The sequence below is a fragment of the Devosia rhodophyticola genome (assembly GCF_028816475.1).
GTDB lineage: Bacteria > Pseudomonadota > Alphaproteobacteria > Rhizobiales > Devosiaceae > Devosia > Devosia rhodophyticola.
Genome location: NZ_CP118247.1, coordinates 1,486,470 through 1,711,298 on the forward strand (window position 1 = coordinate 1,486,470; position 224,829 = coordinate 1,711,298).

The window sequence follows — 224,829 nt, forward strand, 5'->3', positions numbered from 1 at the left end:
GGCTGCACTAAAGGGGTGCGCGGTCATCGATTAGCTCGCGGCCCGTGCCAGAATTTCGGCAGCGCCGCTGACCAGTGCCGGACCGGCATCTTCTGGCGAACGTGCACCAAACCCGACTTCCTGGCTGATAGTGCGCAGGAGCGAACTGTCAATTTCGCCTGCAGCCGCCGGTGGCGATGGTGGCAAGGCCGCCAGGAGATCACCCAGATTGGAGACGAAGTTCAACGCAATCTTGCTCTGGTCATCCAGTGTCGGTGCCAATGCATCGCGCACGGAAGCCGAGCATGGAATGCCGCGCTCAACGCCCAGAACCGTGGCCGCATCCTTGTCATTGACGAAGAAGCTGATGAATTTCGCCGAGCTTTCCTTGTCATTGGACTTTCCGGCCACCGAGAAGAACATCGAGGGCTTGCGATAGTGTCCGCCAGGGGCGTCGGTTGCAATGCGCGGGAAGTTGGTGATGGTGATTTCGTCCTGGTTGATCGCCTGGAAGGCCACCAACTGGTTGGAGTTGGACGGGATCATCGCCGCCTTGCCCAATGTGACCATGGTGGTCTCAAGCGGCCCGGTATCAAGCGCCTGATCTTCGGCCGACACGCAAACGCCGGCGTCACGCAAGTCAGCCCACATGGCGAACCATTCGGTTGCATCGGCTTCATCAAACGCCAGCTTACCTTCGGCTGTATAGAGCGCTTTGCCCTTTTGGCGCAGCCAGTTTTCCAGCATGGGCTCGGAACCGGAGCCGTCGCCGATCAGTTTCATTTCGCCTTTGGCATTGAACTTTTCGGCCATGGCCTTGAGATCGTCATAAGTTGTCATCTTGCCCGGCAACTCGACGCCAGCGCGTTCGAATGCGGCTTTGTTGACCATCATCGCAACCGAATTGGCACCGAGGCTGATGCCATAAAGCTTGCCATTGACCTTGCCGCCGTCGAGCTGGTCCTGATCAAAGTCGTCCAGTTTCAGCACATCGCCAACATAGTCGTCGAGCGGAGCTATGGCGCCACGGTCGGCATATTCAACAATATAGCGATAGTCCATCTGGATGATGTCGGGGGCGTTGCCACCGGCGGTCTGGGTGGCCAGTTTTGGCCAATAATCGCCCCAACCGAGGAACTCGCCCTCCACGACCTGACCCGGATTGGCCTTGTCATAAAGGTCCGTTACGCCATAGGTGCGGTCGGCGCGGGCCTGTCCGCCCCAGAACAACAGGCGCAGGCGCGCTTCCTGCGACAGGACCGGGCTGATACCCATGGCGCCAGCGGCCATCAGGGTCGTGCTGCCGACCAGAAACTGGCGGCGATCGATACGAATTGTCATTAACTTCCTCCCTGGAAATTTGTTGGCCGGCTGTGCCAGCGTCGAATTGAACAGCGACCTCCCTGTCGCTAATTCACCGATTAGTTACAAACTTTGACGCAGTCCTTCCGTGGTGTCAAGGCACTTGTATGGAAGATAGAGCGCAAGAAATTCGCCATTTTTCGTCCCGATTATCCGCCTTCGAAATTTGGGAAGGCGTGGGCCAAGCCATTATAGAGGCATAGAGTGGGGGCGGGGAAAAATACGAAATTGCCGAGACAATATAGATTTAGTCTATAGAGTGGCGAGAGAGGAGCTGGATATGGACAAATTACTGCAGCAGTTTTTGGCCATTGCCGAGGCGGGTAGCATCAGCGGGGCGACGGCCGGGCTTTATGTGACCCAGCCAACGCTGACCTTCAACATGCGCAAGCTCGAGGAGAGTCTGGGGGTAAAATTGTTCGTGCGTTCGTCCCAGGGCATGCGGCTGACAGCCTATGGCGAAACGCTTTATGAGAACGCCCGGCTGATGCGGCGGCTCTATGACAATACGATCAATGCGCTTGAAAACCAGCGGCTGCGCACGGAAAGGGGGCTCAGCATTGGCTGCGGCTATTCATGGTGGTCGCTGCTGGTCCGCGACATGGTCCTCAACTATGCCAAGGAGTTTCCAAACGCGCCCATTCAGGTGAGTCTGGGAAACCAGTTGCGGTGTATGGATCAATTGCTGTCGGGCGATATTTCGCTGTTCATCGGCCATGAGATCCTTGGCCTGAACGCGGCGACCAGCACCGAATTTCTGGCGTTAACCAGTGTGCACAGCGCCTTTTATGTGCGCGCGGGCCATCCGCTGTTGGGGCAACCGCGCGAACGGAGTGAGATCGACGCCTTTCCCGGTGTCAGCAGCACGCCGCCCGAAACCCGGCACCAGCGGTTTTTTGATGCCATGCAGCGTCAGGACCGCGCAACGACCCTGTTTGATCGCACCCATTTTGCCTTTGGCTCCAACTCGCTGGCGGCGTGTATCGACTATGTCTGTGCGACCGATGCTGTGCTCGGTCATACCAGCGTCATGGCCGACGAATTTGCCAAGCGCGATATTCACAAGATTGAGCTGAGCGTACCGCAGCCTGCGGAAACCGTGGGCATCTATGTCCTCGCCGAGCGCATTGATGACGAGCGGGTCGCAGATCTGATCGGGCGTATCAGGGAACTGGCGCTTATCAGACTGGGCGCACCCACCTAGACAACCCGGCCGAAAATTGCGCGGCGCTTATGCGTCCGACCGGGTCTGCAAATAGTCCAGCACCATCTGAACGGCCTGGGCTTCGCGCTCCTGGACCATATAGACCTCGGACAGGTCGCGCTCAAAAATGACCGAGAGCGTTTTCATGTTGGAGACATAGAAATAACCCAGCCCCGCAATCGAGATATAGAGCTGTACCGGATCAACATCGGCGCGAAAAATGCCGGCCGCGCTGCCCTTGGCGACGATGGCCTTAAGCTCGGCCACCAAGGGTGAGTGCAACTGGGGAATGTCGGCTATCTGTTTGAGAAAGCGGGCATTATGCAGGTTTTCAACGGCCAGCAGGCGCGGAAACCATGGGTTGGCCAGATAGTGGCGAAAGGTGAAGCGCACGATACGATCCACCGCTTCGACCGGATCAAGTTTGCTGAGGGAAAGCTCGCGTTCGCCGCTGCGGATTTCGAGATAGGCATCGTGCAGAACCGCCAGATAAAGCGCCTCCTTGTTGCCCCAGTAATGGTAAAGCAGGCGTTTGTTTGCCCCGGCCCGATCGGCAATGGCATCGACCCGCGCGCCCTCAAAACCACGCTCGGAGAATTCACCGCGCGCCGCCGTCAGGATGGCAGCTTTGGTCTTGGTCGAATTGCGAGGACGCTTGGTCGGCGGGGCGTTCAGGGTCACGACTAGATACACCAATTGGTTCGCGGCAGCCCTTTAGGCGATAACAGCGCGGGCGCAGCGGGTAAAGGTTTTTGGCGTGACTCCTGACCGCCGCTGATGCTCACTTGTGCTAACATCGGGTTCACCGCGAGCACTGGGATGCGGCAGAAACTGGCGGAAAGTCCCATGCATTACGCGCATGGCTCGCCCGATATAGGGCTTGACAAAAAAATGTGGCCAAATGTAATAAGTAACCAGCCAGTTACAAATAGGATCAATCAAGGGGCGACAAATGGCAGAACAACGGCTGGGCTTGATCATGCATGGCGTTACCGGGCGCATGGGATACAATCAGCATCTGGTGCGCTCCATCCTGGCCATTCGCGATCAGGGTGGCATTGTACTCAAGAATGGCGACCGGCTGGCGGTGGATCCGATCATTGTCGGGCGGGACGCAGACAAGATCGAGCGCCTTGCCAAAAAGCACAATATCGAGCGTTTTAGCAGCGATCTTGATGCGGCACTGGCCAATCCCGACGACACCGTGTTTTTTGACGCTGGCACGACATTGATGCGGGCCGGACTGATCGAAAAGGCGCTGGCCGCCGGAAAACATGTTTATTGCGAAAAGCCGACCTCGGACAATCTTGAGGTGGCGCTCAATCTGGCCAGGACGGCGCGAGCCTCGGGTCTCAAGCATGGCGTGGTGCAGGACAAGCTGTTCCTGCCGGGCCTGATGAAACTCAAGATGCTGCGCGACAGTGGCTTTTTCGGCAAGATCCTCTCGGTACGGGGCGAGTTTGGCTATTGGGTGTTTGAAGGTGACTGGCAGCCGGCCCAGCGCCCGAGCTGGAACTATCGCAAGGCCGATGGCGGCGGCATTATTCTGGATATGCTGTGCCACTGGCGCTATGTGCTCGACAATCTGTTCGGCGAGGTCAAGGCTGTGTCCTGCCTTGGCGCGACGCACATTCCCGAGCGCGTCGATGAGAATGGCAAGCCCTACAAGGCCGATACTGACGATGCGGCGTACGCCACGTTTGAACTTGAAGACGGGGTGATTGCCCAGATCAATTCAAGCTGGACAACGCGGGTGCGGCGCGATGATCTGGTGACCTTTCATGTCGATGGCACCCATGGCTCGGCTGTAGCGGGCCTGCACAAATGCTGGAGCCAGCACCGGGTCAATACGCCAAAGCCGGTGTGGAACCCCGACCAGCCCCAGACGATGAATTTTTTCAACGATTGGGAAGAAGTGCCCGACAATTGGCCGGCCGAAAACGGCTTCAAGGCGCAATGGGAAATGTTCCTGCGCCATGTCGCTGAAGACGCTCCGTGGCCTTATGGGCTGGAGGCGGGCGCCAAGGGCGTGCAACTGGCCGAACTGGGCTTGAAGAGCTGGCAGGAACGGCGCTGGCTCGACGTGCCGAAACTGGAATTCTGACACCGACGGACTAGCCCCGGCCTTCGTCGAGGTGACCCCAGTGTTTGTCAAGGCTCAGGAGGCCCGAATGACCAGTATCAACCTACCCAATGCCGACCGTTCGATCACCCGCTACACGCTTACCGGCGCGCCCCTGCCCTTTATCAAACACAAGGCCAGCGATTTTTCGCGCATTGCCTATGGGGCGGCCCATGTGGTGGCCGATCCGCTGGCGGCGGTTGATCCCTGGTTGACCCCGGCGATCGACTGGGAGCGGACGCTGGCGTTTCGGCATCGGCTGTGGGATCTGGGACTGGGTGTGGCCGAGGCCATGGATACAGCGCAGCGCGGCATGGGTCTTGGATGGGCCGAGGCGCAGGAATTGATCAAGCGGTCGCAGGCTGAAGCCAGTACACGTGACGATGCGCTGATTGCCTACGGTGCGGGGACCGACCATCTGGCCCCCGGCCCTGATGTGAGCATCGACGATATCATCAAGGCCTACGAAGAGCAGATCGGCTTTGTTGAAGCCCAGGGCGGTCGCATCATCCTGATGGCCAGCCGGGCGCTTGCGGCAGCGGCGAAGGGGCCTGACGATTATGCCCGGGTCTATGCCCATATTCTGGGGCAGGTCAAACAACCGGTGATTATTCACTGGCTCGGCGACATGTTTGATCCGGCGCTTGTGGGCTATTGGGGCCATGCCGACCTTGAAAAGGCGATGGATGTTTGCCTTGACGTCATGACAGCCCATGCCGACAAGATCGACGGCATCAAGATTTCGCTGTTGAGCAAGGAGAAGGAAATTTCGATGCGCCGCCGCCTGCCCGGTACGGTGCGAATGTATACCGGCGACGATTTCAATTATGCCGAACTGATTGCTGGCGATCAGGAGGGTTATTCCGATGCCCTGCTCGGTATTTTTGATGCCATCGCCCCGGTGGCGTCGGCGGCACTGGCCCAATTGGGGCAATCCAATTCCAAGGCGTTTTTCGAGCTGCTGGAGCCGACGGTGCCGCTGTCGCGGCACATCTTTGCCGCCCCGACCCGCTTTTATAAAACCGGGGTGGTGTTTCTGGCCTATCTCAATGGGCTGCAGGATCATTTTGCCATGATCGGCGGACAGCAAAGTACGCGCTCGCTGCAACATCTGGCCGAACTGTTCCGACTGGCAGACAAGGCGCGGGCGCTGAGCGAGCCAGACCTTGCGGTCAAGCGCATGCAAGCCGTGTTGAGCGTTAATGGGGTGGCGTCATGAATGAGAATTATCTGTCGCTCAATCTGGCAACGACGCGCCAGCAATGGGGGTTTGCCGAAGCGGTCGATGGCTGCCTGCGTCATGGGGTCACCGCCATAGCGCCCTGGCGCGATCAAATTGCAAAAATCGGCCTGAGCGAAGCGGCCGCGATCGTGCGCGACAACAAGCTGCGGGTGACCGGGGTATGCCGGGGCGGCATGTTTCCAGCCGACACCCCGGCGGGGCGACAGGCCGCGATTGACGATAATCTGCATGCCATTGATGAGGCGGCGGCGCTCAATGCCGACTGCCTGGTGCTGGTAGTGGGCGGCCTGCCCGGCTCCAGCAAGGACATTGCCGGGGCACGGGCCATGGTTCACGACGGTATTGCCGCCATGTTGCCGCATGCCAATGCCAGCGGCGTCAAACTGGCCATCGAGCCGCTACACCCGATGTATGCGGCGGATCGGGCCTGTGTGAATACCATAGATCAAGCCCTCGATATCTGCGAGGATTTGGGCGAAACCGTCGGGGTCGCCATTGATGTCTATCACGTCTGGTGGGACCCCAACCTTGCTGCTGCCATTGCGCGCGCTGGGCGGATGAACCGGATTTTTGCCCACCATATCTGCGACTGGCTGGTGCCAACGCGCGACATGTTGCTGGATCGGGGGATGATGGGCGATGGCGTTATTGACCTTAAGGGAATTCGTGCCATGATCGAGGCGGCGGGCTATAACGGCCCGCAGGAAGTAGAGATTTTTTCCAGCGAGAACTGGTGGAAAAAAGACGGCGACGAGGTGGTTCGTACCTGCCTTGAACGCTTCAGCACCGTGTGCTGATTTACAGGCTCTCACCCCGGGGATGCCGGGGTGGACTGGGCCTGACAGATGCGGTGGCCGGCCGGCGCCGTGGGAGATAAAGGAAAATGACGGATCAGCGACAGCGTTTTGCCCTCATCGGAACGGGCAATCGTGGCACCACCATGTGGGGCCAGAACCTGCTGGAAGGCTGGCGCGACAGCGTCGAACTGGTGGCGATCTGCGACACCAACGAACTGCGCGCCGAACGCGCCCGCACCATGATCGGCTCCAATGCCCCGATCTTTACCGATATTGGAATGACGCTGAACCAGACCAAGCCAGATCTGGTGATCGTATGTACCCGCGACAGCAATCACGACGACATTATCGTGGCAGCGCTGGAAGCGGGGTGCGATGTCATCACCGAAAAGCCGATGACCACATCGGTCGACAAAATCCGCCGTATTCGCGAAGCCGAAAAACGCAGCGGCAAGCGGGTCGATGTTTCGTTCAACTACCGCTTTGCCCCAACCGCCTACAAGCTCAAGGAATTGTTGGCTTCAGGGGCTATCGGCACGCTGACGTCGGTTGATTTTCACTGGTATCTCGATACCAACCATGGGGCCGATTATTTCCGACGCTGGCACGCCTATGTCGAAAATTCGGGCTCGCTGTTCGTTCACAAGGCGACGCATCATTTTGACCTGCTCAACTGGTATATTGATGCCGATCCGCAAACAGTTTCGGCCTTTGGCGAGTTGCGTAATTATGGCGCCAAGGGACCCTATCGCGGCACCCGCTGCAAGGGATGCGAGCATGCCAGCTATTGCGATTTTTACCTCGATCTGAGCGCTGACCCGTTTTTGGAAACGCTCTATGAGGACCCTTCGGACCTTGATGGTTATGTGCGCGATGCGTGCGTTTATCGCGAGGATATCGACATTCCCGACACCATGACGGCCAATATCCGCTACACCAATGACGTGGTCGTGTCCTATTCGCTCAACACTTACATGCCGATCGAAGGGCACCATATTGCCTTTAATGGCACCAAGGGGCGGATCGAACTGCGCCAGTTTGAAAAGCAGCCCTGGGAGCGTCCGAACCACGACGAAATCCTCGTGGTCAAGAGTTTTGGCGGTGGCGTTGAGCGCATAAAAGTGCCTCATTCGGCCGGTGGCCATTTTGGCGGCGATGACCGGATGCGCAACATGATCTTTCGCGGCGGCGAGGACAAATTGGGCCAAAGGGCCGGGTCGCGCGCCGGGGCGATGAGCGTACTGACCGGGATCGCGGCATTGCAAAGCGCCCGCAGCGGTACGACCGTGCGGATCAATGAATTGGGTGACATTGGCTAACTAGCGGATCGGCAAGAGAAATTCTTTGTACGGTACCGGACACCGGCTTGTGACCCGCCGCGCTTCGTTTAGGGTGCGGCTGGGGGTGCAAAGGCGGAAATGATGATTCCTGAGAATTGCGGTGTACTCGTTGTTGAGGACGAGCCACTGGTGGCGCTCATGATTGAAGACATGCTCAGGGATATGGGCGGCGCACAGATTCACGTTGCCCATGATCAGGACAGCGCCCGGGCATCGCTGGAACAGCATGCGCCGCGTCTGGCCGTCATGGATTTCAATCTGGGCCAAAATGACTCCATGAGCCTGGTCGATGCCTGTCGTGGGCGCGGTATTGCCGTCATTATTGCCAGCGGCTATTCGGCTGATGACCTGCCGCTTGAGGTGCGCACACTTCCGCTCTTGCCCAAACCCTTCTCATTTGAACAAATGTCGGATGCCATTGCCGCGGCACTGTTCGGTTCGGGGTCGGCCTGAATAATTTGTGCTATGATGGGTTTGGCCGCCATGGCCGGGGCCGCGGGGACCAATTTTTTCCTGCGGCTGGAAAGCGAGCGTCGTGATCGAAACCGGGTATGATCATCTCAATAAGCTGTTGGCGATCCTGAAACCTGAAGATCAGGCATTTCTGGCCGAACATCTTGAGCCGGTGACCTATGTGCAAAAGGACGAGGTCGAGCGACCGGGCACGATAATTGAATCGGTAATTTTTCCCGAAACCGGGCTGCTGTCGGTGGTGGCGCATCTACCGGAGGGGCGCGATATCGAAGTTGGCATTGTCGGTCGCGATGGCATGAGCGGCACCGGGGTGGTGCAGTTTGACGAATATGCGGTGTTTTCGACGTTCGTCCAGATCGAGGGGCGCGGCCTCAAGCTGGACGTCAAGACCTTGCGCGTGGCGCTGGCGCAGTCGATATCGCTCAATATCATTCTCAATCGTTATGCACGCAGCTTTGCCATTCAGATCGGCTCGACCGCCCTTGCCAATGGCCGTTCGCGGCTGGAGGAGCGGTTGGCGCGCTGGCTGGTGATGGTGCAGGACCGTATCGACAGCGACAAGATCGCCATTACCCACGAATTCCTGTCGATCATGCTGGGTGTGCGCCGATCCGGGGTCACCGATGCGTTGCATATTCTGGAAGGCCGGGGGCTGGTGCGGGCCAATCGCGGCGAGATCATCATTCGCGACCGCGAAGGGCTGATCGTTCTGGGCGACGGGGCCTATGGCATGGCCGAGCTGGAGTACCAGCGCATCATGGGCATGCCCTCGTAGAATTCTTTTCCGGTTGTCTTCCTTATTGCGCCTCATTCAGGGAGGACGCTCAACTAGTGCTGTGCGCTCTTAACGACAGCATTGCGCTAATGAGTGGTTAAGGTTAAAGAACAGTATTTTACGTAAACACAATATAACCGCATTTAATATTATCGTCGCATAATCGTGCAAAACGACTGTTTGGGGGATCGGCAGTTTTGTTGGGATGCGGCTCCAATTATGGCCTGTGCCAGGAGCTATAGTAATGAGCAAGGTGCCAAAGCCAGTGCATGATGTCTTTGAGGCAGGCGGGCGCGGATTGCAGCACCACGATCTTCGGCGGGCCAATGAGCGTGCCATCATGTCGGTTGTCGCCTTTAACGCCGGCGCCTCCAACGCCGAAATATCACGCCTTTCGGGCCTGGCGCCCCAGACCGTTTCGGCCATTCTGGTTGAGTTGGAAAAGGCATACCTGATCAAACGCGGCGAGTTGTTGCGTGGTCGCCGCGGCCAGCCCGCCACCCCGATCTATATCGATCCGGATGGGGCGTTCGGGGTCGGATGCGAGATCAGCTGGCGCCATATGCAGGTCTATGTGATCGATCTCTGGGGCCGGACGCGCGGGCAGGCGCGTAAGGAATATGCCTATCCCGACGCCTCTACCATCGTTGAGGATATCAACACCATGGTCGAGGGCTTGCTGGGCGACCTATCGCTGATCCATCAGTTCCGCGTCCACGATCTGGGCATCGCCATGCCCACCCAGCTCTGGCGTTACATTCATCTGGTCGGTGCACCCAAAAAACAGTCAGCCCTTTGGGAAAAAAAGGATCTCGCGGGGGAATTGGCGGCGGCCACCAGCCTTGAAGTCTCGGTCTTCAACGATGGCAATGCTGCCTGCTGGGCCGAGCTGATTGCCTTTTCCAAGCCACGACCCGGCGATTTCATCTATTTGATGGTCTCGCGCTATATTGGGGCGGGCATTGTGGGCCAAGGGCAGTTGTGGGAAGGGCCGACCGGCAATTCGGCAAATTTGGGGTCGATGCTGGTCAGTCAGAAAGACACCGCCCCTGTTGCGGCTCAATATATCGCCTCGATCAGCGCGCTTGAGGCGCGTCTTGTTGCCGCCGGGCACGGGCCAATGGCCGGATTGCCTGACGAGTGGGAATGGGGCTCGATGGAGCCGATATTGTCTGAATGGCTCGAGGTGGTGAGCAAGGCGTTAGCGGAAATCATTTTCAACACCACCATGGTGCTGGAATGCAAATTGGCGGTTGTCGATGGCTTTATGCCGCCCGAGGTGGTCAAACGGCTTACCCAGGCGGTCACCGATGAGTTGGCCAAATTGCCGGAGGGGCCGTATGTTACGCCGCGCGTGGTGCAAGGGCATCTGGGGAGTTCCGCCCCGGTGCTGGGCGCTGCCGAACTGCCGCTCTATCGGCGCTATTTTTCCCGCAGTCTTGACGATCTTACGGGCTGAACTAATCATGATTTATGCGGTCATGTAATTGACTTATCTTAGAACAATTATAAATTAGCCGCATCGACCAAGGCGTGCTGAACACGCCCTTGCGTCGCCGGACATCCTGCCTGTCCGCCGAAAGGATCACGATGAGACTGACCCGCCAATCCAACTATGCCATTCGCACGCTGGTTTATTGCGCCATCAACCAGCCGGGATTGAGCCGGGTGGCCGATATCGCGCGGGCCTATTCGATATCGGAACTGTTTCTGTTCAAGCTGATCAAGCCCCTAGTCGGCAAGGGCCTGTTGGCAACAGTACGCGGGCGGCATGGCGGCATCAAGCTGGGCAAGCCTGCCGCCGAGATCAGCCTGCTTGAAATCATCATGCTGACCGAGGAAAATTTTGCGCTGGCGGAATGTTTCGAGGAGGGGGCGGACTGCCCGTTGATCGGGGAATGTGAGCTCAATAGTGCGTTACGCGAGGCGCTGGGCGCGTTCTTTTCGGTGCTCGAAGGCTATACCATTGCCGATCTCGCCCATAAACGTCGCTCGCTGCGTGAGCGGTTGGGGCTCAATCTGGATGAGGTTCAACTGAGCGCCCACTAGCGCCTGATTGGCCAACCCTCAACCCTGAAATGAGAAAACGGGCATGATGCCTGCCAAAAGGCAGGTCTGCCATGGTCAGGGCCGCATTGATCTGGCGGCCAAGCCATGCTCTATGCGCCACACCATCCCAAGGATAATCGAAGTTTCATGGCTGCTGCACCGCTCCTAAGCCTGCAAAATATTTCCCTGACATTTGGCGGCACGCAATTGCTGGAAAGCGCCGAACTGATCGTGTCACCAGGGCAGCGCATTGCGCTGGTTGGCCGCAACGGGTCGGGCAAGTCGACCCTGCTCAAGATCGCATCCGGCGATATCGCCCATGATGGCGGGGTGCGGTTCATGGAGCCGGGCGCAACGGTGCGCTATTTGCCCCAGGAGCCCGATCTTTCCGCCTTTGCCACAACGCTTGATTATGTCGAGGGTGGATTGGGGCCGGGCGATGATCCCTATCGGGCGCAATATCTGCTCAATTCACTGGGGCTGACCGGGGCCGAGGACCCCAAAACCCTATCGGGTGGCGAAGGACGGCGGGCGGCGCTGGCGCGCGTTCTGGCCCCCAAGCCCGATATCCTGCTACTGGACGAGCCGACCAACCATCTCGATCTGCCCGCCATTGAATGGCTGCAATCGGAACTGGCATCGCTGCGTTCGGCAATGGTTCTGATCAGCCATGACCGACGGTTCCTCAGTGATTTGACCCGCGCCACAGTATGGCTGGATCGCGGCCTGACCCGGCGGCTCGACAAGGGATTTGGCGCGTTTGAGACCTGGCGCGATCAGGTTCTGGAAGAAGAAGAACGCGACCGGCACAAGCTGGACCGGCAGATTGTGCGCGAGGAGCACTGGCTGCGCTATGGCGTGACGGCGCGGCGCAAGCGCAATGTGGGCCGGTTGGAACGGTTGGCGGGACTTCGGCAGGATCGGCGCGATCAGCGCCGCGTCACCGGCAGCGTCAACATGCAGGTTTCCGAAGGGCGTTCGTCCGGGGCCCTGGTGGTGGATGCCGAGGACATTTCCAAATCCTATGGCACGCGCGCCATTGTCAGCGGCTTTTCGAGCCGCGTGCTGCGCGGTGATCGCGTCGGCATTGTTGGCCCCAACGGGGCGGGCAAGACCACTTTGATCAAGATGCTGACCGGCCTGTTGGCACCCGATAGCGGCAAGATCAAACTGGGCGCTTCGCTGGAACTGGCGATGCTGGATCAGGGTCGCGCCAAGCTGTTGCCGGAAACCCGCCTCAAGGAAGCCCTGACCGGTGGGGGAAGCGACACCATCCACATCAATGGCCAGCCGCGCCATGTGGTTGGTTATATGAAGGATTTTCTGTTTTCGCCCGAACAGGCCAATACCCCGATTGGCAAATTGTCGGGCGGGGAGCGGGCGCGCGTCGCGCTGGCACGGGCTTTGTCGCTGCCGTCCAATTTTCTGGTGCTCGACGAGCCGACCAACGATCTTGATCTCGAAACCCTGGATCTGCTTGAGGAAATGGTATCCGACTATGCCGGCACCGTGCTGGTGGTCAGCCATGACCGTGATTTTCTTGACCGCGTGGCGACCTCGGTGATCATGGCCGAAGGCGATGGCACCTGGACCGAATATGCCGGTGGCTATTCGGACATGGTGATCCAGCGTGGCGAAGGCGCGGCGGCGCGCGCCGCCATTACCAAGACGCACAAGCCGGGCAAGACCGCGCTGGCGCCGGTCACGGCAGCAACCGGCAAGCGCAAATTGAGTTTCAAGGAAAAGCACGCGCTTGAAACGCTACCCACCCAGATCGAAAAACTCAAAAACGATAGCGCCAACCTTACCAAGGAATTGGCCGATCCAAAGCTTTACGCCCGGGATCCCGAAGCGTTTGCCAAAAAGAGCGAGCGCCTGAGCGAGATCGAAACCAAGCGCAGCAAGGCTGAAGACCAATGGCTGGAGCTGGAATTGTTGCGCGAAGAGCTTGAGGGCTGAAACTGCTCGGGTCGGATAGACTTTAAAGACCAATCCTTGGCATGACATAAGCGGCGGTGCGCCCGCTTTGGAAGCCGCTGTTGGTTGCTATTGCGGCACGAACCATGGCTTTATTGGCGGACTGGCTTGCGCGGCAATCCAGGCGCTGCTGGCGGTCTGATGATGGGGAGGCCATAGCCATGAACAAGGACGTGCTGCTCGAGGCCCAACGGCGTTTCCTCGATCGCTATCCGGGTGGGTTTGACCATCCCGAAATGGCGGCCATGGCTAAAAAATTCAAGATGACGCAACATGGCGACTTCGCGCGGGAGCGCTTCGCCAGGGACCAATTTTCCGAGCCTCATGCCATAATTGATGCCGCAGCAACGCTCGTCAGTCGGTCAACCCTGGTATCGATGTTTGAAAAGCCAAAATTCAAGGCGGTCGTTGCCGGACTTTCCGAGGTTGAAACTGAGGATTGGGCCGCCGCCTGGTTCGAATTTTTGCACGGCGACCAGCAGGAGGGGTTTGTGGCATTGGTCGCCTCACTCGCCCGGCACCAACTCGCCAGATGGACCCTGGTGACTGTCGTACCGGCGTATTATGCCCAGCAAACCGAAGTCTTCGTCAAACCAAGCACCGCCAAGCTCATCGTCAACAGGCTTGAGCTTGGGTTGGCTTATCATCCAACGCCCAGCTGGGAATTCTACGCCGCGTTCCGCCAGGCGCTCTTGGCCATGCGCGCCATCGCGTCCGATACCAATGCGCCCAGCAATGCGGCCTTTTCAGGCATTCTGATGAACTATCTTGATGCGGGTTGACCGCAAAAGTGTCGCCCGCCGCTCAGGCGGTCTGTTCGAGGCTTTTCTTCTGGCGGCGCCGGATGACCGAGGACGGGATGTTCATGCCCTCGCGATATTTGGCGACGGTCCGGCGGGCCACATCAATGCCCTGCTCGCGCTTGAGGATATCAGCGATGGTGTCGTCGGAAAGAACCGCCTTGACGGTTTCGCCATCTATCAGTTGCCGGATACGATGACGCACCGCTTCGGCGGAATGCTGGTCGCCGCCATCGCTCGAGGCAATAGCGGTGGTGAAGAAATATTTCATTTCCAATAGACCGCGCGGGGTCGACAGGTATTTGTTGGCTGTCACCCGGCTGACGGTTGATTCATGCATTTCAATGGCCTCGGCCACCATTTTGAGCGTCATTGGCTTGAGATGGGCAATGCCATGGAGCAAAAAACCATCCTGTTGCCGCACAATTTCGGCGGCGACCTTGAGCATGGTCTGGGCGCGCTGATCCAGACTTTTGGTCAGCCAGCTGGCAGTTTGCAAACAGTCGGTCAGGAAGTTTTTTTCCTGACTGTTGCGCGTCTTTTTGGTGACGCTGGCGTAATAGACCCGATTGACCAGCACGCGCGGCAGCACATCGGCATTGAGCTCAATCTGCCAGTCGCCAGTCGGGCCCTGTCGCACGAAAACATCGGGCACCACCGCTTCAACCGGGCCTGAATCAAAGGCGCGGGCCGGGCGGGGATCGAGCTGGCGCAGTTCAGCCAGCATATCGACAATATCCTCGCGGTCAGCGCCGACCGCACGCATCAGTGCTGTCATATCGTGGCTGGCCACCAGTTCGAGATTGTCGAGAAGACGCACCATGATCGGGTCAAGCCGGTCGCGCTCGGCCAGTTGCATGGCAAGGCACTGGCGCAGGTCGCGGGCAAAAACGCCAAGCGGATCGCACCCCTGAATCGCCTCGAGCACCGCTTCGACGTCCGCCAGCTCTGCCCCCAGTTGTTCGGCAATGGCGGCGGGGTCAACGCTTAGATAGCCGGCTTCATTGAGGCTATCGATCAAATGGCGGGCAATCAGGCGGTCAGCCTGCGTGCGCAGGATCATATTGGTCTGGGCTTCGAGATGATCGGCAAGGCGGGGGCGCGCCGCGACATATTGGTCTATGTCGGGGGCTTCACCGCCGTCGCCGGTGCCGTGCACATCAATGCGGCTGGAGAGGTTGAGCCGATCGGCGCTGGCTTGGTCGGGAAAGACATTTTCGACCGCCGTGTCGTAGCCATCGGCTATGGCATCTGCGCTCTGGATGCGCTCGGAATGGGTGACGGTGTCTTCATAGGCGGCGGCGTCGGGGGCGGGGTCAACCGGGGCAGGTGCATCCTCGGCGGCGCCCTCCTCGCGCTCCAGCAATGGATTGCGCAGCAGTTCGGCTTCAACGAAATTATTGAGTTCGAGATGGCTCAACTGCAGCAGGCGAATGGATTGCATCAACTGCGGCGTCAGGGTCAGACTCTGGGCCTGACGAAACTCCAGACGCGGCGATAATGCCATCAATTCAGTCCCTTGGAAAACGAGAAGAGGGACCGTCATCGGTCCCCATTGCGGCAGAATGGCCTATTTTCCATGCGGGAGCAAGTATCAGAGCAATTTTCGTGCCAATTGGAGTTATTGACTAGTTGGCGAAGCTGTCGCCGAGATAGACGCGGCGGGCTTCGGGATCGGCAGCAATGGTTTCGGGGCGCCCCTGGATCATCACGTGACCATCGTGCACCAGGTAGGCGCGGTCGACCAGACTGAGGGTTTCGCGGACCGAATGGTCGGTGACCAGAACCCCGATGCCGCGCTGGGTCAGTTGCTTGACCAGCCCCTTGACCTCGGCCACGGCGATGGGGTCAACGCCGGCAAAAGGCTCGTCCAACAGCATGAAGACCGGATCGGCGGCCAGGGCGCGGGCAATTTCGGCGCGTCGCCGCTCGCCGCCCGAAAGCGACATGGCGTTGGACTTCGCCAGATGGGCGATGGAAAATTCCTCAAGCAGGTTTTTCAGCCGTGCCCGCCGGTCGGCGCGCGAGCGCACGTGGTTTTCGAGCACCGCCATGATGTTGTCGGCAACGCTGAGACCGCGAAAAATCGAGGGTTCCTGCGGCAAATAGCCGATGCCGAGACGTCCGCGCTGAAACAGGGGCAGCTGGGTGATGGGAAAACCATCGAGCCGGATTTCGCCGTGATCGGGTTTGACCAGCCCCATGATCATGGTGAAAACCGTAGTCTTGCCGGCCCCGTTTGGCCCGAGCAGGCCCACCGCCTCGCCGCGCCGCACCGCTAACGACACATCACGCACCACGGTGCGCTTGCCGAATTTTTTTGCAAGACCGTGGGCGACGAGCCAGCCGGTTTGATCGACCTTGGGTTTGGGTGCGACCTGGTTCATTGGGCGTTGAACACGCCGGTGACGCGGCCGCCGTTGGTGCCGGTGAAGGTTGAAACATTGGTTTCAAGGTTCACCACCAGCTCATTGGCGTTGACCGTGCCGCTAGAATTGGTGACGACCACATTGCCGGTGAGGCGCAACAGCTGGTCGCCGGGGGTGAACACGGCTTTTTCGCCGGTGGCGTCCTGCTCGTCGGTCTTGAGGCGAACCACTTTTCCGGTGGCAACGAAGCTCTTGATGTCGGTGGTGCCGCCTTCGCCGTAAATGGCGGTGACCTTGTCGGCCCACACCTTGACGCTGGGGTGCACAACAATGACGTTGCCGGTAAAGACCGCCTGCTGATTGCCTTCGGCCACGGTAAACAGATCAGCGCTTATCTGCACCTTGTCCACCGCCAGCGCCGGGGAAACCGTTAGCAGGGCCAAAAGGGCAATTGCGGCCAATTTTTTCATTTGGGTGCGGCTCCGGGCGTTGAAGGCAGGGTTACCGTTGCGCCCGTGAAGGACCAGAGGGCGGTTTTGGCGTCATAGAGCAACCCCTTACTCACTACGGTTGTTCCGTCGGGATAGTCAACGCTGACCGGGCCGTTACTGTTAAGCGTCTGGGCTGACCAGTCAAAAACACTATTGACCAGACGGGCCACAGTGCCGTCGGAATCCTCGACCAGGGCATTGTTTTTGATAATGATCAATTGGTTGAGGGTATCGAGCTGGGCGAGGGGAGCGTTGATTTCCATTGTCGTGCCGCTGGCGCGGTTCACGGTGAGGGCGGCGCCTGAAAGTTCGATGATTTCGGGGTGCGCCACTGTTGCGCGGGCGCTGGTGGCATTGACGCGATAGTGTGACCCATCATCGAGCCGCCCCGAATATTCGGGTTGTTCGATGGTGATGCTGTCGGATGAGAGTTTGACCTGACCGATGCCGAAGCGGGCGGACAGGCTGGAGATGAATATCTGGCCGACGATAATGGCGAAGATGATAATGCCGGCGACAGGCACAAGCAGGCGCAGGCGCGCCACGACGCGGTTGCGGCTGGCCAGACGCCGGTAAAGATCACGGCGCGTCGCGGTTGACGCGCTCATGATGGCTCAGCTTCAGCTATGGGCAAAAATATCGGTTTCATCCCAGCCCAAAAGGTCCAGTTCGCAGCGCGTCTTGAGGAACTTGAAGCATTCGGCGGCAATTTCGGTGCGACCTTCACGCTGCAACATGCGGTCCAGATGACGCTTGAGATCGTGCAGGTACAAAACGTCCGAGGCGGCATAATCGAGCTGTGCCGACGAGAGTTTTTCGCCGCCCCAGTCCGAGGATTGCTGCTGCTTGGACATGTCATTGCCCAGAAGTTCGCGCACCAGATCCTTGAGGCCATGGCGATCGGTGTAGGTGCGCACCAGTTTTGAGGCGATTTTCGTGCAATAGACCGGGCCGGCCACAACGCCAAAGCGGTGCTTGAGCACGGCAACGTCAAAGCGGGCATAATGGAAAATCTTGGTGACAGCCGGATCAGCCAGAAGCTTTTCCAGATTGGGTGCCGAATTGACGTCGGCCGGGATCTGCACGACATCGGCGCTGCCGTCGCCGGGGGATAGCTGGACCACGCAAAGCCGGTCGCGATGAGGGTGCAGGCCCATGGTTTCAGTGTCAATTGCCACTTCGCGCCCATAGTTGGACAGATCCGGCAAATCGCCGCGGTGTAGTCTGATGGTCATACTCGCCTCTTTTGTTGGAAACGGTGATGCCACACACAAGCGACATTGAAAAGGCAAAGCGGTGATTTTGAGGGGTGAAGCGGCTTGCCCACAGCGAAGTTCAGTGACAGGGCTGCCTCAGCGGAACGTGCTGCCCAACGTCAAGTCGCGAATGGCGCTGGTATTTAGCGCCGATCGGTCACTGTCCCATCACCTTTACCCAGTTTCGCGAACTGTTCTCAACATCGTCCAGCACCGAAAGCAGGAGTTCCCGAACGGTCATTTTGTTCACACCGGGTCGCTGCAAAACGCTTTTGAAATCCAGCGCCTTAAGGGCGCTCCCGATATCTTCCTTGACCATCCCCATTCTGACCGAGCCTTCTAACGCGTAGTCACCGTGGCTCTGCCTCCGTTAGAGATAAATTAGTATGCACGCTATCCAGAAGCCTGGCAACTTTCCAACCACTGCGGCCATGGTGTCCGCCTTCACATCTTAAACGGTCGTCCAATTGTTTGCGTTGAGCGTCAGGCTTGAAGCACCTGCCTACCGGCGGGCGGCTGATTCAAGTTGCCCGGCCCCATAAGCAAGTATATAATACGCCCCGCCCCGCCTGGTCGTGACCGCCCGAATAATTTCTGGATCTATAGAACGAAGTTTCTGACCAATCCAGACGAATCTGTCGTCGATAGCATGGCTTCATTAATACAAACTACAAATGATCCCCGCCATCGCCGATGGTTTAAGTATGTGTGTTAATAAATATTACCAAGCGCAAACAAAATCATAGGGATCTAAATGACATTCGCAAAAACACTGATTTGTTCAGGATTTATTCTGGTTCTGAATTCTACCGCCTTCGGCCAAAGCATGGATACATTGCCCGACAAAAGCACACTGCCTGCGGATGTAGTGCAGGTAAGCGCGTCCGTGCCGTTGATGGGCGAACATTGGGCCAATCCGCAAACCTTGCCACTGGGGCCGATCTACTGTGTGCATGACGACAAGGTGGTTTGCATCGAATATATGATCGCGCAGCAGGATTTTGCCGACGGCAAATCCTGGCCAACATTGGCCGGGCTGACAAACCTGCCCTCGATCAATCATGTGGACATTGGCTTTGAACCCCACGGCCACGAGGGCTACGAAATTCCCCATTACGACCTGCATATTTTCTTTATTTCGCCTGAGGAAAAGGCAAAGATCACCGAATGAGGTTTTGGGGCTCCGGGTGCAATATCCGGGGCCTTCTTGCTACAATCTATAGAGGCAGCCCGCCGGTCTGGCGGGCGTTGGCGCGCCAGAGCCGACTCCGCGCCCCCTCTGGCTCGAGATGCCGATATTTGCCGCCTGAGAACTTTGGCCAGTCCAAGGCCAGTCCAACGCGAACAAGCTCCGCCGCCAAATCGCGCCCGTCAGGCAGGAAACCTAAATTCATGAAAAAGAGATGGCGTCCAGATGAGGCAGCGCATCTTATTGTCATTCGATTTCAACCAGAACCGAATAGCCTTACCTACTGGTTCGTTCAAAGTCAGGACCTAATCACCGACACCCACTTAGTGACATTCACAACGGCGGACAGACAGGTGGATAGGAACCGGACGGGATAAGTGGTTGGGTACTTATGCGAGCGATGCATAGGTTAAGTGCGAAAGGTGTCGCAACACTTCATCCGGGCGGGCTATGGCTTCATAAGCGGCCTGATGGCGGCGTTCAATGGTTCTCGCGCATCACCATTCATGGCCGACGTTGCAGAAAAGTGGCGCAGCACAGTGCGACGCGACATTGATCCGATCAAGGAGCGGACGCGTCAGCGAAGAGAGGCGGCGAGCAATACTCATTTTCTCAAGATATCGCCTTCGAAATCCGGGAGGTTATCGAAAATGGTCCGCGAGTACTGACATATCTACAGGCCGGCGGTTATACCGCCAGCCAAATCCATTATTGGATTTCCTATCCGTAATCCCTAGACGGCAAATTCATTCTTCGGTTTTTGGAACAAGTTCAGATCGATTTTCTCCAAAAAATCCTCGCAAAGCATGAACAATGGTGAAGCCCCAAATCAGCATGGTGGCGAAACCGAGCCCCGCAGCGATCGGGCGGCTGAAGAACCCGAGCATACTGCCATCGGCGATCATCATTGAGGTGGTGAAATTGGTTTCGACCAAGGGTCCAAGCACGATGCCAAGAATGATGGGGGCAATGGCGATCATGCGCGATTCCAGCACAAAGGCGAGAAGGCCCGCACCCAGCATCAGCATGACGCCAAACATCGAGTTATTGATCGAATATGACCCGACGATGCAGAACAAAAGCACGGCGGCGTTGAGCAAGGCGCGTGGGACTTCAAATATCCACCGCGCGCTTTTGGCGGCAACCCACCCCAAAGGCAGCATTAAAACGTTGGCTATGGCGAAGACGATCATCACCGCGTAAAAATTCTGTGGGTTCAGCGTCATCAACGTTGGACCAGGGTCCATGCCTTTCATCACCAGAACACCGACGGCAATCGCTGTAACCGCATCGCCGGGAATGCCAAATACCATCGCCGGAATCCAAGCAGCGCTAAGGGCGGCATTGTTGGTCGCGCCAGCTTCGACAAGGCCTTCTGGATGACCCGTGCCAAATTTTTCCGGGGTTTTGGAGGTGCGTTTGGCCAGAGCATAGGTGATCCATGCGGCAAGATCGCCGCCGACGCCGGGCAAAGCCCCCAAAAGTGCGCCGATAACCGAGCCACGGACCTGATTTTTGCGGTATTTCCAAATCGTGCTCAGGGTGCCGCCAAAGGGGTTGCTGAGCTTAATCTGGGGCACGTCGGCGATGGCGCGGCGGCCAGAGCGCATAATTTCGGCAACCGCGAACATGCCGATCATAACCGGGATAAAGCTGATGCCACCCATCAATTCGACCACGCCAAAGGTAAAACGGGGCGTTGCGGTCAGTGGATCAAGCCCGATTTGCGCAATAAACAGACCGATCATCAGCGCCAACGCGCCCTTGATCATGCCGCCCGAGGAAATCAGGGCGGCGCAGCTCAGGCCGAGCAGGGCGAGCCAAAAATATTCAAAACTAGAGAACCCAAGCGCAGCCTTGGCTAGAATTGGGGCTGTAAACAACAAGAAGAGAAAGCCAAAAAGACCGCCGAGCGATGAACTCATAACACTAATGCCGATGGCCAGGCCCGCCTTGCCTTTTTGCGCCAGACGATAAGAATCCTCAACATAGGCGGCCGATGCCGGCGTGCCGGGAATGCGCAGGAGTGCGCCGGGCAAGTCTCCTGCGGTAATGGCCATGGCCGTACACGAAATGATTGCTGCGATCGCAGGAATCGGGGGCATATAAAAGGTAATCGGCACCAAAAGGGCCGTTGCCATGGTGGCGGTCAGGCCCGGTATCGCGCCAACCAACATGCCAAACACAGCAGCAAGAAAAATGGTGGCAAGCGTTTCAAAATTGAAGACAAGACCTGCGGCTTCGGCAAAGGCTTCCATGGCGTTTACCCAAAAATTCCGTGCGGCAACGGAACCCGTAGCGCAGAGGTGAACATATAAAAGATGGCGGTTGACGCTATGGGACTAAAGATCAGCGCCGATAGCCAATTTCCGCCACTGATCAGCACGATCAGCGCCGCAAACAGGGTGCCCGACACCAAAAAGCCAAGATAGGGCATGACCAGAATAACAGCGATGATCGCGACCACGACCCCCGCCGCAAACCATGTCAGTAGTTTTGGAGCGTTTTCTGGTTGATTGGTTCGGGTCACCCAGCCCTGCACAGCCAACACGGCACCAAACACGGCCATTGCCGAGCCAACAATAGTGGGAAATAGGCCCGGGCCAACAATCATCCCCGCCAATGGTTGAAGCCCCGTCGACTGCTGCACAATCGCGGCGCCGAAAAGAGCAAAAACTACGCCCAAAATACTATCGAATGGCAAGGATTTGGACATGCACAATCCCTTTTCTGTTTAAAAACGCGGTGACCGGGGCGTGCCCCGACCACCAATCAGTTTGGCCTAAATTTAGCTCTACTTTGCCAGACCAACAGCCTGAAGTGCCTTGCCGATTGAGGCATCAGCGTCAGTCATGAAGGCTTCAAAGCCTGCTGCATCGCGATAGTCGATGCCGAAATTGCGCTGTTTCATGAATTCAACAAATTCATCGCTCGTCACGACCTTATTGAGCGCATCGGTCAAGACCATTTTGACGTCGTCCGGCAGGCTTTTTGGCGCTGCAATACCGCGCCAGGCATAAGCGGACCACTTGTTGCCCAAAGCTTCTTCAGCAGTAGGAACATCTGGAGCGGACGCGACGCGCTCGGTGGCGGCAACGATTAGAGGTTTGACTTCACCGGCATCGACCATGGGGCGGGCATCGGGCAACGTGGTAGCAACGACGCTGATGGCGCCGGAAGCGAGCAATTGCAGGCTGGCAGCAGAACCTTCGGAGGGCACCCAAGGGGCTGCGTCAGGGGCAATGTCATTGGTAACAAGAACGCCTGCCCAGCCCAAATGGGCCATACCGCCAAGATTGGCGCCTGAGGCCTTGATTGAGCCGGGATTGGCCTTCACTTCTGCCAACAATTCCATGATGTCTGGGCCGTCAGCGCGAACAAATACCGCTTCTGGGTCAGCATTAAACAGGGCCAGAGGTTCGTAATCGGCGAAGCTGAGTGGGGATACGCCTGTCCAGTGATACATCGACAATTCGGTGGTAATGACGCCGAGCGTATAACCATCGGGTTCGGCGTAAGAAATCTCGGTGTGGCCCACAATGCCGCCGCCGCCGGTGCGGTTGATGACGTTGATCGGCTGGCCGAGTTCTTTTTCAAGCAGGGTCGCGATGATGCGCCCAGTGGCGTCGGTGCCGCCGCCTGCACCCCATGGCACGATCAAGTTTATCGCTCGATCCGGATATTGCGCGAAAGCTGGCGCTGCGGCCAACACCGTGAGCGCAACCGCGCCCGCTATGGTTTTCAAAAATGTCATTTACTTTCTCCCAGGAATTTGCGTCGGCGTACCGACAGAATAGGCAACGCTGAACTGCATTGCGATTTTATATTCCGCATTGTGGACATACCATGCGATATTTCAGAACGCAACACGCCCATATTTCGCCAGGAAAGCTATATTTAGTTGACAAAGCGTCCAATCCCTTCATATCAAGTAGGGGATTGAATTCCATATTGCGGAATATATAATTTGCGCTGGTCAACGTTGACGGGCGGGATGTTCGAATTTCAGATGAGACGCGCCACGGTGGCCTTTGTCTCGATGTTGGAGGAAACCAATGACCAACCAAATCGCGCTGTCGCTGCGCAACACGCTCACCGGCATTTTGCCACCCCTGTCCATGCCCTTTGACGAAAAGGGTAACCTTGCGCAGGGCGAGCTTAAAGCGCAGGTCGATTTTATGATCGAGTCGGGCGTTCGCGGCATTGTGGTGGGCGGCTCGACCGGCGAAGGACACACGCTTTCGGCCGCCGAATTCACCCAAGCCATGATCGAAGCTCATGATGCCAATGCCGGACGGGTGCCATTTATTGTGGGGCTGATCGTGCAGTCCACCCGCGAAGCGATTGATCGAGTCGTGGCGCTTGGTGACATCAAGATTGATGCCTTGCAGGTGACGCCGGTCCACTATTTGTTCAAGCCCGGTCGCGAGGCGACCATTGAGCACTTCCGCGCCATCTGGGAAAAGACCAAGGTTCCCATCCTGATCTACAATGTTATTCCGTGGAATTATTTGTCGATTGACGACATGCTCGCCATTATGGAAGCCGTGCCCGGCGTTGTTGGCATGAAGCAATCCTCGGGCGATGTGAAGTCGGTGTCCGATCTGATGCAGCGCGCCAAACCCGAAAATCTGGTGCTGACCGGTATCGACGCCCTGCTCTATCCCAGTTTTGCCCTGGGTGCGCATGGGGCCATCAGCGCCCTGACCTGTGCGGTGCCCGGGCTGACGGTCAAACTGTTCAACGCCGTTCAAGCGGGCGACCATGTGACCGCCAAAGACATTCATTTCCGCCTTAACGGGCTGTGGAATGCCATGCGCCACGACAATTTGCCGGCTTGTGTAAAATACGTGCAACACCGCCAGGGCCTCCCCATGTTCCACCCGCGCGCGCCCATGGAACGGGTCACCGAGGAGCAGAAGAACAAGATTGATGCAGCGCTCGGCCCTGTACTTGAACTGGTCGATATCCGCGCAAAGTCGGCCGCCTGATGGCGGTGGAGCGGACTGCCGATAAGGTAATTCGCTCCTCTTATCGACACGGAGGACATTATGAAAAAGCTGATCAATGATCCGGCGAACTATGTTGAGGAGATGCTTGACGGATTGTGCCTGGCTCATCCCGGCCTCAAGCGTGTTGGCGTGGACCGTCGCGCAATCACGACAGCAAATCCTATCCGCGCGGGTAAGGTGGGCATTGTATCGGGGGGCGGCTCGGGCCATCTGCCGTTGTTTACCGGCTATGTTGGCAAAGGCCTGCTTGATGCCTGCGCCATTGGCAATGTGTTTGAAGGACCAACCATCAATTCGTGTCAGGACGCTATTGAAGCGGCCAATGGCGGTGCGGGTGTCTTGTGCCTGTTTGGCAATTACGGTGGCGACCGGATGAATTTTGAAATGGCCAGCGAATTTGCGGCCATGAACGATGTCGACACCCGCACGGTTTTGGGCACTGACGACATTGCCAGCGCCAGCCCCGCCGAGGCGGACAAACGCCGCGGTGTGGCGGGATTGATTTTTGCTTACAAGGCCGCTGGCGCGCTTGCTGAAGGTGGTGGCTCGCTCGACGCGGTTGAAGCGATAGCGCGCAAAACTGTTGAGAGAACGCGCACCGTTGGTGTTGCGCTGTCCTCGTGCCAAATTCCCGGCGCGACCGCGCCCAATTTCACCATCGCGGACAATGAAATCGAGATGGGTATGGGCATCCATGGCGAGCCTGGCATTTGGCGCCGCCCCATCCGCCCGGCTGATGAACTGGTCGATGAAATGATCGCCATGCTGCTGGCTGAACGGCCCGAGGGTGCAACCCGCGTGGCCATTTTGGTCAATAGTTTGGGTGCGACACCGCTTGAAGAACTTTTCATTCTCTACCGACGCGCCCACCAACAGCTTGAACGCAGCGATTTGAGGGTCGTGCGTCCGCTTATCGGGCCATATGTTACCTCGATGGAAATGGGCGGCGCATCGATCAGCCTGTGCTTCCTTGATGAGGAAATTGAGGAATTGCTGGCCGCCCCGGCCGATTGCCCGTTTTGGAGGATAGATTAAGCCATGGCGATCACTATTGAGACGCTGACCATAGCCATTGTGCGCGCCGATCAAAGCATGACCGGTCTCACCGATGTTTTGAATGCGGCAGATGCCAAGCTGGGTGATGGAGACACCGGCACAATGCTGGCGCGGCTGTTGCGAACTTTTGCTGCGGTAGATACGCGCGCAGCGCCCGATCTGGGGGCGGCATTCATGGCGTTGGCAAAAGCGGGGGCCGCATCGACCGGCTCCAGCCTTGGCACTTTGGTGATCACTGCCATGATGACCGCCGGCAAAGCAACAATGGGTCAAACCGAATTGAGTTGGGACCAGCTTGGTGCGTTGACCGCGGCGGTTCGCGATGCGGCCATGACGCGTGGCAAGGCCGAATTGGGCGCTAAGACAATTATTGACGGACTCGATGCGCTGGCCCGCCAAATTGAAGGACTGGATGAGCCAACGGTCATTGCCCAAGCCGGCAGCGCCGCGATGGTGCAGGTTTTGGCCGATTTTCGCGACCGTCCATCGGCTGTGGGGCGCGCGCGCATGTTTGCTGACAAAAGCATTGGCCTTGATGACCCAGGCATGCTGGCACTGGCCGAGATCATCTATGCCATAGCCGGGGAGCGGCGCCCCGTTCATGATTGATCTGCCAGATTGGCTTGAGGCGACACCCCAACTAGACTATGAAATCGAACGCACACGGCTAGAATTTGCCGCGCCGCCAAGGTGCTGAGGCCCAAAGAATGAGCGAATCCACCGCAGCCATTGCGCCAAAGAAACCGACCCGAAGCGATGAAAGCTTGAAATCCCTGACCAAGGTTTCGCGGGTTCTGGATTGTTTTAGCACCTCGCGGCGCGCTCTTAGCCTGGCTGAAATTTGCACAGAAACCGGCTATCCGCGCTCCACGGCCCATCGCTTGCTGGCGGCCATGCGCGAAGTGGGATTTATCGAACAAGACAGGGGGCGGGACACCTACCGGCTGGGGCTGCGACTGTTTGAGCTGGGCAGTGTTGTACTGGCCAATCATGACTTGAATCGCGAGGGTCACGCCATTGTTGATGCGCTGCATCGCTTGACCAATCGCGCTGTTCATCTGGCGGTGTTTGATGGGTTGCGCGCAGTTGTCATTCAACGGTCGGAAGCGGAACCGATGCTGGCCACAACCATGGTCGAAAATTCGCCGGCGCACTGCACCAGCGTGGGTAAGGCTATCTTGGCGTATCAGAGCGGGGAAATCGTGCAGCGCGTCATCGCGACAGGTTTGGAGCGCTACACGGAAACCACGATCACCGATCCGGCAGAACTTGCTGATGAACTCGATCAGGCGCGCACGCGCGGCTATGCCATCGACAATGGCGAGCACCAGCCCGGCCTCCGGTGCATTGGCGCGCCCATTCGCAATCAAGCGGGCCTGGTGTTTGCCGGACTTAGCGTCAGTGCCCCGGCTTGGCAAATGCCCGTTGATGAACTCGATGATTTGGGCCGGGTGGTGATTTATCACGCCAACCTGATTTCTCAGCGGCTGGGCCATACGCGGTGATTGCTGCATCGTGCCCCTCCTCAGCGGCGACGTGAACACCGGCCCCGAAGGACCGGTATGCTTCGTGTTAAGCTGGCCCCGTTGAGCCAACAGGCCAGATCTCCTGCAAATTCTCGCCAGCAAGGATGCGTTGACGGCAGCTCGCTTCGTTCTTTCCCAATTCGTCAGCAGCATCGGCGATAACGCCAACAAGCTCGGATGGGATCACCACAACGCCCGTCACATCAGCAAAAATTATGTCGCCCGGCGCAATGCGCACGCCATCAATATCGAGATCGACTTGATAGTGAGTGGCCTCCATACGGCCCGAAACACCGACTGGACTCATGCCCCTTGCAAAGAGCGGATAATCAAGTTTGCGCACTTCGGCCAGATCGCGCACGGTGCCGTTGACGATGGTGGCGGCTGCGCCTTTGGTCTTGGCCCCGCTCGACATTAACTCACCCGTGCCCGAACCTTCAGCGCAGGACGAATCGACCATTAGAATGCCGCCTTTGACTACGGCGTCGATGGCACCATGATAGACATCTTGGGGTTGGCCGACGCGTTCGCTGGGCTCGTAACGGATGGTGGAGGCCGGGCCGCAAATGACCTGACCCGGTGCCAGCACGCCGAATTGGCCAATGCCTTTTAAAAAGCCATAAGGCCCGCGCCCGTCCAACACATCGTGGATGTCGCCAGAGTACCATTTTGACAGCCGCTTAATGGCAACCCAATCGGTTTTATTATAATCATATGCAGCCATTTAGCTGGTTTTACCCTGTTTTTTGGCGGTATTAATCGCCTGTTGGAGATAGGTGGTTGAGTTGTCGATATGCTCACGGATGAGCGCGCGACTTGCGTCAACATCACCCTGACGGATGGCGCTAAAAATCGCCTGATGCTCGGCCATGCCTTCGGCCTGAGTCTTGCTGGGCACGCGACTGGTGAGCCTAATTATGTCGGTAATCAGCGCGTAGAGATTGCCATAGACGCTGGACAAAATTTCATTACCGAGCGAGTGCACCAGTGCGCGGTGAAAATTGGCATCGGCTTCGGCGTATTGGGCAAAATCCTTGGCGTCCGCCAAACTGCCCAATGCTGTCACCACATCCTGGGAAAGTTCCCCCTCGCCCGCAGCCAATCGTCCCACAACTTCAATTTCAAACATCCGCCGCACGTCCATCAGCTGGACCAAATAGGCGGCGTCTTTGGCAAAGAGCCTTTTCACGTTAGCCGCGAGCGAACCGAGAAACTGATCGACGTCGTCGCGGACAATCTCAGCCCGCTCGCCGTGCCTACGGCGAACAAGTCCTTTGGTTTCCAGTATTTGCAGCCCTTCGCGGACTGATCGGGTGCTGATTGCAAACAACCGCGACAGTTCGGCCTCGGAGGGCAGACGCTCACCAACCTTTAATTCACCAGATAGGACTTGCGCCTCGATGGCCGAAACCACCGCAGTATGTAACTTGCTACGATCGGGAGCGACGGCGACTACCATGCAGTAAACCCACCATCTACCACGACGTTAGATCCGGTCATGTAAGTGGATGCATCCGAGGCAAGGAATTGGATAACCCCGTTATACTCGCCCTTTTCGGCCTGACGACGCATCGGCACCCGATCAAGGAAGTTATCGATGAACTCCTTGTCGAAACTGCCGGTTTTAACGCCGCCAAACGAAATCAGATTGCAGCGAACATTCTTTTCGGCCCAATAAGTGGCAACATAGCGAGTGAGGTTTAACAGGCCCGATTTGGATGCGGCGTAAGATACTGCCTTAAAAAATGGCACGCCATCGCGCTCTTCACGATATGAATATAGCGCCTGATTGGGTGACACGAGGCCGTAAATCGACCCGATATTAATAATGCTGCCCCGCCCCTTCTCGGCCATCTTGGTGCCAATAACTTGGCTGCACAGCATCACGCCGGTCAGGTTCACATCGATAATGTCATCCCAATATTTTTGGGGGTAAGTTTCGAACGGGCCATTCTGGTCGGCAGCACCGTCGGGCTTGGAGTCAATGCCGGCATTGTTCACCAAAACGTCAGGCACGCCCCAATCGGCGATTAGGCGATCAGTTGCAGCTTCGATTGCGGCTTTGTTGGTGACGTTGGCCTCGTAAACACGAACGTTGTCGGCCATGTCGGGAAACAGCTCGTCAAGCGCGCTCTGGGTAATAGGACGACGGCTATAAACCGCCACTTTGGCACCGGCAGCGGCCAGTGAAGTGGCGAATTCGCGGCCCAATTGGCCTAGCCCCCAGTCACTACCACCACTTTTCCCGACACGCTGAAAAGATCAGACATCGCACTCTCCACTTATGACATAAGTCATATGTCATATACACGCAGAGTGGTCGTGACAAGGCGGATATTGCGTTGGTTGGGAGAAGTGACGCGACGGAAGCACTCAAAAGAACACGAAAATGTCGCCTGGCCGTTTCCCGCAAGTCGCTACGCGGACAGCAGCAATTGTTGCAACTCAAGCGGCGCTTTGACGTCAAATGCCAACTGATTGCGATACTGCCACCAGCTTTTGGCCAGCGAGGCCGAGTTGTGGCTCCGTGGCATTGTTGACTAACAAGCCAAACTCAACCTACGACCAACGACCAACGACCAACGACCAACGACCAACAAAATGTCCTTAAAGTTGAACAGACTGGCCACAAGATTTTAGAATCGCAGCGATCAGATGGTGTACGGCCAACACATCTCGCCCGGTGACAGCGGGCATTCGACCAAAAGCGATGGCATTGGCGAAGTCCAGGATCAGGGCCTGATGATCCTGGCTGGAAAACCCCATCGGATCCACCCCGGATCCGGAGCCCGAATCCTTGTCTGCGAAGTCGAAATTGGTGCCGTTCTGCAGCCTCACAGTGAGTTGAGTCCCAATGAGCGTGGCGCTTCCCCTGTCGCAGATCAACTCGATGACGTCGGCTTGCCCGGGAAAAGCACAAGTTGTTGCTGTGATACTTCCCAGTGCCCCATTGCCGAAGCGCACAGTCGCCGCAGCAACATCCTCACCCTCCATCACGTGGACCGGACTGGTGGCGGCATACCCGGTTACCGTCTCGGGAGTGCCTATTAGGGAAATCATCAGGTCAAGATTGTGAATGGCCTGGGTGAGCAACACCCCGCCGCCGTCACGCGCGAAAGTGCCGCGGCCAGGTTCTTCATAGTAGCTCTGGGGGCGCCAGTAGTTGGTGCGTGCGCTTACATGCACCACTTGGCCGAGAGTGCCCTCGCTCAGCATTTTTTTCAGAGCCTGGGCTGCGGGTCGAAATCTGTTCTGGAGTACCACTCCCAGCGTGATCCCGCCGGCCTCGGCATCGGCCACTAATTGCTCAGCGCGCGATATGCTGATGTCGAGTGGTTTTTCCAGCAGCACGTGCTTGCCAGCGGCGACTGCCATCTGCACAAGTTCCAGATGCGTGTGGGGCGGCGTCAACACCAATACAGCATCGACACGGGGGTCGTTGAAGATCGTTTCGATATTGTCGACGATTGGCAGGCCATGAGCTTCGGCAAAAGCAGCGCGGCGGCCTGCGGAGGGACTGAAGGCGTGGAGGGTTTCAATTTGGTCACGAAGCGCCAGCAGTGCATGTGCATGAGGCCGAGAGGCCATCCCAAGTCCAATAATGGCAACGCCAAGTTTCTTGATCATGGCATGTCCCTATTAGCTGCGGCAGACCGTTGGCTGTCGCGATTTGAAATTGATGCAACCAACTGGGCTGACACTCCAGCCAAATATCATTGACTGCCTGCGGTCAGAGTGGTGTTGGCGATGTTCGGCCCGATCAAACAGGTGGTCACGTGGCAACAATACGCTGGTTGGTCTGTACGTCGAAAATATGGGCCTGAGCCGGATCGAGACCCAGCCAAATCGTATCGCCCACCCTGGCATGAAGACGTTGCCGCAGCAGGACGCCAATGGGCTGATCTCCGACCATAGCGGCAATGAAGGTCTCCGAGCCGGTGGGTTCGAACAAGCGAATCTTGGCCTCAATTCCCTGCCCGGGTTCAGTAAGAACCAAATGTTCCGGCCGGAAACCAAAAATGACCTCCCGGCCTGCAGCAACGCGAGCAGCGGCGGCCGAAACGGGCCAATCTGTGCCACCTGCTGTTTGCACGGCCTGCCCCTTGACGGTGCCCTTGACCATGTTCATGGCCGGCGAACCGATAAAGCTGGCCACAAATACATTATTGGGGCGGTCATAAAGGGTCAGCGGATCCCCGATCTGTTCAACGACACCGTCGCGCATAACCACAATGATGTCGGCCATGGTCATGGCCTCGACCTGATCATGGGTGACATAGATCATCGTTGTCTTGAGCCGGTCATGTAACTCCATTAATTCGGCCCGCATCTGGACGCGCAGTTTGGCGTCAAGGTTCGACAGCGGTTCATCGAACAAAAAGACCTGTGGGTCACGCACGATGGCGCGGCCCATGGCGACACGCTGGCGCTGTCCACCCGACAATTGCTTGGGGTAGCGATCGAGATAATCGCTAAGGCCGAGAATACGGGCCGCATTCTCCACGCGTTCGTTCACCTCTGACCGCGGACGGCGCGCCAGTCGAAGCGAGAACGCCATGTTCTCCGCCACCGTCATGTGTGGATAGAGCGCGTAATTCTGAAACACCATGGCGATATCGCGGTGCTTGGGTTCAACTTCGTTGATCACCCGTTCACCAATACTTATCGTGCCCCCGGATATGTCCTCAAGCCCCGCGATCATGCGCAGCAACGTAGATTTGCCGCAGCCCGAAGGGCCCACCAGCACGACGAAAGCGCCATCTGGCACGCTCAAGCTGATATCCCGAATGATCTTTGTAGAGCCAAACGATTTATGGACATTCTGGATTTCAAGCGATGCCATGATTGTGCTCCGGCGGAATGGGATCAAGAAGACGGCGGTTTGCAACGTTGATGGCAGCCAACAGGCTCAGGCCAGTATGGTAACCTGGATCAAGGTCCGGGGTAGCGGGAACATAGTCGATGGGCCCGGTGTCGGTCAGACATTGGTAGGCGATAGAGGCGTCATCCCGCCAGAATCGGTCATAAAAGGCCTGGTCGGCTGCCCGCCAGACTGCCAGCGCTTCGGCGCTGCCGGTTCGCTGATAACAGAGTGCTGCGCTCCGGATGCTTTCAGGCAGCGACCACCAAGGGCAGTAAGGACTGATGGGCGCTCCACTATCGGCCGAAACCACCAGCCGAACGCCGGGACCATTATATCCCTTGGCGAACGAAGCGAGCAGTATCGTCTGCAGCGTGCCCAGGAGCCCCGGATCGGGATCGTCCCCCAGATGATCCAGGGCAAAGCCGACGAACTCGATCCCGTGCCCCACGTTGCAGGCATCCTGCCCGGGTACATTGCGCAATAATCCAGATACAGGGTCGAAGTGGTTGTCGATAACGTGCGCAATGAACCGGTCGGCAAAGGCTGTGTGCGCGGCCATACCCAAGCGGGTCAACAGTCCGGCAGCGCTCAACATGATCATGCGCGGCCCAAAATCGTCGGGTTCAGCTGCCAGGGCGGTTTCACCCAGCAACACTTTTTCATCCATCTGGAAACGGCCGTTTTCAATACCGGCGATGATCACGCCGAGCCGCTCGATGTGGCGTGGCAGGTCCTCGGGCACATGCGTGGCGGCAGCGGCGATCAGCCCCTTGGTCACGAAAATATCGGAATAGGTAAAAATATCACTGGGCCGCTCCTGTGTAAGGGGCGTTGCATCGTCAAAATAGATCGGCACCGAGGCCGCATCGTAGCAAAAGTAGCCATGACCATCGACTGCCTGCAATTGATCAAGCGCAGCATAAAGGTCGGCGGACGCAGAAGTCAGTTCGCCCGCCAGGCTCTGATCGATCTCGGAAAATGCTGCGGCATGGGTTGCCAGCGCCTCGAGCCCTCGACCCTGAATCCAGCCATAAATATAGGCTGGCCCGCGCCAGCCATCGGCTGCCGTGTAGTCGCGCAGGGTGAGTGGGTTGAGCTTGGTATTCACAAACGCACCTTGCAGGCGCGGCCGCTCCAGCATCCAGCGCAGTGTCTTGGCATTTGCGGCGGTATAGCGTTGGGCGGCCGAGGCAAAAAAATCAGTCATTCCTTGAGCCCCGAACTCGCCACACCTTCCACGAAATTGCGCCGCAGCAACACAAAGAGCGTAACCGAGGGGACCAACACGATTGCCGAAGCAGCACTGAGGCGCCCCAGATCGACGGTAAAGCCAGTCTGGAAAAGGGCGAGGCCCACCTCGATCGTATAGCTGGGCTTGGTGGTGGCAACAATCAGCGGCCAGGCGAAAGCCGTCCAGGCTTGAAAGAAAGCAAGCACGAACAAGGCACCGAGCGCGCCACGCAACAACGGCAGCACCACGCGAATGAAAATCCAGATCTCCCCGGCCCCGTCAATGCGGGCGGCCTCAAGCAATTCGTCGGGAATGGAATGGACAACATTTTGGCGGATCAGGAAAATACCGAAACTCATCACCAAATAGCCAAGGAGCAGACCCCAAAGGCTATTGAGGATACCCAGGCTCTGGGCCTGAAAATACAGCGGGATCATGTAGACTTCGAATGGCACAATGGCCGTAGCAAGGATAATCGCGAACAATATGCTCATGATGGGCGAGGGGAATTTGGCCAGCAGATAACCAGCGATCGCCGAGGTGATCGAAATCGCCAGTGCCGACAAAATTGCAAAAGCGAAGCTGTTGAAAATCCAAAGCATCAAAGGCGTATCTGAGAGCACCGCTTCAATGTTCTCAAGGGTGGGATTCTCCGGGATGATACTGGGCGGCCAGCTCAACATTTCTGCCGGTGTCTTGAAGGCGTTCGCCACGAGCAGGATGAGCGGCAACACCATCAACAATCCAAACACGATCAGGATGGCATCGATGAAAAGGTTGAGCGCCATTCGTTTGCGGCGCAACTGGCCCGAACTAAGCTGGGAGGCAATTTGTGTCGTCATTTCCGGGCTCCCTTTTCGCGCAGCAAGGAAAACTGGATGAACGTCAGGATGAGCACGATGACGAGCAGCACGACTGCCTCAGATGCGGCGTAGCCGACCCGATAATTGCGGAAGGTATTTTCCAACATGTCCAGCACAATAACCCGCACCTGCCGCCCCGGCGCGCCCTGCGCATCGGAGGCGAGCACATAGACCTGGGCGTAGACATTGAACGCCGAAACCAGCGTTGCCACCCCGACATAGAGCGTGATGGGTTTGAGTAGGGGAATGGACAGGTGCCAGAACGATTGAAACCCGGATGCGCCGTCGAGCTTGGCAGCCTCGTAAAGCGATTTCGACAGATTCTTGAATCCAACCAGATAGATCAGCACCGCATATCCCAGCGCCTGCCATGAGCACAGGATGATGACGCTGATCAGCGACAGCGTTGGATCGAACAACCAGGCCTGCGGCTCGATACCGAATACTGAAAGCAGCGCGTTAAGTGGTCCCAGCCGCGCATCAAATATCCATTTCCATGCCATGGCAGCGGGCACGAGCGACACCACGTGCGGAATGAAAATGGTGGTTTCGTAAAAGCCGGCAAACCGCGACCGGGTCCGGTAAAAAATCAACGCAGCCAGAATCATCGCTAACGGCACGGTGATCAGCAGCACGCCGAAAGCAATGATGGAGGTGTTGAGCAACGCTTCCTGAAAAAGCCGATCACCGAGCAACTCCTGAAAGTTCGCAAGGCCGATGAACGGCTTGTTTTTGGAGAGAATGTCCCACTTGTGCAGGCTAAGGCGCAGAATTTCCCCAATCGGGAATATGCGCACATAGCCAAAAATGGCGATGACCGGCGCGATGGCGAGCAGAGAAAATATCAGTCGTCGGCGCTTTAGCATGGGCCACCCCTATCAGTTGCGCCCGGGGAAATCCCCCGAACGCAATTTGCCTATCGCGAAGCGTTATTCGCCCAGCAAACCTTCGCGCGACAACAAGGAATTGATCTCGCCATCAACACCTTCGAGATAGGAGCGGATTGCATCGTTGTCGCCGGCCAGATCCGGATTGGCAAAAGCCGCTTCCAGCGCTGACGCTGTCCGGGTCATGACTTCATCGATCGGGCCGATCGCTGGCGTGGAGAAGAATTCGTAGCTGTCGGGATAGCTGACAAAGGCTTCAAGCGCCGGAGTCTTGGCTAGAATATCGGAATAGTCGAGACCGGTCCGATTGGGCAGCCAGCCGACATTATCCAGAAGCCAAAGCAGATTTTCGGGCTTCTGGGTCGCCAGGGCGAATTTCCATGCCGCGTCGGCCTGCTCGCCTTCACCCGCAACATAAAGCTGTACGGGATTGACGATAGATCCGCGCGGCAGGGTGGTGGTTGCGTAGCTCAGTCCTGGCGCTTTGGCAGCTATGTCGCCGATAACCCAGGACTCACGGATGAACATGGCGGTTTGTTCGCGCTCGAACGCTTCGGCGTCAGCTGGCATTTCCACAGTGACGGTCTTGGTTGTGTAGAGATTGCCCAGATATTGTGCAAGCGCGGCGACGCCAGCGTCGGACGCTAGATTTGCCTTCCATTTGCCTTCACCTGCCGGTACGAGAATTTCGCCACCGTGCTGGAACATGTTGATCCAGAATTTTTCTGTGATGCCAGCACCGCCGCCCGAGAGACGCAGGCTCCAGCCAGAGACGGTTGGATTTCCGTTACCATCACGCTGGGTCAGCGCATCTGAATAGCTATCGAATTCGGCCATGGTCGTCGGCGGGCCGTCAAGTCCGGCGGCAGCAAGCATTTCGGTATTGTAATAGAGCGCACTCTGACCGCGGAACAGCGGCACACCATAGACCGTACCGTCGTAGCTGGCCGCATCAACAAAATAGGCACCAAAATTGGCAGGATCCTTGACGAAGGCAGTCACGTCCGCTGGTGGGGTGGCGAGCAGGCCGTTTTCGAGATATCGGGCGGCAATCGAAGTCGCCAGTTCCAGAACCTCGGCGGATTCGCCCGAGGTGATGCCGAGAGCAACGCGACGCTCATGCTCGCGCAGCGCAATAGCTTCCACGGTTACATCGATATCGGGATATTCGGCCTTCATGCCCTCGGCGACGTGTTCGTAGAATGGCGCCAACTCCGGATAGCCACTCCAAACGCGGATCGACTGGGCGTTGGCACCGGCAGTCGCGGCCAGCAGCCCGGCGCCGATAACCGACGTCAGCAGCGCGGCTCGTCCGGCTACGGAAAAGGCGAAAGGCGCAGTCCCTGCAATCAGTCTTTTCATAGTGAGTTCCCCTTGTTCTACGCACTTGAGCACGCAATCGAAGTGTTGCGTGCAACCGGTTGCATGTCAAGAGGACTGAACCAGCCATTTTTTCAATTATGATCTAAAATTCGGGCGCTGGCGCTCGATCAACCCCGGCGACGAGGGATATCGCGCTGTCTGCCAGACGCTCTGCGGCACCCGGGGCAAATGATCCTGGCATGCCAATGAAACGGTGCGCTTCCTCGACTTCGTAGCCGCCACTCGCGTATGCGGATCGTGGTGGAATATAGCCAGGCGTTCCCTCGGCATATGAGAGCACAAAGCCGGCCTCCCCAATGCCGCTTGAGCGCACGTACAACGCGGTTTCCGCAAAAATCTCGCCTGGGAGCGCGACGATGGGGAACCCACCCCAATCAAAACAGGCAACGCGACCGTGCCAACTGCCGGGGGAATTTTATCAAAACGTCCTGCCCAAGCGATCCAGTGTTCGAGGAGGATTTTTCGAGTGGGGTCGGCAGCGTCGAGCTCTTTTTGCCAGGCAGATTTGACGGACGCAAGATCCCCCTCGCGCCGCTCCAGGTCGAGTTCAACCCGCCGGTTTTGAGCATAAACGGTTGTGCCTGCGGGAAACTCGGGTGCCGCCATCGCGGCAGCAGCAATACGGTCCCCGAGACGTCGAGCATTTTCAAACGACCGGTTCACGCTGGCAGCAGTGCTCCAGGAGGCCTGGGCTGAATGCCCGATATTGGCGTCGCCAGTGCAACCATTGAGGTAAATAGCCAAAGCGCCAGGGTTGTCGGCCTCGATACGTTTGCGCACAAAATGCGGGAAGTCGGCTGTGATTTCGAGGTTATCAGCACCCAAAACCGTCGGATGGCACGCGTATGAAACAATGACAGCAACCAGCGCGCCCGCATCATCGCGCAGACGCAGCACCGGCAAGGCACGATCGACAACGCCAGCGGCATGTCGCCGATTGCGAGCCACGTCCGGATCAAGCCCCAGACCAAAACTCAACTTACCGGGACGCGCGCTGGCCGCTGCCCTATCGATGGCCAATACACATCCATCTTCCAGTTTCTGAAGAAAATCGGGATTGGCGTCCACGCCCAGGCGGTTGAGCATTGATACTGGAGCGCCATGCGTGTGGGTAGCGCAAACAATGACATTGTCTGCCGGCAAAGTGCAGCGTTCACGGATGCGTTGCGCCATATCTTCATGTAGGCCGATGACATCGGCGACAACGATGGCGGTGTCGTTGACCACGACGGCGCGGGCCGAAAGTCGATCATGAATGCCGGTTGAGGGAAGATTGCGAGCGGCAAAGCCCGCCAGGTGCAGACCTGGATCCGGCGTGATGTCCACCGTTGCAACGCCAAGACTAAGGTTCACCATACCCGCTCCCCTGCAAGATAGGTCTGGACAACATTGAGCTCGGTGGCGCCGGGATGCCACCCGAACAACATGAGATCGGCGCGGGCACCAATCTCCAAGGCGCCGATTCCATTAAGGAAACGACCCGGGTTGCGGGTGGCCATGGACAGGGCTTCGCTCAGCGGACGTCCCGTCACCGCCGCGGCCCGGGCCACGCACGCCGATAATGGCAGGGCGGCGCCGGCTAGATAGGGGTTCCCGGTGTGCCAAGCCGACCATCCGGCCAAAGCTGTACGCGTCCGCCGATGGGCTGGTCGTAAATGCCTGGCGGCAGGCCACCGGGCGCCGCAAGGTCAGACACCAACACAGAACGCGCCACTCCCTTGGCGCGCAGCATGGCGACTAAGGTATCTGCCGCGAGGTGATGACCGTCAGCAATAAAACTGGCGCACAGGCGGTCGTCGGCAAGTTGGGCCCAGATGAAATTGGGATGCCGGGGTAGATTGGCAGCAGCGCCATTGCCGAGGTGAGTTGAAAGGGTCGCGCCAGCCGCAGCGGCGGCGTGGATCTGGGCGGGTGAGGCGTCGGTGTGACCAATGGCTATGTTGATCGACTGCGTCACGGCTGCGGCAATGAAATCGGGGGCGTTTTCGTAATGGGGGGACAATGTGACCATGGTGATCAACCCCTCCGCCGCCGACTGCCAGCGCCCCAGTTCGACAAGGTCTGGCGGGCGCACTTCACTGGCCGGATGCGCACCACGGGGGCCATCATTGGGCGATATGAACGGTCCTTCGATGTGAATGCCGCCGATGGCCAGGCTGGAATGCCGATCTGCCTTGCGTGCGGCAACAATCGCCCGAATCGCCGATACAATCGAGTTTTCAGAAGCGGTTATCAGAGTGGGCTGATAGGTAGTAACGCCCATTTCGAGCAGCTTCCGGGTCAAGGCAATAACGCGCTCTGGCGTCAAGGTGTGATCATTCAGATCGAGACCAAAATAGCCGTTGACCTGCAGGTCAATCAAACCGGCCGATAGATAGTTGTCGCCGTCGTAGTTTGCCGCTGAAACCGCGGTAATCAGCCCCTCGGCCAACTCGATGGCAAGTCCCTCGCCCGTCGCCGGATCACGACCAACCACTCTGGTCACAGTTTGCGTACGCGGTCGTTGAAGCGCGCAATGAAGCGACTGTTGGCCTCGTCGCCACCCGGCGCATTCCCGCTGCGCCAGATCGGCGGCTCTATGCCGCGCTCAACCAGCTTGGCAACGGTGCGGATGACCAAAGTGTTGAGCGCAAAAGCATTGGCAAAGGTCGAAACCGCACCAATAGGCTCGCCCATGCCGGGGATAGAGACCAGCGCGTCCCCCACTGGAACTTTACAATCGATGGCAATATCGACCAAATCATGCAGGTTTTGCTTGGTCGGGTGGCGCGCAGGATGTTCGATGGCCGTATTGTCCGCGTGGCCGCGAGAGCTGACGCCGATCAGGAAGACCCCCGGCTCCTGGCCTCCAAAGCGGCGTCGATCAATGCTGCATTGATGCCGTAGGCATTTACGAGGATGAGCACATCGTTGGCACCAAGCCGCTGGTCGGCAATGACAATCCTGCCATAACCGGGCGTCCGCTCAATGGCCATGGAACGCAAGGCGCCGTTTGAAAGCAGGGTACCCTCATCGAGAATGGCGGAGATGTGCATGAGCCCGCCGGCCCGGAAAAAAATTTCCTGGGTGGCCAGGTTGGAGTGCCCCCGGACCAAATACATGAACCAGACGATCAGCGGCGATCTGATCGGCAAGCCGACTGGCAGCGCGATCCAGAGCGTCACGCTCCTCGGTCAGCACCGACCGCATCATGACCGTGACGTCGTCGAAATACTGCTGACAGAGTTGATCGGCATTTATGGAGGTGTCAACGGGCATGGGGATCGGAGTCCTTATCGAGATAGAGCGTGCAAGCGGCGTGTTGCCGTAGGATGGAGGCTGGGCATTGCGTGCTTATTGGCCCGTCCAGGGCGGCTTTGACGGCCGCGCGCTTGGTCTGGCCCGGCACCATGCAAAACAGCCGCGCTGCGGACATCAGGCAGGGTACCGTCAGCGTGATGGCGCGGGCCGGCACATCCTGGAAGCGATCAAAGCAATCATCGTCAACCTGCTGCTGGCGACAAACATTATCGAGATCAACCACCTTGACCATTTCTGGATCGTCAAAACGTGCAACTGGAGGATCGTTGAAGGCGATATGGCCATTTACGCCGATGCCGAGCTGAATGACGTCAATCGGTGCGGCGCCGAGAAGGTCCGCATATTCACGGGCCGTCGCAGCCGGATCGTTGACAGGCAGGATGCGGTGAACTTTTGCAAACGGAACCAGGTCAAAAACGTGGCGCCCCAACCAGTTTCCAAAACGCTGTGGTGCATTCTCGGCAAGCCCGACATATTCGTCCATGTGAAACGCCTCCACCCGCGTCCAGTCCACGCCTTCACAGCGCACCAGCGCGTCCAGAACATCGCTCTGGCTGGGGGCAGCGGCAAATACCATTCGGACAAGGTCCTGCTGGTCGAGTCTGGTTCGCAAATCAGCCGCTATTTCGGCAGCAGCAATAGCGCCCATCTCCCTGCGAGTCACAAAACTCTTGATGAGCAGGCTGTCGACCCTGCGCTCGCCGCCCTTGGGCGAGGTCATTGCATTTGTATTCATTCAAGTCGCTCCGACGCAATGGGTTCAGCGCCATTGAACATGGCTGACTGTCAGGTTTCGCAACTATGTTATGCAACCGGTTGCACGTCAAGGGTGACGTGAGGAAGGGTTGGTGATAGTCATCAATTGCGTAAAACGTGCCATGTCTCTGGCAATACATCACAGAGCCTTGCTAATACATAATCTCCCAACCGAGTCGACGAGCGCCATGGCCGACAAGAACACTGACCGGCCAGCACCAACCATGGCCGATGTTGCCAGGGCCGCCGATGTGTCCAAATCGACGGTGTCGCGAGCGTTCACCCAACCCAACATGCTCGGTGTCGAAACGGTCGATCGCATACTCGAAGTCGCCCGCCTCGTTGGCTACGTGCCAAACCACGCGGCGCGCGCGCTCAGTACCGGCAGGCACGGCAATGTGGCACTGGTGGTGCCGGACGTCGCAAATCCCTTTTTTCCGCCGCTGATCCGCGCCGCCCAAATGGAAGCGGACCGTTCCAATTTTTGCGTGTTCCTTGGCAATTCTGACGAAAGCTGGCGCCAGGAGGACAAATTGGTCGAACGATTTGTCAGTCAGGTGGAAGGATTGGCATTGGTCGCCTCCCGCCTGAGTGAAGAGCGCATTCGTCACCACGCAGCCAAACGGCCGCTGGTGCTGATCAATCGCGATATTCGCGGTATTCCCCGCGTGCTGATCGACAGCAGCATCGGCGTGAATGACGCCATGGCGCATTTGGCTGATCTTGGACACGAGCGCCTCGTTTACGTCAGCGGGCCCGCGTCTTCATGGGCAAACCAGCAACGCAGAGCAGCGGTGCGCAGCGGGGCCAAAGCCTATCACATGGAAGTTACGATCGTGGCGGCCAAGGTTCCCAGCTATGAGAGCGGCCGCGCCGTCGTACCCGACATACTGGCCAGCAATGCAACAGCTGTTCTGGCGTTTGATGATCTGACCGCGCAAGGCATCATGACCGGCATTGCCGACCGTGGTGTGTCTGTTCCGGGCCAGATTTCGATCGTGGGGTGTGACGACGTGCTCGGTGCGGCGACCTATCCATCGCTGACAACCGTTTCCAATCGGTCTGACGAGGCTGGGCGGGCCGGCATGTCGCTGCTCCTCGACATGCTCAATTCCCGCGCGGTCGGCGACGCTTGCCTGGTCCTCGACACCCATCTGGTCGTGCGCAATACGACTGCGCCAAAGCCCAATCGCGCTCCTCGCCGACCCGCTGGTGCCGATTAAGTCGTCGCCTATTGCCTCAATTTTCGCCCACAGGGTAGGCTAAAGCGGCAGGGCTTCGGTTTCGGCCAAGCCAGGCGGGTCGGTTACATTACCCGGTGCTGGCGGCGGAACTGCGATGGGGCCATGCCCGATTGTCGGCGGAACCATCGTGAAAAATAGTTGATATCGGAAAAGCCCAGCGTTTCGCTGATCCGGGAAATGCTCGATGGGGTACCAGTCAGCATGGATTGGGCCAAATCCAGCCGGTGATGCTGCCAATAGGTCTTTGGTGACTCCCCGAAGCTGGCGCGAAACCGGCGATTGAGCTGGCTGACGCTAAGGCCGGCCTCCCGGGCGATGGTTTTTGCGTCGAATGCCACGCTGGCTTGCTCCTGCAGGATTTGACGCGTTCTGCTCATGACAGGGCAGGCCGGTGGGGCCGCTGCGTCACGGCCATGCTGGGTGAGATAACCACCTACCAACCCGAGAACGCCCGCGGCGCCCATCGCACGCCGCCCTGGATCGGAGGTGGCCCAATCGGCGCGCCACTGCTCCAATCCTGCATGGATATCCGCCATACCCTTGGGCCTAAACCGGATTGGCAACAGGTTCTGCTCATGCAACGGGTTCATGCCCGCCTCAAACAATCGCGCATGGATGTTGATCATGCTCCAAGGCGTTTCGCTGGTTTTTTCCCAATGGCAATAGGCAAAGATAGGCACGGCCAGAACCACGTCCGGCGTCGTCTCATAGCGCTGACGACCCACATGCAGCACACCGTGGCCCACTATGGTGTGGATCAGATGCAGATCGCTGCTCCATTGGGGCGCATGGACAAATCGTTCACCCGCCAGGTGATGGCTGAGCGGAATCGAAACCAGCTGAAAACTCCAGCCATTTGGGGTCGCCATGTGCACCATGCGCGAAAAGTACAAATATTTGCATGAGCCGTCCATAGACTTTTTCCGACCACTCAGGCGAAAATCGTGCATCAAAACAAATGGTGCGAGGCAAGAAACATGATGCATGCAACGGCTAAAGACTGGACTGACCTGGGGACGCGTTGGGTCGGGCCCCGCAATTTCCGCATCGCACCTTCCATGATTGATTTCGATTTTACCTTTGCGCCGATCGATCAGATCATCGACGAAATGCGGCACGACGAGGAGGCTTCGATAAAGAGCGGCCTCAAGGCGACCAAACTTGAATTGGCAACGCAGTCCACGGCAAATTTCCAACAATTACCGATGGAGCAGGTGATGGAGCGGCCCTTTGCGTTGGCGCACTTCAACCTTGCCCGCTTCGACGCGCCCGGCAAATTCCTGCATGGGTTCGGCGACCGCGTACTGCAGCGCTGGCAAGATACGCTGGCTGCGCAGGGGTTTACCTGGGAGCGCTGTTACCCAATCATTTTCATCAGCGGCAAGGGCAGCGCCACCAACTACCACATGGACTTTTCTCATGTGCTGGCATGGCAGGTATTCGGCACCAAACGCTTTTGCGGGCTGGTCGATCCCGACCACTGGGCGGACAGCTCGGTACGCAACACCTATATACCGGGGGAGTTGGCAAAGCCGACCGACGTGCGCGAGGAAGATAGCCTTTGCTACGATATGCGGCCGGGCGACAAACTGTGGAATGTGCTGCTCACGCCCCATTGGGTGGAGGCTGGTGACGAGCCAGCCATGAGTATTAACATCTCGCATGGAGCGCTGCGTCTCAATGGACAGCTTTCGCCCAACGAGTCCGAGTTGGAAGCGCTTCGCGCCGCCAAGCCAGGTCAGGGGCCAACCAGATTGGTCAAGAGCTATCGATGAAGGTGAAGCAAATTTCGAACTATCGAAATTATCGTGCAGGGACAAGCGTGGAAAACAGCTAGGGTTGGCGCACCCGACGACGTCTGTGGGGCATCGCTGCCAACTGGATTCTCAGGCACCGACGACCAAATCGACCCAATCGAGGAGGTTCGCATTCCGTATTCGACAGATTGGGGTGATTGCAAGAGCGCAAAAATGGACTAATTCTGGCTGTCGCCGGGCTGCCAGAATCCCTCCATGTCGACAACGGCGCAGATTTTCATAGCCGCACCTTTGAGCGGGGCACCCACGATTCAGGCATACTGACGTCCGCCCGGCGAGCCGCATTCTGGTGGTCATATCGAGTGTCTGATCAGGACTCAGACGGTGGATCACGGTTGAACCCCAAGTCATCGTGGACATGAGTTTTACATCAGCACCAGCGACCGTCACTTGCAGTCAGGAATGTGCTAAAATCAGGGTAACGGTGTCGTCGTCCGTCGCCACCAATTGGAGGGATGACGGCTGGTAAAAGCCTTTTTTTGGACAGGCCGACGCACCAGGGCCGAGCCGTTGCTGGTTCGGTAGAATCGACCTTAACGGCTCGGACACGCCGCCTCTCCAATACGCAGTCCGGTTTGGCGCAAAGGCAGACATCTGGGCTCCAAGCAACCTCTCAGAAATCAGGCAGAAATGGAAAATCCACTTTTTACTGAATCGCCAGGGTCGCCTCAGTTCCTGAAACTCAGCTAATACCACTCGGGACTACAATACCAGTTCTACTCTAGTAAGAAACTTGTATAAACCTATTCGAACTGAAACGGTTGGGAGGTCCACGTGGGATTCGACAAAATTCTAGATAGGCTTAAAGAGCGCATTGACCAGGTGGATCTGGCCTTACCCCTGCATCGCCGGCTGCGTAACGCCATGGAGAATGCCATATCAAATAATGAACTGACGAGGGGCGCCGTCCTGCCTGGTGAGCGGCAAATATCTGAAGCTCTGGGACTATCGCGCGTAACGGTAAGAAAGACCATTTCGACGATGGTTGACGATGGGTTGCTACGTGTCCGCCATGGCGCCAGGACGGAAGTCAGTTCTCCAGTTGAAAAGTCGCTTTCTAACCTGACTAGTTTTTCGGAAGACATGACCTCACGCGGAATTATGCCCGGATGTATATGGTTGGAAAAGAAGATTTCGCGTCCATCGCCTACGGAAATGATGGCGCTCGGTGTTCCCGCAACAACAGATGTGATCCGTTGCAAGCGCATACGTACTGGCGATGGAGCGCCCATTGCGGTTGAAACCGCTTGTGTTCCTGCACGCTTTTTGCCTAACCCCGATTTGATCGAAAATTCGTTATATGAAGCCCTTGAACGTCGCAATGCACTGCCACAACGCGCTCTGCAGCGAATGCGTTCGCGACCTGCGACAGCGGCAGACGCAGCACTTCTTAATTGCAGCGCTGGCACGCCACTGTTGATTGTTGATCGCCGGTGCTTTCTGGCCGATGGGCAAATTGTTGAGTTCACAGAAACGCGGTACAGCGGCGAAGCCTATGACTTTGTCATCGAATTGAATCGATAATACCAGCTATTTAACTGGTTGCTTTCTGGTATGGCTGGCATAACCTCTAGGCCGACAGAGGTGCCCAATTGCTGCTTGATAGTCTCAAACATCGTCTGATCGTTTCCTGCCAACCGGTAACGAGTGGTCCTATGGACAATGCGGAGGCCGTTGTAGGGTTTGCGCTGGCGGCCGAGGTCGGTGGCGCATCGGCATTGCGAATTGAATCAATTGCGTATCTCAAAGCAGTTCGCCCGCGCACCAAATTACCAATCGTGGGCATAGTAAAACGCGACCTTGACGATAGCCCTATTCGCATTACCCCCTACATTGACGATGCCGTTGGCCTTTGCGAGGCGGGGGCCGATATTGTGGCGTTTGATGCCACCGACCGGGTTCGTCCCGCAACAATCAGCGCACTGATCGTGGCAATCCACGGGCGTGGGAAGCTGGCCATGGCCGATTGCTCCTCGCTTGACGACGCCAAGGCGGCGCTGGCGGCAGGCGTTGACTGCATCGGCTCAACCCTTTCAGGATATGTAGGCGGAACGGTTCCGGACGGTCCGGATTTTGAGTTGATTGAGGCGATGCAGGCACTAACGCCCTATGTGATTGCGGAAGGCCGGATCAAATTTTTGGACGACGCAACCCAGGCGTTGCGGCGCGGCGCGCATGCGGTTGTTGTCGGTTCTGCCATAACGCGCACCGAGCATGTAACCGAATGGTTTGAGCACGAAGTCGCGCGGACCGCGCGGGCGCTCAAAAGCCCCGTTTTGGCCATTGATATTGGCGGCACGAAAATTTTGGCGACATTGATCACCAATGGCCGTGCTGGCGCCGAAATGCAGATCGCGACAGATCGCAAGGTCGGCCCGGATCATTGGATTGCCGAGGTTGCCGAAGCGGTTAAATCCTGGGGCGGGCAGTATGGCTCGGTTGGTTGCGCTGTCACCGGCCTGATTGACGACGGAGTTTGGTCGCCACTGAACAAATCGACGCTCAATATTCCCGAACGGTTTCCGCTTGTTGCGCGGCTCGCTTCAACATTTGGCGTCCCGGCATTCGCGGCCAATGACGCGCAATCGGCGGCGTGGGGCGAGTTCAGACATGGTGCGGGCGCTGGCCAAGACATGGTTTTTTTGACTATTTCGACGGGCATTGGCGGTGGCATTGTGGTCAATGGGCGTTTGCTGGGCGGTTTGGCCGGGCATTACGGCATTTTGCGATCGCCCTCGACAAACAAAAGCTTGCCAATTGAAGACGAGGTCTCGGGGCGCTGGATTGCCGCCGAGGCGGAGCGGGCCGGACATCGGGGCGACGCGGCCACGGTTTTCGTCGCCGCGCGCGCCGGAGAAGCTTGGGCAGACGCAATTATTGCCAATTCGGCCAGCACGGTCGCCCTGCTCTGCCAAGATATTCAACTCACTCTTGACCCGCAGCGGATCGTTGTTGGCGGCGGCATTGGCTTGGCCGACGGTTATCTGGACCGGGTCCGTGCCGCCCTGCCCGACTTAGGGCCGCGCTGCAAACCCCAAATCGTGTCGGCCCGCTGTGGCCGGCACGCAGGCGCCATTGGCGTTGCTGAACTTGCTGCCACAGCACTTTGACGTAAGGAAGGGAACAAATGTCAAATACTGCAAAATTCAAACTCTCAACGCTGGCGGTGCTCGCTGCCGCTCTCATGTCTTCAGTAACCGCCGCACAAGCAGCGGTCACCGTGCTGGGTTGGCCTGGCGGATCAGAAGAAACCGCGCTGCGCGCGGTTGTGGACGACTATAATGGCCAAGCCAACGTTGCCGACGCCGACAAAGTCGAACTCCTGTTTTTCTCGCGCGACGGCTTTTACGACAAATTGCAGGCCGATATGGCCGCAGGCTCCGATGCGTTCGATCTCAACTTGCTCGCCACTTATGCCATTGGCCGTTATGCGCCATATATGGAACCTGTGGATCTTGGCCCCGACGCTGTGACCACATTTGGCGACTCTGTGCTCAAGACAATGCAATTTGATGGCAAGCAATATGGTGTGCCGACCGATTTGTCGCTGCACTTCATGTACTATCGCAAAGACCTAGTTGCGGCGCTGATGGCCGACGATGCGGCAAAAGCCAAATATGCGGAAATTAGCGAAAAATATCTTGGCAAAAAACTTGAACCCAAAGACCCCAATGATTGGACATGGGACGATTGGGCCGCCACAGCGCTCTATTTTTCCAAGGACGTGAACGCTGAAAGCCCTGTGCGCTATGGCACCGTGCTGCAAATGAAGAATCTTTTGTTCAACATGATGGTGTTCCAATCTTTGCCGCGCTCTTATGGCGGGGACTGGATGGATGCGTCTGGCGCGATTACCGTTGATTCCGACGCCTATCGCACCGGACTTGAGATGTACAAAATGCTCTATGACGCGGGCGCTTCGCCTCGGGATTCATTGAGCTATGAGTATGCTGAAACCAACGCCGCGTTTGGTTCTGGACAGACAGCGACCGCCCTACAGTGGAATGCGGCGGCGGGCGAGCTAACCGATCCCGAGAAGTCCCCGGCGGTTGCGGATAACGTTGGCATTGTTGCCCCACCGGCTGGTCCCGACGGTCGCGCAGACCATATTCACGGCCTTGGCCTTGGCCTGAACAAAAACGCCAAGAACAAGGAAGGCGCAATCAAGTTCCTGAAATGGATGGCCACCGAAAGTGCGGCTCTCGACTATGCCAAAAATGGTGGTTCACCGGCGCTCGCACCTGCTGTGGTCGCTAAAATTGCTGCTGAGCGGCCTGACCTCGTCCAATTGGGTCAATTTGCCGATGCCTATGGCTATGTCATGACCGGCGGAACGTCGGCCAAGGCGTTGTCGGTCTATGAATTGCAGGCCAAGGAATTCACCGGATATTGGTCCGGCCAGCAGACCCTGGACGAGGCCCTGGCTAGAACCAAGGCTGGCATGGAAGAGTTGTTGAAGTAAGTTTTTACAATGAGACGGGCGGTCCCGTGATCGCCCGTTTTCGGGATTTTCTGAGGCTTCAAAAGCCATTAGCAAATGGGCCGAACGGGCCGCCATGCCTTTATGCGCCAGTGCCTTGCCCCCCGCCCCTTCTGACGCTTGCGGGCGCGCCTATTTTGTTACGGACACAGCAATGAACTCGATAAAAAACCTCGACTGGAAGTTGTTGAACACCCCGTTGGTGGTGTTCCTGCTTTTGTTCCTTGGTTTTCCAGTGATCGTTAATCTGTACTATTCGCTCTCCGAAGTCAGTTTTCAAACGCTACGCGCGCCCGAATTGACCGGATTTGGCAATTACCTAACGGTTCTGACGGACCCCGCATTCTGGCAGGCCAGTTGGTTCTCGTTGCGGTTTGGCGTCGTCACCGCTGTGGCGGAATGTGCATTGGGGCTGTGCCTCGCCATATTTCTGGCACCGCTCATTGAAAAGCATTCGGCGCTAATGGCGCCCCTGATGTTACCGCTCATGGTGGCACCGGCCATGGTGGGGCTTATGTATCGCCTGGTGCTGCATGAATTTGTCGGGCCGGTGCCGTATTATCTTTATGAGTGGTTTGGCAATAGTCCGTCGTTTTTGAACGCCGAAAGTGCGTTTTGGACGCTTTCAGTTGTCGAAACGCTGCAATGGACGCCGTTTGCGTTTTTATTGTTTTATATGGCCTATGAGGCCATTCCTGATGAGGTGCGGCAAGCGGCACAAATTGATGGAGCGGGACCCTTTCAACGATTGTTTTACATCGATTTGCCGCTGATGGCCCCAACGCTGATTATCGCGGCTTTCATTCGGTTTATTGATGGGTTCAGGGTGTTTGACAATGTTTATACCCTAACGGGATCTGGCCCCGGCGGTTCGACGACATCGCTGCCAATTTATATCTATGAGGCTTTTTTCAAACAGGGCGCAATTGGCAAAGCAGTTGCCGCCTCCGTCGTGTTGTTTCTCGCATCATTTTCTGTGTTGTTCGGACTTAATTGGTTGTCTGGTCGCCGCAAAGGAGCCACCAAATGATCAATTTTCTCCGGTGGATCGTTTTTGGGATTGCCGCCCTTGCGCTTAACTTTCCGGTCATTGTGACGTTAATCACCTCATTTAAGAGCGCCAAGGAACTCTCAACCAATCCCGGATTCTGGATTAATCAGCCGACGCTCGACAACTATGTCAGTGTGCTTCAGGTCACCGACCGGTTGAATATTTTTGGCTATTTGGGCAATTCCCTGGTCGCGGCCCTAATCGGGACGACACTGGCGCTCGTATTGGCGGTACCTGCCGCCTTTGCCATTGCCAGAGGCGAGATTGGCAAGCGCCTGCTGCTGCCGACCATTGTCAACCTTCGGGCGGTGCCACTCATCATTTTTGCGATTCCGCTTTACATGATGTTTCAATGGCTCGGCCTGCTCGATACCCAGATCGGCCTTGGCTTGATTTTGACAATTGTGAACCTGCCTCTGGCGCTGGTCATCTTGGTCAATGCCATTTCGGAATTGCCAATTGAGCTTGACGAGGCCGCTAGAATTGATGGTGCAAATACCTTTCAAATATTGTCGCGGGTGATTGCGCCAGTGTGTCGGCCCGCAATTGTAACCAGCTTCATTTTTGGTTTTATCACCGCGTGGAACGAGTTTTTGTTCGGGTTAATGTTGACCACCAGTAAGGCTGTACCGATGACGGTGGGGGCGTCGTTTTTCTTTGCCGCCTCCGGTGGGGGCGTGCAGTGGGGGTTGGCGTCGGCGGTGATGATCGTTGGGGCGCTACCGCCAATGCTGCTCGGGCTGATTATGTACAAGCAAATTTCGGGTTCAATGACAGCAGGTGCGGTTAAGGGCTGATAAATAAAGCGGGCAGAGAATTGCTCTGCCCGCGATAGCCTATTTGTTTTTGCGCTTACTCGGCTCGGGCGCGTTCGATCCTGCGACCAAGCCGCTGACCGAGGCGGCCGCCAGGCTTTGCTTCTGTTTCTTTTTTGGCTGCTTACGCAGTCTGTCATCCGTACGTTTGGCCATGTTTCACGTCTCCAGATAGCTCGCAACTGTTCAGGCGAGCAATTTGTGGGGAGCGGTTCCGCGGCGCGGATCCACCGGTCTCATTGCCCTGGTCAGATTATCGTGCTGACCAGGGCGCGATTCCGGTTTGGGACCGTCTCCAGGTCGGCGGTGAAATGATGTTCATCGTGCGGCACTCCCGGCCGTGGTGAACACACCGTCGGCCTCCGGCTGAAACAAAACCATTTCGAGCTCCAGCGCCTCGCATTGTTCGGGATCATGGGAATTGACGGCAAATATTTGCCTCTCGCGCATGCCCAACAGGCCCAGGCCGCGGGATGACTTGATGGAGAGAACGGGCTCCTGGCTGCCCCAGCGGCGATGAAGCAGCAGTTTGTGCTCAAGGGGACGACCGCCATTGACCCGATATCGAACGAAACTGCCAAAAGTGGCAAGATCGGGATCGACATCAATCAACTCAACGATCGAGGCATCATCGAGTTTTTGCTGCAGCTGGTCATAATAGGCGGCGGAGCCCAACCCACCTTGTCTTGCCAACCCGGTCAATATGGCATGATCCCGAACGGTGAGCATGGGACGCGCAGAAGTGATCATGGATATCTCGCAAATAGGTCGGCCGTCGCGAAATCGAGGCCGCAATCGCGCCGATCCTGGGGAATGGTACGGGTGAATATTACTTGGCCCGGCTCTTGCGCTATGCAAGTAGCCGGTCCAGGTCAGAAGCCCGTAGTCCGGCTTTTACGCTCCTCTTTGAGGAACATTATCAATGACATAGCCATATCAAAACATGTTTGGGTCAATGTTCGACCTTTGCAACTTGACGGCTGATCACACACGCCGGAACGATGCCGGTCAGGTTTTCAGCGCCGACACGTTTCAGACGTGCTCCTCATTGCGAACCGAGTGCACCACAACCTCGTGCGCCTTTCCATTTCGGTTGGTCCACTTCATTGTCTGCCCGGCGCGAAGGCCGAGGATTGCCGTACCGAAGGCGGAAAAAATGGAAATGCTATTCGGTGGGTTTTCGCCCGGGAAGGCAAGGCGCAGGATTTGCGGCTCGCCCCCGTCAATGCTGGCCACTGCGGCAGACCCCATCCGCACCACATCATGCGGCAGCAGTCGGTCACTGATGACCCTGGCGCGGTCCAGCTCGTAGAGCAGATCGTCGGCTTCGTCAGCGCTGTGGTTGACACCACCCAATGCCAGAACGACGAGGTCATGACGATCCGCTTCCCCTACAACGATGGGGGGCAGGCCAAAATCGAAGAATCCCATATTATCCTCCTGATAAAAGTACCAACACCATTCACCCGTTGACCATCATGCAGCGCTTGGTCCCGGATCGTCATTCCCGCCATATGGCGATGCCACCCACTTCGGCTTGGCCAATTCGTGCCGCGGCACGAACTGGATAGGCGCCGGCGCGCGTTTTTGCTCGGGTTGATATGGCACGGCTTCGACATGCAACTGCTCTACGGACCCGTCGCGCCGTACGGCGGCGACGGTTTGACCAACGGCGGCGCCAATCAGCGCCAGGCCTCTGGGCGAGGCCAAAAGCATGGTCATGCCGTATACCTCTTCGGCCGGGCCCCTGACCAGGACGCGCTCGTCGAGGTGCATGGGACCGATACCAAACCGCACGCGGCTTTTGAGGGTGACGATGTCGGCCGGAATATCCGTGGGAAACACCACGGTCGCGGCTGAAAGCTTGCGCCGCAGAATGTCGGCCGCTCCGACAAAAGGCTCGGTCCACTGCTGAGACATGGCCTCAAGCACAGCAAAGTCGTTCGAGGTCAGAATGACAGGCAGGTGATAGGTCATATTCGGGCTCCGGAAAAAAGGTTGTCTCGCAGCGACACCCCTGATCCGAAGGCATAACCTTACTGGATCAGGGGACAGGTCCTGTCTTGAGTTTGCCGAATGACTGAAGCGCGGTGTTTCACTCAGGCGTCCTCGGGCACATCTGCGAGATGGATCACCGACAACACTGTCAGGACGTTGTTGCGTCCATCACGGGTCTCCCAGGTAATGGACTGTCCGGTTCTGAGCCCGATCAGCGCCGCACCAACAGGCGTGAGTACCGACACCCTGCCCCGGGAAATATCCGCCTGAACCGGATAAACCAGCTCCACGCTCACCAGATCATCCCGGTCGGTGCGGTACTGGACGCGTGAGCCCATGCGAACGATATCCTGGGGTAGTTTGGCGTCGGGCACGATACGTGCGCGCTCGATCTCGGCCATGAGGCTGTCAGCCGCCGGGGACATGGCACCGCTACCGCCGGCCGCCAACGCCAGCAGCTGTCGGTGCTCTGATTGAGCGATAGTAATTTGTGGTCTAAGAATTCGTTTGCGCAAGATGCTTCTCCATTTGCAGCAAGGCAATCCAGTCAAGACCTGATGGCCGACTAACTATACCCGTTCAATGATGCTGAAATTACCTGGATCCCTAAACTTGACATGCGATGGCATGCCCAAGTTTAGGGCAACTATCCTGCGACCGGCGTGGCCCGGCGCACAACTGTGTGGAGGAAGTTGAATATCTGGCTCATGCAATCAAGATAGGGGCAAGAAAATTAAAGTCAAGTGAAACCAGAGGGAGTCTTGGGTGTGGTTTGAATTTTAGATTCGTCGAAACGATTGCAATAATATTTCGGATACTAAAAACTTGTCACGCCCAAGTTATTATCAATACCAATACACCGATTAGCTGAAGGCGAGGCATTTTGTCTCTGAGACATAAATACTCTCTATCTTGATTATTCCTCCGCGCTGGCCAAGTAGGGTGTTGGTGCCCTTGGCGGCATCGCGAAACTTTCATTAGATAGTTCCCACATTGGGGAACTGGAGGTAAATAATGCTGACGCTCAGGTCCTGTCGTTCTTGCGCAGGGTCCCGTCCACGTGCTGCGGTAAGTTGCCCATGGTGTCTTCGAAGCTACTCCTGGGACCAGGTTGGTACCGGCGGTGGCGTCGCAAGCCCATTTCCCTCAAAAGAGGCGGGCGAAAGCCGCCGTTCATTCGGCCGCCCGCGGCATTGAACCCTTGCCGATTGAGCGTGCGTCTCGAGGCTCGTCCAGAAGCGGTTCACAAGTTTCTGCGCTCCATCTTCAAGCAATTCGAAGCAATTGCGCGGCAGTAGTAGAATCGACCAGTATGGCGGAACCGGGCCCTATGAAAATGGACAAAAATTTCCGAGAACCAGTTCCTGAGAATCTTCGGTCGAAGTCAGTCCATCGCGGACCCGGCGGCCGCTTTACAATAGCGGATTCATAAACGCGCTAGCAGCTTTCCTGAAAACCGTCACAAGCGCCCGCTGATCTAAGGCGCTGGCCGCAAGGCCCTGCCCACATAACCAGATACGCTCAAGACCGAAAGGTGGACAAAGGGGTGGATTGAAAATCCTTCCACCCACCTATGCCATTGAACCAACACGCTAATTTGTAAAAAAAATGGTGCCCAGAAGAAGACTCGAACTTCCACACCTTGCGGTACACGGACCTGAACCGTGCGCGTCTACCAATTCCGCCATCTGGGCCCATAAAATCCTGCCAAGGGGGCAGAACGCATATTGGAGCGTGCGGTTACTAGGGCGGCTGGGGGAGGATGTCAATCGGGTCTGACGGCAATTTGCGGCTTTGGCGGCAAATCGGTGGCAAACTGGGCCAGCCATTGGCGCAATACCCTCGACAGCGCGGCGGCGCTTGCGTTAGAAGCCTTTTCAAATAATTGTTTTCCCGCCTGATGTTGCCGGAGCCTTTCAGATGGATCATTTGCACCAGAGACTTGTTACCGTATTTGGTGGCTCGGGATTTGTCGGCACCCAGGTGGTTCAGACTTTGGCGCGGCGCGGTTATCGGGTGCGTGTCGCCGTGCGGCGGCCCGATCTTGCCGGGCATCTGAAGCCGCTGGGCGCTGTGGGACAGATCCAGCCCATTCAGGCCAATGTGCGCAATATGGCCTCGATCCAGCGGGCGGTTGCCGGGGCCGATTTTGTGATCAATCTGGTTGGCATTGGCTATGAAGGGGGCAAGCAGCGCTTTGGCGTCGTGCATGTCGAGGGCGCGGCGGCTGTTGCGCGCGCTGCCAAAGCTGCCGGGGCCACCTCGCTGGTCCATATGTCAGCACTTGGGGCCGATGCGCAGAGCGAGAGCAACTATGCGTCATCCAAGGGCGCCGGAGAAGCGGCTGTCATGGAAGCGTTTCCGCAGGCGATCATCATGCGCCCCTCAATTGTTTTTGGACGCGGGGACGGCTTTTTCAATCTGATGGGAACGCTGGCGCGCTGGCTGCCCGTCATGCCGCTTATCGGGGGCCAATCAAATTTCCAGCCCGCCTATGTCGGCGATGTGGCCGAAGCTTTTGTGCTGGCTGCTGAAAGCAAGGTCAAGACCGGGCGCACTTATGAGCTGGGCGGTCCTGAGGTTTTGACCCACAAGGCATTGCTGGAGCTGGTGTTGCGGGAGACCCTGCGTACGCGGCCGCTCTTTGCAATGCCCACCTGGATGGCCAATATCGTCGCCTTCAAGTTTTCGCTATTGCCGTTTCCGCCCCTGCTGACCGCCGACCAGATCAAATTGCTGGCGCACGACAATAAAGTTTCCGATGAGGCGCGTTCACAAAAGCGCACGTTTGCGGCCTTTGGCATTGCCCCGACCTCGATGGAAACCATTTTGCCCAGCTATATGTGGCGGTTCCGGCGCAATGGGCAGTTTGACCGGCCCGAAGAGCGGCAAAACAGTTTGGCCGAATAGGCCTGATTTTCAGTTTTGAAATTTTTATAAATGGCGGGTCTGGTGGCCCGCCATTGTCGTTTCGCGCTCAGCGCATGACCAAAAGAGCGACAAGACCAATGCCGCCCACCGCGATGCGCCAATAGGCGAAGGGAGCAAAGCCGTGGCGGGAGACGAAATCGAGCAGATAGCGCACAACGATAGCGCCCACCACAAACGAGGCGGCAAAGCCGATGGCGATTGACAGGCCGAGATCGGCGGTCATCAGGGCGCGGCTCTTGTAAAAATCATAGCCAAAGGCGCCGATCATGATTGGCAGGGCGATGAAAAAGGTGAATTCTGCCGCCGAGCGCTTGTCGGTGCCAAACAGCATCGAGCCAACGATGGTGGCACCGGAGCGGGACACGCCGGGGATCAGCGCCAACATCTGGAACAGGCCAACGATGAGGCTGAGGTGCCAGGGGTAGGTATAGATATCGGTATAGCGCGGTTTGAGCGGCAGGCGATCAACGATCAGCAGAACGATGCCGCCGAGCAAAAGCATGATGCAGATAACCAGCGGAGTTTCGTAGAGCACCCCCTGAATGAAATCATGCAGGGCAACGCCGGCGAGCGCGGCCGGAAACGAGGCCAGTATGACATTGCGGGCAAAGGCCCAGGCGTAGGGTTTACCGGTCAATGCATCGCGAATCAGGGTTGCGAGCTTGGCAAAGTAAATTGTGACGATGGCCAGAATCGCGCCCAATTGAATGAGCACAATAAAAACGGCAGGCTGGGTGAGGCCGAAAAATTCGCCCGCCAGCAACAGGTGGCCGGTTGAGGAAACCGGCAGGAATTCGGTAAGCCCTTCAATTAATCCGAGCACCAAAGGCACAAAAAGACCTTGATCGACGTTCATTTGATCCCCTAATTCATTAGGACAAGCCGCAGCATGGGCTCGGGAGTTCAGGCAGGTGTGATAGCGTTGTTCGCACCTACCGCCAATAAGCCCTATGCTCAGGAAATGGCTAGAAAGTTAAAGAGTGACCCGCATGCCCACTTTGCTGCACCACCCGCTCGATCCATCCTCGCGTCTGGCCCGGCTGATGCTGGCCGAGTATGGCGTGCCTGTCGAGCTTGAAGAGATCAAGCCCTGGCTGCGCGAGGCTGACTTTCTGGAAATCAACCCGGCAGCGACCCTGCCCATCCTTGTCGATGAAAAGGGCGGGCAGGCCGTGGGCTGTCTTGCCGTGTTGCACATGATCGAGGACCTTTATGCGCCCACGAGCATCGACGGGCTGATGCCCACAGATGCCGCGCAGCGGGCAGAAATGTGGCGGCTGTTCGAATGGGTCAATGCCAAACTCAATGACGAAGTTACCCGCTATGTGCTGGAGGAAAAGATCGCCAAGCGCGATACGAGGGGCGCGACCCCGGAGCCATCGGTGCTGCGGGCGGCCAAAACCAATCTGGCCGAGCATATGCTCTATTTCAACTGGCTATTGGCGACGCGCGAATGGCTTTCGGGCGAGGTGATGACGCTGGCCGATTTTGCGCTGGCGGCGCATCTGTCGAGCCTTGATTATACCGGGGACATTGACTGGGGGAAAGCGGGCGAAACCCGCGACTGGTATTCGCGAATCAAATCGCGCCCGGCATTTCGAACCCTGTTGAATGATCGCGTTGTTGCCATGCCGCCACACAAGGGTTATGCGGACCTCGATTTTTGAACCAGCCTGTCCAACGCGCGCTTGATGAAGTGCGAAGCCGCGCCGAGGCGCTCGGCTTTGACAGTTTTGGCGTGACCGCGGCGACCGCGCGCCCCGACCTGCCCGCAAAACTCAATCGGGCGCTGGCGGCGGGCTGGCACGGCGACATGGATTGGATGGCCGAAACCGAGGAGCGGCGTGGCGCGCCGCAGGCTTTGTGGTCCGAGGCGCGCTCGATCATCGTGTTGGGGATGAATTACGGGCCGCAGAGCGATCCGCTGGCGCTGCTTGAGGAAAAATCGCTCGGCACCATTTCGGTCTATGCCCGCAATCGCGATTACCACGAGATAATCAAGGGCAAGCTCAAGGAGCTGGCGGGGCTATTGTCGCGGCGCACCGGGGCCGAGGTCAAGGTGTTCGTTGATACAGCCCCGGTGATGGAAAAGCCGCTGGCCGAGGCGGCGGGCCTTGGCTGGCAGGGCAAGCATAGCGTTTTGGTCAGCCGACAATTCGGCTCGTGGCTGTTTCTGGGGGCGATCTTTACCGACGCCGATCTGCCGCTTGATAGCCCGCACGCCGAAAACTGCGGCAGCTGTACAAAGTGCCTTGATATATGCCCGACCAACGCCTTTCCCGCGCCGTTCAAACTGGATGCGCGGCGGTGTCTTGCCTATCTCAGTGTTGAGCACAAGGGGCCGATTCCGCTTGAATTTCGGGTGCCGATGGGCAACCGGATATATGGGTGCGACGATTGTCTTGCGGTATGCCCGTGGAACAAGTTTGCCAGTGTCAGCCGCGAAGTGCGCTTACAGGGACGGGCCGAGTTTGAGCGGCCAGAGCTGGCCGATCTGGTGGGGCTGGATGATCCGGGGTTTCGCGCCCTGTTTGCCGGCTCGCCGATCAAGCGGATCGGGCACGCGCGGTTTTTGCGCAATGTGCTGATTGCCATTGGCAATAGCGGCGATAGGCACTTGTTGGAGGCGGCGATTGCGCAGCTTGATTCACGCGAACCGGTGGTGCGGGGGGCTGCCGTGTGGGCGGTGCGCAAGCTGGCCCCGCAGCGCGCCAATGCGCTTGAGGCGCAGTACTTACCTAATGAGGCCGATGCCGATGTGCGGACCGAGTGGACAGTTGCACTGGATGATTAGCAGATGAATGTTTTCTTTTTCGGGCTGGGCTATTCCGCCCAGGCAAGTGCTGTGGCCATTAAGGCAATGGACCCGGGTGTGGCGATTGGCGGGACGGTGCGCGGCGCTGAAAAGCTTGTGGGGTTGCGGGCGCAGGGGTTGGCAGCCCAGGTATTTGACGGATCGGTCGATCCGGCGCTGGTCAGCGATGTGCAGCGGGCCAGTCATGTTGTTGTCTCGATTGCACCTGATGCAGACGGCGATGCGGTGCTCAACCATTTTGCCGGGACACTGGCGGCATCGGCGTCGCTCGAATGGCTCTGCTATTATTCAACCGTTGGGGTTTATGGCAATTTTGACGGGCACTGGATCGATGAGAGCGCGGTGTGCGCGCCGATCAACCAGCGCTCGCAGCAACGGGTTGTTGCCGAGCAGGCGTGGCGCGATTTTGCCGCCGCCAACAAGGTGCCGCTGATGATTATGCGGCTGGCCGGGATCTATGGGCCGGGCCGCTCGAGTTTTGACAAGCTTTTGGCGGGCACGGCCAAAAGAATCGTCAAGCCCGGACAGGTGTTCAATCGCATTCACGTGGCCGATATCGGGCGGGTGACGGCACTGGCAGCAAAACAGAAACTGGCGGGGACGTTCAATCTGGCCGACGACGAACCGGCTCCACCGCAGGATGTTGTAACTTATGCCGCCGAAATGGCCGGGATGGCGCCGCCGCGCGAAACTGATTTTGCCACCGCCGACATGACACCGATGGCCCGCTCATTTTATGCGGACAACAAGAAAGTCTCCAACAGGGCAATCAAGCAGGCGCTGGGGATTGAACTTTTGTATCCAAGCTACAGGGAAGGCTTGCGCGCCATCCATGACGCACGCTGAACCAGAAGTGAAACCGGCCAAGTCGGCCCCACAAAGGGTCATGCTGGAGGGCAAGTATGTGCGGCTGGAGCCCCTGGGGCTGCACCACGCCGCCGACCTTTACACAGCCTCAATCGGCGAGGGCGTGCCGGAGCGCTATCGCTGGCTGTTTGAACATCCGCCCGCGTCCCAGCAAGAGATCGAAAGCTGGATACACGCCGTCAATGGCGGTTCGGACCGCTATGTGGCGGTGATCGACAGGGCCAGTGACCGCGCCGTCGGCCGACAGGGGTGGTTGCGCATTTTTCCCGATCACGCCTCGATTGAGATAGGCGGCATCTATTGGGGGCCGCAGATGGCAGGCTCGCGACTGGCGACCGAAGCCTTCTATCTGTTCGCCCGGCACGCCTTCGATGCGCTCGGTTACCGGCGCTTCGAGTGGAAATGCAATAATCTCAACGAACCCTCCAGGGCCGCGGCAAGACGATTCGGTTTTCAATATGAAGGCCTGTTTCGACAGGACCGGATTGCCAAGGGACAAAGCCGGGATACTGCCTGGTTTTCCATTATTGACAGCGAATGGCCGAAGCTGCGCGCCGAGTATGAACGCTGGCTGGACGCGGACAATTTCGATGATGCCGGTCAGCAACGCTCGAAACTGGCAACGCGCACGGATTAGGGGACGATCAGACGCCGCACCGCGTCGGTCAGCAAATCAAGATCCTGCGGGCGGCTGAGGCGGTGATCGCCATCGGGCACCAGTGTCAGGGTGACCGGATCATGCAGTAGATGGGTGGTGAGCTTGATGGCATGCGATTGAGGCACGTCAGGATCCTTGCCGCCCTGCAGGATGGTGATCGGGCAGCCAGTTTCGATGACACCACCCAGGAGGCGATGCTTTTCACCATCCTCGATCAGACCATTGGTTATGCGATAGGGCGTATCCGAATATTGCGAAGGCTGGTCAATATAGCCCTGGGCTGAAAGCGCCTGACGTTCTTCGGGTGTAAAATCGGGGAGCATCAGTTCGTGGGTCATATCGACGGCGGGCGCGATCAGAACCAGCGCGTGCAGGGGCGTGCCGTGCGCCAGAAGATGCTTTGCCAGCAGCATTGCCAGCCAGCCGCCCATTGAAGAGCCAACAACGATCTGCGGGCCCTTGGTCAGGGCAAAGACGGCGATGGTTTCCTCGAGCCAGCGCGAAATGGTGCCGAGATCGAACGCGCCGCCGGATATGCCATGGCCGGAATAGTCGAAACGCGTGACCGCCAGGCCATTTTCGGCACCAAAAGCATCAAGCGCCATGGCTTTGGAGCCGACCATATCGGAGCGAAACCCGCCGAGCCAGAAAATGCCGGGGCTGGCGCCGGGGCGCTGGGCAATGGCAATGGTGCGGGCCGCTTCGGCCTCACCCAGCGTTAAGCTTTTCTCAACAATTTCTGCCATCGCCCTTTGTCCTTTAATCAGTTATGCTATTGAAGTTAGCCGTCTGGGCCGATCCAGACAGAGCCGCCAAAATTTGGCTACGTTTGCCTGTTGACTTATGCGGGCGCTAACACGATTTTATGCACGAATTCACCATTTGGCTTATCAACACAAGGAACGTTTGCCATTCGTCGTCCAATGAGACCCGTTGCGCCCCAGAAGGATGGGCCGCTATCCAACGAAGATATCACCAGCGCCGATGTTCAGCTCATCGATGCTGAAGGCGAAAATCGCGGGGTCGTCAATACCCGTGTCGCGCTGACCGAGGCACAGGAAGCTGGCCTCGATCTGGTCTTGATCTCTCCCAACGCCCAGCCGCCTGTTGCAAAGATGCTGGATCTGGGGCGCTTCAAATATGCCGCGCAGAAAAAAGCTGCCGAGGCGCGCAAGAAGCAGAAGGTGATCGAGGTCAAGGAAATCCAGTTGCGACCCAATATCGACACCCACGACTACGACACCAAGATGAAAGCGGTAAAACGCTTTATCGAGGACGGTGACCGGGTCAAGGTGACGATGCGTTTCCGGGGCCGCGAAATGGCGCATCAGGACATCGGCATGCACCTTCTGATCAAGGTCAAGGACCAGATGGAAGAACTGGCCAAGGTCGAATCGCAGCCGCGTTCCGAAGGCCGCCAGATGGTCATGGTGCTGGCGCCCCGCTAGGGCTTCACCCCTTGTTGAAATATTGAAGAGGCGGGCCGGGTGCCCGCCTTTTTCTTTGGCGGTCAGGCCTTGGCGAGGGCCGCGTCGACGTCCTTGCCATAGGGAATGGCAGGCTGGGCGCCGGGATTAAGGCAGGCAAGGCTACCCGCATAAGCGGCCCGGCGCATGGCCTGCTCGAGCGGCAGCCCGGCATCGAGCGCGGCGGCCAGATAGCCGCAAAACGTATCCCCTGCCCCCACCGTATCAACCGGGGTGACTTTCAGGGCATCAACGGCAATCAACTGGTCGGGGGTGGCGGCTTTGGCGCCATTGGGGCCGAGCGTGACGATGATGGTCTGGTTGTGGGTTTTGGCCCAATCGCGCATCATCGTGTCCAATTCACCAGCCTTGTCGCCGCAGAGCAGGGCAAATTCGGTTTCGTTGGCCACCGTGATCGCGGCGTTGGCTGCCTGGGCGGGCGTGTCGCTGAGGAATGGCGCGGTATTAAGAATGGCGATGACGCCTTTTTCCCGGGCCAGCGCCAGCGCACGGGCGGTCGCCGCTTGCGGGATTTCCTGCTGCAACAGCAGGATCGAGCCCTTTTGCATGTCGGCGAGTGCTGCCTCGGCATCGGCGGGCGTCAATTCGCCATTAGCGCCGGGCAGGACCGCGATGACGTTTTCGCCCGCGCCATCAACAAAGATCATGGCAATGCCGGTTGACCCGTCGACGGTGCGCACGCCAGCGAGGTCCACGCCGTCGCCGCGCAGTTTTTCCAGCGCAATGTCGGCGAAGGCATCACTGCCCACGGCGCTGAAGTGGCGGACCTCGGCACCGGCGCGGCGGGCCGCCAGCGCCTGATTGGCCCCCTTGCCGCCTGCCGCCATTGAAAAGGTGCCACCGGCAACGGTTTCACCGGGCTGAGGCAGGCGCGAGACAGTACCAACCTGATCAAGATTGGTGGAGCCAAAAACGCTGATCATGAGACGAGAACTTTCATTAAAGGGCCTTGAGTACCGTATTCCAGTTGCGCGACGTCCACAGGTGCTGCTTGCCGAAGAACTGGTGGATTTGATCCATGCCCGCTCCAAACCGGCCAGAGGGCATGCGGTGGGCGATGATAAAAATTTCGGTGTCGGTCAGATGAACGACGCGAAAATCGCCGGGCACTTCGCACGGCATCGGCAAGGATTTGGCGACGGGATCGGCAAGAAAGGTCACATAAAACTTGGTGTCTTTGTCAGCCGCCAATCCGCGGAACGGGTCGCTGCCGACCGTTTCCTGCAATTGGGCCTGACTGCGCAAAACCACGGGAATGGGGAAGCCGAAGGCTTTTTCCAGTCCCGATTCGATCCGGTGCCGATCAATAATATCGGCGTCGAACAGTACATTGCCGCTGGCCAGCAGGGTTTTGACATTGTCATAACCCAGATCAGTAAAGGCCTGCCGCAGATCGGCGCTCCTGACCTGCCGTTTGCCCAGATTGACGCCCCGCAGCCAGGCGATGTGACGGGTCACGATTTTTTGCTCGCGGGCAGGGGGTGAAGGGTTTCTCCCCGGGCCAGCATATCAACGAAACGCTCAATCGCACGCGCGCGACCGGCGGCAGTTTTAAGATTGCCGATCCGGAAAGCCAGCGCAAAGCGATTGGTCTTGTCCAACTGTTCGAACAGGGGTTGGGCCGCCGGATTGGTAGAAATGGCGGCCAGCAGATCCTCTGGCATTTCTATATCGGCGGACGAGCCATAGGCGGCCGCCCAGCGACCATCCTTGATGGCGGCATCGACATGGACCTGCCCATGCTCGGTCATTCGGCCTTCAACTTTGAGGCGCGCGATGTGATTGCGGTTTTTCTGGCTCCAGATACTTTTGGGTCTTCGGGGCGAAAACCGCTGCAGGAAGGCGGTTTCGTCAAAACTTTTCTTGATGCCATCAATCCAGCCCCAGCATAGCGCCACGTCAAGCGCTTCAGCATAGGTGATGGATGGTGTGTCGCTGCCCTTCTTGGCGATCTTGAGCCAAAGCTCGGTTTCGCTGGCGTGATGGCGCGAAAGCCAGTCAAGGAAGGCAGATCCGTTATCAAAACCCCTGATGCGGTCGGGCCGCGGGATAACCGGGGCCATTAATCGGCCTCAACCGGAGCCGCCTCGATGACACGCGCCAGCGCCGGGTCCAGCACATCGGAGGGAGGCAGATTGATCTCAAAGGTAGTGGCCAGAACCTGCTTGAGCCCATCAACGTCCTCGAGAACGACGCGCTCGCGCTCTTCACCAGCGCGATGAATAGTCAGGCGATTGCGCAGCAGATTGTAGCGCACCGACTTTTCAGCGCGCGAGGCACCCAGCAGATTGTTGTCATGGTGATCTGCCGCCATCTCGACGCTAAGGTCGGCCAATTCCTCGGGACTGCGCTCGACCGGATCAAACTGATAGACCGGCTTCCACTCCTCATCGAGATTGACCTCGAGCCGAAAACCCTCGCCATCGGTGAGCAGGCGGAAGGTTTCGTTGGGGGTCTGCTGTTCGATGTCGGGCCGCATTTTCAGGGGCGCTGTCAGGGTAAAGCTGCCAAAGCCGACATCAACCAGATAAGGCGCATTGTTGATTTCAACGCCCAGCACCATGTGGCTCAAGGGGCGTTCAGCGTCCGGCGGATAGCCCCAGAGGACGCGCGCGGTATAGGGCTTTACGCTATAGTCGAGATCGGCCAGCACCCGCATGAACAGGGTATTGAGCTCAAAGCAGAAGCCGCCGCGCCGATTGTGCAAAAGTTTATGTTCAAGGCTTCGTTGATCGAGTTTGACCGGCAGGCCAATGATGGGATCAAGGTTCTCAAATGGAATGGCGGCGGGTTGCAGGGCCGCCAATTGTTCCAGCGTTGCCAGACTGGGGGCGATTGAACCGGCGAAGCCGATTCGCTCGAAATAGGCTTTGATGTTGACTTTTTCGCTCATCGATCACCTAGCCGCTGTTTCTCGATCGGCCCGCAATATGGGGACAGAACACGCATTTGTCACCACCGGACTTTTTCCGGCACTCCGGCACCTGCCGCTTGGACACACCAAAAGGCTCCTCTGCGATAGCAGGGGAGCAACAATTATTCAAAGGGGGAGGCGTTGTCAGGCGGTCGCCTTGCGGACGCGCACCACGACATCGACATGGGTAACAACCATGCCTGCGGGGGCTTCGGGCAACGACTGGAAGGCGACATCGGTTGCCGGAATGTCGATCATGCGTTGTTCATCTTCGACATAAAAATGGTGATGATCGGAGGTGTCCGTGTCAAAATATGAACGCGACGCATCGACGGCAACTTCGCGCAAAAGCCCGGCTTCGTGGAACTGGTGCAGCGTATTGTAAATCGTTGCCAGGGAAACATTGACGTGCGACAGGCCGGCTTCAGAATGCAATTGTTCGGCGCTGACATGGCGATGCGGGCCACCAAACAGCAACTCGGCCAAGGCAACCCGCTGGCGGGTCGGACGCAATCCGGCCATGCGCAGGACCGCAGTAAGGCAGGGCTTGCGCGAAGGGTGGGTTCGGCTCATCTGGGTTCGATCAGGCATTGGGTCCTTGGATGGCTAAGGGCCAGCGTAAAGGTCTATCTTATAGCCAGCGAGGGCCGTTGGCACAAGCACTGCACCCAAACAGGGCTAACGCGGGGACGATATTGACCTTTGGCTCTCTTGACCCCCCGTCCGTGCCCTCTACAGAACGCCGAATGGTTAACCAAGGGGCTGACATGACTGAACGTGCAAACCAATTCAGTTACGAAGAATTGTTGGCTCACGGGCGCGGTGAATTGCCGGGCCAGATGGACGCTCGACTACCGGCGCCACCCATGCTGATGTTTGACCGCATTACCCACATCGCCGACAATGACGGCGAATTTGGCAAGGGCTCGGTGGTTGCCGAACTCGACCTGCATCCTGACCTCTGGTTTTTCAAGTGCCATTTCATTGGCGATCCAGTGATGCCCGGCTGCCTGGGGCTGGACGCTCTTTGGCAAATGGTGGGGTTTTACCTGGGTTGGTCAGGTTCGCGCGGTCGTGGGCGCGCCCTGGGCGGCGCGATCAAGTTTACCGGCCAGGCAACCTCTGACATAAAGTTGCTTGAATATCGGATCGACATCAAGCGCCACATGCGCTCTCCTTTGCCGTTTGGCATTGCACAAGGGCTTGTCAAAGCGGATGGTGAAACCATCTATGTCGCAGAAAACCTCCGAGTAGGCTTGATCGGCGGCGCTTAAGCGCCCCACCATGTCCGACCCGCAAAACAGCATGAGGCAAAGATGAGACGAGTTGTTGTCACCGGTATTGGGATCATTTCATCAATCGGCAACAATCGTGCCGAGGTGTTGGCAAGCCTGCATGCCGCCAAACCCGGCATCAGCTTTGCCCAGGACTATGCCGATCTCAACTTCCGCTGCCATGTGCATGGCGCGCCCAGCATCGATCCATTTGAAGTGCTGGACCGTCGCACCACCCGCTTCATGGGCAAGGGCGCGGCCTGGAATTATCTGGCCATGCAGCAAGCCATCGAAGACGCAGGGCTTGAAGAAAAAGACATCAAGAACCCGCGTACAGGCATTGTGATGGGCTCTGGCGGGCCATCGACCCGCACGGTTGTGGAAGCGGCCGATATTACCCGCGAAAAGGGCCCCAAGCGTATCGGACCGCTGGCCGTACCCAAGGCCATGAGCTCGACCGCCTCGGCAACGCTGGCGACGCCGTTTGGCATCAAGGGAATCAATTATTCGATCTCGTCGGCTTGTGCGACCTCCAAACATTGCATTGGCAATGGCTATGAGCAGATCCAGATGGGCAAGCAGGACATTGTGTTTGCCGGTGGCCACGAGGACCTCGACTGGTCGCTGAGCAACCTGTTTGACGCCATGGGCGCCATGTCCTCCAACTTCAACGATAATCCGCAAAAGGCGTCGCGCGCCTATGACCGCGACCGCGACGGTTTTGTGATCGCCGGGGGGGCCGGGGTGCTGGTGCTTGAAGAGCTTGAGCACGCCAAGGCGCGTGGGGCCAATATTCTGGCCGAAATCATTGGTTATGGGGCAACTTCGGACGGCTACGACATGGTCGCGCCGTCAGGCGAAGGCGCTGAACGCTGCATGCGGTTGGCGCTCGAAGGCGTTGATATGCCGGTTGATTATATCAACCCGCACGCCACCTCGACCCCGGTCGGCGATGCCCGCGAAATGGACGCGATCCGGGCTGTTTTTGGCTCGGGCGACAAATGCCCGCCGATCTCGGCGACCAAATCGCTGACCGGCCATTCGCTCGGCGCAACAGGGGTTCAGGAATCGATTTATTGCATCATGATGATGCAGGAAAAGTTCATCTGCGAGAGTGCCAATATCGAAAACCTCGATGATGCCTTTGCCGACATGCCGATCCTGCGGGCGCGTCGCGACAACGCCAATATCGGGGTCTCGCTGTCAAATTCCTTCGGCTTTGGCGGCACCAACGCTACACTGGTGTTCAAGCATCCGGACGCCTGATTAACGCCTGGGTGGCGCGCGGTGCTCAAGGCATCACGTTTCAGATCACTGAATTTTTCCGTTGACGGCCGCATGTCCTGATCAACCCGCCCGTAATCGTCCTCGGTGCGGATGATGTCATCTTCGCCCAGATAGGCGCCGGTTTGCACTTCGATGAGTTCCAACTGGATCTTGCCGGCGTTCGCCAGCCGGTGGTTGCATCCCAGAGGCAGGTAGATCGACTGGTTCTCAGTCAGCATTGAAATCTTGCCATCGACGGTCACTTCGGCGGTGCCCTTGACCACGACCCAATGTTCGGAGCGGTGGTAATGCATTTGCATCGAGAGCTTTTTGCCGGGTTTGACGAAAAGCCGTTTGACCTGAAACCTCTCGGATAACAGCACCGAAGAATAGCCACCCCAAGGCCGGTAGGTGGTCTGGTGTGTCTCGGTCAACGCTCGGGTCGCCAGATCCGCCCTGAGCGAATTGACCAGACCGCCCACCTGCTGCGACTGCGACAGCCGACCAACGAAAATGGCATCTTCGCTGGCGATGACAGCAATGTCATCGAGCCCTTCGACCACGATATGAGCGCCATTCGTCATCACCATTGCATTGGTGGTGTTGGACAATAAAGCGCTGCCCAATACGACGTTGCCAGCCGCATCAGGGTTGTGAGCGCCCCAGACTGCATCCCATGTGCCCAGATCCGACCAGACAAAACTGACCGGCAACACAGCGGCCCTGCGGGTTTTTTCAAAGATGGCGTAATCGACCGAGATGTTGGGGGCTGCCTCAAATGTTGCGGCATCAAGCCGGACGAAGTCCAGATCTATTTGGGCAAGATCGACCGCCCGGCGCGCCGCACTGGCGGTTTCGGGCGCCAGGGCCTCGCATTCGGTCATGAACGTTTGGGCGGCCATCATGAACATGCCCGAATTCCAGACGTGGGCCCCCTCGGCCAGAAACGCTTCTGCTGTTGTCAGGTCCGGCTTTTCAACGAAACGGCTGACCCTAATTAATCCGTCCGGAAGGGCATCGCCGACAGCGATATAGCCATATCCGGTTTCGGGGCGGGTGGGCACAATTCCAAAGGTCACCAACCAGCCATCGCGCGCCGCGATGCCCGCGGTGGTGACGGCATCAAAATAGCTTTCGTCAGCGGTTATGGCATGGTCGGAGGCGAGAATATGCAGGACCGCCTGTTCATTCTGGCGAAGCGCGAAACAGGCTGCTGCCGCCACTGCGACAGCGGTATTGCGGACAACAGGTTCCAGCAAAATGGCCCCGAGTTCGACGCCGGTTTCCTGCGCCTGTTCGGCGACAACAAACCGGTAATCGGCATTGGTCAGAATAATCGGGGCGGCGTAAAGGTCGGTATCCGCAACGCGAAGCAACGTCTGCTGGAACAGGGAGCGATTGCCCATCAACTCGATGAACTGTTTCGGTCGGGTTGTGCGTGACATCGGCCACAAACGAGTCCCCTGACCACCTGCGAGAATAACTGGAACAATTTTACTGGTCATAAAAGCCTGGTCGTTAGGTGTGGTACGATGAATTTACCGGCCGATTCAAATATCTGTACGGCCACGGGCAACCAAGTGCAAATGGGGGCGCGGGCAAGAAGGGTCAGCCATGGAAATGCGTCAGATCAGATATTTTGTTGCCGTGGCTGAGGAATTGAATTTTGGCCGGGCGGCGCGGCGCGAGAACATTTCCCAGCCCCCGCTCAGCATCCAGATCAAAAATCTGGAGACCGAACTTGGTCTGGTACTGTTTGAGCGAACCAAGCGCAGCGTCAAACTGACCGAGGCGGGCTCGGTTTTCCTGACGGCTGCGCGGGCAATTCTGGCCACAGCTGCGGCTGGAACCGATGCAGCCCAACGGGCACATCGCGGCGAAACCGGCGAAATTACCATTGGTTTCGTCCACTCGGCCTCCGTCAACTATCTGTCCTCGCTGGTGGGCGCCTTCAGGCGTGATTATCCCGACATTTCGTTCAAATTTCACGAAGCAACGGTCAGCGAGCAAATCGAAGCGCTGGACCGCGGCGCCATTGACGTTGGCATCATCAGGCCGCCGGTGGAACGCGACGACATCGAAGCCTTTACCGTGGTGCGCGAAGGATTTTACATCGCGGTGCCGCGCTCGCACCGCCTGTTTGGCCAGAACTCGGTGAAACTGGAGGCGCTACGGAACGATAGGTTTGTCTTTTATCCGCCCGAACGCTCACCCGCTTTCCATCGGCAACTGATCGGTATGTGCACAGCGGCGGGGTTTTTGCCCGACATCGCAGTACAAGCCAACACCATGTACACCGCAATTGGCCTGGCTGGCGCGGGCGCGGGTGTCGCCATCATCCCCGAAAGCCTGACCGTTGTGGCGGTGCCCTCTGTCGGTTATCTCAAAATTGAGGCGGTAACCGAATTCGCCGAACTGTGCCTGGCCTTTCGCAAGGGAAACCAAAGCAGGGCGACCCAATCGCTGCTCGACTTTGCACGATCGCAGACTTAGCGCGCGGACTGGCTGAACGCATCCAGTCAATTGTTGAAGCCCCGCGCTGGCCCTGCGGCATCAAGATGAGTCTTGGCGGGCCGTTGCGCGCTGCCTAACTAAGTTGCTGTTTGATCAATGTCACGATTTTCTGTGCTGCGTCACCTGCACCATACTCGTCTATCGGCGTCCGCGGCGTAGCATAGCCCTCATGGCGCCAGAGGCGGTTCCACCCAGACGATATCGTTTCAACCCACTCGGTCTCGGTGCGCAAGGTAACGCACGGCACACCGTGGAAATAAGCCTCTTTCTGAAGGCCGCCCGAATCGGTAAGTACCAATGCAGCACCGGACAGCAGGCGATGAATATCGAAGTAACCAACAGGATCCATGAGGATCAGATTTTTAGGCGTAATCCCGAGAGCGTCGAGCGTTTTTCGGGTGCGTGGATGAACCGGGAAGACAATTGGGTTGTCTGCGGCGACACGTTCAAGATATTGGATCAGTTCGGCAAACAGGACCGGGTCATCGGTGCTCTCGGCGCGGTGGACCGTGCACAGGCCATAGGCACCGTCCTCAAGACCCAGTCGCTCAAGGATGCTGGAGGCGGCCTGTGCCTGATCGCGTGCAAAAACTGTTGCGTCATACATAACATCACCAACGTGATGCACGTTGCGCACAATGCCCTCACTGGCAAGGTTTGCCACCGACACAGACGTCGGGCAGAAAAGCATTGCGCTGAGATGATCAGCCATGACGCGATTGATTTCTTCGGGCATGCGCCGGTTGAAGGATCGCAGGCCCGCCTCGACGTGGGCGACGGGTATGTGCAGCTTTGCTGCCGCAAGTGTACCGGCCAGCGTTGAATTTGTGTCGCCATAGACCAGAACCATGTCCGGCTTTTCATCAATCAGGATGGCCTCGATGGCTTCGAGCATCCGACCGGTCATTTGCCCCTGGGGACCACCGCCAATACCCAGATTGTGGGCAGGCTTGGGGATGTCCAATTCACGAAAAAACACCTCCGACATGTTGTCGTCAAAGTGCTGCCCTGTATGCACAATGCGCTCGGTCAGCCCGGGGGTCGCCAGAAAAGCACGGCTGACAGCGCCCGCCTTGACGAACTGGGGACGGGCGCCAACCACCGACAACACATTTTTGTTCATGAGTTTTCCGATTATCTGAAGATATTATTTGGTGTCTGTCATCAGGAACATGATTGAAGGCTCGGTTTCAAAGACAGTTTCCCGGATTGCGAAAAAATTAGACGCCCCTCTATGACCACATTCCCTCCGGTCAACTCAATGGCAAATGTCGGATCGCCTTGGCGTCGGAAATTTCTTAACCCGGCAAAGAAACGGAAAATGCGTGCCCTGGCGGCGACGAGCACAATTGGGCTTATCTCAGCACCCGCGACATTAGAGGCGAAAATATTGCATTTGCTAGGGGATCGGTAACTATTCCGATGGCCGTTTCACTGAAGTGCGACCGACCTATTTGTCTCAGTCCGTATTGCCGTCTCCCAAAACAAAGCACCGTTGACAACATCATGCTTTCTTCTTGGCTTGCGGGCCGTAATTTTCTGGCACCCCCTGTTGGCGACTCCCTACCGAGAGTGATAGAGACCCCCCATGAATTTGATAGAAACACCGGATGCAATCCATGATGCTCGTTCCCAAGTCCCAAGCTGATCTGATCCAGCGATTCGAGGAAAAGACAGCCATAATCGGGATCGTTGGGCTTGGATATGTCGGCCTGCCTCTGGTTTTGCGTTATGCGGAACGTGGCTACAAAGTCATCGGTTTTGATATTGATCTGGAAAAGGTTGAACAGCTGCAGTCGGGACGCAGCTATATCAAGCACATTGGCAAGGACCGTTTGTCGGCTGCCCTCGACCAGGGATTTGAAGCCACAACAGACTTTACACGCGCCAGCGACGTGGACGCGCTCATTCTTTGTGTACCGACTCCGCTGGATTCCCATCGCGAGCCTGACCTGAGTTATGTGCTGGACACGGTGGACACATTGGTTCCCAATTTGCGCGCCAATCAGATCATGTCACTGGAAAGCACCACCTACCCCGGAACAACGGACGAAGAACTGCTGCCAAGGGTGCAGTCGCGCGGGTTCGTTGTGGGTGAAGACTTCTTTCTGGTTTATTCGCCCGAGCGCGAAGATCCGGGCAACGCAAAATTCTCCACCAGTACGATTCCGAAGGTCTGCGGTGGCTATTCGGCGGCGTGTCTGGAGGTCGGTCTTGCGCTATATGGCCAGGTCATAGATCAGGTTGTGCCGGTCAGTTCTACCCGCACCGCTGAAATGACAAAGTTGCTCGAAAACATCCATCGTTCAGTCAACATCGGCCTGGTAAACGAAATGAAGATCGTGGCTGACCGAATGGGGATCGACATTCACGAGGTAATCCGCGCCGCCGCAACCAAGCCCTTTGGTTTTGTGCCGTACTATCCCGGCCCCGGACTGGGTGGACACTGCATCCCCATTGATCCGTTCTACCTGACCTGGAAAGCCCGCGAATATGGCGTATCCACCAGGTTCATCGAGTTGGCCGGCGAAGTTAATTCCAACATGCCGGACTATGTGATTGCCAAACTCACCGACGCCCTCAATAGACGGCGCAAGTCGGTCAATGGATCGTCCGTCCTGGTGCTGGGCATCGCCTACAAGAAAAATGTCGATGACATGCGCGAGTCACCCTCGGTGATCCTGATGGAAAAGCTGACGGCGCTTGGGGCGGAAGTCGCCTATAGTGATCCATTCGTGCCAGTGTTCCCGAAACTGCGTCATCACGCCCATTTTGATCTCGCGAGTGTCGAGTTGACCGCCGAAGTATTGGCAGGATTTGATTGCGTCCTTGTCGCGACCGATCATGACGAGTTCGATTTTGACCTGATTTTGAAACATGGTGCGTTGATCGTTGACACGCGCGGCCGGTATCTCGATCCGGACGCCAAGGTAGTAAGGGCTTAATAGCAAATGCGAACATTTCCCGGTCCGATATCTGGACGCAATATACGATTTGCCCTGGCCGGCACCGGTCGCATCGCGCAGAATCATTTTGCCGCCATTGGCCAGCACGGCAATCGCGCTGAGCTTGTCGACGTCTGCGACGTGGATTCGGTGGCGCTTGCCAATGCCGTCGAAAAAACCGGCGCGCGCGGCCACGATAGCCTTAAAACAATGCTGGCCAATACATCCGCAGATGTCGTCGTGCTGACAACGCCCAGCGGACTGCACAGCGCGCAGACTCGGCAAATTGCGGCTCATGGCCTCCATGTGATTACCGAAAAGCCGATGGCAACGCGCTGGCAGGATGGTATCGACATGGTACGCGCCTGCGACGAAGCGAGTGTGAGGCTTTTTGTCGTCAAGCAAAATCGCCGCAATGCGACGTTGCAACTGCTTAAGCGCGCCGTCGATCAGAAGCGGTTTGGTCGGATCTACATGGTCAACGTTAACGTGTTCTGGACGCGACCGCAGGAATATTATGACGCTGCAAAGTGGCGCGGCACCTGGGAGTTCGATGGCGGCGCTTTCATGAATCAGGCAAGCCACTATGTTGACCTGCTGGACTGGATCATCGGTCCGATTGAAAGTCTGCAGGCCTATACCGGCACTCTTGGCCGCAATATCGAAGTGGAAGACACAGGGGTTGTCAGCGTGAAGTGGCGATCAGGCGCCATGGGATCAATGAACGTAACGATGTTGACCTACCCCAAGAACCTTGAGGGCAGCATTACCATCATCGGTGAGCATGGCACGGTCCGCATCGGTGGCGTTGCCGTCAATGAGGTCCAGCATTGGGACTTTGCAGAGCCGCATGAAGACGACAGTCAGGTCGCAACGGCCAGTTACGCCACGACGTCGGTCTACGGTTTCGGCCATCCGCTTTATTATGACAATGTTATCAAGGTTCTGCGTGGCGAAACGGATCCCGAAACGGACGGCCGTGAAGGTCTCAAGAGCCTCGAAACGCTGATCGGGATTTATACATCGGCTCGCGATGGGCGCCGGGTAAACCTGCCGTTGGATTTCTGATGGCTACGATACATTCAACCGCCATCGTGGATGAGGGGGCTACAATTGGCGAAACGACGCGGGTCTGGCATTGGGTCCACATCTGCGGCGAGGCACGCATAGGAGACGGCTGTTCGCTCGGCCAGAATGTATTTATCGGCAATGATGTCGTAATCGGCAACAATGTCAAAATCCAGAATAACGTCTCGGTCTATGATGCAGTCAGACTTGAAGACGACGTCTTTTGCGGCCCCAGCATGGTTTTTACCAATGTTTATAATCCACGCTCTGCGGTAAACCGGAAAGCTGAATACCGGCAAACGCTCGTGCGCCGTGGTGCCAGTCTTGGCGCAAATTGCACCGTTGTGTGCGGCGTTACCATCGGCGAGCACGCCTTCATTGGGGCGGGCGCCGTCGTTAACCGCGACGTGCCGGCATATGCGCTCATGGTGGGCGTTCCCGCGCGACAAGTTGGATGGATGTCCGAAGCCGGTGATAGATTGCAGGGTATCGGTCGGACTACCGATCAGGCGGGTGTGACGTACGAACTAACAGAAACCAGTTGTAGACGCCTATGACCGAAAATATCCCCTTCATCGACCTCAAGACGCAATACGCCGAACTCAAACAGAGTATTGATGGGCGCATTCAGACAGTGCTGGACCATGGCCAGTACATTATGGGGCCCGAAGTCAAGGAAATGGAGGTCAAGCTGGCCGCCTATGTCGGGGTGCGCCACTGTGTCAGTGTTTCCTCAGGCACTGAGGCGCTGCTTATCGCCTTGATGGCACTCGGCGTCGGTCCAGGTGATGAGGTCATCACCTCCCCCTTCACCTTTGCCGCAACCGCCGAAGTAATTGCTCTGGTCGGCGCCACACCGGTATTCGTGGATATCGAACCAGACACATTCAACATCAACTGCGATCTGGTCGAGCAGGCCATCACAAGCAAGACCAAGGCCATTATCCCCGTCTCGCTTTACGGTCAGACAGCCGACATGCAGGCACTGGAGACCATTTCGATCCAGTACGGCATACCGATCGTTGAAGACGCGGCGCAAAGTCTTGGGGCAACCCATGACGGGCGCCGATCGGGCGGACTTTCCTCCTTTGGCTGCGTGAGCTTTTTTCCATCCAAACCGCTTGGTTGTTATGGCGATGGCGGGGCGCTGTTTACCGATAGCGACGAACTGGCGAAAATTGCCCGGGAAATTCGCGTTCACGGCCAGGAGCGACGTTATATCCACAAGCGCATCGGCGTCGGCGGGCGCATGGACACCTTGCAATGCGCAGTGGTGCTGGCAAAACTCGAGCGGTTCGATTGGGAAGTCGAACGGCGCAATTTTATGGGCCAGCGCTATCTTGATCTGCTCAAAAGTAACCTGTCGATCGGTCTGGCCACGGTGCGCCCCCAGAATACCTGTGTTTGGGCGCAGTTTACCGTGAGAGTCGATCGCCGCCAGGCAGTGGTCGATGCCCTTAAGGCCCATGGCATACCGACGGCTGTCCATTACCCCATTCCCCTGCACAAGCAGGAGGCTTACAGCGCCATCAGCAGGGTGGCGTCTTCACTGGCCGAAGCAGAGCGGGCGGCAAACACAGTATTTAGCCTGCCGCTACACCCGTATCTGGCCGAAGAAACGCAGAATTTTATCGCACGCAGCCTGATTGACGCGGTGGCTGAGGGCTAAAGCGCCGGGCGTTCCGATAGAATCGGAACTTGCGGGGGAGCCCACCGAGCGATTTTTTGCCGCAAATGAAGGAATTTCCGGCGCTGTCAGCACCTACGTCTTGGATTTGCGGTGCACGTTAAGAGGTGTTTAGTTCGGCTGTTCCAATGGTCGGGCGGGAACGCCAACGACGGTCTGGCCGCTTGCGATATTGCCGACAACTGCACTACCGACACCGGCCACGACATCGCGCCCGATAACAATGTTGTTGCGAACGGAGCTGCCGGTGCCAAGCCAGCTTGCTTCGCCGATATCGACGTTCCCCGAAAGACGGACGCCGGGCGACAAATGAACTGCATCGGCCAGGCGGCAGTCGTGGTCGACGCTTGCTGCTGTGTTGAGGATGCAACCGACCCCCAGGCTCGCGCCCGTGCCGACAATGCTGGCGCAGGCCAGAAACGAACCTTCTCCGACATGGGCAGAGGGACTGACCCGACAGGACGGATCAACGATTGTAGTGATGGTCGCCCCCGCGGTCCGCAGGCGTAAAATCCAATCCAGTCGCGTCCGATTATCGCCAATCGCTGCAATAACGCCATCGAACTGCGTCTGCCCTGCGAGCAGATCGGCAGCGGTGCCAAGAACGGCATGACCATCGACCGAACCTGTCCGGACATCATCGAAAAAGCTGATCGACCAGCCGAGCGCTGCCGCACTTTCAGCAACGACACGCCCATGGCTTCCTGCTCCAAGAATGGCCAAACGCATCATGGACTACCTGTAAATTTGTCAGCGGTCGCCGAGTTCTGCGCGGTCACGCCATCACGCCGTACGACCTTGGCAAGGGTCATCAGAACGATTCTGATGTCGAGCGCCAGCGATTGGTTATCGACATACCAGACATCGAGTGCGAATTTCTCAGTCCAGCTGATCGCATTGCGGCCATTGACCTGCGCCCAGCCGGTTATCCCGGGGCGCACGTTGTGGCGTCGGGCTTGCTCAGCGGAATAAAGAGGCAGATATTCCATTAGTAGCGGGCGCGGCCCTACAAGGCTCATGTCTCCCCTAAGCACATTCCACAACTCAGGAAGCTCATCCAGGCTGGTCGCGCGCAACAGACGACCGAAAGCGGGTAGTCGCGCGGCATCGTGCAGGAGGTTTCCCTCCAGATCGTGGGCATCGGTCATGCTGCGGAACTTAATCAAACGGAATGGCCTGCCGCCTTTCCCGGGGCGCATCTGGGTGTAGAATACTGGTCCGCCGAGCCTAACCCGGACGATCACCGCCAATGCGACAAACACCGGCGACAGAACGATCACGCCGATAGCTGACAGCAGCACATCCAAGGCCCGTTTCATCATAGTCCTACTCTAGCTGACGTCAGAAAGGGCAATGGCAAGATAATCTTCCGCTAGCTTGACGTATGAGCGGTTCTCGACAATCCATTGTCGTCCCGACCGACCCATGGCCAAGCGCTCTTCGCGCGGCATCGCCGCAAATCGTTTTATTTCCGACTTTAGCGCCACCGCGTCGCCTGCCGCAACATAGCTGCCATTGCCGGCCTCGCTGATCATGGACGGGAAGCCCGAATAGGAAGCGACGACCGGCTTGCCTGACAGCATGTAGTCGATGACCTTATTTAGAGACTGACCATAAGCCCACACCTTGGAAGGATGGGTCGAGAAATAGGCCAAATCGCAGCGTGCCAGCACCGATTGCACCATTGCCTTGGGCACGGCCGGTGCGAAACCGACATTGGCAAGACTCCCATAGCGCAAACGATACTCGTTCAAGAGATCACCATCGCCGACGAGCAGAAAGAAAACGCCGGGATCGTCCTGCATGGTTTTTGCGCATTCCAGAAGCGTATCAAGTGCGTTGGTGGCGCCGATCGTGCCCGCGTGGCAGACGATAAACTTGTCGGCCGGAATGTTGTCCGCCGCGTACTCGTCGGGCAGCGCTGGCGGCTCGGCGAGGGTCGCTGGGTCGAAACCCATGGGCACGCAATGAACTGGCTTGTCCGATCCCGATACCTCGGCAACGTGCTGAGACAGATTGGGCATAGTGCCCACGATGGCGTCACTCATGCGATAGGCCAAGTTCTCGATCATGGACAGGCCGATGACAAACGGGTTGAAGCGGCTGAAGCCGCCTTCTTCGACGATGGTCAACGGCCAGATGTCGCGCACCTCAAACACCAGTCGACAATTGTAATGTCGGCGCAGCAGAAGACCGTTGAAGATTGTCAGCAATGAGGGACTGGACACGATGATCACGTCAGGTGGGACGAATGCCCGTTTGGGCATGCGCCAGAGCCGCCACTCGAAGTCGAGCCAGCTAAGAATGCGCCCTAGCGACTTGGCGCGCCCGTACTTGCGCGTCCTGACCCAGAAAACCTCGACCCCGTCGATTATCTCGTTCAGAGAAGCACCGGAAAATTGCGGTGGCGTAATCAAATGGTTCGAGTCGGAAGTGAAGGCCACGCAATGGTGACCGTTCCTGACCATTTCACGTAGCAACATAAAGGCACGCAAACCTACCCTGCCCTGTTTCGGGAAAGACAGATATTTCGAAATATACCAGACGCATGCCATAGCGCGATCAGCTCAGGCGCGGAATATTGTTCACCACGCCGATGGTCTCCGAGAAATCGAGACCGACGGCATCCAGGTACCACTTGATGTTGGTATAGCGCGGCCTGTTCTCGTCTTCGACCAAGGTCATAGCCTCCTCGCGCGTGATCTGTCCTTCGCGAATCTGATTGCTGCGGAAAGTGTCGTGTTCGGTAAAGCCAGCAACGGTGTAATAAATATAGTTGTAGAATGCGGCAGTGCCATCACCGATACGCCAAGTGGTGTTGGTATCGGGTGCCAGTTCCCAATCGTATTCCTTGAGGCAAGCGTCAACCGCCCCCTCTTCCCATGTCCAATAGTCAAACACATGAAAATAGTCAGTTTTCTGGGCGAAACTTCGATAATATTCACCAGAAATCGTATCCCACAGCGAGCTGTTGAAATAGCCTGGGCTTTGCAACATGGCCCCGAAACGCAGCCCTTGATAACGGATCTGCTTCATGGCGCCGCTCTGGTAAACGCGCTCTTCTTCAAAATCGGGAGGAATACCGAGGAAACCCGCCTTGAAATGCGTCACTTCAAGAGGATTGATTCCCCAGAGATTGAGGCTGATACCTGTTTGCTTCTTGATGGTCTCGACATAACGGAAGAAATGCTTGTCGCCTGCAGTCAGGATGCTGATCATTCCCAAGTGCGGTGACTTCAACCAGGCACGCAGGTTTTTCTTGATGTTCTCGCGCTTCTGCGTGATGTCGGCAGCCACGATGATATTTTCCACGCCCATTTCGGCCGACATGCGGCTGATGTTGCGCCGGCCCAAATCAGTTACCATGCCCCAATCATAGGTGTAGGTGAGGGGCTTCATCTTGAGTTCTTTGACGATCAGGTGCAGTCCATAACAACTGTCACGTCCGCCGGAGAACGGCACAATACAATCATTGCCATGGGCGCGGCGGTAGGGCTCAACAAGGGCGAAAAGCTCTTCCTTTGGCTTGGCCTTGTTCCGCGACCGGTAGTTGAGACAGTAGTTGCAGATGCCCTCATCGTTGAAGCGGATATAAGGCATCGTCTCTGGCAGCACGCATTTGGTGCAACGCCGCAGATTGTGCTGCGGAAAAACCAGAAGCTTTTCCTCGGCTGCACAGTGGGTAAATGCCGGGATGAGATCGGTCGTGCGCTGTTCCTGATCGACGACGACAAACCCGGTGGAAACAACGGGAATATCGAGAACGACTGCGTGCTCGAGGACTTGAGTTATGCCTTCGCAGCCTAGCTGGCTGAGCGGGTAGCTTTCCGACGAGAAGTAAGTTGCCTCGTTTTTCGTACCGACATAGAGGCTGCCATTATTCGAAAAGAGGCAAAGCTTGCCCAATCTCGGCAACGCAAGGGCACAGGCGACTACGCCACGGCACAAATCGAGTACCCGCGCCGGGATATCCTGCACCGCTCCGCCCTGTTCAAGATGCGCGGCGGCAATAGCAGATATAACCTCGGTGTCGACCTGCAGTTCACGAACCTTCCCAATCTGCTCCCAAATGGCTTCGTGGTTCACAATTATGCCATTGTGGAGAACACAGATGTCTTCGCGGAGCACCGGCTGGTTATCACCCAGACCATTCGTGATGAGACGACTGTGCCCCATTACAACGCCGGCATCGAAAGTTCCCGCTTCTGGCAGCAACTTACCAATCGGATAGTCTGCTCGGTGAATGTGATAGCTGTCAGCGCGATGGAACAACAGGCCACTGGAGTCGCGCCCACGTTGCTGGGCGTGTTTGGCCAACGCCAACAAATCGGCGTTGGAAATGGTTGTCGGCGAAACAACGCCAAAAATACCGCACATCAGAAATATTTCTCCGTTATCTCAACTCGCCATTTGCGGCACATTTATTCCGACTTATGACATAATTTGCAGCCTCGGAGCTTTCCTGTAATCGCGAGCGTCGTCGAAGGCGCAGTCCGCAATCCAACCCCTAGATACGCCGATAGAGTTCCAGAAGCGACAGGGCTTCAAGGTTCCAGTTGTAACGCTCAACAACCGCACTTCGCCCGCGCTCACCCATTGCCTGGGCTTCTTGTGGATTGTCGAGTATCCACTGCATGGCCTGAACCAATTCGTCAGTCTTGGTCGGATCAACCAGCACCCCACACCCCGCACCTTCAACGATTTCGCGCCAAAGTGGGAAATCCGAGGAAATGACCGGCATTCCCGCTGCCATATACTCAAACAGCTTGATCGGCAACGTTAACATCTCATGAGGGACGGGTTTTAGTACCACAAGCCCCGCGCGACCATCTGCCAATATCCCGGCGACACCCTCACGCGACACCCAACCGTCAAATTTGACGCTGTTCCATTCCGGCATCTGTTGAGCGCGTTGTTGTGTTTCGGGTGCGGCAAACTCTCCGGCAAGGCGAAGCACGGCCGGCCCACCAGGCACACGTGCCACGGCTTCGATCATGGAATATATGTTTCGATCTTCAGAGATCGAGCCGATATAGGTGAACTCTTTGGGGCGTTCGGACATAGGTGTGGCATCGGGCTCATGCAGCTCATCAAGCAGAGGAAAATTCCTCACAAGGACTGTTTTGTGCGCTGGAAAGCGAGCAGCTATCGTAGGCGTAACCGTAACTACGCCATTGATAAATTTGGCACCAACCCACTCAACCAAACTAACGACTGGTGGCAAAAGGTGTTTTGCCCAGAGGGGCAAGCTTGGATGGCGGGATATCTGCTGTGGCACATCCTCATGGACGTCATATACCACCTTGATGCCAGACAGGCGCAGCAATAATGCCCACGGCAGGAGTTCGGGATCATGGAAATGAGCAACAGTTGGCTTCATTTGTCGTACTGCTGATATCATTCTCCAGGCACCAACAGTCGCACGTCGCAGACGGCCCAGTCGCGGCCCCGTGTCAATCACACGGTAGCCAAAATCCTTATCCACCTCATCGCCAAGCCCGTCCTGAACGAAAAGAACAACCTCATCTTTCAGCTCTCGTGCAAGAGTGTTGACCTGCTTCGACCTGATCCGTGAATCATCGCGTGGGTGCACTGTGGTGAAATGCACAATCATGTGCTGTTTACCCGGCGCTCTATATTCATGAAATGCAACTACCTTAAGCTTTCTTGTTTCTTTCTACTGCCTTCGCTGGAATTTTTGCAACCGAATGATAGATAGCATGCGAGTAGTTCTCTGATTCAAGATCCCAGCTATAACGCTCAACACCCGCACTTCGCCCGCGTTCACCCATTGGCCGAGCTCCTTGTGGGTCGTCGAGTTCCACAGCATAGCTTGATCCAATTCGTCAGTGTTGGCCGGAGCAACCAGCATCCCAAACTGCGCGCCATCAACGATTTCACGCCATAGTGGGAAATCCAAAGAATGGCCGACATTCCCGCTGAATATACTCAAACAGCCTGATCGGCAACGTTAACACGTCAAGAGGGGACGGGTTTCCACAAGCCCCGCACGACCATCTGCCAATGGAGTATTTGTTCCGATCTTCAGAGATCGAGCCGATATAGGCGAACGCCTCGGTCGCGCCGTATTCTCGCAAAACAGGGCTTTATAGATCGACCAGCCAGCTAGTTGCTTTTAATACCAACACCGTCGGTGTCGTGAACGGCGCGTTTTGGGTGCATCGGCGAAATATAAATGAGTCTCACCGGGGCTGAAAGCAGTGCCGTTTCTGAGGGTGAAACCACGTCTATGTGGGCAGCATGGCGTAGCGGTGGATTAGGCCCTGACCCAGGCACTATTTCCCGGCCCCAACCAATAGTCGCGGCCGGCGTCGTCTACCTGACTGGATATGAAATGAACGACCGCCTGAACGCGATCAGCTCGGTTCAGCGATTCATGCCAGGCAATCCAATAGGATCGCGTCACCGACTTTTCGGGCAAGACTGGTACAAGGTCCGATGATCTCCCGACCATAAAATGGCATGCTGTTGCTGCTGCAAAGGCCGCGTGGCCTGCGTGGTCAATGTCGTGCAAGGGGACAAGGTCGCCGTGGATGGGTTGCTTGACCATCCCGACGTCAAGGCCGTCAGTTTTGTGGGATCGACCCCGATCGCTCAATATATCCACCAGAAGGGTACAGTGAACAGCAAGCGTGTTCAGGCATTGGGCGGCGCCAAAAACCATATTATCATCATGCCGGACGCGGATCTGGACATGGCGGAGGCTGCCCTTATGGGGGCGGCATTCGGATCGGCCGGGGAACGTTGCATGGCAATTTCCGTGGCGGTTCCAGTAACCGATGCCGTCGCTGACGCCCTCATCGAGAGGTTGGTGCCTCAGATCAAGGCGCTCAAGATTGGACCAGCGTCTGATCGCACCACCGAAATGGGCCCGCTGGTCACAGCTCAACACCTATACGCGGATCAAGACCACCACGACGCGCTGGCCATCGGGCATGCGCTCCAACCCCGAATTCGTCATGCCGACATTGGGGTGAACACTTTTCAACCCAGAAACGCCAGGGCGGCGACGTCCCGGCGTTTTTATGTCGGCTGCACAAATCCTTTTTCAGAAACCGCACTGTGCGACAAGACTGGTGCGAATTTTCTTGTAGACAGCGTACGAGCGCAGGGGAGGCGATTTTTGTCGACGCCATATTGTGCAAAACGCTGATCGAAGTGAAGGCTCGAAAGGTCCAGTTCGGTGCGAATGATCGAGCGTTTTTGCAAATTGTTCGGTTGCCAGCTTGTCACAGCGTCGAATAAAGTCCGCAGACTAATTTGCGACCGACATATGGTCGGCGCCCCGCTACACGAGAACCAGAACCGCATATATTCGCAACCTTGACAGGCCCACCCGGTCGGCATATGTGGCCTCGTCCGCCTGGTCAGCTAGAACCTCAATTCTCGTTTACATCGGAATGTGCCCTGCCAATGCTCGTTAAGATGTTTACGTTGGCAGGCGGTACAGCTGCCTCGCAAGCCATCACCTTCCTCGGAATTGTGATTGCTGCAAATCTCCTGTCTCCGGAGCACTTCGGGGAATTCGGACTTCAATTGGCAATATCTTCACCGATCGCCGTCCTCGCAACGGGGAGATTCGAAGTGGCCTATATCAGGGCACTGAGAACATCTCGCGTAGCAAATCTGCTGGCTCTGGCATCGACGCTGACATTAGTCGCCGCCGCTGGAACGATCATTGTGCTATTGCTGGCAAGCCTGCTAGGTGCGGCAGTTTCCGTACAAGACGCTGTTCTGATTGGTGCACTTGTTGTGGCACAGGCATCTGTTGCCTCGCTGACGGAACTGAATACATATACGAGAAGCTATGGAACCATAGCGCTGTCCAGGATTGCGATGGCAGTCGTGACGCAGGCACTGGTGATCCTTTGGGCGCTTGTCGATCCCAACCCATATGTCTTAGGCACCAGCACGGTCATGGGCCTTGTCGCATCAGCCATGGTCTCAGTTGCTGGAAACCGGGAATGGCTACTTTCATCTGCCCCCTACATATCCACTAGGAGGATGAAAGCGATGGCCGGCCGCTATCGGTCCTTTCTTGTCTTTAACGGCCCCCAATCTGTCGTTTCGGCCCTGCAAGAGTCCCTTGCGATGACTGCAATTGCATCGTTCTTTGGCGCGGCGGCATTGGGCCATTACGTTCTACTTGGCAGGATTTTGCGAGGGCCGGTGGCCATCGTTGCTGAATCGGTTGGGCGTGTTCTTCAACGTCAGGTAATCGATACCGCTTTTGCCGATCGACGCAGATTTCTCAGACTCTCATTCCTCTACGTGACTCTCGTTGGCGCAGCTTTCGCATTTGCATCTGTGACAGTATTGCCCCCCTGCTTGGAGTTTTCTTTGGCGAGAACTGGCCGCTGCTAGCTAGCCTATGCAGCGCCTCGGCGCTTTATTTTGGCGCATATCTGGTAGGTGGTTCCGTTGCCCCAATTCCGTGGGCAACGGGGCACTACCGAGCAAGCGCGCCGATCGCCATAGTGGGTTCACTCGCATACCCCGCGATAATATTCTGCAGCGCCAAAATTGGGACCTCATTTATTGAGACAATTCAATACACATCCGTGTTCATGGCTCTGTATTTCGCAGTGTTTGTATTTTCCATATACGTTTTTTCAACTAGGAAGTCAGTGGGTTGAGGGATGTATTCATAGTAGGAAGCCAATACTGGGCGGGTTACCTGGCAGCGCAACTCAGTGCACGCGGTTATGGCGCAGATCAGGTGGCCCACCGTCCCTTGCAGATGTGCCGTATATTCTTCCAACCATCGCGAAATGTCCTCGTCGTAGGGCTGGGGGGTGATCTGACGTTCAAAAAGTTCATGATCTGGGCCGTCGTCACACTTCATTGGGTACTGCACCGGCGCGATGGCGGCATCATCCTTTACTGGATTGGGGGAGATGTTGTGGCTGCAAAGCACGGGAGCAGCCGTTCCTTGCGCCAACTTTGGGCCTTCACACGTGCCCGGCATATCGCTGGAGCGCCATGGTTTGTTGATGAGCTGCGAGCGCTGGGCGTGAACGCATCACCCGTTCTATTTCCATATAACACAAGCATCGCTGCCTCCATGCGCAGCAGCTCGGTTCGAGAAAACGATCAGACGACTGTGTGCTGTTACCTTCTCCCTTCGACTTGGGAGAGCCAGTATGGCGCCCGCCTGATGCGGTTGGCTTCCCTGCTGCCAGATACAAGCTGGACCATCATGGGAATGACGCAGGAGCAAGTGCCGGTGAACGAGGTCGTTCCGGATAACGTCGAATTCCTGGGGTGGGTTGGGAACCCTCTCGAAATATTAGCCGCCAATGACGTTTATGTTAGGTTGGTTTCACATGACGCATATTCGGGGATGGTGAGGGACGCGCAGGCGATGGCGAAGACGGTCCTGTACAATATGCCAGTTCAGGGTGTCGTGGACACGACCGGAATGGATGACAAGGCCATCGCCACCTTCATTCGCAACCACTCGTGCGAGACCAATCAGAGAAGTGAAGGTATGTCGCTTCCCCCATTCCACGATCAGATACAGGTGCTCGCCGAAGCGGTAGGCTAGATATTTCGGAATGCACTAGGGAACTCTGCAATCCGCCAATACGTGGAACCTCATGCGGCTTGTTGAGAATTTCCGCTCAGACCCGGCCAATAATTCCCGAACTGTTCTGTTAGGGCGCTCTATCGGCAATTGGGTAAAGCATTGGGAAGCGCTTTCCACCAATTGTCGAGACCGACGCTTCGCCAATGACCTCGATCAGAACCCGACCTCTACCCGTCAGGCACGATCCGCATGATTGCTCACCTCACCACGGTCCATCCCCACGATGATTCGGAGTAATACCCTTTGCGCAGGACCGGCAACCGAAATTCGACTACCGCGTGATTGACACTGAACGCCGGCTAGCGCGGAAGCGACTGTCGGAAAAACCTGGCGAATAACGTCACGCCGACTACCGTCGTGAAACCGGACATGCTGGCTGAAGGCTGGTCACGTGATCGGATAATCGGTAAGATTGTCAAGAAAGGCGTTCGTTGCATGCATGCGTCCCAATCCGAGGTGTATCTGGAACACGCTTTCGACAACACCAAACGAAACCCTAAAAAATTCCTGCAAGTTGGGAAATGGCCCTGAGGGTCCATCCAGCTCTGACGGACACGGCGGTTGGCAAGACGCTCGATGAGGTTGAGAAAGTCTTGAACATAACGACCCGACGCTGAGGCAATCAACATGGGCCGCACGATGAATGAGAGCGCACAGATACATATGCACCCTAACCGAGAAACAACGCAAACAGGGTCAGCAAAGCGGGTAAAAATCGAGTTTGCCAATACACTGCGTGGCGTCGCTGCCATGCTCGTCTTGATCTCGCACTATCTCGGTGTGTTTTGGACCAATCGAGATGCCGTTTCGCGCTACACCCTCTTACCGCCGCTGCCTAAAAATTTCTCAACGCCAACGCTCGTCGAGTGGCTGCATTTCAGTCCCTGGATCAACTGGGGCGCTCTAGGGGTAGGCCTTTTCTTTTTGATCAGCGGGTTCGTCATCCCTTTCTCGCTACTTAACAGAAATCGTTTCTCGTTTGCAATTGCGCGCGCATTCCGATTACTTCCTACGTATGCCGCTGGATTTACCGTAACCCTGATTATATTGTTTTTAGGTACAAATTTGAGTGGAATTGAATGGCCATTCAGTAATCCTGACATCATGATTCACTATATCCCGGGACTACGGGATCATTTTCAAACTCCAAATATTGATGGAATTATTTGGACTTTAGAAGTCGAGGTGAAATTTTACATCGTAGCAGCGATACTATCTTCATTTTTTATAAATAAAACTTTTGTTATTGTTTTGATGCCACTAATTTTGACTGTTTTTCAAAAATCGTATTTCATCGTAGAACCTACTCTGGAAAGTTGGCATCCGATGATTGCGTGGGTGGCGCGACCGTTTGCATTGTCGGCACAATTTATGTGTCTGATGTTTATTGGCGCAACGCTGCACCTTCTATTCACTAAAAAGATATCAAGATATGTTGTCTTCCCATCTATACTAGTTCACTATATTTTATTCTCTTATTTGTGGTCTGATTTTCAGTCGAATGAATCAATTGGAGCATTCTTAGGTTATTCTGCTTCCATACCGATTTTTTTCATATGCATGCGGCTAGGGGAATATTTCCGGCCACATCCAATCACAGCTTTCTTTGCGGATATCAGTTACCCTCTCTACGTGGTGCATGCCGTGGCGGGCTATATACTAATGTATGCACTGTTATTGAGAGGTTGGGATTATGTTCCTGCGATACTCGCCGCCACCCTTTCTTCGGTAGCCATTGCCACAGCGATACATCATGTCATTGAGCTGCCGTCTCAGGCTGTTGGCCGTAGATACGCAAGGCGCATTGGATATAGGAAGCGTCGGTTTGAGCACTAGGCGAGTGGTGTTCGAATGTGCAACATCATCCATGGCACGCCGGTGTTTGGTTGCGCATTAGCGCGCTTGTTAGTATCAGAAAGCTCTGAACTCTGATCGCGCTGCAGGCGCTTAGCTATTGGAATTGACTTGGAGATCACCCTTTCTTTTGTTCTGCTAGCAGGGTCGCTCTTCGGGATGTACCTGTACCGCAGAGACGCGCTTCACCCGGCATTCTGGACCAATCTCGGGTTCGTTGGATATGCGGTAGCGGGGTTTTACTATTCTGCGTTTGGGTATCAGAACGCCACGTTTCTCAACCTGGCAGGGTTTGACGCCGAGGGCCGCCGGGGCTGGTTTGTGATGGCGCTGCTAATTGCAGCGATTGGGCTTATTGTGTTCAATCTCGGATTCAAGCTGGGCGACCGGCACTCAGGCCCTCTAAAAAAGAGCAGCGTGAAAGAAGCTCTGCCTGCCCCTGTCTTGGTATTCGGCAAGGTATCTGCAGTGGCTTTGATACTTTTGGGCTTGGCATATTATTTCTATTTCGCCGACAGGGTCGCTGGCGGAGTCATGCCGATGATCGGCCAGGTCGGTGCATATCCGCACCTGGTCGCTGCAGCGGGGTTAAGCGCACTTCCATTTCATTTTGTCTACGGTGGGGCGCTGCTGTGGTTGCTGACGTGGATACAGGATAGGCGACTGAATTGGCTGAGCCTGGCCTTCGTGCCCGTGGCTGCCCTCGTAATACTGTCAACCGGCCGCATAGCCTACGCCAATGCATACCTTTTCTCGGCATTATTGTTTTTCGTATATGTCACGAGAGGTTATGCGGGCTGGAAAACCTTCGGCAGTAGTTTGGTCGTATTATTGCCAATTAATGTTGGATACTATTTTTTCCGAGAATATACGAGCTATGCATATATTGGGAAGCCGGAACAATTTCCTTTATTCGCCGATCCGGTTCCAAATTTTACATCGACTCCTTCCATATTTGGTAACTTATCGCCCGTTATGGAGAAGATGGAATATGTATTCCGCGCCCTTATTGGCGGCGGAAACGTGCCGGATTTGCAGCAAATTATTTTAATCGTCCATGGACTTATTGAGAAACGTTTGCAATTAACCTACGGCACCACTTTCTTCGATTGGATAATCAATTTGGCCGGCTCGCGCGTGGGTGAGCCCGATGCGGCGCCACTGTCGGTTGGGTATCGAATCCTTAATGCATATTTTCCCGAAAAAAACGGCGGGCCAACTCCGGGGATCATCGGCGAAACCATCCTGAACTTTGGCTTCCTTGCACCCTTGGCAATTTTTTGCATCGCGTATTGCATGACACGCATCTATGCCGTCATAAACAACTCTAGGTCTTTATTGATACAACTTCTCTACTGCATCTTCCTCGTGTCCATCTGGGCGTTGCTGATTAAAGTAGATTCGTCTCTTCTGGATGGTTACCTCTGGATGATCGTCCCAATTTCTCTGTGTTGGGTGAGTTTGGTCATAATGAGCAAAGTGGTGACGCCACGTGATCCAACAGTTGACCCCTACCCAGAGTGAATTCCCGACGGTGCGGCTGGCCTTGCTCTGGAAGCTGTCGTCCGTCTCCAGAGTGCCTGTGGGATGAGAAGTGGCAGGAGTGCCGAGTGTTGCCGAACGACGACGCGCTAACGCGTTTCAGACCGATGACATCATGCTGTGTGAGCGGATAGGCTGGAGCGTTCAATTACACGCCTGGAGCAGACCTCAAACGACGAAGCTCCATCGTTTCGGTTCAGTGCAGCAACGTAGCCAACGCACCCCAGAACGGACCGTTCGCACCCCGAAGGGGCGATGCCTTTTCAGGAAGGTATCAAAGGCGAAAAATATGTCGGCGCCCTGTATCAACGCATAGGCGCCGGTCGGCGTGGCACTCGAATTTATCGCAATTGTTCTATGTCACGTAACGGCACCCGAATGGCGGCCGGTGGTATCACCAATTCGTCGTCTCTCCAAAACACGACTGCAAAATGGCTTTGACAGGTTACCGCATATGTGCACAGGTAGGACGTCCAACCTTTGAAGCGAGCCGCCTATGTCCCGCAGTTCCAGCGCCATGATCGTCAGGTATCTCAGCGATGCCGAGTTGGGCTCAGGTGCCAAGCTGCCAGCCGAAATCGATATGGCCAAGGAACTGGGGCTCAGCCGGAACTCTATCCGCGAGGCCTATGCGACCCTGACGGCGCAAGGTGTGCTGATCCGCAAGCACGGCATCGGCACCTTCGTCGCCCGCCCCCCGATCATGAACAATCTGATCAACGGACCGACCTTTTGGGGCATGGTGCAAATGACAGGAGCAGACCCTTCGCTGCGCGAATTGGTCAGAGACCGGGTGGCCGCTAACGAGGAATTGGCGACCCAGATGGACATCCCGCCCAAAACCGAAGTCGTGCATCTGCGCTGGCTGTTCTGCGCCAACGACCAGCCAGTGGTCCTGATCGATCACTATCTTGCACCCCATATCCGCAGCGACAACATAGATTGGCAGGCAAGCCACAACCTACTGGCAGCACTAGCCGATCAGATCGGTGGCGAAGGCGCCGAGCTGGAAACCTGGAACACAGCGATCAATGCCACTGAAGAAGAAGCCACGATTTTGAACGTGGCTCTGGGAAAAGCGATCCTTTATGGCTCGGTCCGCGTGCACGATGCTCGCGGTCGCATCCCCATCGTTTCGCGTCACTGGTCCAATCCCAAGTTATTTTCGATCGCCCATCGGCTGCCAATCTCAGCAATGCAGTTGAGCGTATAACTGATTTCTATGGACGTTACTGACAAGTTTAGCCACACAACCAACACGGGAGAATAAGATGACCACACGGCGTAAATTCACCACAATACTTGGAATGGCAGCACTTACGGCAGCGCTGGGCGGCACGATCTCTGCCTACGCGGCGGACATGGCGACGGTCCGGATCGGGGTCGACCCCTATACCACCGGTGCCCAGATATGGGTGGCAAAGGAGAGTGGCTTTTTCGAAGCGCATGGCATCGACGCGCAGATATCGACCTATGCAACCGGCATCGAGGGGCTGGACGCCACACTGACCGGAAACGCAGATATCGGCGTCGGGCTGGATTTCCCGACCGCGCTTCGGATGCAATCCAAGCAAATGACAATCCTTGCTGCGATCTTTGCATCGAACCCCGGCTGGCACAAACTGGCGGTTGCAGCAGATATTCAGAGCGCCGCTGATCTGAAGGGGAAGAGTTTCGGCATTGCCACAGGCACCGCGCAGCATCTGGTAACGATCAAGTATCTCGAGCAGCAGGGACTGACGCCGGATGATTACACGCTCGTGCCATTTTCCAGCCTGGTCGAAATCGTCGCATCGCTGAAGGCGGGTCGGATCGATGGTGGATTCGTTTGGGCGGACGGTGTCAAGATGGCGACCGACACCCCTGGCATCCACATTCTGACCGACGACTCGGCCGCAAAGCTGCGCCAGTGGGCCTATGTCAGCGCCAACACACCTTTTGCCAAGAATAACCGCGAGACGGTGGTTAACGTTCTAAAGGCGATGAACGACGCAACGGAGTTCCTGAAATCGAATCCTGACGAAGCGGCGGCAATGATCGCGAAGAATACCAAGGCGCCGCAGGACAGCGTGAGAAAGCTCCTGGACTTGAATACGTTCCAGCTCGACCTGACTGACGACGAACGTACTGGTTTCGGAGTCATCGCCGATTTTGCCTCCGGCGTCATCAAGACACCAGTCAACTTTGATACCGCAGTCGACCCAAGTTATCTCGAAGAAGCGGTCCCCAGTGCCGTCACGTTGTCGAAGTGACGGCGGCTCGGGACACCGCTGCGATCGACTTCCGCGACGTCGGCATGGCCTATCCCGGCCAGGCCAAGGGATCGGAACTGATCCTGGCCGAACTTTCGTTGAGCATTCCCGAGGGCGAGTTTTTTGTCCTCGTGGGGCCCAGCGGGTCAGGCAAGTCGACCCTGCTAAAGTTGATCGCCGGCACCGCGTTTCCAACCGAAGGCGAGGTCAAGACCTTTGATCAGGACATCCATGGCCCCGACCGCCAACGCGGCATGGTATTTCAGTCGGTCGAAGGACCTCTGTTTGATTGGCTGACAGTGGAGGAGAATGTCGGTTTTGGCCCAAAGATGGCTGGCGCCGATGGTGCAACGCGCAGGGCGACGGCTCAGCGCTTTATCGACATGGTGGGGCTCAAGGGACACGAGCACAAATATCCATCGGAGTTGTCGGGCGGTATGAAGCAGCGGGTGCAGATCGCCCGCACCTTGGCCGCCGACCCAAAGGTGGTGCTACTCGACGAGCCATTCGCGGCCCTCGACGCACTGACGCGAAGGGTTTTGCAACGCGAGATTGCGCGGATATGGACTGAGACCGGGCGCACCTTCCTTTATGTCACCCATGACATCCGCGAGGCTGTATTGCTGGGTCAGCGCATCGGTGTGATGAGCCGCGGGCCGCGCGCCAGCATCCGAAACATCTATGATATCGACCTGCCCTATCCACGCGACGACCTTGACAGCCGCTTTGCCGAGATCGTGCGCAAACTGGAAGGCGACATTGAACGGGAGGCTTCGGGGCAATGGGACGAAATGTAAGCGCAGGCCTGTCGCTGGCTTCGGTATTCGGCTTTATGCTGATCTGGCAATTGGGCGCGATGTGGCTAAATGATCCGCTCTTTCTGCCGAGGCCTTGGGACGTTATCACCGGCGCTGCTGAACTGGTTAGCGACGGCACACTGATATCGTCGATGGCAATCTCGATGATGCGCATTCTGGCGGGCTGGTTGCTTGGCAGTATCGTGGCGATCCCGCTCGGCCTGTGGGTCGGCACCTCCCATGCCGCACGGGCCATAGTAGACCCATTCATCCACTTCTTCCGGTTTGTTCCCGCCATCGCACTGGTGACACTGTTCATCGTCTGGTTCGGCGTCGGCGAGATGTCAAAAATCCTGCTGATCGCCTATGCGACGACCTTTATTGTCATGGTCAACACTGCATCCGGCGTAGGCGCGATCCCACAGGAGAAGATCGACGCCGCGCGATGCCTGGGTGCAAACCGGCGGCAGACCTTCACCCAGATCGTGGTACCAGCCTCCATCCCGTCAATCTATATCGGCATGCGCTTGGCGCTTGCCTCGTCCTTTCTGGTTATCGTGGCTGCGGAGATGCTGGCCGCAAGTTCCGGTCTCGGATACATCATCTGGACCTCACGGCTCTACTTCCGCATCGACTGGATGTTCGCCGCCATCATACTCTTGGGCGCACTCGGATTTCTCACCGATCGGGTTTGGAAGATGCTGGGCCGTGAGGCGTTGAACCGTTACCTGCGCGATGCCGCGAAATACTGATAAAGTGGAATAACATGCAATGACCGATACCATTGATCCAATCAGCCGCATCGGCCGCACCCATGTTGAAAGCGCCGCTTGGTTCGAACGCCGCCCGCGCCCACCGGAAGGCGCACCGAATGTCATCTACGTAGTGCTTGACGATGTCGGCTACAGTGATCTTGGTTGCTTTGGATCGACTATCGAGACGCCGAGTTTTGATTCTCTTGCCGACCGCGGTCTGCGCTATGCGAATTTCCATACGACCACACTGTGCTCACCGACACGCGCCAGCCTGTTGACCGGGCGCAATCACCACTCGGTCGGCATGCGCTATCTGGCTAATCTCGACATGGGCTGGCCCTCGGGGCGCGGCGCGATCAGCCACCGTGCGGCTACGATTGCGGAAATGTTGAAGGACACCGGCTATTCCACCTTCGCCATCGGCAAATGGCACTTGGCCCCTACCGAAGACGCCAGCGCTGCCGGCCCGTTCGATCAATGGCCTCTTGGGCGCGGGTTTGAGAGGTTCTATGGTTTCATGAACGGCGGCACGGATCAGTACCACCCTGAATTGGTAGAAGATAATCATCTGATTGAACCGCCGAAAACACCGGCCGAGGGCTATCATCTTTCGGAAGACCTGATCGACCGCGCCATTGGGACGCTTAGAAACCAGATATCGCTGACACCGAATAAGCCGTTCTTCATGCATCTCTGCTTCGGCGCGGGGCATTTCCCGCATCAGGCCCCGCCCGACATGATCGCCAAATATAAGGGCCACTTCTCGGCTGGCTGGGACGCCGAGCGCGACCGACGGCTAAAAAAGCAGAAGGCGATGGGCCTGGTTCCATCAAACACCGACCTACCCGAACGCAATCCCGGCGTCGCCGCGTGGGACCAGCTAAGCGCCGACGAAAAGACAGTGTTCGAGCGAATGCAGGAGGTCTATGCGGGTTTCCTTGACTACACGGACCAACAGTTCGGGCGGCTTCTAGCGTTCCTTGACGAAACCGGTCGCCGCGACAATACGTTGATCGTGCTGATTTCGGACAACGGCGCCTCGACCGACTGCGGCCATGACGGCACCGAAAACGTGCTGAAATGGTTCAACCAAATCCCCGACAGTGCCGAGGTAAGCCTTTCGGTTCTGGAAAGACTCGGGACCGAGGAGAGTTTTGGCAATTATCCCTGGGGCTGGGCGCAGGCGTCCAACACGCCATTGAAGCTTTACAAGTCCTTCGCCCACGGCGGCGGGGTGCGCGATCCGATGATCGTGTCCTGGCCAAAACGGATGTTGAAGGGCGGCGGTGTTCGGCAACAGTTTCACCATGTCGTCGACATTACACCCACGGTGCTGGAGGTCTGTGGCGTGACAGCGCCGGAAACCTATCGTGGCATCGCCCAACTGCCGATTCACGGCACCAGCTTTGCCTATACGTTCGAAGATGCCGATCAGCCGACGCGCAAGGTGACGCAGTATTTCGAAATGTACGGTCACCGATCCATCTGGCACAAGGGCTGGAAAGCGGTGACAAAACACGTCTCGGGCTCGTCTTTTGAGACCGAAAAGTGGGAACTTTATCACCTCGACAATGATTTTTCAGAAGTGCACGACTTGGCCGAAAGCGCGCCCGAAAAGCTTCAGGAAATGAAGGAACGCTGGTGGGCAGAAGCCGGAAAATACGATGTAATGCCGCTCGACGACCGAATTACTCTGTTCAAGCCCGATCCAAAGCCCGGTTCGATCCGGGGCCACCAGTCCTACGAATATTTCCCGCCCCTTGACGCGATCCCGGGCGAGGCAGCGCCCCTGACGCAGGATGTTAGCCACCGCATCGACGTGACGTTATCACGCTCCGGCCGTGGCAATGGGCCGCTTGTTGCCTTTGGCAACATGCAGGGTGGCTATGCACTGTTCATCGCCGACAATCGCTTAATTTATGCCTATAATCACGTCGGTGACCTAACGCATATCGTCTCTGACTGCGAAGTTCCCGATGGCGATACGGAGCTGTCCTTCGTCTTTTCTCGTACCGGGCCGATGATGGGGCGTGGCGAAGTGTTGATCGAGGGAAAATCGGTCGGACTGGGCGCATTGGACAAAACGCTAATCCGTCTGTCGCTATCACCGCTGCGGATTGGTGGCACCAACATGCCCCCGGTCAGCCCACGGATGGCAGGCCACCCACAATTTGAAGGGGTCATTCACCGTGTTGGGTTTGCCCTAGGCCTTGATCGTGGAAGGACGCCCGAGACGCTCGACGTCGACTGAAACGTCGGCGTCAGAGTCGAACACCGAGCAACCTAAATTATTTCTTCCGGAAACTGCTAATTCTGGGCCGCACCCTGAGATCCTCAGGGTCTGAGCGATATTCAATTTCGCTCTTATGATTGCGTACCCGCAATCACTTTCAATGCCCGACGACGCGGCATGAAAGTTGCCGTTTGGAACGACAAGATGAGCATAAAAAATGCAATCCAACAATTGCAATAATTTGATATCCAATCGGTATGAATATTACTACGCTCATTTAAATAACAAATAGGGTAACGACTGCACAAAAATATGCCAACTCGAGAAATATCACGAAATTAATTTGACGCGTTGTAGTAAAATTCGTGTTCAATTTCATTTTTGTTTCGTAAAATGCCATCCGTCCCGCCAGCCTCCTGACTAATTAGAGTGGTCCCGGTCAACTCGAATGCGTCGCTGCTGGGTGAGGCTCTTGCTACTGGCACGAAGCTGGTCGACGTCCTCGGCAATGGACGCGCACCCTGACTTGGCAGTAGCTATGCCTGGATCATTCCGCTGAAGTCAGTTGGCAAGTGGAATAGCGCGGACATCGGGAGCCTGTAGCGGCACATCGGCGGCACACTCGACACGATTCGAACGTTTAGCCTTGCCTGAGGAGCAGCGCAATTTTCCACGATCACCATTTAGAAAAAGCCCCGTTGCACACCGCCCCGACTTTGGTTAGGTTGCACCCCATTCAGCCGGACCGACATGGCCCGCCAAATGCACCCGTAGCTCAGCTGGATAGAGCGCTGCCCTCCGAAGGCAGAGGCCACACGTTCGAATCGTGTCGGGTGCGCCAATAAAATCAACAAGTTAGATGAATTATAGGTTTTGACGAATTCGCTTAACTCACCAATAACTCACCAATCTTGTTCGAATGAACTGGCGATTTGGGCCACCGACCAGTTGGCCGACATCAGCGAACCTCGTCCAAATTTAGACCAGGTTCGGCAACGTTCGCTGGGTCTAAGAGAATAAAGAAAAAGTCAAACACAACCGGGGTTATGCGGGTAGGAACTACGCGACCAGATCGGTACTGATAATGACGGGCGTTGCAGCTTTTGCTACAAAACTTTGCCTGCTTAAATTTAGCCTGGAACGACTTGCCGCATAAGGCACACTCGCATTCATATGTAGGCGCCCAGCGGTCCCTATCGCTATGGGCGCAAGCGGCACTGCAATAGTGATGCGTGCTGTTTTTCCATTGTGCATTGGCTTTGAATATCGTGCCGCAATCAGAATTTTCACAAACAAGATCGGGTCGCGTCCGCTTTGCCTCGCCTGCGCATTTTACCGTGCAATAGCGCCCATTGTCGGTGTTGCCGCGCTTGACGAACGAATTACCGCATTGCTCGCAAATCTGTTTCTTGCGCTTCGATATAGTTATGATGCGGGTTGCTGATTTAGCCAATTCGCGATAGCGGGTTAAATCTTGATTGCCAGTCGACAATCGGTGCGCCTTGACGCAGTCGAGGTCGCAAAATCTGTCACCATGGACAATCTGGTCGTTTGACAACTCATGTCCACAGTGCACGCAGTTATCATATGCGCCAAGATATTCGCATTGGCCCTCTGCCCATGTTGGACGAACCGCGCCGATCTTGTTTAGGCTTGCAGAGACGATCACGGACGCTTCTAAATCTGACCGGTGCCACGAGAAACCAACGAGGCAAAGACCCGCCCTTAATCCGTGCCTGAATGATGCCTCGTTCTGAAATGGGCTAGCGCGCCAGTCCTGCATTTTAACCGCAACTTTTTCGACGATCGCTTGCCGTTTTGCTTTTGACAGGGCTGGTAATATCTTGGGTTCAAATCTAGGTAGAACGAGTTTTCTACTGACGCGGGTTTCTCGCTTTTCATCCGCCATATCCCTCCAAGCCTGAATTTTTGCTGAGTGCTTTTTCATCAAAACACCGCATCGAACGCTTCAAGCGTCAACTCTGGATCCGTCTTTTTTGACCGGCTCGGATTGTCGCTAGCCATTGCCGCCCGCTGTTCTTCATTGGCATGATCGAGCCAAACCCGGTCCAGCGCCAAAATCAGGTCAATGTGCCGGGGTTCAAGCGGCCACCGATACAGGCGGGCATAGGCATTGATCTCGGCATAGCTGATCGGGTTGGGGCCATTGGAATGCATGGTGCGTGTGCGGCATAGGTCGGTGAACCATTTCCAAGCCAAACGCCCTGCCTCCGGAACGTCTGAACGCGCCTTTGGCTTGCTGAGGTACTTCCCCAGCGTTTCGCATAGCTGGCGCTCTAGGCGGGTTTGCTGGGCCATATTCTAGCCCCTTGCTAATGGATCATTGTTGATGCTGCCCACGCGCCCCGGCAGGGTGAACCGGTCATACCGCTCCAAAGCATCGCTGATTGCGGCGCTAACCTGGGCTTGGGACAATCCGACGCCGCTAATGTTGAATGTTGGCGCAAAGCTGGAATTGACCGACTGGCTTGGCGGGCTGGACTTGTTGCCGGTCGCTTGCGGTATCCTTGGCAGGATAGTGCCGCTCTGGTCGGGGACAAACAGTTCAGGGCGCTTTTCACCCACGATATAGGGCTGGCCCTTGGTGACCGGTCCGCCTGTCTCACGCTTGCCAAACAATCCCGAAAAGATGCTGCCTATTCCACCGCTACCGCCACCGAATACCGCGTTCAGGAAAAAGTCGGCCGCCATGCTCAATACATTGCTGAGAATGTCGCCAAACTCGTTCGCCTCGATCTTGCCGTCTGCCAGGGCGTCGATAATGCCGCGCACCGCCGTTTGCCCAATGTCGCCAAGTTCGCCATAAAGCTCTTGCAAGCCCTGAACGCTTTCCTGTTCTGCGTTGGTCTGCTCGATCAGGCTGGCGATTTGTGCCTTTTGATCCTCGGTTGCTGCCGCTCCTGCTTGGCGTAGGGCGTTCATCTTGGCTTGCTCGACCGCACTCTTGCCGACAAGGCTTTGCTCAAATTGCAGCCGGTCAATTAGCGTTTTTACGGCCTCCGCCTGCTTTATTGTCTCAGCCGCGGCGTTGTTTCGGTTGCTGCCCGATCCAGTGCCACTGTCCCCGTTGTCCCCGTTGTCGCCATTGTCGCCGCCTAGCGGATGATTCAACCCAATCTTGAGTTGGTTGATTGCCCGCCTTTTCAACTCAGCATAGATAGTGGCCCGCTGATTTTGCAGTTCCGATTTCTTGCCGGGGTCCATTTGAACGCCCATGTTGCCAGTGACACCAGGCGCGTATTGCGCACCGGCTGCGGCCAATTGGCTGTCAACGTCTGCAAGATCGGCTTGCAATCGTGAGGTGGTGCGCTGCCCCAGTTCCTGCATTGACTGAGTGATATAGCCGATAGCCGTGGCAAGGTTGCCCGCAAGCTTGGCTGTCTCGATCAGGATGGGCGCGAGGTCAATCAGCGTTTGCTTGAACTGAACGTCCATAACCTTGGTTGCGGTGCTGAACTGGTCGTTTAGATCCTCGGATTTGGCAATCAAATCGTTGTCGATAATGATCCCCAGATCGCGGGCCTTGTCTGCTGTCTGGGCAAGTGCTGCCGATCCGCCTTTGAATACCTCGACCATGCGAGTGCCAGCGTCCCCGAATAGGGTCGTGGCAAGTGCTGCCTTCTGGGATGCTGTCCCCGCCTTATTGATGGCGTCCGCTGCCAACCGAACTCGTTCGGCCTGATCGGTCGTTGCCAATAGCGATTTGAGCAATTCAGGATTGAGCGCCTTTAACTTGGCATAAAGATCGCCGGTGCCGATGGCTGCAAGCCCGGTGTTTTTGTTGAAGGTGTTGAGGGCTTGGGAAAGTTGATCGACATTGGCCCCGCCCAATTCAGCGGAATAACTCAACTCTTGAAAGAACTCGGCATTGACGCCGGCCGATTTGGCCTGCTTGCCAATCTTGTCAAATTCCTGCATTGCCGACTTGGCTGTGCCCAGCGCGGCTGTAACTGACAGAATCGGCGCCAGTCCAAGAGTAAATGCCCTGGTCATCCCCATAAGCCCGGATGAGGCCAAGCCACCCATGCGGGTTGAGGTTGCTCCAAGCGCCCGGTTAATGGAGCCGGTAGACCGCACCATGTCGCGCTCCATCCGATCCGTTGCAAGCTTGGATCCGGAGCGCATCGAACTATAGGACTTTTTCGCGGTCCCACTGGCTTTGGCCATGTTCTTTTCGAAATCACGAATGCGCGCTTCCAAAAGTACGACCAAACGTTCTGCATCACCCGACAAAGGCCCACTCCTCTATATCCAGATCAGCCGAATCGTAACTCGACCGATTGCTATTTCCCGTTGAACATCGAGCCACTGCCATTGCGGTCGCCTGCGCACCATCGATCTTGTCTTTGGACTTCCCTTTGTGGAACACCCGGTTTCCAGCGCTGTCGGTGTGCACCTGGATGTTCTCAAAGTTCCAGCGCAATACCGGGTGCTGCCCATGCTTGAAGCGCCGCCCAACTATTGCGCGCTCCAGTTCTTTGACCGCAGGGGCCATCGTTACCCAGCCCTGTCGCATTTCAACGGCTGGGTAGCCGTCCTCGGCCAAATTGTTCAGCATGTTCCGCGCCATGTGCGGGTCAAAGGCCATTTCAACAACATTGAACCGCGCCGCCAGTTCGCGGATTTGATCTTCAACTATTCGAAAATCGACGACATTCCCCGGCGTCGGCGTAATCCATCCTTCTTGGGCCCATATGCGGTAGGGCACGCCAGACAATGCCTCTCTGGCATCGATGTTATCCTCTGGACAAAAAAACCATGGATGGACCTGATAGCCATCATCGCCGTCGCGCCAACAAGCGACAATAACGGTGAGATCGGAATTGCTCGAAAGGTCGACCGCAAGCCAACACTGCTCCTGGTCGGCTTCTAGACTGTCGAGGTCAACGTCCCCAAAGCCCTCATCATAGACACTCATGTCAACAAAAGGATCGCTGGAGTGATCGAGCCAAATGTTCAGGTTGAGCTGCCGGAATGATTCACGATCACCGACCCGGCGCGTGCCCTCGAGGGCGAGTTGCCTAAGCCCTTCAATGTCGGGATAACCGTGGGCTAGCCCCGGATTGACGCGCCGCCAAACCGCCTCATCCGTCCAATCACAATCCCGATCAGCTTCAAACAATATCGGCAGCAATGACGGATCATCGAACTTACCCCGCGCCGCCTTTCGGGCATCCTCGACAATATCCCAGGCGATATTCTCTTGGCCTCGCCCAGCGGTTGTAGCAACCACCAACAGCGCCCCGGAAGTCTTTACCAACCCCGACCGCAACACGTCCCATAGATCGCGTTTTTTCCACGCGTGAAGTTCGTCGGCAAGACAAAACGCCGGCGTCCGGCCATGTTGAGTTCCTGCGTCGGCGCTGATGGCCTCAAAAAAAGCACCATTGGCCGGATATTGCAGCCGGTTTCTATAATCGAGCGATTTGACTTTCGGGGCGATCTTCGGATGTGCGCGACATAATCCACGCGCCTCCTCATAAGCAATGCGCGCCTGCTTCCGATCTGACGCGGCGGTTATCACCTCGCCATTAGGAACGGCTTCCGGACCGATAGTGTGCAACAGGCCGAGCGCCGCCGCTAGGGATGTTTTTCGATTCCCTCTTGGCAAAAGCATCACAACGGTACGGACAATCCGGCTACCGTCAGGATGGCGTGGCCCGTAGACGCGCCGAACAATCCGCTCTTGCCAGGGATCGAGCTGGAACGGCATCCCGCTTTTTGGGTGGCGCAGCGCCCGTAGGAATTTTACCGCGCGATCACCACGTCCCAGCGGGTCATCAATGGGGCTACCATCGTAGATCCATTCAGGAAATGTGGAGAGGGTCATCACCGGCCTCATCATCGAATAGGTCGCGCATCATTGGACGAGATCGGGACATAGGCGTTAAACCAAGTTCAGCCCCTATCTGCTTGGCGACGGTCATCGCCTGGTTTTGCATCCGCCAAAGCTTCGATTTTATATCAATATCAGTGACGCCTTGTATGTCGGCCTCACATTCACGAACCCGCCCCTGCGCTACGCAGTAATTTTCGAGATTGGAAATATCGACATCCGTGAGAACTTGCCGTTCTTCAAGGAACGGTTGAACGCGGCGCCATTCTTTTTGAGCGCTCTCAGAAAGCCATGCCGGTGCGCTCGGCAGGGTAATTACCGTGCCGTTGATCGCCACAAGTTCTGGCTTGGTCCCACGCATCAGGGCACGCTTTCGCCGGTCGATACCGTACGAATGTCGAGGCCATGATTGCGGCCAATGACTATGATTTCTGAGATATTGTAATAGCTGCCAGCGTAGACCACGCGATCCGCCAACTGTAAATTCGGCACGTAGCGAATTCGGAATATGATTGCCGATTGGTCGACAATACCTTGCGCCTTGAAAAATTCTTCATTGGACCCCTGCACGATGTGCGCGCGATAGGTTCCCAGGGCCGTCCACACTTCAACTGGCGCGCCCCACTCGTCGCGGTCATCGGCGGCGTAGGTTTCTATCTTGATGATCTTGTCGAGTTTACCGGCGCGCATCAGGCGTCCCCCACCAATGCTTCCACCGTCACAATTCCATGACTGGTTTCACCATCCGGATCGCGCAGAAAACGCATGTCAGACACCCGGCAATCGGCGCAATGAAAACCCGTATCCAGCACAATTTTGCTAGATCCGATTGCAGTTCTTATCGTCCCGCCAATTGCCTTGGCACCGGTCAACGAGACTTCCCGCTTCCAGATGTGCAACGTGGCGTAAATTCGCTGATGCTTGCGGGCAACGTCACCCTCATCAACGGCATGGCTTTCGCCGATAACAATCGCAGGATCTGGGTCGGGTCGAGCATTCCGATCCAAAATATTGGCGGCCGGAACAAGTGCCAGAACTGGCGAACTTGCAACCAAGCGGGCGCGTATAGCTTTTTGTAGAGCCAGATCAGCGCTCATTTCCCAGCCTCACGCACGGCTTTGCCAACGGCGCGTTTTATCGCTGCCTGAAACTTCTTCCTATTCAACCGTACGGCTGGCCAAAAGAAGGGCTGGGCACTGGACTTTTTGGTGCCATATTCCACAAGATGCGGATAGCGCACGTCGCTGTTGCCAACGGTAATTGCAACCGCATTTTCTGGAACGATCATTGTGCCACTCGGCTGTGAATAGGGCGGGGTTGTTTGCCCCGCTGTAGTCACAACAATGCTCGACTTCAGGTCTGGAGCGTCAGTTGCAGGATCGTCCGGCGCCAGAAGGCGCATTGTGTTCGCGACCGCATTGCCTTGCTTGAGCAATGTCGGTTGAATTCCGGCCTTCATCGCTACCGGAATCGCCGCTAGTCTGCGCTGCAAACGACCAATCCCACCATCATCAGCCAAAGGAATACTCCCGGTACTCGGCAACTATCTGCGCAACTCCAAATGGCAGCGGTTGAGAGGCAACACCCACGAGCGTGGCCTCTCTGTTTTCGTACCAATCGGCGGCAAGCTGGCTAACGGCCTCAATCAGCGCAGGCGGAACTACATCCTGGTCGGTCCCGCCGAACGTGTCCTCGATCTTGAAGCCCAACAACCGTTCGATATAATTTTGGGCGGCGGCGATTTTCCGGCCAATGATGTTGTCATCAGCATCGCCCAGGTCATCTGAAATATTGAGCTGCTCTTTCAACTCATCGACTGAAACTATCATCGGTTCGGAGTCCCGTTTACTCGTTCAAGGCGCTACGCCTCGGCAGCTGCCACGCGGACGGTGTTGCTGTTGACCTCAACCGTTGCGACCAGCTTCATTGGGCTGTTGGCATCGCCATAGGTCTCAGGAATGCCGATAACCAAACCTACAACGGTTCTGGTGCTGGCAGTGCCGCCGCTTGGTGCATCATCAAACGTCAGGCGGAATGGATAGTTATCGTCGGTCTTGGCAGCCGCGATCAAGGCGAGCTGCCCAGCGTCGGCAACATCGAGGTCGCAAGTAATGACCCAAGCGCCACCATCCACAAGACCCTTAAGTTTGAGAACGCGACCGCGCCCAATCTGCCCGCTCTTGACCACCTCGGCGGTGTCGCCAAATGTACCGAGGTCAGTGGTTCCACCGATCTCGGTCCAAGTAACGCCTGAGAAATCGCTAGTCGTAAAGTCGGTGTTCTGATCGGCTATTGCATCGCCAATCTCGATCTTGGTTTTTGCGGTAACTTGAAAATTGGGCATGTCTAAATGCTCCTTGTGGTTTTACGCTCTTGGCGCTGTTTGTGGGAATTGTGGCAATGGGCACAAAGGGGCTGCCAGTTCGAGCGATCCCAAAACAGCGCCTGGTCGCCTTTGTGCGGCTTGATGTGATCTACCAATGCGGCTGGTGCAGAGCATCGCCGACATGTCGGATAGACTTGCAGAAAGACCTTTGAAGCGGCTTCCCATTCCTTGGTATAGCCGCGTTGTCGCGAACTTGGCCGCTTGGCGTCATGCCGGGTCCGGCGCTCCTTGTCCCTCGCAATGGCCAGCGGGCAGCGCTCATCCGAAGGATGAACCTTGCCGCACTGACAAACGCGAGGGGCGCGGGTTGGCATGACTTACGCCGGCGCTTTTTGTGGATTGCCCTTGATCAGCACCGTACCGGCAGCAATCGAGGTGCCGCTGTTCTTGGTGATGATGGAGCGCAGGTACCGCTTGGTGCCGATGTAACCCTGTTTGAACGTACCGTTTTCGGTCAGGGACGCGGGCAATGTACCCACCAGACTGGCCGCTGGTACGTCAACGAAATCGCCACCCGTGGTCGTGTCCGAGTGCTGGAGTTTGGCGGTATAGTCGCCAGACCCGGCAATTGCCCCGGTGTTGACCACAAGTGCAGCACTTTCAAAGCCCAAGAGGTCAATGGCGGCGCTGGTATTGGTTTCACTGATAACAGCGGCTGCGACCATCTGAACTACAGCGATGTTGTTTGCGAGATCACGCATGTTATGCGCTCCTTTTACGAGTGTTGGGCGCTACCTTTACGAGGTTGCCATTTTGAGTTTGAGAAGGGCTTTGGGCTGGATAACCCGACCGCCGACCCGACGCGTGGCGTGAAGGCGGGTTACGCCCTTGATGGCCTGAGTGTAGGGGTCAGACAGGATCGACATTGCGAGGCGGTCAACGATCCGATAGCCGGTGTTGAAATCACCGAAAGCAATGGGGAACTTGCCGCTTGCGACATCATCCATGTCGATGGCCTCGACAACCGGACGCCCCAAGATGGTGCTGGGCTGGCCAGCTTTCAGGCCGGGCTGCCAGACATAGTTGCCGTTGCCGTCTTTAAGGGTGCGAACAACGCCCAAGGTGGTGCCGTTCAGCGACCAGGTACCGCGATTGCGGTAGGCGGCGGGTAGGGCATACATCATCTTGATCAGGGAATCGGCACTGAGAACGGTGGCGCTGCCGTTGGCAAAATAGGCAACATCCGGATTGACCATAAAGCCTTCGGGCTGCTTGACGCCGGTCCCATTAACGAACGAGGTGGCCTCTTTCTGACCGAAATCATCGGCGAGTGCCAGGCGCACTTCGGCTTCGGCGGTGCCGCCGCTGTCTGCCAGCAACTCGTTGCTGATATCGACAAAGGTCATCAGCTTGCGGGCTGCGACTTCGAGCTGGCCGAACTTGACGGTCGATTCAGTTTCGTCGTCCAGTTCGCCTTCCCACTGGGCTGCGGTGCCGTCGCCGCGCTTGGGATATTTTACCGATGGGCTGGCAATGCTGCGAACCGATGCAATCGAGCGGACCGGGGAGAACTCGACCAGGTCACGAATGAACTCGGTGCCCATTTCGGCTGGCGCCAGATAACCGCCCTGTTCGTCGTTGGAGACGGTCAGGGCCTTGGCTTCATCGGCTGGGGTCTGATTGCCAAGGCGGAGATATGAGGCAAATGCCTTGCGCTCGATCTTGGCCTGTTCGTCGGTGTTTTCGTTCTTATCGCCGTCGGGGCGATTGGCCTTGGCCTCGATCTTGGCGAGACGTTCCTCGATCTTGCTCATGTCGGGCGTTTTGAAGCCCTTGATGGTGGTTTCGAGTTCGCCCATTTTCGTGGTCAATTCCGCGATCTCTGGCGCGGTCTGCTGTTCGTTCTCTGGCATAATGCCCTCGTTGTTGTGTGAAACTGATTTGGCGGAGGTGATCACCGCGCCGGGGTGAGCCGGTACGGCAACAATGGATATTTCGAGCAGGTCTAGTTCGCTGATCGTGCGACCGCCGCCCTTGCGGGGCGTTGCCTTCTTGGTGGCAAACCCGATGGACAGGCCACCGATTGCCTTTTCGCGGATCAAGGCGCGAATCTCTGCGGCGCGGGCAACTTCCTTGACCAGCAACCGGCCCTTGACCAGCAGGCCTTGAGCGGTTTCTGAAATGGTTTCCCAGACGCCAACCGTTTCGGCCTGATCATGGAATGCCAGCATGGGCAGGGGGCCTATGGCCTTGGCAAACGCGCCTTGGGTGATTTCGTCACCAACCCGGTCGGGTGATCCAAATGGCCATGCAATGCCCTCAATGGTGCCCGCGTCGTCGACCGTGATGGCGGCTTTGAGTTCGATCCGGTCCATTACGCCACCGGCCGATAGTTGGTGTGATCCCCGGCGAACTGGTCAACCTGGTCGCGAACCCATGCCACGCCCAAGAGCGCCAGCACGGATTTGGTGTTGAACGGAACGGGCTTGCCGCCCTCTTTCACGTCCCAGCGGATCACGCGACGGGCCAGTGCATTCAGTCGGGCCTTGGCGCGGTTCTCGGCATCGACGCGACCGTCTGGGCCCGCCATGTCTGCCAACTCATCGGCAAAGGCAATGTCGGCCTTGCGGGCGGTCACGCTGTCGGGTCCGGCAATGGTCAAAACCATGCCGGTTGGTTTGCCGTCCCAAGGGGCAATCAGGTCGAGATCAGCGCCCTTGTCCTGATCAATGGCATTGCTCAAAACGTCACTTAGCTGCATTGGGCTTTGCCTCGGTGTTGATGTGTGGGTTCTGGAACTCATCGCCCCCGTCATAGGGGCCGAGGTCGATCCATGAGCGCCCTTCGTTCGGATTGAGAACCTTGGCGCTGATCAGGCTGTTGATCGCTGTGGCGCGAGCCGTCAAATCAGCGCGGGTCAGATCGTCACGATCAAATCTGATGCGATATTCGGAACGCTCATTCGCTCCAAACAGGGCGCGGCGCATGGAACCTTCAAGCCCTAGCAACCAAGGCTCCAGGGAATAGGTCAGAAATTCCTTGCCCTGCTGTTCGCCGTTAGACCAGGTAGCGCGATCAAGCTCATAGATCATGCTGGGCGGCACTCGGAACGCACGGCAAACCTCAAGGGTTTGATATTTGCGATTTTCAAGAAATTGACTGTCGGTGCTGTTGAGGGTCATCGGCACGAACTTGGTGCCGTCCCATAGGATCGGCGTCTTGCCAGCGTTGTCCGCGCCCTCTTGTGCCGACTTCCAACCTGAAAGCATCCGCTTGACGCCCTCATCGCCAATGGCTTTTGGGCTTTCCAACACCCCGCCTGGTCGAGCCGCGTTTTTGAACAAATTGGCCGCGTGCTTTTCCATGTACTTGGCAGCGCCGATTGCATCGGCGGCAAGGCTCAAGGCGCACCGGCTGAATGGCCCCCGAAGGTGGATAATGTCGCTGGATGGAATTGGGGTGTTGTTGATCCGGAACGTTGGTTCCTGTCGACCATCTGCGGAATAGTCGACGGTGTAGTGGCCGGGTTCGTATCGAACTATCTCACGAACCTGATCGCCAACGCGATTGACGAATGCCAGGCCGCCCCGGTCAACGGTTAACGCCGTGGCGATCAAATCGCGGATCAGTTCGTAGGTCGAGGAGTAATCGTTGGGCTGGTCTGCGAGGATCCGCGCAACCTGGTGAGCCTTGTCCTCGCTCCAAACCCCGTCAGTCTGGCGTTCGACACGAATTTCAAGGCTTGCCGCCGCTTCGCAAATCAACCGAATGGCCGATTGAACGGCGGGCACTGTTAGGGCGGTGCTGAGAGAAACCCCATAAGCGCCAGCGATGCCGGTGAAGATTTCAATCTCAGCGTCCGTTGGACTGCTGAGCGACTTTTTCTCGAAGAATTTGAAAGGACCGATGTGCATCCCAAGTTTGTGCCTGAAACGGTCGCCGTTTGTCTATTCACCGCGAGCGGGCAACATCGGGCAAAAGCGGGCAACATCGGGCAGATCAATTATTCGAGCTGAAAAAACGCAACAATTCGGCCTCAACGACGAAAAGATTGCCGCCAGCTGTGCGCTGCACCGGCGTCCCTTCCAAATTCACCAAACGGCGGAGAACCCAGCTTTCACTCCGACCAATTTTTTTCCAATGGCCTTCGCCGTCCAGATAATCGGGGTTGGTGCCGCTGTCGCCCGGTCAAAATTTTTCGGCGTGAGTACTTCCAACTTGTCGCTAACCTTTTGAAACATCTTCGAAAACCTCAATTAGACCAAATCTCGCACAATTCTACCCGCGCCGGTCCCTATGAACCCGCATAAGTTCCAAACCACCCCCCTATGCTGCCGAAACCTCGCTCTTGGCGAGCGCAACAGTTTCCAACTTGAACGACCACGATAGCTGCGACGAAAGCGCGACTCGTTTGCCCTCGATCCGCGCGCAGATTTCAAACAACGGATCATTGCGCTTCACTGCCACCGTCCCCTCGGTTGATGGTGCTGGCTTGGTCCCAACCCATCGCCGCTCCTCGATCCACTTCGGCAGCGTCTTGGTGAACATGACATGCTGATCGAATGATCGTCCCTTGCGCGCCGCCTCAACCCGGCACTGTTCAGGATACCGCCGCGCCGCTGTGATCAGTTGCGCTTGCTCAATGACAGAAAGCCCCTGAAACCCATCCAAAGCCCTCTGTCGATGGTTGTCCTCGAACTTGGGCCACGTTTCGATAACCACCTCGAATGCCGCGTTCAGATCGAGTGGGGGCTTTGGGGGGGTCGTTAAAGAAGGGTCGTTTAGTTGTGACGTCTGGACATCACAACGGTTGTGATCCTCAGGCGTCACAACGTATGTGACGTCAGCGTCACATGTGACGTCAGCATCACATGTGACGTCAGCATCACAACCCCCTCGCTGCTCCTATCCATAACTACTTGATACTTATTGATGTTTCGACCGTTTGCGGACTTTTGCGGCTTTATGCGGAGATACCCCCAAGTGCGAAGGTCCGCGATCGCACGATTGATGGTCTCCCTCGCCCTGTTGCACCGCCTTGCCAGATTGGCCTGGTTGATCTCACACCACCCGTTTCGGTTCGTATGGGTTCCCAAGATGCCAAGGACTCGCAGGTGCAGGTCCTTGACCCGTTCATCGTCGAACGCATCGCCGGGGATAATGCTGTAACGAGGGCCGCTCATCCTGCATCCTTCTGGATCGCCGCCCCGAGAACATCGCCTTTGGCTACCTCTAGAGATTGTCTAGCTTCAACAAGGGCCATGAATGCCGACAAAGACCCCGGATGCCGGTCATAGAGTCTGGAGGCGCGCTTCTCGGCCTGCATAGCCGACATGTATCTTTGCAATGCTATCCGCCAGCGCACCTCGGCTTCCGGCACTGCGGCAATGGCCTTAATACTCACGCCAAGCCCCTCCAAAACCCACCTTGGCCATAGCCGACCGAACTTCCCATCAGGTGAGGGGAAGTCTCACGGTTCCACTTTGGCTGGATTGGTCCGTGAATATGGCTATCGAGCACGGTCCGGACGGCGTCAAACCGACTGGAAAAGTCATCACCAAGCGGGAGGTTTTGAACATCAAATGCGTTGATGCTCTGTCCATCCATGACGATCTCGCCAATGCGCACGCCGCGATGGAACACGGAACTGTGGACAATCATCATGAGTGCCCTTCCGAAGTTGATGCTGGCTCACCCTTTTTGCGAGTTTCGCGCCGCTTAAGTTGGGCCTCGACTGCCTCCCCAAGCAGCGCATCAATCTGTTCTGCGCGGCTAAACAGGTTGTCTGCATAGAATTGCAAAACTTCCCACTCAACCATCGTCATTTCGATTTTGACGTACTTGTGCCCGTCTCTGTCGATAATTAATGGGCGAATATTGTCGAGATACTCAAGCGCCGCATAGGATGCGCATTTCAGGTTGGAGACGGGAGCTTCCAGATCATCGACTGCAATCAGTCTAGCCGATACGAGATCAGTATTGCCAACATCAGACATCGACATTCCTCCCCGAAGTTGATGCGACCGGCGCAGCCAACTTCCCGGAAGCCCACGAATCTAGATCGCTACAGGCATAGAGCGGTCGACGCCCGAAATAGGTGATGAGCGGCCCGCCGCCCACCGTCGCCATTTTAGCCAGGGTTGCCACGGCAACAGGAACGCCATGGACCTCAAGTAGATAGGCTGCTGCCTCCCTACGCCGCAAACGAGGCCGCGCTGCACTCGGCCCGCTCATGATAGCGCACCCGTGCTAGAGAGCACTTCACCTTCAACGCAAGAGGTTTTGCGCCACTTGTCCAGGCGCTCGCAAACATCACCGGCATAGCCGACTGCAACACAGCCGACCGCATCAATGGCCGCCCTGCCCTCTTCGCCAAGAACGCCTAATTGACGGCACCCTTCGGCCAGGTCGCGGACATTGACCGCCAGATCGATCAGATCAAGAAGTTCCTTCATCGGGATCACGACTTGGCGCAGATTTTGCGCCGTGCTATGGGTTTTTTCAGTCATTGCCTTTTCCTTTTCCGGGGTTGGCTTGATTATGGCGCGGCGGGATTGCACTCCCGGCCGCGCCTTTTGCTGTTAGACCAGTCTCTATCAGTGTACGGATTGCCTCGGCTCTGCTGCGCAAGCGATTAACCCACCGATAGTCGTCCAATGCCGCAACCTCGGATGGCGCTAGCATCATTTGAAATTTCACTGTCTTGGCCTCATTGGGCATGTGTGTTCGTCCTCCATATTAACCTGTTTAGGTTGAACATATGGAAGATGTGTCAATTTGATGCTACGCGTCAAGCGAAAATATGTTTAGGTTAAACATACGGAGGATGTTTTGGCGCGACCGAAATCCCAGGGCGAGATCAAGTCTCACCAACAACATCTGTTGATGGCGCCAAGTGAGATCGCCGCGATAGATGATTGGCGCTTTGCCAACAGAATAGGATCGCGGGGAGAGGCAATACGGCGTTTGTGCCAAATTGCGCTATCAACGGAACAAACTATTCCGAGACTTCACCAATCTATAGTTCGGGCGTCACAAATGTTGGATTTGGCATGGAGTCGCGCGGGTGTAGTTATGGAGGCGCAAAAGGATCCAGACGCGATGAACTTCGTCTCTTCTTTTGTCAAAATCGCAGATCTAATCTATGGAGCCGCGTCGGAATCCGCCATTCAAGTCGCGGCGCTACAAAGCCTTAGACGCGCGGGTAAAAACTTAGAGGCGGATGTTTTAGAGGCAAACTCAATTCGCGAAGATTCCAACTACACTCTTTCGTTGCTTGCAATACACCAAGAAAAACTTAGCCCAACATCAGACGAATCGGAATCTTTGGGAGCGATTGGAGGTCGGCGACACCTGCGGTTTCCTGTATTTTCGGCGGAAAAAGACAATCCGTTTCCGCCCGATGATCCCAGACATCAGAGGTTTCTTGATGGATGGGCTAAAGCCATAGATGACGCCAAATAGAACGATGCAAATTTGCATTTGCCCAACGAAATCTTGGCACATTGCCGTCACTGAGATCGAAATAAAGGCAAGTGGCAGAGCTGCCACTTGCCCGATAAAATCTTGGTAAAACGCAGCCCTAGGCCCGACTTTGCAACCTCACAACCGCCGCCGTCTTGCCGGTCATCTGCCGTTCAATCTCACCTGCAATTCTGTTGGCCGCTGCCAGCAATACCGAATCCAGCCGGTGAACATAACGGCTGGTGATACCCTGCCCAGCATGGCCGATGATGGTGCCAATGGTCGCCTCGGCATAATCCAGATCACCGCCGATCGACGCAAACGAGTGGCGGAATACATGCGCCGTCAAATCATCGATCTTGGCCTTTCTTGCCAATCGCTCTATCGCCCCGCGCATTCCGCCAAAGGGCTCTGCCGGGTTGCGCGCGCCCGGTAACACCCAAGGCGATCCAGCAACGCGCGGCAGCGATGCCAGCACCTCAAGCGCCGGGTGCGCCAATGGGCGGATCGATGCGCCGGTCTTGCTGTCGCCCAGCCTTAGCGCCTGCCCCTCTGTGTCGACGTCGCTCCAGCGCAGTTTCGCAATCTCGCTAATGCGGCAGCCCGTCAATGCCAGCAACTGGACACCGGCAACCGCCTGCCAGGTTTCCGTTGTCGCCGCCAACGCCGTTCCAAGTGCCCCATACTCATCGCGGCTAAGGCGTCTGGTCTTCTTGTTGCCAACCGGGCGCGGCACACCGCTTGCCGGGTTAAATTCAATGATGCCTTCCGAAACCGCATAGGTCAGGATGCCACCCAATAGGCCGGCCGTTCGCGCCGCTGTGCCAGATCCACCAGCAACCACGCTCTTGCCGCGCAATTTGTCCGATTTTTCCACCATGGCCGTTTTACCGGCGGTCACGTCACGAATGAACTTTGCAACATCGGCGCGCTTAAGATCGAGAACCAGCTTTCGCCCCAGCAATGGTTTGATGTGACGTTCTACCCGGCCAACGTCAGTCGAGAGTGTCGAGACTTTTTTGGGGCGACCGCCCTTGCCCAGGATCAAACCTTTTTGAGCAAGTTCAAGATACTGATCGCATAAATGCGCCACCGTCATCGACCGCCTGCGGGTCTTGCGTTCAAGCAAGGGATCGTCCTTTTGCAGAACCACCCCGCCCATCGTTTCGATTGCAAGTTTTCTGGCCTGGTCGGCAGTGATCGCGCCATGACTGCCGATGGTCATTCGGCGCCGTCCACCATCGGCCCTGTAGTCAACGAAATAGGTGCGCTTGCCGGTCGGATAGACATAGACCCCGAAGCCCTTTAGCTCTGAACACCAGATCGTATATTGCCGCCCGCGCAGCTCGTATTTATCAACAACGCCCTTAGTGAGCTTTGGCACCGTGACACCTGCCTATTCCATCCAACTCACCAATAACTCACCACGAATTGCGAAATTTGGGAAGATGGCGGAAAACGGCAGAAAACAGTTCAGCCAAATTTATGCTGTAAATTCATAAGCTTGGTAAACTCAAGATAATTTTAGCGCACCCCGGAAAACCTATAAGCACATCTCTCCGAAGGCAGAGGCCACACGTTCGAATCGTGTCGGGTGCGCCAATCTTTTCATTGGGTTAGGCGATTTTTCCACTTTGCTGTTTTCCTACAGGAAGCACGGTGAAGGTAAGCTCACGCCGTTTTGCGAATCCAACTTTGGCGTACGTTTAACGGCTTCTTGCTGATCAACGCCCAGACATCATTTTCCTTTTCTGAGCCGCGCGCGCCAAGCTCGATCAGCAGGCGTGTGGTGGTTTCATAGTTCGCACCGACGATGCGAAAAAGCGCATGAATGGACCGCCATTCCGTATCTATTTGGTATTTCTTGGGGGCCCAAACCTGTCTAGCTCAGACAGATCAAGCTTTGATCTGAGGTTGAGCGACATTCGTTCTGAATGCGATTTAATATTCTCGCGATCACGCAGCGCTTGCTGAACAGAAACTATCTTCCTCCATGAGCGGGACTGTATCGCCAGGGCATGATCCCGCCTTTGTACGGAACCGCACTTTTGCACAAATATTGGCTGAAACTGGAACGAATTTGCCGATGGCCGGTTGATTGACCATTGCGTCAACAACAGGGATTACCTGAAATGAACGGTATTATTTACCTCGTAGGTCTCGTCGTCGTTGTCATGGCCATTCTGTCCTTTATCGGGCTGGCCTGAGGCCGGGCTGCAAGCGCCTTCCCTCGACTGAAACCTGGAGAACATAACAATGGCTATCAATGCACCCGCCGGGGTTGCGGTCGTTTCTGACCGCGCCGATGGCGAACAGTCTTCCTATGTCGATTGGCCCGCAATTTTTGCCGGCATCGTGCTGGCATCAGCGATCTCAGTGATCCTTCTGGCGTTCGGTTCTGCGGTCGGCCTGTCTTTTACCAACTTTCATGCCCGCGAGGGCGCTGCACCGATCTGGATCGGCATTGCAGGTGGCCTATGGCTGCTTTGGGTGCAGATTTCGAGCTTTTTGGCGGGTGGCTATATGACCGGGCGCCTGCGCCGTCGCTTCCGTGACGCCACGGAACATGAAAGCGACGTGCGGGACGGTGCCCACGGCCTCTTGGTTTGGGCTGGTGCGGCGGTTCTCGGCACAGTGATTGCCATTGGTGGCGTCGGTGCTGCGGCAAACGCTGTGGGCAATGTGGCGCAAACTGCAACCGCGGCTGCCTCAAACGTTGCGGATGGTTCGATTGATCCGAACGCCTACTTTGTGGACACGCTGTTGCGCAGCGATCGTCCGGTCGATGCTGGTGTTGCACGGGATGAAGCGGGGCGGATCTTTGCTAATTCAGCGCTGAATGGCACTGAAGTATCAGCTGAGGATCGCAGCTATCTCGCCAACGTTGTGGCGGCCAACACCGGGCTGACGCCTGAAGAAGCCAGCGCACGCGTTGATCAAGTCACTGCCAATGTGGAAGCCGCCCGTCAGCAGGCTGTCGATGCAGCGGAAGCTGCCCGCAAGACCGGCATTGTTGCAGCGTTCCTGCTGGCCGCATCGTTACTTGTAAGTGCGGTTGGGGCCTATTGGGCCGCCTCGATGGGCGGACGCCACCGCGACGAGCAAACGGTGTTTGCCGACGTGTTCCCCCGTTACTGACCCATTGGAAAAAGGACATAAACAATGTTTCGTGCCCTGGGATTGTTTTTGCTTGGCGTGCCGATCTGGCTGATCCTGATTATTATTTTCTTCATCCACTAGAAGAGGGCGGGACTTTCCCGCCCTTTTTTTGTTTTGCACCTCGCGAAAAAACCCGCTCCGGTTTGGCCGAAGCGGGTTGATTATTTCAAGAGTCAGTAATTGGCCGGGGGATCGCTGGCGGGAAAGCTTTCGTCGATTTCCTCGTCGTGCTTGGTCCAGTTTTTTTGCTTGTTGCCCATGTTTTCCTTGCCGGAATCACGAACCTGGACCGGAGAGCCATCGGGCCCGGTTTTCTTGTCGTTCTTGAATGCGGGCGCCTTGTCGGACTTGGGTTTGTTTTTGTCAGTCATTGTCGCCTCCATCTTTGGGGTGTCCCTTACAAAACCCGGCGACCGGGCGAGTGGTTGCACGCTTTTCGTCTTTGTCGCAGTCTGCTAAAGAGCGCGGATGACCCAGACGCCCCAGAACACCAAAAAGCTCTTCATCAAGACCTATGGCTGTCAGATGAATGTCTATGACAGCGACCGCATGGCCGATGCGCTGGCGCCGCACGGGTATGAGCCGGTAACGGACATGGCCACGGCAGACCTTGTGCTGCTCAATACCTGCCATATTCGCGAAAAGGCCTCGGAGAAGGTGTTTTCCGAATTGGGTCGACTCAAGGAATTGCAGGCGGCACGTCGAGAGGATGGCCAGGACCTGCTGATTGGCGTGGCTGGCTGCGTGGCGCAGGCAGAGGGCGAGGAAATTGCCCGACGCGCGCCTGTGGTCGATATGGTTTTTGGGCCGCAGGCCTATCATCGCCTGCCCGATATGGTGGCCAAGGCCGCCGGAAGCCGCCATTTGCATCCAGCGTTGCGCAAACCGGTCATCGACACCGACTTCCCCGAGGAAGACAAATTCGATCATCTGCCGGCGCCGCAGAAAGAAGTGGTGATCAAGCGGGGGCTGACGGCATTTTTGACCGTGCAGGAGGGCTGCGACAAGTTTTGCAGCTTTTGCGTGGTGCCCTATACGCGTGGCGCCGAAGTTTCGCGCCCGGTGCGGCAGGTTCTGGCCGAAGCGCGCGGGCTGGTCACAGGCGGGGTCAAGGAAATTACCCTTCTGGGGCAGAATGTGAATGCCTATCACGGGTTGGATGAGGCAGGAAAATCGGTCGGACTGGGTCAGCTGGCCTATCTCTTGGCCGAAATCGAGGGATTGGAGCGGCTGCGCTATACGACCAGTCATCCCCGCGACATGGATGATGGATTGATTGCGGCCCACCGCGACCTCGGTATCCTGATGCCTTATCTGCATTTGCCAGTGCAGTCAGGTTCGGACACGATGCTCAAGGCCATGAACCGGCGCCACACGCGCGACGACTACATGCGGGTTATCGACAAAATCAAGTCGGCGCGGTCGGACATGGCGCTATCGGGCGACTTTATCGTCGGCTTTCCGGGCGAAACCGACAAGGATTTTGAGGACACCCTCAAGATCATCGCCGATGTCGGCTATGCCTCGGCCTATTCGTTCAAATATTCGACCCGTCCGGGCACGCCGGGGGCCAATCTGGATGGCCAGATTGAAGAGGCGGTCAAGAACGAGCGGCTTTATCGGCTGCAGGCGCTGGTTGACGCACAGACCACCGCGTTCCATGCCTCCTGCGTTGGCAAGACCCTGCCAGTGCTCATTGAGCGCAAGGGGCGGATGGCCGGACAGGTAGGCGGCCGGTCTCCCTATTTGCAGGCGGTACATTTTGAGGGGTCCACCGATTTGATCGGGCAGATCCTACCGCTCGAGATCATCGGGACCTCAACCAATTCGCTTGTCGGGAAATTGTCACAAGCGGCGCTTAACAATAGCGATATTTCGCACGACTCGACGCGCAAATCTGTTAGCGTTGATGAGTCTCGCGTGGCGTGACCTCATGCTGCGCTTCATTTCAGGAGCAGAACCAGCTTGAGCAGGCACTTGTCCCCGACATCAGATAACGCATTGGCATCCCAACTCGAACTCGCTTTTGACGACAACCGGCTGGTAGCCCAACTCTACGGGGATTTCGACCAGAACCTGGCCCTTATCGAGCAGCGACTCAAAGTGACGGCGACCCCACGGGGCAATCACGTCATGCTCAAGGGTGCTGCCGGAAGTGTTGATCAGGCGCGGCGCGTGCTGGAATCACTTTATGGCGTGCTTGAAGAAGGCCGGCCGGTCGATATGAGCGATGTGGATGGGGTCATCCGCATGATCGAGACCGAAGACAGCCAACTTACCCTGCCGACGCTTGAGAAAAAGGGCAAGGTGCGCATGGCCCAGATCGCTACGCGCAAATCCACCATTGTGGCCAGAACACCGGCCCAGGACGCCTATATGCGCGCCATGGACCGAGCTGAACTGGTGTTTGGTGTTGGCCCTGCCGGTACGGGCAAGACCTATCTGGCGGTGGCACATGCGGCGTCACTGCTTGAACGGGGTGATATTAACCGGATCATCCTGTCGCGACCGGCGGTGGAAGCGGGCGAGCGGCTGGGCTTTCTGCCCGGCGACATGAAGGAAAAAGTCGATCCCTATCTGCGTCCGCTTTACGATGCGCTTTACGATATGATGAAGCCTGAAAACGTCGAGCGTTGCATCACGTCGGGGATTATCGAGGTGGCGCCGCTGGCGTTCATGCGTGGCCGTACGTTGGCCAATGCCGTGGTTATTCTGGACGAGGCGCAGAACACGACTTCCATGCAGATGAAGATGTTTTTGACCCGTCTGGGCGAAAATTCCAAGATGATCGTGACGGGCGACCCGACGCAGGTGGATTTGCCGCGCGGCGAAAAATCGGGATTGATTGAAGCTGTGGCCCTGCTTGATGGGGTTGAAGGGGTTCATGTTACCCGTTTCGGCGACAAGGATGTTGTGCGTCATGCTCTGGTGGGGCGGATCGTGCGGGCTTATGAAACGGACACGGCGCGCAAGCTCAAGGAAAAGCTGAACGAAGGGGTTGCACGCTGAGCGCCGCTGACCTGCCACTTGAAATTGCCCTGATCCATGACGACGACGGCTGGCCCGATGGGCTTGGGCCGCTGGCAGAGCGTGGGGTTTTTGCAGCGCTTGCGGCGAGCAAATCGCGGCTCAAGGGTGCCGCCGAGATCAGCATTGTGCTGAGCAATGATGCCGAACAACGCCAACTCAACAAGCGATGGCGGGACAAAGACGCCAGCACCAATGTGCTCAGCTTTGCCCAGATCGAGCCGTTCGGGGCTGTGGTTGGCATTCTTGGCGATATTGTGCTGGCCCGCGAAACGCTGGAGCGCGAGGCAGAAGAGCAGGGCATCAGTTTTAGCCATCATTTCACCCATCTGATTGTGCATGGGTTTCTGCATATTCTGGGTTATGATCATCTCAATGACGAAGAGGCCCTCGAAATGGAGGGTCTTGAAACCAAAATACTGGCGGGCCTTGGCATTAGTGATCCTTATGCCGATCACACCTAGAGGCGCGGCAGTTGCGAAATACAGGCAAAAAAGGATAGAAAGCCGTTTGACCACGGCAAGATGAACATGAACGACAGCGAACCGAGTAGTGCGCCCAAGGTGCCAGATAATAATAGCGAACCTCCTTCTAGTCCCGCCTCCGCGCCAACGCGGGGGCCTACAATCTGGGAGCGCCTCAAGGCGATGATGGCGCTGCGCAGCGTTTCCCTGCGCCATGATTTGCGCGAAGCACTGGATGAACAGGGCGGCACCGATACGACCGATTTCTCCGAGAGCGAACGCACCATTTTGCAGAATGTGCTCAAGCTCAGCGAAGTATCAGTGGTCGATGTGATGGTGGAGCGGTCCGATATTCAGGCCGTCAGTTCCGATATCAATCTAGGGGGCCTGTTGGCCGAGTTTCGTCAGGCGGGCCATTCGCGCCTACCGGTTTATGATGACGGGCTGGACAATATTCTGGGTTTTGTGCACGTCAAGGACGTGCTGCACCGAATTGCCGAACCAAAGCCGATGGATACCTCCCCCAAGGATGTACCGGTGCGGCTGATTTCCTCGGCCTTGCGCCAGAAAGTTTCCAAACTCGATATTTTGCGCACGGCAATGTTCGTGCCCACCTCGATGCCGGTGGGGGATCTGTTGCAACAGATGCGTGCCAGCCGGGTGCATATGGCCATCGTGGTGGACGAATATGGCGGCACCGACGGGCTGGTGACGATTGAGGATCTGTTGGAATCCGTCGTCGGGGAAATCGAGGACGAGCACGACGAGCTCGAAGCCGCCCTGATCCGCAAGGTGGGTCCTGATACCTATCTGGCCGATGCGCGGGCCGAATTATGCGATGTGCAGGAATTGCTCGGGCCCGAATTCAATCCGGGCGAATATGCTGAGGACGTCGAAACGATTGGCGGGTTGGTTTTTGACCTGGCAGGGCATGTGCCCGCCAAGGGCGAGGTGGTATCCAAGCTGGATCATTTCGATTTCGAGGTTCTGGCCGCTGACAGTCGGCGCATCAAGCGCCTGCGCATTCGCCGACGGCGGCGCGAGGGTGAGCAGGTGGACACAAATACCGACGCCCATATGCACACAGCCGCAGAATGAACAAAATAGGCCCGGAGCAATCCGGGCCTTTTCATTTCTGGGTATGCGTGTGCAGTGCGGCGCTAGACCTGTTGGACGTTTTCAACGCCAGGAACAAAGTGGCGCAGAAGATTTTCGATGCCGTTCTTGAGCGTTGCGGTCGAGGAGGGGCAGCCCGAGCAGGCGCCCTGCATATGCAGGAAGACCGTGCCTTCCTTATAACCCTTGAAGATGATGTCGCCGCCGTCCATAGCAACTGCCGGACGGACACGGGTGGCGAGCAGTTCCTTGATAACTTCAACGGTTTCGCCGTCATCAGGTTCGAAGAATTCTTCGCCGCCATCATCCATCTCGACATCATCATTGCCTTCGGCGATGACCGGTTTGCCAGACAGGAAATGGTCCATGATAACGCCAAGGATGGCGGGCTTGATGTGGGCCCAGTCGGTTTGATCCTTGGTGACGGAGATAAAATCTGCGCCCAGAAAAACGCCGTTTACACCGGAAATGGCAAACAGGCCCGTGGCCAGCGGCGAAGCAGCGGCCGCAACCGGGGTGCGAAAATCGCGCGGTTCGCCGACGAGCACATCGCGGCCGGGCAAAAATTTCAGCGTCGCCGGATTCGGAGTGGCTTCGGTCTGAATGAACATGGCAGTTCCCATCGGAAACGAATTTGGAATGCTTCTAAAATAGTCATTTCCGCCCCATTTGCAAGGGCAATCGCCCATAGGGCAGGCGGCAAGGGACCAGCAATTATTTTTAGCAGACGGCGATGATTTCCTCATCAGTCATGCGACCGGGCACAATGGTCATGGGAATGGGCAGAGCGTGGGCCCGATTGGCAAAGTGCTGGACCAGTGGGCCGGGGTTTTCAGCCGATATGCTGGCGGCCAGCACCAGAATGGCGATGGCGCGATCCTGATTGATGACCCGCTCGATTTCCTCAAAGCCGCTGCCCTCGCAGACGACCGATTCGACCTTGACGTTGCCGATGGCTTTTAGCCGCTGCAGGCGCGCGTCGAGATCGCGCTCGGCCTGTTCGACCGCTTCGGCGCGCAAGACGTCTTCCACCCCCATGCCGATGAAGTCGGGCGGCTCAACAACCGACATCAACACCACGGTGCCGCCGGTGCGATGGACACGGTAGGCCGCAAAGGTGACGGCGCGGTCGCATTCGACAGTACCGTCAATAACCACGAGAAATTTGCGCTGGTATTCGGCGATATCAACCATGAGTCACATCCTTTTTCAGCGTATGAAGCCGACGATCTTGCGAACGTCCGACATAGTGGTCTCGGCAAGGGCGGTGGCGCGACCGGCGCCCTCGCGCAGATAGGCATCAATGGTGGCTGGATCGTTGATCAGACGGCGCATTTCATCAGCCATTGGCGCCAACACGGCGACCGCCAGTTCGGCCAGTGCGGGCTTGAAGGTGCCCCAACCCTTGCCGCCAAATTCGGCGATCACTTCGACCTTGGTCAGATCGGCCAGCGCCGCGTAAATGCCAACCAGATTGTCGGCTTCGGCGCGGCCCGCAAGGCCATCAACGGTTTCGGGCAGTGGCTCGGGATCGGTGGTTGCGCGCTTGATCTTTTTTGCGATGGCATCGGCATCATCGAGCAGGGAAATGCGCGACTGATCGGATGGATCCGACTTGCTCATTTTCTTGCTGCCATCGCGCAGGCTCATGATGCGGGTCGCGGGGCCGGCGATCAAGGGCTCGGTTATCGGGAAAAACTCGGGGTCCAGCCCCTGATCGGCAATGGACTTGGCATAGTCATTGTTGAATTTGGCGGCAATGTCGCGCGTCAACTCAAGGTGCTGTTTCTGGTCGTTGCCGACCGGCACATGGGTGGCCTTGTAAAGCAGGATATCGGCGGCCATCAGCGATGGATACGCCAAAAGGCCCAGCGACACGTTTTCGGAATTCTTGCCAGCCTTGTCCTTGAACTGGGTCATGCGACTCATCCAGCCGATGCGGGCAATGCAATTGAACACCCAGGCCAATTCGGCGTGCTGAATGACCTGGGACTGGTTGAAGATGATGGATTTTTTCGGATCGACTCCGGCGGCGATAAAGGCCGCAGCGACTTCACGGGTGGCGCGGCGCAGATCATCGGGGTCCTGCCAGACGGTGATGGCGTGCATGTCGACAACGCAATAAATGCATTCGTGGCTATCCTGCAGCGGCACAAAACGGCGGATGGCGCCGAGATAGTTGCCCAGATGCAAATCGCCGGAAGGCTGAATGCCAGAAAATACGCGCTGCACAAATGCCATGATAACTCCGCAGTATTGCACGTTCAAATTCGCGATCTGACCGAATAGCACAGCGCCAAGGCTGTCAACACAGGTCGGTGAGGTCGCTGTTTCAGGTTCGTCGCAAACGCCTTAGCAGCAGACCAAGCGGCTGGACACGCGAAAAATGCACCAGCACGAAATACATGACCACGCCATAGAGCATCAGCGAGGCCAGCGCAGCGGCTTGCATCAATAACGGTTGGCCGCTTGCCAGAAACCCTGCGCCGCGCTGAGCCAGTGCATAGAGCGCGCCCCCCATCAGGCAGGCAATGATGATGATGGCAAGGTGCCGACGCCACTCGGAAGCTGTGAGGGCAAAATGCCCGCGCCGGGCCAGAAAAATGGCCAGAAGCAACGCATTGAGCCAGGCCGAAACCGATGTCGCAATGGCGATGCCGACATGCAGCAGACTGGGAAACAGTAGCAACGAAATGCCGATATTTGTGGCCGCAGAAATGCCGGCAAAAATTGTCGGCGTCATGGTGTCTTCGCGGGCGAAATAGCCGGGCTGGAGCACTCGAATCAGCACATAGGCCGGTAACCCGACGGCGAAGGCAACCAGAGCATTGGCCGTCTGGATGGTGGCCAGTTCGGTAAAGGCACCCCGCTCGAACAGCAGGCGGACGATGGGTTCGGCCAGGGCCACCAGCGCGGCAGCGGCGGGCATCGACAGTAGCATCGAGACCAGCAAAGCCTGATCCTGACTGGCGCGGGCCTCGGCGGCGCGATTGCCCTTGAGGTGGCGCGACAATTCGGGCAGCAGCACCGTGCCAATGGCAATGCCGATTATGCCGAGCGGCAATTGATAGAGCCGGTCGGCATAGTTGAGAATGGCGATGGCCCCGGCGGCGCTGGAAGCGATAACGGTGCCGACGAACAGATTGATCTGGGTGATGCCGCCGGTCAAAATCGCGGGAATGGCCAATGTCCAGAACCGGCGCACTTCCCTATCGATTCTTGGCCACTGAAAGCGCGGTACGAAATTGGCGCGGCGGATCGACCAATAGACCAGCGCCAACTGGGCAACGCCGCCAAACATGGTGGCAATGGCAACCCAGACGGCGGCATCGGCGGGCGCCTGAACCGCAAAGGTTACCAGTGGGATCATCGCGGAAATATTGACGATGTTAAGGATGACGGGGGCAAAAGCCGCCGCGAAAAAGCGCCCCAGACTGTTGAGGATGGCGCCATAGGCGGCCATCAGCGACATGCACATCAGGTAAGGGAACATGATGCGGGTCAAAAGAACGGTCAGTTCGAATTTGGCCGGATCGTCAAAACCGGGCACGAACGGCACCAGAATGGTCGGCATGAATATTTCGGCCAGAATGGTCACCACAACCAGCGCCGCCACCAGCCAACTCATGATGCGCGCAGCCAGCAGCCGGGCCTGATCAGGGCCATCCTGTTCCAGCGCACCCGAAAACATCGGCACGAAGGCGGTGTTGAAGGCCCCTTCTGCAAAAAGCCTACGGAAGAGATTGGGAAAGCGGAAGGCGGCGAAAAAGGCGTCGGCGGCCGGGCCGGTGCCCAAAACGGCCGCCATCAGGGCATCGCGGGCAAAGCCGGCGATCCGACTGAGCAATGTCAGTGCGCCGACCGAAAGAAAGTTGCGGTAAAGGCTCATGGATCAGCTATTGACCGCCTTGGCGCGTTCCTCGACGGGTTTTGGGTTGAATACATCCAGCAAGGCTGCATGAATCTTGCGCTGACGCGGCTTGGAGGCAATCTTTTGACCGGTCAGATCGGTGACATAGAACACATCGACCGCCTTTTCGCCATAGGTGCCGATATGAGCCGAACCGATGGTGAGGTTGAGGTCGGAAATTTCGCGGGTCAATGAATGCAGCAAGCCGGTGCGATCCAGTCCCGAAACCTCGATGACGGTGAACTTTTCCGAGAGATTATTGGAGACCACCACATCGGCGGGCAATTTGAAAGGTTTCAAGCGGCGATTGAGCTTGCTGTCCTTGCCTGCGTCGATCAGCACATAGCGTTTACCCTGCAGCAATTGCTTGACGGTATCAATGATACGCGTGGCGCGGACCTTTTCGTCTTCGTCCGAGGCAAAAGTGCGTCGCAGGCGGAAGGTATCGATGGCGCGCCCGTCGCGGGTCGAGAAAATCTGTGCCCCGATGATTGAGGCCTCGGCCATGGTGCAGGCACCGGCGATAAGCGAGAGCAGGCGGGGGTGATCGGGGGTATAAAATGACACTTCGGTGATGCCTTCAAAGGCCTTGACGCGGATCGAGCCAGCAAAGGCCTCATCGACCCTGTCGGCAGCGCGGATCATTTGTGCATGGGCCACTTGCAGTTCGGGCTCGGCGCGCAGCCAGTAATGATCATATTGGCGCGCGGCATAGTCGGCGATCTCTTGTTCGGGCCAATCGTTGAGGTTTTCGGTAAGAACGCTGCGGGCCTCGTTGATCCGATCCAGATGGGTGACCTGGGAGTGCCCGCCCGATAGCAGCGGTTCGGTGGCAAAATAGAGAGACCGCAGCAGGGAGCCTTTCCAGCCGGTCCAGACACCGGGCCCAACGGCGCGAATATCGCAGGCGGTCAGGATCATCAGCAGCGCCAGACGTTGTGGCGATTGCACGACATCGGCAAAAGCCTTTGCCGTCTCGGGGTCCTGAATGTCGCGGGCCTGAGCCACTTCGCTCATCAGCAAATGATATTGGACCAGCCATGAAACAGTGTCGGTTTCAGCCGGGCTCAAGCCAAACCGCGGACAGAGCTTGCGGGCAACGCGTGCGCCGGCAATTGAATGATCCTCTGGACGTCCCTTGGCGATATCGTGCAGGAACAGGGCGACATAGAGCAGGCGCGTGTCGTTGAGCTGGGGCAGCAGCTCATGGGTCAGTGGCAGTTCCTTGCGCAGGCCGCCATTGGCAATTTCGGCCATGACGCCGACAGCGCGGATCAGGTGCTCGTCCACGGTATAGTGGTGATACATGTTGAACTGCATCAGGGCGACGATCTTGCCGAATTCGGGGACGAATTTTCCGAGAACGCCACTCTCATTCATTTGGCGCAGCATACGCTCAACCGACTGCGGCGCGGTCAGGATCGAGAGAAAATAGTTATTGGCCTTGGGGTCGTTGCGCAAATTGGTGTCGATCAGGCGCAGGCTGCGCGTGATCTGCTTGATCGCATCGGGATGGAACAGCAACTCCTCACGCCCCGCCACCAGGAACATCTTGATCAGATTGACCGGGTTTTTGGTGAAAACGTCAGGCTTGGCGATATTGAGCCGACCACTATCGACAACAAAATCCCCGTCGCCCTTGATCTTGACCTTGCCGCGCTTGAAGGGGGCAAAAACCCGTCCGACCAGATCCATGTCTTTGGCGTGATTGAATTCGAGCGAAGTGCAGAAAATGCGGGTCAGGTCGCCAACATCCTTGGCCACCAGAAAATAGCGCTTCATGAAGCGCTCGACCCCGAGCATGCCGACGCGTTTGGCAAAGCCCAGGCGCTCGGCCAGATCGGGCTGCAGGTCAAAGGTCAGTTTTTCCTCGGCGCGGCCGGTCAGGAAGTGCAGATTGCAGCGGACGGCCCACAAGAATTCCTCGGCGCGCTGGAACTGGCGATATTCGCGGGCGCTGAGCACGCCCTTTCCCACCAATTGCTGACTGGTCTTGAGCTGGTAGAAATATTTGCCGATCCAATAGAGGGTATTGAGATCGCGCAGCCCGCCCTTTCCGTCCTTGATATTGGGTTCAACCACATAGCGGGTATTGCCCATCAATTTGTGGCGTTCATCGCGTTCGGCCATTTTCGCGGCGATGAATTCGGGGCCGGTTTTAGCCATTATTTCGGTTTTGAACCGCTCAACCATCTGATCATAAAGGGTTTTATCCCCGGTCAGAAAGCGTGCTTCAAGTGTTGCCGTACGCACGGTCATATCCGAGCGAGCCATGCGCAGGCACTCATCAACCGAGCGGACGGCGTGGCCGACCTTCTGGCCGAGATCCCAAAGCATATAAAGAATATATTCGGTAACCTGCTCGCCCCAAGGGGTTTGCTTGTAAGGCAGAATGAACAGCAGATCAATGTCCGAGCCGGGCGCCAGCGTGCCGCGCCCGTAACCGCCAACCGCTGCGAGTGCCAGTGTTTCGGCCTCGGAGGGATTATCGACGGGATAAACGCGTTTGGTCGCAAACAAATGGACTGCCGAGATGATTTCATCTTCGGCATTGCACAGGTTCTGAGCACAGCGAATGCCTTTGCTGGTGGCCAGCAATTCAGCTTCGGCCTCCCTGCGTGCTGTTGCCAGTGTTTCGCGCATATGGGTCAGCACAATGGCGCGGGCGCCCGACGAATTGGCCGATTGATCACCGACGCGTTCATCCAGTTCGGCCAGAAGGGTCTGAGCGCTCTTGAGGGTGAACAGCGATTTGCGCGGTTTGACTTCAGCTTCGGCGAGCGACATCGCGGAGTTTCTTTAGTTCGTAGACCAGCTCGATTGCATCCCTGGGCGTCATTTCGTCGGGTTGGATGGTGTCGAGCCTTTCATAAACTGGATCGACCACTGGTTTTTCAACCGCAGGCCGATGGGCGAACAGCGGCAAATCGTCTAGCACGGCAGCAACGCTACCGGAAGAGCTTGTGCCGGTGGAGCGCTGCTCCAGAATTGTCAGCACCTGGCGCGCGCGGTTCAATACCGGGGTTGGCAATCCGGCAAGCTTTGCCACCTGAATGCCATAAGAACGATCCGCTGCCCCCTGTCCGACCTCATGCAGAAAAACCACGTCGCCTTCCCACTCGCGCACTTTCATGGTGACATTGGAGACGCGGGACAGGGTTTTTGAAGGCTGGTCAGTTCGTGAAAATGGGTGGCAAACAGCGCCCGGCAACCGGTGGTTTCATGCAAGGCCTCAACGGCCGCCCAGGCGATAGACAAGCCGTCAAAGGTCGCTGTGCCGCGCCCGATTTCATCAAGGATCACCAACGATCGCCGGGTCGCCCGGTTCAAGATAGCCGCGGTTTCGACCATTTCGACCATGAAGGTCGACCGGCCATGAGCAATATCGTCCGACGCACCGACGCGGGAAAACACCCGATCGACCACCCCGATATGCGCCGATGTCGCTGGCACGAAACTGCCCATTTGTGCCAGAATGGCGATCAATGCGTTTTGGCGCAGAAAGGTGGATTTACCACCCATATTGGGACCGGTGACCAGCCATAGACGGCCCCCGCCAATGGCGTCAGTGCCAGACAGATCAGCATCGTTGGCGACAAAGCTCTGCTGCTGGGCCGCTACCATTTGCTCAACCACGGGATGGCGGCCGCCGACAATGGCGAAATTGAGCGACTTGTCGATGGCGGGGCGGCAATAGTTGGCAGTTGCCGCAAGATGGGCAAGACCTGTGGTCACATCGAGTTCGGCCAGCGCATCGGCAATGGCGCGCAAACTGTCGGTGGCGGCCAGAACCTGCACACAAAGCTCGGTAAAGATCGCCGCTTCAATCTGCATGGCCGCGTCGTGGGCGCGGGCGATCCGCCCCTCCAATTCCGCCAGTTCCTGGGTGGTAAAACGCATGACGCTGGCCAGCGTCTGGCGGTGAATGAAGATTTCGCGCAGGGGCGCTTCAAGCAACCTGCTGCCGTGGGCCGAGGGGACTTCGACAAAATAACCCAAAACGCCATTGTGGCGGATTTTCAGGGATTTTACCTCTGTTTCATCAATCAGGCGCGCCTGAAGCGCGGCCACCACGGCGCGGGTTTCCGTCGCAAGGGCGCGCTCGGCGTCCAGTTCGGCATGATAGTTCTTGCGCACAAAACCACCATCGCGCGCCAGCAACGGTGGTTCGTCAACCAGCGCCGCACCCAATTCGGAAGCCAGTTGCAGGGGCGCTGCGGCCAGCGCCGAAACCAGCCTTGCCAATTCGATTGTGGTTGGAACGCCGTCAAAGCGCTGGGAAACCGCCATGGCGGCGGATATGGCCTGACCGATGGCCCCCAGGTCGCGCGGGCCACCCCGATCGAGAGCCACGCGGGTCAACGCCCGGGCCAGATCGGGCGCAGCCTTGAGGTCGGCGCGAAGCCGTCCGGTCAGCATGGTATCGTTGACCAGCATGGCCACCGCATCAAGGCGTCGGTTGATCGCTTCGGCATCGCACAAAGGCGCGGCAAGGCGCTGGGCGAGCAGACGGGAACCAGGCGCGGTCACTGTCAAATCCACGGCACTGCGCAGCGAACCCTTGGCGGCACCACGCTGGGTCGCCAGCAGTTCGAGCGAGGCGCGCGTTGCCAGATCGATGGCCATGTGCTCGGCGGATGCCGACGGCGCGGGCGGGCGCAGGGCAGGTGACTTGCCCTTCTGGCTATCAACAACATAGCCAACCAGCGCGCCAAGCGCCGAGCGGGCGGCGCGCGACCAGGCGGTGGGATCAACATCAGCGGCGGCGAAGGCGGTGCGCAACTGCGTGGTCGCGGTTTCGCTATCAAACAGATCAATCGAGAGGGGCGTGACCAGGCTGGCCAGATTGGGCGGCAGCAGGTGGGCTTCACTTAGCTGGGCGCGGGTGGCTTCGGTCATGAGCAGTTCGGCGGGATCAATCCGGGCCAGTTCGTCCTGCACCGCGTGCGCGGGCACATCCAGAACATGGGTTTCGCCAGTTGATATGTCGGCCCAGGCGAGAGCAAAGTCGGTTTCGCCGTGGCGAACGCTGGCCAGCGCCGCCAGAAAATTGGCAGCCCGCGCCTCCAGATGATCGTCTTCGGTCAGCGTTCCCGGCGTAATCAGCCGCACGACATCGCGCTTGACCACCGATTTTGCCCCGCGTTTCTTGGCTTCGGCAGGATCTTCAACCTGTTCGCACAGTGCAACGCGATGGCCCAGTTTAATCAGCTTGTTGAGATAATCATTGGCGGCGTGAATGGGCACACCGCACATTGCGATATCATCGCCAAGATGCTTGCCACGCCTGGTCAGGACGATACCCAGTGCGGCGCTGGCGATTTCGGCGTCCTCAAAGAACAGCTCGTAAAAATCACCCATGCGGTAGAACAGCAGATAGCCGGGATTTACCGCCTTGATCTCGAAATACTGCGCCATCATCGGCGTTAGCGCGGGGGTTTGCCCCGGGCTAATGGCAGCACTGTCTTGCGCCTTGTTCATCCAGCTCTTTGCCCAACGAGGAAAACGGGGAACTTACGAGCAAGGCGCACAAATTCCAACAGCTATCAGGCGGTTTTTCTCGCCTTGCTGACGCCCCGTTTTCGCCGTGCCGTCGGGCGTTCCGCATCCTCGGGCACCACGACCTTGCGATAGAGATGCCAGGTGGCGTGGCCAAAGATGGGAATGACAACCGCCAGCCCCACAAACAGGGGTAACGAGCCAAGGATAATGCCGGCCGTCACCATCAACCCCCAGACCGCCATGGGAACAGGATTTTTAAGAACAGCGCGAAAGGAGGTTTGCACCGCCACCAGCGCCCCAACGTCGCGATCAATCAGCAGCGGGAAGGCGACGACCGTGGTGCAGAGGGTGAAAATGGCGAACCCCAAGCCGATCAGATTGCCGACGATAATCAAGGTCCAGCCCTGTGGGGTGGTCAATATCTGGGCCAGCAATGTGTCCAGCGTCATGGGCGGGGCGGCGCTGAACAGTGCCTCATAAAGGCTTTGCGCGGCGGTCAGCCACAGGGTGAACACCGCAAATATCAAAATGGCAACGGCGCCAATCGAGGCGATGGCGGGCGAGCGGAACACGTCAAAGGCATGACGCCAGGACGTATCCAGCCCCGCTTCACGGCGGCGGCTTATTTCATAAAGGCCAATGGCGGCGAACGGTCCGACCAGCGCAAAACCGCCGAGCAACGGGTAGAGCAGGGGCCATGTGTAATATCCCGACATCCAGATCGCCAAAACAATGCCGACGACGGGATAGATGATGCTGAGCAAGACTAGATGCGATGGCTTTTCCCAGAAATCTGCCAGACCGGCCCGCAGACTTTCCGTCAGGTCAGCAATGGTGATCTTGCGAATGGTAGGATGGGCCAGTGTTTCGGTGGCACCGGCAACGACGTGAAAGTTTGACATGGTCTACTCCGCTCGTTTGGTGCAGAGACATTCGTCGGTTGGGCCAAAAATGTTACATTGACCCCGACGAAGCGGCGGTCTGCATTGGGGGTAGCTTAGCCAAGGTGCGTTGTTTTGTCGCGGATTTCCTTGAGATGTGATCGACCGGATTTGTGCCCGGCAAGAAAGCGCTATCGGCACGTCTGACCCGTGTTTCACGTGAATCCGGCCGATAGGCCAGGTTTGAACCCGGGTCGGGTGCCTTCCAACCATTGCGATTCGGGGTATTGTGTTTAAGCTTGCGGGCGACAAGGAGCCGGGATGGGTCAAGCGAACATGACTACGGACCGTGACGGCATTAGAGGAACAGGGTGGCACGCCTATGTGAGAGCGCTTGAGGCGAGCGCCGTGCCCATCGTGATCGCTGATCCGCACGCGGCCGACATGCCGTTGGTGTTTGTAAATTCGGCTTTCCTGGCGTTGACCGGCTATGGCGAGCACGAAGTGCTGGGCCGCAACTGCCGGTTCCTGCAGGGCCCGAAAACAGCGGAAGCCGATCGCCATTCCATCGCGCAGGGGCTGGTTAATCGTGTGGCAATATCCCTCGAAATCCTGAACTACAAAAAGGACGGAAGCGCGTTCTGGAACGAACTGCACATGGCGCCGATGTATGATGAGGCGGGCGGACTTGAGTTTTTCGTCGCTTCCCAGATCGATATCACCGAGCGAAAAGTGCGCCAGCAGGCGCTGCAACAGGCGCTGGATCAGCACACCGAAGCCTTGCGCCTGCAGGCCGAAGAGACACGCCATCTGGCGCACGAAATGACGCATCGCGTTCGCAATTCCCTGTCGCTGGTGCAAAGTATGCTGCGGCTTCAGGCCAGCTCATTGCAGGAGCAAAGTGCGCGCGAAGCCATCGTGAGCGCAATGGGGCGGATCGAGGCGGTGATTGAAATTCAACGCACCATAGAAAGCGCCGACGACGCGCCCGACGCCCGCATTGCCGATACTCTGGGAGCCTTGTGCGCCAAACTGACTCAGATCAGTCCTGTTCCTGTACAGAGCCAGCTTGAGGATGTTTCCGTGACGCGGGCGATGATGATGCCAATGGCGCTGATTGTTTCTGAACTGGTGACCAATGCGCAAAAGCATGGTTTTCCAGATGGGCGCACCGGCGAGATTACCGTGGGTCTGGCGCCCGTTGCGGGTGGCGCGATCCAATTGTCTGTTCAGGATAATGGCGTTGGTATTCCCAAAAAGTCTGAACTTGATGCAGCCCAAGGGTTTGGGATGAAAATGCTGCGCGGGCAGATCAGGCAACTGGGTGGCGCGTTGCGGGTGGAAAGTGGCGCGATGGGAAGCCTTTTTTGCGTGACCATCCCGGTCGAGGCAGGAACAGGCAAGGTGCCTGCCCCTTAGCTCGGCCTGTTTCTAAACTTCGTGGCGATCGGTCGGATCGGCAAACGGGCGATAGATAAAGCGGGAAAAATCCGCCGGGGTCGCCATGCCGTTCAGGTCGTGGGCTGCCATGCCGACAAAGGCGCCGGTGAAACTGCCATGCTCGGCGTGACCGCCACATTCATCGGAAAGAATGGAGGCATCAAGGACTGGCCCGATCGGGGTGCGTTCAGCATCGTCCAGCGCATAATAAAATTGCAGGGCGGCGCCCCGAATGGTCAGGGCAAGCCGAACTGAGCCGGTGTTGGGAATGACGACGGGATCGGCGGGAAAGCGCAATTTGCCATCGGGAAAACTGGCCTCCGAACTCATGATCAAAAGCTCACGCCGCCCATCGGCGTCGGCAGTCGCGGCGAGATAGAAAAAGTTGTAGCGTCCGTAATAGGCAGTGAGCCCCGCCATGGTGCGTTCATCGGTGGGGGCGAAGTCCAGCATGGTTTCAGCGTCGAAAGAAAAGTGCGTTTGACGCCGGGCCACCAAGGCCTGTTCGAACCAGGAACCGATCGATTCGCGACCGAACAGGCGCAACGCGCCCGGTTGGGCCGTGAGCGAAAAAATGCGTTCGGTTTCAGGGGTGCGCAGCCATTGAAAATCGATGGGCAGGGGGTGGTCGGCCGTGAAGTCATAGTTCTGTTCAGCCCAGTAATCGGTGTCATCGCGCGCGCCGGGAACCTCAACCTGCAAAGATGGCACTGGCCCGTTCTTCACGTGAAGCCAGTCATCGTCACCCCAATAGGCCTGTTGGATAGCGGTTTCCCGGCCCAAAACGCAGCGCCGCTTCTGGGTGGTTGGGCGGCCCGTCAGATGCACCAGATAGGTTTGGCCGTCCGGTGTTTCGACCAAGTCGCCGTGACCGGCACGCTGCAACGGGTTGAGCGGGTGATCCTTGGCAGTCAGAATGTGTTTTTGAGGATGGGTTTGATATGGCCCGTCGATATTGCGTGATCGGGCAAAGGTTATGGCGTGGTCATAGCCCGTGCCACCTTCGGCGGTCAGCAGATAATACCAGCCATTGCGCTTATAGAGATGCGGGCCTTCGACCAATTTGAGATCTGTGCCCTTGTAAATATTCTTGATCGGGCCGACCAATTTGCCGACCTTGGCGTCGAACTCCTGCAGCGCGATACCAGCGAACAACAGGGGACGCGCGCGATGGTCCCAGAGCATGTTGACGAACCATTTTCGACCGTCGTCATCATGGAACAGGGATGGATCAAAACCCGATGAATTTGCATAGATCGGATCGGACCAGGGCCCTTCGATGTCTGGGGCGCTGACGATATAATTGTGGGCGTCCTTGAACGAGCCATCCTTGCGCTTGACGTCGGTATAGACGAGCCAGAATTTTTCACCGTCGTGGGTAAGACAGGGGGCCCAGACGCCGCAGCTGTCAGGATCGCCGCGCATGTCGAGCTGGCTGGCGCGATTGAGCGGGCGTGTCAGCAACTTCCAGTTGGCCAGATCGGTCGAGTGGTGGATTTGAACGCCCGGATACCATTCAAAGGTCGATGTGGCGATATAGTAATCCTTGCCAACCCGCAGGATTGAGGGATCCGGATTAAAGCCAGGCAGAATGGGATTGGTGATTTGAGACATGGCTCGCGACCCTCAGGGATAAAATTGCGGGGAATGCAATTGGCTCGATGGTTTGTTCGGACAGAAGGGCAGGCTTTTCTGCCTGCCCCAGATCCCTGTCTAGACGAAGCGGTTGATCAGGTTTTCGAGGTATTCCTGCTGACCCGAACGGGGTTGGGGATTGATGTTTTCCTTTTCAACGCGCGCGGCAATTTGTGCCAATGTGCGCTCGCCGTTGAGCATGGCCTGGGCTTCCGGCGCGTTCCAGTCGGCGTAGCGATCCTCCACGACCCTGTCGTAGGTGCCGTCTTCGATCAGGGCAACGGCGGCCTTGAGCGAACGTGCCAACACGTCGAGCCCACCAATGTGGCCGTGCAGCAGATCGGCAGGATCAATGGATTGGCGACGCAGTTTGGCGTCAAAGTTAAAGCCACCCGAACCCAAACCGCCAGCCTTCAAGATTTGATAGAACGCCAGTGTCATTTCGGGCACCGAATTGGGAAACTGATCGGTGTCCCAGCCCGATTGAAGATCGTTGCGATTGGCATCCACCGAACCCAAGATGCCCAACGAGGCGGCCAGCGCCAATTCATGCTCGAAACTATGATTGGCAAGGAAGGCGTGGCCGACTTCGATGTTGCATTTGACGTGTTTTTCAAGACCATATTTCTTGAGGAAGCCATAGACCGTCGCCACGTCAAAGTCATATTGGTGCTTAGTTGGTTCCTGCGGCTTTGGCTCGATCAGGATCTGGCCTTTGAAGCCGATTTTTTCGGCGTGCTCGACGACGAGCGTCAAGAAACGGCCCATCTGGTCCATTTCCTGGCCGATGCGGGTATTAAGCAGCGTTTCATAGCCTTCACGGCCGCCCCAGAGCACATAATTGGCCCCACCCAACTCATGGGTGACTTGCATGGCGGTTTGCACCTGACCGGCGGCATAGGCGAAAACGTCGGGATCGGGGTTTGTCGAGGCGCCTGACATGAAGCGACGGTTGGAGAACATATTGGCCGTGCCCCAGAGCAGGCGGGTACGACTGGTTTCCATCTTGCGCGCAAAAATTTCGGCAATTGTACGCACATTTTTGCTGCTCTCGGCCAAGCTGTCGCCCTCGGGCGCAATGTCGGCATCGTGGAAGCAGAAAAATGGTGCATCGAGCAGATCAAACAGTTCAAAGGCCACGTCGGCTTTGATTTTGGCGCCTTCCATGCCCTTGTCAAACCAGGGCCGGTCAAAAGTGCGCCCGCCAAATGGATCGCCACCTTCCCAGGCAAAGCTGTGCCAATAGGCGATGGCGGGGCGGATGTGATCCTCCATCCGCTTGCCCAAGACCATTTCGTTCTTGTCGTAGTGGCGATAGGCCAGCGCGTTGGTGCTGTCCTGGCCTTCATATTTGATCGGGGCTATATTTTTGAAGAAATCAGTCACGAAATTGCCTCCTCGATGGCGGGATAGAGTGCGCGATAGCGCGCATATTGGTCGGCATAGACAGTCGACAGTGATTTGTCGGGCGCGATAAGGGTTTTGATTTTTGGCATGGTCATAACGCTTTGCGGATCAGCACCGGTGGCGGCGCACAGGCCCAATCGGGCGGCGCCGAGCGCGCCACCAAAATCGCCATCTTCGGGCAACGCGATTTCCATATCCAAATTGGTGGCCAGCATTTTAAGCCAAAGCGCTGATTTTGAGCCCCCGCCAACTGCCAGCAGGCGGTCAATTTTGGTGCCCGCATCGGACAGAACCCGTTGGCAATCGCGGAAGGCAAAGCTGACACCCTCCATAACGGCCTGCGCCAATCGCGCTGGATCGGACAGGTGCGACAACCCCACAAAACTGCCACGTGCGTTGGCGTTATTGTGCGGCGTGCGTTCGCCCGACAGATAGGGCAGGAATATTTCCTCGCCCGGTCCGGTAAACCGGGCCTCAGCGGTGCCAGCCAGTTGGGCGGCGTTCTGTCCGGTCAGTTTGGCGAGCCAATTCAGACTATCGGTGGCCGACAGGATGACGCCCATCTGGTGCCAGGTGTTGGGTATGGCGTGACAAAATGCATGAACGGCGCCTTCGGTATTGGGCCGGAACTTGTCGTTGGAGACAAATAGAACTCCCGACGTTCCCAGCGAAACAAAGCCTTCGCCGAGGCGGACGGCGCCAATGCCGCAGGCGGAGGCGGCATTGTCACCAGCCCCGCCAGCAATCACGACCTCGCCATGCATGCCCCAGCGGCTGGCCAGTTCCGGCTTTAATTTTCCCGCAACCTCGGTGCCTTCGACCAATCGCGGCATGTGAGAGCGGTCTAACCCGGTGACGCCCAGCAAGGCGTCGGACCAGTCGCGTCTGGCTACATCGAGCCAAAGGGTTCCGGCCGCATCGGACATGTCTTCTACATACTCACCACACAGCAGCAAGCGGACATAGGCTTTGGGCAGCAGGACCTTGGCGATCCTGTCAAAAATTGCAGGCTCATTTTCGCGTACCCAGGCAATCTTTGGCGCGGTAAAGCCAGGCATGGCGATGTTACCCGCCAACGCCCGCAGTTCGGGTAGCGCGGCCTCCATCTCGGTACATTGGGCGCTGGAGCGACCGTCATTCCACAGGATGGCGGGGCGCAAAACCGCGTCGCCTTTATCGAGAAGCGTAGCGCCATGCATGTGACCGGAAAGCCCGATGCCGCGCACATTGGCCAAGGCCTCGGCATTGGTTTTCGATAAGGCATCGACGGTAGCAAGCGTAGCGCTCCACCAGTCGGCGGGATCCTGTTCGGACCAGCCGGGGTGTGGCCGGACGGGTTCGCGGGCGGCGGCCGTGGCCTCGCCGATGATCGTGCCGCCCTCATTGATCAGGAGCGCTTTTACCCCGGAGGTGCCGATATCGATACCGAGAAATGTTGCCGTCATGAGGCACGTACCTCAAATTTGACTATCAACATGGAATTTTTCCTCCCCGCCCAGAGGGCACCCGCAATGACATGATGGTCTGCTTCTTAGCCCAGATTGTCGCGCAGGAAAATCCTGATTTCAATAGGCTCGTTATTTTCAAGTGTTCCAGCGCCCAGCGCCAACGTCCGAACAGCCGCCAAAGCCGCGCCAATCTCGCCATCCGGATTTTGATCCAGAACCACATCAATTGACCCGTCGGCAAGCCCGGCGCGGGAACAATCGGAGAGTTCGTGGGCAATGACCCGCAAGGACCCTGTGCGTCTGGTACGGCGCAAGGCTGCTAGCAGACCAGTCGTACCGGCGCCGAGATTATAGATGCCACCCAGATCGGAGTGCCTCGCCAGAAGCTGCTCAACCAAAGCCTGCGTTTCCTGGTGTTCGTCATGGCCTTCAAGTGGTTCGAGCAATTCAAGGCCGGGATATTCGGCGGCCACGGCCCGAAAGCCTTCAAGCCGATCGTGATGGTCATGCAAATGCATTGACCCAGCCACGAGGGCGATCTTGCCGCCCTGCGGGCAAAACCGGCCCATCAGTGAAGCCGCGGTCCGTCCGGCGGCAACATTGTCGATTCCGATAAAGTGGCGACGGCTGGAGCCGGGCAGGTCAGACACCAATGTCATGACCATGACGCCACGACGTGTCGCCTCTTCGACCGAAGCCAGCACGGCGGGCTCTTCGGTGCCCACAATGACGGCGCAATCGCACTGATGCGGCATCAGCACATCAAGGCTATCGACCAATGCCCGGGCATCCAGCAGGGGCAGGCGGGTAATCGCGATCTGCAGCCGTTCGATCAGGGCGGATTCAATACGGCGTGAGGCTGCATCGGCCAGACTATCCATGAACTCATTTGAACCCGCAGGGATCAGAAACCGTACCTGCAAATCGCGGGCGCGGGCTAATAGGGATGCGGAGAGATCGCGCTGAAAGCCAAGACTGGTAACGGCGTCCGCAACTTTCCTGGCTGTCGTCGGTCGCACCCCGGGCCGATTGTTGAGCACACGATCAACCGTTGCCAGCGATACGCCAGCAGCGCGCGCGACATCATGAACCGTGGCACGACGCGGAGTGGTTATCTCGTTCAATCGGCTCTCCTTTTGCTGGGCAAGGATGGGACGCGGCGCGCGAAAAGGTCAAGACCCAAGATTGTCAGGACGGAACGCTGACGCTAGACAGTTGCGGTAATAAGGAGTTTGCCATGTCAGTTTCGGTTACCGCGTTCGGCCAGTTCAAGGGACAGCCCGTCCAGCAATTCACCCTGGTCAGCGAAACTGGCGTTGAGGTGGACATCATCAACTTTGGCGTTGTGGTGCGCGACTGGCGTGTGCCGGTCGAGGGGCAATTGCGCTCGGTGGTTCTGGGCTTTGACAGCATGGATGATTATGTCGGCCATAGCCCGCATTTCGGATCGCTCGCCGGCCGCGTCGCCAACCGGATCAAGGGTGCCTCGTTCGAGCTTGGCGGCGAAAAATTCAAATTGCCCCCCAATGTCGGCGCATTGCAGTTGCACGGCGGAACAGAAGGGCTGGGCCTGCAGGTTTGGAATGGCGTTATCAATCAGGAACGAAACAGCGTCAGTTTTTCCCACTTCAGCCCGGACGGAGCCATGGGTTATCCCGGCGATGTGACCTTTACCGCCGTTTATACCCTTGTTGGCAACCGGCTGCGGCTGGACCTCAGCGCCAAGGCAGACCGGGAAACCCCGATCAGTCTGGTGCAGCATCAGTATTTCAACCTTGGCAAAGGGCCCGATGTGCTGGACCACAAGGTGCAAGTCAATTCCACCGCCTATACCGAGCTGGGTGCAGACCTGTGTCCGACTGGCGCGATCCTGCCCTCAAAGGGCACTCAATACGATCTGCGTGCGCCCCGGACCATGCGCGACGATGCCGGTGCGCCACTCGATTATGATATCAATCTGGTGCTCGATAATGGGCGGGACCTGCAGATGCCCGTGGCGCGGGTTGAAGGCCCGGATGGAGCACTGACGCTATCGATCTGGACGGACAGGCCGGGCGTACAATTCTACAATGGTGTATGGACCGATGTCGCGGTGCCAGGTCTTGGCGGGCAGACCTATGGCAAGCACGCAGGGCTTTGCCTTGAGGACCAGAATTTTCCGGATGCGCTGCACAACCCGCATTTTCCCTCGATAATTCACGGCCCCGACCGCCCCTATCGCCATTGGTGTGAAATCGAAATCGCCTGACAGGCTGCGCCGCCCAAGGAACCCCGATGGCGCAAAGACGTTGCAGTCTAGACTAATCTGGCGCTAATCTGGCGCTATCGTTAGGTAGATCATTATCAGCGTCAAAGCCATGTCATTGAAAGCCAAGAACTTTATAGAATCGCAACTGCACCGCGCCGGGGTGCTGATCAACGGCAATCGTGCCTGGGACATCCAGGTGCACGATGAGCGTCTTTATGATCGGGTAATGCGCGACGGTACGCTCGGATTGGGCGAAGGGTACATGGACGGTTGGTGGGAAAGCCAGGCCCTCGACCAGTCGCTGTTCCGGATCATGAACGCCAAAATACAGAACGCCTTTCCGCGTGACATTGCGCTGGTTCTGAGCACCTTGCGCGGGCGTCTGCTCAACACCCAGCGCCTGCGGGTCAAGGAAGTTGCCGAAAAGCACTATGATATCGGCAATGACCTTTATGCGGCCATGCTCGACAAGCGGATGATCTATTCGTGCGGCTATTGGAAAGAAGCAAAAAGCCTTGATGAAGCGCAGGAGGCCAAGCTCGATCTGGTTTGCAAAAAAATCGGCCTTGAGCCGGGCATGCGTGTTCTCGACATTGGTTCGGGTTGGGGCGGCTTCCTGCAGTTTGCCGCTGAGCGTTATGGGGTCAACGGGGTTGGGGTGACCGTCTCCAAGGAGCAGGCGACGCTGGCCAATGAGCGCTCAAAGGGTCTGCCGGTTGAAACGCTTTTGCAAGATTATATGTCGCTTGAAGGCCAGTTTGATCGGGTCATTTCAATCGGCATGTTCGAGCATGTCGGCTACAAGAATTACCGTCGCTATTTTGAAAAGGCCCGCTCGCTGGTGAGTGATGACGGCTTGATGCTGCTGCACTCTATCGGGGGCAATCACAGCACTACACACGGCGACCCCTGGAGCGAGAAGTATATTTTTCCCAACGGCATGCTGCCTTCAGTCGCCCAGATCGGCGCCGGTACCGAAAATCTATTCGTGATGGAAGACTGGCACAATTTCGGTGCCGACTATGACAAGACCCTGATGGCTTGGTACGAAAATTTCCAAGAGGCATGGCCAGCACTCAAAAGCCAGTATGACGACCGGTTCTACCGGATGTGGAGCTATTATCTGCGCGTCTTTGCTGCGCTGTTCCGGTCGCGCAATATCGGTCTTTGGCAGGTGGTTCTGTCGCCCTATGGCGTTCCCGGGGGCTATACCAGCGTGCGCTGACAACGATTCACGTGAAACACTTGTCCACAGACTTATGCACAGGCGGTCTGATCAGAAACGGGCGGTGCGCGGGGGCAGAATGATCGGCGCTGCAAAACCCGCCGCCAGATCGTCCCAGAACTGGGTGGCAATGGGCTCGGGGAAGACCGCGCCGTCGGGCAGTGCGTCGCATGCAAACCAGTTGGCCTCCACAATGGATTCATCTGTCGCCGGATTAGCCGCGATATTAAGGCTGCCGCCAATGGGTTTGGCCAGAAACCAGAATTTGACCGAACTCTGGTCAGCGCGAGACAGCTGCTCAATATAGGCAAGTTTCACAATAGCGATGCTTATGCCGGTTTCCTCAAATGTTTCCCGTTCGGCGGCATTTGACAGAGACTCGTCCGGTTCCAGGCCGCCACCGGGTGCGATCCAGAGATCATGGATGCCGGGTCGAAAATGGTGCACCAGAAGGATTTTGTCGTTTCGAACAACCAGCGCGCCACAAGCAATCCTATGAACAACCGCCATCTCAGCCCGCCTGCATATTGATGCGATAACTTAAGGCCTCGGCAATATGGGGGCGGGCGACCTTTTCAACGCTGGCCAGATCCGCCAGCGTGCGCGCGACCTTTAGAACCCGGTGATAGGCGCGCGCCGAAAGCGAAAAACGCTCAGCTGCTTGCAACAGCAGCGCCTGACTTTCCTTATCAGGGTTGACCACCGCTTCAATCATGGTTGCGCTGGCGTGCGCATTGGTAAAAACGCCTGCGGCACCCTGGGCGAGATAGCGTTGGCGCTGGCGCTCGCGGGCGTTTTCGACCCGCACCGCGACTTCGGCAGAGGATTCGGCCCCTGACGATGGGGCGATCATGTCCGCGGCGGAAACGGCCGGAACGTCGATGCGAATATCAATACGATCCAGAAACGGCCCGGACACGCGGCCCTGATAATCGGCGGCGCAGGCGTCCCCGCGCCGACAGGTATGTCCCGGTGAACCGGCCATGCCACACTTGCAGGGGTTCATCGCCGCGATTAGTTGCACCCGCGAGGGGTAGGAAATGCGCGCATTGGCCCGGGCGATAACGGTTTCGCCCGATTCAAGCGGTTGACGCAAACCGTCGAGCACCTGGGGAGCGAATTCTGGCAACTCGTCAAGAAACAATACCCCATTGTGCGCCATGCTGACTTCGCCGGGTCGCACGCGCAGGCCGCCGCCGACCAGCGCTGCCATCGAGGCGGAGTGGTGCGGTGCGCGGAACGGGCGGCGATCCGACAGGGCACCACCAGCCAGTTCACCCGCAATCGACTGGATCATGGAAATATCGAGCAATTCGCGCGGGTTGAGCGGCGGCAGTATGGAGGGCAAGCGCGCTGCCAACATGGACTTTCCCGCGCCGGGCGGGCCGATCATCAGCAGATTGTGGCCACCGGCGGCAGCGACTTCGAGCGCCCGACGGGCAACCTGCTGACCCCGAACATCGGCCAGATCAGGCAGCGCCTTGTTGGACAAGGCCCTTTTGGCCACCGGGCGGGCCGCCAGTTGGTGTCCGGTTAAATGATTGACTAGCGCCAAGAGGCTTTCCGGCGCGATAATATCGATGTCCTCACCGGCCCAGGCGGCCTCTGGACCGCTGGGCGCCGGGCAGATCAGGCCCAATTCGCGGCCATGGGCTGCTATGGCGGCGGGCAGGGTGCCGTTGACGGCGGCCAGCCGCCCGTCGAGCCCGAGTTCCCCCAACACCAGATAGCCATCAAGTGCATCGGTGGGAATGGCCCCGATGGCAGCCATCAGTCCCAGCGCAATGGGCAAATCGTAATGACTACCCTCCTTGGGCAGATCGGCAGGGGCCAGATTGATGGTGATGCGTTTGGGCGGCAATCCCAATCCAGATGCGACCAGCGCCGCTCGAACCCGTTCGCTGCTTTCCTTGACCGCCTTGTCGGGTAATCCGACCAGCAGGAATTTTGGCAGGCCGGGTGCAATCTGCACCTGCACATCGACGGGAACCGCCTCGATACCCTGAAAGGCGACGGTCTTGACGCGGGTTACCATTGTTGCTGTCCCCAATATTTTGAAGCCAAACTATCAGGGGTTTGGGTGGCGAACAAGAACGTTTAAAGAACATTAACGCGGACATTAACCACGCAACGCGAAGGAAAGGTTAGCACAAGGTTTCATTAAGCGCGCCGTGTTGAATCAAATGCTGACCCAACTCCTTTGCCAAAGTGCCCGTATCATGTTGTTTGCCCGCCCTTTCAAGAAATCCGACATGTGGCGCCGTGTGGTGCAGGGCGGCGCGCTGGCCCTTTTGGCAATAAGTCTGGCCGCCTGCGCGCGCAATGGCATCGGCAGCGCCATTCCCGGTGACAATCGGCCCCACTCGGGGGTGGCCCGTGCCCGTAGCCTGCCCATTCAGGGCATGGATATTGCCCGCTATCAAGGCTTGGTTGACTTTGATGCGGCGCGGCGATCGGGCCAGCATTTCGTCTTCATGAAATCGACCGAGGGCAAGGACTATATCGACCCCAATTTCTATACCAACTGGGCCAAGGCGCGCGCCGCAGGCTTGCCGCGCGGCGCTTACCATTTCATGACCTGGTGCTCGCTGGCGTCCGAACAGGCAGCGTGGTTCGTCAAAATGGTGCCCAATGACCCCGATGCCCTGCCGCCGGTCCTCGACCTGGAGTGGAACCACGCCAGCAGTTGCACAAACAAGCCGAACCGCGAGGATGCGCTGGAAAAAGTGCGCCTGATGCTGGCGGCCATGGAAGCCCATACCGGCAAACTGCCAATCATTTATACAGACATGACCTTTCATCGCGATGTGCTGGAAGGCGCGCATCTGCCCAATGCATTCTGGTTGCGCTCGACCGCTGCCGAACCGCACCAACGCTATCGCGGTCGCGACGGCTGGACATTCTGGCAGTGGACCCAGACCGGCGTTGTCAACGGGGTCGGGCCAGAAGTTGATCGCAATGCGTTTTATGGCAGCCGCGACGACTGGACCAATTTCCTGCTGACCGGCTGCGATCCGCGCGCCATTGCTCTACTGGGCCCCACCGGGCGGTGCCTGATCCAAAAATAAATCCGGCTTGTGCGGTTTTGGGCAAAGGCATAGCGTTGCGGGGTTTACAGATGGGCGATAACGCCCGTCGTGTCAGGAGACGCACATGGCCAAGGGTCAGATGAAGAGCAACAAGGAAGCCAAAAAGCCGAAGAAAGAAACGCCCAAGGCAGGGGCGGTAGCAGCGGCAGCCAACACGTCAACGCTGGGCGCGCACAAAAAAAAGTAGCAGTCCATGTAATTGCGTGCAGGGCGGCCAGTTCCGACTGGCCGCCATCTCAGACAGCCGATTGTGACTGCGGCACGATCGCCCCGGTTTGGCGATTGGCGGCAGCAGTCGACATGATGGCAAACATGATCAGAATAATCACGGCGGCGATGCGCATGTCAGGGCTCCACATAAGTTGCCGCCCATATCAGCGCTCGCCGGAACGCTGGGTCAATGATTGGGTTAAGTATTGCTTAACGCTGGCATTTGAAACAAATGACGCTAGCCACCCAGCAGGCCACTGGTCTTGACCCCATCAAAGACAAACTGAATAGCCAGCGCTGACAGCAAAATACCCATGACGCGCGACATGACCGACAGGCCCGTCAGGCCCAACAGACGCTGAATGGGAATGGCGACCAACAGGGTCAGCCACGCCAATATCATGATGGCTGCGAGGGCCGCCAACACCAGCCAGAATTCGAGATCGGACTTGGCGCCGGTAGTCAGCAGGATCATTGCCGAAATTGCGCCGGGGCCAGCCAAAAGCGGCAGGGCCAGTGGGAACACTGAAATATCATCGCGCTTGTGCGATTCGGTTTCCTCTTCATCGGTGGTGCCGGTGCCACCGGAATGGCGCGCAAACACCATGTCGATGGCGATCAACAACAACAGGACACCACCCGCGGTGCGCAGTGCAGGGATGGTGATGCCGAACAGATCAAGGATCTGATTACCCAATAGACCGAAGAACAACAGGATGAACCCGGCGACCAACACGCCACGCGTTGCGAACAGGCGGCGCTCGGCGGGGGTATTGTCCTTGGTCAGGGCCGCAAAAATGAAGGCAATATCGGCAACGCCTACCGTGGCGAACAGGGTCGCAAAAGCGACAAAGAAGACACTCGTCGGCATTGGGCACTCCAAATCAGGCGGAAATAATTTTGTCGCGTCAGCCTAACTGAATTGGCTTGCGGGACAAGCGTTGCAATAGTCAGCGCCGCTTTTCGATGGCGTCCCAGATCAATACAGCAATATCGGGCCCGCCGAAGCGCTTGATTTCCCGGATGCCAGTGGGGGAAGTGACATTGATCTCTGTAAGATAGTCGCCAATAACGTCTATGCCGACAAAGATCATGTCTCGCTCTTTGAGCGCCGGGGCGATAGTGGCGCAAATTTCGCGTTCGCGGTCGGTCAACTCCGATATTTCGGGCCGCCCGCCGACATGCATGTTGGAACGTGCCTCGCCCTCGGCAGGGATGCGGTTGAGCCCGGCAACCGGTTCGCCATCAATGATGATGATACGCTTGTCGCCCTTGCGCACATCGGGAAGGTATTTCTGGATCATGAACGGTTCGCGGTAGTTCTGCTCGAACAGTTCAAGCAGCGAAACCAGATTGTGGTCGCCCTCCTGAATGAAGAAGACGCCCGCCCCGCCATTGCCGTATAGCGGCTTGACGATGATGTTGCCGTGCTCCTTGCGGAAATCGTGGATCATGGCGCGATCCCGCGTCACCAACGTTGGCGGCATCAACTGTGGAAAATCGGTAACAAGAATTTTTTCCGGCGCGTTGCGCACGGCGGCGGGTGGATTGACCACCAATGTTTTGGGATGCAAACGCTCCAACACATGGGTCAGCGTTATATAGTTCATGTCAAAGGGCGGATCCTGACGCATGTGAATGACGTCCTGGGTCGACAGATCGACCCGACTTGCCTCACCAAGCTTGAAATGTTCGCCTTTGGGTAGGTCAAAAACCGAAATCGGGGCGGCGAGCGCTGTTACCACATTATCGCGCAGGGCCAGCGTATCGGGAGTATAATGGAGCAGCTCATGGCCGCGCGCCTGGGCTTCGAGCATCAGGGCGAAGGTTGAATCGCCGCCTGGATTGATGCTGGCGACATGGTCCATCTGAACGGCAACTTTGAGCGACATCTACTTTTTCCTAGCGAGCTTGAAAGGCGTTTCTGACATGGCGCGGCCAGTGGCCCGGCGCAAGGAAAATCACGTCGAACCGGCAGGTCAATTGTCCAGAATCAGGGTGACGTGCCAAATAATGAGCGGCGGCGTGGCTGATCCTTCTGGTATTGACCGCTTCTAGCGCACTGGCAAGATTAGCGCTGCTCTGGCGCGCCTTGACCTCGACAAAAACCAGCGTTTCGCCGCGTCGGGCCACCAGATCGACCTCGCCAACCGGGGTTTTATAGCGCGTTTCAAGGATTGAATAGAGTTGCAGCCGCAGGAACCAGGCGGCCCAAAATTCAGCAAGATGGCCCCCGCGATGGGCCTTTTGGCGGGCGTTACTTTTTGGCTTTGAGGGCAAGGGCGGCATCATAAACCTGTTTGCGCTTAAGCCCGAAAGCGGTGCTGATTTCATCAACGGCGGCCCGCAGGGGTTGGTCGGCCAGGGCATCGACCAACACTGCCTGCCAATCATCGGCGGCAATCGGGGTGGCTTCTGGTGCGCCAGCCACCACAATGACCGCCTCGCCCCTGGTTTCGCCCTGTGCAAACTCTTGTGCCAGCTCAGCCAGCGAGCCGCGATGCACGCGCTCAAAGCGCTTGGTCAGTTCAAGCGCCACCGCCGCCTGCCGGTCGGCGCCAAAGGCTTCGCCCATGGCCGCAAGACAATCGTCAAGGCGCCTGGGACTTTCATAAAAGACCAAAGTTTCACGTGAATCAGCCATTCCCGCGAGCGCCTTGAGCCGCGCGCCGGTCTTGGTGGGCAAGAACCCGTGGAAGGTAAAAGCGTCGGTCGGCAGGCCTGCAACCACCATTGCTGAAAGCAGTGCCGAGGCGCCGGGGATGGCGAAAACCGGCAGGCCAGCTTCCCCGAGGGCGCGAATCAGCGGAAAGCCCGGATCAGACAGCAGCGGCGTCCCCGCGTCCGAAATCAGGGCGATGGCCTGCCCTTGCTGCAAGCGAGCGATGATATTATCAATCCGGGCGCGCTCATTGTGCTGATGCAAGGCCATGCGCGGCCCCTTGATCCCATAGTGATCCAGCAGACGGGCCGACAGCCGCGTATCCTCGCATAGAACCAGATCGGCAGCGGCCAGGGTTTCCAGCGCCCGCAGGGTGATATCGCGCAGATTACCAATCGGCGTGGCCACCGCGTAAAGACCGGGAGCGAGTTTGGGTGCGGCAAATGCCGTGCCGGTAATGAAGTAAGTGCCGGATTTTTGCTGTTCGTTGGTCAAATAGAGGGCCTCGTTGCTGGCGCTGTTTTAACAGCCACAGACTGTTTGTATAGATTTGGTTAACCCAATCGGACCAAACTTGGTCGAGTTCGAAAGCCAACGCGACCGGCATAGGGGACAGGCGTGAGCCGAACGTACAACAGTTCAACGCAGAACCGGATTTTTGGCTGGTGCCGACGCGCGGGTATTGCCGGGGTGGCGCTGGCTGTTCTGGCTGGCTGCGCGCCGGGCGAATATGCCATTGGCTCGCGCACGATAAGCTGGCCGGGCCCCAGCCTGCCGCAGGCCGATGTGCCCGATGCCATGGCCAATCAGATTGTGCCAATCGGGTTACCGGGCACCCCTGTTCAAACCAGCGGCCAAAGTTTTGGCCGGGGACCAGTTCGGATCGCCCTGATCCTGCCATTGAGCGGGGATGCGGGATTGTCCAGTGTCGGCACTTCGATGGCCAATGGGGCGCGGCTGGCGATGAACTATATCGAAACCAGTGGCAGCATTTCTGACAATATTACGGTTGTACTCAAGGATAGCGGCGGCAGCGCGGGTGGCGCGGCACAGGCAACGAGGGCGGCGGTTGCCGAAGGCGCCAGCCTCATATTGGGCCCACTCAAAGCCGATCAGGTGCGGGCCGCCGGATCGGTGGCGCGCGCCGCCGGTGTGCCGGTTATCGGGTTTTCCAATGATGCGAGTGCTGCCGGGCCCGGGGTATATCTGCTCAGCGTTCTGCCCGAAAATGAGGTTAAGCGCAGCCTGACGCTGGCACAGGCGCAGGGGCGAAAAGGCTTTGCCGCGATTTTCCCCAACACAGCCTTTGGTCGGGTGCAGGAGCGGGCATTTGTTCAGGCGAGCCGGTCGTTGGGCGTAACACCGGCTGCGATCTATCATTTTTCCAACGAGAACGAGGCGCGATCGGTCACAGCCCAATTGCTGCCCCAGATTGCCGGTGGCCAGGTTGACGCGGTGTTTCTGCCCGATCGCGGCACCGCTCCCAGCTTTGGCGCGATGATTGAGCAAGGGGGCATTAACCGCTCGGCCATTGCCATTATCGGGTCAGCCGATTGGGAAGGGGACAATGCCATTCGCAATGCCAGCTATTTGACTGGCGCGATTTATCCGGCGGTCGATCCTGCAGGCTACAATGCCATTGCCAGCGATTATCAGCGCCAATTCGGCAGCACGCCGCATCCGCTGACAACCATTGCCTATACGGCAACCATTCTGGCCAATGCCTCAGCTCTGTCGATGGCAACGCCGCGCTATGATGCAGCGACAATGACCGCGCCCGCCGGATTCCGGGGGCGCGACGGGATTTTCCGCTTCAAGCCCAACGGGCAGGCCGACTATGCGCTGGTGGTCAAGCAGGTGGTGCCCGGTGGTTCAAGCGTTGTCGATGGGCCGCGGCTTTAGGCGCTAGGCGGCAAGATCGGCAACAACCGCATCGAGAACGGGCCATCCACGATCGGTGACGCGGATATTGCCGTTGGGCAGGGTTTCAACAAAGCCGTAAGATTTGAGGTCGCTGATCTGCTGGGCCGAAATCTGGCGTCCCGAAATGGCGGTAAAGCGCTGCGGTGATATGCCTTCGCGCAGGCGCAGACCCATGACCAGAAATTCGTCACCCTGTTCTTCCCAAGTCAAGACATCATCAACGGTCTGGCCATGGCCCGCCGCCAAAACCTTTTTCTGCCATTCAAATGGCAGCATTTCGGTTGCCGTGGCGTGGCGCTCATTATTGATCAGCAGGCGGCCATGGGCACCCGGACCAATGCCGACATATTCGCCGTAACGCCAATACAAGAGATTATGCAGGCTTTCCTGCCCCGGACGGGCATGGTTAGAAATCTCGTAGGCAGGCAGGCCAGCGGCGGCGGTCAGTTCCTGGGTCAATTCGTAAAAGTCGGCCGACATATCCTCATCGGGCATAGCCAGCTTGCCCGCTTTGTGCAGGTCAAAATAGCGTGTGCCCTGCTCGATGGTCAGTTGGTAGAGCGAGATATGGCCATTAGCCATCCACAGCGCTTCCTTGAGTTCGTCTTCCCAATCCTCAAGCGTCTGGTGGGGACGGGCATAGATCAGATCAAAACTGGAACGTTCGAACACCGATTGGGCAACCCGAACCGCCGCGACCGCCTCTTCGACACTATGGCGTCGACCCAGATCGGCCAATGGTTTGGGGCGCAGCGATTGCACGCCCAGCGAGACGCGATTGATGCCAGCGGCGCGAAAGCCCTTGAAACGATCAACCTCAACGCTGGTCGGGTTGGCCTCAAGCGTTATTTCGGCCCCTGCCTGCACATGCCAATGGCGCGCGATGGCCTTGAGGATAGCTTCGACCGCCCATGGACTCATCAACGATGGCGTGCCGCCGCCAAAAAAGATCGACTGGACGGACCGCCCCGGCGTCAGGCTGGCAGCATGGGCGATTTCGCGCTCATAGGCCGCGACATAGGCCTGCTCGTCGAACGGGCCACGATGAACGTGCGAATTAAAATCGCAATAGGGGCATTTGGCGGCGCAGAACGGCCAATGCACATAAATGCCGAACAGATCATTGGACTTTTCAAAAGGCATGATCGACTCCGAAATCCAGTTCACCGCGTCGGGGTTCATTCCCGCTCAATGGCGCCCTCAACAAATTTGGCAAAGGCGCGCGCGCGATGCGAAAGTCCGATCTGGCCGTGAGACCAGGAATGTTTGTCAGAGGAGGGCATCTCCCCAAAGGTGATGTCAAAGCCGGTTGGCATGAACACCGGATCAAAGCCGAACCCCAGATCACCGCGCGGCGGCCAGACCAGCGTGCCATCGACCCGACCCTCATAGAGCACATCGCGCCCATCGGGATGGGCCAGGCAAAGCGTGGCGTTAAAAAAGGCATGGCGCTGGGCAGGCGTTGTGGCATTGGCGGCCTGCAACGCATCTTCCACCCGTTTCATGCCGTGGGTAAAATCCTTGTTGGGACCGGCCCAATTGGCGGTATAGACGCCCGGATCGCCGTCCAGCGCATCGACGCACAGGCCCGAATCATCGCTCAGCGCCAGCATATTGGCAGCCTTGGCGGCGGCATGCGCCTTGATACGGGCGTTTTCGGCAAATGTAGTACCGGTTTCTTCGGGCTCTGGCAGATCCAGCGCACCCGCCGAAATGATTTCGAGACCAAATGGGGCAAACAGTTCCTGAAATTCGGCCAGCTTGCCCAGATTGTGCGAAGCCAGCACCAGCCGGTTACCCGAACGCAATTTGGCGATGGAGCTCATCGCTGGCCCCGGGCGCGATTGCGATTGGGCTGGTTGGACTGAGCCTGATTAAGGGCGCGCGAGACATCATGCCAGATTGGACAAGACTGGCCGGGCGCACCGCGGTCGACGTTGCCACGGGATGTTTCAGACTGGGTGGAGCGTCGCTTAAACCAGTTGAAGAGATTCATTTGGCCAAAGCCGCTTCTTGCATTGCACTCAATTCGCCGATGCCTTTTTCAGCGAGCCCCATCAGCGCATCAAGTTCGTCGCGGCTAAAGGGGGCCTGTTCGGCGGTGCCTTGAATTTCAACAAATTTACCCGAACCAGTCATGACGAAGTTGGCGTCGGTATGGGCTTCCACGTCTTCGAGATAGTCAAGATCAAGCACCGGGGTGCCGCGGTAAATGCCGCAGGAAACGGCAGCGACCGAATCACGCAACACGGGGCCTTTGGTCAGCTGGCGCGCTTCCATCCATTTGATGGCGTCGGCCAGCGCCACATAGGCGCCCGTGATCGCGGCGGTGCGGGTGCCGCCATCAGCCTCAAGGACGTCGCAATCCACGGTGATCTGGGCTTCGCCCAAAGCCTGCAGATCGACAATTGCGCGCAGCGAACGGCCGATCAGGCGTTGAATTTCCTGGGTGCGGCCCGACTGCTTGCCGGCAGTGGCTTCGCGACGGTTGCGGCTGCCGGTGGCGCGGGGCAACATGCCATATTCGGCGGTGACCCAGCCTTGTCCCTTGCCGCGCAACCACCCCGGCAGGCTGGTTTCAACGCTGGCGGTGACCAGCACCTTGGTCGCGCCAAAGCTGACAAGGGCTGAGCCTTCGGCTTTGAGCGAAACGCCGCGTTCAATGGTCACGTCGCGCATTTGGTCGGTCTGGCGTCCGGATGGCCGCATGGGTCAAATCACCTTAGGCAAAATTCACATTAACCGCCTCTTAACCCTCATTCGCCCCACTCACAAGCCAGAGGCGCTTGGCGCGGGGCTGGTTTGCGCTTAAATGATGCAAGAGCGTTAAAGCGGACAATTTTAGCCAAACCCATGGTCAAACCACCCGAAGACTTTCTGGTTGTTCTCAATACCCGCAGTCAGGACATTTTTAGAAAGATCGTCGAACGGTATCTTGATACCGGGATGCCGGTGGGGTCACGCGATCTCAGTCGGATGCTTCAGGTGGGATTGTCACCAGCGTCGGTGCGCAACGTCATGGCCGATCTTGAGGATCTTGGCCTGATTGCCGCGCCCTATACCTCCGCCGGGCGGGCGCCGACTCAGGAAGGCTTGCGGTTTTTTGTCGATGCCATGCTCGAGGTTGGCACGGTCGATGAACGTGAACGCAGCCAAATCTCGCAACATTTTCAGGGTTCGGGCAGTCAGGGGCAGGTGGAAAATGCACTGACCGAGGCCAGTTCCTTGCTGTCGGGCCTAAGCCAGGGCGCGGGCGTCGTGATCGCCGCCAAATCGGACATGGTGCTCAAACATCTCGAATTTGTGCGACTTGATACCCAGCAGGCGATGGCGGTGATGGTGGGGCAGGACGGGCAGGTGGAAAACCGCATCGTGCCCCTGCCGCCGGGGCTGACGGCGAGCGCTTTGCAGCAGGCCAGCAATTATCTGGCCCATCATGTGGTTGGCCGCACCATTGCCGAGGCGCGCAAGGCGTTGTCGGCCCAACGCGCCGAACAGCGGGCCGAACTGGATGAATTGACCCAGAAGTTGGTCGATGAGGGGCTGGCAACGCTGGCCCAGCCGTCGGGCAGCGAGCAGCCCACGATCATCGTGCGCGGGCGCGCCAATCTGATCAATGACACCATGGCCTCGGACGATCTGGCGCGGATGCGACAATTGTTCGATGAGCTGGAAAGCAAGGATGGCTTGCTTGAACTTCTGGGTGACGCTGAAACAGCACAGGGCGTGCGGATATTCATCGGCTCGGAAAACAAGCTGTTTTCCCTTTCGGGATCATCTGTCATTCTGAGCCCCTATAAGGACGCCAATGACAAGGTTGTCGGCGTTCTTGGGGTCATTGGGCCGACGCGATTGAATTATGCGCGCATCGTGCCGGTTGTCGATTATACCGCCCACGTGATCAGCGCGATGATGGCTCGCAAGTGAGCCAGTCGCACGCCAAGGCTTGAAATTGCTGCCCGGTTGGCCGATATGGCTGGCAAATCCTTTAACTTGCGGAAAATACACATGAGCGACGAGAACGCGACGCCAGAGCCAGAAACCGAATTCGAAGCCGAAGCAGTAGAGACCGCTCCAGAGATCGATCCGGTCGACGCCCTGCGGACCGAGAACGCCGAACTCAAGGATCGGCTATTGCGCACCATTGCGGAAATGGAAAATCTGCGCAAACGCACCGAGCGCGAAATCGCCGACACGCGCAGCTATTCCATTGCCGGATTTGCCCGCGACATGCTCAGCGCTACCGATGCCCTTAACCGCGCAATGACGGTTCTGCCCGCCGAGGCTCGCGAAAGCGGCGATGCCACGACCAAATCGCTGATTGACGGCATTGAAATGACCGAGCGCGAAATGCAGCGGCTTTTGGCCAAGCACGGGGTCAAACCAATTGAAGCCGAAGGGCTCAAGTTTGATCCGCACCGGCATCAGGCGATGTTTGAAGTGCCCGATCCCACCAAGCCCGAGGGTACTGTGGTGCAAGTGGTTCAAGCCGGATTTGCCATTGGCGAACGGGTGTTGCGGCCTGCGATGGTGGGCGTTGCCAAGGGTGGTGCCAGTCACACCGAAGGCGATGAGGCGGTCGACAAGAGCGCCTAGATCCTCCGCCTTAATCAATCTATCCCTCGCCCATCGGGCGGGGGCACTAGTCCAATATCTGGCGGCTGGCGATGCGTTTGACCCCGGCATCGGCCATATCGGCCCAGGCCCGATCCAGAGAGCCCGCATTGTCAATGCCCCGGGTTGCGTCTTCGATTACTGTCACATCAAAGCCGCCCACCACGCCATCGAGCGCGGTCCAGCCAACGCAATAGTCAGTTGCCAGTCCCACGACATAGAGCTGACTGAGCCCCCGCTCGCGCAAATAGCTGCTGAGGCCGGTGCGCGACAGTCGGTCTGCTTCTTCAAAAGCTGAATAGCTATCGACGGCGCGATCATAGCCTTTGCGAATGATCAGCTGGGCATGGGGAATATCAAGCTTGTCCGCCAGCTCAGCGCCCCTGGTTTGCCAGACGCAGTGGTCAGGCCACAGGACCTGGGTACCATAGGTAAGCTCGATGGTCTCGAACGGCGCTTTGCCGGGGTGGTTGGAGGCAAACGATATATGGTCAGCCGGATGCCAGTCCTGCGTCAGAACGACGTTGGTGAATTTTTTAGCCAGTCGATTGATCAGGGGAATAATGGCATCGCCGTCCGCAACCGCCAGATTGCCCCTGGGCAGAAAATCGTTCTGCACATCGACAACGATCAAGACATCATCTGGATAAATGCTGAGCGCCATCTTTCAACTCGCTTTTGTCTTTTCAACAAACTCTGCTACCAGCAAACCACGAACCGAATTGCCAAGATAGATCTGATCCGATTGGCGCAGATCAGTGGGGGTCAATCGTGCCTCACGTGCCCTGCCAGACGCTAGCAAATCGGCACGCAACGTGCCCGGCAAAAGCCCTGCGGTGAGCGGTGGCGTTAGCAATATGCCAGCGCGCCTTATGAAGATATTGGTGATCGAGCCTTCAGTCAGCTCTCCCTTTTCGTTGCAGAATACGACTTCATCGACGCCAAGTTCCTTTGCAGCACTTATGCGTGGCTGATCGTAAAAGGCGCGATTAGTCGTTTTGTGAGCCAACCAGATGCTGGCTGAATTCAAGGGCTCGGGCGCAAGCGTAAAGCGGAAAACCGGCGAATTGGGCGGCAGCGGAACGGCGCTGACCGATGGGCCCGCCCGCTCATCGAGCAGCAGCCGGACGCGCATGGTACCGACGTAATCCCTTGCAGATTCCTCGAGCAATTTTTCGATCTTTTCGCGATCACACTCGATCTGAAAATAACTGCAGGATGCCACCAATCGATCCAGGTGGCGCTCCAGTAGGGCATAGCCGTTCTCGGCATCCCAGCGCAGCGTTTCGATAAGGGCAACGGGTGTGGGCGGATCGGTCAGGAATTTCATCTTCAGCAAAGCCTCGTCATATTCGTCAGCCAGCACGCTATCGGCAACAATGCCGCCACCAATGCCGATCTGGCCGCGACCATCCTGGTCAATGACCAAGGTGCGAATCGCGACATTCAGACAAAAATCGCCATCGGGGGCGAAATAGCCGATGGCGCCGGAATAAAGGCCGCGCGGTCCGGCCTCGAGCGCTGCGATAATTTCCATCGCCCGCACTTTAGGCGCGCCGGTGATCGAGCCGCAGGGAAAAAGATTGGCCAAAATCTCGGTTGTGCGCAGGCCCGGCCGCATTTTTGCGGCGATGCCTGAGGTCATTGTGTGCAGGCTGCGGTAGGTTTCAACGGTAAACAGATCACTGACCTGGACGCTGCCGATCTCGGCGATGCGGCCCAGATCATTGCGCAACAAATCGGTGATCATCAGATTTTCGGCGCGGTTTTTCGGATCGTTGGCCAAGGCGCTGCGATCCAGAGCATCCTCAGCCAAAGACCGACCACGCGGACGGGTGCCTTTCATCGGACGGGCAGTCAGCGTACCGGCTGTATTGGCGACAAACAGTTCGGGCGAGCGCGACAGAATGGTCCGGTTCTGTGTCGCGATCAGCGCGCCATAGCTGACATTTTGCTGCCGAACCAGATTGCGATAGAGCGCAATCGGGCTGCCTTCGAGTTCAAACAGCGTCTTGAAGGTCAAATTGATCTGATAGACGTCGCCCGCCGCGATATAGGATTTTATCGCCTCAAAGGCTTCGCCATAGTCGGTCTGATCCCATGAGGGCCGGATATTTTTGGCGCGACCGGGTAGGGTCGCATCAGCTTCGGCATCGAGCCAGCCGAGGGCGCCATCCCGATCAAACTTTTGCGGGATCTGATAAAGTCCAAGCCAAAGGAGCGGCGTTGCCGATTTTTGCGGCAACAGGTGGAGCAGGCGCTCTTCGAAAAGATAGCCCAGTTCATAGGCCAGATAACCGGCAGCCCATAGTCCTTCGGCCTGAGCCTGCTCAAGACGAGCCAACGCGGCACGGGCACCTGACACGTCGTGGGCACACAATATTTCCTCCGGCCGGGTGAACAAAAAGTTCTGTCCGGACGGATTTATAGTGTCGTGAAGCAGGACAGTACCGGGTGCAATCATGGCGCGTTTGTAATCGGGCGCAGTGGTTTTGCAAAGCTGATCAGATGGTTCGGGTCAGTCAAGCGCAGCCCATTTTACACCGAACAGTGCTTGAAGCATTCGGCGGCCCTCCTTATATAGCCTCCAAGCCCTTTGTCAGGGCACGTTCAAAGGTATAGGAACCCGGTCGTTCCGCGACCGCGAGACTGCTTTTTGCCAAGGGTCTCAAATGGGTTTGCTGAAAGAGAGGCATTTATAATGGCTAAAGTAATCGGTATTGACCTCGGAACCACCAATAGCTGCGTTGCAGTGATGGATGGATCGAACCCGAAAGTGATCGAAAACGCCGAAGGCGCGCGCACGACGCCGTCGATGGTGGCATTTTCCAAGGATGGAGAGCGTCTGGTGGGTCAGCCGGCCAAGCGTCAGGCTGTTACCAATCCTGAAGGTACGCTGTTCGCAGTCAAGCGCCTGATCGGGCGCCGCTATGACGACAAGGTTGTGGGCAAGGACAAGGATCTGGTCCCCTTCAAGATCGTCAAGGCCGACAATGGCGATGCATGGGTGGAAGCTTCGGGCGACAAATATTCGCCAAGCCAGGTTTCAGCCATGATCCTGCAGAAGATGAAGGAAACTGCTGAGAGCTATCTGGGCGAGAATGTCACCCAGGCCGTTATCACCGTTCCTGCGTATTTTAATGACAGTCAGCGTCAGGCAACCAAGGATGCCGGCAAGATCGCCGGGCTTGAAGTATTGCGCATCATCAACGAGCCCACTGCTGCAGCGCTCGCTTACGGCCTCGACAAGAAGGCTGCCGGAACCATCGCGGTTTATGACCTTGGTGGTGGCACGTTCGACGTCTCGGTGCTCGAAATTGGCGATGGCGTATTTGAAGTCAAATCCACCAACGGCGATACTTTCCTTGGCGGTGAAGACTTTGACATGCGTCTGGTCGATTATTTTGCCGACGAGTTCAAGAAAGAGCAGGGTATTGACCTGCGCAGCGACAAACTGGCTCTGCAGCGCCTCAAGGAAGCTGCCGAAAAGGCCAAGATCGAGCTGTCGGCTTCGACCCAGACTGAAATCAACCTGCCCTTCATCACTGCCGATGCATCGGGCCCCAAGCATTTGACCCTGAAACTGTCGCGTTCCAAGTTTGAAACGCTGGTTGATGATCTGGTCCAGAAGACCATTGAGCCTTGCAAGCAGGCGCTCAAGGATGCCGGTGTTACCGCTGCCCAGATCGACGAAGTTGTGCTGGTCGGTGGCATGAGTCGCATGCCCAAGGTTCAGGAAGTGGTCAAGCAACTGTTCGGCAAGGACCCCCACAAGGGCGTCAATCCCGATGAAGTTGTGGCGCTTGGTGCTGCCATTCAGGCCGGCGTGTTGCAGGGCGACGTCAAGGACGTGTTGTTGCTCGATGTGACCCCGCTGTCGCTGGGCATCGAGACGCTGGGTGGCGTGTTCACCCGGCTGATCGATCGTAACACCACGATCCCGACAAAGAAGGGCCAGACCTTCTCGACCGCTGAAGACAACCAGTCTGCGGTGACCATCCGCGTGTTCCAGGGTGAACGCGAAATGGCGGTCAACAACAAGCTGCTGGGCAATTTCGATTTGGCCGGTATTCCGCCTGCGCAGCGCGGCGTACCGCAGATCGAGGTAACCTTCGACATCGATGCTAACGGCATCGTCAATGTGTCGGCCAAGGACAAGGGCACTGGCAAGGAACAACAGATCCGCATTCAGGCCTCGGGTGGTCTGTCAGACTCTGACATCGAAAAGATGGTGGAAGAGGCAGAACAGAACGCTGAAGCCGACAAGAAGAAACGCGAAGCTGTCGAAGCCAAGAACCAGGGCGAAAGCCTCATCCACTCGACCGAGAAATCGTTGTCAGAATATGGCGACAAGGTCTCGGCCGAAGAAAAGGGCGCGATAGAAACTGCGGTTGCCGAGCTCAAGGCCGTCATTGACGGTGATGATGGCGAAGTGATCAAGGAAAAGACCAACGCGCTGGCCGAAGCATCAATGAAACTGGGCGAAGCCATGTACAAGGCCAGCCAGGCCGAGGCTGAAGCCAAGGCCAATGGAAGCGATGAAGACAGCGAAGAAGATGATGTCGTTGATGCTGACTTCGAAGAGGTCAAGGACGACGATCAGAAATCGGCATAGACCGGTTCAGTTCAAGATTGAAGGGTCCGGCGCAAAGCCGGGCCCTTTTTCGTTTGTGTGGCCGCTTCCGTCTCCTATCCGCCTATGCGGCTAATCGCCTGATGCTGCCTTTGTTCTAGGTATTCCAGACGACATGGCCTATGATGGCCTATGAACATTCCAGACCCCCAAACATTCACCGATCCCGTTAAACTGCGCAAACTCATGGCCAATGCCGTGCGTCTGGGCCACGAGGATCTGGCCTTCAACTGCAAGCTTCGCATTGCCGAACTGGTGGGCGAAGGCCACGACGCCGGCGTCGAGCGCGAATTCTGGACCGCCATTGCTGCGGCCGAGGAATTCAAGACTGCGGCGGCAGGCAAGTCATCCAAGCTGACTAAAATTCGGGCCAAGCACAAGCGCGTCGGCGCGCAGCGCGTTCTGGCTGACCTGATGATGGAAGACGGCGTTACCGAAGGTTTCGATATTTTGGTGGCCAATGGTCGCGGCGATCTGACCGGCGAAGCGGTGGTCTTGCGGCACGATGACGTCTTTTCGGTCGACGAGGTCAATGCAGCGCGGCGCAAGCTGATGGAGCACGGCATCACCAGTGCTGACCGGCTCGAAGCCGAAGAAGTGGAGGGTTGATTTTGCACGACTGAGCTAAATCATCCTTGGTATAAATTCACACGCGCCAACGGTTTCACGTGAATCACCCAGCCCGGTCTTTGCACCGGGCTTTTTGTTGGCATTGAATGGAAGGGCAAGCCTTGTTAAGAGCGGGGCGAATTTTCCTGATGGTCAGGCAAATCGGGCTTCCCCCTTGCGGGCAGCAATATTGATGGCCATCTAGGGAGCAGTATTTTTGACCTGTGATGCGCACCGGATCAGTTTCGGCTGCCGCGCTAGGAGAACGACTACTTGGCCAAACGTGATTTTTACGATGTGCTCGGCGTCCAGAAAGGCGCGGATGAAGCTGCGCTCAAGAGCGCATACCGCAAGCTCGCCATGCAGCACCACCCTGACCGTAACCCCGGCAACAGCGAAGCCGAGGCCAAGTTCAAGGAAATCAGCGAGGCCTATGATACTTTGAAAGACGGCCAGAAACGGGCAGCCTATGACCGTTTCGGCCACGCTGCCTTTGAAAATGGTGGCGGCGGGCGCGGGGGCGCGGGGTTCGGCCCTGAGTTTTCTTCGTCTATGTCCGATATTTTCGAAGACATTTTTGGCGACTTCATGGGCGGCGGCGGTGGCGGTGGTGCACAACGCCGGGGCGGCGGCGGCGGTTCGGCGCGGATGCGCGGCTCCGATCTGCGCTATAATCTGGAAATTTCGCTCGAAGAGAGCTTTTTGGGCCGGACTGTCGAGGTCGATGTCCCAACGCTTGTCGGGTGCACAACTTGCGATGGTTCGGGCGCCAAGCCGGGCACCGGCAAGCACACCTGCCGCCAGTGCAATGGCCACGGCAAGGTTCGGGCAGCGCAGGGCTTTTTCACTATTGAGCGCACCTGCCCCGTTTGTCAGGGGCGCGGTGAAATGATGGATGAGCCGTGTACCGATTGCGGCGGGCAGGGGCGGCGCCAGGAAAATCGCAAGCTCTCGGTCGATATTCCCAAAGGCATTGAGGATGGGACGCGCATTCGCCTTGCCAATGAGGGCGAAGCCGGGCTGCGCGGTGGCCCTCCGGGCGACCTCTATATTTTCATTTCGCTACGCCCCCATGATCTGTTCCAGCGCGAGGGGGCCGATTTATATGCGCGCGTGCCCATCGCGATGACGACAGCAGCGCTCGGTGGTGAGTTTGAAGTGCCGACGCTTGATGGCACCCGTGCCAAGGTCAAGGTTTCGGCGGGGACCCAGCCGGGTCAACGAGTTCGGCTCAAAGGCAAGGGCATGCCGGTGCTCCGCACCAAGGATACAGGCGATCTTTACGTTCAGCTTGATATCGAAACACCCCAGCATCTAAGCCGCCGTCAGCGCGAATTGCTCGAGGAATTCCAGAACCTGACCACTGAAAAAACCAATCCGACATCGGATGGCTTTTTCGACAAGCTCAAAAAGATGTTCGAAGTTTAGAGAAATGACGGCGCCGTCATATTATTCAGTTTGCGGGATGGCGGCTGGGTCCATCCAGAAAATTTCCCAGATGTGACCGTCAAGGTCGGCAAAAGCGCGCGAATACATAAAGCCCAGATCCTGAAGCGCCCGTGGCTCACTGCCGCCCGCCGCCGTTGCCTTGTCGACCAGTGCGTCAACTTCGGTTTGGCTGTCGCGATTAAGCGCAATCAGCATTTCGCTGACCTTGTGGGCGTCCGCGATGGGGCGCGGGGTGAATTGGGCAAATTTCTCATGCGTCAACAGCATGGCGAAAATGGTGTCTGAAATCACCATGCAAGCCGCCGTTTCATCGGTGAAATCGGGATTGAAGCTCCATCCCAGTTTGGTAAAAAACGCCTTGGCCAGTTCAAGATTATTGACCGGCAGGTTGATGAAAACACTAGTGGCCATTCTACCCTCCCAACATCGGAAAGATAAAGAATAGCACCAGGCGTTCGCGGAGGCGACAGCGGGGTTGCGCCCGCCAGAGTGGGCGGGCAAAGTTGTGTAAATTAAACAGGAACTGCATATGACCACCGCCTTGACACTTTCCGGCTCCATCCGCCGCGGATCGCACAATCGCCAATTGCAGCAGCATGTGGGCCACAAGCTGAGCGAGGCCGGGGTGGCCGTTACCGCGCTTGATCTGGCCGACTTCGACATGCCGATCTTTAATGAAGATCTGGAGCCGGATAATGTGCCAGCAGCAGCGAGTCGGTTGGCGGAAATGTTTCGCACGCACGATGTTATTTTCATCGCCTGCCCAGAATATAATGGCGGGATAACACCGCTGATGGTCAATACGATTGCCTGGCTCAGTCGGCAACGGCCCAGCCCTTTCCGTCACGCGGTATTCGGGATTGGCGGCGTCAGTTCGGGAAAGTACGGAACGATCTGGGCGCAGTCTCATCTGCGCGACAGCCTCAGCAAGATCGGGGCACTGGTGGTGCCGACGCTTTTAGGGATCGGACCGGTGGAGCAGGCAATTGATGCGGACGGCAACTTCATTGAGCCCGCCACCACGCGCAAGATCGATCAGATGGTGATTGAGCTGACCCATTTCAGTCGCGGGGTCTGAGAATGCTCTCGCTCTATCTCAGCCACCCGCAGGTTGAAATGGATCCAGCAATTGATGTGTCGCAATGGACCCTTTCGGCAATTGGTCGCAGGCGGGCCGAGGCATTATCGCAGCGGCTAAAGCTTGATCGTGCAACGCGGCTATGTTCCAGCGCTGAACGCAAGGCGATGGATCTGGCTCAGATTCTGGCTGCTAGTACAGATCAGCGGGTTACATATGGCGAGGCTTTCAACGAGAATGATCGGTCCGCGACAGGCTTTTTGCCCAAAGAGGAATTCGAGGCGGCGGCGAATCGGTTTTTTGGGGAACCGGAAAATTCTTATGCCGGATGGGAACGCGCGATCGACGCGCAGGCCCGGATTGTCAGGGCGGTTGATGAGGTGCTGTCCGAAGCCGATGGCCCGGTGGTCTTTTGCGGCCATGGGGCCGTGGGCACATTGCTCAAGTGCCATGTTGCCAAGAGAGCGATTAACCGCAGCGAGGACCAATCCCATAGCGGGGATCCGGGCGGCGGCAACGGGTTGATATTTGATTGGGCGACCGGGGTGCTGATCGGCGATTGGACACCATTTGAAGCGCTGCCGTCCAACTGGCAGGACCTCTCCATTGCCTAAGGGCGTCGGCTGTGGCAAGGAAGCGCGAAATCCTGGGAGATGAACTTCATGAGTGGACAACTGATTGTTGGCCTCGACGTCGACACGCGCCAGCAGGCTGAGACCATCATTGAGGCGCTGGACGGCAGCGTCGATTTTTTCAAGATTGGCTATCAGTGTTTTTACGGAGCCGATGGATTTGCGCTGGGCAAGGCACTGCTGGCCGCAGGCAAGAAGGTATTTTTCGATCTCAAGCTGCTCGATATCGACAATACGGTTGAAAAAGGCGTGGCAGCAATTGCGGCCACGGGTGCAACCATGTTGACCGTTCATGGCTATCCGCAAGCGATGCGGGCAGCGGTGCGCGGTGCTGCCGGATCAGGATTGACCATCCTTGGCGTTTCGGTTCTGACCTCGATGGACGACAATGATGTTGCTGAGGCCGGGTTTGCTCGTGACACGGCAGGGCTGGTGTCCCTGCGGGCCGATCAGGCAAAAAAGGCCGGTATTGGCGGCCTGGTCTGCGCGGCCCATGAAGCAGCCATGGTTCGGCAAATTGTCGGGCAGGGTATGGCCATCGTCACGCCCGGCATTCGGCCTGCGGGTTCAGACAGCGGCGATCAAAAGCGGGTGGTGACACCGCGACAGGCCCTTGATGCAGGCTCAACGCATCTGGTTGTTGCGCGGCCCATCGTTCAAACCGCCGACCCTGCCGCCGCCGCACGAGCCATTCTGACGGAAATGGCTGGCGGGACGCGGTTGGCGTAGGGCCTTGTTACTGCTAGAGCCTTAGCAACGAGGAGCTGCAAATGGCCGATTTAAAGATTGTCGTTGCGGGCGCAGGCGGACGCATGGGCGCCGCCAATATTCGAGCCGTCTCGGCGCTGGCTGGCGTCGCGCTGCATGGCGCCGTTGACCGGGCAGGTGCGGAGGCCATTGGCAAGGACGCGGGCAGTTTTGCCGGCATCGAGCCATTGGGCATTGCCATCACCGACGACATGCAGGCGGCACTGGCGGGTGCGGACGCGGTGATCGATTTTACCATCCCGACGGCGAGCGTCGAACTGGCTCGCCAGACCAGCGCGCGCGGGATGATCCATATCATTGGCACCACTGGCTGTTCACCGGACCAGGATCGCGCATTTGCAGAGGCGGCAAACGCGGGCGGGCGTATTGTCAAATCGGGCAATTTTTCGATGGGCGTGACGCTTCTGGCCAATCTGGTGCGCAAGGCGGCGACAGCGCTATCGGCCTATGACATCGAAATTCTCGAAATGCATCACAACAAGAAAGTTGACGCGCCTTCTGGCACAGCGCTCCTTTTGGGGGAAGCGGCGGCCAAGGGTCGCAACATCGCGCTTGCGGATCATTCAGTGCGGGTGCGTGATGGCCATACGGGTGCGCGTGAGCCGGGTAGTATTGGCTTTGCGACGCTGCGCGGCGGCACCGTTGTGGGCGAACACAGCGTTATTTTTGCCGGTCCCTCAGAGCGGATTGAACTGGTCCACCGGGCTGAAGATCGCGCCATTTTTGCCAATGGCGCCACACGAGCTGCACTTTGGGCCCGCGACCAGAAGGCTGGCCTATATGGTATGGACGAGGTTTTGGGGCTGACCGACTGAGCGCCTCACGGATTTGAATATTGGAGAGAACAATGACCGGCACCCTGATACTCGTGCGCCACGGGCAAAGCGAATGGAACCTCAAAAACCTGTTCACCGGCTGGCGCAATCCGGACCTGACTGAAAAGGGTATTGAGGAAGCGCGCGAAACCGGACGGGTTCTGGCCGCCAAATCCATCGTGCCCGATCTCTATTACACCTCGAGCCTCAAACGCGCCCAGCATACGCTGGACCTGATGCTCGAAGAGATGGACATTGCCAACGTCACCATCGTGCGCAACACCGCCCTTAACGAACGCGACTATGGCGATCTTGCCGGACTAAACAAGGACGATGCGCGCAAGAAATGGGGGGATGAGCAGGTGCACATCTGGCGCCGATCGTTCGACGTTCCACCGCCGGGCGGCGAAAGCCTCAAGGACACTGCAGCGCGTACGCTGCCCTATTATGAGAGCGAAATTCAGCCCAAGGTGGCCGCCGGACAAACCATACTGGTGGCCGCGCACGGCAATTCGCTGCGCGCACTGGTTATGGCCATTGAGGGGCTGACGCCCGAAGAAATTCTCAAACGCGAAATCGGCACTGGTCAGCCAACCGTTTATAAACTCAAGGCCGACGGATCGCTGGACCAGCGTATCGAGCTCTAACCGAAAATTGATTCGGCGGCCAGTTGCTATTGCCTGGTCGCCGAAACCACCCCGGCTTCCCAGCCCAGAATTGCCCGTTTGCGCGGTACGCCCCAATGGTAGCCGGTCAGTGCGCCCGAGGTCCCCACCACGCGATGGCATGGGACGACGAAGGAAATCGGATTTTTGCCCACCGCCGCGCCCACCGCCCGTGAAGCCGCCGGACGGCCAATGCAGTTGGCGACTGCGCCATAGGTGGTGGCACCACCAACCGGGATGCGCAGCAACGTCTCCCATACCTTGACCTCAAAATCGGTGCCGATCAGCACAACGCGTACCGGCTGGTCGGCCGACCAGCGTTGGGGATCAAAAATATTGGCGGCCAATTGGGCTACGCGTGCATCGTTTCGTGTAAACCGTGCATTGGGCCAGCGATTGGCCAAATCCTGGAACGCCATTTCGATGCTGATTTCCCCGTCGGCAAAACCGAGCCCGGAGATACCATAATTGGTGGCCGTCACCACCGCAGTACCAAAGGGAGAAGGCGCCGCGCCCCAGATCATATCAATGCCAGCGCCTTTTGCCCGGAACACGCCTGGCGGCATGGCCTCATAGGTCACGAATAAATCATGCAGGCGGGAGCTGGAGGACAGGCCGACCTCGAAAGTCGTATCCAACACACTGGCGTGCTCGGCCAGCAGTGATTTTGCATGATCGAGCGCCACTGCCTGGGCAAAGGATTTGGGACTGAGCCCACACCAGCGCCGAAACAGATCAGTCAACTGCCGCTCACTCAGTCCCAGTGCCCGGGCAAAGAGAGGCAGATCAATTTCGTCAGGGCCGGTCTCGCTCAAATAGCGGATCGCGGCGCGGATAGTCTCATAATCAGATTGTGTGGTGGGTAGTGCGTGCGTGTTCATGAGCGCTACAATAGCGCGCCGAACGGTCGCTTACGACCCGGTTTTTACCGCCCGAATGCGTGCCTTACGCAGGGCCGTTCCGAACGCCATTGCAAAGCTGGATTTCTCGTCAGGGCTGAGAAATTCACCGATCTCAAGCTCATCATGGGCACTGCGAATGTGAAGGGCGATAGTGCGTTCATCAAAGTCACGATCTACAACCAACCGAACGGCGGTGGGTAAAAACTTGCGCGATCGGGCGTGCCCGCGCGGCCCAACCCGGGTTATCTCGAGCCGGTCGGACCAAATCTGCACGCGCTGACAACGCTTGCCATCATTGTGGGAATAATTGAGCGCCAGAGCAATCGCCAAAACGGCCCCAGCGACGCAAATGACAACTGGCCAGGCGCCCAATGCCACAGCTATCATGGCTGGCAGGGCGCCCAAAATCGCGGCACCAACAACTACCAACCAGCGCCCGCGGCGGGACAGGGCCCGGTGTGGCGTCAGTTCGGCGGAAAACAGCGGTGTTGTCGTGGTATCTTGCATTTGGCTTTGACTCGCTGGATCAGTATAGACCCAGAAATGTGGGAGAGAGAATGGCACGCCTAAAAAAAGTGAACGGTTTGCCCAAAGCCGATGTCGAAGCGATCTTCGCCCGCTTCGCGCAGATGGATCCCGAGCCCAAGGGCGAGCTGGACTATATCAACGCTTTCACATTGCTGGTGGCAGTGGTTCTATCGGCGCAGGCAACCGATATTGGGGTCAACAAGGCCACCAAAACCCTGTTCGAACTGGCTCCGACGCCGGAAACCATGGTGGCGCTCGGGCCTGAAAAAATTGAGGATCTGGTGCGCACTATCGGGCTTTACCGCACCAAGGCGCGCAATGTTTTTGCGCTGAGCCAATTGCTGATCGAAAAGCACAAATCAGAGGTTCCCGACGAACGCGCCGCCCTTGAAGCCCTGCCAGGGGTCGGGCGAAAGACCGCGAATGTGGTGCTCAATATCTTTTTCAAGCAGCCCACGATTGCCGTTGATACCCATCTGTTCCGCGTAAGCAACCGGACCGGTCTGGCTCCGGGTGCAACACCGCTAGCGGTCGAACAAAAGTTGGTCAACACCATCCCCGAGCCTTATCTGCTGCACGCTCATCACTGGCTGATCCTGCATGGGCGCTATATCTGCAAGGCGCGCAAGCCGGAATGCTACCGGTGCATCATCGCGCAATGGTGCCGGTTCGAACCCAAAACACCGCAGCCGGTGGCGAAGTCGGGCAAGGCTACGTCAAACTGATCAGGCCGACAGCAGGGCGCTGCGCCTGAAAGCGTTGCGCCATCGGCCTTGATCGGCTACATCGTGCGCAGTTTTTCTGATCCCGGAATCCTCACTCATGTCCGACTCGCGCTTTGACGTCCTAACCATAGGCAACGCCATCGTTGATGTCATTGCGCCATTGACGCCGGGATTTCTGGAGGCCGAGGGTATGAGTGAAGGCATCATGCATTTGATCGATACCGATCGCGCTGCCTATCTTTATGACAAGATGCCCCCCGACAAGCACCAGATCTCTGGCGGTAGCGCCGCCAATACAGCAGCGGGTGTGGCGTCGCTGGGCGGCAGAGCCGCGTTTGTGGGCAAGGTTGCCGCGGACCCGCTGGGAGATGTGTTTGAAACCGATCTCAAGTCGATTGGCGTCCACTATGGCACGAGTCGCCTGTTGAACGGCGCGCTGACGGCCCGCTCGATGATTTTCCTGTCGCCCGATGGCGAACGTACCATGAATACCTATCTGGGTGCCTGCCATCAATTGACCGAGGCCGACATCAAGGAAGATGAGATTGGCGGAGCCAATGTCACCTATATGGAAGGTTTTTTGTGGGACCCGCAGGAAGCCAAGAAAGCGTTTGTTCTGGCCGCCCATTATGCGCACAAACATGAAAAGGCCGCCGCCTTTACCCTGTCGGACCCGTTCTGTGTGGATCGGTTCCGGGATGAATTTCTTGATCTCATCCGATCCAAGACCATCGACTATGTATTTGCCAACGTGCACGAGCTGAAATCGCTCTATCAGACCGATGATCTGGGCGAGGCGGTGCGTGAGATTGCCAAGGACGCCGAACTGGCCGCCATTACCATGGGCTCGGAAGGCGCCATGGTTGTTCACAATGGTGAGGTTGTTTCGGTGCCGGCTTTCCCGGTCGAAAAGGTTGAGGATGCCACGGGCGCCGGTGATCTATTTGCCTCGGGCTTTCTACTTGCCATTTCACGCGGCCAAAGCATGGAAAGTGCGCTCAAGACAGGGTGCCTGGCGGCATCAGAAGTTATCAGCCATATCGGGGCGCGGCCGGTTGTCGAGCTCGAAACCCTTGTTGAGGCGCACGGGCTCGCTGGCTAGCGCAATTGGCAACCGCCTCAGCTAAACGCGGCGCAACTGAACTTCTTCAATCATATGGCTCTGGCCCTTCTTGAGCACCAGATCGGCGCGTCCGCGCGTCGGCAGCACGTTGTCGACCAGATTGGGCAAATTGATGGTTTCCCAGACCATTTTGCCCAATGCACCGGCTTCTTTTTCACTCATCTGGGCGAAGCGGTGGAAAAACGAGCTTGGATCCTGAAAGGCGGTTTCGCGCAGGCGGAAGAACCGCTCCATGAACCAGTCGCGCAGGTCACTTTCGGCAGCATCTATGTAAATCGAAAAATCCAGAAAATCTGACGCGAACAGGATTGGCTTGCCGGTGCGCGGCAATTCACCAGGCTGCAGAATATTGAGCCCCTCAACAATCAGGATGTCAGGACGGTCGATCGTGACAAATTCGCCCGGCACCACATCATAGACCAGATGCGAATAGACCGGGACGGCGACGTCTGCCTTGCCCGATTTGATATCAGCCAGAAAAGCAACGAAGCGGGCCCGGTCATAGCTTTCGGGAAAGCCTTTGCGTTCCATGATGCCACGCTCTTCGAGCACAGCATTGGGATGCAAGAAGCCGTCGGTCGTTACCAGATCGACCTTGGGGCTTGCGGGCCAACGCTGGAGCAGGGCGCGCAAAATGCGGGCCGTGGTAGATTTACCCACCGCGACCGAACCGGCAACGCCAATGATAAACGGGACCTTCTGGTCGGGCGTATCGAGAAACCGGGTCGAGACATTGTGCAGGCTTTGCACGGCCTCAACATAAAACGACAGCAAGCGGGTCAGCGGCAGATAGACTTCTTCGGCTTCCTCAAGCGAGATCGGATCGGACAGGGTACGCAGGCGTTTGACGTCCTCCCGGCTCAGGGTCATTTTTTCATCGGCACGCAAATTGGACCATTGCGCCTTGGTGAAATGATGATAGGGCGCGGGCGGCTTGATGCGCTTGTCCATGCTCAATCCTTTTTGCGGGCAGCTTTTTCGGCAAGACCCGATTGGCCGGTGCGACTTTCCAGTTCGTCCATAACCGCGCTTAGCGGCACATCGGCAGCGCGCAGCAGTACCAGCAGATGATAGAGCACGTCGCCAGCCTCCTTGGTCAGTTCGGGGGCGTTCTTGGTCACCCCGGCGATAACCGCTTCGGTGGCTTCCTCACCCAGTTTCTGGGCGCATTTTTCGACGCCGCGCGCCAGCAATTTTGCTGTGTAGCTCTGATCGGGTGTAGCCTTGGCGCGCTCACCCAAACGGGCGTCGAGTTGTTCAAGTGTAAAACTCATGATAGGAAATCCTTGCGGCTAAGGGGCGGCACGATCCATGCGCACGGCGATGCCATGATCATGCAAATGCTGTTTGGCCTGGGGAATGGTGAATGTGCCGAAGTGAAATATCGAGGCGGCCAGCACGGCGCTGGCGTGTCCTTCCCGAACACCCTCAACCAGATGATCGAGTGTGCCGACGCCGCCCGAGGCAACGACGGGTACGTTAACCGTGTCGGTTATGGCGCGGATCAATTTGATGTCAAAGCCGGACTTGGTGCCATCGCGATCCATAGAGGTTACCAGTAGTTCGCCGGCACCGCGCTCAACCATGTGGGCGGCAAATTCAACGGCGTCCAGTCCGGTGGGATTACGGCCGCCATGGGTAAAAATTTCCCACTCGGAGCGGTTGTCACCGCCCGGGGCCTGGCTGAGACGCTGTTTGGCATCAACTGAAACAACGATGCATTGATTGCCAAATTTGTCGGCGGCGCGGGCAATGAAATCAGGATCGCTGACGGCGGCTGAATTGATCGCTACCTTGTCCGCACCTGACAGGAGCAGCTTTCTGATGTCCTCAATCGAGCGGACCCCTCCACCAACCGTTACCGGCATGAAGCAATGTTCAGCGGTGCGCGCCACGACATCGAAAATGGTGTCGCGTCCTTCATGGCTGGCAGTAATGTCGAGAAAGCATAGTTCGTCAGCACCAGCTGTGTCATAGGCAATGGCGGCTGCGACAGGGTCACCTGCGTCGACCAGATCGACAAATTGCACCCCTTTGACGACGCGCCCATCCTTGACGTCGAGGCAGGGGATGAGCCGGGTTTTCAAAGTCATTGCTCTGCATCCTTGTGTTTCTGCCAGGCCAGTCGGTGGATGAGCAGCGAGATGAACCAGACAATGGCCGCCCCCGCGCCCAGCGGCAAGGTGATCAAGCCAAACCAGCCCATGACACCCATTGTATATAGGGTGCCGCCCCAATCGGTGCCTGCAACCAGACAACCATTGGCGCTGGCTTCATTGACGACACAACCATTGGCGTCAGCCACAACATAGGTCAACAGAACCGAGGCAATTGGCCATAGGGCGAAAATCAGGATGAACGCCAGCGCCAATGCGTAAGCCCACCATGGAAATCCCAACCGTGGACCTGGATCGCTCATCCGGCGTTGGCCTTTAAGCGCGCCAATGCTTCACGTGAATCAATTCGTCCGTCGTAAAGCGCCCGACCTGAAATTGCCCCGGCCAGAACGCGCGTATCGGACTGAGTCATGCGATTAATGTCGGCCATCGACGCCAATCCGCCCGAGGCGATCACCGGGATCATTGTCGCTTGGGCCAGGGCGATGGTGGCATCCCAATTGATCCCCGCCAGAACACCGTCGCGGTCGATATCGGTATAGATGATGGCGGCGACGCCGACCCCTTCAAAACGTTTGGCCAGTTCGATGACATCGAGTTCGGATGTTTCGGCCCAGCCTTCGACCGCAACTTTGCCGCCACGGGCGTCTATACCGACGGCGATCTGGCCGGGATAACGTTTGGCAGCGGCCTTGACCAGATCGGGATCGCGCACGGCGACGGTGCCGAGAATGACGCGGGCCAGACCCTTGTCGAGCCAGGCATCAATATGATCGAGCGTGCGAATGCCGCCCCCCAATTGAACCGGGAATTTAACGGCCTTGAGAATTTCCTCCACCGCTTTCCCATTTACGCTCTGGCCGGCAAAGGCCCCATTGAGATCGACAACGTGCAGATATTGGAACCCCTGATCCTCAAAGCTCTTGGCCTGGTCGGCTGGGCTATCGTTGAAAACCGTCGCCTCGTTCATGTCGCCTAGCTTGAGGCGCACGCATTGGCCATCCTTGAGATCAATGGCGGGGAAAAGAATCATGGTGCCCAACCCAGAAAATTGGAAATCAACGTCAGGCCCAACGCCTGGCTTTTTTCAGGGTGAAACTGGGTGCCGAATATATTGTCGCGACCGACAGCAGCCGTAACGGTGCCGCCATATTTGGTGGCGGCAATCAGGGTATCGGCGCTTTCGGTCTGTAAATGATAGGAATGGACGAAATAGGCGTGCAGACCGGTTTCGCCGTCGGGCACACCGGCTAGCAGCGGGTGAGGCTGCACGATCTGCAACGTGTTCCAGCCCATGTGCGGAATTTTGAGTGCCGGATCGGTGGACGCCAACGGCACGACCGCGCCCGGTATCCAGCCAAGACCAGCCGTTACCGTTTTCTCGCGCCCTTCGCTCGCCAGCAATTGCATGCCAACGCAGATGCCCAAAAAAGGCACGGCCTGATCGAGAACGCGGGTGCGCAGCACCTCGACCATCCCGGTGACATTGTGCAGTCCGGCGCGACAATCGGCAAAGGCACCCACGCCGGGCAGCACGATGCGATCAGCACGACGAACAATGTCGGGGTCAGCAGTTACGATGATCTCCGGGGGATGATCAAGCATGGCGGCCTGTCGTTCGAACGCCTTGGCGGCCGAGCGCAGATTGCCCGAGCCATAGTCAATGATGGCAACCTGGCTCATCGGCGTTCCATCCACGCAAGCGTTGCGATATCGGGGCCTGCTGCAATGCGATCAGCCCGATGGTTCCAGCCCTTTCGTGCAAGACGGGCGCGCCGCATGGCAGGCGCGGAAAGGCCAATCCAGAGCGCCAATACCGGATAGAGCAGGATTGCGGTGTCGGCACCGATGAAATTGCTCAACCAGATCAGTGCCGCGACCTTGACCAGATAAACCAGCAGTTCGAGCCAAAGGCCATGGACCACGGCAAAGACCGGCGGCAACAGAAAGGCCAGCCACGAAAACTTTTCGGCCACCGCCACCGGCGCTGCTCGATTGTCCGGCCTGGATTCATAGATCGCGAATATGGTCACCGCGTACTCCCATCATGCGCCTGTCGCCCCCAAATGGGGGTCCAAAGACACTTTGGTTGTCGATTTAGTGCAATTGCCCCAAAAGCGAAAGGGTCAGAGCGTTCCCTTGGTCGAGGGAATGGCATTGGCAGCGCGTGGATCAATTTCCAGCGCATCGCGCAAGGCGCGCGCCACTGCCTTGAAGCACGTTTCGGCCAAATGGTGATTATTGTCGAAATAGGCATTTTCGACGTGCAGCGTTATCCCGGCATTGATGGCAAATGCCTGGAAGAACTCGCGGAAAAGTTCGGTGTCCATCTCGCCGATCTTGGGGGCCGAGAATGCTACTTTCCAGACGAGGAACGGACGGCCGGACACGTCGAGCGCCACGCGGGTCAGCGTCCCATCCATGGCCAGATCGCAGCTGGCGTAGCGGCGGATGCCCTTTTTGTCGCCCAGGGCTTTCTGGACCGCCTGGCCAAGCGCGATACCGACATCTTCTGCAGTGTGGTGAAAATCAATGTGCAGGTCGCCATCAGCCCTGACAGCCATGTCGATCAGGGAGTGGCGGGCCAGCTGGTCGAGCATATGGTCGAAAAAACCGATGCCGGTGGCCATGGTGTGGGTACCCGTGCCATCGAGATCAACAGACACTTCAATTGCAGTTTCGTTGGTCTTGCGGGCAATCTTGGCGGTGCGCATCGGGTTTCTCCATTGAGCGGCTGCTCTAGCATATGCGCGCTATTGGATAAAGATTGGGTTGAGATAGCGACCCGGCGAGCAGGCTCTGCATTGCAATCGGGATGGCACCGCCTAAATAAGGACCAACAGTTCTGGAGTTATTCCCAATGAGTGAAAGCAGTTTTCCCGGCTGGCACGGCACAACAATTGTGGCCGTTCGCAAGGGCAAAAAGGTTGTTGTGGCCGGCGACGGTCAGGTTTCAGTTGGCCAAACGGTCATGAAACACAACGCCAAAAAGGTAAGGCGGCTGGCAGGCGGCAAGGTTATTGGTGGCTTTGCCGGGGCAACGGCAGACGCCTTTACCCTGTTTGAGCGGCTTGAAACCAAGCTTGAGCAATATCCTGACCAATTGATGCGCGCGGCAGTCGAACTGGCCAAGGACTGGCGGACCGACCGCTATTTGCGCAAACTCGAAGCGATGATGATTGTGGCCGACAAGGCCGATACGCTGGTCTTGACCGGCACCGGTGACGTGCTTAGCCCCGATCATGGTGTGATCGCCATTGGCTCGGGGGGCAACTATGCCCAGTCGGCGGCTCTGGCACTGGCGGAAAATACCGAGCTTGATGCTGAGGATATCGCCCGCAAGGCAATGAAGATTGCTGAGCAGATCTGCGTTTATACCAATGGCAGCGTCACCGTCGAAACCATCGATATGGATTAAACGGGCAGGCTGGCCATCAGGCAGCCGCCACGCATTGGATCGGCTCAGAGAGCGATCCGGAAAGGGACAAAGTGTCCGAGACAAATTTTTCGCCGCGTGAGATCGTTTCCGAGCTCGACCGCAATATTGTTGGCCAGAATGACGCCAAGCGCGCCGTCGCGGTCGCCTTGCGCAATCGCTGGCGCCGGCAGCAGTTGCCGCCCGATTTGCGTCGGGAGGTCAGCCCCAAGAATATCTTGATGATCGGCCCCACCGGCGTCGGCAAGACTGAAATTGCCCGGCGGTTGGCGCGATTGGCGCAGGCGCCCTTCATCAAGGTGGAAGCGACCAAATTCACCGAGGTGGGTTATGTTGGCCGCGACGTCGAGCAGATCGTGCGCGATCTGGTAGAGTCGGGTCTGTCATTGCTGCGCGACAAGCGCCGTGCCGATGTTCAGGCGCAGGCTCATCACAACGCCGAAGAACGAGTACTCGACGCGCTGGTTGGAACGTCGGCCACCCCATCAACCCGCGAGAACTTCCGTAAGAAGCTGCGTGCGAACGAATTGGACGACAGCGAGATCGAGATTGAACTGGCTCCCTCTCCCGGCACCGGCATGTTTGAAATGCCCGGCATGCAGGGTGGCAATGTCGGGATGATCAATCTGTCAGAAATGCTCGGCAAGGCGATGGGCGGGCGCGGCGTGAAACGCAAGCTCAAGGTCAAGGAAAGCTATGACCTGCTGGTAACCGAGGAGGCAGACAAGCTGCTCGATCAGGAGGCCCTCAAGATCGAGGCTGTCGATCTGGTTGAAAACCACGGCATCGTCTTTCTGGATGAAATTGACAAGATTGCCAGCCGCGAAGGTCGAGGCGGCGGTGATGTCAGCCGGGAAGGGGTGCAGCGCGATCTGCTGCCGCTGATCGAGGGCACGACCGTTTCCACCAAATATGGGCCGGTCAAGACAGACCATATCCTGTTTATCGCTTCGGGCGCGTTTCACGTTTCCAAGCCATCGGACCTGTTGCCCGAACTTCAGGGCCGCTTGCCCATCCGGGTGGAGCTCAAGGCCCTGACGCGTGATGATTTTGTGCGCATTCTTAATGACACCGAGGCGAGCCTGATCAAGCAATATGTTGCCTTGATGGGGACCGAGGGGGTGACGCTCGAATTTTCTGAAAATGCCATCGAAGCCATTGCGGACGCGGCGGTCAAGGTCAATGCCACAGTTGAAAACATTGGCGCGCGTCGCCTGCAGACGGTCATGGAACGATTAGTTGAGGACATCTCGTTTGATGCGCCCGACAAGCAGGGCGAGACCATCCATATCGACCGCGCCTTCGTTGCCGACAAGGTTGGCGTTTTGGCCGGTGATGAGGACCTTAGCCGCTTCGTACTCTAATTAATTCTTGGTGCGGCGTCAGCTTTTGACTTTGCCAGAGCGCCGCACCAGCTCGGTTCGCAAGAACGCCAGATCGTCGACCGACAGGCGGCCAATGTCGGCGGCGAGCCGGTTTGTCAGCTCAGTTGCCTCGGGCGCCATTCCCCCGGTGTCGATGGTAATTTTCGGATCACTGATTTCCGACAGCCGCTGCAGCTCCTCGGCCTCGTCCCAGATGACATTGAAAAACGTGATGATGCGGTGCAGCAGGAAGCCGGTGGGCAAGCCGCGCCGACCGTGTTCGAGCGCCGAAAGATAGGCGCTGGAGACGTTCAACGCCTCGGCCATCTGTTTTAGCGAAATGCCGCGTTCTTCGCGCATTGCCCGCAATCGGGCGCCAAGAGGGGTCATGGGCGTCGCAACCTCACGTAAAAGGCACCGTCGCCGCCATGGTGTTGGGCGGCGGCGTTCCAACCGGCAATCAGGGGCGCAAGCGTCGGCTCGGACAACCACATTGGCAACATGGCGCGCAGGATGCCGCGCTCAATGAATGTCGTGGCTAAATCGTCCTTTTGGCGTGCGCCCTTACCGGTAATGACCAATATGGTGCGATCCCCACGGGCAACACGAGCGCGAACGAAGCGATTGAGCGCCTGATGGGCTTCTGTCTGGCGCATGCCGTGCAAATCGATAGTGCCGTCAATTTCGATGCGTCCACGGACAACCTTGCGCCGCAAGCGCGGCTCAATGCCATGACCCGGCTGGCGCTTTGGCGCAGGCGGCGCCTGATAGGCGGGCATGGTAACAGGGGCAACGCGGCGGGACTTTTGCGGAGCTGGGGGCGCTGGGTGATTAGTCGCTTCAGGTATCGGCAAGGGGCCCTGAGCGATCTTGTACAATCGTTTGGGCCGCAGCGGATCGACGGTTTCAGCAACCGCCGTCCACAGGTGAAAGTCCGCCAGGCGCTTGGCATCGCGCTTTGCCATGGCCTGTCTCCGTTGCCAAACGGGTCAGTTCAACTGGCTGGTGGAACTCACTTTCCAGTTGGGATCGCGTGATTTCGGATTGCGCGTAAAGCTCCATTCGTCGGCGATCGACTGGACCTGATCGGCATTGCCTTCGACCAGATTGCCGTCCTTGTCGCGGGTTGCAGAAACAACCTCGGCGTGGAAGCGCACGGTAACGGTGACGTTCTTCCTGTCGTAATCGGCCTCGGAGATGTCGATTTTAGGCAGACCAACGAAGGTAAAATCAACGCTCTGTTTGGCAGCTTCGCGTTCAGCAATGGCACTTTGGAAACCTTCGAACACGTCTTTTTCCAAAAGATTTTTGAGCGTGGTGCGGTCCCCCGCTGCAAAGCTGGTCACAATCATTTCGTAAGCTTGCTTGGCCCCTTCAAGGAAGGATTTTGGCATAAAGGTAGGATCGGCATCTGCCACGGCCTTGAGGCCAGCAGCGAGCGGCTCGTTATCACGCGCCATCTGCTCGATCTCAGCTTCAAGCTTGCGGGCGCGAAACTCATCGTCCTGATCGGGCGCCGGAGTACCACGAGGGCGCAATGGCACGACAGTGTCTTCATTTTTGGCCGATGCGGATTTGCTCCGCTCTACCGGTGGGCGTTCATTGCCAGTTCTGGTGCCCAAGACCGAGCGCAGACGAAACAGGATGACAATAGCCAAACCGATGACGACAAGGGTGGGAAGATCAAAAAATTCGTTCATGGTTCAGGTTACCTGTTCATTGGCGCGGCGAAAATGTTCTCGCGCGCTCGCAGAGCGTCGATGTATTCCTATATATAGGCAATGCTTCACCTTGAAACCAGTTCACGTTTGGGCGAATTGTCACCTCAATTTGCCATGTGGCTTAACAAATTGGACCGATAACGTGGCTCGCATCGTGATTATCAGCTTCTTGCTGCTCCCCATTATCGAAATTGCCCTATTTATCAAGGTGGGGCAAACCATTGGATTATGGCCAACATTGGGCCTTGTGATTGCCGGCGCTATCGGCGGCGTGCTGTTGTTGCGCCAGCAGGGTATGTCGATCCTGCGCCAGATTCAAACCAGCATGAATGGCGGGGTCTTGCCAGGCCAACCTCTGGCCGAGGCAATGATGCTGGGCGTGGCTGCAGTATTCCTGTTACTGCCGGGCCTGTTCAGCGATGCCATTGCGCTGGCGTTGCTGGTGCCGCCAGTCCGGGGCTGGATCTATCGCCAGTTCGCCAGTCGGGTGGTGGTGCGCGGATCGGCCCATCAGGCCCAACCGGGCGGGCATCCCAAGGTTAGCCGCCCTGATACAATTGATCTGGATGACGACGACTACCGACCCAGTTGAACCGCAGGCCCGGCCGGTGCTTTACCAGTGTTGTCAAAGATGCTAGCCAGCCACCAAAGCTTTAGTGCAAAAAGGATATGAAATGGCTGACGAAAATCAGGCTGGCACGACGCCTCCGGCGGGTACAGCTCCGGCGATGAACCTCGTTGGGCAGTATATTCGCGATCTCTCATTTGAAAATCCGGACGCGCCCGCCTCGATCATGCTGGGTTCGGGGCAGCCGACGTTCAATGTGTCGATCAGCGTTGGCGTCAAGAAGCAGACCGATGATATTTATGCGGTCGAGCTGACACTGAACGCCAAGGCGACGCGCGAAACCAAGGTTCTGTTCAACGTGGAACTGGTTTACGGCGGCGTTTTCCGACTCCAGAACATTCCCGAAGCACAACTCAGCCAATTGCTGATGATCGAGTGCCCACGACTGATCTTCCCATTCGCGCGGCAGGTATTGGCCGGCGTTACCCAGCAGGGTGGCTTCCCGCCACTGATGATGGAGCCGGTCGATTTCTCGGCTATCTATCGCCAGAACCTTGCAACGCTTGCCGCCAAGCAGCAGGCAGACGGCGCAGAGGCGGCTCCAGAAGACAACAAGCCTAACTGATCAGTGCTCAGGCCTTGTATTGGGCCCAGATCGATTCCGCACCAAGCGTTGCAACCAGCGCTTGGTGCGCCTGCTTTTCGGCTGATGTCAGCCGCGACGACAATGGGGTAGGGCGCCGGGCTGCAACCGCAATATTTGCCACTGCTTCGGCTGCCGAAACCGTGTTTTGGGCATTGAGCGCAAAGCCACCCTGCCGCCCGCCGCGCAATTCCAGATAAACTTCGGCCAGAATTTCACTGTCCAACAGCGCGCCATGCAACGTGCGGCGCGAATTGTCGATGCCGTAAAGCTTGCACAGGGCGTCAAGGCTGACGCGCGCGCCTGGATGAATTTGACGCGCCAATGTTACGGTATCAACGACATTATTGGTCAGGGAACGACGCTTGGTGCGTTCCATTTCGTGATTGAGAAAACCCATATCAAATGAGGCGTTGTGGATCACCAGCGTCGCGTCGCCGATAAATTGCAAGAATTCATCGGCAATCGCATCGAACAGCGGTTTGTCGGCTAGAAAATCTGCCGAAAGACCGTGCACTCGAAAAGCTTCCTCGGGCATGTCGCGCTGCGGATTGCAATATTTGTGAAAAGTCCTGCCGGTTGGGAGCTGGTTGATCAATTCGACACAGCCAATTTCCACCAGACGGTCGCCGCCCGCCGGCGAAAGGCCTGTGGTCTCGGTGTCGAGGGCGATTTCTCGATTCATGGCTTTGCCTGACGTGCCCGGATCGCGGCGACTAGCGCTGCAACCATTTCCTGGTTCTGCTTGATCGTGCCAGCGCTATCGAACAGATAGGTAGCGCGTTGTCTCTTTTGGTCCTGCGGCAGCTGGCGGGCAAGGATTGCATTGAGCTTTTCCACGGTCATGCCGGGTCGTGCCAACGCACGCTGGCGCTGAGTTGCCTCATCGACAACGGTTACCGCAATGGCGTCAAAGCCGTAATCATGGCCTGATTCAAACAGTAGCGGCACTTCGACCACCGCGAGCGCGGCGCCATCCTCTTCAGCACTGTTGAAAAAATCGGCAATCCGTTGGCGCACCATCGGGTGGATCAATGCTTCAAGCGATTTGAGGTGCGCCGGATCCTGCAGGACCTGCGCGCCAAGTTTTTCACGATCAACTGCGCCATCGACAATGGCTTGGGGAAAGAGTTTTTCTACCGCAGAAACGGCGGGCCCGGCATAAAGCTCGTGGACGGCCTTGTCGGCCGAAAAGACCGGTACGTCCTCTGCGGCAAACGCTTCAAGAATTGTCGTTTTGCCCGATGCAATTGATCCGGTCAGCCCGATACGCCACATGCTCAATGCTCCAGGGTCGCCGCGATCTGGTCGCGAAGGCCTTGATCAACCACCGGGCGTTGGCCGAACCAGGCCTCAAATCCCGGCACGGCCTGATGCAACAGCATGCCCAGCCCATCGACAGTGGCCAACCCAAGCGTCCGCGCCTCGGCCAGCAACGGGGTTACAAGGGGGGTATAAACGATATCGGTCACAAGCGCCGATTTGGGCAGGCACGACAAATTCAGAGCCTCAAACGCTGTGCCATGCATGCCAATCGAGGTGGTATTGACGAGCAGCCCCGCATCGGGCGCCAACTGTTCAAATTCACCCAATGGGTGGCTCTGGAAGGGACCATTGATTTCGACCGCCAGTTTTTCTGCCGTCGCAACAGTACGGTTTAGAATATGAACCGAGGCGATCTTGCGCGCGGCCAGGGCGACAAGAATTGCGCGTGCCGCCCCGCCTGCGCCCAGGACAATGGCTTGTTCGATCCGGTCCGACCATCCGGGAGCGGCAGCATCGAGGTTGCCCAAAAATCCAAGGTAGTCGGTATTGGTGCCGTGCACCTTGGCGTTCTCGACGACCAACGTATTGACCGCTCCGATGGCACGGGCCAGGGGGTCAACGCTATCGCAGAGCGCAAATACCGCTTCCTTATGGGGGATGGTAACGTTGCCACCGGCAAACTCGCTTGTTCGCAAACGATCAAAGAATTCCGGCAGCCCTTCGGGGGTGACGTTGATAGCCTCATAGGTGCCGTCGAGGCCGAACTGGGCCAACCAGTGACCGTGAATGAGCGGGGAGCGCGAATGCTTTATCGGGTCTCCGATGACGAAGGCTTTGGTCACGCGACTGGGGTTTCCAATAAATATTGCGGCGCAATAGTGCGCAGGGCAGCCAATAGCGGCAACAGTGGCAGGCCCAAAATAGTGAAATAGTCACCCGAAACGGCTTCGAACAGGCGAATGGATGGTCCTTCAAGACGGTATCCACCCACCGATTCCAACACTGTCTCGCCTTCAAGGCCCAAAACGAAATCGCGTTCCTCGGCGGAAAAATCACGCATCGACAGTTCGGCCGTCTCAAGACTCGACCACATGATGGTATCGTCGCGTACCAATGCAACGCCAGCGTGTAGGCGATGTGTTTTGCCCGCGAGCTGATCGAGCTGGGCAATGGCATCGTGGCGATCGCGTGGTTTGTGCAAAAGTTCGGTCCCCAGCGCCAGGGTCTGGTCAGCGCCGATGACCAGCGCGCCAGGATTTTGTTGGGCAACGTTGCGTGCCTTGGCAATCGCTAGCAGGCTGGCGATGTCGCGCGCGTCGGCGCCACTGGCAATCGCTTCGGCTTCCAGCCAGCGTTCGTCTATGGCAGCTGGCACACAGGTAAAGTTCAGACCCGCCTGATTGAGCAGGGCTTTGCGGGTGCTACTCTGTGACGCAAGGATCAACATGGCATCAGGTTTTCCACACTGTCATCCCCAGCTCAAGCCCCGGTTGTGGTTATTGGGTGGCGATTTCGCTTCCAGTCAGACTTATTCGACCAGCTTCATATTTCGTTAACAATTCAACTTCGCCCCTCACCCAAAAGTACTAATGGATAGCTCTAGGGATAACGCTTCGGATGCAGCAACCATTGCGGCCCGGTTTTGCACATGCACGGTTGTCGGACACGCCAGAGGCAAAGCCCTATTAACACTTCGTTAACCCGGTTTAACAAACCATTAACCCACAGTGCGAAAAGAAAATATTAACACCTGATTAACCATGTTGCTGCGCCTTTGTGCCGCGACACCCCAGATTGTTAAGCGCCGTGAATTGGGGCAAAACACAGCCATGATAAAGAAGATAAAGAAAGAAAGACTCTTTTATAGAGTTTTGAAGGGGTGGTTCTCATGAGCGCTGTGGCTGACAAACCATTGCTGGCAACCGTGCTTGGTCAGCGCCAGTCCCGACCACCCATCTGGATCATGCGGCAAGCGGGGCGGTACCTGCCTGAGTATCGAGAAACGCGGGCCCGCTCCAAAGGGTTCCTTGATCTGTGTTATACGCCCGACCTGGCCGTTGAGGTCAGCCTGCAGCCATTGGCGCGCTTTGATCTTGATGCAGCTATTCTTTTTTCTGACATTCTGGTAATTCCAGATGCCCTGGGACAATCAGTAAGGTTTGCCGAGGGAGAAGGACCGCTGCTGGAGCCACTGAGCGTTGAAACGCTCGGCATACTCCGGCCAGAACGCGTGCTTGACCATTTGGCCCCTGTTTTTGAAACGCTGGTCCGCTTGCGCCGCACTCTTGATGGCTCCAAGACACTGATTGGGTTTTGCGGTTCTCCCTGGACCGTGGCGACCTATATGCTGGGCGGAAAGGGTTCGCCGGATCAGGCGGCGGCGCGTTTGTTTGCGCTCAAGCACCCGCAGGCCTTTGCTCAGCTGATGGATATTCTGGTCGATGTCAGCGTTGATTATCTTGAAGCTCAGTTCATAGCAGGTGCTGATGTTGTTCAGCTCTTTGAAAGCTGGGCGCTCAATCTTGATGAAGTCGCTTTTGCCCGACATGTCATCGAGCCTAATCGGCGGATTATTGTGGGTCTGCGTCAGCGGATTCCCAATGCACCGATTATCGGTTTTCCGCGCGGCGCTGCAGGGATGGTCCGTTCCTATGTTGATGCTACCGGGGTCAATATGGTCGGGCTGGACTACGCAACGCCACTTTCCTTTGCCAATGGCGCTTTGCCGGCCGATTTTGGTGTGCAAGGCAATCTTGATCCGCTTCGTCTGGTGGTCGGGGGCGAACAGATGGAACAGCGGGCTAGGGAAATTATTGACGGTTTTGCCGGGCGGCCGCACGTTTTCAATCTTGGTCATGGCATTGTGCCGCAAACGCCGATCGAAAACGTGGCGCGACTGGTCGATCTAGTCAAGAAGGGTTAGCAGCATGGAATGGGTCAAGGCGGCGCATGTGATATCGGTTATTGCCTGGATGGCGGGGATGCTTTATCTGCCGCGCCTGTTTGTTTATCACGCCGATGCGGAAATTGGTTCGGTGCAATCAGAAACGTTCAAAGTCATGGAGCGTCGGCTGTTGCGTGGCATCATCAATCCAGCGATGATTGCGGCATTCATTTTCGGACTTTGGATGATTGGTGCCGGTTTTATCGACTGGTCGCAGGGTTGGCCCTGGGTGAAGGCGTTCTTCGTGCTGGTACTCTCGGCTTTTCATGGCCATCTGGCCGGTCATTTCAAGCGATTCGCCAAGGATGCGAACCAGAAACCTGCGAAATATTTCAGGCTGATCAATGAAGTGCCGACCGTGGCGATGATCATTATCGTCATTATGGTCATCGTGCGGCCATTTTAGGCTGTTTCACGTGAATCTACGACTTTTCCGGTTTCATTCTTGAATCCGGGACCGCTTCGCGCTAAGGGAGGTCATCGCATCCAAAGTGTTCGATCACATCTGATCACCGTGGCGGTGCAATCCCTCCCAGAATATACTCCCGCCTCACTCTGATTTCCCTAAAGGGTCATCCCTCACATGCAGAATATGAAGCTCAGCGAGCTTAAGGCCAAAACGCCAGCCGAACTGTTGGTATTTGCCGAAGAACATGAGGTCGAAAACGCCTCGACCATGCGCAAACAGGAATTGATGTTTGCGATCCTCAAGGAACTTGCGGACAAGGATGTCGACATCACCGGCGAAGGTGTGGTCGAGGTTTTGCCGGACGGGTTTGGCTTTTTGCGCTCACCAGATGCCAATTATCTGCCAGGGCCGGACGATATTTACGTCAGTCCTTCCCAGATTCGGCGATTTTCGCTACGCACGGGGGATACGGTTGAGGGACAAATTCGTTCGCCTAAGGAAGGCGAACGCTATTTTGCGCTGCTTAAGGTCAATACGATAAATTTCGAAGATCCTGAGAATGTGCGTCACAAAATAAATTTTGACAATCTGACACCGCTCTATCCCGAAGAGCGGTTGAATATGGAACTGCCTGATCCAACGCTCAAGGATCGCAGTGCCCGTATTCTGGATCTGGTTGCCCCGCTTGGTAAGGGACAGCGCGCCCTGATTGTGGCGCCGCCTCGCACCGGTAAAACGGTATTGTTGCAAAATATTGCACAATCAATCGCGACCAATCATCCCGAGTGCTATCTCATCGTGTTGCTGATTGATGAACGGCCTGAGGAAGTGACCGACATGCAACGCTCGGTTAAGGGCGAAGTCATTTCATCGACGTTTGATGAACCGGCTAGCCGCCACGTCCAGGTTGCTGAAATGGTGATTGAAAAGGCCAAACGTCTTGTCGAACACAAGCGCGACGTGGTGATCCTGCTCGACTCCATTACACGTCTGGGCCGTGCTTATAATACGGTTGTGCCGTCATCGGGCAAGGTTTTGACCGGTGGTGTCGATGCCAATGCCTTGCAGCGTCCCAAGCGCTTCTTTGGCGCTGCGCGCAACATCGAAGACGGTGGATCGCTAACGATCATCTCGACGGCGCTTATCGACACAGGCAGCCGTATGGATGAAGTGATCTTTGAAGAGTTCAAGGGCACGGGCAATTCGGAAATTATCCTCGATCGTAAGGTTGCGGACAAGCGCGTATTCCCAGCTCTTGATATTACAAAGTCCGGTACACGTAAGGAAGAATTGCTGGTTGAGCCAGACATTCTCAAGAAAATGTACGTCTTGCGGCGAATTCTATCGCCAATGGGCACTATTGATGCGATGGAATTCCTAATGGATAAGATCCGTCAAACAAAGACGAACTCCGATTTCTTTGACTCAATGAATACCTGATCGAATAATGCTTATCGACGACACGATCGTAGCGTTATCTTCTGGCGCTTTACCGTCTGGCGTCGCTGTTATTCGTCTATCGGGTCCCTTGACCCGCTTTCTGGTTGAGCAACTGTGTGGTGAGGTTCCTACTCCTCGCCAGATGGCACTGCGTTCTATTGGTGCGAGAACTATCCTTGACCGTGGTCTGGTGGTGTTTTTTCAAGCACCGCACAGCTTTACCGGTGAAGATTGCGCAGAACTGCAAGTTCACGGTTCACCCGCTGGCGTGCGGGCGATCCTACGTACTCTGACTGAATTGGGCGCGCGTCTTGCAGAAGCTGGAGAATTTACCCAGCGAGCCTTCGAAAATGGCAAACTGGACCTGGTGGCTGTTGAGGGCCTCGGCGATCTGTTGAGTGCAGAAACCGAATCTCAGCGTCGACAGGCTTTGGCTCGGTTTGAAGGTGGTTTGAGCGACAAGATTGAGCGTTGGCTCGATCAGCTGCTGGACTTGCGTGCGGAAATAGAAGCACAACTCGATTTTTCGGATGAAGGCGACGTTGGTGCATTGCCAGATGACTTTGCCGAGAAGGTCCGTGCCCTTCAAATGGAGTTGATGTCGTCGCTTGATAATGTCGAACGGGGTCGCGTGGTACGGGAGGGTCTAAGGGTCGCGTTGGCGGGTCCGCCAAATGCAGGAAAATCTAGCCTGCTCAATGCGCTGGCAAATTCCGACATTGCCATTGTTACCCAGGAGGCTGGTACCACACGCGATGTTCGTGAAGTTGCCATTGATATCGACGGGCAACTTGTTGTGCTACTCGACTTGGCCGGTTTACGATCATCTGACAGTCTGGCTGAAACTGAGGGGGTCAGGCGCGCCCACGCCGAAATATTACGCGCTGATTTGGTCTTGTGGCTCGTCGCGCCAGATTGTCCGCCAGAGGCGATACCTGAGACTGACGCGCCAATTCTACGACTGGCGACCAAGTCTGACCTTGTTGTTCACGATAGACGCGAAGAAGATATTTCGGTGTCGGTGATCAGTAGCATCGGCTTAGTCGAACTTCGCGAGCGGTTGTCTAAGTTTGCCCAGACATTGGTTGGTGTCGGTGAACCGGTTCTGGTAAGCCGTGAGCGTGACAGATTGGCGTTGAGGCAAGGGTGTGAGGCCTTGACTGGCACACTGGATAGTCTGAATTCCCCCGAATTGGCGGCCGAATCGCTGCGTATCTGTTCCCAGGCTTTAGAAAGGCTCGTTGGGAAAATTGATTCAGAGCGAGTTTTGGACCGGCTGTTTTCGAGTTTTTGCATTGGCAAATGATTCACGTGAAACATTGTGCCCGGTGCAAAAAAATTGATTCACGTGAAACATTGCTCTAAATAGGCCGTTCACAGGAATTTTTCTATGACTGACTATGCTGTCATCGTTGTTGGCGGTGGCCATGCCGGATGTGAAGCTGCCGCCGCTGCGGCGCGCACGGGTGTGCCGACGGCGTTGATTACGCACAGACATGCGACAATTGGCGAGATGAGCTGTAACCCCGCCATCGGTGGTTTGGGCAAAGGTCATTTGGTCCGTGAAATCGACGCGCTTGACGGCTTGATGGGGAGAGTGGCTGACGCCGCAGGTATCCAATTCCGTGTTCTTAATCGTCGAAAAGGTCCTGCTGTTCGGGGTCCCCGGGCGCAGGCAGATCGCAAACTCTACCGGCAAGCCATGCAAACAGCTATTGCGGCTCAGCCTCATCTGGATGTCATCGAAGGCGAGGTAGACGATATTCAAGTCATCGAGGGTACGGTGACAGGGGTGGTTCTTCTGGATGGCCGCTCGTTCGCTACGCGTTCGGTTGTCCTGACTACGGGAACATTTCTGCGCGGGTTGATTCATCGTGGTGAGGAAACCACGCCGGCCGGCCGTCTCGGAGAAAAGCCAGTACTTGGGCTTTCCAGCAGACTCGAAGCGCTCGGACTACATTTGGGCAGATTGAAGACCGGTACGCCGGCTCGCCTCGATGGATCAACTATTGACTATACCGATCTTGACGAACAGGCAGGGGATAATCCGCCCGAGCCGTTCTCAGCGTTGACACGATCAATCACAACTCGGCAGATCAGCTGTTATGTGACACGAACGACTGCCGAGACACATCAAATAATAGCCGACAATATCCATCGTTCAGCGATGTATTCGGGTAGAATTCAAAGCCGTGGTCCGCGCTATTGTCCCTCGATAGAGGACAAGATTGTGCGATTTGCCGACCGTGACAGTCACCAAATATTTCTCGAGCCCGAGGGATTGGACGACCCAACCGTTTATCCGAATGGTCTTTCGACTTCGCTACCTGCAGACGTACAATTGGCATTCCTCCAGTCGATGCCGGGATTGTCCAATGTGCGGATCATTCGACCGGGATACGCCATTGAGTATGACCATGTAGATCCGCGCGAACTGCGGCACACACTTGAGTTGAAGCGCCTGCCGGGGCTCTTTCTGGCCGGCCAGATCAATGGCACGACCGGTTATGAAGAAGCGGGTGCCCAAGGACTTCTAGCCGGCGCAAATGCGGCGTTTCTTGCTATGGGCAAGCCGCCGTTGATCATGTCGCGTACACAAAGTTACCTGGGTGTGATGGTCGATGACCTCGTGACGCGTGGTGTTGCTGAGCCCTACCGCATGTTTACGTCACGTGCGGAATTTCGGCTGCATCTGCGTGCCGACAATGCTGATCAGCGTCTGACGCAGTTGGGAATTGATGTCGGGTTGGTTGGGAAAGCGCGCGGCGCAATTTTTCAGGAGAGGGCGCAGGGGCTCCGCACCGGTCGGAAAATTCTCGATGAACTGAGCGTCACGCCAAGTGTTGCCAGCAGGGCTGGACTGGCTGTAAACGCTGATGGCAAAAGGCGGACGGCTTTTGAACTACTGTCCTACCCCAATATCGACGTTGGACTGGTTAAAGAGCTATTTCCAGACATTGGTATGATTGAACCGGTTCATCTTGATCAATTGCTGGTTGATGCGCATTACGCCGTTTATCTCGATCGGCAGGCCGCCGATATTGCGGCGGTTCAGCGTGACGAGGGCCGGGTAATTCCAGATTGGGTGGACTATGCGGGTATTGGTGGGCTGTCGATTGAGCTTCGTCAGAAGTTGGCGCAATTCAAGCCGCAGACAATTGCCCAAGCGCAGTCGCTCGACGGTATGACACCGGCCGCAATTACGCTCCTTCTGGCGGTCATTCGGCGCGGTCAAATGCGGAAAACTGGTTAAGTGGCCAGTTTCGATGAGATTGATCGGGTCCTGAGCTACCTGGATAGATGTGTCAGACCGAGTGCCGATATTATTGCAGATTTGGAATCCTATTCTGCGTTGCTGCAGAAGTGGCAACGGATACAGAATCTTGTTTCACGTGAAACACTGAATTTGATTTGGTCGCGCCATTTCATTGATAGCTTGCAGGTGTTGTCGCTGCTGAAACGGTCTGACCGGTCATTTTTGGACCTCGGTAGTGGTGGTGGTTTTCCAGCGCTACCGCTGGCGATTGCCCTGAAGGGGAGTGACGCGCGGTTTGTTCTTGTGGAGCCAAATGGGCGCAAAGTCAGCTTTCTGCGAACTGTAGCGCGCGAATTGGGTTTGGCAGTGCAGGTCGACGGGCGCCGGAGCGACCAGATAGATTCACGTGAAACACCACCCATTAATGTCATTACCTCTCGGGCATTGGCACCGCTGCCGCAGCTAAACGCAATGATTGCGCCGTTTTTTGGCCCCAGTACGCGCGCAATCCTGCATAAAGGCAGGGAACATGTTGAAGAATTAGCAGAAGCTGGTGCGCAATGGCATTTTAACGTGCTATTAACCAAAAGCGACACTGCTGAAGACAGTGTCTTGATCGAACTTAGCGATTTGCGCTCGATCTAGCTCGTTGCGGTAACAGTTTTGGAGGCCGACTTGGCTCCGCGTATTTTGACACTTGCCAATCAAAAAGGTGGCGTAGGTAAGACCACCACAGCAATAAATCTTGCAACCGCCCTAGCGGCGATTGGCGAACGCGTTCTAATTGTGGACCTGGACCCGCAAGGCAATGCATCGACCGGACTGGGAATTTCGCGCGTCGATCGAGAAATATCCGCCTACGATTTGTTGTTGGGTGAAACACGCGTCGCCGAAGCCGCGGTAATGACCAGTGTTCCAAATGTCGCCATCATTCCGTCCACTATGGACCTGTTGGGTGTTGAGTTGACCATCGCCAGCCAAGCGGATCGAGCGTTCAAACTTCGTAATGCGTTCAAGGCGGTGGATGAATTAACAATCAATGATAAACCCGTCAGCTATGTCCTAATTGATTGCCCGCCATCGCTAAACCTGTTGACTGTGAACTCTCTGGTGGCTGCTGATGCCGTGTTGGTACCGCTTCAATGTGAGTTCTTTGCCCTGGAGGGGTTGAGCCAGCTGCTGCAGACCATTGAACAGATACGCTCAACATTGAACCCGCGACTGTCGATCCAGGGTGTCGTCATGACGATGTTCGACAAGCGCAACAATTTGTCCGAACAGGTATTGCAGGACGTTCGGCAGGAAATGGGTGATCTGGTCTACGATACGGTCATACCCCGTAACGTCAGGTTGAGCGAAGCGCCGTCATATGGAAAGCCTGCGCTGCTTTATGACCTGAAGTGTGCAGGCAGTCAGGCATACCTGCGACTGGCGACTGAGGTAATTCGCCGTGAGCGGCATTTGGCGGCGGCGTGAGGACATGGAAATGAATGAAAAACCTTCTCGTTTGGGACGTGGTCTGGCCGCTCTGATTGGCGATATGGCGACGATGGACGGTCAGCGCATTGCCGAGAGCGGCAGCGGCGTCAAACGGTTGCCCGTTGAGTTCATCACAGCAAGTCGCGCCAATCCGCGCCGCAGTTTCGATGACGATCAGCTAGAAGAGTTGACCAACTCGATCCGCGAAAAGGGTGTGATGCAGCCATTGTTGGTGCGTCCCAGTGAGGATCCCAATATATTCGAGATCATCGCTGGCGAGCGCCGCTGGCGTGCGGCACAGCGGGCTGGATTGCACGATGTGCCGGTTATTGTTCGCGAGGTGGACGACAAGGAAGCGCTCGAACTGGCGATAATCGAGAACGTTCAGCGCGCCGATCTTAACCCGTTGGAAGAAGCAATGGGGTATGGGCAGCTGATTGAGCAGTTCGATTATACCCAGCAGGATTTGGCCCAGGTTATTGGCAAGAGCCGCTCGCATGTTGCTAACACCATGCGTCTATTGCGCCTGCCAGAAGATGTGCGTGAAATGGTTTCGAGCGGCGCTCTTACGGCAGGGCATGCGCGTACATTGATTACGGCTGAAGATCCCGGCACGCTGGCGCGGCAGATCGTTGGAAGCGGTCTGTCTGTGAGGGAGGCTGAAGCACTTAGTCAGCAGCGTGAGGCGGCGCCAAAAGAAAACCTGCAGCGGTCGAGCGGGACGCTGACACGGTGGCGCTGGAGCGGCGATTGGCCGATGCGCTTGGTCTGTCAGTTTCGCTGTCGCATGGCGAGTCGGGGGGCAAGGTTGAAATTCGATATAAAACGCTCGAACAGTTGGACGGCATTTGCGCGAGACTAACCGGCCAATAGTCCGTAATTGACCTAACGTTTCAAGTGAAACGTTAGGTCACCGCGTCGCCGCCATCATGCAGAGCGCCAAAAAAGTGCGCTGCACGATTGATTCGGACAGCACCGGTTGGCGACGGCTGTCGCGGGTCGCCTGTTGCAATCTCTCGTTGACGGCGGCCAGCGCAGTGTCCGACCAGAGGCGGAGTTGCTGTTCGACCAATGCAGTTCTGGAAAAATGTGGTTTGGGCCGAGCGCTGGCCAAAACCTCTCGAATTGATTTTCCGCTATCAACTGCGGTACGCCACTGGCGCAACTGCGCGAAGTGCAGGCTCGCAGATCGAAGGAGGCGTTGCGCCTCGACGCCAGAATTCAAGGCCCGTCCCAGCGATATCTCGAGTTTTTCGGGATGGCCGGTACCCATCGCGTCAATGATGGCATCGACTATTGTCGCGCCATTGTCTGCACAGAGCTCCAGCACCTGCTCTGCCGTCAATTGTTTGCTATCGGCAGCATAAAGTGTCAGCTTTTCCAACTCGCGTCGCGTAATTTCGCGATCATTTCCGAGATTCTCGCGCAAAATCTGAACAACTTCAGGGTCAATCCTAATGTTGTGCTGAGCAAATGTTTCGCGAAACAATGTATTCAGCGTCTCGTCGCTGTCCGCGTAACAAGGCAGGGCGAGTGCCGTAGACTGGGCCTCAACAAGGGCGCGCAAGGCATCCTTCGGCGTCAAATTTCCGGCTTCGATAAGAATTTTGGTATCCCCAAGTTCGCCAATGATTTCTTTAAGGGTAGTAACCAGGGATTTGCTGGTTCCGCGAACGCGAATGATGCGCTTCTCACCAAAAAGAGAAACAGTTTTGACTTCGACGGCAAGGAGCGCGGGATCGGCGTCAATTTCGCCACCATCCAGGGTAACGACACTGCCTGCCTCATCGCCAGCACCGGCAAAGGTAGTGGCCAGTATCCTTATTGTTTCCCGAACCAGTCCGGCGTCTGGACCATAAGCGAGGAAAATCCCCGCGTCGGCGCGGGGGCGTGCTAAGAATCGTGCAACTTCGTGGGCTTTGAGGGCACCCATTAGCGCCGCGACAGGCTCGCGAGGACCGCGAGACGAAGCGACTCGGCAACGGCTTTGGCGGCTCGTTCTCGCGCCTCAATCTGGGCCTCGGTATCGGCCAGAACCTGGCTATTAGAATTGAACTGCGCCGTTGCGGCGCGGGTAAATGTGAGTGGCTCGCTTTCAGAGCCGTCGCGCGCCTCGATATTCAAGGTCGCAGTTACCGTTACCTCATAAACGCGATAGGGATTAACGGTTTGAGATATTGAACGTGCGCGCACGGAACTGTTGGCGACCACTTTTGCCAATGGCGCCGTCAACACATCAGAGGCGCCGAGCCGAAGTGCCAGCTGCTGATTGATTATTTGTTCCATACGGTTATCGGGTTTGGCATAGGCGAGCGGTATGTTGGGCCGCTCGGCTAATTTGCCACTGTAGACCGGGGCAAAGGTGCATCCGGCCAATGCTGGCACAGCGAGTAGAACGGCGATCAAAAGGCCAGATTTGATCAATTGTTTAGATGACAACATTGACGATCCTGTCGGGCACGATAACCAGTTTCTTGGGGGCCTTACCTTCAAGCATGCGCACAATTACATCCAGTGACAAGACCTGCTGTTCCAGATCCGCTCTGGGCGTGCCGCGCGCGACATTCAATTCGCCGCGGCGCTTGCCGTTGATCTGAACTGGAATGATGATTTCGTCATCAATGAGCAGGCTGGGGTCCACCTCGGGCCACGGTGCATCTGCGACCAAACCCTGGTGGCCCAACGCGGCCCAGCACGTCTCTGCCAGATGCGGCATCATTGGGGCAATGACTTGAACTAGCCGTGATACGCCATCATGCAGCGCGTCGAGGCGGCTTTCAGGGGCAGCGGCCATAACGCCAGCTGCCCGCACCAGCGCGTTGGTTAGCTCATATACCTGCGCCACGGCACGATTGAAGCGCAAACCTTCAATCTCGTCAGAGATAGCGTGCACGGCGCGATGCGTGGTTTTCCGCAGTACAACCGCCTCTTTGTCGTCTTTTTTAACAACAATATCTTTAGACTGTTCATTCAACGCAGCAGTTTCGCCAACCAACCGCCAAACGCGTTGCTGGAACCGACTGGCGCCTTCAACGCCGGCTTCAGTCCATTGGACATCGCGCTCGGGCGGGGAGTCTGAAAGCATGAACCAGCGGGCTGTATCGGCACCATAGGTGGCAACGATTTCGTCGGGATCGACAACATTCTTCTTGGATTTGCTCATTTTTTCGATTGAGCCAATCGTTAGCGGGGCATCCGTCCCGAGGCGTTTGGCGGTGCGCTTTTCGCCGTGGACCTCAATCAAAACTTCGGTTGGCAGCACCCAATCACCAGCGGCGGACTTGTAGGTCTCGTGGGTCACCATGCCCTGGGTAAAAAGGCCCTTGAAAGGCTCGGCGACAGCAACATGGCCGGTTTTCTGCATCGCTCGGGTGAAGAACCGCGAGTAGAGCAAATGCAGGATCGCGTGTTCAACGCCACCGATATATTGATCAACTGGCAGCCAGGCGCTGGCGGCTTTTGGGTCGGTCGGGGTCGTTGCTTGCGGCGCTGTAAAGCGTGCGAAATACCAGGAACTGTCAACAAAGGTGTCCATGGTGTCGGTTTCACGGCGCGCCGCGCCACCGCACTGGTGACAGGTTGTATTTTTCCATGTCGGATGGTGGTCGAGGGCGTTGCCAGGCTGATCGAAGCTGACATCCTCTGGCAAGATAACCGGCAGGTCCTTTTTGGGCACTGGCTGGGTGCCACAAACTTCGCAGTGAATTACCGGGATAGGGCAACCCCAATAGCGCTGGCGCGAAATGCCCCAATCGCGCAGGCGGAAATTGATCTCGACCGTGCCTTGCGGTCTGCCATCAACGGTGCGTTCGGCGAAGAACGCCGTGGCGGCTCTTTTTGCGTCTTCAATGGACAGGCCATCGAGAAATTCGGAATTGAAAATGGTACCGGCTTCGTCATAGGCCTCGTTGGCAATGACAAAGCCTGCGGCGTCCGCTCCGGGCGGCAAGACGACCGGGTTTACTTCAAGATCATATTTGCGGGCAAAATCCAGATCGCGTTGATCGTGCGCGGGGCAGCCGAAAACGGCGCCGGTGCCATAATCCATCAGCACGAAATTGGCGACATAAACGGGTAGAGTGGCACCCTCGATAACGGGATGCTTGACAGTCAAATGAGTCAAATACCCGCGTTTTTCGGCCTTCTCCAGGGCTTCTGTCGAGGTTCCGAGGCTGTGACATTCGTCGACGAACGTGGCAAGAGCCGGATCGGTGGCGGCCAATTGACCGGTCAATGGATGATCAGGGGAGAGGGCAAGAAACGACGCGCCGAAAATGGTATCGGGGCGGGTGGTGAAAACATCAATGCTGGTCGCGCCAGTCTCTGAGCCTTGCGCAATTTCAAACAACAATCGCAGTCCCTCGGACTTACCGATCCAGTTGCGCTGCATCAGTCGAACTTTTTCGGGCCATTGCTCCAGCCCGTCGAGTCCGGCAAGCAGTTCATCGGCATAATCGCTGATCTTGAAAAACCACTGGGTCAATTCGCGCTGCTCGACCGGGGCGCCTGAGCGCCAGCCCTTGCCATCGATCACCTGCTCGTTGGCCAGAACGGTCATGTCGACCGGATCCCAATTGACCTTGGACTTCTTGCGGGTAATCAGCCCTGCAGCGAGAAAATCAATGAACAGTGCCTGCTGGTGCTGATAATAGTCGGGCTCGCAAGTGGCAATCTCCCGGGTCCAGTCAATCGAGAGGCCCATGGATTTGAGCTGTTCGCGCATCGAAGCGATATTTTGTCGGGTCCAGGGGCCCGGATTCTGCTTGCGCTCGATCGCCGCATTTTCGGCAGGCAGGCCAAAAGCGTCCCAACCCATTGGATGCAAGACGTTTTTGCCCTGGGCACGATGGTATCGTGCCAGAACGTCGCCCATGGCGTAATTGCGCACGTGGCCCATATGGATGCGGCCGGAGGGGTAGGGAAACATTTCAAGCACATAGTAACGTTCACGCGGGTCGTCGTTGCGCGCAATAAATGACTGGTTCTGATTCCAGACATTTTGCCAATGGGGTTCCATTTCACGCGGGTTGTAGCGTTCGGCGCTCACAGTGCTATCCTTGTGGTCGTATCGTAAGAGGGCAGTCGGGCGAGGTCGGCCACCGTGCTTGCTTGCCTTTTACGGGGAATTTGGTTACCGGACCATCATCAGAAAACCCCTTTGAGGTCAACAGGAACAGGGTAAAAGCGTGGATCAGGCCAAAGATGGAGCCGCTGAACGTTTGGCTGAAGTTCGCAAGGCGATGATGCGGGCGAAAAAGCGATTCGACACGTCCGCCGCGCCTTGCTCGTTGATTGCCGTCTCAAAAACCGTTCCCGGATCGTCCCTGGAGCCGTATCTGGATGCCGGGCAGCGTGTTTTTGGCGAAAACCGGGTGCAGGAGGCTGCCGAAAAATGGCCGGCCCTGCGCACGCAATATCGCGATATAGAGCTTCACCTGATAGGGCCGCTGCAAACCAACAAGGTGCGCGACGCTGTGGTGCTGTTTGATTGCATCCAGACCGTGGATCGCGACAAGCTGGCGGCGAGCCTGCGGGCCGAAATGGATCGCGCAGGGCGGTCGCTCAAATTTTTTGTGCAGGTAAATATTGGCGGCGAGGCACAAAAACATGGCATCGCACCGACCGAGGTTGTTGATTTTGTTGGCCGCTGCCGCACAGAACATCGGCTCGATATCGTTGGTCTGATGTGCATTCCACCTGATGGCCTACCGCCCGGACCCTACTTTGCCAGCCTTGTCGGTTTGGCGCGACAGGCAAACGTTGACGAATTATCGATGGGGATGAGCGGAGACTTTGAAACAGCTATCTCCATGGGTGCAACCCATGTTCGCGTCGGGTCGGCGCTTTTCGGCGCGCGGGCACCGCTTGGCTGACTGCCCGACGACTTCGATTTGCCGCATTGTTTCCCATGCCCGATATGCAACTTTCAGGGCGCCCAACCCGTTGCTGATCCTATAACGCCGTTGTGATGAGGTAGCCCAATACCCCTCGTCATAATGATAGTGTTGTATCTGCCTATCTGACCTGCCCCGGAGAACACAATGAACAAGCGCCGCATTCTATTGGTTGATGACGACGCGGAGCTGCGCCAGACGTTGGTGGAGCAATTGGCTCAAACCCAGGAATTCGAGATCAGCGAAGCCGGCACGGCCACCGAGGCCCTGGCTGCTGTGCGTGAGCAGAATTTTGATCTGATGATACTGGATGTCGGCCTGCCGGACATGGACGGGCGTGAAACGGTCATATTGCTGCGTGATGCAGAATTTCGCAGCCCGATCCTGATGTTGACTGGTCATGATAGCGAGGCCGACCAGATCAGGGGGCTGGATTCAGGCGCCAATGACTATCTGACCAAGCCGTTTCGTTTCCCGATTCTCCTGGCGCGAATCAATGCGGCATTGCGCCAGCATGATCAGAGCGAGGATGTGGTTTTCACCATCGGCCAATATGCGTTTCAGCCTGCGGCCAAACTGCTCGAAACCAATGAGGGGGGCAAGGTTCGGCTAACGGACAAGGAAACCTCGATCCTCAAATTCCTCTATCGGCAGGGGCCCAAGACGATTTCGCGTGATATTTTGCTCAAGGAAGTCTGGGGCTACAACAACCGGGTCACCACCCACACGCTTGAAACCCACATCTACCGGTTGCGCCAGAAAATTGAGCGCGATCCATCGCACGCGCGCCTTCTGGTCACCGAAGAAGGTGGATATCGGCTGGTACCTTAAGGTTTTATAAAGTTTTTGGTTCAGTCGATCCTAAGAAATGCCCTATAGGTTGAGGGCGCGCCACATTAGTGGCGGGCTCGGGTAAGTGTGGGGCGGGATGCGATTAGACGATGCGGCGGTGATACTGGCCAGCGCCGATTTCTTTGATATATGCGATGAGGAGCAGAAGCGTTTGCTGGCATTTTCCAGCGAACAGCGCCTCTTTGCGCCCGATGAAATGATATACCGGGCGGGTGAAGTGCCGCTTGGCGCCCATATTCTGATTTCGGGTACGCTCAAGATCCAGCCCGAGGGTAAGGGCAAACCTTCGGCAATCAGCACCCCCGGCAGTGTCGTTTCCACCATTGCGCTCATTCTGTCGAAGTCACGACCGATTTCTATTACCGCCGTGGTCGAGTGTCAGACCCTTTTTGTACCGCGCGCTTCTTTTCTGAAGCTGTGTCGACAGTCGCCCGATCTGGCTGAGCGGGCCGCAGATCGCATTCAACAGGATCTGGCGGCCTATCTCGGTGCTTTGGAACCGGTCGGCGCCAAGATGAAACGCTAGGTTGCCGCGGGCGCGAAGCGCACGATCACCGGAACATGGTCAGAAGGTTTTGCTGTCCAACCGCGGGCATCGCGAATGATTTCGGCGCCCTGGCTGACCTCTGCGATATTGCGGGTTGACCAGATGTGATCGAGCCGACGGCCGCGATCTGAAGCCTGCCAGTCGGCGCTGCGATAGCTCCACCATGAGTATAGCTTCTGGTCGTGTGGAATGTGTTTGCGGACCAAATCAGTCCAGCCACAACCATTGACCAGCAGGGCATCCAGGGTTTGGGTTTCGATCGGGGTATGGCTGACCACTTTGAGCAGCTGCTTGTGCCCCCAAACGTCGTTTGCGTGCGGCGCAATGTTGAAATCCCCGGCAATCAGATGCTCGCCGACAAAGGCGGGATCGGCGAACCAGTCACCCAATTCGCTCAAAAACCCCAGCTTATGCCTGAATTTTGGGTTGATCTCGGGATCAGGCTCGTCGCCACCCGCCGGAATATAGAAATTATGCACCGTCAGGGGGCCATGGCCAAAATCGAGTTGGGCTGAGACGTGGCGAGAGTCGGGGACTTCGCAAAACATGCGGCTCGAAACATCGCGCAGCGGCAGTTTAGAGATGGTGGCGACGCCGTGATAGCTTTTTTGGCCGTGTACTGCCTGATGCGGATAGCCGGCTTTGGCGAAGGCCGCCGCCGGAAACTGGTCATTGGTGCATTTGATCTCCTGAAGCATCAGCACATCGGGCTGATATTTTTCCAGGAAGTCGAGCACCATGGGCAGGCGCAGGCGAACGGAATTAATGTTCCAGGTGGCAAAGGAGACAGACATTAAAAGACCTTGAGAAATTGAGGGCTCTTTATGGCTGAGGCAGGTGGAGCGGTAAACCCCGCCGGGCGGGGTTTACCGCGCGTCTAGCGAGAGGACGGGTCGAGGGCGGTGTAAGTGGCGTCGATATAGAAAAAGGATTTTGGAATTTCGACGTCTTGCTGGACATCAAAGAGCGAAAAAGTCAGCTCAGACCCGCTGGGCTCAACCAGACTCCACTGCGTCAGATCCTTGGTGTTTTTGTCAAAAATCAGCGAGACCTGTACCGTTCCCGCTACAGTATCGTCGGTAATGGTGATGGTCAAATAGGCGTCGCTGGTGGTCACATCGATGATGTTGGAGCGGGTAAAATCAATCTGGTCGCCGAGGAACTGGCGTAGCGGGATCGTATCCTGGGGATAGGCGTAGTAGGTTTTGTCACGCCGATTCATGACGTAAAAACCCCGCCCGACCGAAACGATTTCCTCGCGACTGGGCGGATTGTAGCGGAAGCGAATTTTGTCGGGGCGCTGCAGATAAAAAGTGCCTTCGGTGCGCCCGCCCTGGGAATCAATCTGCAGGAAGCGCCCAACCATAGTGCGGATCGCTGAATTGTGGGTGCCGATGTCGGCAATCATTTGCTGCTCGTCGGGAGTGAGCGCCCGATCAAGTGCCCAGCTGGATGTGGCCGTGGCAAACAGGGCGGTCAGTCCCAGAAAAAGGGCTTCGCGGCGAATCATGGCTTTTGGTCCCGATCTTGAGTGGTTGCGCCTTTTAGCGAGCAATTACGGCAACAGCTGGAACGCACTATCCAAAATTAATTCGCTAGGCAGCGGTTGCGCGCAAAGTTTCGTTACTGGTCACCACCGACGAGAATTTCGCGTTTTCCGGCGTGGTTGGCCTGAGAGATAACGCCTTCCTGCTCCATTCGTTCGATCAGCGTTGCGGCCTTGTTGTAGCCAATGGCCAGGCGGCGCTGGATATAGCTGGTCGATGCCTTGCGATCCTGCAGGACGATATTGACCGCCTTGTCATATAGCTCGTCGCCGGAACCGGCATAATCGTCGCCGGGCATCGGGCCGTACTCATCTTCCTCGGTGATTGATTCAAGATAGTCGGGCTGGCCCTGTGCCTTGAGGTGGTTGACCACGGCTTCCACTTCGCTATCGGCCACAAACGGCCCATGCAGACGCTTGGTGCGCCCGCCGCCCGCCATATAGAGCATGTCACCGTTGCCCAGCAGTTGCTCGGCACCCTGTTCGCCCAGAATAGTGCGCGAATCGATCTTCGAGGTCACCTGGAAGGACACGCGGGTTGGGAAGTTGGCCTTGATGGTGCCGGTGATAACGTCGACCGAAGGCCGCTGTGTAGCCGTGACCATATGGATACCGGCCGCACGTGCCATCTGCGCCAGACGCTGGATGGCCCCTTCGATGTCTTTGCCTGCGACCATCATCAGATCGGCCATTTCGTCGACGATGACCACGATATAGGGGAGTGGCTCGAGGTTGAACTCCTCGCTTTCGAAGATCGCCTCACCGGTTTCCTTGTCAAAGCCGGTCTGGACGGTGCGGGTGATGACCTTGCCTTCCTTGGCAGCTTCAGAAACACGCTGATTGAAGCCATCGATGTTGCGCACGCCGATCTTGCTCATCTTGCGATAGCGATCTTCCATCTCACGTACCGCCCATTTGAGCGCCACCACGGCCTTGGACGGATCGGTAACGACCGGGGTCAGCAAGTGCGGAATGCCATCATAGATTGAGAGTTCGAGCATTTTGGGATCGATCATGATCAGGCGACACTGCTCGGGCGTCATCTGGTAGAGTAGCGACAGGATCATGGTGTTGATGCCAACTGATTTACCCGAACCAGTTGTACCGGCGATCAACAGATGCGGCATGCGGGCGAGATCGGCAATCACCGGTTCGCCGCCAATGGTTTTGCCAAGACAAATGGGCAGTTTGCCCTTCATCTTCTCAAAATCGCTGGAGGCCAGCATTTCGCGCAGATAAACGGTTTCGCGGTTCTGGTTGGGCAATTCGATGCCGATGGCATTGCGCCCCGGCACCACCGCAACGCGGGCGGAAATGGCGCTCATTGAGCGGGCAATATCGTCGGCCAGTGAAATGACGCGACTGGACTTGATGCCTGGTGCTGGCTCCAGTTCATAAAGGGTAACGACAGGGCCGGGGCGCACATTGATGATGTCACCCTTGACGCCGAAATCCTCGAGTACTCCTTCGAGACGTCGCGCCATTTCTTCGAGATGTTCGGGGCGATGCTCGTGCGAGACGCTGCGCGGTTTGGGTTCGGACAGAAGCGCCAGCGACGGCAATTCGAATCCGGCTGGCTCGTCAAGAAGCGATCCCTGCGCTTCGCGGGCGATCCGATTGCCCTGCACCGGGCGCGGGGCGGGCGCTGCAATGCGGGGGGCATTGGCACGGGCTGCACCGGGGTTGAAGCGCGAATCGCCGCGTTGCTGGTGATTGACCGGCGCTGGCGCCGGATCGGCAGCAAACGGGATGTCGTCGTAGTCGGGCTCGTCGGGATAATCGAGCGCGGTATCATCAAAATCGGCTGGTCGCGGTGCCACGGCGGGCTCTGCTGGCGTTGCGTGAATGCGGCGTGGTGCGGCAACCACGTTGGGGGCGTTCGTGCCATCCAGATTTGGCTCGATCTCATCATCGCGCCATGGTGCTGCGTCCTCGGCCCGCTTTTTCTGATGCCGGTCCTTGGCCCGGCGGAATGCAGTGCGTAGGGAAAAGCCCAGATGCACCAACGCGCCAATGGTTACGTCTACGATAGGGTTGGTTTCAGGTTCATCGCTGTCGCCTTCATCCAAGCTGTCGGATCCGCGCTTGGCAGGCATGCCAGATTTTTCAGCATGAGGGGCGGCGGTGCCTAGCCCGAGGGCCAGCCAGAAAAGCGCCAGTGTGGGCACGGCAATGATGATGGCAAACAGGGCCATGGTAATGGGTTGGGGATTGCCGCCCGCAATCATGGTGGCAAGGTTGGTAAAGCCTGATCCGATCAATCCCCCCAGGCCGGTTGGCAACGGCCAGGTTGCCGGCATGGCGGTAAAGGACAGAACGCCAGCCGCCAATAGGGCGGATGCCACCCAGGCAAACAGGCGCAGTCCCATGGCGCTGGGCGCGTGACGCCGCACCAAAGCCCAACCCCAGACGGCGGGTGGCACCAGCAACGCCAGGCTTGCCAGTCCAAAAATCTGGAACAACAGGTCAGCAGTTGCGGCGCCGGCAAACCCCAGCCAGTTGCTGGCCGGTTTGGCGGTGGCGTAGGAAAAGCTGGGGTCGTCAACCGACCAGGACGCCAGAGCCACCAGGCACAGACTGACCAGCGCCAGCATAATCAGGCCGACCAGCCGCAAGGGTATGCGGATGGCTATGGCATGGTTGGCTGCCGGTTTTTTTGCTGCCGCTGGACGGCGGCCGCGGGCAGGGGTGGTACGCACTTCATCAAGCACGGGCGTGGGATGTGTCGGCATGGATGGCAACAAATCTTTGGCAGGGGCGTCGGGGATCGACAGCCCAATTTGGCATCATGCTAGAAGGGCTAAGTTAATCTGGTGCTAACCATCGGGCATTGGTCGGCAAAAAGGCCCGCCAGTTTGCTGGCAGGCCTTTGCAGATTGGTGGTGGGGTGCAGCCCATGCTGTTTGCGAGTGGGAAGCCTCTGTGGCGGGCCAAGAGGAACACGAGCTGCACGCGACCACCAATCGGTGGTAGGTGCCGGGCAGCAGCGCATCCGCCGCCCGGCCAGAGGATCAGTTGTAAGCGCGTTCGCCGTGGGTCGCGAGGTCCAGACCATCGCTCTCGGCGCTTTCGGTAACCCGCAGGCCACCGAAGATGGCCTTGACGATCATCAGGGCAACAAAGGCAACTACACCGGACCAGACCACGGCAATGGCAACTGCTGTCAGCTGGATCATGAACTGGCCGCCCATGGAATAGCCATCCAGTGCATAGCCACCCAGCGAGGGGCTGGCCACAATGGCCGTGCCGAGTGCGCCGACGATGCCGCCGATGCCATGAATGCCGAAGACGTCGAGGCTATCGTCATATTTCAGCATTGGCTTGAGGTTGACCACGGCCCAGAAACAGACGAGCGAGGCAACAGCACCCAAAACGATCGCCCCGAAGGTGCCGGAGAAACCGGCGGCGGGGGTTATGGCGACAAGGCCTGCCACAGCACCAGAAACCGCACCCAGTGCTGATGCATGGCCACGGCTGAGTCTTTCGGCGAGTGCCCAGGCCAGACCAGCAGCAGCAGGAGCTGTGATGGTATTGAGGAAGGCTTGAGCTGTCAGACCATTGGCTTCCAGGTTCGATCCGGCGTTAAAGCCGAACCAGCCAACCCACAACAGGCAAGCGCCGATATAGGTGAAGGTCAGATTGTGCGGGGCGATGGGTTCCTTGAGGAAGCCGACGCGGGGGCCAAGCACGATGGCAGCGACCAGGGCGGCGATACCGGAGTTGATGTGCACGACCGTGCCACCGGCAAAATCATAGGCGCCCAGATTGAACAGCAGACCCGGGCCGGACCAGACCATGTGGGCAACCGGAACGTAGGAAAAGGTGAACCAGATGGCCAGGAAGGCCATCAGGGCGCCGAATTTCATGCGTTCGGCAATGGCACCCACAATCAGCGTGCCGGTAATGGCGGCAAAGGTCAGCTGGAAAATGACAAACACCAGTTCTGGCAATTCAAAACCGGCCGAGAAGGTCGCGGCGGTGCTGTCAGGCGTGACGCCGATGAGGAAGAACTTGGAAAAATCACCAACAAAGGCGGAAAGACCACCCTCGGTTGGCCCGGCAAATGCCAGCGAATAGCCGTAAGCGACCCAGAGCAGGGCCAGCATGGCAAAACCGGCAAAGACCTGGGTCAAAACCGAAAGGATGTTTTTGGCCCGCACGAGGCCGCCGTAGAAAAGGGCAAGGCCGGGAATGGTCATCAAAATGACCAGAGCAGTACAAACCAACATCCAGGCGGTGTCGCCCTTGTCGATTACCGGCACGACCGCGGCCGCGGCCTCGGCCACCGGCGCTGCTGCTTCCTGAGCCAGGGCGGGCAGCGCCAGCACCAGCGTTGCGAGCAGACCCCCACCCAATATTGTTGACGTTTTCAAACCTGTCATTTCTTTTTCTCCGATTGGGTAGGCGCCTAAAGCGCGGCGGCGCCGGTCTCGCCGGTGCGGATGCGGGTTACGGCTTCAAGATCAAGGACGAATATCTTGCCGTCGCCGATACGCCCGGTTTGGGCGCTATCACGGATGGCGGTGGCGACGGCATCGCTGACGGCATCGTCAACGGCAATTTCAATCTTGAGCTTGGGCAGGAAGTGCACGGCGTATTCTGTGCCGCGGTAGATTTCGGAATGCCCCTTCTGGCGGCCATAACCCTTGACCTCGGTAACGGTCATGCCGTGGATATCGAGGGAATTGAGTGCCTGGCGGACCTCTTCGAGGCGTGATGGCTTGATAATCGCTATCACCAGTTTCATGTTTGCCCCTTCGCGACTGTGCGCTGTTCACTGTGGATGGCTTCCTAGACTCAAAAGGCGTGCCAACTGTGCACCACCAGAATTTCGTTATTTAAAACAATATGTTACATTGTGGCCCATTTTTTTGGCTTTCACGGCTTTGGTTTTGTGCACAAATTTTGTGCAACCAGTTTTGCAATTGGGTAAAATTGGAGCAGACTTGAGACGCGGCGTTTGGCGCGCTTGTGTTGGGGGCGGGCGCGCGCGACATTGGGGCAAATGGAGTGTGATGATGGTCGCCCAGGCGGATCGATTTGATGTCTTGATTGTCGGCGGTGGGCCGGTCGGGTTGAGCATGGCGCTGAGCCTGACCCGCTTTATGACGGGGGCGCGCATCGGGCTTGTCGACCGCCGCCCCATGAGCGTGCCGCAAGACAGCCGCGCCAGCGCTATCGCCGCCGGAGTGCGGCGCGTCTTTGAAACGCTGGGCGTCTGGGACGCCATGGCGGAAAAGGCTCAACCGATCACGGCAATGAATATTACCGATTCTGGCGCGGGCGATCTGGCGCGCCCGCTCTATTTGCGTTTTGAAGGCGATGTCGCCCCGGGGGAAGCCTTTGCGCATATGGTGCCCAACCGCACAATGGCTGAGGCGTTATTGGCCCAACTCGGCGATGGCATTGAGGTTGTGGCGCCCGCCGATATCGTCAAGACCGACTTTGACAGTTTTGGCGCGCGCTTGACGCTTGGTGATGGGCGGCAGTTGCAGGCGGCGCTGATTATTGGCGCCGATGGGGCGCAATCAAGTCTGCGGCAGGGGGCCGGGATTGGCGTGGTCGCGCACGACTATGGTCAGAATGGCATTGTTACAACGATTGAACATGAGCTGGACCATCAGGGCGTTGCCTATGAGCATTTCCGCCCCGCCGGCCCCTTTGCCAGCCTGCCGTTGCCAGGCCGGCGCTCTTCGCTGGTCTGGACCGAAACCCGCGCCAATGCGGCGCATTATCTGGCAATGGACGCGCAGCAACTGGCGCTCGAAATCGAATCGGTCATGGGATCGAGCCTTGGGTCAGTCCAAATTATTGAAAAGGTGCAGAGCTTTCCGCTGCGCATGCAAATCGCTCGCGAGATGGTGGCGCCGCGACTGGCCCTGATCGGGGATGCGGCCCATGTCGTGCATCCAATTGCGGGGCAAGGGTTGAACCTGGGGCTCAAAGATGTGGCGGCACTGGCTGAAGTGGTCATTGAGGCGATGCGGCTGGGCATGGACCATGGCGGCGACGATGTTCTCTTGCGCTACCAGTCCTGGCGGCGGCTGGATACCAGCGCCATGGCGATGGTGACTGATATGATGAACCGGCTGTTTTCCAATGACATTGCCCCGGTGCGGGCGCTGCGCGATCTGGGCCTCGGACTCGTGGACCGCGCCGGACCGCTCAAGGACGCGATGATTCGCAATGCATCGGGCCTGACCGGCAGCGGCCCGCGCCTTTTGCTCGGGCAGCCGATCTAGCCATTATCTTGCTCGATGGTGCGGGCATGCGGCAGGCGTTTGAGTTCCTCGGGATCGATGGTGCGCGCCTCATCGAGGCTCAGCAGCGGCACGCCTTCGACAATGGGAAATGCCAGCCGCCCGGCAATTGAGATCAGTTCCTTTTTGTCCTCGGCCAGGGTCAACCGGGTCTTGGTCAGCGGACAGACCAGCATTTCGAGCGTTTTGACATCAACCACGTGGCGCGGATCAGCCATCAGTTGAGCGGGGCGGCCGGATTGTCGCCGCCATGAGCCATTTCATATTCGGTCATCGCAATCAGGGTTTCGGCCCGGGCTTCGAGCGTATCGGCTTCGAGCAATACCTGCTTTTCGGCGGCCCCATAGGGGGACACCATGCAGCAGAAATTGATCAGATCGGCAGTGCCGGTGCGCTCGATCTCTTCCCAGTTCAACTCGAAATTGGCGAACTCGGCATAGTCGCGCATCATTTTGACAAAGCGGGCCCGGTCCACCCCTTCTTCGCCAAAGCTACGCTCAAAGTCGGGTTCGAACCCATGACCCGAAATGATGCATTGCCGATAGGGGGTCATGACAGTCAGTTCGGACACCAGTTTGAACCGGGTGACGCCTTCGAGAATTATGAAATAGTGCCCGTCGCCATTTTCCTCAAAATGGGTCAATCGACCCAGGCACCCGACCTTTTGCAACGGGCTGCGCCCCTTGGGGGATTCCTCGGACGTATCTTCGGGCTGAATCAGTCCGATCAACCGATTGGTGCGCAGCGCCGCGTCGACCATTTCAATATAGCGCGGCTCAAACACATTGAGCGGGCGATGGGAAAACGGCAGCAGCAGCGCGCCGGTCAATGGAAAGACCGGCACGGATTTTGGCAGATCAGCGGGTGAGGCGGGACGTTTGAGCATGACGGACTCCCTTAGGAGAAGAGCACTGCCGACAACAGCCGACGGCCCTTGATGGTTGCAGGATCCTTTACCCCCCAGGCTTCGAACAGCTCGATCAATTTCTTGCGCGCGCCGTCATCGTTCCAGGTCCGGTCGCGCTTCATTTGCGCGACCAGCGATTCTGCGGCGCCAAGTCGGTCGCCCCTGGCATTAAGAACCACGGCGAGATCAAAGCGGGCCTGATGATTGTCAGGATCGGCGGCAACGGCTGCAACCAGGCTATCTGCTTCGGACAGGTCCTTGGCTTCGTCCAGAAGACGGATGGAGGCAATGGCGGCCGCATAGTCATCGCCGACGCGGGCATCTTCGGGCAGCATTTCAAGAGTTGCCTTGGCCTGTTCGGTTTCGCCCGCAGCCAGATAGGTGCGCGCCAGGCCCAGCAGGGCTTTGGCATTTTCGGGCATGTGCTGCAAAACCATACCAAAAATCTGGGCGGCCCGACCGAGGTCGCCGGCGCCCAACGCCTCGTCGGCGGCTTCAATGGCCTTGGCAATCTGCTCGTCCATCGATTCGGGTTCTGGCGGGGCTTCTGGTGCTCCAGCGATCACTTTTTCCGCAAAGCGGCGCACTTCGCCTTCGGGCAGTGCACCCATGAAGCCGTCGACAGGTCGTCCGCCAGCAAAAGCGAAAACCGCCGGGATGGATTTAACGCCCAATTGCCCGGCAATCTGGGGGTGTTCATCGATATTGATTTTGATCAGGCGGATTTTGCCGGCCTTTTCGGTCACCACTTTTTCAAGCGCCGGCGTCAGTGCCCGGCAGGGGCCGCACCATGGGGCCCAGAAATCCACCAGTACCGGGGTTTGCACGGAGGCATCGATTACATCGGCCTTGAATCCCTGATCGGTTGATTCGGCGATAAGAGCACCAGCGGGGGTGGCATCGTTTTTTGGGGCGGCTGCGCCGTTCAACTCAAATGTCATAACTGGGCCTTCGCGACTGTACTGTTTGCGGTTTTGGGCTTCTTTGTGCGCCTTGCGGTAGCGTTGTGACAAGCCCTTGAGAGTCTATCGCCATCCGCATGCAGATTATTGCTTGCAATCGGAGTGCGCATTGGGCATATAGGCGCGCGTCGCGTCGGTGCCAAGGCATCGCACGAAAGACACTGGAGTGCGGGTGTAGCTCAGGGGTAGAGCATAACCTTGCCAAGGTTAGGGTCGTGGGTTCGAATCCCATCGCCCGCTCCAATATCAAAGGGTGGCAAACCTTTGATGACAAAGGGTCCGTGAGGACCCTTTTTGTTTGCAAGTACTTGATCCGGTCGCCGAATTGGCCTTGTCTGCCTCAAGCCACGTCTGATGGCTCCTGGAGGGTCACGCATGCGTTTTTCAGCCTGTATCGAAATGTTGTTTGCGCCGGAAACCGAAATTTTTGCCGAGCGTATCGGGCTGGCGGCCGCAGCAGGGCTCGAGGTATTTGAATTCTGGCGCTGGACCAACAAGGATATCGACGCCATCGAAATGGCGATGCGAACGCACGACATGACCTTGGCGGGTCTGGTGGCTGAGCCGATGGTGCCATTGACCGATCCGGACCAGCACGACGCCTTTCTTTCGGGTTTGGTGCAGTCAGTAGCGGTGGCGCAGCGCCTCGGGGCAAAGGTCTTGATTGCGCAGGCGGGTGATGATCTGCCGGGCCGCAGTCGCCCTCAGCAGCGCGCCGCAATTGAAGCCTGTCTGTTGCGGGCCGCCGATGTTCTCAAAGGAACGGGGGTTACGCTGGCGCTTGAGCCGCTCAATACGCTGATCGACCACAAGGGGTATTTTCTGGCCTCCACAATTGAAGGGCTCGATATCATCGACAATGTGGGGCGCGCCGAAATCGGGCTACTCTATGATCTTTATCATTCCATGGTGATGGGCGAGAAGACCGCCGAGGTGCTTGAGGGCCGGGTTGACCGCATTGCCCATATCCATGTCGCCGATCATTTGGGGCGGAATCAGCCGGGCACGGGTCAATTGCCGTTGGCCGCAGCGCTCAAATGGCTGTTTGCCAACGGCTACAAAGGATGCGTTGGGCTGGAATATCGCCCCATTGGACCAACAGCGGCGGCGTTGGCGCAAACGCGACGAGAACTGGAAGTCTAGTGGGAAAAGGTTGCGGCAATTTCGATATGGGTTGAGTGCACGAACTGATCCACCACCATCAAATCTTTCATCCTGTAGCCGCCAGCAATCAATGTGGCTGCGTCGCGGGCAAAAGTTTTCGGGTCGCACGCGATCATGGCGATGGTCTTTACCTTTGATGCCGCCAGTTCGCGTACCTGATTGAGTGCACCTGCGCGCGGTGGGTCAAGCACCACCGCGTCATAATCGGCCAATTCATATCGGGTCATTTCCTCGCGGAACAAGTCGCGGCGCTTGGCCGTCAGTTGTTTGAGACCACGGGTTAGCCGTCGCGCCTGATCGAGCGCTTCGATGGCGGGTTTGTCACTGTCTGCTGCAAAGACCTTGCTTGATTGGGCCAGGCGCAGCGCAAAGGGGCCCACCCCACAAAACAGATCTGCAACATTTTTGGCGCCTTTGAGCGCTTCGGCCACATAGTCGGCCAGAAAATCCTGCGCGGCTTCGGTGGCCTGCAAAAAGCTGCCGGTGGGCAGCTCGATAGTGGCTTTGCCCATGCTGACGGCAGGCGGTTGGGTTTGCAGCACCATTTCCCCGTTGAGCGTCAATCGCGCCAGATGAAATCTGGCCACCAATGGTTCCAACCGTGGGCTGCTGGCATGTTTTTTCCGAGTGCACGGCAACATCAAGCCCGGTGACAGTTGCGGTAAAACTGACATCGGCTTCGCCAATTGCTTGATAAACGGCGCTGGTAATGGCGGGGGCGCGCGCCAATGCGGGCACCAGGATCGGGCAGTGCTCGATGGGTTCGACCTCATGGCTGCGGGCACGCATATAGCCCGATCCTTCGCGGCGTGCGTGCAGCGTCGCGCGCCGACGGCCCCTTCCGCCTGCATCAACAAAATTACTGACCGGCACATCAATACCGGCAAAATTCAGCGCGGTTTCGACTAGACCCGTCTTGAACGCCTGATAGCTGGGCTGATCCATGTGCTGGGTCTGGCAGCCTCCACATTGCTCAAAGTGCGGGCAAAACGGGGCAATGCGCGCTGCACTTGCGGCTTTGACCGCCAGCAATGTCGCACGCTCGCCATCTTGTTCGATCTCGACCACTTCGCCGGGCAGAGCGCGGGGCACAAATATCCGCTGATTGTCGATTTCGGCGATGCCTTCGGCGCGTTGGCCAAGGCTTTGAATGGTGACGGTGCTGATCATGGGGCTACCTAGCCGTTTCGGAGGCGCGCCGACAAGGTAATTCGCCTGACCGGGGGGAAGATCGGGTTCAGGGGCGGCTGACAAACTCCAACAGGCTGGCGAGCGAGACAAAGGGAATGTCGGCATATTCAGACAGGCCCGTGGCGCAGGTTGAGACAGTCGAAACTCCAATAGTGCAGCCTGCTGGAATATCGTTCTTGGCAAAACGCGTGGCGTGCTGGTTCAGTTCGGGCGTGAACAGCCCCTTGTCCCCGGCGTAGCCGCAACAGGTCACTGAAGAGAGCACCGCGATGGAATTGGCACAGGCATTCGCGACGGCTTCGGTGGCGGGTTGCTCTTTAAGGCGCTGGGCGGAACAATTGTGATGCACAGCCACCACCGGCAAGGGATTGGTGATTCTCAGGCGCGGCAAAAGCGCTTCGGCCAGGAACTGGGCACTGTCGACGATGCTGGCGGTGCCGGGCAAATCGGTCAGATGTTTGGCGCACGTCGAGGCGTCGGTCAGAACCGGTACTGCGTCCTCGCCGATAAGGGTCGACAAATTCTTGACCAACTGACTGCCGACGCGTTCTCCTTCCTCAGGAAACCCTTTTGAAACAAAAGGTTGGCCACAGCACTGCCCATTGAGATTTTGGGGCATGATCACATCAAATCCGGCACGATCAAGCAGCGCCAACATCGCCTCAGGGGCGGACAGCAGGTCGAGATCGGTTCTGGCCGCCCCGAACATGCGGGTGGGACAGGCGGGGAAATAGACAATTTTCGGCCGATCGTCTTGGGCAATCGGCACCGGAAAGCCGGTGGCGCGCGGATCACTGCGCGAAATAGTTGCCGGTGCATTGGGGGCGCCCGGTCCGGCGTCCAGCTGCGGCGAAATGCGGGGAACCCGTCGTCCGGTTGCCTGCCGCGCGGCGTTGGTGATGGTTTGCATCGCCGCCTTGCCGATAACCGCCTGGCCAATGTCGGCGAGCGCGACGCCGCCACGCATGCCCGATTCGATCATGCCGGTATGGCCCGCAGCAAAATGGGCAACCGATTTGGCGAAGTCGCCTCGCCGTTCGGCGCGCTGGCCCATGATCATGGTGCCGGTTTCAATGCCAACGGGGCAGCGAAGCGAACAGAGATTGCAAGCAGCGCAGGTATCAAGGCCGGGATATTGGAAGTCCTTGTCGAGCTGGGCCAATAGCTCTGGATCTTCGCCCGAGGCGCGCAGGCGGGCGCGTTCGCGGGTCACCGCGATGCGCTGGCGCGGCGACAGGGTCATTTGATGGCTGGGGCAGGCCGGTTCGCAAAAGCCGCATTCGATGCAGAGGTCAACCAGCGGATCGGCCAGCGGCATCAGCTTGAGATTTTTGACATGAATATCTGGATCGCGGTTGAGCAGCACGCCGGGATTGAGCAGCCCCTCGGGGTCGAACAGGGCCTTGATCTGGTGCATCAGCGCGTAGGCCGTCGGGCCCCACTCGGCCTCCACGAATGGGGCAATGGCGCGCCCGGTGCCATGTTCGGCCTTTAGCGAGCCGCCATATTGAATCGATACGAGGTCGGACAGGGCCTTGGAGAACAGATCGAACTTTTTGGCCGAACCGGGTTGGGAGAAATCATCGCCCATTTGAAAATGCAGATTGCCGGCCAGTGCGTGGCCAAAGATCACCGCGTCCTCATAGTCATGCTCATCAAGCAGTTGGCGCAGATCGATAACGAAATCGGCCAGCCGATCAATGGGAGCGGCGACATCTTCAGTCAGCATTGAGGTGCCTTTGGGCCGCGCTGCGCCTGCCGAGGCAAAAAAGCCCTTGCGAATATCCCACAGGGCGTGCGAGCGCGCCTCGTCGGTTGAAAAATCAATGGCTGTAGCGCCCTCAGCGGCAAGGATCGCTTCGGCCTTGGCAACTTCAGCAGCCAGCGTTTCGGCGTCAGGCGCGGTGACGTCGATCAGGACGGCGGGTGAATTTTCGTCGAGAAACGGCACCAGCGGGCGCATGGCGGGCAGGTGGATGACAGTTTCCAGCGCCCGGCGCTCGATATATTCAGCCGCCGTTACCCCGGTTGTGACATGGACGCCGCCGTTGGCAAGGGTCGAAATGGCTCGGGCGCAGGAGTGGGGATCGGGGAAGGGGACGAGCGCTGTGGATTTGAACGGATGCTCGGGCACCGTATTGTAGGTCACCTCGGAGACGAAGCCGAGAGTGCCTTCCGAGCCAACGATCAAATGAATGAGAATGTCGAGCGGATCGTGAAAATCAACCAGGGCATTGAGCGAGTAGCCGACCGTGTTCTTGATCCGGTATTTCTTCTGGATCAGCGCCACGAGTTCAGCGTCTGCCATCACCTGATGATGCAGGGCTTGGATCTGGTCGAGCAGGTCGGCGCGCCTGGCGCGGAATGCTTCACGTGAATCATTGTCGCCCGAATCGAGCAGCGTGCCATCGGTCAGAATGATCCGTAACCTGGCCATGGTGTTATAGGTGTTCTGCGCCACGCCACAGCACATGCCCGAGGAATTATTGTTGACGACGCCGCCGATCTTGCACGTCGCCTGACTGGCGGGATCGGGTCCGATCTTGCGATTGAACGGTTTTAACGCGGTATTGGCGTTGGCAACGATGATCGCCGGTCCCAGAACAATCTGCTCACCGCCGTCCAAAATCTGCATCTTGCGCCAGCCGTCGCCCAGAACCGCGAGCACGCCGTCTGTTACAGCCTGACCCGAAAGCGATGTGCCGGCGGCGCGAAACGTCAGGGGCAGCCCTTCGGCGCGTGCGGCCTGCATGACGGCGCGAACCTGATCCTCGGTGTCGATAATAGCGACAACGGCGGGGATTAGCCGGTAGGAGCTGGCGTCGCCGGACCAGGCATAAGTCATCAGCGGATCAGTCATCAGCTTTTTGGGCGCAACAACATCTTTGAGCCGCGCCGCAACGCGCAGACCCGCAGCGTGCCGATCTGGTGTGATGGCTGATATCTGGTTCAAGTCACGCTCCTCTGACACTAACATGTTAGTATGGTCGCATGCTTTTAAACTACAACCCCCCGCCTTGGCGAGGGGTTTTTTGTTAGAGATCGATATCGTTGCTGGTGGCCTTGACGATCTTGTCGGCGGCCTTTTTCATGATGCGGGCCGCTTCGCGTTGGGCTGCTTCACCCTGGTTGACCGCTTCGGCAATCGCTGCCTTGAGCGCCCGGCGAGCCTCATTGACCTCGGGCAATACGTCTTTCATGTCGCGGTCGGGCTGCTGAGAACGCGATTTGTGTTCATCGCCCTCATTATTGCCCGACTTCCAGTCCCCATTGGCCATGTCGCGAAACTGGTTCATTCGTTCGCCGGCCTTGGCCAGAAAACCCAGCGTTGTGGCGATGGCGTCGCGGTTGTCCGCCAGATGAGTCCGGCCCACATCGGTAATGGTGTAGAGCTTCTTGTTGGCTTCGCTTTGCGAGGTCACGTAGCCCGCTTCTTCCAGATAGGTCAGCGCTGGATAGATCATGCCGGGGCTGGGGGCATAAAAGCCGTGCGAATGCTCCTCGATGGCTTTGATCAGATCATAACCATGGCGGGGCTGCTGTTCGATCAGGAACAGGGCAACAAGGCGAACATCGCCTGCCGCCAGCATTCGGCCCATGCGCAGATTATTGCCAAAGCCCTCGCGGCTGGTGGCATCGCTCCAGCCGGTTAGCCGATCAAAGCCCTTGCGGGCCATATTTTCAAAGCGGCGCCACTGAGCCGCGAAGTCGTCGTCATCGTCGCGCATTTGTTTGCTCCACAGGTTTGTCTTGCCTTTACGTGGGCGGGCGGGGCGCGCGATTCAAGATATATCTTGAGATAGTTTTGCAATTGTACCGATCACAAAAAACCCGGCCTTGCGGCCGGGTTCTGTAATTCTTGACGAAGCGTGGAGAGATTATTCGCTCTTGGGCTCTTCGCTTGCGGCGGCCTGTTCGGCTGCCGCAGCCGCTGCTGCGGCTTCGGCATCTTTGGCAGCCTGTTCAGCGGCAAAAGCCTCTGCGGCGGCAATCTTTTCGGCTTCACGGGCGTTCTTTGCCTCGATAGCCGCTGCGCGCTCGGTGGCTTCGATCTTCTTGGTGCGCGAATTGGTCGATTCGAAAATACGCGCTGATTTACCGCGACGATCGCGCAGGTAATAGAGCTTGGCGCGACGAACCTTGCCGCGCTTCAAGACTTCAACGCTGTCGATATTGGGCGAGTGCATGGGGAAAACGCGTTCCACGCCTTCACCATAGGAAATCTTGCGAACCGTGAAGCTGGCGGTAATGCCGCCGCCATTGCAGGCTATAACAACGCCTTCATAGGCCTGCAGGCGTTCTTTTTCGCCTTCACGGATTTTGACCCAAACCTTGACGGTGTCGCCATGGGTAAAGTCGGGGAGCTGGCGCTTGGCGGTGAGCGCTTCAACCTGCTCCTGCTCAAACTGCTGAATGATATTCATGATTGATCCGTTCTGATCTTTTCAAAGGAGCGTTGATTCGAAACCCTGAGGTTCCGATCGCCCGGTCTTGGTTACACGGAGTTTGGTCGTCTTCGCGCCGGGTAGTTTCCCAGCAGCACTTTAGTGGCCGCGCTATAGGGCAAAAATCGCCCTGAGTCCATGGCTTTTTGCGCGATTTGTCGCGACATGCCCCTGCGACAAGCTGGATGGTGCCCAAGCCAGGGGCTTGGCGTTATAGTGCGGCCATGCAAACCCTAGACCATGACGATGCAGGCGCACAGCCGATTACCGAGGCGATGATTGAAAGGCTGGTGCGGCTTTTTTACACGCAAATCCGTCAGGATAGCGTGTTGGGGCCGATCTTTGCCCGCCACATCGGGGAAGACTGGGAGCCACATCTGCAAATCATGTTCGGCTTCTGGTCATCGCTGATGCTGACCAGCGGGCGCTACAAGGGCCGCCCGATGCCCAAGCACATGGCGCTTCGATCCGAAGTGGTGCCAGAGGACTTTGATCGCTGGTTGGCACTTTTTGAGGCCGCCGCCATTGAAGTTTGTGGACCACAAACCGGCCAATTGTTTCTCTTTAAGGCGCAGCGGGTGGCGGAAAATTTCAAGCTGGCGATGTTTTTCGATCCGGCGGCCATCGCGCCGCGCTGAGGTTACTTCAACAGGTCAGGTCGGCGTTCGCGGGTGATCTTTTCGCTCTGCTCGCGCCGCCATTTGGCAATTTTTCCATGATCGCCCGAGGTCAGGATCGCCGGAATTTCGGCGTCTTCAAAGAGCTGCGGGCGGGTATATTGCGGATACTCGAGCAGGCCGTTCTCAAAACTTTCGTCGGCATGGCTTTCAGGCGCCCCCAAAACGCCCGGGAGCAGCCGGACGATGGCTTCGAGCAGCACCATGGCAGCAGTTTCTCCCCCCGCGAGCACATAGTCGCCGATTGAAATTTCTTCGAGGTTTCGCGCTTCGATGACGCGCTGGTCCACGCCTTCAAACCGACCGCAGATAATGACAATTCCGGGTCCCTGCGCCAGTGTCCGTGCCTTCGCCTGGGTCAGTGGGGTGCCGCGTGGCGACATCAGGATCCGGGGCCGCCTGTCGGTTGACGGTGCGATAGTGTCGATGGCACTGGCCAGAATGTCGGATTTGAGCACCATGCCGGCGCCGCCGCCCGAGGGGGTGTCGTCCACGGTGCGATGGCGATCATGGGCGAAGTCGCGCAACTGGTTGGCGCGCAGCGACCATAGTCCCTCGTTCAGCCCCCGTCCCAGCACCGAAGCGCCAAGCGGGCCAGGAAACAGTTCGGGAAACAGGGTGATGATGTCTGCTGAAAAGCTCAATCGGGTTCTTCTTGTCCGGGATCGGCGTCAGTTGGCACGGCAATCGATATGAAACCATCGGCGATCCGAACGTGGGGCACAACCGCCTTGGTGAAGGGATAAAGATATGTATCGCCGCTGCGGGGATCGCGTATTTCAATCAGGTCACCGGCGCCGAAATTGGGCAGGGCGATGACTTCCCCAATCACCGTTCCATCCTCGATCCGGGCTTCCAACCCGATCAGGTCGGCGTGATAGAAATCATCCTCGTCCTCGTTCTCGGGCAGCAGAGTCCGGTCGAGATATAGTTCAACGCCATTGAGTTTTTCGGCGTCTTCGCGGCTGGAAATGCCCTTGATCCGCGCCACTACAATGTTTTTCTGCACCCGCAGATCGTCGATGGTAATGGTCAGCCCCGCACGATTGGTGCCGAGCGGCCCATAGGCGGCAATATCGTCGGCATATTGGGTAAACGGGGTAATGCGCACCTGGCCGCGAATGCCATGGGCCGCGCCGATCTTGCCCATCAACAGCATTTTGGTTTTTTCAGACATGGGCCGCTCCGCAGCGTCGAAACGTTTGCCTTAACAGGCCGAACAACAGTTGGAAATCTTCCCGATTCTTGCGGGTAAGACACAAAGAGCCCCGACACGGACGTGACGGGGCCCTTGAAAAAATGTTCCACGCCTTATTCGGCAGCGGCTTCTTCAGCGGCAGGTGCTTCAGTCTCGGGGGCAGGCGCAGGTGCGTTCTTGGCTTCTTCCGCAGCGGCCTTGCGGTCGGTTTCAGCCTGAGCCTTGGCTTCGGCGCGCTCGGTTGCCTTGGCGCCGGGCTTGCCAGCTTCGGGGTTGTTGCGGGGTTCGCGCTTGGCGAGACCGGCAGCGTCGAGGAAACGCAGCACGCGGTCGGTTGGCTGGGCGCCAACTTCAATCCAATGCTTGGCGCGCTCTGTGTCCAGGATAACGCGATTTTCGTCGTCCTTGGCCAACAGCGGGTTAAACGAGCCCAAACGCTCGATGAAACGACCGTCGCGGGGCGAACGGGCGTCAGCAATAACGATATGATAGAAAGGGCGCTTCTTGGTGCCACCGCGCGACAGACGAATCTTGAGAGCCATTTTGAGTTCCTTGTAAAAGCTAAATTGTTGATCTGGATTGCGTTATTTCTTCTTGCCCAGGCCTGGCAGGCCTGGGAAACGGGGGACCCGCCAAGGCCGGGTAGGCCAGAGCCGGATTTTAGAAGCGAACCAACATCGCTTGGCAGTTTTTCGGTCAACTGGGGCTGATCGCCCATGCCCTGCTGCAGTTGTTTGGGATCGATGCCGGCCTGACGGGCCATGGCTTCGAGCTGTTTGGGGGCCATCTTGGACATGTCGGGCATACCGCCCATCATGCCACCCATCTTGCCGCCAAACATACCCGACAGAGAGCCCATGCCGCCCTTGGAGACTTTTTTCATCATGTCCGCCATCTGGCGGTGTTGCTTGATCAGCTTGTTGATGTCGGAAACTTCAACCCCGGCACCGGCGGCAATGCGTTTGCGGCGGCTGGCGTTGAGCACGTCGGGCTGGGTCCGTTCCTTTTTGGTCATCGAGCCGATGATGGCGATCTGACGATCAAAGACTTTTTCATCGACATTGGCGCCAGCCATGGCCTTTTTCATCTGGCCGACACCGGGCATCATGGCCATCAGGCCGCCCATGCCGCCCATTTTTTTCATCTGCTGCAACTGGCCGCGCAGATCTTCGAGATCGAAAGAGCCCTTCTTGAGCTTTTTCGCCATTTTCTGGGCGTCTTCGGCCGAAACATTCTCGGCGGCCTTTTCGACCAGCGAAACAATGTCGCCCATGCCCAGAATACGGTCAGCAATGCGGGAGGGATGAAAATCCTCAAGCGCATCCATCTTTTCGCCGACACCAATCAGCTTGATCGGCTTGCCAGTGGCCGCCCGCATCGACAAAGCCGCACCGCCACGACCATCGCCATCAACGCGGGTCAGAACGATACCGGTAATATCGACGCGACTGTCAAACGAGCGCGCCAGATTGACGGCATCCTGACCGGTCAACGCATCAACGACCAACAGCACTTCATGGGGATTGGCAACCGATTTGATCTCGGCGGTTTCCGCCATCAGTTCTTCATCGATATGGGTGCGACCAGCCGTATCGAGAATGAGAACGTCAAAACCACCCAGCTTGCCTTCGCGCGCGGCGCGCCTGGCAATCTGGACCGGGGTTTCATCGCTAACGATTGCCAGGGTGGCAACGCCAACCTGTTCGCCCAGAACACGCAACTGCTCCATGGCGGCGGGGCGGCGGGTATCGAGCGAGGCCAGCAATACCTTCTTGTTCTGCTTGTCCTTGAAACGCTTGGCAATCTTGGCGGTGGTCGTGGTCTTGCCCGAGCCCTGCAGGCCGACCATCAAAATGGTTACCGGGGCAACGGCATTGAGATCAATGGGCACCGCCGCATCGCCCAGAACGCTCTGCAGCTGATCATGAACGATCTTGACCACCTGCTGGCCGGGGGTGACTGAGCGGGTGACCTCGGCGCCAACGGCACGCTCGCGCACCTGTTCCATGAAGGCACGAACAACCTCAAGCGAAACGTCGGCTTCGATCAGGGCGCGACGGATTTCGCGCAGCGCCAGATCGACATCTGCTTCGCTCAGCGCGCCACGGCCCCGCAGGCCATCAAAGATTTTTCCTAAGCGGTCGCTTAAGCTATCGAACATATCGCATCCCTTTTCTCGCTGGCTCTGCCAGGAGATATGGTGCTTGAATGCCAAAACCAAAAAACACCCGTGGGCGCAACGCGCTGGCGGGTGGTGACCGTTTCCCTCCGGGGGAAACAAGTGGCTCGGTTTTCGGCACTCAAGTTAAGTCGTTGCGCTTATAGTGTGGGATGGGTGGGGAGTCAATTATTTGCGCGCAATGGTCGAACAGTCTTGATCTAGCTCTTGCCGAGCAGTTTCATCACCAGGCCGCGTATACCGCTTGGCATCGCCATGACGGTTGCCTTGGCTATGGGGCGCAGTTTCTGGTCCCAGAAGGTCAGGATCAACCGGCCACGCAGCGTCAGGGGCAGCGCATAGTCGGTGACCTCAACCACCTTGGTGGCCCAGGTCAGTTTATAGGGCATAACCGGCACCATCAGATCGGCCCCGACAAGACCGCGGGCCGCACATACTTCGATGATTTCTCCCAGTTGCAATTTACCGGGACTTTCGGCATTGGCAAAATCGCGACTGGCCACAAAGGCGTAATAGCGCTTGTTGTGCACAAAGCCCCATTGTTCGGCAATCGGCTCGTTATTGTGGGTCAGCGACATGGCCATAAGCTCAAGATCTGATTGATCGGGCAGGCCGTGGCAAAAATCGAAAAAAGCGCTGTCGCCAAAGGCACGTGAGGTCAGTCCCTGCTGCTTGAGCCGGTCGGCGCGCCCCTGCATGGTGCGTTCTATGAGGGCACGGACCTGCTCGGCGGTCTTGGCTACCTGATGGGCCACCGGACCCTGGCGCTCAAGCCGATTGCGGTCGTTGCGCATGTTCTTGCGCGTCTTGGTTTTGATTGTTGCGAAATAGCTGGCAAAATCGGGAAAATTTTCAAGCTGCACATAGGGGGCGCCCTGTAGCGTGCCTGTGACCAGATGGTTGGCGGGCATCCCTCGGGCCAGGGCGCTGTCAGCGCGCACCTTTAGCAGGGTGATGGCATCGCAGGGCGCGGCCTTGGTGGCGGCCTTGAGTAGTTTTGATAGCGCGGCCTTGGGATCTGCGCCGGGCGCCAGCAGCATATCGCCATATTGAACAAAACCGTGGCCAAGGCTGGTCAGCACGGTGCGCGTACGACTGCGCACGCGCTCCAGCGGCAAAAGCGCCTTGAGCGTGCCATGCTCATAAAGCGCGGAAATTACGGGTTCAAAGTCGTTGTTGCCGCGTGCCGCTTCAAAATCAAAAATCGCCTTGGCCCATGCGTGGCTTTGAAAAAGCACCGCCGAGGAACTGCCGTTTTCGAGCGCCATCCAGGCCTGCGCCATGGCATCAAATTCCTGACGTGTGCGCACTACCGTTGCCTGCAATGAACCGGTCGCGGCTGACATGTCGGTCACGGGTGCGACATCAAGATCGAGCTCTTCAGGCAAAACGGCGCCCATATCACTCATTTGCCGAAGGTGTAGCCGTCAATATCGCGCACACCTTCAGGCGCCATGGGGTCTACTTGAAAATCGACGGTGTAGACCTTTTTTTCTGCGGGTTGAGCGGGCTGAATTTTACCAGACCGGCCAATCCCAACTTGGCATAGTAGCTCAGGCCCGTTATCTGCTGGGACAGATTGTTGGCGCCTGTCCGTCCGCGAATGAAACCATTGGCGTAATTGACCGCATAATGCTTGCGCAACTCGTCCGTCCAATGCTCGGTTGTAAAGCTGACGTTGAGCATGTTCTCATTGACCACGCGGTGCGGTCCGTTGAGCGGCCAATGCAGCATCTTACCCGCTTCGAGCATGTGCATTTCGGCGTAATCGTCATACCAGGCCTCATAGGGCATGTCGGTTTCGCGCAATTGCCCCAGGATCAATTTTTCCAGCGCCGGCTGGGAGATAAACGGTTTTGAGGCGGGATAGACATAGAGTTTTTTGGTGCCACGCACCTGCCACAGGCTCTGGCCGGGCACGTCGGAATGATATTTGACCGATACGTTTGGGGAGGAAATCAGGATGGTCAGATTGCGCTTGTAACTCTTGAAACCGGGCACCCGCTCTTCAAACTCGGCATAGATCGAATTGAGCAGGTCGGTATAGGCGCTATCGACCGTGCCGGGGGCCGTCAAATTGACCCAGATATTGCCGTTGCGCACGGTGTCGAGCACTTCAAGTCCTGAAAGACCCTTGATTTCGCCTTCGCGACGCTTCGGGGGATTGCCGGGGGTCTTTTGCGAATAATTGACGTGATAGGCCTCGCGCGGACTATTTTCGATCAGGCGCGCCAGTGCCTCGTCGGTAAACAGGCTCGATGTCGCCAGATTATGGGCCAGCGCCAGCGAGTGGTTGCCAAACAGGGATGCGTGGTGGGGTTGCCAGTCGGTGAGGATCTGGTTGGTCATCAAATTCATGTTCATGATTTCGGACTCCGCACAGGCAAAAAGGGGGCAATAGGTTTGGTCAAATATTCGATCTTGCTGAACCTAACTCAATATCGCCGCAATTGCGCCACGGACCTGTCGGGCTGGTTAAGGGGGCATGAAGCCCGAAGTCCTTACAAAACCTTATATATTGCCCCTGTGGTCAGGCCGCCCAGGGGCGTGGGTGCGTGGCGCACTGGCAATTTGGTCCGGGTTCGGCCATATAGGCAGACAACAGTGCAGTGCAATAATCATGAGTGAGGCCAGAGTGAGCGGCGTTCCGTTTGCCAAGATGAACGGTTTGGGCAACCAGATCATCGTCGTTGATATGCGTGGCCGCCCGGGTCGGGTACGTCCGGCTGCGGCGGTGGCGCTCAATGGGGCCCAGGATACGGCGTTCGATCAGATCATGGCCATTCATGATCCCAAAACCCCCGGCACCGCCAATTATATCGAGATCGTCAATTCTGATGGCTCGATGGCGCAGGCTTGTGGCAATGGGATGCGCTGCGTGGTGCAGGCGCTGGCTCGGGAGCAGGGGCAAAAAAGCTTCGTCTTTGAAACCATCGCCGGAATTCTGACCGCTGATGAGCACGAAAACGGGCTGATTTCGGTCGATATGGGTATACCGCGCTTCGGTTGGACGGAAATTCCGTTGGCCGAGGAATTTGTCGACACCCGCAAGATCGAATTGCAGATCGGGCCGATTGATGCGCCAGTGCTGCATTCGCCCTCGGTTGCCTCGATGGGCAATCCGCATGCCATCTTCTGGGTCAAGGATGATGTCTGGAATTATGCGCTCGACCGATTCGGGCCGATGCTGGAAAACCATCCGATCTTTCCCGAGCGCGCCAATATTTCAATTGCCCAGGTGACGGCCAGTGACGCCATGATCCTGCGGACATGGGAGCGCGGTGCGGGGCTGACGCGGGCCTGTGGCACGGCGGCCTGTGCGGCAGCTGTCAATGGGTCCCGCACGCGGCGGACCGGGCGGCAGGTGACGGTGACGGTGCCGGGCGGCGATCTTCATATCGACTGGCGCGACAATGATCACGTGGTCATGACCGGGCCGGCTGAACTTGAATGGTCTGGCACGGTCGATCCCAGCACCGGAGAGTGGTCTCGGGCGTTAGCGGATGCGGCAAAATGAGTGTCGAAACGCTAACATTTGGTTGTCGTTTGAACGCCTATGAGGGTGAAGTGATGAAGGTCGAGGCCGAAAAGGCCGGCCTTGAGGACGCCATCATCATCAACACCTGCGCCGTGACCGCTGAGGCGGTTCGACAGGCCAAGCAGGCGGTGCGCAAGGCCAAGCGCGACAATCCCCAACGCCGGATCATTGTAACAGGCTGCGCCGCCCAGACCGAGGCGCGCACTTTTGGCGACATGGCCGAGGTTGATCTGGTGATCGGCAATGCCGACAAGCTGGAGGCGAAAAGCTATGCGCCAATGGTTTTCGGCACGCCGCTTAATGACAAGGTCCAGGTCAACGACATCATGAGCGTGCGCGAAACCGCCGGGCACCTGATCGAAGGCATGGACGGGCGGGCGCGGGCTTTTGTGCAGGTGCAGAACGGGTGCGATCATCGCTGCACCTTCTGCATCATTCCGTTCGGTCGTGGCCCGTCGCGCTCGGTGCCGATGGGGCTGGTTGTCGAACAGATCAAAAAACTGGTCGGCAATGGCTATGGCGAAATGGTGCTGACCGGGGTTGATATTACCTCTTATGGCGGCGATCTGCCGGGAACGCCGAGTCTGGGCAAGCTGGTGCAAGCGATCCTTAGGCATGTGCCGGGGCTCAGTCGATTGCGAATTTCCTCGATTGATTCCATCGAGGCTGATCCAGCGCTTTATGAGGCGGTGGCCAGCGACCGGCGGTTGATGCCGCATCTGCATTTGTCGCTGCAATCGGGCGATGATCTGATCCTCAAGCGGATGAAGCGGCGGCATAGTCGCGAGGATGCGCTGGGGATCGTTGCCAAGTTGCGTTCGTTAAGACCCGATATGGTGTTTGGCGCCGATATCATTGCCGGTTTCCCCACTGAAACCGACGAGATGTTTGCCAATAGTTTGCAGTTTGTCAGCGAAGCTGATCTGACCTACCTGCACGTCTTCCCCTATTCGCCGCGCGTGGGTACGCCAGCGGCGCGGATGCCACAGGTGGCAAAAAGCGTGGCGCGGCAACGGGCGGCTCAGTTGCGCGCGCTGGGGGCTGAACAGTTTACAAAACTCTGTGCCTCGCGGGTCGGTCTGGTGGAAAGCGTATTGATTGAGCGCGACGGGTTGGGCCGGACCGAACAATTTGTGCCGGTGGTCGTTCCCGGCACGCTGCCGGGCCAGATAGTGCCAGTTCGAATAAAGGCGATCTCGACCGATGGTCTGGTCGGTGAGCCCATCAAGGATGCTGCATGAATCAAAGCAAGAAACCGGGATTTTTCAAACGCCTGTTTGGGGCGCCTGAAGACACGCCCGTTCCTGGGACGCCAGAAAATTTGGTGCCGGATGCCGAGGAGGCGGCGCCCGATCACCGTGTAGCAGGGCCACCTGAGACCACACCCGACTATATTGAAGACGTTGAGGCGGGCGATCCCGAGGTTTTGGCAACCGATCCGGACCCGGTCGCGGCCACGCCATCCGAGGTTTTGACGCCAGCGCCCAAACAGGGCTGGTTTTCGCGACTGACCACCGGGTTGCGGCGTTCCTCGGATCAGTTGACCGGCTCGATTACCGGGGTTTTCACAAAGAAAAAACTCGACGCGGCAACGCTTGATGATCTTGAAGATGTGCTGATCCAGGCGGATCTTGGCGTTGACACTGCGGTTGCCATTACAGAAGCGCTGCGGCGGGACCGGTTTGACCGGGATGTGTCGAGCGAGGATGTACGGGCTGTACTGGCGGCTGAAGTTGAAAAAGTGCTGACCCCGGTGGCTCTGCCGCTGGTGATTGATACCAGCCAAAAGCCCTTTGTCATCCTGATGATCGGGGTCAATGGTTCGGGCAAGACGACAACGATTGGCAAGCTGGCGCAAAAGCTCAGCGCCGACGGCAAATCGGTGATGCTGGCGGCGGGTGATACATTTCGCGCCGCCGCCATCGAACAACTGCAGATCTGGGGACAGCGCACCAATGCGCCGGTGGTCAGCAAGGCGGCGGGTTCTGATGCATCGGGGCTGGCTTTTGATGCGGTAACGCGCGCCAAGGCCGAGGGCCACGACGTTTTGATAATTGATACAGCGGGGCGGCTGCAAAATCGCGATGAATTGATGAATGAGCTGGAAAAGATCATTCGCGTCATCAAGAAGGTTGACCCCAGCGCGCCGCACGCGACGCTTTTGACGCTGGATGCTACAACCGGGCAGAACGCGCTCAAGCAGGTGGAAATCTTTGGCAAGCGCGCCGGGGTCACCGGATTGGTGATGACCAAGCTCGATGGCACAGCACGGGGTGGTATTCTGGTCGCGATTGCGCGACAGTTCGGCCTGCCCGTCCATTTCATCGGGGTTGGTGAAGGCGTTGCCGATCTTGAGCCGTTCGAGGCGGCCGATTTTGCCCAAGCCATTGCTGGAACCTCCGAGCAAGACACCTAAATTGAACCATGTTCGGGCTGTAAAGGGGCGTCGACTTGCCCCGAGCGCGAGCGGACCAAAGAGTTAGTTTTGATGAGCCAAGAGAATAAAGCCGAGGATGCCGAGCCGGACGTGAACTGGGACGAACTGCGGCCTCAGGCGATCAAGCTGGTGCTGGAACTTGGCCCGCTGGTCGTGTTCTTTTTCGTCAATGCGCGGTTTGATATTTTTACGGCCACGGCCTGGTTCATGGGCGCGATGGTTGTCTCGCTGGCGCTAAGCTGGATGATTCTTAAAAAGGTCGCGGTCATGCCGCTGGTTACCGGCGTTGTCGTGCTGGTGTTTGGCGGGTTGACGCTCTGGCTTCAGGACGACACTTTTATCAAGATCAAGCCGACGATCACCAATTGCCTGTTTGGATCGGTGCTGTTGGGCGGACTGCTGTTCAAGCAGTCGCTGCTCAAATATGTGTTTGGCGATGTCTACAAGCTGTTGCCGCGCGGTTGGTACATTCTGACGCTGCGTTGGGGCGTGTTCTTTTTTGTGCTCGCCATCATCAATGAAATTCTGTGGCGCAATTTTTCCACTGATGTGTGGGTGGCGTTCAAGGTCTGGGGCGTTATGCCCATAACCATCATATTCTCGCTGGCCCAGCTTCGGGTGCTCAACAAATATGCGCCGCCTGCCGAGCCGACGCATGTGCCCCCGATTGTGGTCGACCCTTAGAGCATCGTGCGGAAAAGTGGGAACCGGTATTCCGCAAAAAACGACGCAATACCAAAAAACTAGAGCGCAAGTTCGGATTCTGTCGGAACGCCCGGCGGCTCTAACCAAACAGGCCGATAACCACGCCCTGCAGCACCAGAACGCCGAGCAGATAGCCGGCGTCGATGAAGGTCAGCGACCATTTGGCGCCCTGATAGCGATGGTTGAGGATCATGGCGGTGATGACAAAACCGAACCATAGCTGGGCGCCAACCAGCGCCCCGTTCGCGGGGTTGATGGCTCCGGTCAGTGCCGGGATCAGGACAGCCAGAAAATAGGCCATGACCAATTGCACGGCGACTGACCAGATATAGGGGCTGGGGTCAGCCGAATTGATGTCTTCGGGCTTTTTGCCCAATGCGTCCAACCATTGTCGCGACAGCGCCATATACCAGCCCATGCCCAGAGCCATGCTGGCAACAACGGCCAGAATGATGGCCAGCCAATTCACTGAAATATGCAAGAACATGTTTACCCCCCAGATTGGCGTCCCCCGACGCCAACATCACATTAAAACGAAATCCGGCTTTTGTAACAGTTTCAGAGCCCGGCCATCTTGCAGATGATCTGCCATTCTTTTGGTGTCACCGGGGAAACCGACAGCCGCGAGAGTTTGACCAGCGCCATTTCGGCAAGGCTTTCAGTTTCCTTGATGGTGGCCAGGGTCACGGGTTTGGGCACGGGTTTGACCGCTTCAATATCAACGCATTCCCACACCACTTTGCCGTCCTTCAGATCGGCGGTGCTATCGGGATGGGCAAGCGCTGCGATGCGCACGATACCGACGATCTCCTTGCCGACATTGGAGTGGTAGAAAAAGGCTTCATCGCCTATCTGCATGGCGCGCATGAAATTCCTGGCGGCGTAATTGCGCACGCCGTCCCATTCCTCTGTCTCGCCCTTTTGGGTCTTGGCCTGCATGTCCTCAAACGAGAAAACGTTGGGTTCTGACTTGAGCAACCAATAGGCCATTATTGACCTCGCCCGGTGGGGTTGTTGATGGCCCAGTTCCAGCGAATGACCTCATAAGAGGCGAATACGCCTTCGGTTACAAATGGATCGGCGGCAGCCAGCGCCCTGGCTTCGGCAAGATCGCGGGCTTCAACGACCATCAGGCTGCCGTTGGGTTGATCATCCTCGCCGTAAAGGGCGCCCGCGAAAACGATTCTGTCACCAACCGATTTCAAATGCTCGATGTGGGTGGGGCGCACTGCCAGACGATGGTCGACGCCGTCTGGTTTGTCTCGGGCGATAATGGCGTAAAGCATTATTATTCCTCGCGTTTAAGCGGCCGAGCCATCAGGCCTGCCACAATGGTGGTAATGTCGGCGTGCCCGTCGAGCAGTTGATTGACGGCGCTGATCAGCGGGGCGTCGACAAGGAGGCTATGGGCCAGGGCGCGGGCGACCGGCGTGGTGGCGACGCCCTCAGCAAGTTCAGCACCGCGGGCCAGAATGTCTGCCAGCTTTTCACCGCGCCCCAGCGCCATGCCAAACTGGTAATTGCGCGATTGGGAAGAGGTGCAGGAAAGCGTGAGATCCCCAAGGCCTGCCAGCCCGGTCAATGTGGTGGCGGAGCCCCCCATGGCGACGACCATCCGGGCCATTTCGGCATAGGCGCGTGCCAACAGGGCCGAGCGCGCCGAGGCGCCCAGATTGGCCCCTTCAACGGCCCCACAGGCCAGCGCGTAAACATTCTTGAGGGCGCCGGCCAATTCAACGCCGATCCGGTCATCGGCGGCATAGGGGCGAAATCCTGGACCGGCCAAGGCGGCGGCCAACGCCGAAGTCAGATCGGCATCATCGCCTGCCAAGGTAACGGCAGTGGGGCGCCCTGCGGCAACGTCGGCGGCAAAACTGGGGCCGGAAAGTACAAACGGGATGGCGTCAGGGGCCATATCGGCCAGAATTTCGCTCTGGCGCTGCAGGGTGCCGGTTTCAAGACCTTTGGCCGAGAGCACAACCGGCTTGTCGGCCAGAAGGTCAGGATCGATATCGCCGAGCGCGGCGCGGCTTGATTGTGCAGGCACCGCCAGAATGAAGCAATCGGCGACCGGATGGGTGGTTTGCGCGGTTATTGTTGCAGACAGCGCCTGCGTGCCCAAAGCGCGGTTATTGAGATGATGATCGTTGATTTCTGCGGCGTGCTCGCTGGTGCGCACCATCAAAACGACCTCGCGGCCAGCCATGGCGGCGGCTTGTGCCAATGCGGTGCCCCAGGCACCCGCCCCAATGACGCAGATTTTTTCAAGCTTCATGGGGGATCACCTTCATGTCGGTTGAATCAAGCGGCCAGCGGGCCCTGGCTGTAAAATCCAGTCCATCGCGCGCGCCCATGGCAAATCGTTCGGCCCCGGCCCAGGCCACCATGGCGCCATTGTCGGTGCAGAGCGCTATGGGCGGCACGATCAATGTGGCACCAGCGACATCTGCCGCCGTTTGAAGCGCGGCGGCAATGGTGCGGTTGGCGGCGACGCCACCGGCGACCACCAGCGTTGTCGGCGCGTGGGGCAGTTCCGTGGCTAACCGTGCCAGCGCGTCGCGGGCACGCGTGCCGACCACTTCGGCCACCGCAGCCTGAAAACTGGCGGCAATATCGGCGACGTCCTGCTGGTTGAGCGGGCCAATGGCTTCGGCTTGCAATCGCACGGCGGTCTTGAGCCCGGAAAATGAAAAGTCGAGCCGGGCTTCGCGCAGCAGCGGGCGCGGGAAGCGAAAGCGTTTTGAATCGCCCGATTTGGCGATTGCCTCGACCGCCGGGCCGCCGGGAACGCCGAGACTGAGCATTTTGGCGACCTTGTCGAAGGCCTCGCCGAGCGCATCATCAATCGTTGTGCCCCAGCGCTGATAATCGCCAACGCCACGCACCAGAACGAACTGGCTGTGCCCACCCGAAACCAACAGCATGAGATAGGGAAAGGCGACCTTGTCGGTCAGGCGTGCCGTCAGGGCATGGGCTTCAAGGTGGTTGATGGCCAGAAGCGGTTTATCGAGTGCGGCGGCCAGCGCCTTGGCGGTTGTCAGCCCGACCAGCACCCCGCCGATCAGGCCGGGACCGGCGGTGGCGGCAATAGCGTCGACATCATCAAGCGCCATATCGGCTTCGCGGCAGGCCTGAGCGATTATGTGGTCGAGAAAACTGATATGAGCGCGTGCCGCCAGTTCCGGCACCACACCGCCAAAGGCTGCGTGTTCGTCAAACTGGCTGCGCACGACATTGGAGACGATGGTGCCCACGCCATTGTGATCGCGCACAACAATGGCGGCGGCGGTTTCGTCGCAGCTGGTCTCGATACCCAATATGGTAGCTTGCGCTTGCCCGGTCACGACGATCTGGTCTACTCCCTTTAGGGAGCCTTTGCCTACTATAGGATATGAGTGCATTGCAATCACCCGTCCCCCTTGTTCGAATCGGTACGCGCGCTTCGCCACTTGCCATGATGCAGGCCAGGCTTGTGGCAAGGCTGCTGCGACAGCATCATGGGTTGGCCGAAAGTGCGATTGAGATCGTGGCGATTTCCACCGGCGGGGACCGGTCCCAGAAATCCAATGCCAGCCTTGCCGAAATTGGCGGCAAGGGTCTGTTCACCAAGGAGATCGACGCGGCCATGCTGGGCGGGCAGGTCGATATTGGCGTGCATAGTTCCAAGGATGTGGCGACAGTATTGCCGGACGGTATTGCGATGCCGGTTTATCTTGAGCGCGAGGATGCGCGCGACGCGTTCATTTCGCTGCGGTTCAAATCGCTGATGGCGCTGCCGCAGGGCGGCAAATTTGGCACCTCTTCGATCTCGGCGGGCGGCGCAGGTGCTGCGGTTGCGCCCGGATCTTGAAGTCGTGCCGTTTCGTGGCAATGTCGATACCCGGTTGCAAAAGCTGGCTGATGGGGTCGCCGATGCGACGATGCTGGCGGTTGCAGGTCTAAATCGGCTGGAGAAATCTGACCGGGTTACCGCTATTCTGGAGGCTGATCATTTCATGCCGGCACCGGCCCAGGGGGCCATCGGAATTGCCGCCCGATGCGATGATTCGGCGGCGCAGGCCTTGATCGCGCCGCTCAATCATCGGTCAACCCACAGTGCCATTGTGGCTGAACGCGCCATGCTGGCGGTGCTCGATGGGTCGTGCCGCACCCCTGTGGGCGCGTGGTCAGCGCTGCAGGGCGATCAGATCGAGTTGCGCGGCGAAATATTAAGCCTTGATGGCCAGCAGCATTTTGCCGCAAGCGCGTCGGGGCCGCTGGCGGCGGCTGAAACGCTGGGTGCGGCATTGGGGCAAAGGCTATTGGAAAGCGCGGGCACTGCCTTTCTGGCGCAGTGGGCGGCCGTTCCATGAAGATGCTGGTAACACGACCGCTGGCCGATGCGCAGGGAACAATGCGGCGCCTGGAATTACTCGATATTGAGCCGGTGGCCGCCCCGCTGCTGGTCAAACAGGTGCTCGACACACCCTTGCCAAAGGCCGACCAGTTTGCCGCGATGGCGGTTTCCAGCACCAATGCCCTGCGGGCGCTGGCGGAGCGGGATGCGCTGCATAACTATCGGCACTTGCCGGTCTATGCGGTAGGGGACCGCACCGCGATGCAGGCAGTCGGCATGGGTTTTTCCAATGTCACGAGCGCTGCGGGCGGTTTTGTCGAACTTGTCGATGTGCTGGCCGAGGCAAAATTGGGCGGCCCGATATTTTATCCTTCGGCCCAGACGCCTTCGGGCGACCTTGGAACGATGATGAGCGCGGTGGGGGGGACGGTCGTTACCACCCCGGTCTATGCCATGGTTGCGGTCACAGAGATGCCGCAGGGAATCGTCCAGGATATTGCCGATGGTTCGATAGTTGCAGCTCTGTTGTTTTCGCGGCGGACGGCGACCAGTTTTGTTAACGCACTGGCCGACAGGCTCAGTCCCGAACAGCGATCGGCACTTAGTGTGCTGTGCATATCTGATGCGGTCGCGGAACCATTGGTGCGGGCGGGGTTTTCCCTAGGCGGGGTATCAGAACGCCCGGACGAAGAATCGATGATGTCGCTGGCTTTAACTATTGCGCGGGCGCGAAACGCGTCATAATGGCGACGGCGAACAAGGAGCCGGAAAATGGCTGATTCCAAAGGCGGGCCGGTTAAGCCACCGGTGATCGATCTGAGCGCGCGCGAAGCGAGTGCTGCAAGCGGGGAAAAAGACATCAAGTCCAACCCCGAAAAGCCAGCTTCTGCCAGCGATACCAAATCCGCCAGTGGTCCGGCCGCAAAATCGGCCAGAGCCCCCGAGACCAAAACCGCCGCCCCCGTTGCGGCCAGCACAGCGCCCTCGGCCACCGGTGCAAAGCCGCGGCCGGGCGCGCATTCCACTTCGGAAAAGACCAGCCAGACCGAGCCGGCGCCCACTGCCGCTCCATCTGGCGGTGGTCGCGGTGGCCTTGCTGTGGGCGCAGCGTTGGCCGGAGCCGTTCTGGGACTGGCGGCGGCCTATGGCCTGGCATGGGCGGGTTATTGGCCGACCCCGGTAGCTAAACCCGATCCGCGGCTGGCCCAATATGATCAGGTTTTGCCCGAACTGCGCAACGAGGCCCAGTCAGCCCAGAGCGCGGTAGCTGGACTTGTCGAACGGGTTGCAGCGCTCGAAAGCGCTGAACCAATGCAGGCAGTCCCCGCAGGCGGTCAGGGTGATAGCCCAAGCGCGATAGCCGACCTGCAGACCGAGATCGAGGCGCTCAAGACCCAGATCGCGGCCCAGCCCGCCAGCGGCGAAAGTTCTGCGGCACTTGATCTGTCCGGCATTCGCGACGATCTGGCCCAATTCCGCTTGAACCTCGGTGAACTGAGCGCGCGGATCGGCACGGCCGAGAGCGGGCTGGATCAGCTCGACAAAAGCGTTGCTGCCAATAGCGAGGCGGTGTCAAAGCAGCCCAACGACATCAATGCCGTGCTGCAATTGCCGCTGATCCTGTCGGGGCTGGAAACCGCCTTTGCCAGCGGTCGGCCCTATGAAACCGAATTGAATGCTTTGCGCGCCGGTCTGCCCGACGCGACGGTGCCGACCGAAATTGCTAATGGCGCGGTTGGCGGGCTGACCCGGGGTGATGTGATCGAAGCGCAGTTTGCCGCCGTCTTGCCCAATATTTTGGCGGGCCGGCCGGCCAATCCCGATGCCAGTTGGCAGGACAGTACGCTGGACTGGTTCCGTTCGGCCATTGCGCTGCGCCCGACCGAGGCAATGGAAGGGGATAATCCAGAGGCTGTTGTATCGCGGCTCAACGCCGCCATTGGTCGGCGCGATTTTGTCGAGGCAGATACGCTCTTTGCTCAATTGCCCGCGCCCATGCGGGCAGCGGCCGGGGACGTTCCGGTCATGGTCAAGGCGCAGGCGGCCGCCAGTTTGTTTCTTGATGGCCTGCGTCAGCAGGCCCTTAGCGAGGTTGCACCATGACCCGGCTGGCCTCGTGGATCATTGGCAGCCTTGTCGTTACGGCGCTGATCGCCTGGATGATTTCGCTGCCCGGCACGGTGACGCTCGAAGTGGCCAATTATCGCATGCAACCGCGTCTGGGCACGGCCATTTTCATGCTGATGATTGTTGCCGCTCTGGTCATTTTCGTCTGGGCGGTGGTGCGGCGGGTGTTGGGCACGCCAAAATATCTGGCCCGGCGCAATCAGGAAAAGCGCAAGCAGCAAGGGGTTGATGCGCTTTCGGATGCCTTTATTGCGTTGCAGGCGGGCGATCTGGGGCGGGCTCGCTCATTGGCGCGCGATGCCCAGTCGCGTCTGCCCGAAAATGCAGCCGCCCTATTGCTGGAAGCACGCGCTGATCTGGCGCTGGGCGACATGCGCGCCGCCCGACAGCATTATCGCGCACTGATCTCCAATGAAAAAACCGCCATGGCCGCGCTCTCGGGGCTTTACGAACAGGCCCGCACGCAAAACCGCGGCGAGGCGGCGCTGACCTTTGCGCGCAAGGCGCT

The 224,829-nt window shown here is 57.4% G+C and carries 229 protein-coding genes, 3 tRNA genes and 7 pseudogenes (2 of these 239 running past the window's edge); 101 read left to right on the top strand and 138 right to left on the bottom strand.

Annotated features, from left to right (window positions below):
* Positions 1-27: the 5' portion of a carbohydrate ABC transporter permease gene (locus tag PSQ90_RS07220; protein ID WP_282212720.1), read on the bottom strand. The gene continues 927 nt to the left of window position 1, outside the view; 27 of the gene's 954 nt are visible here — the first part of the coding sequence; its start codon is at positions 25-27; its stop codon lies off the left edge, out of view.
* Between the two features lie 3 nt (positions 28-30).
* A complete protein-coding gene (locus PSQ90_RS07225; RefSeq protein WP_282212721.1) occupies positions 31-1,320 on the bottom strand; it encodes an ABC transporter substrate-binding protein in 1,290 nt (429 codons plus the stop codon).
* Between the two features lie 301 nt (positions 1,321-1,621).
* On the opposite strand from PSQ90_RS07225, the gene PSQ90_RS07230 reads away from it, so the two are divergent.
* Positions 1,622-2,545: a LysR family transcriptional regulator gene (locus PSQ90_RS07230; protein WP_282212722.1), complete on the top strand. Its 924-nt coding sequence runs from the start codon at positions 1,622-1,624 to the stop codon at positions 2,543-2,545.
* A 27-nt stretch (positions 2,546-2,572) separates the two neighbouring features.
* On the opposite strand, the gene PSQ90_RS07235 is transcribed toward PSQ90_RS07230, so the two are convergent.
* Entirely contained in the window at positions 2,573-3,226 is a 654-nt protein-coding gene (locus PSQ90_RS07235; RefSeq protein ID WP_282212723.1) for a TetR/AcrR family transcriptional regulator, read from the bottom strand.
* Positions 3,227-3,497: 271 nt separating this feature from the next.
* Here PSQ90_RS07235 and PSQ90_RS07240 point away from each other — a divergent pair, with 271 nt between their 5' ends.
* From PSQ90_RS07240 to PSQ90_RS07285, 10 genes are all read left to right on the top strand, one after another.
* Positions 3,498-4,649: a Gfo/Idh/MocA family protein gene (locus tag PSQ90_RS07240; protein WP_282212724.1), complete on the top strand. Its 1,152-nt coding sequence runs from the start codon at positions 3,498-3,500 to the stop codon at positions 4,647-4,649.
* Positions 4,650-4,716: 67 nt separating this feature from the next.
* Positions 4,717-5,886 (top strand): dihydrodipicolinate synthase family protein, encoded by a 1,170-nt coding sequence (locus tag PSQ90_RS07245; RefSeq protein WP_282212725.1) that lies wholly within the window; start codon positions 4,717-4,719, stop codon positions 5,884-5,886.
* Positions 5,883-6,707, top strand: coding sequence for a sugar phosphate isomerase/epimerase family protein (locus PSQ90_RS07250; RefSeq protein ID WP_282212726.1), 825 nt, complete (start codon positions 5,883-5,885; stop codon positions 6,705-6,707). Before PSQ90_RS07245 ends, PSQ90_RS07250 begins: the two co-directional genes overlap by 4 nt.
* 86 nt (positions 6,708-6,793) lie before the next feature.
* Positions 6,794-8,026: a Gfo/Idh/MocA family protein gene (locus tag PSQ90_RS07255; RefSeq protein ID WP_282212727.1), complete on the top strand. Its 1,233-nt coding sequence runs from the start codon at positions 6,794-6,796 to the stop codon at positions 8,024-8,026.
* A 99-nt stretch (positions 8,027-8,125) separates the two neighbouring features.
* Positions 8,126-8,500 (top strand): response regulator, encoded by a 375-nt coding sequence (locus PSQ90_RS07260; RefSeq protein ID WP_282212728.1) that lies wholly within the window; start codon positions 8,126-8,128, stop codon positions 8,498-8,500.
* Positions 8,501-8,582: 82 nt separating this feature from the next.
* A complete protein-coding gene (locus PSQ90_RS07265; RefSeq protein WP_282212729.1) occupies positions 8,583-9,296 on the top strand; it encodes a Crp/Fnr family transcriptional regulator in 714 nt (237 codons plus the stop codon).
* Positions 9,297-9,540: 244 nt separating this feature from the next.
* Entirely contained in the window at positions 9,541-10,755 is a 1,215-nt protein-coding gene (locus tag PSQ90_RS07270) for an ROK family transcriptional regulator (protein ID WP_282212730.1), read from the top strand.
* A 131-nt stretch (positions 10,756-10,886) separates the two neighbouring features.
* The gene (gene rirA / locus PSQ90_RS07275; protein WP_282212731.1) at positions 10,887-11,345 is read left to right on the top strand and encodes an iron-responsive transcriptional regulator RirA; all 459 of its coding nucleotides are present in this window, start codon (positions 10,887-10,889) and stop codon (positions 11,343-11,345) included.
* A 105-nt stretch (positions 11,346-11,450) separates the two neighbouring features.
* A complete protein-coding gene (locus PSQ90_RS07280) occupies positions 11,451-13,304 on the top strand; it encodes an ABC-F family ATP-binding cassette domain-containing protein (RefSeq protein ID WP_282212732.1) in 1,854 nt (617 codons plus the stop codon).
* Positions 13,305-13,483: 179 nt separating this feature from the next.
* The gene (locus tag PSQ90_RS07285; RefSeq protein ID WP_282212733.1) at positions 13,484-14,104 is read left to right on the top strand and encodes a hypothetical protein; all 621 of its coding nucleotides are present in this window, start codon (positions 13,484-13,486) and stop codon (positions 14,102-14,104) included.
* Positions 14,105-14,126: 22 nt separating this feature from the next.
* Here PSQ90_RS07285 and rpoN read toward each other — a convergent pair whose 3' ends face one another.
* The 6 genes from rpoN to PSQ90_RS07315 all read right to left on the bottom strand — a co-directional run bounded on the left by rpoN (position 14,127) and on the right by PSQ90_RS07315 (position 18,563).
* A complete protein-coding gene (rpoN, locus tag PSQ90_RS07290; protein ID WP_282212734.1) occupies positions 14,127-15,629 on the bottom strand; it encodes an RNA polymerase factor sigma-54 in 1,503 nt (500 codons plus the stop codon).
* A 121-nt stretch (positions 15,630-15,750) separates the two neighbouring features.
* Positions 15,751-16,509: an LPS export ABC transporter ATP-binding protein gene (gene lptB, locus PSQ90_RS07295; RefSeq protein WP_282212735.1), complete on the bottom strand. Its 759-nt coding sequence runs from the start codon at positions 16,507-16,509 to the stop codon at positions 15,751-15,753.
* On the bottom strand, positions 16,506-16,961 hold the full coding sequence (locus tag PSQ90_RS07300; RefSeq protein ID WP_282212736.1) for an LptA/OstA family protein: 456 nt from the start codon (positions 16,959-16,961) through the stop codon (positions 16,506-16,508). The genes lptB and PSQ90_RS07300 overlap by 4 nt, the downstream gene beginning before the upstream one ends.
* The gene (locus PSQ90_RS07305; protein ID WP_282212737.1) at positions 16,958-17,590 is read right to left on the bottom strand and encodes a hypothetical protein; all 633 of its coding nucleotides are present in this window, start codon (positions 17,588-17,590) and stop codon (positions 16,958-16,960) included. Before PSQ90_RS07305 ends, PSQ90_RS07300 begins: the two co-directional genes overlap by 4 nt.
* A 12-nt stretch (positions 17,591-17,602) precedes the next feature.
* Complete coding sequence (locus PSQ90_RS07310; protein WP_282212738.1) at positions 17,603-18,217, bottom strand: ribonuclease D; 615 nt, start codon at positions 18,215-18,217, stop codon at positions 17,603-17,605.
* 178 nt (positions 18,218-18,395) lie between these two features.
* Complete coding sequence (locus tag PSQ90_RS07315) at positions 18,396-18,563, bottom strand: hypothetical protein (protein ID WP_282212739.1); 168 nt, start codon at positions 18,561-18,563, stop codon at positions 18,396-18,398.
* A 429-nt stretch (positions 18,564-18,992) separates the two neighbouring features.
* On the opposite strand from PSQ90_RS07315, the gene PSQ90_RS07320 reads away from it, so the two are divergent.
* Both PSQ90_RS07320 and PSQ90_RS07325 read left to right on the top strand, forming a co-directional pair.
* Entirely contained in the window at positions 18,993-19,409 is a 417-nt protein-coding gene (locus PSQ90_RS07320) for a hypothetical protein (protein ID WP_282212740.1), read from the top strand.
* A gap of 409 nt (positions 19,410-19,818) precedes the next feature.
* A pseudogene (locus PSQ90_RS07325) lies at positions 19,819-20,044 on the top strand (tyrosine-type recombinase/integrase); the annotation flags it as partial.
* A 129-nt stretch (positions 20,045-20,173) separates the two neighbouring features.
* Here the strand turns inward: PSQ90_RS07325 and PSQ90_RS07330 are convergent.
* The 3 genes from PSQ90_RS07330 to PSQ90_RS07340 form a co-directional block, all read right to left on the bottom strand.
* Positions 20,174-21,685 (bottom strand): tripartite tricarboxylate transporter permease, encoded by a 1,512-nt coding sequence (locus PSQ90_RS07330; RefSeq protein ID WP_282212741.1) that lies wholly within the window; start codon positions 21,683-21,685, stop codon positions 20,174-20,176.
* 5 nt (positions 21,686-21,690) lie between these two features.
* Positions 21,691-22,143 (bottom strand): tripartite tricarboxylate transporter TctB family protein, encoded by a 453-nt coding sequence (locus tag PSQ90_RS07335; RefSeq protein ID WP_282212742.1) that lies wholly within the window; start codon positions 22,141-22,143, stop codon positions 21,691-21,693.
* Positions 22,144-22,221: 78 nt separating this feature from the next.
* Complete coding sequence (locus PSQ90_RS07340) at positions 22,222-23,181, bottom strand: tripartite tricarboxylate transporter substrate binding protein (RefSeq protein ID WP_282212743.1); 960 nt, start codon at positions 23,179-23,181, stop codon at positions 22,222-22,224.
* A gap of 301 nt (positions 23,182-23,482) precedes the next feature.
* Here PSQ90_RS07340 and PSQ90_RS07345 point away from each other — a divergent pair, with 301 nt between their 5' ends.
* The 4 genes from PSQ90_RS07345 (at position 23,483) to PSQ90_RS07360 (ending at position 27,000) form a co-directional block, all read left to right on the top strand.
* Entirely contained in the window at positions 23,483-24,418 is a 936-nt protein-coding gene (locus PSQ90_RS07345) for a dihydrodipicolinate synthase family protein (RefSeq protein WP_282212744.1), read from the top strand.
* Positions 24,419-24,478: 60 nt separating this feature from the next.
* The gene (locus PSQ90_RS07350; protein WP_282212745.1) at positions 24,479-25,474 is read left to right on the top strand and encodes a dihydroxyacetone kinase subunit DhaK; all 996 of its coding nucleotides are present in this window, start codon (positions 24,479-24,481) and stop codon (positions 25,472-25,474) included.
* A 3-nt stretch (positions 25,475-25,477) separates the two neighbouring features.
* Positions 25,478-26,104 (top strand): DAK2 domain-containing protein, encoded by a 627-nt coding sequence (locus PSQ90_RS07355; RefSeq protein WP_282212746.1) that lies wholly within the window; start codon positions 25,478-25,480, stop codon positions 26,102-26,104.
* A 98-nt stretch (positions 26,105-26,202) separates the two neighbouring features.
* Complete coding sequence (locus PSQ90_RS07360; RefSeq protein ID WP_282212747.1) at positions 26,203-27,000, top strand: IclR family transcriptional regulator; 798 nt, start codon at positions 26,203-26,205, stop codon at positions 26,998-27,000.
* Between the two features lie 67 nt (positions 27,001-27,067).
* Here PSQ90_RS07360 and PSQ90_RS07365 read toward each other — a convergent pair whose 3' ends face one another.
* From PSQ90_RS07365 to PSQ90_RS07440, 16 genes are all read right to left on the bottom strand, one after another.
* A complete protein-coding gene (locus tag PSQ90_RS07365) occupies positions 27,068-27,745 on the bottom strand; it encodes an RraA family protein (RefSeq protein WP_282212748.1) in 678 nt (225 codons plus the stop codon).
* Positions 27,746-28,480, bottom strand: coding sequence for a FadR/GntR family transcriptional regulator (locus PSQ90_RS07370; protein ID WP_282212749.1), 735 nt, complete (start codon positions 28,478-28,480; stop codon positions 27,746-27,748). It abuts the gene before it with no gap.
* Complete coding sequence (locus PSQ90_RS07375; protein ID WP_282212750.1) at positions 28,474-29,232, bottom strand: SDR family oxidoreductase; 759 nt, start codon at positions 29,230-29,232, stop codon at positions 28,474-28,476. The genes PSQ90_RS07370 and PSQ90_RS07375 overlap by 7 nt, the downstream gene beginning before the upstream one ends.
* 396 nt (positions 29,233-29,628) lie before the next feature.
* The gene (locus tag PSQ90_RS07380) at positions 29,629-30,648 is read right to left on the bottom strand and encodes a Gfo/Idh/MocA family protein (protein WP_328517532.1); all 1,020 of its coding nucleotides are present in this window, start codon (positions 30,646-30,648) and stop codon (positions 29,629-29,631) included.
* A gap of 145 nt (positions 30,649-30,793) precedes the next feature.
* Entirely contained in the window at positions 30,794-31,864 is a 1,071-nt protein-coding gene (locus PSQ90_RS07385; protein WP_282212751.1) for an ABC transporter ATP-binding protein, read from the bottom strand.
* Entirely contained in the window at positions 31,851-33,092 is a 1,242-nt protein-coding gene (locus PSQ90_RS07390) for an AGE family epimerase/isomerase (RefSeq protein ID WP_282212752.1), read from the bottom strand. Before PSQ90_RS07390 ends, PSQ90_RS07385 begins: the two co-directional genes overlap by 14 nt.
* Positions 33,089-33,958, bottom strand: coding sequence for a carbohydrate ABC transporter permease (locus PSQ90_RS07395; protein ID WP_282212753.1), 870 nt, complete (start codon positions 33,956-33,958; stop codon positions 33,089-33,091). The genes PSQ90_RS07390 and PSQ90_RS07395 overlap by 4 nt, the downstream gene beginning before the upstream one ends.
* Entirely contained in the window at positions 33,955-34,845 is an 891-nt protein-coding gene (locus tag PSQ90_RS07400) for a carbohydrate ABC transporter permease (protein ID WP_282212754.1), read from the bottom strand. The genes PSQ90_RS07395 and PSQ90_RS07400 overlap by 4 nt, the downstream gene beginning before the upstream one ends.
* Before the next feature lie 63 nt (positions 34,846-34,908).
* Complete coding sequence (locus PSQ90_RS07405) at positions 34,909-36,228, bottom strand: ABC transporter substrate-binding protein (protein ID WP_282212755.1); 1,320 nt, start codon at positions 36,226-36,228, stop codon at positions 34,909-34,911.
* A 96-nt stretch (positions 36,229-36,324) separates the two neighbouring features.
* Entirely contained in the window at positions 36,325-37,605 is a 1,281-nt protein-coding gene (locus tag PSQ90_RS07410) for a neutral/alkaline non-lysosomal ceramidase N-terminal domain-containing protein (protein ID WP_282212756.1), read from the bottom strand.
* On the bottom strand, positions 37,599-37,748 hold the full coding sequence (locus PSQ90_RS07415) for a hypothetical protein (RefSeq protein ID WP_282212757.1): 150 nt from the start codon (positions 37,746-37,748) through the stop codon (positions 37,599-37,601). The genes PSQ90_RS07410 and PSQ90_RS07415 overlap by 7 nt, the downstream gene beginning before the upstream one ends.
* A gap of 80 nt (positions 37,749-37,828) precedes the next feature.
* Complete coding sequence (locus PSQ90_RS07420; RefSeq protein ID WP_282212758.1) at positions 37,829-38,734, bottom strand: N-acetylglucosamine-6-phosphate deacetylase; 906 nt, start codon at positions 38,732-38,734, stop codon at positions 37,829-37,831.
* Positions 38,731-38,955, bottom strand: a complete 225-nt coding sequence (locus PSQ90_RS07425; RefSeq protein ID WP_282212759.1) for a phosphoheptose isomerase family protein — start codon at positions 38,953-38,955, stop codon at positions 38,731-38,733. The genes PSQ90_RS07420 and PSQ90_RS07425 overlap by 4 nt, the downstream gene beginning before the upstream one ends.
* Positions 38,956-39,071: 116 nt before the next feature.
* The gene (locus PSQ90_RS07430) at positions 39,072-39,350 is read right to left on the bottom strand and encodes an SIS domain-containing protein (RefSeq protein WP_328517533.1); all 279 of its coding nucleotides are present in this window, start codon (positions 39,348-39,350) and stop codon (positions 39,072-39,074) included.
* The gene (locus PSQ90_RS07435) at positions 39,259-39,507 is read right to left on the bottom strand and encodes an SIS domain-containing protein (protein ID WP_328517534.1); all 249 of its coding nucleotides are present in this window, start codon (positions 39,505-39,507) and stop codon (positions 39,259-39,261) included. The genes PSQ90_RS07430 and PSQ90_RS07435 overlap by 92 nt, the downstream gene beginning before the upstream one ends.
* A complete protein-coding gene (locus PSQ90_RS07440) occupies positions 39,497-40,285 on the bottom strand; it encodes a 6-phosphogluconolactonase (protein ID WP_282212761.1) in 789 nt (262 codons plus the stop codon). Before PSQ90_RS07440 ends, PSQ90_RS07435 begins: the two co-directional genes overlap by 11 nt.
* Positions 40,286-40,493: 208 nt before the next feature.
* On the opposite strand from PSQ90_RS07440, the gene PSQ90_RS07445 reads away from it, so the two are divergent.
* Entirely contained in the window at positions 40,494-41,528 is a 1,035-nt protein-coding gene (locus PSQ90_RS07445; RefSeq protein ID WP_282212762.1) for a LacI family DNA-binding transcriptional regulator, read from the top strand.
* 83 nt (positions 41,529-41,611) lie between these two features.
* Here the strand turns inward: PSQ90_RS07445 and PSQ90_RS07450 are convergent, their stop codons facing one another.
* Positions 41,612-42,463: a helix-turn-helix domain-containing protein gene (locus PSQ90_RS07450; RefSeq protein ID WP_282212763.1), complete on the bottom strand. Its 852-nt coding sequence runs from the start codon at positions 42,461-42,463 to the stop codon at positions 41,612-41,614.
* 63 nt (positions 42,464-42,526) lie between these two features.
* Here PSQ90_RS07450 and PSQ90_RS07455 point away from each other — a divergent pair, with 63 nt between their 5' ends.
* The 6 genes from PSQ90_RS07455 (at position 42,527) to PSQ90_RS07480 (ending at position 49,694) form a co-directional block, all read left to right on the top strand.
* Positions 42,527-43,324 (top strand): hypothetical protein, encoded by a 798-nt coding sequence (locus PSQ90_RS07455; protein ID WP_282212764.1) that lies wholly within the window; start codon positions 42,527-42,529, stop codon positions 43,322-43,324.
* An 816-nt stretch (positions 43,325-44,140) separates the two neighbouring features.
* Positions 44,141-44,890 carry a GntR family transcriptional regulator gene (locus tag PSQ90_RS07460; protein WP_282212765.1) on the top strand — a complete coding sequence of 250 codons (750 nt, stop codon included), beginning with the start codon at positions 44,141-44,143 and terminating at the stop codon, positions 44,888-44,890.
* Between the two features lie 68 nt (positions 44,891-44,958).
* The gene (locus PSQ90_RS07465; protein ID WP_282212766.1) at positions 44,959-46,476 is read left to right on the top strand and encodes a putative N-acetylmannosamine-6-phosphate 2-epimerase; all 1,518 of its coding nucleotides are present in this window, start codon (positions 44,959-44,961) and stop codon (positions 46,474-46,476) included.
* A gap of 17 nt (positions 46,477-46,493) precedes the next feature.
* A complete protein-coding gene (locus PSQ90_RS07470) occupies positions 46,494-47,828 on the top strand; it encodes an extracellular solute-binding protein (protein ID WP_282212767.1) in 1,335 nt (444 codons plus the stop codon).
* A gap of 172 nt (positions 47,829-48,000) precedes the next feature.
* On the top strand, positions 48,001-48,876 hold the full coding sequence (locus PSQ90_RS07475) for a carbohydrate ABC transporter permease (RefSeq protein WP_282212768.1): 876 nt from the start codon (positions 48,001-48,003) through the stop codon (positions 48,874-48,876).
* Complete coding sequence (locus PSQ90_RS07480; protein ID WP_282212769.1) at positions 48,873-49,694, top strand: carbohydrate ABC transporter permease; 822 nt, start codon at positions 48,873-48,875, stop codon at positions 49,692-49,694. The genes PSQ90_RS07475 and PSQ90_RS07480 overlap by 4 nt, the downstream gene beginning before the upstream one ends.
* A gap of 39 nt (positions 49,695-49,733) precedes the next feature.
* Here the strand turns inward: PSQ90_RS07480 and PSQ90_RS07485 are convergent, their stop codons facing one another.
* From PSQ90_RS07485 to PSQ90_RS07510, 6 genes are all read right to left on the bottom strand, one after another.
* On the bottom strand, positions 49,734-49,868 hold the full coding sequence (locus tag PSQ90_RS07485) for a hypothetical protein (protein ID WP_282212770.1): 135 nt from the start codon (positions 49,866-49,868) through the stop codon (positions 49,734-49,736).
* Positions 49,869-50,030: 162 nt separating this feature from the next.
* A complete protein-coding gene (locus tag PSQ90_RS07490; RefSeq protein WP_282212771.1) occupies positions 50,031-50,462 on the bottom strand; it encodes a hypothetical protein in 432 nt (143 codons plus the stop codon).
* A 282-nt stretch (positions 50,463-50,744) separates the two neighbouring features.
* Positions 50,745-51,143, bottom strand: coding sequence for a GreA/GreB family elongation factor (locus PSQ90_RS07495; protein ID WP_282212772.1), 399 nt, complete (start codon positions 51,141-51,143; stop codon positions 50,745-50,747).
* A 45-nt stretch (positions 51,144-51,188) separates the two neighbouring features.
* Entirely contained in the window at positions 51,189-51,689 is a 501-nt protein-coding gene (locus tag PSQ90_RS07500) for a nucleoside-diphosphate kinase (RefSeq protein ID WP_282212773.1), read from the bottom strand.
* Between the two features lie 122 nt (positions 51,690-51,811).
* Positions 51,812-52,225, bottom strand: coding sequence for a nucleoside diphosphate kinase regulator (gene rnk, locus PSQ90_RS07505; protein ID WP_282212774.1), 414 nt, complete (start codon positions 52,223-52,225; stop codon positions 51,812-51,814).
* 1,094 nt (positions 52,226-53,319) lie between these two features.
* Positions 53,320-53,404, bottom strand: a tRNA-Leu gene (locus PSQ90_RS07510).
* A gap of 226 nt (positions 53,405-53,630) precedes the next feature.
* Here PSQ90_RS07510 and PSQ90_RS07515 point away from each other — a divergent pair.
* Complete coding sequence (locus PSQ90_RS07515) at positions 53,631-54,620, top strand: complex I NDUFA9 subunit family protein (RefSeq protein WP_282212775.1); 990 nt, start codon at positions 53,631-53,633, stop codon at positions 54,618-54,620.
* 67 nt (positions 54,621-54,687) lie between these two features.
* Here PSQ90_RS07515 and PSQ90_RS07520 read toward each other — a convergent pair whose 3' ends face one another.
* Positions 54,688-55,497, bottom strand: coding sequence for an undecaprenyl-diphosphate phosphatase (locus tag PSQ90_RS07520; protein WP_282212776.1), 810 nt, complete (start codon positions 55,495-55,497; stop codon positions 54,688-54,690).
* Positions 55,498-55,630: 133 nt separating this feature from the next.
* Here PSQ90_RS07520 and PSQ90_RS07525 point away from each other — a divergent pair, with 133 nt between their 5' ends.
* From PSQ90_RS07525 to PSQ90_RS07540, 4 genes are read left to right on the top strand one after another with little or no spacing between them, the layout of a single operon-like run.
* On the top strand, positions 55,631-56,308 hold the full coding sequence (locus PSQ90_RS07525) for a glutathione S-transferase family protein (RefSeq protein WP_282212777.1): 678 nt from the start codon (positions 55,631-55,633) through the stop codon (positions 56,306-56,308).
* A complete protein-coding gene (gene queG, locus PSQ90_RS07530) occupies positions 56,305-57,435 on the top strand; it encodes a tRNA epoxyqueuosine(34) reductase QueG (RefSeq protein ID WP_282212778.1) in 1,131 nt (376 codons plus the stop codon). The genes PSQ90_RS07525 and queG overlap by 4 nt, the downstream gene beginning before the upstream one ends.
* A gap of 3 nt (positions 57,436-57,438) precedes the next feature.
* Positions 57,439-58,302, top strand: coding sequence for an SDR family oxidoreductase (locus PSQ90_RS07535; RefSeq protein ID WP_282212779.1), 864 nt, complete (start codon positions 57,439-57,441; stop codon positions 58,300-58,302).
* Positions 58,289-58,960, top strand: coding sequence for a GNAT family N-acetyltransferase (locus tag PSQ90_RS07540; protein ID WP_282212780.1), 672 nt, complete (start codon positions 58,289-58,291; stop codon positions 58,958-58,960). The genes PSQ90_RS07535 and PSQ90_RS07540 overlap by 14 nt, the downstream gene beginning before the upstream one ends.
* Here the strand turns inward: PSQ90_RS07540 and PSQ90_RS07545 are convergent.
* A complete protein-coding gene (locus tag PSQ90_RS07545) occupies positions 58,957-59,727 on the bottom strand; it encodes an alpha/beta hydrolase (RefSeq protein WP_282212781.1) in 771 nt (256 codons plus the stop codon). The two genes, PSQ90_RS07540 and PSQ90_RS07545, sit on opposite strands and share 4 nt — an antisense overlap.
* 165 nt (positions 59,728-59,892) lie before the next feature.
* Between PSQ90_RS07545 and infC the strand changes: the two genes are divergently transcribed.
* A complete protein-coding gene (gene infC / locus PSQ90_RS07550) occupies positions 59,893-60,429 on the top strand; it encodes a translation initiation factor IF-3 (protein WP_282213008.1) in 537 nt (178 codons plus the stop codon).
* 62 nt (positions 60,430-60,491) lie between these two features.
* Here infC and PSQ90_RS07555 read toward each other — a convergent pair whose 3' ends face one another.
* From PSQ90_RS07555 to irrA, 5 genes are all read right to left on the bottom strand, one after another.
* A complete protein-coding gene (locus tag PSQ90_RS07555) occupies positions 60,492-61,391 on the bottom strand; it encodes a ribokinase (protein ID WP_282212782.1) in 900 nt (299 codons plus the stop codon).
* Positions 61,392-61,407: 16 nt separating this feature from the next.
* The gene (locus tag PSQ90_RS07560) at positions 61,408-61,926 is read right to left on the bottom strand and encodes a DUF1697 domain-containing protein (RefSeq protein ID WP_282212783.1); all 519 of its coding nucleotides are present in this window, start codon (positions 61,924-61,926) and stop codon (positions 61,408-61,410) included.
* On the bottom strand, positions 61,923-62,531 hold the full coding sequence (locus tag PSQ90_RS07565) for a YdeI/OmpD-associated family protein (protein WP_282212784.1): 609 nt from the start codon (positions 62,529-62,531) through the stop codon (positions 61,923-61,925). Before PSQ90_RS07565 ends, PSQ90_RS07560 begins: the two co-directional genes overlap by 4 nt.
* A complete protein-coding gene (locus PSQ90_RS07570) occupies positions 62,531-63,361 on the bottom strand; it encodes an arylamine N-acetyltransferase family protein (protein ID WP_282212785.1) in 831 nt (276 codons plus the stop codon). The genes PSQ90_RS07565 and PSQ90_RS07570 overlap by 1 nt, the downstream gene beginning before the upstream one ends.
* A 165-nt stretch (positions 63,362-63,526) precedes the next feature.
* Positions 63,527-63,955: an iron response transcriptional regulator IrrA gene (gene irrA / locus PSQ90_RS07575; RefSeq protein ID WP_282213009.1), complete on the bottom strand. Its 429-nt coding sequence runs from the start codon at positions 63,953-63,955 to the stop codon at positions 63,527-63,529.
* A gap of 194 nt (positions 63,956-64,149) precedes the next feature.
* Between irrA and fabA the strand changes: the two genes are divergently transcribed.
* Both fabA and fabB read left to right on the top strand, forming a co-directional pair.
* Positions 64,150-64,656: a bifunctional 3-hydroxydecanoyl-ACP dehydratase/trans-2-decenoyl-ACP isomerase gene (gene fabA, locus PSQ90_RS07580; RefSeq protein WP_282212786.1), complete on the top strand. Its 507-nt coding sequence runs from the start codon at positions 64,150-64,152 to the stop codon at positions 64,654-64,656.
* Between the two features lie 42 nt (positions 64,657-64,698).
* Positions 64,699-65,922, top strand: a complete 1,224-nt coding sequence (fabB, locus tag PSQ90_RS07585; RefSeq protein WP_282212787.1) for a beta-ketoacyl-ACP synthase I — start codon at positions 64,699-64,701, stop codon at positions 65,920-65,922.
* 86 nt (positions 65,923-66,008) lie between these two features.
* On the opposite strand, the pseudogene PSQ90_RS07590 reads toward fabB, so the two are convergent.
* A pseudogene (locus tag PSQ90_RS07590) lies at positions 66,009-67,427 on the bottom strand (mannose-1-phosphate guanylyltransferase/mannose-6-phosphate isomerase); the annotation flags it as partial.
* A gap of 109 nt (positions 67,428-67,536) precedes the next feature.
* Between PSQ90_RS07590 and PSQ90_RS07595 the strand changes: the two are divergent.
* Positions 67,537-68,415, top strand: coding sequence for a LysR substrate-binding domain-containing protein (locus tag PSQ90_RS07595; protein ID WP_282212788.1), 879 nt, complete (start codon positions 67,537-67,539; stop codon positions 68,413-68,415).
* A gap of 94 nt (positions 68,416-68,509) precedes the next feature.
* On the opposite strand, the gene wecB is transcribed toward PSQ90_RS07595, so the two are convergent.
* Positions 68,510-69,559 (bottom strand): non-hydrolyzing UDP-N-acetylglucosamine 2-epimerase, encoded by a 1,050-nt coding sequence (wecB, locus tag PSQ90_RS07600; protein WP_282212789.1) that lies wholly within the window; start codon positions 69,557-69,559, stop codon positions 68,510-68,512.
* A gap of 496 nt (positions 69,560-70,055) precedes the next feature.
* On the opposite strand from wecB, the gene PSQ90_RS07605 reads away from it, so the two are divergent.
* Genes PSQ90_RS07605 through PSQ90_RS07620 form a run of 4 tightly spaced genes read left to right on the top strand, consistent with a single transcriptional unit; the run spans position 70,056 to position 74,118 of the window.
* Positions 70,056-71,381, top strand: coding sequence for a nucleotide sugar dehydrogenase (locus tag PSQ90_RS07605; RefSeq protein WP_282212790.1), 1,326 nt, complete (start codon positions 70,056-70,058; stop codon positions 71,379-71,381).
* Between the two features lie 6 nt (positions 71,382-71,387).
* On the top strand, positions 71,388-72,449 hold the full coding sequence (locus tag PSQ90_RS07610; RefSeq protein ID WP_282212791.1) for a Gfo/Idh/MocA family protein: 1,062 nt from the start codon (positions 71,388-71,390) through the stop codon (positions 72,447-72,449).
* Positions 72,449-73,006 (top strand): acyltransferase, encoded by a 558-nt coding sequence (locus tag PSQ90_RS07615; protein ID WP_328517535.1) that lies wholly within the window; start codon positions 72,449-72,451, stop codon positions 73,004-73,006. The genes PSQ90_RS07610 and PSQ90_RS07615 overlap by 1 nt, the downstream gene beginning before the upstream one ends.
* Positions 73,003-74,118, top strand: a complete 1,116-nt coding sequence (locus PSQ90_RS07620; RefSeq protein WP_282212792.1) for a DegT/DnrJ/EryC1/StrS family aminotransferase — start codon at positions 73,003-73,005, stop codon at positions 74,116-74,118. Before PSQ90_RS07615 ends, PSQ90_RS07620 begins: the two co-directional genes overlap by 4 nt.
* 129 nt (positions 74,119-74,247) lie before the next feature.
* Here PSQ90_RS07620 and PSQ90_RS07625 read toward each other — a convergent pair whose 3' ends face one another.
* The 5 genes from PSQ90_RS07625 to PSQ90_RS07645 form a co-directional block, all read right to left on the bottom strand.
* Complete coding sequence (locus tag PSQ90_RS07625) at positions 74,248-74,868, bottom strand: NeuD/PglB/VioB family sugar acetyltransferase (RefSeq protein ID WP_282212793.1); 621 nt, start codon at positions 74,866-74,868, stop codon at positions 74,248-74,250.
* Complete coding sequence (locus PSQ90_RS07630) at positions 74,865-75,455, bottom strand: sugar transferase (RefSeq protein WP_282213010.1); 591 nt, start codon at positions 75,453-75,455, stop codon at positions 74,865-74,867. Before PSQ90_RS07630 ends, PSQ90_RS07625 begins: the two co-directional genes overlap by 4 nt.
* A 12-nt stretch (positions 75,456-75,467) precedes the next feature.
* Complete coding sequence (locus PSQ90_RS07635) at positions 75,468-76,691, bottom strand: glycosyltransferase family 4 protein (protein ID WP_328517536.1); 1,224 nt, start codon at positions 76,689-76,691, stop codon at positions 75,468-75,470.
* A gap of 7 nt (positions 76,692-76,698) precedes the next feature.
* Positions 76,699-78,453, bottom strand: a complete 1,755-nt coding sequence (locus PSQ90_RS07640; RefSeq protein WP_282212795.1) for a hypothetical protein — start codon at positions 78,451-78,453, stop codon at positions 76,699-76,701.
* A gap of 190 nt (positions 78,454-78,643) precedes the next feature.
* Positions 78,644-79,750, bottom strand: coding sequence for a glycosyltransferase family 4 protein (locus tag PSQ90_RS07645; protein WP_282212796.1), 1,107 nt, complete (start codon positions 79,748-79,750; stop codon positions 78,644-78,646).
* A 903-nt stretch (positions 79,751-80,653) separates the two neighbouring features.
* Here PSQ90_RS07645 and PSQ90_RS07650 point away from each other — a divergent pair.
* The 11 genes and pseudogenes from PSQ90_RS07650 to PSQ90_RS07700 form a co-directional block, all read left to right on the top strand.
* A pseudogene (locus PSQ90_RS07650) lies at positions 80,654-81,049 on the top strand (aldehyde dehydrogenase family protein); the annotation flags it as partial.
* Between the two features lie 521 nt (positions 81,050-81,570).
* Complete coding sequence (locus tag PSQ90_RS07655; RefSeq protein ID WP_282212797.1) at positions 81,571-82,521, top strand: polysaccharide biosynthesis protein; 951 nt, start codon at positions 81,571-81,573, stop codon at positions 82,519-82,521.
* Between the two features lie 268 nt (positions 82,522-82,789).
* Positions 82,790-83,704 carry a hypothetical protein gene (locus PSQ90_RS07660; protein ID WP_282212798.1) on the top strand — a complete coding sequence of 305 codons (915 nt, stop codon included), beginning with the start codon at positions 82,790-82,792 and terminating at the stop codon, positions 83,702-83,704.
* Between the two features lie 669 nt (positions 83,705-84,373).
* On the top strand, positions 84,374-85,582 hold the full coding sequence (locus PSQ90_RS07665; RefSeq protein ID WP_282212799.1) for an acyltransferase family protein: 1,209 nt from the start codon (positions 84,374-84,376) through the stop codon (positions 85,580-85,582).
* 129 nt (positions 85,583-85,711) lie between these two features.
* The gene (locus PSQ90_RS07670; RefSeq protein ID WP_282212800.1) at positions 85,712-87,124 is read left to right on the top strand and encodes a hypothetical protein; all 1,413 of its coding nucleotides are present in this window, start codon (positions 85,712-85,714) and stop codon (positions 87,122-87,124) included.
* 514 nt (positions 87,125-87,638) lie between these two features.
* A complete protein-coding gene (locus PSQ90_RS07675) occupies positions 87,639-88,355 on the top strand; it encodes a GntR family transcriptional regulator (protein WP_282212801.1) in 717 nt (238 codons plus the stop codon).
* Between the two features lie 58 nt (positions 88,356-88,413).
* Positions 88,414-89,394, top strand: coding sequence for an ABC transporter substrate-binding protein (locus PSQ90_RS07680; protein WP_282212802.1), 981 nt, complete (start codon positions 88,414-88,416; stop codon positions 89,392-89,394).
* Positions 89,391-90,191: an ABC transporter ATP-binding protein gene (locus PSQ90_RS07685; RefSeq protein WP_282212803.1), complete on the top strand. Its 801-nt coding sequence runs from the start codon at positions 89,391-89,393 to the stop codon at positions 90,189-90,191. The genes PSQ90_RS07680 and PSQ90_RS07685 overlap by 4 nt, the downstream gene beginning before the upstream one ends.
* Positions 90,176-90,943, top strand: coding sequence for an ABC transporter permease (locus tag PSQ90_RS07690; protein ID WP_282212804.1), 768 nt, complete (start codon positions 90,176-90,178; stop codon positions 90,941-90,943). The genes PSQ90_RS07685 and PSQ90_RS07690 overlap by 16 nt, the downstream gene beginning before the upstream one ends.
* A gap of 19 nt (positions 90,944-90,962) precedes the next feature.
* Complete coding sequence (locus PSQ90_RS07695) at positions 90,963-93,197, top strand: arylsulfatase (RefSeq protein ID WP_282212805.1); 2,235 nt, start codon at positions 90,963-90,965, stop codon at positions 93,195-93,197.
* A 746-nt stretch (positions 93,198-93,943) separates the two neighbouring features.
* Positions 93,944-94,020 (top strand) — tRNA-Arg (locus PSQ90_RS07700).
* 117 nt (positions 94,021-94,137) lie between these two features.
* Here PSQ90_RS07700 and PSQ90_RS07705 read toward each other — a convergent pair.
* Genes PSQ90_RS07705 through PSQ90_RS07775 form a run of 15 tightly spaced genes read right to left on the bottom strand, consistent with a single transcriptional unit; the run spans position 94,138 to position 105,276 of the window.
* Positions 94,138-95,127, bottom strand: a complete 990-nt coding sequence (locus PSQ90_RS07705) for a hypothetical protein (protein WP_282212806.1) — start codon at positions 95,125-95,127, stop codon at positions 94,138-94,140.
* On the bottom strand, positions 95,127-95,498 hold the full coding sequence (locus tag PSQ90_RS07710; RefSeq protein ID WP_282212807.1) for a phage tail assembly chaperone: 372 nt from the start codon (positions 95,496-95,498) through the stop codon (positions 95,127-95,129). The genes PSQ90_RS07705 and PSQ90_RS07710 overlap by 1 nt, the downstream gene beginning before the upstream one ends.
* A gap of 3 nt (positions 95,499-95,501) precedes the next feature.
* On the bottom strand, positions 95,502-97,433 hold the full coding sequence (locus PSQ90_RS07715; protein WP_282212808.1) for a hypothetical protein: 1,932 nt from the start codon (positions 97,431-97,433) through the stop codon (positions 95,502-95,504).
* Positions 97,423-99,030, bottom strand: a complete 1,608-nt coding sequence (locus PSQ90_RS07720; RefSeq protein WP_282212809.1) for a terminase large subunit — start codon at positions 99,028-99,030, stop codon at positions 97,423-97,425. The genes PSQ90_RS07715 and PSQ90_RS07720 overlap by 11 nt, the downstream gene beginning before the upstream one ends.
* Positions 99,008-99,373, bottom strand: coding sequence for a phage terminase small subunit P27 family (locus PSQ90_RS07725; RefSeq protein ID WP_282212810.1), 366 nt, complete (start codon positions 99,371-99,373; stop codon positions 99,008-99,010). Before PSQ90_RS07725 ends, PSQ90_RS07720 begins: the two co-directional genes overlap by 23 nt.
* Before the next feature lie 23 nt (positions 99,374-99,396).
* A complete protein-coding gene (locus PSQ90_RS07730) occupies positions 99,397-99,726 on the bottom strand; it encodes a phage head closure protein (RefSeq protein WP_282212811.1) in 330 nt (109 codons plus the stop codon).
* The gene (locus PSQ90_RS07735; protein WP_282212812.1) at positions 99,726-100,133 is read right to left on the bottom strand and encodes a DUF3168 domain-containing protein; all 408 of its coding nucleotides are present in this window, start codon (positions 100,131-100,133) and stop codon (positions 99,726-99,728) included. Before PSQ90_RS07735 ends, PSQ90_RS07730 begins: the two co-directional genes overlap by 1 nt.
* On the bottom strand, positions 100,130-100,555 hold the full coding sequence (locus PSQ90_RS07740; protein ID WP_282212813.1) for an HK97-gp10 family putative phage morphogenesis protein: 426 nt from the start codon (positions 100,553-100,555) through the stop codon (positions 100,130-100,132). Before PSQ90_RS07740 ends, PSQ90_RS07735 begins: the two co-directional genes overlap by 4 nt.
* On the bottom strand, positions 100,548-100,844 hold the full coding sequence (locus PSQ90_RS07745; protein ID WP_282212814.1) for a head-tail connector protein: 297 nt from the start codon (positions 100,842-100,844) through the stop codon (positions 100,548-100,550). Before PSQ90_RS07745 ends, PSQ90_RS07740 begins: the two co-directional genes overlap by 8 nt.
* Positions 100,845-100,897: 53 nt before the next feature.
* Positions 100,898-101,380 (bottom strand): hypothetical protein, encoded by a 483-nt coding sequence (locus PSQ90_RS07750; RefSeq protein ID WP_282212815.1) that lies wholly within the window; start codon positions 101,378-101,380, stop codon positions 100,898-100,900.
* 2 nt (positions 101,381-101,382) lie between these two features.
* Complete coding sequence (locus PSQ90_RS07755; RefSeq protein ID WP_282212816.1) at positions 101,383-101,736, bottom strand: HNH endonuclease signature motif containing protein; 354 nt, start codon at positions 101,734-101,736, stop codon at positions 101,383-101,385.
* Positions 101,737-101,739: 3 nt separating this feature from the next.
* Positions 101,740-102,123 carry a hypothetical protein gene (locus PSQ90_RS07760; RefSeq protein WP_282212817.1) on the bottom strand — a complete coding sequence of 128 codons (384 nt, stop codon included), beginning with the start codon at positions 102,121-102,123 and terminating at the stop codon, positions 101,740-101,742.
* A gap of 36 nt (positions 102,124-102,159) precedes the next feature.
* Positions 102,160-103,737, bottom strand: coding sequence for a phage major capsid protein (locus PSQ90_RS07765; protein ID WP_282212818.1), 1,578 nt, complete (start codon positions 103,735-103,737; stop codon positions 102,160-102,162).
* Complete coding sequence (locus PSQ90_RS07770) at positions 103,737-104,123, bottom strand: hypothetical protein (RefSeq protein ID WP_282212819.1); 387 nt, start codon at positions 104,121-104,123, stop codon at positions 103,737-103,739. The genes PSQ90_RS07765 and PSQ90_RS07770 overlap by 1 nt, the downstream gene beginning before the upstream one ends.
* The gene (locus PSQ90_RS07775; protein WP_282212820.1) at positions 104,110-105,276 is read right to left on the bottom strand and encodes a phage portal protein; all 1,167 of its coding nucleotides are present in this window, start codon (positions 105,274-105,276) and stop codon (positions 104,110-104,112) included. Before PSQ90_RS07775 ends, PSQ90_RS07770 begins: the two co-directional genes overlap by 14 nt.
* On the opposite strand from PSQ90_RS07775, the gene PSQ90_RS07780 reads away from it, so the two are divergent.
* Complete coding sequence (locus tag PSQ90_RS07780) at positions 105,194-105,598, top strand: hypothetical protein (protein WP_282213125.1); 405 nt, start codon at positions 105,194-105,196, stop codon at positions 105,596-105,598. The two genes, PSQ90_RS07775 and PSQ90_RS07780, sit on opposite strands and share 83 nt — an antisense overlap.
* A 90-nt stretch (positions 105,599-105,688) precedes the next feature.
* Here PSQ90_RS07780 and PSQ90_RS07785 read toward each other — a convergent pair whose 3' ends face one another.
* From PSQ90_RS07785 to PSQ90_RS07810, 6 genes are all read right to left on the bottom strand, one after another.
* Entirely contained in the window at positions 105,689-106,084 is a 396-nt protein-coding gene (locus PSQ90_RS07785) for a hypothetical protein (RefSeq protein ID WP_282212821.1), read from the bottom strand.
* A gap of 457 nt (positions 106,085-106,541) precedes the next feature.
* A complete protein-coding gene (locus PSQ90_RS07790; protein ID WP_282212822.1) occupies positions 106,542-106,766 on the bottom strand; it encodes a hypothetical protein in 225 nt (74 codons plus the stop codon).
* A complete protein-coding gene (locus PSQ90_RS07795; RefSeq protein ID WP_282212823.1) occupies positions 106,763-107,026 on the bottom strand; it encodes a hypothetical protein in 264 nt (87 codons plus the stop codon). The genes PSQ90_RS07790 and PSQ90_RS07795 overlap by 4 nt, the downstream gene beginning before the upstream one ends.
* Positions 107,023-107,358 carry a hypothetical protein gene (locus tag PSQ90_RS07800; RefSeq protein ID WP_282212824.1) on the bottom strand — a complete coding sequence of 112 codons (336 nt, stop codon included), beginning with the start codon at positions 107,356-107,358 and terminating at the stop codon, positions 107,023-107,025. The genes PSQ90_RS07795 and PSQ90_RS07800 overlap by 4 nt, the downstream gene beginning before the upstream one ends.
* Positions 107,351-107,596 (bottom strand): hypothetical protein, encoded by a 246-nt coding sequence (locus PSQ90_RS07805; protein ID WP_282212825.1) that lies wholly within the window; start codon positions 107,594-107,596, stop codon positions 107,351-107,353. The genes PSQ90_RS07800 and PSQ90_RS07805 overlap by 8 nt, the downstream gene beginning before the upstream one ends.
* Positions 107,593-107,871 (bottom strand): hypothetical protein, encoded by a 279-nt coding sequence (locus tag PSQ90_RS07810; RefSeq protein WP_282212826.1) that lies wholly within the window; start codon positions 107,869-107,871, stop codon positions 107,593-107,595. The genes PSQ90_RS07805 and PSQ90_RS07810 overlap by 4 nt, the downstream gene beginning before the upstream one ends.
* Positions 107,872-108,400: 529 nt before the next feature.
* Here PSQ90_RS07810 and PSQ90_RS07815 point away from each other — a divergent pair.
* Positions 108,401-108,826 carry a hypothetical protein gene (locus PSQ90_RS07815; protein WP_282212827.1) on the top strand — a complete coding sequence of 142 codons (426 nt, stop codon included), beginning with the start codon at positions 108,401-108,403 and terminating at the stop codon, positions 108,824-108,826.
* 118 nt (positions 108,827-108,944) lie between these two features.
* Here PSQ90_RS07815 and PSQ90_RS07820 read toward each other — a convergent pair whose 3' ends face one another.
* Positions 108,945-110,210, bottom strand: a complete 1,266-nt coding sequence (locus PSQ90_RS07820) for a tyrosine-type recombinase/integrase (RefSeq protein ID WP_282212828.1) — start codon at positions 110,208-110,210, stop codon at positions 108,945-108,947.
* Positions 110,211-111,082: 872 nt separating this feature from the next.
* Here PSQ90_RS07820 and PSQ90_RS07825 point away from each other — a divergent pair.
* Positions 111,083-111,964 (top strand): hypothetical protein, encoded by an 882-nt coding sequence (locus PSQ90_RS07825; RefSeq protein ID WP_282212829.1) that lies wholly within the window; start codon positions 111,083-111,085, stop codon positions 111,962-111,964.
* A 194-nt stretch (positions 111,965-112,158) separates the two neighbouring features.
* Here the strand turns inward: PSQ90_RS07825 and PSQ90_RS07830 are convergent, their stop codons facing one another.
* Positions 112,159-112,356 carry a hypothetical protein gene (locus PSQ90_RS07830; protein WP_282212830.1) on the bottom strand — a complete coding sequence of 66 codons (198 nt, stop codon included), beginning with the start codon at positions 112,354-112,356 and terminating at the stop codon, positions 112,159-112,161.
* A gap of 97 nt (positions 112,357-112,453) precedes the next feature.
* Between PSQ90_RS07830 and miaB the strand changes: the two genes are divergently transcribed.
* The 4 genes from miaB to PSQ90_RS07850 all read left to right on the top strand — a co-directional run bounded on the left by miaB (position 112,454) and on the right by PSQ90_RS07850 (position 116,574).
* Positions 112,454-113,914, top strand: coding sequence for a tRNA (N6-isopentenyl adenosine(37)-C2)-methylthiotransferase MiaB (miaB, locus tag PSQ90_RS07835; RefSeq protein WP_282212831.1), 1,461 nt, complete (start codon positions 112,454-112,456; stop codon positions 113,912-113,914).
* Positions 113,915-113,986: 72 nt separating this feature from the next.
* Complete coding sequence (locus tag PSQ90_RS07840; RefSeq protein ID WP_407648182.1) at positions 113,987-114,994, top strand: PhoH family protein; 1,008 nt, start codon at positions 113,987-113,989, stop codon at positions 114,992-114,994.
* 11 nt (positions 114,995-115,005) lie between these two features.
* Entirely contained in the window at positions 115,006-115,476 is a 471-nt protein-coding gene (gene ybeY, locus PSQ90_RS07845) for an rRNA maturation RNase YbeY (protein WP_407648209.1), read from the top strand.
* Positions 115,477-115,542: 66 nt separating this feature from the next.
* On the top strand, positions 115,543-116,574 hold the full coding sequence (locus PSQ90_RS07850; protein WP_282212833.1) for a hemolysin family protein: 1,032 nt from the start codon (positions 115,543-115,545) through the stop codon (positions 116,572-116,574).
* A gap of 62 nt (positions 116,575-116,636) precedes the next feature.
* On the opposite strand, the gene PSQ90_RS07855 is transcribed toward PSQ90_RS07850, so the two are convergent.
* From PSQ90_RS07855 to PSQ90_RS07885, 7 genes and pseudogenes are all read right to left on the bottom strand, one after another.
* Positions 116,637-117,203 carry a NifU family protein gene (locus PSQ90_RS07855; RefSeq protein ID WP_282212834.1) on the bottom strand — a complete coding sequence of 189 codons (567 nt, stop codon included), beginning with the start codon at positions 117,201-117,203 and terminating at the stop codon, positions 116,637-116,639.
* A gap of 109 nt (positions 117,204-117,312) precedes the next feature.
* Positions 117,313-117,786: a universal stress protein gene (locus tag PSQ90_RS07860; protein WP_282212835.1), complete on the bottom strand. Its 474-nt coding sequence runs from the start codon at positions 117,784-117,786 to the stop codon at positions 117,313-117,315.
* A 15-nt stretch (positions 117,787-117,801) separates the two neighbouring features.
* Complete coding sequence (gene trpS / locus PSQ90_RS07865; protein WP_282212836.1) at positions 117,802-118,833, bottom strand: tryptophan--tRNA ligase; 1,032 nt, start codon at positions 118,831-118,833, stop codon at positions 117,802-117,804.
* Positions 118,834-118,924: 91 nt separating this feature from the next.
* Positions 118,925-120,481, bottom strand: coding sequence for a murein biosynthesis integral membrane protein MurJ (murJ, locus tag PSQ90_RS07870; protein ID WP_282212837.1), 1,557 nt, complete (start codon positions 120,479-120,481; stop codon positions 118,925-118,927).
* Between the two features lie 3 nt (positions 120,482-120,484).
* A complete protein-coding gene (locus tag PSQ90_RS07875; protein WP_282212838.1) occupies positions 120,485-123,289 on the bottom strand; it encodes a [protein-PII] uridylyltransferase in 2,805 nt (934 codons plus the stop codon).
* A pseudogene (mutS, locus tag PSQ90_RS07880) lies at positions 123,270-125,923 on the bottom strand (DNA mismatch repair protein MutS). Before mutS ends, PSQ90_RS07875 begins: the two are co-directional and overlap by 20 nt.
* Positions 125,924-126,048: 125 nt before the next feature.
* The gene (locus PSQ90_RS07885) at positions 126,049-126,906 is read right to left on the bottom strand and encodes a DUF2189 domain-containing protein (RefSeq protein WP_282212839.1); all 858 of its coding nucleotides are present in this window, start codon (positions 126,904-126,906) and stop codon (positions 126,049-126,051) included.
* 315 nt (positions 126,907-127,221) lie between these two features.
* Here PSQ90_RS07885 and PSQ90_RS07890 point away from each other — a divergent pair, with 315 nt between their 5' ends.
* Positions 127,222-128,304 (top strand): PAS domain-containing protein, encoded by a 1,083-nt coding sequence (locus PSQ90_RS07890; RefSeq protein ID WP_282212840.1) that lies wholly within the window; start codon positions 127,222-127,224, stop codon positions 128,302-128,304.
* Positions 128,305-128,316: 12 nt separating this feature from the next.
* Here the strand turns inward: PSQ90_RS07890 and PSQ90_RS07895 are convergent, their stop codons facing one another.
* From PSQ90_RS07895 to PSQ90_RS07910, 4 genes are all read right to left on the bottom strand, one after another.
* Positions 128,317-129,939 carry a glycoside hydrolase family 43 protein gene (locus PSQ90_RS07895; protein ID WP_282212841.1) on the bottom strand — a complete coding sequence of 541 codons (1,623 nt, stop codon included), beginning with the start codon at positions 129,937-129,939 and terminating at the stop codon, positions 128,317-128,319.
* Between the two features lie 99 nt (positions 129,940-130,038).
* Positions 130,039-131,346, bottom strand: a complete 1,308-nt coding sequence (gene xylA, locus PSQ90_RS07900; protein WP_282212842.1) for a xylose isomerase — start codon at positions 131,344-131,346, stop codon at positions 130,039-130,041.
* Positions 131,343-132,812, bottom strand: coding sequence for a xylulokinase (gene xylB / locus PSQ90_RS07905; protein ID WP_282212843.1), 1,470 nt, complete (start codon positions 132,810-132,812; stop codon positions 131,343-131,345). Before xylB ends, xylA begins: the two co-directional genes overlap by 4 nt.
* Positions 132,813-132,898: 86 nt before the next feature.
* Complete coding sequence (locus PSQ90_RS07910) at positions 132,899-133,939, bottom strand: LacI family DNA-binding transcriptional regulator (protein WP_282212844.1); 1,041 nt, start codon at positions 133,937-133,939, stop codon at positions 132,899-132,901.
* 113 nt (positions 133,940-134,052) lie between these two features.
* On the opposite strand from PSQ90_RS07910, the gene PSQ90_RS07915 reads away from it, so the two are divergent.
* A complete protein-coding gene (locus PSQ90_RS07915; RefSeq protein WP_282212845.1) occupies positions 134,053-135,063 on the top strand; it encodes an aldose epimerase family protein in 1,011 nt (336 codons plus the stop codon).
* A 109-nt stretch (positions 135,064-135,172) separates the two neighbouring features.
* On the top strand, positions 135,173-136,288 hold the full coding sequence (gene cfa, locus PSQ90_RS07920; RefSeq protein WP_282212846.1) for a cyclopropane fatty acyl phospholipid synthase: 1,116 nt from the start codon (positions 135,173-135,175) through the stop codon (positions 136,286-136,288).
* Between the two features lie 51 nt (positions 136,289-136,339).
* Here cfa and PSQ90_RS07925 read toward each other — a convergent pair whose 3' ends face one another.
* Both PSQ90_RS07925 and PSQ90_RS07930 read right to left on the bottom strand, forming a co-directional pair.
* A complete protein-coding gene (locus PSQ90_RS07925; RefSeq protein ID WP_282212847.1) occupies positions 136,340-136,798 on the bottom strand; it encodes an NUDIX domain-containing protein in 459 nt (152 codons plus the stop codon).
* Position 136,799: 1 nt separating this feature from the next.
* Positions 136,800-138,323 (bottom strand): YifB family Mg chelatase-like AAA ATPase, encoded by a 1,524-nt coding sequence (locus PSQ90_RS07930; RefSeq protein WP_282212848.1) that lies wholly within the window; start codon positions 138,321-138,323, stop codon positions 136,800-136,802.
* A 148-nt stretch (positions 138,324-138,471) separates the two neighbouring features.
* Here PSQ90_RS07930 and PSQ90_RS07935 point away from each other — a divergent pair, with 148 nt between their 5' ends.
* Positions 138,472-139,356: a GH25 family lysozyme gene (locus tag PSQ90_RS07935; protein ID WP_282212849.1), complete on the top strand. Its 885-nt coding sequence runs from the start codon at positions 138,472-138,474 to the stop codon at positions 139,354-139,356.
* Positions 139,357-139,441: 85 nt separating this feature from the next.
* Positions 139,442-139,564: a hypothetical protein gene (locus tag PSQ90_RS07940; protein WP_282212850.1), complete on the top strand. Its 123-nt coding sequence runs from the start codon at positions 139,442-139,444 to the stop codon at positions 139,562-139,564.
* Positions 139,565-139,825: 261 nt separating this feature from the next.
* Here PSQ90_RS07940 and PSQ90_RS07945 read toward each other — a convergent pair whose 3' ends face one another.
* From PSQ90_RS07945 to rsmI, 4 genes are all read right to left on the bottom strand, one after another.
* Positions 139,826-140,458 (bottom strand): MarC family protein, encoded by a 633-nt coding sequence (locus tag PSQ90_RS07945; RefSeq protein ID WP_282212851.1) that lies wholly within the window; start codon positions 140,456-140,458, stop codon positions 139,826-139,828.
* 79 nt (positions 140,459-140,537) lie between these two features.
* Entirely contained in the window at positions 140,538-141,479 is a 942-nt protein-coding gene (gene gshB, locus PSQ90_RS07950; protein ID WP_282212852.1) for a glutathione synthase, read from the bottom strand.
* Positions 141,480-141,489: 10 nt separating this feature from the next.
* Complete coding sequence (locus PSQ90_RS07955; protein WP_282212853.1) at positions 141,490-141,867, bottom strand: YraN family protein; 378 nt, start codon at positions 141,865-141,867, stop codon at positions 141,490-141,492.
* On the bottom strand, positions 141,845-142,744 hold the full coding sequence (rsmI, locus tag PSQ90_RS07960; protein ID WP_282212854.1) for a 16S rRNA (cytidine(1402)-2'-O)-methyltransferase: 900 nt from the start codon (positions 142,742-142,744) through the stop codon (positions 141,845-141,847). Before rsmI ends, PSQ90_RS07955 begins: the two co-directional genes overlap by 23 nt.
* 123 nt (positions 142,745-142,867) lie before the next feature.
* On the opposite strand from rsmI, the gene PSQ90_RS07965 reads away from it, so the two are divergent.
* The gene (locus tag PSQ90_RS07965) at positions 142,868-144,151 is read left to right on the top strand and encodes a penicillin-binding protein activator (RefSeq protein WP_282212855.1); all 1,284 of its coding nucleotides are present in this window, start codon (positions 142,868-142,870) and stop codon (positions 144,149-144,151) included.
* Positions 144,152-144,154: 3 nt separating this feature from the next.
* Here PSQ90_RS07965 and hemW read toward each other — a convergent pair whose 3' ends face one another.
* The 3 genes from hemW to rph all read right to left on the bottom strand — a co-directional run bounded on the left by hemW (position 144,155) and on the right by rph (position 146,881).
* On the bottom strand, positions 144,155-145,315 hold the full coding sequence (hemW, locus tag PSQ90_RS07970) for a radical SAM family heme chaperone HemW (RefSeq protein ID WP_282212856.1): 1,161 nt from the start codon (positions 145,313-145,315) through the stop codon (positions 144,155-144,157).
* Between the two features lie 35 nt (positions 145,316-145,350).
* Positions 145,351-145,998 (bottom strand): non-canonical purine NTP pyrophosphatase, encoded by a 648-nt coding sequence (locus tag PSQ90_RS07975; protein WP_282212857.1) that lies wholly within the window; start codon positions 145,996-145,998, stop codon positions 145,351-145,353.
* 166 nt (positions 145,999-146,164) lie between these two features.
* Entirely contained in the window at positions 146,165-146,881 is a 717-nt protein-coding gene (rph, locus tag PSQ90_RS07980) for a ribonuclease PH (RefSeq protein WP_282212858.1), read from the bottom strand.
* A gap of 144 nt (positions 146,882-147,025) precedes the next feature.
* Between rph and hrcA the strand changes: the two genes are divergently transcribed.
* Together hrcA and grpE are read left to right on the top strand one after the other, a co-directional pair.
* Complete coding sequence (hrcA, locus tag PSQ90_RS07985) at positions 147,026-148,099, top strand: heat-inducible transcriptional repressor HrcA (protein WP_282212859.1); 1,074 nt, start codon at positions 147,026-147,028, stop codon at positions 148,097-148,099.
* 81 nt (positions 148,100-148,180) lie between these two features.
* Positions 148,181-148,768, top strand: a complete 588-nt coding sequence (grpE, locus tag PSQ90_RS07990; RefSeq protein WP_282212860.1) for a nucleotide exchange factor GrpE — start codon at positions 148,181-148,183, stop codon at positions 148,766-148,768.
* 46 nt (positions 148,769-148,814) lie between these two features.
* Here the strand turns inward: grpE and pncA are convergent, their stop codons facing one another.
* Together pncA and pabB are read right to left on the bottom strand one after the other, a co-directional pair.
* Positions 148,815-149,450, bottom strand: a complete 636-nt coding sequence (gene pncA / locus PSQ90_RS07995) for a bifunctional nicotinamidase/pyrazinamidase (RefSeq protein WP_282212861.1) — start codon at positions 149,448-149,450, stop codon at positions 148,815-148,817.
* A gap of 3 nt (positions 149,451-149,453) precedes the next feature.
* Positions 149,454-151,190 carry an aminodeoxychorismate synthase component I gene (gene pabB / locus PSQ90_RS08000; protein WP_282212862.1) on the bottom strand — a complete coding sequence of 579 codons (1,737 nt, stop codon included), beginning with the start codon at positions 151,188-151,190 and terminating at the stop codon, positions 149,454-149,456.
* Between the two features lie 297 nt (positions 151,191-151,487).
* Here pabB and dnaK point away from each other — a divergent pair, with 297 nt between their 5' ends.
* The 3 genes from dnaK (at position 151,488) to dnaJ (ending at position 155,456) form a co-directional block, all read left to right on the top strand.
* Entirely contained in the window at positions 151,488-153,401 is a 1,914-nt protein-coding gene (dnaK, locus tag PSQ90_RS08005) for a molecular chaperone DnaK (protein ID WP_282212863.1), read from the top strand.
* A 150-nt stretch (positions 153,402-153,551) separates the two neighbouring features.
* A complete protein-coding gene (locus tag PSQ90_RS08010) occupies positions 153,552-154,028 on the top strand; it encodes a hypothetical protein (RefSeq protein ID WP_282212864.1) in 477 nt (158 codons plus the stop codon).
* Between the two features lie 273 nt (positions 154,029-154,301).
* Positions 154,302-155,456 carry a molecular chaperone DnaJ gene (gene dnaJ, locus PSQ90_RS08015; RefSeq protein ID WP_282212865.1) on the top strand — a complete coding sequence of 385 codons (1,155 nt, stop codon included), beginning with the start codon at positions 154,302-154,304 and terminating at the stop codon, positions 155,454-155,456.
* Positions 155,457-155,477: 21 nt separating this feature from the next.
* On the opposite strand, the gene PSQ90_RS08020 is transcribed toward dnaJ, so the two are convergent.
* On the bottom strand, positions 155,478-155,888 hold the full coding sequence (locus PSQ90_RS08020; RefSeq protein ID WP_282212866.1) for a VOC family protein: 411 nt from the start codon (positions 155,886-155,888) through the stop codon (positions 155,478-155,480).
* Positions 155,889-156,006: 118 nt separating this feature from the next.
* On the opposite strand from PSQ90_RS08020, the gene PSQ90_RS08025 reads away from it, so the two are divergent.
* Genes PSQ90_RS08025 through PSQ90_RS08045 form a run of 5 tightly spaced genes read left to right on the top strand, consistent with a single transcriptional unit; the run spans position 156,007 to position 159,417 of the window.
* Positions 156,007-156,555, top strand: coding sequence for an NADPH-dependent FMN reductase (locus PSQ90_RS08025; protein WP_282212867.1), 549 nt, complete (start codon positions 156,007-156,009; stop codon positions 156,553-156,555).
* Between the two features lie 2 nt (positions 156,556-156,557).
* Positions 156,558-157,169 (top strand): histidine phosphatase family protein, encoded by a 612-nt coding sequence (locus tag PSQ90_RS08030; protein ID WP_282212868.1) that lies wholly within the window; start codon positions 156,558-156,560, stop codon positions 157,167-157,169.
* Between the two features lie 48 nt (positions 157,170-157,217).
* The gene (gene pyrF, locus PSQ90_RS08035) at positions 157,218-157,916 is read left to right on the top strand and encodes an orotidine-5'-phosphate decarboxylase (protein ID WP_282212869.1); all 699 of its coding nucleotides are present in this window, start codon (positions 157,218-157,220) and stop codon (positions 157,914-157,916) included.
* Between the two features lie 41 nt (positions 157,917-157,957).
* On the top strand, positions 157,958-158,770 hold the full coding sequence (gene dapB / locus PSQ90_RS08040; RefSeq protein ID WP_282212870.1) for a 4-hydroxy-tetrahydrodipicolinate reductase: 813 nt from the start codon (positions 157,958-157,960) through the stop codon (positions 158,768-158,770).
* A gap of 32 nt (positions 158,771-158,802) precedes the next feature.
* Positions 158,803-159,417 (top strand): 2,3-bisphosphoglycerate-dependent phosphoglycerate mutase, encoded by a 615-nt coding sequence (locus PSQ90_RS08045; protein WP_282212871.1) that lies wholly within the window; start codon positions 158,803-158,805, stop codon positions 159,415-159,417.
* 26 nt (positions 159,418-159,443) lie between these two features.
* Here the strand turns inward: PSQ90_RS08045 and PSQ90_RS08050 are convergent, their stop codons facing one another.
* Positions 159,444-160,316, bottom strand: coding sequence for a methylated-DNA--[protein]-cysteine S-methyltransferase (locus tag PSQ90_RS08050; RefSeq protein ID WP_282212872.1), 873 nt, complete (start codon positions 160,314-160,316; stop codon positions 159,444-159,446).
* Between the two features lie 30 nt (positions 160,317-160,346).
* On the bottom strand, positions 160,347-160,844 hold the full coding sequence (locus PSQ90_RS08055) for a DUF2244 domain-containing protein (RefSeq protein WP_282212873.1): 498 nt from the start codon (positions 160,842-160,844) through the stop codon (positions 160,347-160,349).
* A gap of 50 nt (positions 160,845-160,894) precedes the next feature.
* Here PSQ90_RS08055 and nth point away from each other — a divergent pair, with 50 nt between their 5' ends.
* Both nth and PSQ90_RS08065 read left to right on the top strand, forming a co-directional pair.
* Positions 160,895-161,590 (top strand): endonuclease III, encoded by a 696-nt coding sequence (nth, locus tag PSQ90_RS08060; RefSeq protein ID WP_282212874.1) that lies wholly within the window; start codon positions 160,895-160,897, stop codon positions 161,588-161,590.
* Between the two features lie 97 nt (positions 161,591-161,687).
* Complete coding sequence (locus PSQ90_RS08065) at positions 161,688-162,692, top strand: adenosine kinase (protein WP_282212875.1); 1,005 nt, start codon at positions 161,688-161,690, stop codon at positions 162,690-162,692.
* Between the two features lie 21 nt (positions 162,693-162,713).
* Here PSQ90_RS08065 and coaA read toward each other — a convergent pair whose 3' ends face one another.
* The 8 genes from coaA to hisB form a co-directional block, all read right to left on the bottom strand.
* Entirely contained in the window at positions 162,714-163,664 is a 951-nt protein-coding gene (gene coaA / locus PSQ90_RS08070) for a type I pantothenate kinase (RefSeq protein ID WP_282212876.1), read from the bottom strand.
* A 2-nt stretch (positions 163,665-163,666) separates the two neighbouring features.
* Positions 163,667-163,990, bottom strand: coding sequence for a phosphoribosyl-ATP diphosphatase (locus PSQ90_RS08075; RefSeq protein WP_282213012.1), 324 nt, complete (start codon positions 163,988-163,990; stop codon positions 163,667-163,669).
* A gap of 15 nt (positions 163,991-164,005) precedes the next feature.
* Entirely contained in the window at positions 164,006-164,806 is an 801-nt protein-coding gene (gene hisF, locus PSQ90_RS08080) for an imidazole glycerol phosphate synthase subunit HisF (RefSeq protein WP_282212877.1), read from the bottom strand.
* A complete protein-coding gene (locus PSQ90_RS08085) occupies positions 164,803-165,132 on the bottom strand; it encodes a hypothetical protein (RefSeq protein ID WP_282212878.1) in 330 nt (109 codons plus the stop codon). The genes hisF and PSQ90_RS08085 overlap by 4 nt, the downstream gene beginning before the upstream one ends.
* On the bottom strand, positions 165,129-165,863 hold the full coding sequence (gene hisA / locus PSQ90_RS08090) for a 1-(5-phosphoribosyl)-5-[(5-phosphoribosylamino)methylideneamino]imidazole-4-carboxamide isomerase (RefSeq protein WP_282212879.1): 735 nt from the start codon (positions 165,861-165,863) through the stop codon (positions 165,129-165,131). The genes PSQ90_RS08085 and hisA overlap by 4 nt, the downstream gene beginning before the upstream one ends.
* Positions 165,860-166,513, bottom strand: a complete 654-nt coding sequence (gene hisH, locus PSQ90_RS08095; RefSeq protein WP_282212880.1) for an imidazole glycerol phosphate synthase subunit HisH — start codon at positions 166,511-166,513, stop codon at positions 165,860-165,862. The genes hisA and hisH overlap by 4 nt, the downstream gene beginning before the upstream one ends.
* Positions 166,510-166,863, bottom strand: a complete 354-nt coding sequence (locus PSQ90_RS08100) for a DUF2628 domain-containing protein (protein ID WP_282212881.1) — start codon at positions 166,861-166,863, stop codon at positions 166,510-166,512. The genes hisH and PSQ90_RS08100 overlap by 4 nt, the downstream gene beginning before the upstream one ends.
* A gap of 93 nt (positions 166,864-166,956) precedes the next feature.
* Positions 166,957-167,544 carry an imidazoleglycerol-phosphate dehydratase HisB gene (hisB, locus tag PSQ90_RS08105; RefSeq protein ID WP_282212882.1) on the bottom strand — a complete coding sequence of 196 codons (588 nt, stop codon included), beginning with the start codon at positions 167,542-167,544 and terminating at the stop codon, positions 166,957-166,959.
* A gap of 146 nt (positions 167,545-167,690) precedes the next feature.
* Here hisB and hslV point away from each other — a divergent pair, with 146 nt between their 5' ends.
* Positions 167,691-168,248, top strand: coding sequence for an ATP-dependent protease subunit HslV (hslV, locus tag PSQ90_RS08110; protein ID WP_282212883.1), 558 nt, complete (start codon positions 167,691-167,693; stop codon positions 168,246-168,248).
* 71 nt (positions 168,249-168,319) lie between these two features.
* Positions 168,320-169,630, top strand: coding sequence for an ATP-dependent protease ATPase subunit HslU (gene hslU, locus PSQ90_RS08115; protein WP_282212884.1), 1,311 nt, complete (start codon positions 168,320-168,322; stop codon positions 169,628-169,630).
* An 18-nt stretch (positions 169,631-169,648) separates the two neighbouring features.
* On the opposite strand, the gene PSQ90_RS08120 is transcribed toward hslU, so the two are convergent.
* Genes PSQ90_RS08120 through PSQ90_RS08130 form a run of 3 tightly spaced genes read right to left on the bottom strand, consistent with a single transcriptional unit; the run spans position 169,649 to position 171,330 of the window.
* Complete coding sequence (locus tag PSQ90_RS08120; RefSeq protein ID WP_282212885.1) at positions 169,649-170,020, bottom strand: helix-turn-helix domain-containing protein; 372 nt, start codon at positions 170,018-170,020, stop codon at positions 169,649-169,651.
* Positions 170,017-170,595 carry a Smr/MutS family protein gene (locus PSQ90_RS08125; protein WP_282212886.1) on the bottom strand — a complete coding sequence of 193 codons (579 nt, stop codon included), beginning with the start codon at positions 170,593-170,595 and terminating at the stop codon, positions 170,017-170,019. The genes PSQ90_RS08120 and PSQ90_RS08125 overlap by 4 nt, the downstream gene beginning before the upstream one ends.
* Positions 170,596-170,619: 24 nt before the next feature.
* Positions 170,620-171,330, bottom strand: coding sequence for a Tim44/TimA family putative adaptor protein (locus PSQ90_RS08130; protein WP_282212887.1), 711 nt, complete (start codon positions 171,328-171,330; stop codon positions 170,620-170,622).
* 163 nt (positions 171,331-171,493) lie between these two features.
* On the opposite strand from PSQ90_RS08130, the gene PSQ90_RS08135 reads away from it, so the two are divergent.
* Together PSQ90_RS08135 and secB are read left to right on the top strand one after the other, a co-directional pair.
* A complete protein-coding gene (locus tag PSQ90_RS08135) occupies positions 171,494-171,943 on the top strand; it encodes an FxsA family protein (RefSeq protein ID WP_282212888.1) in 450 nt (149 codons plus the stop codon).
* A gap of 82 nt (positions 171,944-172,025) precedes the next feature.
* Entirely contained in the window at positions 172,026-172,544 is a 519-nt protein-coding gene (gene secB, locus PSQ90_RS08140) for a protein-export chaperone SecB (protein WP_282212889.1), read from the top strand.
* Positions 172,545-172,551: 7 nt separating this feature from the next.
* Here secB and dnaQ read toward each other — a convergent pair whose 3' ends face one another.
* From dnaQ to PSQ90_RS08160, 4 genes are read right to left on the bottom strand one after another with little or no spacing between them, the layout of a single operon-like run.
* Positions 172,552-173,247 (bottom strand): DNA polymerase III subunit epsilon, encoded by a 696-nt coding sequence (dnaQ, locus tag PSQ90_RS08145; protein WP_282212890.1) that lies wholly within the window; start codon positions 173,245-173,247, stop codon positions 172,552-172,554.
* Positions 173,244-173,840 (bottom strand): dephospho-CoA kinase, encoded by a 597-nt coding sequence (gene coaE / locus PSQ90_RS08150; protein ID WP_282212891.1) that lies wholly within the window; start codon positions 173,838-173,840, stop codon positions 173,244-173,246. The genes dnaQ and coaE overlap by 4 nt, the downstream gene beginning before the upstream one ends.
* Positions 173,841-173,842: 2 nt before the next feature.
* On the bottom strand, positions 173,843-174,670 hold the full coding sequence (locus tag PSQ90_RS08155) for a shikimate dehydrogenase (protein WP_407648184.1): 828 nt from the start codon (positions 174,668-174,670) through the stop codon (positions 173,843-173,845).
* Positions 174,667-175,275, bottom strand: a complete 609-nt coding sequence (locus PSQ90_RS08160; protein ID WP_282212892.1) for a Maf family protein — start codon at positions 175,273-175,275, stop codon at positions 174,667-174,669. Before PSQ90_RS08160 ends, PSQ90_RS08155 begins: the two co-directional genes overlap by 4 nt.
* A gap of 441 nt (positions 175,276-175,716) precedes the next feature.
* Here PSQ90_RS08160 and hemE point away from each other — a divergent pair, with 441 nt between their 5' ends.
* The 8 genes and pseudogenes from hemE (at position 175,717) to PSQ90_RS08200 (ending at position 184,229) form a co-directional block, all read left to right on the top strand.
* On the top strand, positions 175,717-176,751 hold the full coding sequence (gene hemE / locus PSQ90_RS08165; RefSeq protein ID WP_282212893.1) for a uroporphyrinogen decarboxylase: 1,035 nt from the start codon (positions 175,717-175,719) through the stop codon (positions 176,749-176,751).
* 4 nt (positions 176,752-176,755) lie between these two features.
* Positions 176,756-177,178, top strand: a complete 423-nt coding sequence (gene hemJ / locus PSQ90_RS08170) for a protoporphyrinogen oxidase HemJ (RefSeq protein WP_282212894.1) — start codon at positions 176,756-176,758, stop codon at positions 177,176-177,178.
* 177 nt (positions 177,179-177,355) lie between these two features.
* Complete coding sequence (rho, locus tag PSQ90_RS08175; RefSeq protein ID WP_282212895.1) at positions 177,356-178,621, top strand: transcription termination factor Rho; 1,266 nt, start codon at positions 177,356-177,358, stop codon at positions 178,619-178,621.
* A gap of 7 nt (positions 178,622-178,628) precedes the next feature.
* Positions 178,629-179,927, top strand: coding sequence for a tRNA uridine-5-carboxymethylaminomethyl(34) synthesis GTPase MnmE (mnmE, locus tag PSQ90_RS08180; protein WP_282212896.1), 1,299 nt, complete (start codon positions 178,629-178,631; stop codon positions 179,925-179,927).
* 84 nt (positions 179,928-180,011) lie between these two features.
* On the top strand, positions 180,012-181,874 hold the full coding sequence (gene mnmG / locus PSQ90_RS08185) for a tRNA uridine-5-carboxymethylaminomethyl(34) synthesis enzyme MnmG (RefSeq protein WP_282212897.1): 1,863 nt from the start codon (positions 180,012-180,014) through the stop codon (positions 181,872-181,874).
* Positions 181,875-182,522, top strand: coding sequence for a 16S rRNA (guanine(527)-N(7))-methyltransferase RsmG (gene rsmG / locus PSQ90_RS08190; RefSeq protein WP_282212898.1), 648 nt, complete (start codon positions 181,875-181,877; stop codon positions 182,520-182,522).
* 30 nt (positions 182,523-182,552) lie between these two features.
* Positions 182,553-183,353 (top strand): ParA family protein, encoded by an 801-nt coding sequence (locus PSQ90_RS08195; RefSeq protein WP_282212899.1) that lies wholly within the window; start codon positions 182,553-182,555, stop codon positions 183,351-183,353.
* A gap of 10 nt (positions 183,354-183,363) precedes the next feature.
* Positions 183,364-184,229 (top strand): annotated as a pseudogene (locus PSQ90_RS08200) (ParB/RepB/Spo0J family partition protein).
* A gap of 37 nt (positions 184,230-184,266) precedes the next feature.
* On the opposite strand, the gene holA reads toward PSQ90_RS08200, so the two are convergent.
* Genes holA through leuS form a run of 3 tightly spaced genes read right to left on the bottom strand, consistent with a single transcriptional unit; the run spans position 184,267 to position 188,403 of the window.
* Positions 184,267-185,289, bottom strand: a complete 1,023-nt coding sequence (gene holA / locus PSQ90_RS08205) for a DNA polymerase III subunit delta (protein WP_282212900.1) — start codon at positions 185,287-185,289, stop codon at positions 184,267-184,269.
* The gene (locus PSQ90_RS08210; protein ID WP_282212901.1) at positions 185,289-185,798 is read right to left on the bottom strand and encodes a hypothetical protein; all 510 of its coding nucleotides are present in this window, start codon (positions 185,796-185,798) and stop codon (positions 185,289-185,291) included. Before PSQ90_RS08210 ends, holA begins: the two co-directional genes overlap by 1 nt.
* Positions 185,785-188,403 (bottom strand): leucine--tRNA ligase, encoded by a 2,619-nt coding sequence (gene leuS, locus PSQ90_RS08215; protein ID WP_282212902.1) that lies wholly within the window; start codon positions 188,401-188,403, stop codon positions 185,785-185,787. Before leuS ends, PSQ90_RS08210 begins: the two co-directional genes overlap by 14 nt.
* Positions 188,404-188,542: 139 nt before the next feature.
* Between leuS and PSQ90_RS08220 the strand changes: the two genes are divergently transcribed.
* The 3 genes from PSQ90_RS08220 to PSQ90_RS08230 all read left to right on the top strand — a co-directional run bounded on the left by PSQ90_RS08220 (position 188,543) and on the right by PSQ90_RS08230 (position 190,628).
* Complete coding sequence (locus PSQ90_RS08220; RefSeq protein ID WP_282212903.1) at positions 188,543-189,229, top strand: YggS family pyridoxal phosphate-dependent enzyme; 687 nt, start codon at positions 188,543-188,545, stop codon at positions 189,227-189,229.
* A 168-nt stretch (positions 189,230-189,397) separates the two neighbouring features.
* Positions 189,398-190,081 carry a response regulator transcription factor gene (locus PSQ90_RS08225; protein ID WP_282212904.1) on the top strand — a complete coding sequence of 228 codons (684 nt, stop codon included), beginning with the start codon at positions 189,398-189,400 and terminating at the stop codon, positions 190,079-190,081.
* A gap of 97 nt (positions 190,082-190,178) precedes the next feature.
* Complete coding sequence (locus PSQ90_RS08230; protein WP_282212905.1) at positions 190,179-190,628, top strand: Crp/Fnr family transcriptional regulator; 450 nt, start codon at positions 190,179-190,181, stop codon at positions 190,626-190,628.
* On the opposite strand, the gene PSQ90_RS08235 is transcribed toward PSQ90_RS08230, so the two are convergent.
* The 5 genes from PSQ90_RS08235 to PSQ90_RS08255 form a co-directional block, all read right to left on the bottom strand.
* Positions 190,625-191,443 (bottom strand): exodeoxyribonuclease III, encoded by an 819-nt coding sequence (locus PSQ90_RS08235; RefSeq protein WP_282212906.1) that lies wholly within the window; start codon positions 191,441-191,443, stop codon positions 190,625-190,627. The two genes, PSQ90_RS08230 and PSQ90_RS08235, sit on opposite strands and share 4 nt — an antisense overlap.
* Before the next feature lie 83 nt (positions 191,444-191,526).
* Positions 191,527-192,159, bottom strand: a complete 633-nt coding sequence (locus PSQ90_RS08240) for a LolA family protein (RefSeq protein WP_282212907.1) — start codon at positions 192,157-192,159, stop codon at positions 191,527-191,529.
* A gap of 113 nt (positions 192,160-192,272) precedes the next feature.
* Positions 192,273-194,927 carry a DNA translocase FtsK gene (locus PSQ90_RS08245; protein ID WP_282212908.1) on the bottom strand — a complete coding sequence of 885 codons (2,655 nt, stop codon included), beginning with the start codon at positions 194,925-194,927 and terminating at the stop codon, positions 192,273-192,275.
* A gap of 279 nt (positions 194,928-195,206) precedes the next feature.
* Positions 195,207-196,577: an ammonium transporter gene (locus PSQ90_RS08250; RefSeq protein WP_282212909.1), complete on the bottom strand. Its 1,371-nt coding sequence runs from the start codon at positions 196,575-196,577 to the stop codon at positions 195,207-195,209.
* Positions 196,578-196,603: 26 nt separating this feature from the next.
* Positions 196,604-196,942: a P-II family nitrogen regulator gene (locus tag PSQ90_RS08255; RefSeq protein WP_282212910.1), complete on the bottom strand. Its 339-nt coding sequence runs from the start codon at positions 196,940-196,942 to the stop codon at positions 196,604-196,606.
* 268 nt (positions 196,943-197,210) lie between these two features.
* Between PSQ90_RS08255 and PSQ90_RS08260 the strand changes: the two genes are divergently transcribed.
* On the top strand, positions 197,211-198,437 hold the full coding sequence (locus PSQ90_RS08260) for an FAD-dependent monooxygenase (protein WP_282212911.1): 1,227 nt from the start codon (positions 197,211-197,213) through the stop codon (positions 198,435-198,437).
* On the opposite strand, the gene PSQ90_RS08265 is transcribed toward PSQ90_RS08260, so the two are convergent.
* The 3 genes from PSQ90_RS08265 to PSQ90_RS08275 are packed head-to-tail and all read right to left on the bottom strand — an operon-like array spanning position 198,434 to position 200,303.
* Positions 198,434-198,673: a Trm112 family protein gene (locus tag PSQ90_RS08265; RefSeq protein WP_282212912.1), complete on the bottom strand. Its 240-nt coding sequence runs from the start codon at positions 198,671-198,673 to the stop codon at positions 198,434-198,436. The genes PSQ90_RS08260 and PSQ90_RS08265 overlap by 4 nt on opposite strands.
* On the bottom strand, positions 198,673-199,341 hold the full coding sequence (locus tag PSQ90_RS08270; protein ID WP_282212913.1) for an LON peptidase substrate-binding domain-containing protein: 669 nt from the start codon (positions 199,339-199,341) through the stop codon (positions 198,673-198,675). Before PSQ90_RS08270 ends, PSQ90_RS08265 begins: the two co-directional genes overlap by 1 nt.
* 11 nt (positions 199,342-199,352) lie before the next feature.
* On the bottom strand, positions 199,353-200,303 hold the full coding sequence (locus tag PSQ90_RS08275) for a thioredoxin family protein (RefSeq protein WP_282212914.1): 951 nt from the start codon (positions 200,301-200,303) through the stop codon (positions 199,353-199,355).
* Positions 200,304-200,492: 189 nt separating this feature from the next.
* On the opposite strand from PSQ90_RS08275, the gene PSQ90_RS08280 reads away from it, so the two are divergent.
* Positions 200,493-200,567: transfer RNA gene (locus tag PSQ90_RS08280), tRNA-Gly, on the top strand.
* Between the two features lie 132 nt (positions 200,568-200,699).
* The gene (locus PSQ90_RS08285) at positions 200,700-201,467 is read left to right on the top strand and encodes a TIM barrel protein (protein ID WP_282212915.1); all 768 of its coding nucleotides are present in this window, start codon (positions 200,700-200,702) and stop codon (positions 201,465-201,467) included.
* Here PSQ90_RS08285 and PSQ90_RS08290 read toward each other — a convergent pair.
* Positions 201,464-202,075, bottom strand: a complete 612-nt coding sequence (locus PSQ90_RS08290) for a methyltransferase (protein ID WP_282212916.1) — start codon at positions 202,073-202,075, stop codon at positions 201,464-201,466. The two genes, PSQ90_RS08285 and PSQ90_RS08290, sit on opposite strands and share 4 nt — an antisense overlap.
* A gap of 358 nt (positions 202,076-202,433) precedes the next feature.
* Here PSQ90_RS08290 and PSQ90_RS08295 point away from each other — a divergent pair, with 358 nt between their 5' ends.
* Entirely contained in the window at positions 202,434-202,670 is a 237-nt protein-coding gene (locus PSQ90_RS08295; protein ID WP_282212917.1) for a hypothetical protein, read from the top strand.
* Between the two features lie 55 nt (positions 202,671-202,725).
* Here PSQ90_RS08295 and PSQ90_RS08300 read toward each other — a convergent pair whose 3' ends face one another.
* The 3 genes from PSQ90_RS08300 to rplS all read right to left on the bottom strand — a co-directional run bounded on the left by PSQ90_RS08300 (position 202,726) and on the right by rplS (position 207,103).
* Positions 202,726-205,632, bottom strand: a complete 2,907-nt coding sequence (locus PSQ90_RS08300) for an FAD-binding and (Fe-S)-binding domain-containing protein (RefSeq protein ID WP_282212918.1) — start codon at positions 205,630-205,632, stop codon at positions 202,726-202,728.
* A gap of 82 nt (positions 205,633-205,714) precedes the next feature.
* Positions 205,715-206,407 carry a PadR family transcriptional regulator gene (locus tag PSQ90_RS08305; protein WP_282212919.1) on the bottom strand — a complete coding sequence of 231 codons (693 nt, stop codon included), beginning with the start codon at positions 206,405-206,407 and terminating at the stop codon, positions 205,715-205,717.
* Between the two features lie 150 nt (positions 206,408-206,557).
* On the bottom strand, positions 206,558-207,103 hold the full coding sequence (gene rplS / locus PSQ90_RS08310) for a 50S ribosomal protein L19 (protein WP_282212920.1): 546 nt from the start codon (positions 207,101-207,103) through the stop codon (positions 206,558-206,560).
* 245 nt (positions 207,104-207,348) lie between these two features.
* Here rplS and PSQ90_RS08315 point away from each other — a divergent pair, with 245 nt between their 5' ends.
* Positions 207,349-207,762, top strand: a complete 414-nt coding sequence (locus PSQ90_RS08315) for a group III truncated hemoglobin (RefSeq protein ID WP_282212921.1) — start codon at positions 207,349-207,351, stop codon at positions 207,760-207,762.
* A gap of 2 nt (positions 207,763-207,764) precedes the next feature.
* Here PSQ90_RS08315 and trmD read toward each other — a convergent pair whose 3' ends face one another.
* The 6 genes and pseudogenes from trmD to PSQ90_RS08345 all read right to left on the bottom strand — a co-directional run bounded on the left by trmD (position 207,765) and on the right by PSQ90_RS08345 (position 213,542).
* Complete coding sequence (gene trmD / locus PSQ90_RS08320) at positions 207,765-208,445, bottom strand: tRNA (guanosine(37)-N1)-methyltransferase TrmD (protein WP_282212922.1); 681 nt, start codon at positions 208,443-208,445, stop codon at positions 207,765-207,767.
* Positions 208,442-208,978 carry a ribosome maturation factor RimM gene (gene rimM / locus PSQ90_RS08325; protein ID WP_282212923.1) on the bottom strand — a complete coding sequence of 179 codons (537 nt, stop codon included), beginning with the start codon at positions 208,976-208,978 and terminating at the stop codon, positions 208,442-208,444. Before rimM ends, trmD begins: the two co-directional genes overlap by 4 nt.
* 134 nt (positions 208,979-209,112) lie before the next feature.
* Positions 209,113-209,541: a 30S ribosomal protein S16 gene (gene rpsP / locus PSQ90_RS08330; protein WP_282212924.1), complete on the bottom strand. Its 429-nt coding sequence runs from the start codon at positions 209,539-209,541 to the stop codon at positions 209,113-209,115.
* A 42-nt stretch (positions 209,542-209,583) separates the two neighbouring features.
* Positions 209,584-211,160: pseudogene (gene ffh, locus PSQ90_RS08335) on the bottom strand (signal recognition particle protein).
* Between the two features lie 218 nt (positions 211,161-211,378).
* The gene (locus PSQ90_RS08340) at positions 211,379-212,587 is read right to left on the bottom strand and encodes a GNAT family N-acetyltransferase (RefSeq protein WP_282212925.1); all 1,209 of its coding nucleotides are present in this window, start codon (positions 212,585-212,587) and stop codon (positions 211,379-211,381) included.
* 52 nt (positions 212,588-212,639) lie between these two features.
* On the bottom strand, positions 212,640-213,542 hold the full coding sequence (locus PSQ90_RS08345; RefSeq protein WP_282212926.1) for a hypothetical protein: 903 nt from the start codon (positions 213,540-213,542) through the stop codon (positions 212,640-212,642).
* 256 nt (positions 213,543-213,798) lie between these two features.
* Between PSQ90_RS08345 and dapF the strand changes: the two genes are divergently transcribed.
* The 4 genes from dapF (at position 213,799) to PSQ90_RS08365 (ending at position 217,837) form a co-directional block, all read left to right on the top strand.
* Positions 213,799-214,695, top strand: coding sequence for a diaminopimelate epimerase (gene dapF / locus PSQ90_RS08350; RefSeq protein ID WP_282212927.1), 897 nt, complete (start codon positions 213,799-213,801; stop codon positions 214,693-214,695).
* Positions 214,692-215,957 carry a tRNA (N(6)-L-threonylcarbamoyladenosine(37)-C(2))-methylthiotransferase MtaB gene (mtaB, locus tag PSQ90_RS08355; protein WP_282212928.1) on the top strand — a complete coding sequence of 422 codons (1,266 nt, stop codon included), beginning with the start codon at positions 214,692-214,694 and terminating at the stop codon, positions 215,955-215,957. Before dapF ends, mtaB begins: the two co-directional genes overlap by 4 nt.
* A complete protein-coding gene (gene ftsY, locus PSQ90_RS08360; protein ID WP_282212929.1) occupies positions 215,954-217,132 on the top strand; it encodes a signal recognition particle-docking protein FtsY in 1,179 nt (392 codons plus the stop codon). The genes mtaB and ftsY overlap by 4 nt, the downstream gene beginning before the upstream one ends.
* Before the next feature lie 72 nt (positions 217,133-217,204).
* Complete coding sequence (locus tag PSQ90_RS08365) at positions 217,205-217,837, top strand: septation protein A (protein WP_282212930.1); 633 nt, start codon at positions 217,205-217,207, stop codon at positions 217,835-217,837.
* A 100-nt stretch (positions 217,838-217,937) separates the two neighbouring features.
* Here PSQ90_RS08365 and PSQ90_RS08370 read toward each other — a convergent pair whose 3' ends face one another.
* From PSQ90_RS08370 to tsaD, 5 genes are all read right to left on the bottom strand, one after another.
* Positions 217,938-218,345, bottom strand: a complete 408-nt coding sequence (locus PSQ90_RS08370) for a DUF1761 domain-containing protein (protein ID WP_282212931.1) — start codon at positions 218,343-218,345, stop codon at positions 217,938-217,940.
* A 71-nt stretch (positions 218,346-218,416) separates the two neighbouring features.
* Positions 218,417-218,848 carry an EVE domain-containing protein gene (locus PSQ90_RS08375; protein ID WP_282212932.1) on the bottom strand — a complete coding sequence of 144 codons (432 nt, stop codon included), beginning with the start codon at positions 218,846-218,848 and terminating at the stop codon, positions 218,417-218,419.
* Entirely contained in the window at positions 218,848-219,144 is a 297-nt protein-coding gene (locus PSQ90_RS08380; RefSeq protein ID WP_282212933.1) for a YciI family protein, read from the bottom strand. Before PSQ90_RS08380 ends, PSQ90_RS08375 begins: the two co-directional genes overlap by 1 nt.
* 2 nt (positions 219,145-219,146) lie before the next feature.
* Positions 219,147-220,133: an NAD(P)H-dependent glycerol-3-phosphate dehydrogenase gene (locus PSQ90_RS08385; protein WP_282212934.1), complete on the bottom strand. Its 987-nt coding sequence runs from the start codon at positions 220,131-220,133 to the stop codon at positions 219,147-219,149.
* A complete protein-coding gene (tsaD, locus tag PSQ90_RS08390) occupies positions 220,123-221,259 on the bottom strand; it encodes a tRNA (adenosine(37)-N6)-threonylcarbamoyltransferase complex transferase subunit TsaD (RefSeq protein ID WP_282212935.1) in 1,137 nt (378 codons plus the stop codon). The genes PSQ90_RS08385 and tsaD overlap by 11 nt, the downstream gene beginning before the upstream one ends.
* Here tsaD and hemC point away from each other — a divergent pair.
* The 4 genes and pseudogenes from hemC to PSQ90_RS08415 form a co-directional block, all read left to right on the top strand.
* Positions 221,250-222,210: pseudogene (hemC, locus tag PSQ90_RS17145) on the top strand (hydroxymethylbilane synthase). The gene tsaD and the pseudogene hemC overlap by 10 nt on opposite strands.
* A complete protein-coding gene (locus tag PSQ90_RS08405) occupies positions 222,207-222,938 on the top strand; it encodes a uroporphyrinogen-III synthase (RefSeq protein WP_282212938.1) in 732 nt (243 codons plus the stop codon). The pseudogene hemC and the gene PSQ90_RS08405 overlap by 4 nt, the downstream one beginning before the upstream one ends.
* A gap of 27 nt (positions 222,939-222,965) precedes the next feature.
* Positions 222,966-224,297, top strand: coding sequence for a hypothetical protein (locus PSQ90_RS08410; protein WP_282212939.1), 1,332 nt, complete (start codon positions 222,966-222,968; stop codon positions 224,295-224,297).
* Positions 224,294-224,829 carry the beginning of a heme biosynthesis protein HemY gene (locus PSQ90_RS08415; protein WP_282212940.1) on the top strand. It continues 877 nt past the right edge of the window, so 536 of the gene's 1,413 nt are visible here — the first part of the coding sequence; its start codon is at positions 224,294-224,296; its stop codon lies beyond the right edge, outside the window. Before PSQ90_RS08410 ends, PSQ90_RS08415 begins: the two co-directional genes overlap by 4 nt.

What these genes read in the sequence shown, in the direction of transcription:
- PSQ90_RS07225 (WP_282212721.1), bottom strand. Translation starts at nt 1,320, where the DNA reads ATGACAATTCGTATCGATCGCCGCCAGTTTCTGGTCGGCAGCACGACC.
- PSQ90_RS07230 (WP_282212722.1), top strand. Translation starts at nt 1,622, where the DNA reads ATGGACAAATTACTGCAGCAGTTTTTGGCCATTGCCGAGGCGGGTAGC.
- PSQ90_RS07240 (WP_282212724.1), top strand. Translation starts at nt 3,498, where the DNA reads ATGGCAGAACAACGGCTGGGCTTGATCATGCATGGCGTTACCGGGCGC.
- PSQ90_RS07245 (WP_282212725.1), top strand. Translation starts at nt 4,717, where the DNA reads ATGACCAGTATCAACCTACCCAATGCCGACCGTTCGATCACCCGCTAC.
- PSQ90_RS07250 (WP_282212726.1), top strand. Translation starts at nt 5,883, where the DNA reads ATGAATGAGAATTATCTGTCGCTCAATCTGGCAACGACGCGCCAGCAA.
- PSQ90_RS07255 (WP_282212727.1), top strand. Translation starts at nt 6,794, where the DNA reads ATGACGGATCAGCGACAGCGTTTTGCCCTCATCGGAACGGGCAATCGT.
- PSQ90_RS07260 (WP_282212728.1), top strand. Translation starts at nt 8,126, where the DNA reads ATGATGATTCCTGAGAATTGCGGTGTACTCGTTGTTGAGGACGAGCCA.
- PSQ90_RS07270 (WP_282212730.1), top strand. Translation starts at nt 9,541, where the DNA reads ATGAGCAAGGTGCCAAAGCCAGTGCATGATGTCTTTGAGGCAGGCGGG.
- rirA (WP_282212731.1), top strand. Translation starts at nt 10,887, where the DNA reads ATGAGACTGACCCGCCAATCCAACTATGCCATTCGCACGCTGGTTTAT.
- PSQ90_RS07280 (WP_282212732.1), top strand. Translation starts at nt 11,451, where the DNA reads ATGCTCTATGCGCCACACCATCCCAAGGATAATCGAAGTTTCATGGCT.
- PSQ90_RS07285 (WP_282212733.1), top strand. Translation starts at nt 13,484, where the DNA reads ATGAACAAGGACGTGCTGCTCGAGGCCCAACGGCGTTTCCTCGATCGC.
- rpoN (WP_282212734.1), bottom strand. Translation starts at nt 15,629, where the DNA reads ATGGCATTATCGCCGCGTCTGGAGTTTCGTCAGGCCCAGAGTCTGACC.
- lptB (WP_282212735.1), bottom strand. Translation starts at nt 16,509, where the DNA reads ATGAACCAGGTCGCACCCAAACCCAAGGTCGATCAAACCGGCTGGCTC.
- PSQ90_RS07300 (WP_282212736.1), bottom strand. Translation starts at nt 16,961, where the DNA reads ATGAAAAAATTGGCCGCAATTGCCCTTTTGGCCCTGCTAACGGTTTCC.
- PSQ90_RS07305 (WP_282212737.1), bottom strand. Translation starts at nt 17,590, where the DNA reads ATGAGCGCGTCAACCGCGACGCGCCGTGATCTTTACCGGCGTCTGGCC.
- PSQ90_RS07310 (WP_282212738.1), bottom strand. Translation starts at nt 18,217, where the DNA reads ATGACCATCAGACTACACCGCGGCGATTTGCCGGATCTGTCCAACTAT.
- PSQ90_RS07315 (WP_282212739.1), bottom strand. Translation starts at nt 18,563, where the DNA reads ATGGGGATGGTCAAGGAAGATATCGGGAGCGCCCTTAAGGCGCTGGAT.
- PSQ90_RS07320 (WP_282212740.1), top strand. Translation starts at nt 18,993, where the DNA reads ATGACATTCGCAAAAACACTGATTTGTTCAGGATTTATTCTGGTTCTG.
- PSQ90_RS07330 (WP_282212741.1), bottom strand. Translation starts at nt 21,685, where the DNA reads ATGGAAGCCTTTGCCGAAGCCGCAGGTCTTGTCTTCAATTTTGAAACG.
- PSQ90_RS07335 (WP_282212742.1), bottom strand. Translation starts at nt 22,143, where the DNA reads ATGTCCAAATCCTTGCCATTCGATAGTATTTTGGGCGTAGTTTTTGCT.
- PSQ90_RS07340 (WP_282212743.1), bottom strand. Translation starts at nt 23,181, where the DNA reads ATGACATTTTTGAAAACCATAGCGGGCGCGGTTGCGCTCACGGTGTTG.
- PSQ90_RS07345 (WP_282212744.1), top strand. Translation starts at nt 23,483, where the DNA reads ATGACCAACCAAATCGCGCTGTCGCTGCGCAACACGCTCACCGGCATT.
- PSQ90_RS07350 (WP_282212745.1), top strand. Translation starts at nt 24,479, where the DNA reads ATGAAAAAGCTGATCAATGATCCGGCGAACTATGTTGAGGAGATGCTT.
- PSQ90_RS07355 (WP_282212746.1), top strand. Translation starts at nt 25,478, where the DNA reads ATGGCGATCACTATTGAGACGCTGACCATAGCCATTGTGCGCGCCGAT.
- PSQ90_RS07360 (WP_282212747.1), top strand. Translation starts at nt 26,203, where the DNA reads ATGAGCGAATCCACCGCAGCCATTGCGCCAAAGAAACCGACCCGAAGC.
- PSQ90_RS07365 (WP_282212748.1), bottom strand. Translation starts at nt 27,745, where the DNA reads ATGGCTGCATATGATTATAATAAAACCGATTGGGTTGCCATTAAGCGG.
- PSQ90_RS07370 (WP_282212749.1), bottom strand. Translation starts at nt 28,480, where the DNA reads ATGGTAGTCGCCGTCGCTCCCGATCGTAGCAAGTTACATACTGCGGTG.
- PSQ90_RS07380 (WP_328517532.1), bottom strand. Translation starts at nt 30,648, where the DNA reads ATGATCAAGAAACTTGGCGTTGCCATTATTGGACTTGGGATGGCCTCT.
- PSQ90_RS07385 (WP_282212751.1), bottom strand. Translation starts at nt 31,864, where the DNA reads ATGGCATCGCTTGAAATCCAGAATGTCCATAAATCGTTTGGCTCTACA.
- PSQ90_RS07390 (WP_282212752.1), bottom strand. Translation starts at nt 33,092, where the DNA reads ATGACTGATTTTTTTGCCTCGGCCGCCCAACGCTATACCGCCGCAAAT.
- PSQ90_RS07395 (WP_282212753.1), bottom strand. Translation starts at nt 33,958, where the DNA reads ATGACGACACAAATTGCCTCCCAGCTTAGTTCGGGCCAGTTGCGCCGC.
- PSQ90_RS07400 (WP_282212754.1), bottom strand. Translation starts at nt 34,845, where the DNA reads ATGCTAAAGCGCCGACGACTGATATTTTCTCTGCTCGCCATCGCGCCG.
- PSQ90_RS07405 (WP_282212755.1), bottom strand. Translation starts at nt 36,228, where the DNA reads ATGAAAAGACTGATTGCAGGGACTGCGCCTTTCGCCTTTTCCGTAGCC.
- PSQ90_RS07410 (WP_282212756.1), bottom strand. Translation starts at nt 37,605, where the DNA reads ATGGTGAACCTTAGTCTTGGCGTTGCAACGGTGGACATCACGCCGGAT.
- PSQ90_RS07415 (WP_282212757.1), bottom strand. Translation starts at nt 37,748, where the DNA reads ATGGCCACCCGCAACCCGGGTCGTTTCCTTAATGGAATCGGCGCCTTG.
- PSQ90_RS07430 (WP_328517533.1), bottom strand. Translation starts at nt 39,350, where the DNA reads ATGTATTTGGTCCGGGGGCACTCCAACCTGGCCACCCAGGAAATTTTT.
- PSQ90_RS07435 (WP_328517534.1), bottom strand. Translation starts at nt 39,507, where the DNA reads ATGCCCGTTGACACCTCCATAAATGCCGATCAACTCTGTCAGCAGTAT.
- PSQ90_RS07440 (WP_282212761.1), bottom strand. Translation starts at nt 40,285, where the DNA reads ATGAATACAAATGCAATGACCTCGCCCAAGGGCGGCGAGCGCAGGGTC.
- PSQ90_RS07445 (WP_282212762.1), top strand. Translation starts at nt 40,494, where the DNA reads ATGGCCGACAAGAACACTGACCGGCCAGCACCAACCATGGCCGATGTT.
- PSQ90_RS07450 (WP_282212763.1), bottom strand. Translation starts at nt 42,463, where the DNA reads ATGGACGGCTCATGCAAATATTTGTACTTTTCGCGCATGGTGCACATG.
- PSQ90_RS07455 (WP_282212764.1), top strand. Translation starts at nt 42,527, where the DNA reads ATGATGCATGCAACGGCTAAAGACTGGACTGACCTGGGGACGCGTTGG.
- PSQ90_RS07470 (WP_282212767.1), top strand. Translation starts at nt 46,494, where the DNA reads ATGTCAAATACTGCAAAATTCAAACTCTCAACGCTGGCGGTGCTCGCT.
- PSQ90_RS07475 (WP_282212768.1), top strand. Translation starts at nt 48,001, where the DNA reads ATGAACTCGATAAAAAACCTCGACTGGAAGTTGTTGAACACCCCGTTG.
- PSQ90_RS07480 (WP_282212769.1), top strand. Translation starts at nt 48,873, where the DNA reads ATGATCAATTTTCTCCGGTGGATCGTTTTTGGGATTGCCGCCCTTGCG.
- PSQ90_RS07485 (WP_282212770.1), bottom strand. Translation starts at nt 49,868, where the DNA reads ATGGCCAAACGTACGGATGACAGACTGCGTAAGCAGCCAAAAAAGAAA.
- PSQ90_RS07490 (WP_282212771.1), bottom strand. Translation starts at nt 50,462, where the DNA reads ATGATCACTTCTGCGCGTCCCATGCTCACCGTTCGGGATCATGCCATA.
- PSQ90_RS07495 (WP_282212772.1), bottom strand. Translation starts at nt 51,143, where the DNA reads ATGGGATTCTTCGATTTTGGCCTGCCCCCCATCGTTGTAGGGGAAGCG.
- PSQ90_RS07500 (WP_282212773.1), bottom strand. Translation starts at nt 51,689, where the DNA reads ATGACCTATCACCTGCCTGTCATTCTGACCTCGAACGACTTTGCTGTG.
- PSQ90_RS07515 (WP_282212775.1), top strand. Translation starts at nt 53,631, where the DNA reads ATGGATCATTTGCACCAGAGACTTGTTACCGTATTTGGTGGCTCGGGA.
- PSQ90_RS07520 (WP_282212776.1), bottom strand. Translation starts at nt 55,497, where the DNA reads ATGAACGTCGATCAAGGTCTTTTTGTGCCTTTGGTGCTCGGATTAATT.
- PSQ90_RS07525 (WP_282212777.1), top strand. Translation starts at nt 55,631, where the DNA reads ATGCCCACTTTGCTGCACCACCCGCTCGATCCATCCTCGCGTCTGGCC.
- PSQ90_RS07535 (WP_282212779.1), top strand. Translation starts at nt 57,439, where the DNA reads ATGAATGTTTTCTTTTTCGGGCTGGGCTATTCCGCCCAGGCAAGTGCT.
- PSQ90_RS07540 (WP_282212780.1), top strand. Translation starts at nt 58,289, where the DNA reads ATGACGCACGCTGAACCAGAAGTGAAACCGGCCAAGTCGGCCCCACAA.
- PSQ90_RS07545 (WP_282212781.1), bottom strand. Translation starts at nt 59,727, where the DNA reads ATGGCAGAAATTGTTGAGAAAAGCTTAACGCTGGGTGAGGCCGAAGCG.
- PSQ90_RS07555 (WP_282212782.1), bottom strand. Translation starts at nt 61,391, where the DNA reads ATGATCAGCGTTTTTGGCTCCACCAATCTTGATCAGGTTGGTACTGTC.
- PSQ90_RS07565 (WP_282212784.1), bottom strand. Translation starts at nt 62,531, where the DNA reads ATGGCCCCGGTTATCCCGCGGCCCGACCGCATCAGGGGTTTTGATAAC.
- PSQ90_RS07570 (WP_282212785.1), bottom strand. Translation starts at nt 63,361, where the DNA reads ATGAGCGAAAAAGTCAACATCAAAGCCTATTTCGAGCGAATCGGCTTC.
- irrA (WP_282213009.1), bottom strand. Translation starts at nt 63,955, where the DNA reads ATGAGCCGAACCCACCCTTCGCGCAAGCCCTGCCTTACTGCGGTCCTG.
- fabA (WP_282212786.1), top strand. Translation starts at nt 64,150, where the DNA reads ATGACTGAACGTGCAAACCAATTCAGTTACGAAGAATTGTTGGCTCAC.
- fabB (WP_282212787.1), top strand. Translation starts at nt 64,699, where the DNA reads ATGAGACGAGTTGTTGTCACCGGTATTGGGATCATTTCATCAATCGGC.
- PSQ90_RS07595 (WP_282212788.1), top strand. Translation starts at nt 67,537, where the DNA reads ATGGAAATGCGTCAGATCAGATATTTTGTTGCCGTGGCTGAGGAATTG.
- wecB (WP_282212789.1), bottom strand. Translation starts at nt 69,559, where the DNA reads ATGAACAAAAATGTGTTGTCGGTGGTTGGCGCCCGTCCCCAGTTCGTC.
- PSQ90_RS07605 (WP_282212790.1), top strand. Translation starts at nt 70,056, where the DNA reads ATGATGCTCGTTCCCAAGTCCCAAGCTGATCTGATCCAGCGATTCGAG.
- PSQ90_RS07610 (WP_282212791.1), top strand. Translation starts at nt 71,388, where the DNA reads ATGCGAACATTTCCCGGTCCGATATCTGGACGCAATATACGATTTGCC.
- PSQ90_RS07615 (WP_328517535.1), top strand. Translation starts at nt 72,449, where the DNA reads ATGGCTACGATACATTCAACCGCCATCGTGGATGAGGGGGCTACAATT.
- PSQ90_RS07620 (WP_282212792.1), top strand. Translation starts at nt 73,003, where the DNA reads ATGACCGAAAATATCCCCTTCATCGACCTCAAGACGCAATACGCCGAA.
- PSQ90_RS07625 (WP_282212793.1), bottom strand. Translation starts at nt 74,868, where the DNA reads ATGATGCGTTTGGCCATTCTTGGAGCAGGAAGCCATGGGCGTGTCGTT.
- PSQ90_RS07630 (WP_282213010.1), bottom strand. Translation starts at nt 75,455, where the DNA reads ATGAAACGGGCCTTGGATGTGCTGCTGTCAGCTATCGGCGTGATCGTT.
- PSQ90_RS07635 (WP_328517536.1), bottom strand. Translation starts at nt 76,691, where the DNA reads ATGGCATGCGTCTGGTATATTTCGAAATATCTGTCTTTCCCGAAACAG.
- PSQ90_RS07645 (WP_282212796.1), bottom strand. Translation starts at nt 79,750, where the DNA reads ATGATTGTGCATTTCACCACAGTGCACCCACGCGATGATTCACGGATC.
- PSQ90_RS07655 (WP_282212797.1), top strand. Translation starts at nt 81,571, where the DNA reads ATGCTCGTTAAGATGTTTACGTTGGCAGGCGGTACAGCTGCCTCGCAA.
- PSQ90_RS07665 (WP_282212799.1), top strand. Translation starts at nt 84,374, where the DNA reads ATGGGCCGCACGATGAATGAGAGCGCACAGATACATATGCACCCTAAC.
- PSQ90_RS07675 (WP_282212801.1), top strand. Translation starts at nt 87,639, where the DNA reads ATGTCCCGCAGTTCCAGCGCCATGATCGTCAGGTATCTCAGCGATGCC.
- PSQ90_RS07680 (WP_282212802.1), top strand. Translation starts at nt 88,414, where the DNA reads ATGACCACACGGCGTAAATTCACCACAATACTTGGAATGGCAGCACTT.
- PSQ90_RS07690 (WP_282212804.1), top strand. Translation starts at nt 90,176, where the DNA reads ATGGGACGAAATGTAAGCGCAGGCCTGTCGCTGGCTTCGGTATTCGGC.
- PSQ90_RS07695 (WP_282212805.1), top strand. Translation starts at nt 90,963, where the DNA reads ATGACCGATACCATTGATCCAATCAGCCGCATCGGCCGCACCCATGTT.
- PSQ90_RS07705 (WP_282212806.1), bottom strand. Translation starts at nt 95,127, where the DNA reads ATGAAAAAGCACTCAGCAAAAATTCAGGCTTGGAGGGATATGGCGGAT.
- PSQ90_RS07710 (WP_282212807.1), bottom strand. Translation starts at nt 95,498, where the DNA reads ATGGCCCAGCAAACCCGCCTAGAGCGCCAGCTATGCGAAACGCTGGGG.
- PSQ90_RS07720 (WP_282212809.1), bottom strand. Translation starts at nt 99,030, where the DNA reads ATGACCCTCTCCACATTTCCTGAATGGATCTACGATGGTAGCCCCATT.
- PSQ90_RS07730 (WP_282212811.1), bottom strand. Translation starts at nt 99,726, where the DNA reads ATGCGCGCCGGTAAACTCGACAAGATCATCAAGATAGAAACCTACGCC.
- PSQ90_RS07735 (WP_282212812.1), bottom strand. Translation starts at nt 100,133, where the DNA reads ATGAGCGCTGATCTGGCTCTACAAAAAGCTATACGCGCCCGCTTGGTT.
- PSQ90_RS07750 (WP_282212815.1), bottom strand. Translation starts at nt 101,380, where the DNA reads ATGCCCAATTTTCAAGTTACCGCAAAAACCAAGATCGAGATTGGCGAT.
- PSQ90_RS07755 (WP_282212816.1), bottom strand. Translation starts at nt 101,736, where the DNA reads ATGCCAACCCGCGCCCCTCGCGTTTGTCAGTGCGGCAAGGTTCATCCT.
- PSQ90_RS07760 (WP_282212817.1), bottom strand. Translation starts at nt 102,123, where the DNA reads ATGCGTGATCTCGCAAACAACATCGCTGTAGTTCAGATGGTCGCAGCC.
- PSQ90_RS07765 (WP_282212818.1), bottom strand. Translation starts at nt 103,737, where the DNA reads ATGGACCGGATCGAACTCAAAGCCGCCATCACGGTCGACGACGCGGGC.
- PSQ90_RS07770 (WP_282212819.1), bottom strand. Translation starts at nt 104,123, where the DNA reads ATGCAGCTAAGTGACGTTTTGAGCAATGCCATTGATCAGGACAAGGGC.
- PSQ90_RS07780 (WP_282213125.1), top strand. Translation starts at nt 105,194, where the DNA reads ATGCCGGTGAAGATTTCAATCTCAGCGTCCGTTGGACTGCTGAGCGAC.
- PSQ90_RS07775 (WP_282212820.1), bottom strand. Translation starts at nt 105,276, where the DNA reads ATGCACATCGGTCCTTTCAAATTCTTCGAGAAAAAGTCGCTCAGCAGT.
- PSQ90_RS07795 (WP_282212823.1), bottom strand. Translation starts at nt 107,026, where the DNA reads ATGATGATTGTCCACAGTTCCGTGTTCCATCGCGGCGTGCGCATTGGC.
- PSQ90_RS07800 (WP_282212824.1), bottom strand. Translation starts at nt 107,358, where the DNA reads ATGTCTGATGTTGGCAATACTGATCTCGTATCGGCTAGACTGATTGCA.
- PSQ90_RS07805 (WP_282212825.1), bottom strand. Translation starts at nt 107,596, where the DNA reads ATGAGCGGGCCGAGTGCAGCGCGGCCTCGTTTGCGGCGTAGGGAGGCA.
- PSQ90_RS07810 (WP_282212826.1), bottom strand. Translation starts at nt 107,871, where the DNA reads ATGACTGAAAAAACCCATAGCACGGCGCAAAATCTGCGCCAAGTCGTG.
- PSQ90_RS07815 (WP_282212827.1), top strand. Translation starts at nt 108,401, where the DNA reads ATGTTGGATTTGGCATGGAGTCGCGCGGGTGTAGTTATGGAGGCGCAA.
- PSQ90_RS07825 (WP_282212829.1), top strand. Translation starts at nt 111,083, where the DNA reads ATGGCTATCAATGCACCCGCCGGGGTTGCGGTCGTTTCTGACCGCGCC.
- PSQ90_RS07830 (WP_282212830.1), bottom strand. Translation starts at nt 112,356, where the DNA reads ATGACTGACAAAAACAAACCCAAGTCCGACAAGGCGCCCGCATTCAAG.
- miaB (WP_282212831.1), top strand. Translation starts at nt 112,454, where the DNA reads ATGACCCAGACGCCCCAGAACACCAAAAAGCTCTTCATCAAGACCTAT.
- PSQ90_RS07850 (WP_282212833.1), top strand. Translation starts at nt 115,543, where the DNA reads ATGAACGACAGCGAACCGAGTAGTGCGCCCAAGGTGCCAGATAATAAT.
- PSQ90_RS07855 (WP_282212834.1), bottom strand. Translation starts at nt 117,203, where the DNA reads ATGTTCATTCAGACCGAAGCCACTCCGAATCCGGCGACGCTGAAATTT.
- PSQ90_RS07860 (WP_282212835.1), bottom strand. Translation starts at nt 117,786, where the DNA reads ATGGTTGATATCGCCGAATACCAGCGCAAATTTCTCGTGGTTATTGAC.
- trpS (WP_282212836.1), bottom strand. Translation starts at nt 118,833, where the DNA reads ATGGCATTTGTGCAGCGCGTATTTTCTGGCATTCAGCCTTCCGGCGAT.
- murJ (WP_282212837.1), bottom strand. Translation starts at nt 120,481, where the DNA reads ATGAGCCTTTACCGCAACTTTCTTTCGGTCGGCGCACTGACATTGCTC.
- PSQ90_RS07875 (WP_282212838.1), bottom strand. Translation starts at nt 123,289, where the DNA reads ATGTCGCTCGCCGAAGCTGAAGTCAAACCGCGCAAATCGCTGTTCACC.
- PSQ90_RS07885 (WP_282212839.1), bottom strand. Translation starts at nt 126,906, where the DNA reads ATGTCAAACTTTCACGTCGTTGCCGGTGCCACCGAAACACTGGCCCAT.
- PSQ90_RS07890 (WP_282212840.1), top strand. Translation starts at nt 127,222, where the DNA reads ATGACTACGGACCGTGACGGCATTAGAGGAACAGGGTGGCACGCCTAT.
- PSQ90_RS07895 (WP_282212841.1), bottom strand. Translation starts at nt 129,939, where the DNA reads ATGTCTCAAATCACCAATCCCATTCTGCCTGGCTTTAATCCGGATCCC.
- xylB (WP_282212843.1), bottom strand. Translation starts at nt 132,812, where the DNA reads ATGACGGCAACATTTCTCGGTATCGATATCGGCACCTCCGGGGTAAAA.
- PSQ90_RS07915 (WP_282212845.1), top strand. Translation starts at nt 134,053, where the DNA reads ATGTCAGTTTCGGTTACCGCGTTCGGCCAGTTCAAGGGACAGCCCGTC.
- cfa (WP_282212846.1), top strand. Translation starts at nt 135,173, where the DNA reads ATGTCATTGAAAGCCAAGAACTTTATAGAATCGCAACTGCACCGCGCC.
- PSQ90_RS07925 (WP_282212847.1), bottom strand. Translation starts at nt 136,798, where the DNA reads ATGGCGGTTGTTCATAGGATTGCTTGTGGCGCGCTGGTTGTTCGAAAC.
- PSQ90_RS07930 (WP_282212848.1), bottom strand. Translation starts at nt 138,323, where the DNA reads ATGGTAACCCGCGTCAAGACCGTCGCCTTTCAGGGTATCGAGGCGGTT.
- PSQ90_RS07935 (WP_282212849.1), top strand. Translation starts at nt 138,472, where the DNA reads ATGCTGACCCAACTCCTTTGCCAAAGTGCCCGTATCATGTTGTTTGCC.
- PSQ90_RS07940 (WP_282212850.1), top strand. Translation starts at nt 139,442, where the DNA reads ATGGCCAAGGGTCAGATGAAGAGCAACAAGGAAGCCAAAAAGCCGAAG.
- PSQ90_RS07945 (WP_282212851.1), bottom strand. Translation starts at nt 140,458, where the DNA reads ATGCCGACGAGTGTCTTCTTTGTCGCTTTTGCGACCCTGTTCGCCACG.
- gshB (WP_282212852.1), bottom strand. Translation starts at nt 141,479, where the DNA reads ATGTCGCTCAAAGTTGCCGTTCAGATGGACCATGTCGCCAGCATCAAT.
- hemW (WP_282212856.1), bottom strand. Translation starts at nt 145,315, where the DNA reads ATGCCTTTTGAAAAGTCCAATGATCTGTTCGGCATTTATGTGCATTGG.
- PSQ90_RS07975 (WP_282212857.1), bottom strand. Translation starts at nt 145,998, where the DNA reads ATGAGCTCCATCGCCAAATTGCGTTCGGGTAACCGGCTGGTGCTGGCT.
- rph (WP_282212858.1), bottom strand. Translation starts at nt 146,881, where the DNA reads ATGCGGCCATCCGGACGCCAGACCGACCAAATGCGCGACGTGACCATT.
- hrcA (WP_282212859.1), top strand. Translation starts at nt 147,026, where the DNA reads ATGGTCAAACCACCCGAAGACTTTCTGGTTGTTCTCAATACCCGCAGT.
- grpE (WP_282212860.1), top strand. Translation starts at nt 148,181, where the DNA reads ATGAGCGACGAGAACGCGACGCCAGAGCCAGAAACCGAATTCGAAGCC.
- pncA (WP_282212861.1), bottom strand. Translation starts at nt 149,450, where the DNA reads ATGGCGCTCAGCATTTATCCAGATGATGTCTTGATCGTTGTCGATGTG.
- dnaK (WP_282212863.1), top strand. Translation starts at nt 151,488, where the DNA reads ATGGCTAAAGTAATCGGTATTGACCTCGGAACCACCAATAGCTGCGTT.
- PSQ90_RS08010 (WP_282212864.1), top strand. Translation starts at nt 153,552, where the DNA reads ATGAACATTCCAGACCCCCAAACATTCACCGATCCCGTTAAACTGCGC.
- PSQ90_RS08020 (WP_282212866.1), bottom strand. Translation starts at nt 155,888, where the DNA reads ATGGCCACTAGTGTTTTCATCAACCTGCCGGTCAATAATCTTGAACTG.
- PSQ90_RS08025 (WP_282212867.1), top strand. Translation starts at nt 156,007, where the DNA reads ATGACCACCGCCTTGACACTTTCCGGCTCCATCCGCCGCGGATCGCAC.
- PSQ90_RS08030 (WP_282212868.1), top strand. Translation starts at nt 156,558, where the DNA reads ATGCTCTCGCTCTATCTCAGCCACCCGCAGGTTGAAATGGATCCAGCA.
- pyrF (WP_282212869.1), top strand. Translation starts at nt 157,218, where the DNA reads ATGAGTGGACAACTGATTGTTGGCCTCGACGTCGACACGCGCCAGCAG.
- dapB (WP_282212870.1), top strand. Translation starts at nt 157,958, where the DNA reads ATGGCCGATTTAAAGATTGTCGTTGCGGGCGCAGGCGGACGCATGGGC.
- PSQ90_RS08045 (WP_282212871.1), top strand. Translation starts at nt 158,803, where the DNA reads ATGACCGGCACCCTGATACTCGTGCGCCACGGGCAAAGCGAATGGAAC.
- PSQ90_RS08050 (WP_282212872.1), bottom strand. Translation starts at nt 160,316, where the DNA reads ATGAACACGCACGCACTACCCACCACACAATCTGATTATGAGACTATC.
- PSQ90_RS08055 (WP_282212873.1), bottom strand. Translation starts at nt 160,844, where the DNA reads ATGCAAGATACCACGACAACACCGCTGTTTTCCGCCGAACTGACGCCA.
- nth (WP_282212874.1), top strand. Translation starts at nt 160,895, where the DNA reads ATGGCACGCCTAAAAAAAGTGAACGGTTTGCCCAAAGCCGATGTCGAA.
- PSQ90_RS08065 (WP_282212875.1), top strand. Translation starts at nt 161,688, where the DNA reads ATGTCCGACTCGCGCTTTGACGTCCTAACCATAGGCAACGCCATCGTT.
- coaA (WP_282212876.1), bottom strand. Translation starts at nt 163,664, where the DNA reads ATGGACAAGCGCATCAAGCCGCCCGCGCCCTATCATCATTTCACCAAG.
- hisF (WP_282212877.1), bottom strand. Translation starts at nt 164,806, where the DNA reads ATGACTTTGAAAACCCGGCTCATCCCCTGCCTCGACGTCAAGGATGGG.
- PSQ90_RS08085 (WP_282212878.1), bottom strand. Translation starts at nt 165,132, where the DNA reads ATGAGCGATCCAGGTCCACGGTTGGGATTTCCATGGTGGGCTTACGCA.
- hisA (WP_282212879.1), bottom strand. Translation starts at nt 165,863, where the DNA reads ATGATTCTTTTCCCCGCCATTGATCTCAAGGATGGCCAATGCGTGCGC.
- hisH (WP_282212880.1), bottom strand. Translation starts at nt 166,513, where the DNA reads ATGAGCCAGGTTGCCATCATTGACTATGGCTCGGGCAATCTGCGCTCG.
- hisB (WP_282212882.1), bottom strand. Translation starts at nt 167,544, where the DNA reads ATGCGCACCGCCAAGATTGCCCGCAAGACCAACGAAACTGCAATTGAA.
- hslV (WP_282212883.1), top strand. Translation starts at nt 167,691, where the DNA reads ATGAGTGAAAGCAGTTTTCCCGGCTGGCACGGCACAACAATTGTGGCC.
- PSQ90_RS08120 (WP_282212885.1), bottom strand. Translation starts at nt 170,020, where the DNA reads ATGACCCCTCTTGGCGCCCGATTGCGGGCAATGCGCGAAGAACGCGGC.
- PSQ90_RS08125 (WP_282212886.1), bottom strand. Translation starts at nt 170,595, where the DNA reads ATGGCAAAGCGCGATGCCAAGCGCCTGGCGGACTTTCACCTGTGGACG.
- PSQ90_RS08130 (WP_282212887.1), bottom strand. Translation starts at nt 171,330, where the DNA reads ATGAACGAATTTTTTGATCTTCCCACCCTTGTCGTCATCGGTTTGGCT.
- secB (WP_282212889.1), top strand. Translation starts at nt 172,026, where the DNA reads ATGGCTGACGAAAATCAGGCTGGCACGACGCCTCCGGCGGGTACAGCT.
- dnaQ (WP_282212890.1), bottom strand. Translation starts at nt 173,247, where the DNA reads ATGAATCGAGAAATCGCCCTCGACACCGAGACCACAGGCCTTTCGCCG.
- coaE (WP_282212891.1), bottom strand. Translation starts at nt 173,840, where the DNA reads ATGTGGCGTATCGGGCTGACCGGATCAATTGCATCGGGCAAAACGACA.
- PSQ90_RS08160 (WP_282212892.1), bottom strand. Translation starts at nt 175,275, where the DNA reads ATGTTGATCCTTGCGTCACAGAGTAGCACCCGCAAAGCCCTGCTCAAT.
- hemE (WP_282212893.1), top strand. Translation starts at nt 175,717, where the DNA reads ATGAGCGCTGTGGCTGACAAACCATTGCTGGCAACCGTGCTTGGTCAG.
- hemJ (WP_282212894.1), top strand. Translation starts at nt 176,756, where the DNA reads ATGGAATGGGTCAAGGCGGCGCATGTGATATCGGTTATTGCCTGGATG.
- rho (WP_282212895.1), top strand. Translation starts at nt 177,356, where the DNA reads ATGCAGAATATGAAGCTCAGCGAGCTTAAGGCCAAAACGCCAGCCGAA.
- mnmE (WP_282212896.1), top strand. Translation starts at nt 178,629, where the DNA reads ATGCTTATCGACGACACGATCGTAGCGTTATCTTCTGGCGCTTTACCG.
- mnmG (WP_282212897.1), top strand. Translation starts at nt 180,012, where the DNA reads ATGACTGACTATGCTGTCATCGTTGTTGGCGGTGGCCATGCCGGATGT.
- holA (WP_282212900.1), bottom strand. Translation starts at nt 185,289, where the DNA reads ATGGGTGCCCTCAAAGCCCACGAAGTTGCACGATTCTTAGCACGCCCC.
- PSQ90_RS08210 (WP_282212901.1), bottom strand. Translation starts at nt 185,798, where the DNA reads ATGTTGTCATCTAAACAATTGATCAAATCTGGCCTTTTGATCGCCGTT.
- PSQ90_RS08225 (WP_282212904.1), top strand. Translation starts at nt 189,398, where the DNA reads ATGAACAAGCGCCGCATTCTATTGGTTGATGACGACGCGGAGCTGCGC.
- PSQ90_RS08230 (WP_282212905.1), top strand. Translation starts at nt 190,179, where the DNA reads ATGCGATTAGACGATGCGGCGGTGATACTGGCCAGCGCCGATTTCTTT.
- PSQ90_RS08235 (WP_282212906.1), bottom strand. Translation starts at nt 191,443, where the DNA reads ATGTCTGTCTCCTTTGCCACCTGGAACATTAATTCCGTTCGCCTGCGC.
- PSQ90_RS08240 (WP_282212907.1), bottom strand. Translation starts at nt 192,159, where the DNA reads ATGATTCGCCGCGAAGCCCTTTTTCTGGGACTGACCGCCCTGTTTGCC.
- PSQ90_RS08245 (WP_282212908.1), bottom strand. Translation starts at nt 194,927, where the DNA reads ATGCCGACACATCCCACGCCCGTGCTTGATGAAGTGCGTACCACCCCT.
- PSQ90_RS08250 (WP_282212909.1), bottom strand. Translation starts at nt 196,577, where the DNA reads ATGACAGGTTTGAAAACGTCAACAATATTGGGTGGGGGTCTGCTCGCA.
- PSQ90_RS08255 (WP_282212910.1), bottom strand. Translation starts at nt 196,942, where the DNA reads ATGAAACTGGTGATAGCGATTATCAAGCCATCACGCCTCGAAGAGGTC.
- PSQ90_RS08260 (WP_282212911.1), top strand. Translation starts at nt 197,211, where the DNA reads ATGATGGTCGCCCAGGCGGATCGATTTGATGTCTTGATTGTCGGCGGT.
- PSQ90_RS08265 (WP_282212912.1), bottom strand. Translation starts at nt 198,673, where the DNA reads ATGGCTGATCCGCGCCACGTGGTTGATGTCAAAACGCTCGAAATGCTG.
- PSQ90_RS08270 (WP_282212913.1), bottom strand. Translation starts at nt 199,341, where the DNA reads ATGCTCAAACGTCCCGCCTCACCCGCTGATCTGCCAAAATCCGTGCCG.
- PSQ90_RS08275 (WP_282212914.1), bottom strand. Translation starts at nt 200,303, where the DNA reads ATGACATTTGAGTTGAACGGCGCAGCCGCCCCAAAAAACGATGCCACC.
- PSQ90_RS08285 (WP_282212915.1), top strand. Translation starts at nt 200,700, where the DNA reads ATGCGTTTTTCAGCCTGTATCGAAATGTTGTTTGCGCCGGAAACCGAA.
- PSQ90_RS08305 (WP_282212919.1), bottom strand. Translation starts at nt 206,407, where the DNA reads ATGCGCGACGATGACGACGACTTCGCGGCTCAGTGGCGCCGCTTTGAA.
- rplS (WP_282212920.1), bottom strand. Translation starts at nt 207,103, where the DNA reads ATGAATATCATTCAGCAGTTTGAGCAGGAGCAGGTTGAAGCGCTCACC.
- PSQ90_RS08315 (WP_282212921.1), top strand. Translation starts at nt 207,349, where the DNA reads ATGCAAACCCTAGACCATGACGATGCAGGCGCACAGCCGATTACCGAG.
- rimM (WP_282212923.1), bottom strand. Translation starts at nt 208,978, where the DNA reads ATGTCTGAAAAAACCAAAATGCTGTTGATGGGCAAGATCGGCGCGGCC.
- rpsP (WP_282212924.1), bottom strand. Translation starts at nt 209,541, where the DNA reads ATGGCTCTCAAGATTCGTCTGTCGCGCGGTGGCACCAAGAAGCGCCCT.
- PSQ90_RS08340 (WP_282212925.1), bottom strand. Translation starts at nt 212,587, where the DNA reads ATGAGTGATATGGGCGCCGTTTTGCCTGAAGAGCTCGATCTTGATGTC.
- PSQ90_RS08345 (WP_282212926.1), bottom strand. Translation starts at nt 213,542, where the DNA reads ATGAACATGAATTTGATGACCAACCAGATCCTCACCGACTGGCAACCC.
- dapF (WP_282212927.1), top strand. Translation starts at nt 213,799, where the DNA reads ATGAGTGAGGCCAGAGTGAGCGGCGTTCCGTTTGCCAAGATGAACGGT.
- mtaB (WP_282212928.1), top strand. Translation starts at nt 214,692, where the DNA reads ATGAGTGTCGAAACGCTAACATTTGGTTGTCGTTTGAACGCCTATGAG.
- ftsY (WP_282212929.1), top strand. Translation starts at nt 215,954, where the DNA reads ATGAATCAAAGCAAGAAACCGGGATTTTTCAAACGCCTGTTTGGGGCG.
- PSQ90_RS08365 (WP_282212930.1), top strand. Translation starts at nt 217,205, where the DNA reads ATGAGCCAAGAGAATAAAGCCGAGGATGCCGAGCCGGACGTGAACTGG.
- PSQ90_RS08370 (WP_282212931.1), bottom strand. Translation starts at nt 218,345, where the DNA reads ATGTTCTTGCATATTTCAGTGAATTGGCTGGCCATCATTCTGGCCGTT.
- PSQ90_RS08375 (WP_282212932.1), bottom strand. Translation starts at nt 218,848, where the DNA reads ATGGCCTATTGGTTGCTCAAGTCAGAACCCAACGTTTTCTCGTTTGAG.
- PSQ90_RS08380 (WP_282212933.1), bottom strand. Translation starts at nt 219,144, where the DNA reads ATGCTTTACGCCATTATCGCCCGAGACAAACCAGACGGCGTCGACCAT.
- PSQ90_RS08385 (WP_282212934.1), bottom strand. Translation starts at nt 220,133, where the DNA reads ATGAAGCTTGAAAAAATCTGCGTCATTGGGGCGGGTGCCTGGGGCACC.
- tsaD (WP_282212935.1), bottom strand. Translation starts at nt 221,259, where the DNA reads ATGCACTCATATCCTATAGTAGGCAAAGGCTCCCTAAAGGGAGTAGAC.
- PSQ90_RS08405 (WP_282212938.1), top strand. Translation starts at nt 222,207, where the DNA reads ATGAAGATGCTGGTAACACGACCGCTGGCCGATGCGCAGGGAACAATG.
- PSQ90_RS08410 (WP_282212939.1), top strand. Translation starts at nt 222,966, where the DNA reads ATGGCTGATTCCAAAGGCGGGCCGGTTAAGCCACCGGTGATCGATCTG.